198 protein-coding genes, 2 tRNA genes and 3 pseudogenes (1 of these 203 only partly in view) are annotated in these 230,686 nt (G+C 65.1%); 103 read left to right on the top strand and 100 right to left on the bottom strand.

Annotated features, from left to right (window positions below):
* Positions 1-1,820, top strand: partial view of a [protein-PII] uridylyltransferase gene (locus ACVIHF_RS36505; RefSeq protein ID WP_253605983.1) — the 3' portion only. The gene continues 973 nt to the left of window position 1, outside the view; 1,820 of the gene's 2,793 nt are visible here — the last part of the coding sequence; its start codon lies beyond the left edge, outside the window; the stop codon is at positions 1,818-1,820.
* 247 nt (positions 1,821-2,067) lie between these two features.
* Here ACVIHF_RS36505 and ACVIHF_RS36500 read toward each other — a convergent pair whose 3' ends face one another.
* The 3 genes from ACVIHF_RS36500 to ACVIHF_RS36490 form a co-directional block, all read right to left on the bottom strand.
* Positions 2,068-4,014, bottom strand: a complete 1,947-nt coding sequence (locus tag ACVIHF_RS36500; RefSeq protein ID WP_456793413.1) for a glycosyltransferase — start codon at positions 4,012-4,014, stop codon at positions 2,068-2,070.
* Entirely contained in the window at positions 4,011-5,366 is a 1,356-nt protein-coding gene (locus ACVIHF_RS36495; protein WP_253605982.1) for an HlyD family efflux transporter periplasmic adaptor subunit, read from the bottom strand. Before ACVIHF_RS36495 ends, ACVIHF_RS36500 begins: the two co-directional genes overlap by 4 nt.
* 387 nt (positions 5,367-5,753) lie before the next feature.
* Positions 5,754-6,020: a hypothetical protein gene (locus ACVIHF_RS36490; RefSeq protein WP_456793412.1), complete on the bottom strand. Its 267-nt coding sequence runs from the start codon at positions 6,018-6,020 to the stop codon at positions 5,754-5,756.
* Positions 6,021-6,388: 368 nt separating this feature from the next.
* Between ACVIHF_RS36490 and ACVIHF_RS36485 the strand changes: the two genes are divergently transcribed.
* From ACVIHF_RS36485 to ACVIHF_RS36470, 4 genes are all read left to right on the top strand, one after another.
* Positions 6,389-8,140, top strand: coding sequence for a PAS domain-containing sensor histidine kinase (locus tag ACVIHF_RS36485; protein WP_456793411.1), 1,752 nt, complete (start codon positions 6,389-6,391; stop codon positions 8,138-8,140).
* Positions 8,134-8,808 carry a response regulator transcription factor gene (locus tag ACVIHF_RS36480; protein WP_225649282.1) on the top strand — a complete coding sequence of 225 codons (675 nt, stop codon included), beginning with the start codon at positions 8,134-8,136 and terminating at the stop codon, positions 8,806-8,808. The genes ACVIHF_RS36485 and ACVIHF_RS36480 overlap by 7 nt, the downstream gene beginning before the upstream one ends.
* Before the next feature lie 102 nt (positions 8,809-8,910).
* A complete protein-coding gene (locus ACVIHF_RS36475) occupies positions 8,911-9,285 on the top strand; it encodes a response regulator transcription factor (RefSeq protein WP_456794161.1) in 375 nt (124 codons plus the stop codon).
* A gap of 40 nt (positions 9,286-9,325) precedes the next feature.
* On the top strand, positions 9,326-9,631 hold the full coding sequence (locus tag ACVIHF_RS36470; protein WP_456793410.1) for a hypothetical protein: 306 nt from the start codon (positions 9,326-9,328) through the stop codon (positions 9,629-9,631).
* Between the two features lie 423 nt (positions 9,632-10,054).
* Here ACVIHF_RS36470 and ACVIHF_RS36465 read toward each other — a convergent pair whose 3' ends face one another.
* The gene (locus ACVIHF_RS36465) at positions 10,055-10,579 is read right to left on the bottom strand and encodes a methylated-DNA--[protein]-cysteine S-methyltransferase (protein WP_310882210.1); all 525 of its coding nucleotides are present in this window, start codon (positions 10,577-10,579) and stop codon (positions 10,055-10,057) included.
* 189 nt (positions 10,580-10,768) lie between these two features.
* On the opposite strand from ACVIHF_RS36465, the gene ACVIHF_RS36460 reads away from it, so the two are divergent.
* The 3 genes from ACVIHF_RS36460 to ACVIHF_RS36450 all read left to right on the top strand — a co-directional run bounded on the left by ACVIHF_RS36460 (position 10,769) and on the right by ACVIHF_RS36450 (position 14,083).
* Entirely contained in the window at positions 10,769-11,131 is a 363-nt protein-coding gene (locus ACVIHF_RS36460; RefSeq protein WP_028335620.1) for a DUF1304 domain-containing protein, read from the top strand.
* A 127-nt stretch (positions 11,132-11,258) separates the two neighbouring features.
* The gene (locus ACVIHF_RS36455) at positions 11,259-12,479 is read left to right on the top strand and encodes an ABC transporter substrate-binding protein (protein WP_456778107.1); all 1,221 of its coding nucleotides are present in this window, start codon (positions 11,259-11,261) and stop codon (positions 12,477-12,479) included.
* Positions 12,480-12,856: 377 nt separating this feature from the next.
* The gene (locus tag ACVIHF_RS36450; RefSeq protein WP_018269220.1) at positions 12,857-14,083 is read left to right on the top strand and encodes an ABC transporter substrate-binding protein; all 1,227 of its coding nucleotides are present in this window, start codon (positions 12,857-12,859) and stop codon (positions 14,081-14,083) included.
* Between the two features lie 173 nt (positions 14,084-14,256).
* Here the strand turns inward: ACVIHF_RS36450 and ACVIHF_RS36445 are convergent, their stop codons facing one another.
* Positions 14,257-14,682, bottom strand: coding sequence for a DUF1330 domain-containing protein (locus tag ACVIHF_RS36445; protein ID WP_028335618.1), 426 nt, complete (start codon positions 14,680-14,682; stop codon positions 14,257-14,259).
* A gap of 137 nt (positions 14,683-14,819) precedes the next feature.
* On the opposite strand from ACVIHF_RS36445, the gene ACVIHF_RS36440 reads away from it, so the two are divergent.
* Entirely contained in the window at positions 14,820-17,075 is a 2,256-nt protein-coding gene (locus ACVIHF_RS36440; RefSeq protein ID WP_456793409.1) for a PBP1A family penicillin-binding protein, read from the top strand.
* Between the two features lie 254 nt (positions 17,076-17,329).
* Here the strand turns inward: ACVIHF_RS36440 and ACVIHF_RS36435 are convergent, their stop codons facing one another.
* The 5 genes from ACVIHF_RS36435 to ACVIHF_RS36415 form a co-directional block, all read right to left on the bottom strand.
* On the bottom strand, positions 17,330-18,337 hold the full coding sequence (locus ACVIHF_RS36435; protein WP_253604163.1) for an IS5 family transposase: 1,008 nt from the start codon (positions 18,335-18,337) through the stop codon (positions 17,330-17,332).
* 180 nt (positions 18,338-18,517) lie between these two features.
* Entirely contained in the window at positions 18,518-19,357 is an 840-nt protein-coding gene (locus ACVIHF_RS36430) for a M48 family metallopeptidase (protein WP_076824634.1), read from the bottom strand.
* 198 nt (positions 19,358-19,555) lie between these two features.
* Positions 19,556-20,884: a polyhydroxyalkanoate depolymerase gene (locus ACVIHF_RS36425; RefSeq protein WP_028341465.1), complete on the bottom strand. Its 1,329-nt coding sequence runs from the start codon at positions 20,882-20,884 to the stop codon at positions 19,556-19,558.
* Positions 20,885-21,012: 128 nt separating this feature from the next.
* The gene (locus tag ACVIHF_RS36420) at positions 21,013-21,837 is read right to left on the bottom strand and encodes an ABC transporter permease (RefSeq protein WP_253605973.1); all 825 of its coding nucleotides are present in this window, start codon (positions 21,835-21,837) and stop codon (positions 21,013-21,015) included.
* Positions 21,834-22,640 (bottom strand): ABC transporter ATP-binding protein, encoded by an 807-nt coding sequence (locus tag ACVIHF_RS36415; protein WP_456793408.1) that lies wholly within the window; start codon positions 22,638-22,640, stop codon positions 21,834-21,836. Before ACVIHF_RS36415 ends, ACVIHF_RS36420 begins: the two co-directional genes overlap by 4 nt.
* A 122-nt stretch (positions 22,641-22,762) precedes the next feature.
* On the opposite strand from ACVIHF_RS36415, the gene ACVIHF_RS36410 reads away from it, so the two are divergent.
* Together ACVIHF_RS36410 and ACVIHF_RS36405 are read left to right on the top strand one after the other, a co-directional pair.
* Positions 22,763-24,082 (top strand): ActS/PrrB/RegB family redox-sensitive histidine kinase, encoded by a 1,320-nt coding sequence (locus tag ACVIHF_RS36410; RefSeq protein WP_456793407.1) that lies wholly within the window; start codon positions 22,763-22,765, stop codon positions 24,080-24,082.
* Between the two features lie 134 nt (positions 24,083-24,216).
* Positions 24,217-24,771, top strand: coding sequence for an ActR/PrrA/RegA family redox response regulator transcription factor (locus tag ACVIHF_RS36405; RefSeq protein ID WP_016845514.1), 555 nt, complete (start codon positions 24,217-24,219; stop codon positions 24,769-24,771).
* A gap of 328 nt (positions 24,772-25,099) precedes the next feature.
* Here the strand turns inward: ACVIHF_RS36405 and ACVIHF_RS36400 are convergent, their stop codons facing one another.
* The gene (locus ACVIHF_RS36400; RefSeq protein ID WP_456793406.1) at positions 25,100-25,585 is read right to left on the bottom strand and encodes an MmcB family DNA repair protein; all 486 of its coding nucleotides are present in this window, start codon (positions 25,583-25,585) and stop codon (positions 25,100-25,102) included.
* A 217-nt stretch (positions 25,586-25,802) separates the two neighbouring features.
* On the opposite strand from ACVIHF_RS36400, the gene ACVIHF_RS36395 reads away from it, so the two are divergent.
* Entirely contained in the window at positions 25,803-27,503 is a 1,701-nt protein-coding gene (locus tag ACVIHF_RS36395) for an alpha-amylase family protein (RefSeq protein WP_456793405.1), read from the top strand.
* Here the strand turns inward: ACVIHF_RS36395 and ACVIHF_RS36390 are convergent.
* Both ACVIHF_RS36390 and ACVIHF_RS36385 read right to left on the bottom strand, forming a co-directional pair.
* A complete protein-coding gene (locus ACVIHF_RS36390) occupies positions 27,491-29,098 on the bottom strand; it encodes an alpha-amylase family glycosyl hydrolase (protein WP_253605963.1) in 1,608 nt (535 codons plus the stop codon). The genes ACVIHF_RS36395 and ACVIHF_RS36390 overlap by 13 nt on opposite strands.
* Positions 29,099-29,218: 120 nt before the next feature.
* Positions 29,219-30,031, bottom strand: coding sequence for an RMD1 family protein (locus ACVIHF_RS36385; protein WP_057015413.1), 813 nt, complete (start codon positions 30,029-30,031; stop codon positions 29,219-29,221).
* A 175-nt stretch (positions 30,032-30,206) separates the two neighbouring features.
* Here ACVIHF_RS36385 and ACVIHF_RS36380 point away from each other — a divergent pair, with 175 nt between their 5' ends.
* Positions 30,207-30,875, top strand: a complete 669-nt coding sequence (locus tag ACVIHF_RS36380; protein ID WP_456793404.1) for an MBL fold metallo-hydrolase — start codon at positions 30,207-30,209, stop codon at positions 30,873-30,875.
* Here the strand turns inward: ACVIHF_RS36380 and ACVIHF_RS36375 are convergent, their stop codons facing one another.
* Together ACVIHF_RS36375 and ACVIHF_RS36370 are read right to left on the bottom strand one after the other, a co-directional pair.
* Positions 30,876-32,051 carry an extracellular catalytic domain type 1 short-chain-length polyhydroxyalkanoate depolymerase gene (locus tag ACVIHF_RS36375; RefSeq protein WP_456793403.1) on the bottom strand — a complete coding sequence of 392 codons (1,176 nt, stop codon included), beginning with the start codon at positions 32,049-32,051 and terminating at the stop codon, positions 30,876-30,878.
* A gap of 209 nt (positions 32,052-32,260) precedes the next feature.
* On the bottom strand, positions 32,261-33,667 hold the full coding sequence (locus tag ACVIHF_RS36370; protein ID WP_456793402.1) for an MFS transporter: 1,407 nt from the start codon (positions 33,665-33,667) through the stop codon (positions 32,261-32,263).
* A 271-nt stretch (positions 33,668-33,938) separates the two neighbouring features.
* Here ACVIHF_RS36370 and ACVIHF_RS36365 point away from each other — a divergent pair, with 271 nt between their 5' ends.
* A complete protein-coding gene (locus ACVIHF_RS36365; RefSeq protein WP_456793401.1) occupies positions 33,939-35,180 on the top strand; it encodes an LLM class flavin-dependent oxidoreductase in 1,242 nt (413 codons plus the stop codon).
* Positions 35,181-35,662: 482 nt separating this feature from the next.
* Here ACVIHF_RS36365 and ACVIHF_RS36360 read toward each other — a convergent pair whose 3' ends face one another.
* On the bottom strand, positions 35,663-36,496 hold the full coding sequence (locus tag ACVIHF_RS36360; RefSeq protein WP_456794160.1) for an SDR family NAD(P)-dependent oxidoreductase: 834 nt from the start codon (positions 36,494-36,496) through the stop codon (positions 35,663-35,665).
* Between the two features lie 187 nt (positions 36,497-36,683).
* Here ACVIHF_RS36360 and ACVIHF_RS36355 point away from each other — a divergent pair, with 187 nt between their 5' ends.
* Both ACVIHF_RS36355 and ACVIHF_RS36350 read left to right on the top strand, forming a co-directional pair.
* Entirely contained in the window at positions 36,684-37,646 is a 963-nt protein-coding gene (locus ACVIHF_RS36355; RefSeq protein ID WP_057015384.1) for a sensor histidine kinase, read from the top strand.
* Between the two features lie 204 nt (positions 37,647-37,850).
* A complete protein-coding gene (locus tag ACVIHF_RS36350) occupies positions 37,851-39,623 on the top strand; it encodes a putative bifunctional diguanylate cyclase/phosphodiesterase (protein WP_456793400.1) in 1,773 nt (590 codons plus the stop codon).
* 166 nt (positions 39,624-39,789) lie between these two features.
* On the opposite strand, the gene ACVIHF_RS36345 is transcribed toward ACVIHF_RS36350, so the two are convergent.
* Entirely contained in the window at positions 39,790-40,428 is a 639-nt protein-coding gene (locus ACVIHF_RS36345) for a carboxymuconolactone decarboxylase family protein (protein WP_456793399.1), read from the bottom strand.
* 215 nt (positions 40,429-40,643) lie between these two features.
* Between ACVIHF_RS36345 and ACVIHF_RS36340 the strand changes: the two genes are divergently transcribed.
* Positions 40,644-41,048, top strand: a complete 405-nt coding sequence (locus ACVIHF_RS36340; RefSeq protein WP_028335598.1) for a YccF domain-containing protein — start codon at positions 40,644-40,646, stop codon at positions 41,046-41,048.
* A 182-nt stretch (positions 41,049-41,230) separates the two neighbouring features.
* Here the strand turns inward: ACVIHF_RS36340 and ACVIHF_RS36335 are convergent, their stop codons facing one another.
* The 3 genes from ACVIHF_RS36335 to ACVIHF_RS36325 all read right to left on the bottom strand — a co-directional run bounded on the left by ACVIHF_RS36335 (position 41,231) and on the right by ACVIHF_RS36325 (position 43,813).
* On the bottom strand, positions 41,231-41,488 hold the full coding sequence (locus ACVIHF_RS36335) for a GCG_CRPN prefix-to-repeats domain-containing protein (RefSeq protein ID WP_156436045.1): 258 nt from the start codon (positions 41,486-41,488) through the stop codon (positions 41,231-41,233).
* 110 nt (positions 41,489-41,598) lie between these two features.
* Positions 41,599-42,639: an alpha/beta hydrolase gene (locus ACVIHF_RS36330; protein ID WP_456793398.1), complete on the bottom strand. Its 1,041-nt coding sequence runs from the start codon at positions 42,637-42,639 to the stop codon at positions 41,599-41,601.
* 94 nt (positions 42,640-42,733) lie between these two features.
* On the bottom strand, positions 42,734-43,813 hold the full coding sequence (locus tag ACVIHF_RS36325) for an LLM class flavin-dependent oxidoreductase (protein ID WP_253605950.1): 1,080 nt from the start codon (positions 43,811-43,813) through the stop codon (positions 42,734-42,736).
* A gap of 130 nt (positions 43,814-43,943) precedes the next feature.
* On the opposite strand from ACVIHF_RS36325, the gene ACVIHF_RS36320 reads away from it, so the two are divergent.
* A tRNA-Arg gene (locus ACVIHF_RS36320) sits at positions 43,944-44,020 on the top strand.
* A 54-nt stretch (positions 44,021-44,074) separates the two neighbouring features.
* Here the strand turns inward: ACVIHF_RS36320 and ACVIHF_RS36315 are convergent.
* The 3 genes from ACVIHF_RS36315 to ACVIHF_RS36305 all read right to left on the bottom strand — a co-directional run bounded on the left by ACVIHF_RS36315 (position 44,075) and on the right by ACVIHF_RS36305 (position 51,561).
* Entirely contained in the window at positions 44,075-44,395 is a 321-nt protein-coding gene (locus tag ACVIHF_RS36315) for a hypothetical protein (RefSeq protein ID WP_253605948.1), read from the bottom strand.
* 71 nt (positions 44,396-44,466) lie between these two features.
* Positions 44,467-49,290: an NAD-glutamate dehydrogenase gene (locus ACVIHF_RS36310; RefSeq protein ID WP_456793397.1), complete on the bottom strand. Its 4,824-nt coding sequence runs from the start codon at positions 49,288-49,290 to the stop codon at positions 44,467-44,469.
* 327 nt (positions 49,291-49,617) lie between these two features.
* Complete coding sequence (locus ACVIHF_RS36305; protein WP_456793396.1) at positions 49,618-51,561, bottom strand: sigma-54-dependent Fis family transcriptional regulator; 1,944 nt, start codon at positions 51,559-51,561, stop codon at positions 49,618-49,620.
* Between the two features lie 284 nt (positions 51,562-51,845).
* Here ACVIHF_RS36305 and ACVIHF_RS36300 point away from each other — a divergent pair, with 284 nt between their 5' ends.
* Complete coding sequence (locus ACVIHF_RS36300; protein WP_456793395.1) at positions 51,846-53,654, top strand: NAD(P)/FAD-dependent oxidoreductase; 1,809 nt, start codon at positions 51,846-51,848, stop codon at positions 53,652-53,654.
* A gap of 191 nt (positions 53,655-53,845) precedes the next feature.
* Here the strand turns inward: ACVIHF_RS36300 and ACVIHF_RS36295 are convergent, their stop codons facing one another.
* From ACVIHF_RS36295 to ACVIHF_RS36275, 5 genes are all read right to left on the bottom strand, one after another.
* Positions 53,846-54,265 (bottom strand): CBS domain-containing protein, encoded by a 420-nt coding sequence (locus ACVIHF_RS36295; RefSeq protein WP_057015376.1) that lies wholly within the window; start codon positions 54,263-54,265, stop codon positions 53,846-53,848.
* Between the two features lie 251 nt (positions 54,266-54,516).
* Positions 54,517-54,987, bottom strand: a complete 471-nt coding sequence (locus tag ACVIHF_RS36290) for an aminoacyl-tRNA deacylase (protein WP_176937234.1) — start codon at positions 54,985-54,987, stop codon at positions 54,517-54,519.
* Positions 54,988-55,107: 120 nt separating this feature from the next.
* Entirely contained in the window at positions 55,108-55,920 is an 813-nt protein-coding gene (locus tag ACVIHF_RS36285; protein WP_456793394.1) for a pentapeptide repeat-containing protein, read from the bottom strand.
* 137 nt (positions 55,921-56,057) lie between these two features.
* Positions 56,058-57,296, bottom strand: coding sequence for a CaiB/BaiF CoA transferase family protein (locus tag ACVIHF_RS36280; RefSeq protein ID WP_456793393.1), 1,239 nt, complete (start codon positions 57,294-57,296; stop codon positions 56,058-56,060).
* Complete coding sequence (locus tag ACVIHF_RS36275; protein ID WP_310882185.1) at positions 57,283-57,984, bottom strand: haloacid dehalogenase type II; 702 nt, start codon at positions 57,982-57,984, stop codon at positions 57,283-57,285. Before ACVIHF_RS36275 ends, ACVIHF_RS36280 begins: the two co-directional genes overlap by 14 nt.
* Before the next feature lie 94 nt (positions 57,985-58,078).
* Here ACVIHF_RS36275 and ACVIHF_RS36270 point away from each other — a divergent pair, with 94 nt between their 5' ends.
* Positions 58,079-58,981 (top strand): LysR family transcriptional regulator, encoded by a 903-nt coding sequence (locus ACVIHF_RS36270; protein ID WP_456793392.1) that lies wholly within the window; start codon positions 58,079-58,081, stop codon positions 58,979-58,981.
* Here ACVIHF_RS36270 and ACVIHF_RS36265 read toward each other — a convergent pair.
* Complete coding sequence (locus ACVIHF_RS36265) at positions 58,978-60,387, bottom strand: MFS transporter (protein ID WP_456793391.1); 1,410 nt, start codon at positions 60,385-60,387, stop codon at positions 58,978-58,980. The genes ACVIHF_RS36270 and ACVIHF_RS36265 overlap by 4 nt on opposite strands.
* A 298-nt stretch (positions 60,388-60,685) precedes the next feature.
* Here ACVIHF_RS36265 and ACVIHF_RS36260 point away from each other — a divergent pair, with 298 nt between their 5' ends.
* Complete coding sequence (locus ACVIHF_RS36260; protein WP_456793390.1) at positions 60,686-61,765, top strand: hypothetical protein; 1,080 nt, start codon at positions 60,686-60,688, stop codon at positions 61,763-61,765.
* Between the two features lie 115 nt (positions 61,766-61,880).
* Here the strand turns inward: ACVIHF_RS36260 and ACVIHF_RS36255 are convergent, their stop codons facing one another.
* The 4 genes from ACVIHF_RS36255 to bioB all read right to left on the bottom strand — a co-directional run bounded on the left by ACVIHF_RS36255 (position 61,881) and on the right by bioB (position 65,984).
* Complete coding sequence (locus ACVIHF_RS36255) at positions 61,881-63,143, bottom strand: adenosylmethionine--8-amino-7-oxononanoate transaminase (protein ID WP_456793388.1); 1,263 nt, start codon at positions 63,141-63,143, stop codon at positions 61,881-61,883.
* Positions 63,140-63,772 (bottom strand): dethiobiotin synthase, encoded by a 633-nt coding sequence (gene bioD / locus ACVIHF_RS36250; RefSeq protein ID WP_168856604.1) that lies wholly within the window; start codon positions 63,770-63,772, stop codon positions 63,140-63,142. Before bioD ends, ACVIHF_RS36255 begins: the two co-directional genes overlap by 4 nt.
* Positions 63,769-64,923, bottom strand: a complete 1,155-nt coding sequence (locus ACVIHF_RS36245; RefSeq protein WP_253605923.1) for an 8-amino-7-oxononanoate synthase — start codon at positions 64,921-64,923, stop codon at positions 63,769-63,771. The genes bioD and ACVIHF_RS36245 overlap by 4 nt, the downstream gene beginning before the upstream one ends.
* Positions 64,924-64,988: 65 nt before the next feature.
* The gene (gene bioB / locus ACVIHF_RS36240) at positions 64,989-65,984 is read right to left on the bottom strand and encodes a biotin synthase BioB (RefSeq protein WP_253605921.1); all 996 of its coding nucleotides are present in this window, start codon (positions 65,982-65,984) and stop codon (positions 64,989-64,991) included.
* A gap of 124 nt (positions 65,985-66,108) precedes the next feature.
* Between bioB and ACVIHF_RS36235 the strand changes: the two genes are divergently transcribed.
* Entirely contained in the window at positions 66,109-66,747 is a 639-nt protein-coding gene (locus ACVIHF_RS36235; RefSeq protein ID WP_168856607.1) for a GntR family transcriptional regulator, read from the top strand.
* A 228-nt stretch (positions 66,748-66,975) separates the two neighbouring features.
* Here ACVIHF_RS36235 and greA read toward each other — a convergent pair whose 3' ends face one another.
* From greA to ACVIHF_RS36215, 4 genes are all read right to left on the bottom strand, one after another.
* A complete protein-coding gene (gene greA, locus ACVIHF_RS36230) occupies positions 66,976-67,458 on the bottom strand; it encodes a transcription elongation factor GreA (RefSeq protein ID WP_057015361.1) in 483 nt (160 codons plus the stop codon).
* An 80-nt stretch (positions 67,459-67,538) separates the two neighbouring features.
* Positions 67,539-70,685: an efflux RND transporter permease subunit gene (locus ACVIHF_RS36225; RefSeq protein ID WP_225646657.1), complete on the bottom strand. Its 3,147-nt coding sequence runs from the start codon at positions 70,683-70,685 to the stop codon at positions 67,539-67,541.
* Entirely contained in the window at positions 70,682-71,917 is a 1,236-nt protein-coding gene (locus ACVIHF_RS36220; protein ID WP_456793387.1) for an efflux RND transporter periplasmic adaptor subunit, read from the bottom strand. The genes ACVIHF_RS36225 and ACVIHF_RS36220 overlap by 4 nt, the downstream gene beginning before the upstream one ends.
* A 350-nt stretch (positions 71,918-72,267) precedes the next feature.
* The gene (locus tag ACVIHF_RS36215; RefSeq protein ID WP_456793386.1) at positions 72,268-73,404 is read right to left on the bottom strand and encodes a hypothetical protein; all 1,137 of its coding nucleotides are present in this window, start codon (positions 73,402-73,404) and stop codon (positions 72,268-72,270) included.
* Between the two features lie 658 nt (positions 73,405-74,062).
* On the opposite strand from ACVIHF_RS36215, the gene ACVIHF_RS36210 reads away from it, so the two are divergent.
* The 3 genes from ACVIHF_RS36210 to ACVIHF_RS36200 all read left to right on the top strand — a co-directional run bounded on the left by ACVIHF_RS36210 (position 74,063) and on the right by ACVIHF_RS36200 (position 76,159).
* Positions 74,063-75,175, top strand: coding sequence for a helix-turn-helix transcriptional regulator (locus ACVIHF_RS36210; RefSeq protein ID WP_456793385.1), 1,113 nt, complete (start codon positions 74,063-74,065; stop codon positions 75,173-75,175).
* A 153-nt stretch (positions 75,176-75,328) separates the two neighbouring features.
* A complete protein-coding gene (locus ACVIHF_RS36205) occupies positions 75,329-75,634 on the top strand; it encodes a hypothetical protein (protein WP_092080911.1) in 306 nt (101 codons plus the stop codon).
* Between the two features lie 3 nt (positions 75,635-75,637).
* On the top strand, positions 75,638-76,159 hold the full coding sequence (locus ACVIHF_RS36200; protein WP_253605916.1) for a DUF1697 domain-containing protein: 522 nt from the start codon (positions 75,638-75,640) through the stop codon (positions 76,157-76,159).
* A gap of 139 nt (positions 76,160-76,298) precedes the next feature.
* On the opposite strand, the gene ACVIHF_RS36195 is transcribed toward ACVIHF_RS36200, so the two are convergent.
* The 13 genes and pseudogenes from ACVIHF_RS36195 to ACVIHF_RS36135 all read right to left on the bottom strand — a co-directional run bounded on the left by ACVIHF_RS36195 (position 76,299) and on the right by ACVIHF_RS36135 (position 85,742).
* Positions 76,299-77,522: a threonine ammonia-lyase gene (locus ACVIHF_RS36195; RefSeq protein WP_456793384.1), complete on the bottom strand. Its 1,224-nt coding sequence runs from the start codon at positions 77,520-77,522 to the stop codon at positions 76,299-76,301.
* 319 nt (positions 77,523-77,841) lie between these two features.
* The gene (locus tag ACVIHF_RS36190) at positions 77,842-77,997 is read right to left on the bottom strand and encodes a response regulator (RefSeq protein WP_225162097.1); all 156 of its coding nucleotides are present in this window, start codon (positions 77,995-77,997) and stop codon (positions 77,842-77,844) included.
* A 54-nt stretch (positions 77,998-78,051) separates the two neighbouring features.
* A complete protein-coding gene (locus ACVIHF_RS36185; protein ID WP_456793383.1) occupies positions 78,052-78,375 on the bottom strand; it encodes an aminoacyl-tRNA deacylase in 324 nt (107 codons plus the stop codon).
* Between the two features lie 211 nt (positions 78,376-78,586).
* Positions 78,587-80,113, bottom strand: coding sequence for a magnesium-protoporphyrin IX monomethyl ester anaerobic oxidative cyclase (gene bchE / locus ACVIHF_RS36180; RefSeq protein WP_456793382.1), 1,527 nt, complete (start codon positions 80,111-80,113; stop codon positions 78,587-78,589).
* Between the two features lie 113 nt (positions 80,114-80,226).
* Entirely contained in the window at positions 80,227-80,967 is a 741-nt protein-coding gene (locus tag ACVIHF_RS36175; RefSeq protein WP_057015350.1) for a di-trans,poly-cis-decaprenylcistransferase, read from the bottom strand.
* A gap of 30 nt (positions 80,968-80,997) precedes the next feature.
* Complete coding sequence (locus tag ACVIHF_RS36170; protein WP_057015410.1) at positions 80,998-81,420, bottom strand: transcriptional regulator; 423 nt, start codon at positions 81,418-81,420, stop codon at positions 80,998-81,000.
* A complete protein-coding gene (locus ACVIHF_RS36165) occupies positions 81,407-82,024 on the bottom strand; it encodes a hypothetical protein (protein WP_057015349.1) in 618 nt (205 codons plus the stop codon). Before ACVIHF_RS36165 ends, ACVIHF_RS36170 begins: the two co-directional genes overlap by 14 nt.
* A gap of 128 nt (positions 82,025-82,152) precedes the next feature.
* On the bottom strand, positions 82,153-82,509 hold the full coding sequence (locus tag ACVIHF_RS36160; protein WP_028335567.1) for a DUF1428 domain-containing protein: 357 nt from the start codon (positions 82,507-82,509) through the stop codon (positions 82,153-82,155).
* A 113-nt stretch (positions 82,510-82,622) separates the two neighbouring features.
* Positions 82,623-83,360 (bottom strand): DUF899 domain-containing protein, encoded by a 738-nt coding sequence (locus ACVIHF_RS36155; RefSeq protein ID WP_310882976.1) that lies wholly within the window; start codon positions 83,358-83,360, stop codon positions 82,623-82,625.
* An 18-nt stretch (positions 83,361-83,378) separates the two neighbouring features.
* Positions 83,379-83,741: pseudogene (locus ACVIHF_RS36150) on the bottom strand (SRPBCC family protein); the annotation flags it as partial.
* The gene (locus ACVIHF_RS36145) at positions 83,726-84,181 is read right to left on the bottom strand and encodes an ArsR/SmtB family transcription factor (protein WP_310882975.1); all 456 of its coding nucleotides are present in this window, start codon (positions 84,179-84,181) and stop codon (positions 83,726-83,728) included. The gene ACVIHF_RS36145 and the pseudogene ACVIHF_RS36150, both read right to left, overlap by 16 nt.
* Positions 84,182-84,311: 130 nt before the next feature.
* Positions 84,312-84,599, bottom strand: coding sequence for a DUF3551 domain-containing protein (locus tag ACVIHF_RS36140; RefSeq protein WP_375166783.1), 288 nt, complete (start codon positions 84,597-84,599; stop codon positions 84,312-84,314).
* Positions 84,600-84,770: 171 nt separating this feature from the next.
* Positions 84,771-85,742, bottom strand: a complete 972-nt coding sequence (locus ACVIHF_RS36135) for a Bug family tripartite tricarboxylate transporter substrate binding protein (protein ID WP_057015345.1) — start codon at positions 85,740-85,742, stop codon at positions 84,771-84,773.
* A 204-nt stretch (positions 85,743-85,946) separates the two neighbouring features.
* On the opposite strand from ACVIHF_RS36135, the gene ACVIHF_RS36130 reads away from it, so the two are divergent.
* Both ACVIHF_RS36130 and ACVIHF_RS36125 read left to right on the top strand, forming a co-directional pair.
* Positions 85,947-86,366 carry a VOC family protein gene (locus tag ACVIHF_RS36130; protein WP_057015344.1) on the top strand — a complete coding sequence of 140 codons (420 nt, stop codon included), beginning with the start codon at positions 85,947-85,949 and terminating at the stop codon, positions 86,364-86,366.
* A 209-nt stretch (positions 86,367-86,575) separates the two neighbouring features.
* A complete protein-coding gene (locus ACVIHF_RS36125) occupies positions 86,576-88,156 on the top strand; it encodes an AMP-binding protein (protein WP_253605905.1) in 1,581 nt (526 codons plus the stop codon).
* Between the two features lie 102 nt (positions 88,157-88,258).
* On the opposite strand, the gene ACVIHF_RS36120 is transcribed toward ACVIHF_RS36125, so the two are convergent.
* The 4 genes from ACVIHF_RS36120 to ACVIHF_RS36105 form a co-directional block, all read right to left on the bottom strand.
* Positions 88,259-89,548, bottom strand: coding sequence for a cytochrome P450 (locus tag ACVIHF_RS36120; protein WP_456793381.1), 1,290 nt, complete (start codon positions 89,546-89,548; stop codon positions 88,259-88,261).
* 244 nt (positions 89,549-89,792) lie between these two features.
* Complete coding sequence (locus ACVIHF_RS36115) at positions 89,793-90,890, bottom strand: HD-GYP domain-containing protein (RefSeq protein ID WP_092080939.1); 1,098 nt, start codon at positions 90,888-90,890, stop codon at positions 89,793-89,795.
* 291 nt (positions 90,891-91,181) lie between these two features.
* On the bottom strand, positions 91,182-93,467 hold the full coding sequence (locus tag ACVIHF_RS36110; RefSeq protein WP_253605901.1) for a xanthine dehydrogenase family protein molybdopterin-binding subunit: 2,286 nt from the start codon (positions 93,465-93,467) through the stop codon (positions 91,182-91,184).
* A complete protein-coding gene (locus tag ACVIHF_RS36105; protein WP_026192016.1) occupies positions 93,464-93,955 on the bottom strand; it encodes a (2Fe-2S)-binding protein in 492 nt (163 codons plus the stop codon). Before ACVIHF_RS36105 ends, ACVIHF_RS36110 begins: the two co-directional genes overlap by 4 nt.
* A gap of 309 nt (positions 93,956-94,264) precedes the next feature.
* Here ACVIHF_RS36105 and ACVIHF_RS36100 point away from each other — a divergent pair, with 309 nt between their 5' ends.
* The 3 genes from ACVIHF_RS36100 to ACVIHF_RS36090 all read left to right on the top strand — a co-directional run bounded on the left by ACVIHF_RS36100 (position 94,265) and on the right by ACVIHF_RS36090 (position 96,199).
* Positions 94,265-95,053: an alpha/beta fold hydrolase gene (locus tag ACVIHF_RS36100; RefSeq protein WP_253605899.1), complete on the top strand. Its 789-nt coding sequence runs from the start codon at positions 94,265-94,267 to the stop codon at positions 95,051-95,053.
* Positions 95,050-95,385, top strand: a complete 336-nt coding sequence (locus tag ACVIHF_RS36095; RefSeq protein ID WP_253605897.1) for a hypothetical protein — start codon at positions 95,050-95,052, stop codon at positions 95,383-95,385. The genes ACVIHF_RS36100 and ACVIHF_RS36095 overlap by 4 nt, the downstream gene beginning before the upstream one ends.
* A 139-nt stretch (positions 95,386-95,524) precedes the next feature.
* Entirely contained in the window at positions 95,525-96,199 is a 675-nt protein-coding gene (locus tag ACVIHF_RS36090; protein ID WP_253605896.1) for a dienelactone hydrolase family protein, read from the top strand.
* A gap of 131 nt (positions 96,200-96,330) precedes the next feature.
* Here ACVIHF_RS36090 and ACVIHF_RS36085 read toward each other — a convergent pair whose 3' ends face one another.
* The 3 genes from ACVIHF_RS36085 to ACVIHF_RS36075 form a co-directional block, all read right to left on the bottom strand.
* Positions 96,331-97,074: a polysaccharide biosynthesis/export family protein gene (locus tag ACVIHF_RS36085; protein ID WP_225646638.1), complete on the bottom strand. Its 744-nt coding sequence runs from the start codon at positions 97,072-97,074 to the stop codon at positions 96,331-96,333.
* A 173-nt stretch (positions 97,075-97,247) separates the two neighbouring features.
* On the bottom strand, positions 97,248-97,904 hold the full coding sequence (gene msrA / locus ACVIHF_RS36080) for a peptide-methionine (S)-S-oxide reductase MsrA (RefSeq protein ID WP_456793380.1): 657 nt from the start codon (positions 97,902-97,904) through the stop codon (positions 97,248-97,250).
* A 145-nt stretch (positions 97,905-98,049) separates the two neighbouring features.
* Positions 98,050-98,367: a hypothetical protein gene (locus tag ACVIHF_RS36075; protein ID WP_016842666.1), complete on the bottom strand. Its 318-nt coding sequence runs from the start codon at positions 98,365-98,367 to the stop codon at positions 98,050-98,052.
* Positions 98,368-98,740: 373 nt separating this feature from the next.
* Between ACVIHF_RS36075 and rpsT the strand changes: the two genes are divergently transcribed.
* The 9 genes from rpsT (at position 98,741) to ACVIHF_RS36030 (ending at position 110,833) form a co-directional block, all read left to right on the top strand.
* The gene (gene rpsT, locus ACVIHF_RS36070) at positions 98,741-99,007 is read left to right on the top strand and encodes a 30S ribosomal protein S20 (protein ID WP_057015335.1); all 267 of its coding nucleotides are present in this window, start codon (positions 98,741-98,743) and stop codon (positions 99,005-99,007) included.
* Positions 99,008-100,234: 1,227 nt separating this feature from the next.
* Positions 100,235-101,665, top strand: coding sequence for a chromosomal replication initiator protein DnaA (gene dnaA / locus ACVIHF_RS36065; protein WP_057015334.1), 1,431 nt, complete (start codon positions 100,235-100,237; stop codon positions 101,663-101,665).
* Between the two features lie 264 nt (positions 101,666-101,929).
* Positions 101,930-103,048, top strand: coding sequence for a DNA polymerase III subunit beta (gene dnaN, locus ACVIHF_RS36060; RefSeq protein WP_074126563.1), 1,119 nt, complete (start codon positions 101,930-101,932; stop codon positions 103,046-103,048).
* Between the two features lie 78 nt (positions 103,049-103,126).
* Positions 103,127-103,492: an endonuclease domain-containing protein gene (locus tag ACVIHF_RS36055; protein ID WP_076824746.1), complete on the top strand. Its 366-nt coding sequence runs from the start codon at positions 103,127-103,129 to the stop codon at positions 103,490-103,492.
* Positions 103,493-103,565: 73 nt separating this feature from the next.
* Positions 103,566-104,702, top strand: coding sequence for a DNA replication/repair protein RecF (recF, locus tag ACVIHF_RS36050; protein WP_253605892.1), 1,137 nt, complete (start codon positions 103,566-103,568; stop codon positions 104,700-104,702).
* A 228-nt stretch (positions 104,703-104,930) separates the two neighbouring features.
* Positions 104,931-107,366 carry a DNA topoisomerase (ATP-hydrolyzing) subunit B gene (gene gyrB, locus ACVIHF_RS36045; RefSeq protein ID WP_018269243.1) on the top strand — a complete coding sequence of 812 codons (2,436 nt, stop codon included), beginning with the start codon at positions 104,931-104,933 and terminating at the stop codon, positions 107,364-107,366.
* 165 nt (positions 107,367-107,531) lie between these two features.
* A complete protein-coding gene (gene murA / locus ACVIHF_RS36040; RefSeq protein ID WP_028341392.1) occupies positions 107,532-108,824 on the top strand; it encodes a UDP-N-acetylglucosamine 1-carboxyvinyltransferase in 1,293 nt (430 codons plus the stop codon).
* A gap of 141 nt (positions 108,825-108,965) precedes the next feature.
* Positions 108,966-110,363 carry an MATE family efflux transporter gene (locus ACVIHF_RS36035; RefSeq protein ID WP_092080955.1) on the top strand — a complete coding sequence of 466 codons (1,398 nt, stop codon included), beginning with the start codon at positions 108,966-108,968 and terminating at the stop codon, positions 110,361-110,363.
* The gene (locus ACVIHF_RS36030) at positions 110,360-110,833 is read left to right on the top strand and encodes a DUF2867 domain-containing protein (RefSeq protein WP_310882974.1); all 474 of its coding nucleotides are present in this window, start codon (positions 110,360-110,362) and stop codon (positions 110,831-110,833) included. Before ACVIHF_RS36035 ends, ACVIHF_RS36030 begins: the two co-directional genes overlap by 4 nt.
* A gap of 14 nt (positions 110,834-110,847) precedes the next feature.
* Here the strand turns inward: ACVIHF_RS36030 and ACVIHF_RS36025 are convergent, their stop codons facing one another.
* A complete protein-coding gene (locus ACVIHF_RS36025) occupies positions 110,848-111,987 on the bottom strand; it encodes an FUSC family protein (protein ID WP_253605888.1) in 1,140 nt (379 codons plus the stop codon).
* Between the two features lie 162 nt (positions 111,988-112,149).
* Between ACVIHF_RS36025 and ACVIHF_RS36020 the strand changes: the two are divergent.
* Positions 112,150-113,522: pseudogene (locus ACVIHF_RS36020) on the top strand (MmgE/PrpD family protein).
* 319 nt (positions 113,523-113,841) lie between these two features.
* Here the strand turns inward: ACVIHF_RS36020 and ACVIHF_RS36015 are convergent.
* The 5 genes from ACVIHF_RS36015 to ACVIHF_RS35995 all read right to left on the bottom strand — a co-directional run bounded on the left by ACVIHF_RS36015 (position 113,842) and on the right by ACVIHF_RS35995 (position 119,016).
* Positions 113,842-114,879 carry an IS110 family RNA-guided transposase gene (locus ACVIHF_RS36015; protein WP_253605065.1) on the bottom strand — a complete coding sequence of 346 codons (1,038 nt, stop codon included), beginning with the start codon at positions 114,877-114,879 and terminating at the stop codon, positions 113,842-113,844.
* A 280-nt stretch (positions 114,880-115,159) separates the two neighbouring features.
* Positions 115,160-115,450, bottom strand: a complete 291-nt coding sequence (locus ACVIHF_RS36010) for a DUF1330 domain-containing protein (protein ID WP_456793379.1) — start codon at positions 115,448-115,450, stop codon at positions 115,160-115,162.
* 96 nt (positions 115,451-115,546) lie between these two features.
* Positions 115,547-117,007 (bottom strand): serine hydrolase domain-containing protein, encoded by a 1,461-nt coding sequence (locus ACVIHF_RS36005; RefSeq protein ID WP_456793378.1) that lies wholly within the window; start codon positions 117,005-117,007, stop codon positions 115,547-115,549.
* A 328-nt stretch (positions 117,008-117,335) separates the two neighbouring features.
* Positions 117,336-118,409, bottom strand: a complete 1,074-nt coding sequence (locus ACVIHF_RS36000; protein WP_456793377.1) for a helix-turn-helix domain-containing protein — start codon at positions 118,407-118,409, stop codon at positions 117,336-117,338.
* Between the two features lie 31 nt (positions 118,410-118,440).
* Positions 118,441-119,016: a GNAT family N-acetyltransferase gene (locus ACVIHF_RS35995; RefSeq protein ID WP_456793376.1), complete on the bottom strand. Its 576-nt coding sequence runs from the start codon at positions 119,014-119,016 to the stop codon at positions 118,441-118,443.
* A 293-nt stretch (positions 119,017-119,309) separates the two neighbouring features.
* On the opposite strand from ACVIHF_RS35995, the gene ACVIHF_RS35990 reads away from it, so the two are divergent.
* The 4 genes from ACVIHF_RS35990 to ACVIHF_RS35975 all read left to right on the top strand — a co-directional run bounded on the left by ACVIHF_RS35990 (position 119,310) and on the right by ACVIHF_RS35975 (position 124,727).
* Entirely contained in the window at positions 119,310-120,227 is a 918-nt protein-coding gene (locus tag ACVIHF_RS35990) for a pirin family protein (protein WP_028335539.1), read from the top strand.
* 84 nt (positions 120,228-120,311) lie between these two features.
* Positions 120,312-121,226, top strand: coding sequence for a phosphoribosylaminoimidazolesuccinocarboxamide synthase (locus ACVIHF_RS35985; RefSeq protein WP_456793375.1), 915 nt, complete (start codon positions 120,312-120,314; stop codon positions 121,224-121,226).
* A gap of 198 nt (positions 121,227-121,424) precedes the next feature.
* Positions 121,425-122,231: a crotonase/enoyl-CoA hydratase family protein gene (locus ACVIHF_RS35980; protein WP_456793374.1), complete on the top strand. Its 807-nt coding sequence runs from the start codon at positions 121,425-121,427 to the stop codon at positions 122,229-122,231.
* Positions 122,232-122,573: 342 nt separating this feature from the next.
* Positions 122,574-124,727, top strand: a complete 2,154-nt coding sequence (locus ACVIHF_RS35975) for a SulP family inorganic anion transporter (protein ID WP_456794159.1) — start codon at positions 122,574-122,576, stop codon at positions 124,725-124,727.
* A gap of 119 nt (positions 124,728-124,846) precedes the next feature.
* Here ACVIHF_RS35975 and ACVIHF_RS35970 read toward each other — a convergent pair whose 3' ends face one another.
* Together ACVIHF_RS35970 and ACVIHF_RS35965 are read right to left on the bottom strand one after the other, a co-directional pair.
* Positions 124,847-126,217 (bottom strand): NAD(P)/FAD-dependent oxidoreductase, encoded by a 1,371-nt coding sequence (locus ACVIHF_RS35970; RefSeq protein WP_456793373.1) that lies wholly within the window; start codon positions 126,215-126,217, stop codon positions 124,847-124,849.
* Between the two features lie 60 nt (positions 126,218-126,277).
* Positions 126,278-126,979, bottom strand: a complete 702-nt coding sequence (locus ACVIHF_RS35965; RefSeq protein ID WP_456793372.1) for a GntR family transcriptional regulator — start codon at positions 126,977-126,979, stop codon at positions 126,278-126,280.
* A 143-nt stretch (positions 126,980-127,122) separates the two neighbouring features.
* On the opposite strand from ACVIHF_RS35965, the gene ACVIHF_RS35960 reads away from it, so the two are divergent.
* Positions 127,123-128,022 (top strand): amino acid ABC transporter substrate-binding protein, encoded by a 900-nt coding sequence (locus tag ACVIHF_RS35960; RefSeq protein WP_310882965.1) that lies wholly within the window; start codon positions 127,123-127,125, stop codon positions 128,020-128,022.
* Between the two features lie 102 nt (positions 128,023-128,124).
* Here the strand turns inward: ACVIHF_RS35960 and ACVIHF_RS35955 are convergent, their stop codons facing one another.
* The 3 genes from ACVIHF_RS35955 to ACVIHF_RS35945 all read right to left on the bottom strand — a co-directional run bounded on the left by ACVIHF_RS35955 (position 128,125) and on the right by ACVIHF_RS35945 (position 132,875).
* Positions 128,125-130,191 carry a TonB-dependent receptor gene (locus tag ACVIHF_RS35955; RefSeq protein ID WP_456793371.1) on the bottom strand — a complete coding sequence of 689 codons (2,067 nt, stop codon included), beginning with the start codon at positions 130,189-130,191 and terminating at the stop codon, positions 128,125-128,127.
* Positions 130,192-130,813: 622 nt separating this feature from the next.
* Positions 130,814-132,310 carry an NAD-dependent succinate-semialdehyde dehydrogenase gene (locus ACVIHF_RS35950; protein WP_456793370.1) on the bottom strand — a complete coding sequence of 499 codons (1,497 nt, stop codon included), beginning with the start codon at positions 132,308-132,310 and terminating at the stop codon, positions 130,814-130,816.
* A gap of 241 nt (positions 132,311-132,551) precedes the next feature.
* Complete coding sequence (locus tag ACVIHF_RS35945; protein ID WP_092080983.1) at positions 132,552-132,875, bottom strand: hypothetical protein; 324 nt, start codon at positions 132,873-132,875, stop codon at positions 132,552-132,554.
* Positions 132,876-133,220: 345 nt separating this feature from the next.
* On the opposite strand from ACVIHF_RS35945, the pseudogene ACVIHF_RS35940 reads away from it, so the two are divergent.
* Positions 133,221-134,415: pseudogene (locus ACVIHF_RS35940) on the top strand (serine hydrolase domain-containing protein).
* A gap of 316 nt (positions 134,416-134,731) precedes the next feature.
* On the top strand, positions 134,732-136,444 hold the full coding sequence (locus tag ACVIHF_RS35935; RefSeq protein ID WP_456793369.1) for an AMP-binding protein: 1,713 nt from the start codon (positions 134,732-134,734) through the stop codon (positions 136,442-136,444).
* 170 nt (positions 136,445-136,614) lie between these two features.
* Here the strand turns inward: ACVIHF_RS35935 and ACVIHF_RS35930 are convergent, their stop codons facing one another.
* The gene (locus ACVIHF_RS35930) at positions 136,615-137,616 is read right to left on the bottom strand and encodes an adenosine kinase (protein WP_253605868.1); all 1,002 of its coding nucleotides are present in this window, start codon (positions 137,614-137,616) and stop codon (positions 136,615-136,617) included.
* Positions 137,617-137,897: 281 nt separating this feature from the next.
* Here ACVIHF_RS35930 and murJ point away from each other — a divergent pair, with 281 nt between their 5' ends.
* From murJ to ACVIHF_RS35860, 14 genes are all read left to right on the top strand, one after another.
* Complete coding sequence (murJ, locus tag ACVIHF_RS35925) at positions 137,898-139,436, top strand: murein biosynthesis integral membrane protein MurJ (protein ID WP_253605866.1); 1,539 nt, start codon at positions 137,898-137,900, stop codon at positions 139,434-139,436.
* A gap of 65 nt (positions 139,437-139,501) precedes the next feature.
* The gene (gene trpS / locus ACVIHF_RS35920) at positions 139,502-140,554 is read left to right on the top strand and encodes a tryptophan--tRNA ligase (RefSeq protein ID WP_057015311.1); all 1,053 of its coding nucleotides are present in this window, start codon (positions 139,502-139,504) and stop codon (positions 140,552-140,554) included.
* Positions 140,555-140,642: 88 nt separating this feature from the next.
* Positions 140,643-141,137, top strand: a complete 495-nt coding sequence (locus ACVIHF_RS35915; protein WP_028335525.1) for a universal stress protein — start codon at positions 140,643-140,645, stop codon at positions 141,135-141,137.
* A gap of 201 nt (positions 141,138-141,338) precedes the next feature.
* Complete coding sequence (locus ACVIHF_RS35910; RefSeq protein WP_310880876.1) at positions 141,339-141,908, top strand: NifU family protein; 570 nt, start codon at positions 141,339-141,341, stop codon at positions 141,906-141,908.
* 88 nt (positions 141,909-141,996) lie between these two features.
* On the top strand, positions 141,997-142,692 hold the full coding sequence (gene tsaB, locus ACVIHF_RS35905; RefSeq protein WP_310880877.1) for a tRNA (adenosine(37)-N6)-threonylcarbamoyltransferase complex dimerization subunit type 1 TsaB: 696 nt from the start codon (positions 141,997-141,999) through the stop codon (positions 142,690-142,692).
* On the top strand, positions 142,689-143,174 hold the full coding sequence (gene rimI, locus ACVIHF_RS35900) for a ribosomal protein S18-alanine N-acetyltransferase (protein WP_057015309.1): 486 nt from the start codon (positions 142,689-142,691) through the stop codon (positions 143,172-143,174). The genes tsaB and rimI overlap by 4 nt, the downstream gene beginning before the upstream one ends.
* Positions 143,175-143,251: 77 nt before the next feature.
* The gene (locus ACVIHF_RS35895; RefSeq protein WP_016840396.1) at positions 143,252-143,704 is read left to right on the top strand and encodes a Fur family transcriptional regulator; all 453 of its coding nucleotides are present in this window, start codon (positions 143,252-143,254) and stop codon (positions 143,702-143,704) included.
* A gap of 5 nt (positions 143,705-143,709) precedes the next feature.
* Entirely contained in the window at positions 143,710-144,390 is a 681-nt protein-coding gene (locus ACVIHF_RS35890; RefSeq protein WP_456793368.1) for an HAD family hydrolase, read from the top strand.
* 204 nt (positions 144,391-144,594) lie between these two features.
* Positions 144,595-145,983, top strand: a complete 1,389-nt coding sequence (miaB, locus tag ACVIHF_RS35885; protein ID WP_456793367.1) for a tRNA (N6-isopentenyl adenosine(37)-C2)-methylthiotransferase MiaB — start codon at positions 144,595-144,597, stop codon at positions 145,981-145,983.
* 5 nt (positions 145,984-145,988) lie between these two features.
* A complete protein-coding gene (locus ACVIHF_RS35880; RefSeq protein WP_077231173.1) occupies positions 145,989-147,059 on the top strand; it encodes a PhoH family protein in 1,071 nt (356 codons plus the stop codon).
* A 68-nt stretch (positions 147,060-147,127) separates the two neighbouring features.
* A complete protein-coding gene (ybeY, locus tag ACVIHF_RS35875) occupies positions 147,128-147,625 on the top strand; it encodes an rRNA maturation RNase YbeY (protein WP_092081001.1) in 498 nt (165 codons plus the stop codon).
* Position 147,626: 1 nt separating this feature from the next.
* Positions 147,627-148,739, top strand: coding sequence for a hemolysin family protein (locus tag ACVIHF_RS35870; protein ID WP_253605854.1), 1,113 nt, complete (start codon positions 147,627-147,629; stop codon positions 148,737-148,739).
* Positions 148,736-150,349, top strand: a complete 1,614-nt coding sequence (lnt, locus tag ACVIHF_RS35865; protein ID WP_456793366.1) for an apolipoprotein N-acyltransferase — start codon at positions 148,736-148,738, stop codon at positions 150,347-150,349. Before ACVIHF_RS35870 ends, lnt begins: the two co-directional genes overlap by 4 nt.
* 261 nt (positions 150,350-150,610) lie before the next feature.
* A complete protein-coding gene (locus ACVIHF_RS35860) occupies positions 150,611-151,027 on the top strand; it encodes a helix-turn-helix domain-containing protein (RefSeq protein WP_028335515.1) in 417 nt (138 codons plus the stop codon).
* 1 nt (position 151,028) lies between these two features.
* On the opposite strand, the gene ACVIHF_RS35855 is transcribed toward ACVIHF_RS35860, so the two are convergent.
* Positions 151,029-151,208, bottom strand: coding sequence for a hypothetical protein (locus ACVIHF_RS35855; RefSeq protein WP_310880883.1), 180 nt, complete (start codon positions 151,206-151,208; stop codon positions 151,029-151,031).
* Here ACVIHF_RS35855 and ACVIHF_RS35850 point away from each other — a divergent pair.
* On the top strand, positions 151,207-152,331 hold the full coding sequence (locus ACVIHF_RS35850; RefSeq protein WP_310880884.1) for a M20 family metallopeptidase: 1,125 nt from the start codon (positions 151,207-151,209) through the stop codon (positions 152,329-152,331). The genes ACVIHF_RS35855 and ACVIHF_RS35850 overlap by 2 nt on opposite strands.
* Positions 152,328-153,068, top strand: a complete 741-nt coding sequence (locus ACVIHF_RS35845) for a tRNA (guanine(46)-N(7))-methyltransferase TrmB (RefSeq protein WP_456793365.1) — start codon at positions 152,328-152,330, stop codon at positions 153,066-153,068. Before ACVIHF_RS35850 ends, ACVIHF_RS35845 begins: the two co-directional genes overlap by 4 nt.
* A 91-nt stretch (positions 153,069-153,159) precedes the next feature.
* On the opposite strand, the gene ACVIHF_RS35840 is transcribed toward ACVIHF_RS35845, so the two are convergent.
* Entirely contained in the window at positions 153,160-154,005 is an 846-nt protein-coding gene (locus tag ACVIHF_RS35840; RefSeq protein ID WP_456793364.1) for a phytanoyl-CoA dioxygenase family protein, read from the bottom strand.
* 219 nt (positions 154,006-154,224) lie between these two features.
* On the bottom strand, positions 154,225-155,295 hold the full coding sequence (locus tag ACVIHF_RS35835; RefSeq protein ID WP_456793362.1) for a DUF2336 domain-containing protein: 1,071 nt from the start codon (positions 155,293-155,295) through the stop codon (positions 154,225-154,227).
* Between the two features lie 151 nt (positions 155,296-155,446).
* Here ACVIHF_RS35835 and ACVIHF_RS35830 point away from each other — a divergent pair.
* The 12 genes from ACVIHF_RS35830 (at position 155,447) to ACVIHF_RS35775 (ending at position 168,989) form a co-directional block, all read left to right on the top strand.
* Positions 155,447-156,204, top strand: a protein-coding gene (locus ACVIHF_RS35830) for an IS5 family transposase (RefSeq protein ID WP_256558577.1) whose coding sequence is annotated in 2 segments (ribosomal slippage) — positions 155,447-155,783 and positions 155,783-156,204 — 759 coding nt in all. Because the reading frame shifts where the segments join, the coding sequence is not laid out codon by codon here.
* A gap of 293 nt (positions 156,205-156,497) precedes the next feature.
* The gene (rimP, locus tag ACVIHF_RS35825) at positions 156,498-157,286 is read left to right on the top strand and encodes a ribosome maturation factor RimP (RefSeq protein WP_456793361.1); all 789 of its coding nucleotides are present in this window, start codon (positions 156,498-156,500) and stop codon (positions 157,284-157,286) included.
* Between the two features lie 3 nt (positions 157,287-157,289).
* On the top strand, positions 157,290-158,906 hold the full coding sequence (gene nusA / locus ACVIHF_RS35820; RefSeq protein WP_229191001.1) for a transcription termination factor NusA: 1,617 nt from the start codon (positions 157,290-157,292) through the stop codon (positions 158,904-158,906).
* A gap of 15 nt (positions 158,907-158,921) precedes the next feature.
* Positions 158,922-159,608, top strand: coding sequence for an RNA-binding protein (locus ACVIHF_RS35815; protein ID WP_456793360.1), 687 nt, complete (start codon positions 158,922-158,924; stop codon positions 159,606-159,608).
* A 107-nt stretch (positions 159,609-159,715) separates the two neighbouring features.
* A complete protein-coding gene (gene infB / locus ACVIHF_RS35810; RefSeq protein ID WP_225164079.1) occupies positions 159,716-162,412 on the top strand; it encodes a translation initiation factor IF-2 in 2,697 nt (898 codons plus the stop codon).
* A 174-nt stretch (positions 162,413-162,586) separates the two neighbouring features.
* The gene (gene rbfA / locus ACVIHF_RS35805) at positions 162,587-162,997 is read left to right on the top strand and encodes a 30S ribosome-binding factor RbfA (protein ID WP_028343913.1); all 411 of its coding nucleotides are present in this window, start codon (positions 162,587-162,589) and stop codon (positions 162,995-162,997) included.
* On the top strand, positions 162,997-164,106 hold the full coding sequence (gene truB / locus ACVIHF_RS35800) for a tRNA pseudouridine(55) synthase TruB (RefSeq protein ID WP_456793359.1): 1,110 nt from the start codon (positions 162,997-162,999) through the stop codon (positions 164,104-164,106). The genes rbfA and truB overlap by 1 nt, the downstream gene beginning before the upstream one ends.
* A 2-nt stretch (positions 164,107-164,108) precedes the next feature.
* Complete coding sequence (rpsO, locus tag ACVIHF_RS35795) at positions 164,109-164,378, top strand: 30S ribosomal protein S15 (RefSeq protein ID WP_016844725.1); 270 nt, start codon at positions 164,109-164,111, stop codon at positions 164,376-164,378.
* A gap of 314 nt (positions 164,379-164,692) precedes the next feature.
* A complete protein-coding gene (pnp, locus tag ACVIHF_RS35790) occupies positions 164,693-166,855 on the top strand; it encodes a polyribonucleotide nucleotidyltransferase (RefSeq protein WP_050383431.1) in 2,163 nt (720 codons plus the stop codon).
* 206 nt (positions 166,856-167,061) lie between these two features.
* Positions 167,062-167,796 (top strand): superoxide dismutase, encoded by a 735-nt coding sequence (locus ACVIHF_RS35785; RefSeq protein WP_076824497.1) that lies wholly within the window; start codon positions 167,062-167,064, stop codon positions 167,794-167,796.
* Between the two features lie 123 nt (positions 167,797-167,919).
* The gene (locus ACVIHF_RS35780; RefSeq protein WP_456793358.1) at positions 167,920-168,396 is read left to right on the top strand and encodes a GNAT family N-acetyltransferase; all 477 of its coding nucleotides are present in this window, start codon (positions 167,920-167,922) and stop codon (positions 168,394-168,396) included.
* Complete coding sequence (locus ACVIHF_RS35775) at positions 168,393-168,989, top strand: glutathione S-transferase family protein (RefSeq protein ID WP_456793357.1); 597 nt, start codon at positions 168,393-168,395, stop codon at positions 168,987-168,989. The genes ACVIHF_RS35780 and ACVIHF_RS35775 overlap by 4 nt, the downstream gene beginning before the upstream one ends.
* Positions 168,990-169,131: 142 nt before the next feature.
* Here ACVIHF_RS35775 and fabV read toward each other — a convergent pair whose 3' ends face one another.
* From fabV to fabA, 3 genes are all read right to left on the bottom strand, one after another.
* Positions 169,132-170,304, bottom strand: coding sequence for an enoyl-ACP reductase FabV (gene fabV / locus ACVIHF_RS35770; protein WP_456793356.1), 1,173 nt, complete (start codon positions 170,302-170,304; stop codon positions 169,132-169,134).
* A gap of 78 nt (positions 170,305-170,382) precedes the next feature.
* A complete protein-coding gene (gene fabB / locus ACVIHF_RS35765) occupies positions 170,383-171,606 on the bottom strand; it encodes a beta-ketoacyl-ACP synthase I (protein ID WP_092081034.1) in 1,224 nt (407 codons plus the stop codon).
* Positions 171,607-171,649: 43 nt separating this feature from the next.
* Positions 171,650-172,171: a 3-hydroxyacyl-[acyl-carrier-protein] dehydratase FabA gene (gene fabA / locus ACVIHF_RS35760; protein ID WP_057015289.1), complete on the bottom strand. Its 522-nt coding sequence runs from the start codon at positions 172,169-172,171 to the stop codon at positions 171,650-171,652.
* 327 nt (positions 172,172-172,498) lie between these two features.
* Here fabA and irrA point away from each other — a divergent pair, with 327 nt between their 5' ends.
* On the top strand, positions 172,499-172,990 hold the full coding sequence (irrA, locus tag ACVIHF_RS35755) for an iron response transcriptional regulator IrrA (RefSeq protein WP_026192029.1): 492 nt from the start codon (positions 172,499-172,501) through the stop codon (positions 172,988-172,990).
* Positions 172,991-173,062: 72 nt separating this feature from the next.
* On the opposite strand, the gene ACVIHF_RS35750 is transcribed toward irrA, so the two are convergent.
* Positions 173,063-173,590 carry an SH3 domain-containing protein gene (locus tag ACVIHF_RS35750; RefSeq protein ID WP_026192030.1) on the bottom strand — a complete coding sequence of 176 codons (528 nt, stop codon included), beginning with the start codon at positions 173,588-173,590 and terminating at the stop codon, positions 173,063-173,065.
* 347 nt (positions 173,591-173,937) lie between these two features.
* Here ACVIHF_RS35750 and ACVIHF_RS35745 point away from each other — a divergent pair, with 347 nt between their 5' ends.
* Complete coding sequence (locus tag ACVIHF_RS35745; protein WP_028335496.1) at positions 173,938-174,942, top strand: 2-hydroxyacid dehydrogenase; 1,005 nt, start codon at positions 173,938-173,940, stop codon at positions 174,940-174,942.
* Between the two features lie 577 nt (positions 174,943-175,519).
* Here the strand turns inward: ACVIHF_RS35745 and ACVIHF_RS35740 are convergent.
* Entirely contained in the window at positions 175,520-176,431 is a 912-nt protein-coding gene (locus tag ACVIHF_RS35740) for a LysR family transcriptional regulator (protein WP_456794158.1), read from the bottom strand.
* 121 nt (positions 176,432-176,552) lie between these two features.
* Here ACVIHF_RS35740 and ACVIHF_RS35735 point away from each other — a divergent pair, with 121 nt between their 5' ends.
* Entirely contained in the window at positions 176,553-177,560 is a 1,008-nt protein-coding gene (locus ACVIHF_RS35735; protein ID WP_310880890.1) for an aldo/keto reductase, read from the top strand.
* Positions 177,561-177,569: 9 nt separating this feature from the next.
* Here ACVIHF_RS35735 and ACVIHF_RS35730 read toward each other — a convergent pair whose 3' ends face one another.
* A complete protein-coding gene (locus ACVIHF_RS35730; protein ID WP_310880891.1) occupies positions 177,570-178,373 on the bottom strand; it encodes a HesA/MoeB/ThiF family protein in 804 nt (267 codons plus the stop codon).
* A gap of 111 nt (positions 178,374-178,484) precedes the next feature.
* Here ACVIHF_RS35730 and ACVIHF_RS35725 point away from each other — a divergent pair, with 111 nt between their 5' ends.
* The gene (locus ACVIHF_RS35725; RefSeq protein ID WP_456793355.1) at positions 178,485-179,843 is read left to right on the top strand and encodes a serine protease; all 1,359 of its coding nucleotides are present in this window, start codon (positions 178,485-178,487) and stop codon (positions 179,841-179,843) included.
* 165 nt (positions 179,844-180,008) lie between these two features.
* Here the strand turns inward: ACVIHF_RS35725 and ggt are convergent, their stop codons facing one another.
* From ggt to mutM, 3 genes are all read right to left on the bottom strand, one after another.
* Positions 180,009-181,688, bottom strand: a complete 1,680-nt coding sequence (gene ggt / locus ACVIHF_RS35720) for a gamma-glutamyltransferase (RefSeq protein ID WP_456794157.1) — start codon at positions 181,686-181,688, stop codon at positions 180,009-180,011.
* Positions 181,689-181,809: 121 nt separating this feature from the next.
* The gene (locus tag ACVIHF_RS35715; protein WP_456793354.1) at positions 181,810-182,373 is read right to left on the bottom strand and encodes a GNAT family N-acetyltransferase; all 564 of its coding nucleotides are present in this window, start codon (positions 182,371-182,373) and stop codon (positions 181,810-181,812) included.
* Position 182,374: 1 nt separating this feature from the next.
* Entirely contained in the window at positions 182,375-183,280 is a 906-nt protein-coding gene (mutM, locus tag ACVIHF_RS35710; RefSeq protein ID WP_456793353.1) for a bifunctional DNA-formamidopyrimidine glycosylase/DNA-(apurinic or apyrimidinic site) lyase, read from the bottom strand.
* A 162-nt stretch (positions 183,281-183,442) separates the two neighbouring features.
* Here mutM and ubiE point away from each other — a divergent pair, with 162 nt between their 5' ends.
* The 8 genes from ubiE (at position 183,443) to ACVIHF_RS35670 (ending at position 193,667) form a co-directional block, all read left to right on the top strand.
* Positions 183,443-184,204, top strand: coding sequence for a bifunctional demethylmenaquinone methyltransferase/2-methoxy-6-polyprenyl-1,4-benzoquinol methylase UbiE (gene ubiE, locus ACVIHF_RS35705; RefSeq protein WP_456793352.1), 762 nt, complete (start codon positions 183,443-183,445; stop codon positions 184,202-184,204).
* Positions 184,201-185,775 carry a 2-polyprenylphenol 6-hydroxylase gene (ubiB, locus tag ACVIHF_RS35700; RefSeq protein ID WP_225164120.1) on the top strand — a complete coding sequence of 525 codons (1,575 nt, stop codon included), beginning with the start codon at positions 184,201-184,203 and terminating at the stop codon, positions 185,773-185,775. The genes ubiE and ubiB overlap by 4 nt, the downstream gene beginning before the upstream one ends.
* A 110-nt stretch (positions 185,776-185,885) precedes the next feature.
* Entirely contained in the window at positions 185,886-187,352 is a 1,467-nt protein-coding gene (gene coaBC, locus ACVIHF_RS35695; RefSeq protein WP_310880896.1) for a bifunctional phosphopantothenoylcysteine decarboxylase/phosphopantothenate--cysteine ligase CoaBC, read from the top strand.
* A gap of 51 nt (positions 187,353-187,403) precedes the next feature.
* On the top strand, positions 187,404-187,862 hold the full coding sequence (gene dut, locus ACVIHF_RS35690; RefSeq protein ID WP_310880897.1) for a dUTP diphosphatase: 459 nt from the start codon (positions 187,404-187,406) through the stop codon (positions 187,860-187,862).
* Positions 187,863-188,379: 517 nt separating this feature from the next.
* A complete protein-coding gene (locus ACVIHF_RS35685) occupies positions 188,380-190,890 on the top strand; it encodes an ATP-binding protein (RefSeq protein ID WP_456793351.1) in 2,511 nt (836 codons plus the stop codon).
* Positions 190,887-192,410 (top strand): tRNA (adenosine(37)-N6)-threonylcarbamoyltransferase complex ATPase subunit type 1 TsaE, encoded by a 1,524-nt coding sequence (tsaE, locus tag ACVIHF_RS35680; RefSeq protein ID WP_310880899.1) that lies wholly within the window; start codon positions 190,887-190,889, stop codon positions 192,408-192,410. The genes ACVIHF_RS35685 and tsaE overlap by 4 nt, the downstream gene beginning before the upstream one ends.
* 88 nt (positions 192,411-192,498) lie before the next feature.
* Positions 192,499-192,819, top strand: coding sequence for a PilZ domain-containing protein (locus tag ACVIHF_RS35675; protein WP_028337556.1), 321 nt, complete (start codon positions 192,499-192,501; stop codon positions 192,817-192,819).
* A 125-nt stretch (positions 192,820-192,944) separates the two neighbouring features.
* Positions 192,945-193,667: a nucleotidyltransferase family protein gene (locus ACVIHF_RS35670; RefSeq protein WP_092081309.1), complete on the top strand. Its 723-nt coding sequence runs from the start codon at positions 192,945-192,947 to the stop codon at positions 193,665-193,667.
* A 12-nt stretch (positions 193,668-193,679) separates the two neighbouring features.
* Here ACVIHF_RS35670 and ACVIHF_RS35665 read toward each other — a convergent pair whose 3' ends face one another.
* Positions 193,680-194,693: a DUF2891 domain-containing protein gene (locus tag ACVIHF_RS35665; RefSeq protein ID WP_456793350.1), complete on the bottom strand. Its 1,014-nt coding sequence runs from the start codon at positions 194,691-194,693 to the stop codon at positions 193,680-193,682.
* Positions 194,690-195,613 carry a hypothetical protein gene (locus ACVIHF_RS35660; protein ID WP_253605817.1) on the bottom strand — a complete coding sequence of 308 codons (924 nt, stop codon included), beginning with the start codon at positions 195,611-195,613 and terminating at the stop codon, positions 194,690-194,692. The genes ACVIHF_RS35665 and ACVIHF_RS35660 overlap by 4 nt, the downstream gene beginning before the upstream one ends.
* A 93-nt stretch (positions 195,614-195,706) precedes the next feature.
* On the opposite strand from ACVIHF_RS35660, the gene ACVIHF_RS35655 reads away from it, so the two are divergent.
* The 4 genes from ACVIHF_RS35655 (at position 195,707) to trxA (ending at position 203,761) form a co-directional block, all read left to right on the top strand.
* The gene (locus tag ACVIHF_RS35655; RefSeq protein ID WP_256558611.1) at positions 195,707-196,627 is read left to right on the top strand and encodes a LysR family transcriptional regulator; all 921 of its coding nucleotides are present in this window, start codon (positions 195,707-195,709) and stop codon (positions 196,625-196,627) included.
* An 80-nt stretch (positions 196,628-196,707) separates the two neighbouring features.
* The gene (gene addB, locus ACVIHF_RS35650; RefSeq protein ID WP_456793349.1) at positions 196,708-199,854 is read left to right on the top strand and encodes a double-strand break repair protein AddB; all 3,147 of its coding nucleotides are present in this window, start codon (positions 196,708-196,710) and stop codon (positions 199,852-199,854) included.
* Complete coding sequence (gene addA, locus ACVIHF_RS35645) at positions 199,848-203,324, top strand: double-strand break repair helicase AddA (protein WP_456793348.1); 3,477 nt, start codon at positions 199,848-199,850, stop codon at positions 203,322-203,324. Before addB ends, addA begins: the two co-directional genes overlap by 7 nt.
* 116 nt (positions 203,325-203,440) lie before the next feature.
* Positions 203,441-203,761, top strand: coding sequence for a thioredoxin (trxA, locus tag ACVIHF_RS35640; protein WP_016847387.1), 321 nt, complete (start codon positions 203,441-203,443; stop codon positions 203,759-203,761).
* Positions 203,762-203,818: 57 nt separating this feature from the next.
* Here trxA and ACVIHF_RS35635 read toward each other — a convergent pair whose 3' ends face one another.
* From ACVIHF_RS35635 to aroA, 12 genes are all read right to left on the bottom strand, one after another.
* Positions 203,819-204,559 carry a metallophosphoesterase family protein gene (locus ACVIHF_RS35635; RefSeq protein WP_253605805.1) on the bottom strand — a complete coding sequence of 247 codons (741 nt, stop codon included), beginning with the start codon at positions 204,557-204,559 and terminating at the stop codon, positions 203,819-203,821.
* 128 nt (positions 204,560-204,687) lie between these two features.
* The gene (locus ACVIHF_RS35630) at positions 204,688-205,932 is read right to left on the bottom strand and encodes a bifunctional folylpolyglutamate synthase/dihydrofolate synthase (protein ID WP_310880948.1); all 1,245 of its coding nucleotides are present in this window, start codon (positions 205,930-205,932) and stop codon (positions 204,688-204,690) included.
* 95 nt (positions 205,933-206,027) lie between these two features.
* Positions 206,028-206,969: an acetyl-CoA carboxylase, carboxyltransferase subunit beta gene (gene accD / locus ACVIHF_RS35625; RefSeq protein WP_057020415.1), complete on the bottom strand. Its 942-nt coding sequence runs from the start codon at positions 206,967-206,969 to the stop codon at positions 206,028-206,030.
* A gap of 104 nt (positions 206,970-207,073) precedes the next feature.
* Positions 207,074-207,910, bottom strand: a complete 837-nt coding sequence (gene trpA / locus ACVIHF_RS35620) for a tryptophan synthase subunit alpha (RefSeq protein WP_092081071.1) — start codon at positions 207,908-207,910, stop codon at positions 207,074-207,076.
* A complete protein-coding gene (gene trpB / locus ACVIHF_RS35615; RefSeq protein WP_057020413.1) occupies positions 207,907-209,124 on the bottom strand; it encodes a tryptophan synthase subunit beta in 1,218 nt (405 codons plus the stop codon). The genes trpA and trpB overlap by 4 nt, the downstream gene beginning before the upstream one ends.
* Positions 209,121-209,780 (bottom strand): phosphoribosylanthranilate isomerase, encoded by a 660-nt coding sequence (locus ACVIHF_RS35610; protein WP_310880906.1) that lies wholly within the window; start codon positions 209,778-209,780, stop codon positions 209,121-209,123. Before ACVIHF_RS35610 ends, trpB begins: the two co-directional genes overlap by 4 nt.
* Before the next feature lie 75 nt (positions 209,781-209,855).
* Positions 209,856-210,242: a lipopolysaccharide assembly protein LapA domain-containing protein gene (locus ACVIHF_RS35605; protein WP_438076406.1), complete on the bottom strand. Its 387-nt coding sequence runs from the start codon at positions 210,240-210,242 to the stop codon at positions 209,856-209,858.
* 84 nt (positions 210,243-210,326) lie between these two features.
* Positions 210,327-210,656 (bottom strand): integration host factor subunit beta, encoded by a 330-nt coding sequence (locus ACVIHF_RS35600; RefSeq protein ID WP_016847379.1) that lies wholly within the window; start codon positions 210,654-210,656, stop codon positions 210,327-210,329.
* 174 nt (positions 210,657-210,830) lie between these two features.
* Positions 210,831-211,808 carry a signal peptide peptidase SppA gene (sppA, locus tag ACVIHF_RS35595; protein ID WP_168856666.1) on the bottom strand — a complete coding sequence of 326 codons (978 nt, stop codon included), beginning with the start codon at positions 211,806-211,808 and terminating at the stop codon, positions 210,831-210,833.
* Between the two features lie 466 nt (positions 211,809-212,274).
* Positions 212,275-213,984 (bottom strand): 30S ribosomal protein S1, encoded by a 1,710-nt coding sequence (gene rpsA / locus ACVIHF_RS35590; protein ID WP_028337539.1) that lies wholly within the window; start codon positions 213,982-213,984, stop codon positions 212,275-212,277.
* A gap of 393 nt (positions 213,985-214,377) precedes the next feature.
* Positions 214,378-215,007: a (d)CMP kinase gene (cmk, locus tag ACVIHF_RS35585; protein WP_057020410.1), complete on the bottom strand. Its 630-nt coding sequence runs from the start codon at positions 215,005-215,007 to the stop codon at positions 214,378-214,380.
* Entirely contained in the window at positions 215,004-216,341 is a 1,338-nt protein-coding gene (gene aroA, locus ACVIHF_RS35580; protein ID WP_456793347.1) for a 3-phosphoshikimate 1-carboxyvinyltransferase, read from the bottom strand. The genes cmk and aroA overlap by 4 nt, the downstream gene beginning before the upstream one ends.
* A 145-nt stretch (positions 216,342-216,486) precedes the next feature.
* Between aroA and ACVIHF_RS35575 the strand changes: the two genes are divergently transcribed.
* The 3 genes from ACVIHF_RS35575 (at position 216,487) to ACVIHF_RS35565 (ending at position 217,531) form a co-directional block, all read left to right on the top strand.
* Complete coding sequence (locus ACVIHF_RS35575; RefSeq protein ID WP_057020408.1) at positions 216,487-216,894, top strand: TIGR02300 family protein; 408 nt, start codon at positions 216,487-216,489, stop codon at positions 216,892-216,894.
* Positions 216,895-216,989: 95 nt separating this feature from the next.
* Positions 216,990-217,065 (top strand) — tRNA-Ala (locus tag ACVIHF_RS35570).
* A 226-nt stretch (positions 217,066-217,291) separates the two neighbouring features.
* A complete protein-coding gene (locus ACVIHF_RS35565) occupies positions 217,292-217,531 on the top strand; it encodes a GIY-YIG nuclease family protein (RefSeq protein WP_225642551.1) in 240 nt (79 codons plus the stop codon).
* A gap of 15 nt (positions 217,532-217,546) precedes the next feature.
* Here the strand turns inward: ACVIHF_RS35565 and ACVIHF_RS35560 are convergent, their stop codons facing one another.
* Entirely contained in the window at positions 217,547-218,008 is a 462-nt protein-coding gene (locus ACVIHF_RS35560) for a MarR family winged helix-turn-helix transcriptional regulator (protein ID WP_057020441.1), read from the bottom strand.
* Positions 218,009-218,176: 168 nt separating this feature from the next.
* On the opposite strand from ACVIHF_RS35560, the gene ACVIHF_RS35555 reads away from it, so the two are divergent.
* The 8 genes from ACVIHF_RS35555 to ACVIHF_RS35520 all read left to right on the top strand — a co-directional run bounded on the left by ACVIHF_RS35555 (position 218,177) and on the right by ACVIHF_RS35520 (position 225,490).
* Positions 218,177-218,602, top strand: a complete 426-nt coding sequence (locus ACVIHF_RS35555) for an organic hydroperoxide resistance protein (protein WP_026192038.1) — start codon at positions 218,177-218,179, stop codon at positions 218,600-218,602.
* A 190-nt stretch (positions 218,603-218,792) separates the two neighbouring features.
* On the top strand, positions 218,793-219,998 hold the full coding sequence (locus ACVIHF_RS35550; protein ID WP_076833791.1) for a CaiB/BaiF CoA transferase family protein: 1,206 nt from the start codon (positions 218,793-218,795) through the stop codon (positions 219,996-219,998).
* A 290-nt stretch (positions 219,999-220,288) separates the two neighbouring features.
* The gene (gene ugpB, locus ACVIHF_RS35545; RefSeq protein ID WP_253605799.1) at positions 220,289-221,605 is read left to right on the top strand and encodes a sn-glycerol-3-phosphate ABC transporter substrate-binding protein UgpB; all 1,317 of its coding nucleotides are present in this window, start codon (positions 220,289-220,291) and stop codon (positions 221,603-221,605) included.
* Positions 221,606-221,762: 157 nt separating this feature from the next.
* Positions 221,763-222,644 carry a sn-glycerol-3-phosphate ABC transporter permease UgpA gene (ugpA, locus tag ACVIHF_RS35540; RefSeq protein ID WP_310880908.1) on the top strand — a complete coding sequence of 294 codons (882 nt, stop codon included), beginning with the start codon at positions 221,763-221,765 and terminating at the stop codon, positions 222,642-222,644.
* On the top strand, positions 222,644-223,492 hold the full coding sequence (gene ugpE / locus ACVIHF_RS35535) for a sn-glycerol-3-phosphate ABC transporter permease UgpE (protein WP_283066140.1): 849 nt from the start codon (positions 222,644-222,646) through the stop codon (positions 223,490-223,492). Before ugpA ends, ugpE begins: the two co-directional genes overlap by 1 nt.
* A complete protein-coding gene (locus tag ACVIHF_RS35530; protein WP_310880909.1) occupies positions 223,492-224,574 on the top strand; it encodes a sn-glycerol-3-phosphate import ATP-binding protein UgpC in 1,083 nt (360 codons plus the stop codon). Before ugpE ends, ACVIHF_RS35530 begins: the two co-directional genes overlap by 1 nt.
* A 170-nt stretch (positions 224,575-224,744) precedes the next feature.
* Positions 224,745-225,170, top strand: coding sequence for an Hsp20 family protein (locus ACVIHF_RS35525; RefSeq protein ID WP_021082592.1), 426 nt, complete (start codon positions 224,745-224,747; stop codon positions 225,168-225,170).
* A gap of 50 nt (positions 225,171-225,220) precedes the next feature.
* Complete coding sequence (locus tag ACVIHF_RS35520) at positions 225,221-225,490, top strand: BQ00720 family protein (protein ID WP_016843536.1); 270 nt, start codon at positions 225,221-225,223, stop codon at positions 225,488-225,490.
* 79 nt (positions 225,491-225,569) lie between these two features.
* Here the strand turns inward: ACVIHF_RS35520 and ACVIHF_RS35515 are convergent, their stop codons facing one another.
* From ACVIHF_RS35515 to ACVIHF_RS35500, 4 genes are all read right to left on the bottom strand, one after another.
* On the bottom strand, positions 225,570-225,917 hold the full coding sequence (locus ACVIHF_RS35515; protein WP_253605794.1) for a DUF6665 family protein: 348 nt from the start codon (positions 225,915-225,917) through the stop codon (positions 225,570-225,572).
* Positions 225,918-226,023: 106 nt separating this feature from the next.
* On the bottom strand, positions 226,024-227,556 hold the full coding sequence (locus tag ACVIHF_RS35510; protein ID WP_456793346.1) for an AMP-binding protein: 1,533 nt from the start codon (positions 227,554-227,556) through the stop codon (positions 226,024-226,026).
* Between the two features lie 124 nt (positions 227,557-227,680).
* On the bottom strand, positions 227,681-228,811 hold the full coding sequence (locus ACVIHF_RS35505) for a DUF5938 domain-containing protein (protein WP_253605790.1): 1,131 nt from the start codon (positions 228,809-228,811) through the stop codon (positions 227,681-227,683).
* 36 nt (positions 228,812-228,847) lie between these two features.
* Positions 228,848-229,651: an SDR family NAD(P)-dependent oxidoreductase gene (locus tag ACVIHF_RS35500; RefSeq protein WP_092081097.1), complete on the bottom strand. Its 804-nt coding sequence runs from the start codon at positions 229,649-229,651 to the stop codon at positions 228,848-228,850.
* A 369-nt stretch (positions 229,652-230,020) separates the two neighbouring features.
* Between ACVIHF_RS35500 and ACVIHF_RS35495 the strand changes: the two genes are divergently transcribed.
* A complete protein-coding gene (locus tag ACVIHF_RS35495) occupies positions 230,021-230,626 on the top strand; it encodes a TetR/AcrR family transcriptional regulator (RefSeq protein WP_026192040.1) in 606 nt (201 codons plus the stop codon).
* Positions 230,627-230,686 lie beyond the last annotated feature (60 nt).

Here is a 230,686-nt window from a genome sequence, read left to right as displayed (position 1 = left end):
CCGGCATGCAGGACGTCGAGCGCTTCATGAAGCACTACTTCCTGATCGCGAAAGACGTCGGCGACCTCACCGCGATCCTGTGCGCCAAGCTCGAGGAAGAGCACAACAAGCCGGCGCCTGTGCTGAGCCGGATGGTGGCGCGGCTGCGGCCCGGCACCAAGCGGCGGCGGGTTAACGGCAGCGACGACTTCATCGTCGACAACAACCGCATCAACCTCGCCGCGCCCGACGTGTTCAAGCACGATCCGGTCAATCTGATCCGGATCTTCCGCCTCGCGCAGCAGAACAACCTTGCCTTCCATCCCGATGCGATGCGCACGGTGACGCGCTCGCTCAAGCTGATCAACACCCAGCTGCGCGAGAACGACGAAGCCAACCGCCTGTTCATGGAGATCCTGACCTCCGACAATGCGGAGATCGTGCTGCGGCGGATGAACGAGACCGGCGTGCTCGGCCACTTCATCCGCGCCTTCGGCAAGATCGTGTCGATGATGCAGTTCAACATGTACCACCACTACACGGTGGACGAGCATCTGCTCCGCTGCATCGGCTTCCTGCAGGACATCGAGCGCGGCGGCAACGAGGAGTTCGCGGTCGCCAGCGACCTGTTTCGCAAGATCCGCCCCGAGCACCGCCCGGTGATCTATATCGCGACGCTGCTGCACGACATCGCCAAGGGCCGACCTGAGGATCATTCGATCGCCGGCGCCAAGGTGGCGCGGCGGCTGTGCCCGCGGCTCGGCTTCTCGGCGGCCGACACCGAGCTGGTGGCGTGGCTGATCGAGGAGCATTTGACGATGTCGACGGTGGCGCAATCGCGCGACCTGTCGGACCGCAAGACCATCGAGAATTTCGCCGCCGTGGTCCAGTCGGTCGAGCAGATGAAGCTGCTCACGATCCTAACCACGGCCGACATCCGCGGCGTCGGCCCGGGCGTTTGGAACGGCTGGAAGGCGCAGCTGTTGCGCACGCTGTATTACGAGACCGAGCCGGTGCTGACCGGCGGCTTCTCCGAGGTCAACCGCGCCCAGCGCATCGCGGTGGCGCAAGCCGAATTCCGCCGCGCCTTCACCGAATGGCCGGAGGCGGAGCTCAACGCCTATATCGGCCGGCACTATCCGGCCTACTGGCTCAAGGTCGAGCTGGCGCGCAAGATCCGCCAGGCCCGCTTCATCCGCGCCAGCGAGCAGGCCGGCCACAAGCTTGCGATCAATGTCGGCTTCGACGAGGTCCGCGCCGTCACCGAACTGACGATCCTGGCGACCGACCATCCCTGGCTGCTGTCGATCATCGCGGGTGCCTGCGCGTCGGCCGGCGCCAACATCGTCGACGCCCAGATCTACACCACGACCGACGGCCGCGCGCTCGACACCATCTCGATCTCACGCGAATACGACCGCGACGAGGACGAGGGCCGCCGCGCCACCAGAATTGGCGAGATGATCGAGCACGTGCTGGAAGGCAAGCTGCGGCTGCCCGAGGCGGTCGCCAAGCGCACCGTCCGCAGCAAGGCGCGGCCGTTCATCGTCGAGCCCGAGGTGACCATCAACAACCAGTGGTCCGACCGCTACACCGTGATCGAGGTCTCCGGCCTCGACCGGCCCGGCCTGCTCTACCAGCTCACCACCGCGATCTCGAAGCTCAACCTCAACATCGCCTCGGCCCATGTCGCGACCTTCGGCGAACGTGCCCGCGACGTGTTCTATGTCACCGACCTGCTCGGCGCCCAGATCACGGCGCCGACCCGGCAGGCCGCGATCAAGAGCGCGCTGCTGCATCTGCTGGCGAGCGAGGACCAGGCAGCAAAGCCGGCGGCGTAGATCGAATCGTAAGAAGCGTACACGCCTGTCCCGTCATCCTGAGGAGGCCGCGCAGCGGCCGTCTCGAAGGATCGACGGCCACGTTCCTTCCCCAAGAGAGTGGAAGTATGCGGAAGCGGCCGGGCCGTCGATCCTTCGAGACGCGCGTTCCGCGCTCCTCCAGCGACAAAGGCGAAGCCTTTGCGCGGGGATGACGGGATCGAAAGCCGTTTCCACCGAAGGAGCGAAGCCCCAATCCCGTGGCGAATCAACCGAACAGCCGCATCAGCAGGGCCTTGCCGACCGGCGCCGCGCGCACGCCTTGGAAAGCGCGGACATATTCGCCGGCGTAGAACGCGCGCACGACATTGACCCGCGTCGCCACCGCGTCCTCGAAGCGGACGCCGAAGCCGTCGCGGGTGCGGCGGACCACGGTCGCGGCGACGTTCTGTCCGTAGACATTGCATTTGATCAGCGAACCGATGGCGGGCGGGACAGGATCGATGAAGCGCGCACCGGAGATCGAGATGTCGGCCATCCGGATCAGCCGCATCTCGCTGTCCTGATGGATCAGGATCGGCTCGTCGCGCTCGAACCGCTCGGCCTTGCGGCGCCGCGGCTGCTCGATGCAGATGAAGCACACGATCGCGAGCACGACGCAATTGTACAGGCTCCAGGCCAGCGCCAGCCCGCCATAGGCGATGTTTTCGCCGCGCAGATGCAGGATGAAGGCGTAGGCGATCGCAAACAGCGTGATCAGCAGGGCGGCACCGTAGAGCCGCAGCAGCGGCCACTCGATGAAGCGGCGGTTGCGGTCGCCGCCCTTGGCCGTCACCTTGAATTTGTGGCCCTGCGGCCTGGCGAGGCCGGTCACGACCGCCTTCAGCACCGCGGGCGCCGCGATGTATTGCGACACGTCGGTCATGATCGCGAGCGAGCGGCCGCGCGAAATCCACGCCATCGTGAAGGCGTGCCAGACATAGAACGGCAGGAAATATTTTAGCAGCTCGAACAGGTCGGCATGGACCGCCTTGATCCCGAACAGCAGATAAAGCCACGGCACGACCAGGCCGAACACCTTGGTGCCGTAGACCGCCGCCCAGCTCATGAAGGCGTCGACCAGCGACAGCCGGTCCATGAAGGCGAGCTTCGATTGCCGCGAGAACGGCCCGCTGCGGCCGCGGAAGATCTGCATGAAGCCGAGACACCAGCGTCCGCGCTGCGTGATGTATTCCTTCAGTCCCTCCGGCGCGAGTCCGATGGTCAGGCGCTCGTTCAGATAGACCGTGCGCAGTCCCTTCTCCTTCAGCCGCAGTGTGACGAGGTAATCCTCCGTCACCGAATCGGTCGGGAAGCCGCCGATCTGCATCAGGCCGGAGAAGCGGATCAGCGACGAGGTGCCGCAGCAGAATGCCGTGTCCCAGGCATCCTTGGCCGGCATCAGGATATCGAAGAAGAAGCGCTGCTCGTCGGGCCACACATCGGTCGCCGCAAGATTGGTCTGGATCGGATCCGGGTTGATGAAGTGCTGCGGCGTCTGCACGACGCCGACGCTGCCGTCCTGCATCAGGCTCATCGCCCGGGTCAGGAAATCCGGCATCGGGACAAAATCCGCATCGAGGATCGAGATGAACTCCGGCCGCTCAGCCAGCCCGGAAACGTGCTGGAGCGCATGATTGATGTTGCCGGCCTTGGCGTGGCGGTTGTCCGGGCGGGCCAGATAGTTGCAGCCGAGCTCCTGGGCGAGCCGGCGCAGCCAGAGCCGCCGCCCGTCGTCGAGCACCCAGACGCGGTAGTTCGGATAGTTCAGCCCGGTCGCGCCGATGATGGTGCGCTCCAGGATCGCCTTCTCCTCGTTGTAGGTGCAGATGAAGACGTCGACGAGCGGCGCGTTTGCGGGCAACCTCGATCGGCGCAGGATCGCATTGACCTCAGGCGAACGGTCGATCGTGCGGCTGAGAAACAGCAGCGACAGGCACACCGCGATCATCGAGGCCGCCCCGGCCAGCATGAAGGGATAGCCGACCAGCGCGTCGGCGGTGAGGCCCGGAGGCGGCAAGGTGTGGGTCACCCGCCACGCGAAATAGTGGACCAGCAGGACGAACGACATGCCGGTCATCATGACGCGGGCCAGGGTCTGCTCGCGGCGGAGCAGGGGCAGGATGGCAAGGCAGGCGCCGAAGGCGACCAGCCCGGGCGCAAATGCCGCCATCATGACTTTGCCACGTCCGCGTTGAACACCACGCGCCCGGTGCGGCCGACCGCGCAATCCTTGCCCGTGGTATCGAGCGCCGGCATCGAGACCGTGACCCGATAGGGTTCCTTGTTCAGCGCATCCGGATTGATCGCAAGGTTCGCGGGCGCGCCCGACGCGCCGGTGAGATTGACGATCTCGCCCTGCAGCGCGGCGCTGCCGTCATTCGGCTCGAAGCTCGCCTGCTCGCCCAGTTTCAGACCGTTGTAGACGCTCTCGGTGACGTTCGCCGTGACCACTGCGCCGCTGCAATCGAGCAGCTTGAGCAAGGGCTGCCCGGCCCTGACGTCCTCGCCGGGCGACGTCATCATCTCCCAGATGCGCCCCCCGACCGGCGCCTTGATGTCGGCTTCCGCCCGGTTGACGTAGTGCAGCTGCTCGGCGGCGATCTCGTGGGTCAGCCAGTCGATCTCGGCATCGGCATGCGCCAGATCGGCGCGCAGGTCGCTGACGCGCTGGCGCATCTCCTCTTCGCGCTGCACGGAGCTCGGCCGGTCATTGTAGCTGTCGCCGAGATAAGTGCCATTCCTTGCGGCGGTGAGCTCGACCTTGGCGGCGTCGAGACGCCGTCGAGCGCCGATTTCGGTCTGCTGCGAGATCGCCTGCTCGCGCGTCAGGCGGGCCATTTCGACCGTCGACACGCTGCCCGACTTGATCAGCGACGACGCCCGCTCGACGGCGGCCACGGCCTCCTCCCGCCGTGCGGCGGCGGCCTCGATCGCAGTCTGGATTTCGGCGATCCGGGCCTCGAGCTGGAGGATGCGGCCGTCACGGAACTGGCCGGCCTGGCGGGCAAGGTCCTGTTGCGCCGTCTCGGCGGCCGCAAGCTTGGCCGCCAGACTCGGGCGCTCATTTTCCAACCGCGACATCTGCCGCCGGAGATCATCGAGCCGGGCGCGATCGCCGCGTGCGTTGACGACGTGAAGGATCGCATCGCCCTCGTGAACCACGCTGAGCTGCGTGGATTTCTGCGGCTTCGCGCTCACGGTGCCGTCGATCGGCGAGCGCAAGGTCACGATCCTGGCGTTGACCACGGCCTCCACGCTCGAGGTCTGCAACACAGCCCTGAGCGGCAGCCATCCGAAGACGGCCACGATGGCAAGGCCAATGCCGACCTTGAGCAGGCGGCGAACCATCCGGCCTGATCCGGCGGGCGCTTCGGGATGGGGAGCGCTATCGCTGACTGGCTCGTCGTGCTCCGGCTGCAGCCGTTCCTGCAGATCGCGCTGCAATCCCCGTGCGCCGTCGGCCTCATTCCTGGTGACGGAATTATTGTCTTCGGGAAGCGGCTTGTGCTGCTGTGCCTGATTCATAATGACCGGCCCCTGATCTGTCAGTGCGCGAACCAACGCACAGCTCTGCAGAGCGATGCCGTTGCCGGACAGATCCAATAATCAGGTGCTTCAAAAGCGGCTAAAGCGAACCGGGCATCTTTCGAAAAAATTGCTGCAATTTGCCGTCGTCGGGAGCTTGGCGCGGGAGCCGCGCCGTCGACCTGCTCCGCCCATCATTCCGGTGCGCCATTGCGCAGCCGAGGGCGTCTGCAAAACTGAGCCCGGAATCCATCAGGGCCGGGGCTAGGCGGGGAATGGATTCCGGGCTCTCACGGAGGCTGTGATCGGACCCGTCTTGCGCGACCCAGGCGTGAGCAGCCAGCGCTTCGGTCCCGGCAGCCTGCCGGACTTGGAATTCAGGGCCGGCTACCGCCCTGAGTCTGGCGCGTCGAATTGCGGCTGCAGCGCCGCCAGGCTCGCTCCCAGCAAGGCCAGGTAGCTGGCCTGACAGACCACCACGCCGAGATCGAATGCGTCCAGCAGATCGATCCACGGGTTGTCGGCCAGCGTGCTTGCTGTTTGCCTGCCACCAACGATAACGGAAGGCTGGAAGCTGCGATCGCGTCTCTGAGGCCTTGCCTCGTGGTCGACGTCGTCGGAGCAAACGATCAGATGCAGGCGCGCGCTGGGCATTTCAATCTCCGTCACTGATTGGCGATTGCTGAACCCCGGAAATCTCTACCGTCATCGAGTTACCCAATAAGCGTAGTCACCGGGATGGAACGGGCCATTGAACGGAGGTTGATCCGACCGTTACATTCGGTGGGGACGACTCATACTTGAGTTTAGGTCGCAACCTGGACCTGAGCGCGCTCAACGGCTTCGCTTTCTGCGCGATCCCACGGGTGTGGACCGCCAAAAAGGCCGGCGTCATCCCGCCAGGGCGGCAAGAAAGCTGCTAATATACAGTCTATTGGGAGGGCGACGTTGTCGCCGCTGATGGTAGCAGTCACCTAGCGACGCAGCGCGGCCCATGATGATGGCCAAGTGCTGGGCTGCCGATGATCCGCGACCCGACCACGAAGTCCTGGTCGGCCGAGCAATGGCTGCTCGGCGGCATGGTGCTGGCCTTGGCGACAACCTGCATCGGGCTGTTGCTGGGTCCGCAGCCAGCAGCTTCCGCCCATCTGGTTGCCCTGGCGCTGCTCGTCGCGTCGCTGACCGCCGCATTGCTGATGATCCGCCTGGTGGGCCGTTCGCAAAGGCGGATGGAAGCCATGTTGCGCGGCCGAGCCAGCAGCGAGGAGCGCGCGATGGAGGCGCTGCGCAACAGCGAAGCGCAATGGAAGGAGGTATTCGAGCACAACCCGGTCATGTACTTCATGGTCGACGCAACGGGGCTCGTGCTGTCGGTCAACACGTTCGGCGCGGCGCAGCTCGGCTACACCGTCGACGAACTGCTTGGACAATCGGTGCTGCGGGTCTTTGCCGCCGAAGACCGGGATATGGTCCAACGCAACGTCGCGGCATGCCTCGACAACATCGGCCAGACCCACAATTGGGAAATCCGGAAGGTCCGCAAGGACGGTTCAAGGATTTGGGTTCGTGAAAACGCCAAGGCGGTGCGGCGGCTGGGCGATCAGCTGATCGTGCTGATCGCGTGCGAGGATATCACCGAGCGCAAGCACGCCGAAAATGCGCTGCAGCAGAGTGAAATGTACCTGACCGAAGCCCAGCGATTGAGCCACACCGGCAGCTTCGGCTGGCACGTCGCCAGCGGCGAGATCATCTGGTCGGAAGAGACGTTCAGGATCTTCGAATTCGACAGGGCTCCTTCCATCACACATGCCACGGTCCTGCAGCGCGTCCATCCGGATGATCGCGCCCGCGTGCAACGGGCCATCGACCGGGCCTCGCTCGACGGCAAGGACTTCGAGCACGGCTACCGATTGCTGATGCCCAATGGGGCGATCAAATTTGTTCACGCCAGGGCGCATGCGGTGACGAATCTTTCCGGCGACACCGAATTCATCGGAGCGGTCACCGACGTGACCGCCCGCAAGCGAGCCGAGGCGGAGTTGCACGAAGCGCAGACCAACCTCGCGCACGTCACACGCGTGACGGCGCTCGGCGAGCTCGCCGCATCGATCGCCCATGAAGTGAACCAGCCGCTTGCCGCCGTGGTCACCAATGCCGCGGCATGCCTGCGGTGGCTCAACCGGGCGGCCCCCGATCTGAACGAGGCTCGCGGCGCGGTCAGGTCGATCATCAGCGACGGCAACCGGGCGGGCGAGGTCATCCAGCGCGTCCGCGCGATGGTGAACAAGACGACCGGTCAGAAGGCGCCGCTCGACGTGAATGAAGTCATCAACCAGGTGATCGGGCTGGTGCAGCATGAACTGCAGCGTCACCTGGTATCCTTGCAACTCGACCTCGCTCCCGCGCTCCCGTCTGTTGTCGCCGACCGAATCCAGCTGCAGCAGGTCATCCTCAACCTGGTCCTCAATGGTATCGAGGCCATGCAGCCGGTCACGGACCGGCCACGGGAACTCGTGATCCGGACGCGCCATGACGAGGTCGGGCAGATCGTGGTCACGGTCACCGACTGCGGCGTCGGAATCGCGACCGAGAATGCCGAACGGCTGTTCGACGCGTTCTACACCACCAAGGCCAGCGGCATGGGGATGGGGCTGTCGATCTGCCGATCGATCATCGAAGCTCACCGAGGCCGCCTGTCCGTGGCCGGAAACATCGGCCCCGGCGCGACGTTCCAGTTCACCTTGCCACTGCACGAAGAGGATCATGCATGGTGACCGGGCGCGCGGCATCGCCTTCTGGTCTGGCAAACGCCGAGGATCCCGTCGTCTTCGTCGTCGACGACGACGCATCCATGCGGGACGCGCTGAGCAATCTGTTCCGGTCGGTCGGCTTGCGGACCGCAGCATTCGGCTCGGCCCATGAATTTCTGCAGCGCAAGCCTCCGGATGTCCCGAGCTGCCTGATCCTCGACATCAGGTTACCGCGGGTGAGCGGGCTGGACTTTCAGGGGGAGCTGGCGAAGGCGGGCATCGATATTCCGATCATCTTCATGACCGGCCACGGCGATATCCCGATGACGGTCAGGGCCATGAAGGCCGGCGCTGTGGACTTCCTGACCAAGCCATTCCGCGATCAGGACATGCTGGATGCCGTCACGACGGCGATCGAGCGCGACAGGAATCGTCGCGATGAGGCCAAGGTTCTTGCCAACCTGCGCGCCGCCTTCGCGACCCTGACGCCGCGTGAACGCCAGGTGATGACGCTCGTCACGGCGGGGTTGATGAACAAGCAGGTCGCCGCCGAAATCGGTGTGGCCGAAATCACAGTGAAGATACACCGCGGGCACATCATGCGGAAAATGGCGGCAAAGTCGTTACCCGATCTGGTCAGGATGGCACAGATGCTCCAGATCGGACCGGCAGCCGGCGGGGCGCAAACCTAAGTATGATTCTCCGGCCCCGATTGGCGACGCACTGTGGTCCCCACATGATGCACACGCCAGAGGCCCTTCCGGCCCGGGATAACCTCCTTGCCCAACCCGCCAGTGATATCAATCATCGACGATGACATGTCGGTTCGCACCGCGACCGACAATCTCGTCAGGTCGCTAGGCTACGCGGTCGAGACCTACGCGTCGGCCGAGGAATTTTTGCACTCGCCCCGCCTGAATGACACATCCTGTGTGATCGCGGATGTCAGGATGCCGGCCATGAGCGGGCTCGACCTGCAGAGCCACCTCATTGCCAGCGGACACCGCTTTCCGTTCATTTTCGTCACGGCGTTCTCGGTCGAAAGCGATCGCGTCCGGGCGCTGAAGGCTGGAGCGATCTGCTTTCTGAGCAAGCCCTACGACGGGGACGTCCTGATCAAATGCCTCGATACCGCCCTCAGGCAGCACAGCGCGGCGCCGGGTGCGTGAGTTGGATCAGCCGTGACCAGGCCGGCTATACGCAAGGATGATGCCACAAAACATCTGGACAAGTTGCGCATGGACGGCGGCGGCGCGAGATTTCGCATCGTCGTCCTTCGGGAAGATCGACGGCAAGGACAGCACCAGACATTTTGATTGGCAAATGGCAATTCCTCGGAGGGAGGTCGCCATGCGTGCGGAACCGCGCTGCGCCCAGTGTGACAGCGAAGAGCCCAAGATCATCTGTTTGCGAAATCCGGCGGGCGAACGCTACTGCGGACGCCTCTGCCTCTACAAAGGCCAGGAGGACTTCATCCGCTGGCTTTGGCGCGCGAATGCGGAGGCAGCGTCATGACAGCTCGTTGCGGAAATCCGGCCTGCAAGCGGCCTTTCGGGCTGATCCGGCATAATTGGTATTTTGAGCAGTTTTGCTCGACGAAGTGTCGCGAGATCCACAAGCGGCAGCTGGAGCGCAACAAGGCCTATTGGAAGTGGCTGTATCCCTTCCCCAGAACCGGCGCCCCATCGAAAAAGCCGATCTGACGACGTTGGCCAATAGCGCGCAAGGAGTCTCACATGACGACGGTCGATGCGATGCTGGTGGGAGCGATACTCGCGTGGGTACCTTCGCTCGTCGTGTTCCTCTATATCGTGCGCGATCTGCGCAACATGCCCCGCGAAGATCTCGATTGATCGCCACACCGGCGGCCGAAGCGGATTGCTGGATCGTTGTCTTGACGCGCGTCTTCACGCGAACCGGTTCCCGCTCGAAATCACTCTAGACCTCCACGCCCTCGTGGCGCAGCAGCCAGCGCTTGCGCTCCAGCCCGCCGCCATATTTGACCAGTGAGCCGTTGGCGCCGATCAGGCGATGACATGGCACGACGACGCTGATCGGGTTGGAGCCGTTGGCATGGCCGACCGCGCGCATCGCATTCGGCGCGTTCAGTTTCGCCGCCAGCGCGCCGTAGCTCATGGTGGTGCCGTGCGGAATGTTCGGCAGCGCGTGCCAGACCTTCTGCTGGAACGGCGTGCCAGCGACGCGCCATTCGACATCGGTGAGACGATCGAGATCGCCCTTGAAGTAATCGCCGAGCGCCTTGCGCATCGCAGCCGGCGCGCGACCGCCCCGCAGCGTCACGGCGCCATAATGCAGCCGCAGCAGGTCGAGCATGCGCCCTTCATAGTCGTCCCAGTCCAGCGCGCGCAGCACGCCGTCGTCATCGGTCACCAGCAGCGCGGTGCCGATCGGGGTCTTGTGGCGGTCGAGGTTGAAGGTCTGTGCAGTCCTGCGGTCGGCCATTGTCATATCTCGGGCAAGCAGATCGGTCGGCATACAATTCACCGCCCGCATGCTAGCGTCCACCCGAATTCCGGTTAAAGCGTTTTCGAGCGAAGTGGACACCGGTTCGCGTGAAGAAAACGCGTCAAAACAACAATTTTGAGCTTCGATTCTGATTCAATCAGAACCGAAGCTCTGGGGGACCGCAATATGCTGTTGCTTGGCAATGTTCTGGTCGCGGTGGTGGCCATGCTGCACGTCTATTTCCTTGTGCTCGAGATGTTTCTCTGGACCAAGCCGCTCGGGCTGAAGACGTTTCGCAACTCGATCGAGAAGGCAAACGATTCCGCGGTGCTCGCCGCCAATCAGGGGCTGTATAACGGCTTCCTCGCCGCCGGACTGATCTGGGGCCTCATACATGGCAATCCGGCCTTCGCGTTCCAGATCAAGACATTCTTCCTGCTCTGCGTGATCGTCGCCGGTGCCTATGGCGCCGCCACCGTTAGCCGCCGCATTCTTTATGTGCAGGCGGCTCCCGCTGCGTTGGCGCTCATTCAGCTCTGGCTGGCCTGACGCGACATCGCGCGCAGGGTGCATCGTCTTGCAATGGCCCAGCCGTTCCTCCATCATCCCGTGCAACGGTGACATCCGCCGGCCTGAGCTTGCGGACAAGATCACCGGCAACAGGGAGGTCACGGACATGAGAAGCGTGCAATTGCTCGCTGCGACGGCGCTTGCGATCGCGTTGTCGGTTACATCGGCCACCGCGCAGAAGAAATACGACATCGGCGCGACCGACACCGAGATCAAGATCGGCCAGACTGTGCCGTTCTCCGGCCCCGCATCCGCCTATGCCGGCATCGGCAAGACCCAGGCGGCCTACATGAAGATGATCAACGATCAGGGCGGCATCAACGGCCGCAAGCTAAACCTGATCCAGTATGACGACGCTTATTCGCCGCCGAAAGCGGTCGAGCAGGTGCGCAAGCTCGTAGAGGGCGACGAGGTGCTGTTCACGTTCCAGATCATCGGCACGCCGTCGAATGCCGCCGTGCAGAAATATCTGAATGCCAAGAAGGTGCCGCAGCTGCTCGCCTCCACCGGCGCCTCGCGCTTCTCCGATCCGCAGAACGCGCCGTGGACGATCGCGTTCAATCCGAACTACCAGTCCGAGGGACGCATCTACGCCAAATACATCCTGGCCAATCACCCCAACGCCAAGATCGGCATCTTCTACCAGAACGACGATCTCGGCCGCGACTACATCACCGGCCTGAAGAGCGGGCTCGGCGACAAGGCCGCCAGCATGATCGTCACCGAGGTGTCCTACGAGCTGACCGACCCGACGGTCGATTCCCAGATCGTGAAGCTGAAGGCCGCCGGCGTCGATCTGGTCTATGACGCCTCGACCCCGAAATTCGCCGCGCAGGCGATCCGCAAGATCGCCGACCTCAACTGGAACCCGGTGCACATCCTCGACATCAATGCGAGCCCGGTGTCGGCGACGCTGAAGCCGGCCGGTCTCGACATCTCCAAGGGCATCATCTCGACCAATTACGGCAAGGACCCCGCCGACCCGCAATGGAAGGACGATCCCGGCGTGAAGGCCTATTTCGCCTTCATGGACAAGTATTATCCGGAAGGCGACAAGCTCAACACCGTCAACACCTACGGCTACTCGACGGCCGAGCTCCTGATCCAGGTGCTCAAGCAGTGCGGCGACGACCTCACCCGCGAGAACCTGATGAAGCAGGTGACCAGCCTGAAGAAGTTCGTGCCGAGCCTCGCGCTGCCGGGCATGTCGATCACAACGGGACCGAACGACTATCGCATCAACAAGCAGATGCAGATGATGAAGTTCAACGGCGAGCGCTGGGAGCTGTTCGGCCCGATCATCGAGGACACCGGACCGGCGGGCTAGCCGCGGTCGGGACGAGACTCCACTCCCTCTCCCCGTTCTTACGGGGAGAGGGTCGGGGTGAGGGGCTGCTTCCGCGCACCGCTGCATTAGCTGCGCCCGCGGAGACTCCCCCTCACCCACATCGCATCTTCGATGCGACCTCTCTCCCCGCAGCCGGGGCGAGGTAAAGCGGGCCCCAACCTTCGCGCCGCTCCACCCACCTTTTCGCACCGCCCCCTACTTTGGTTGACTGAAATCGCTCACCTTTTCGGCAGCGCTCGTCTTGCGTTGCAATAACGGTTCCTCCAGTATCCCGGCCCAGCGATGGCGACCGCGGGACCTTGAACCCGCGGACAAGATCATCGGCCAACCATCAGTCACGTGAGGGAAACAGCATTATGAGGAACGGGATTTTCCACCTGGTCACGGGAACGGCGCTCGCGATCGCGCTGTCAGCAACGTCGGCCTTTGCGCAGAAGAAGTACGATCCCGGCGCGAGCGACACCGAGATCAAGATCGGCCAGACCGTCCCCTTCTCCGGACCGGCCTCCGCCTATGCCTCGATCGGCAAGACCCAGGCGGCCTACTTCAAGATGATCAACGATCAGGGCGGCATCAACGGCCGCAAGATCAACCTGATCCAGTATGACGACGCGTATTCGCCGCCGAAGGCCGTCGAGCAGGTGCGCAAGCTCGTCGAGAGCGACGAGGTGCTCTTGACCTTCCAGATCGTCGGCACGCCGTCGAACGCCGCCGTGCAGAAGTATCTCAACGCCAAGAAGGTGCCGCAGCTGTTTGCCGCCACCGGCGCTTCGAAGTTCACCGACCCGAAGAACTTCCCCTGGACGCTCGGCTTCAACCCGAACTACTTCGTCGAAGGCCGCATCTACGGCCAGTACATCCTGAAGGAGCACCCCAACGCCAAGATCGGCGTGCTCTATCAGAACGACGACCTCGGCAAGGATTATCTGAACGGCATCAAGGCCGGGCTCGGCGACAAGGCCGCCAAGATGATCGTGGCCGAAGCCTCCTACGAGGTCTCCGACCCGACCATCGATTCCCAGGTGATCAAGATCAAGGACGCCGGCGCCGACTTGTTCTTCTCGGCCTCGACGCCGAAGCAGGCGGCGCAGGCGATCAAGAAGATCGCCGAGCTCGGCTGGCACCCGATCCACATCGTCGACATCAACGCGACCTCGGTCGGCGCCGTGCTGCAGCCGGCGGGCCTGGAAGCCTCCAAGGGCCTGATCAGCACCAATTACGGCAAGGATCCGGCCGATCCGCAGTGGAAGGACGATCCGGGCATGAAGCGCTATTTCGACTTCATGGCCAAGTACTATCCCGACGGCGACAAGAACTCGAACTTCAACACCTATGGCTACTCGACCGCCCAGTTGATGGTGCATGTGCTGAAGCAGTGCGGCGACGACCTGACCCGCGACAACGTGCTGAAGCAGGCCACCAACCTGAAGAATGTCGAGCTCGACATGGCGCTGCCCGGCATCAAAGGCAACACCGCGCCGAACGACTATCGCGTCAACAAGCAGCTGCAGATGATGCGCTTCAACGGCGAGCGCTGGGAGCTGTTCGGCCCGATCCTCGAGGACGCCGGCCCGGCCGGCTAGCCGGTTCGCGCAGGTTTGAAATGCAATCGGCGGCCTCCAGGCCGCCGATTTTGTTTTTTGTGACTCGTCATTGCCGGGCTTGACCCGGCAATCCATCAATTGAGAAGGCCTTTTCTCCGATGGATGCGCGGGTCAAGCCCGCGCATGACGATATCCGCCGACGGCCGACATCGTCACTCCGGAATCTCGCCGAAATTCTTGCCGACCGGCAGCACCGCATGGCGGATCAAGCGCGAATCGTCCACCGCGGCCTGGCGGTGTTTCACGGCCTCGCGATAGACCGGATCGCGGATCATCTCGACGAAGGCAGCGACGCTTGGATATTCCGCGATGAAGCAGTGATCCCAGCGCTCCTCCTGCGGACCGATCAGCATCAGCTCGAAGCGGCCTTGCCAGACGATGCGGCCGCCGAGCCGTTCGAACACCGGCCCGCTCTCGCGGCCATAGGCGGCATAGGCCTCCGCGCCGGTGGCCTTGCGACCGTCGGGATAGGCGGCCCATTCGCGCAAGCGTACCAGGTTGAGCATGTGGATCGGGCCCGGCCGGTTGTTGTCCCGGAATTGCGCGAAGACGTCCTTGGTCGGATCGATATGGCCCATGCGGTGCTCCTTCGTTTCTTGTTCCATCTCTATGTAGCACGCGCTGCCTCACCTCCTAATCCCCCGTTAAGCTTTGCGTAACCGCGCCTTAAACCGGGAACGCTAGCGTGCGCTCTGTCAGGGTGTGAGCGTTGCGGATGGCGTGGGGACGTAAAAAAGGCGGTGCGCGCAAGGAGCCGCTGTTCGGGCTTCCGGCCGCGCTTGCCGACCTCCGACTGTCGCCGTCCGACCGCATTCCCGGCGGCGGCGGCGACAAGCCCGCCAAATCCAAACCCAAAAGCAGCGACAAGGGCAGCGATTCCGGTAGCGAGAAACCGCGCCCGTCGCGCAGCGTCAGCAAGCGGCGCAGCAAGCCGCGGGGCTTTGGCATCGGCCGCCTGTTCTATTGGACCGCGGTGCTCGGCCTGTGGGCCGGCATTGCGGTGATCGGTGTCGTGGTGTGGGTCGGCGCGCATCTGCCGCCGATCCAGTCGCTGGAGATTCCCAAGCGTCCGCCGACGATCCAGATCGTCGGCATCGACGGCAGCGTGCTGGCGCAGCGCGGCGAAATGGCCGGCGCCAACATCGCGTTGAAGGATCTGCCGCCCTATCTGCCGAAGGCCTTCATCGCGATCGAGGACCGCCGCTTCTATTCGCATTACGGCGTCGACCCGGTCGGCATCCTGCGCGCGGCAGTGACCAACCTCCTGCACCGCGGCGTCTCGCAGGGCGGATCGACGCTGACCCAGCAGCTCGCCAAGAACCTGTTCCTGACCCAGGAGCGCACCATGCAGCGCAAGCTGCAGGAGGCCGAGCTCGCGCTCTGGCTGGAGCGCAAGCATTCCAAGAACGAGATCCTCGAGCTCTATCTCAACCGGGTCTATTTCGGTTCCGGCGCCTATGGCGTCGAGGCCGCCGCGCAGCGCTATTTCGGCAAGTCGGCGAAGAACGTGACGCTGCCGGAAGCCGCGATGCTGGCCGGCCTCGTCAAGTCGCCGTCGCGGCTGGCGCCGAACCGCAACCCTGAAGGCGCCGAGCAGCGCGCGCAGGTCGTGCTGGCGGCGATGGCCGATGCCAAGTTCATCACCGAGGCGCAGGCCAAGGCCTCGATCGGTCAGCCCTCGATTGCGGTGAAGCCGGCCGGCGCCGGCACCGTGAACTATGTCGCCGACTGGATCGGCGAAGTGCTCGACGATCTGGTCGGCCAGATCGACCAGGACATCGTGGTGCAGACCACGATCGATCCGAAGCTGCAGAATGTCGCCGAAGCCGCCATCATCGATGAGCTCGCCGCCAAAAGCGTGAAGTTCAATGTCAGCCAGGGCGCGCTGGTGGCGATGACACCGGACGGCGCGGTGCGCGCCATGGTCGGCGGCCGGAACTACTCGGAGAGCCAGTACAATCGCGCGGTCACCGCGAAGCGGCAGCCGGGCTCGGCGTTCAAGCCGTTCGTCTATCTCACCGCGGTCGAAGCAGGACTGACACCGGACACCATCCGCACCGACGCGCCGCTCGACATCAAGGGCTGGAAGCCGGAGAACTACACCCACGAATATTTCGGCTCGGTGACATTGACCCAGGCGCTGGCAATGTCGCTGAACACGGTCGCGGTGCGGCTCGGCGTCGAGGTCGGCGCCAAGAATGTGGTGCGCACCGCGCACCGGCTCGGCATCTCCTCCAAGCTCGAGCCCAACGTCTCGATCGCGCTCGGCACCTCGGAAGTCTCGGTGATCGAGCTGGTCGGCGCCTATGCGCCGTTCGCCAATGGCGGCTACGTGGTGTCGCCGCATGTGGTGACCAAGATCAAGACCAGTTCGGGCAAGCTGCTCTATGACCGTCCGACCGATCCGCCCAACCAGGTGATCGAGCCGCGCTATGATTCGATGATGAACAGCATGATGCGCGAGACGCTGATCTCGGGCACCGCGCGCAAGGCGGAGATCCCGGGCTGGACAGCCGCCGGCAAGACCGGCACCAGCCAGGATTATCGCGACGCCTGGTTCATCGGCTACACCGCCAAGCTCGTCACCGGCGTCTGGCTCGGCAATGACGACAATTCACCGACCAAGAAGGCGACCGGCGGCGGCCTGCCGGTCGAAGTGTGGACCCGCTTCATGAAGGCGGCGCATCAGGGCGTGCCGGTCGCGGCGATCCCGAACTCGCAAGGCAGCTGGGGGCCGGCGAACCTGATGCAGATCTCGTCGCAGGTCACCGCGCCGTCAGCGCCTGCGGGACCGATGCAGATTCAGCCGCCGATGCAGGCATCGCAGCCGCCCGCGCCGGTGCCATCCGGCGGCTATTATCGCCCGCCATCGCCGACGCCGGCCCGCGCCTCGGCGCCACCCAATCCCAACGCGCGGCCGGAGGCAGCGGCCGGACTGGACGGCTGGCTGGCGGATCGGTTGTTTCGATAGAAGTCGGTAGGCGGACGGATCGCGTTGCTCCGTAGCCCGGATGAAGCGAAGCGTAATCCGGGACCAGTCGCGCCATCGGTGAAAACTGCCCCGGATTACGCTTACGCTCCATCCGGGCTACGCACTCAAGCCGTCATCCCCCGCGAAAGCGAGGGCTTTGCGAAAGTCGAGCAATCGACAGGGGCGGGCGCTGGTTGTTTGGGCCTGTTAGTGGCTTGGATGGGTCAGCCATGATGGCTGGATGGCTGGTTTGGTTAGGCGATCTGGGGTGGCGTCCTGGCCCATCGCTGGAGATTGATCGCAGTCGCGGCGAGCTGGAAAGCTGCGGCATTGCGCATCAGGCCCCGATAGCGGGCACGCGCCAGACCGTAGACGCGCTTGAGCAATGCGAACAACGGCTCGATCGGCGCGCGTCGATGCGAGATGACCGCATTACGACGCACCGCCCAAGGTCCCAAGCGAAGCCAGCGGTTGTGTCTGCGCATGATGCCGTCGCGAATATCCATCTCCTTCAACCGCACGCGTCGCGCGATGGTATCGTAGGCTTTGTCAGCGTAGACCGTTGCCTCGTCGCCGCAGATCAGCCCGTCGGCGGGCACGGTGTCGTTGACATTGGCTGGCGTAAAGGCGAGGCGCCGGATGATGCGACTGCCTTGGTCCATCGCCACGTGCATCTTGTAGCCGAAGGCATATTTGCCGTCCTTCTTGGTCCAGGCAGCGTCAGGATCGTGCGCGCTTTTGACCAGTTTGCTGGCCGGCCGCCCGTCCGCATCCGGGGGCAAATCGGGATCCGGTGGTTCGGGTGGATTTACCGCCGAGCGGATCAGCGAAGCGTCGATCAATGTGCCGCGCTTCAAGACGAAGCCGGACTTCTCGATCTGCGCCGTAATCAGGGCGAAAGCGCGCTCCGCCAGCCCGCTCTTGGCCAGTTGTTCGCGGAAACGCCACAGCGTGGAATGATCCGGCACCGGCTCACTCAGCGACAGGCCCAGAAAGCGCCGGAACGACAGGCGGTCCACCAGTGCTTCCTCAAGTCCCGGATCCGACAGACCATACCATTGCTGCAGCAACAGCGCCTTAAACAGCGCCAGCGACGGGTAAGCTGGCGCCCCCATCGACCCGCTGCGCAAGCCGCTCAGCAGCGCTTCAATCGCGTTCCAGTCGACCAGTTCCGACACTCGCTGCAATGGCGCATTGGCCCTGGCCGCGTCATTCATCAGCCCATCTGTAAAGCTCAATTGACCAATCTGGCGCTCCGCCATCCGACCCTCCGGCGAATCCTTCACCAAAAGAGAATCATCCCGGGCGATTTCTGCAAAGCCCTCGCGAAAGCGGGGGATCCAGTACGCCGCGGCCCATCGATTGAAGACAAATGCCTCTGGAATACTGGATCGCCCGCTTTCGCGGGCGATGACAGCAACGGTCGGGGCGAACAGCGCGCCCTACTCCTGAATTCCGTAGCGGTGCAGGTCGTTGCCGTATGTATCGAGCCAGTTCTTGGCGCGGGTCACCGACGCGCAGACCTTGTCGACTACCCGCCAGAACCGTGCCGAGTGGTTCATCTCGACGAGATGGGCGACCTCATGCGCGGCGAGGTAATCGAGCACGAAGGGCGGCGCCAGGATCAGCCGCCATGAGAACGACAGCGAACCCGCCGAAGTACACGAGCCCCAGCGGCTGGACTGATCGCGGATCGAGATCCGGCGTACCCGCACGCCGAGTTCCGCGGCGTGAAGCTGCGCCGCCTTCTGCAGGTCCTTGCGCGCCTCGCGCTTGAGGAAGTCGTGCACGCGGCGATCCATGTACTCGACGCCGCCGGCGACGCAAATGATCCTCTCGCCGCTGTCGCGCGTCTCGGTCCACACCGTGCCGCGCTCGCCCGAGCGGTGCACCAGGCGATGCGGCACGCCGCGCAACGGCACCACGGTGCCGGGCTGGAACGGCGCGGCCTTCGGCAAGCGGCCAAGACGGGCGGCGATCCAGCCGCCATGGAGATTGGCGAACTCCTTGGCTTCCGGAATCGTGCCGCGCGGCGGCATCGTCAGGATCGCTTCACGATCGGTTGGATGTATCCTGAGTGTGTAGCGGCGCGCGCGCCTATGCCGGCGCAACCTGACGGTGAAGAACTGGGAGCCGTGTCTGACCAATACGGTCGCGGGTTCGGCAGGCCGCCGATAGAGGAGCGCGCGAGTAGCCATTTCTGAGAGTCCGGGGAGCAGGAGTTCGCCCGAACTTTGCCATATCCGCCGCCAGGGAAAGCGCTCGGCGCAAAAACAAATCATTTGCCCAATATACAGGGGTCGGACGTTAATTGACCTCTACAGGCAGGGGCTGGAACCGGAATTTTCCCGATGAATCAAGGTTACGAAAAAGGCCCAAAGAATGAAATTATACTCATCCCTTGAACCCTGCCCGATTTGAGATTCTTTTAGTTAAATCAGTGGCTTGCGCGACCGCGAAAATCGCGGCCGGGGCGATACCTATTCGGCGGCGGCGACCAGCGAAAGCCGCGTATTGGCCGCCGAAACCATGAAATCGGAGATCCGCGGCACGATTTCGGAGCGAAAACGCGAGCCGTTGAACACGCCATAGTGCCCAACGCCCTTCTGCACGTAATGCACGCGGCGATGGTTCGGGATCGCGGTGCAGAGCGCGTGCGTCGCCTCGGTTTGGCCAAGACCTGAGATGTCGTCCTTCTCGCCTTCGACCGTCATCAGCGCGACGCGGCGGATCTTCGACGGATCGACCGGCTTGCCGCGATGGGTCATCTCGCCCTTCGGCAACGCGTGCTTGACGAAGACGAGGTCGACGGTCTGCAGGTAATATTCGGCGGTGAGATCCATCACCGCGAGATACTCGTCATAGAATTCGCGGTGCTTGTCGACGAGATCGCCGTCACCCTTGACCAGATTGGCGAACAGCGCCTTGTGCGCGTCCATGTGCCGGTCGAGGTTCATGCTGATGAAGCCATTGAGCTGCAGGAAGCCCGGATAGACGTCACGCATCACGCCCGGATGCGGGAACGGCACCTTGGTGATGACATTGTTGCGGAACCACTCGATGCCGCGCTCTTCCGCGAGGTTGTTGACCGCGGTCGGATTGCGCCTGGTGTCGATCGGCCCGCCCATCAGCGTCATCGACAGCGGCACGAACGGGTCGTTGTTGGCTTCCATCACCGAAACAGCTGCCACGACAGGCACCGAAGGCTGGCACACCGCGATGACGTGCATGTTGCCGCCGAGCGCGTGCAGCATCTCGATCAGGTAGTCGACATAGTCCTCGAGATCGAACCGGCCGGCCGCGAGCGGCACCATGCGCGCATCGGCCCAGTCGGTGATGTAGACCTCATGTGTCGGCAGGAACGCCTCGACCGTGCCGCGCAGCAGCGTCGCATAGTGGCCCGACATCGGCGCCACGATCAGCACGCGCGGCTGCGGCGAACGCAGCGGGCGCGTCAGCTTGCGATCGAAATGCAGCAGGCGGCAGAACGGCTTTTCCCAGATCGAACGGACCTCGACCGGGGTGCGGATGCCGTTGACTTCGGTCGTCGGCAGGTTCCATTCCGGCTTGCCGTAGCGGCGCGTGGTGCGCTCGAACAACTCACAGCCGGCGGCGATCGACTTGCCGAACTCGGTGTGGGTCCACGGATTGAGCGGGTTCTGAAACAGGATCTTGGTGGCGTCGGTCACCGCGCGCACCGGGTTGAGCGACGCATGCGCCATCTCGTACATCCAGTACAACGGCGTCGTGAGTGCCGGGCTGCCTTCCGCCGCTAGTGGCGGGGCACCGCCAAATTCACCGATGGGCATAGTATTTTCAGACCCCTGTTTTGCGCCGCAGCATACTGACCAATGCGTAACAATGCGTCAATGCGCCGCGAGCCGAATCTGGGGGCGATATCGGGCTAAAAGGCCGAGAATCCACGAGAAAGTGACATTTATTCACCACCGCCGAGCAGCGACCCGTTGCGCTTGGCGCTCTGCAAAAGGGCAAGGAAGATCGCAAAAGAGGCAGCGAACAGGACCGCGTTGATGACCAGCGCCCACGCCATCAGGTCGGCGCGGAAGACGTGATCGATCAACAGCGAGCGCATGCCTTCGAACACATAGGTCGGCGGCAGCGTCCAGGCGACAGCTTGCAGCCAGGCCGGCAGCACCTCGACCGGATAGTAGATGCAGGCGAGCGGCATCACCGCGAACATCAGCGTCCAGACGATGCTTTCCGACCCTAACCCGTTGCGCAGCACGAGGCCGGAGGCGAACACGCCGACCGACCAACTCGTGAAGATCAGATTGCAGAAGAACGCGATCAGCGGCAGCCCGATGGCGTAGAAGTTGAAGCCGAAGAAGAACAGCGCCAGCAGCGTCATCGGGATCACGCCGATGGCGAGCCGGATCAGGCTCATGATCATCAGCGAGAGGAGGAATTCGATCGGCTTCAGCGGGCTCATCATCAGGTTGCCGAGGTTGCGCGCCCACATCTCCTCCAGGAACGAGATCGAGAAGCCGAGCTGCCCGCGGAACAGGATGTCCCACAGGATCACGGCGCCGATCAGCGTGCCGCCCGCCTTGGCGAAGAAGCCGGATGCCTGCGAGATGTAATTCTGCAGGAAGCCCCAGGTGATGATCTGCAATGCCGGCCAGTAGACCAGCTCCAGGAGCCGCGGCCACGACGACATCAAGAGGTACCAATAGCGCAGCACCATCGCGTTGATGCGTTGCAGTGAAATGGTGTGCTGGTGCTGGCTGACGAGTTCACTCATGGTGTGCCCTCTGGCGCGCCCTCGCGCAGGCGGCCGCGCGCCACGTCGAGAAACACCTCTTCCAGCGTGTCGCGGTTGTAGCGCGCCATGATCCGCTCGGGGCTGTCGTCGTCCTCGATCTTGCCGCGCTTCATGATGATGACGCGGTCGCAGAGGCGCTCGACCTCCAGCATGTTGTGTGACGCCAGCAGGATGGTCGCGTTATGGGTCTTGCGGTAGGTCTCGAGATGCTGCCGCACCCAGTCGGCGGTATCCGGGTCGAGCGAGGCGGTCGGCTCGTCGAGCAGCAAGAGATCGGGCTCGTTGATCAGCGCCTTCGCCAGCGCGACGCGGGTTTTCTGCCCGGCGGAGAGCTTGCCGTTGGAGCGGTCGAGGAATTCCTTGAGATCGAGATCGTCGGCAAGCTGGTCGATCCGCTCACGCAAATGCTGCACGGCATAGAGGCGGCCGAAAATGGTCAGGTTCTGCCGCACAGTGAGCCGCATCGGCATGTCGACATAGGGGCTTTCGAAGTTCATCCGGCCGAGCACGTCGTAGCGCTGCTCGGGGATTTTTGCACCGAGCACCTCGACGCTGCCCGAGGTCGGCAGCACCAGACCCATGATCATCGCGATCGTTGTGGTCTTTCCTGCACCGTTGCCGCCGAGCAGGCCGGTGATGCTGCCGCGCGCGATGCGGAACGAGATGTCGTCGACCGCGCGGGTGGTCTTGTAGACCTTGACCAGATGCGCAACGTCGATCGCGGCCGATCCGCCCTGATCGACCGCCGGCGTTTGCGCCTGACCTGTCCCGACCTGTTGCATATGGCCGTCATTGAGCCATTGCGACAATAAGCGCAAGGCTTGGCGGTAACCAAGGCTTGCCCTGCATCGTTGCGCTAAGTCGCGAATTTGTGCGCCGCCCACGGCACAGCTAAGGTCCCGGCATGACCGACGTCGCCTCCGATTTCCGCCAACCCCGCCGCTACGTCCGCCTGGATACGATCCTGCGGCTGCGCTGGCTCGCCGCGCTCGGCCAGCTCGTCGCCATCTTCATCGTGGCGCAGGGACTGGAATTCGACGTTCCGATCGTCCCCTGCGTCACCATCGTGACGTTCTCGGCGCTGCTCAATCTTGCACTGCAGATCGCCTTCAACCCGATGCAGCGGCTGGAGCCGGCCTATGCCGCCGCCCTGCTCGCCTTCAACATCGTCGAGCTCGGCGGGCTCCTGTACTTCACCGGCGGATTGCAGAACCCGTTCTCGTTCCTGTTCCTGGCGCCGGTCCTGATCTCGGCCACCGTGCTGCCGATCCGGCTGACGATAGCGCTCGGCTGCCTTGCGGTCGCCTGCGCCTCGGCGCTGTTCTTCTACCATCTGCCGCTGCCCTGGGACGCCGACGATCCCTTGGTGCTGCCGCCGATCTATCTGATCGGCGTCTGGCTTTCGATCCTGCTCGCGATCGGTGTCACCAGCCTTTACGCATTCCAGGTGACGGAGGAAGCGCGCCAGCTCTCCGATGCGCTGGCCGCGACCGAACTGGTACTGACACGCGAACAGCACCTGACCCAGCTCGATGGCCTCGCCGCCGCCGCCGCGCATGAGCTCGGAACGCCGCTGTCGACGATCTTCCTGATCTCGCGCGAGCTCGAGAAGACGGTGCATGACGCGGCGATCGCCGGCGACCTCAAGACCCTGCGTGAGCAGGCGCAGCGCTGCCGCGACATCCTGAGCAAGATCGCGCAATTGTCATCGAGCGGTGCGCCGTTCGACACCATGAAGCTGTCGACCTTGATCGAGGAGGCGGTGGCGCCGCATCGCGATTTCGGCATCAACATCAAGGTGCGGCTTGCTGTCGCAGCAACGCCTGAACCGGTCGCCGCGCGCAATCCGGCGATCCTCTATGGCGTCGGAAACATTCTCGAAAATGCGGTCGATTTCGCGCACCAGACCGTCGAGGTGAACGCGTGGTGGAACGCCGAGACCGTTGAAGTCGTCGTCTCCGACGACGGTCCGGGCATCGCGCCCGACATGCTGAAGCGGATCGGCGAGCCGTATCTGTCGCGTCGCCGAGGTGCGGATGAGGCCCAAAACCCACGTGGGGGCCTGGGTCTGGGCGTTTTCATCGCACGGACGTTGCTGGAACGCGCCGGCGCCAAGGTGTCGTTTACCAATCGCACCTTTCCCGATCACGGCGCCGTGGTGCAGATCGTCTGGCCGCGCGAGCGCTTTGAGGAATCCGCGCCGGGCGACGAAACCGAATCCTAAGAACGATTCTTAATCGCGACCCTGGCATTACGGATGCATTGCTCTTTCCAGACAAGCACGCGACTTTCGGCTGCCTTGGCAGCGCCGCAGTAGGACCCCATATAATAGGGGTCTGCCACAGGGAAAAATGGATCGTGAACGCCATCACTGAACTGAATGACCATGCCGACCGCTCGCTCCTCATCGTCGAGGACGACAAGCCGTTCCTGGAACGCCTGTCGCGCGCGATGGAGACGCGGGGTTTCGCGGTGAAGTCATGCGACACGGTATCTGATGGTCTCGCCGAGATCGGCCGCGCCGCGCCCGCTTTCGCGGTCGTCGATCTCCGCCTCGGCGACGGCAACGGCCTCGACGTCGTTTCGGCGTTGAAGCGCAAGCGCCCCGAGGCGCGCGCGATCGTGCTGACCGGCTACGGCAACATCGCCACCGCCGTCACCGCGGTGAAGATGGGCGCCGTCGATTATCTCTCGAAGCCCGCCGACGCCGATGACGTCGTCGCCGCGCTGCTCGCGACCGGCACCGAGAAGTCCGAGCTGCCGGCCAATCCGATGTCGGCGGACCGTGTGCGCTGGGAGCACATCCAGCGCATCTACGAGATGTGCAACCGCAACGTCTCGGAGACCGCGCGCCGCCTCAACATGCACCGCCGCACCTTGCAGCGCATCCTCGCCAAGCGCGCACCGCGCTAAGCGATCGCTTCATTTGTTTTCGCGATGGCCGGGCTCGTCCCGGCCATTTGCTTTTGTAGGGTGGGCAGCTTCGTAGGATGGGTGGAGCGAAGCGATACCCATCCTCTCTCCCGGTGTCCCGAAGCTGATGGGTTTCGCTTCGCTCTACCCATCCTACGGAATCCAACAAGCTGTCCGTCACCCTGAGGAGCGCGCCCTTGCGCGCGTCTCGAAGGGTCGACGGCCACCAGCCCGGCCGAACCATCCTTCGAGGCTCGCTCCGCTCGCGCCTCCAGCGACAAAGGCGAGGCCTTTGCGCGGGATGACGGGGCAACAGCAATGTTCTTCGCTAAAACTCGGCGTGCCCCTGCGGATCGACCAGCCGGTTGATGCGCTGCGCCGCGGCCATTGCAAAGCGCACCGTCATCGCCTTGCGGGTGGCCGCCGGCAGCCGATGCTCCGGCGCCTCGCAATGCAGATGCCCGCCATAGGCGTCGGCGATGATCAAACCGGTGTCGACGGGAAAGATCTCGCACGGCAGATCCTGCGTGAAGGCGAAGAACAGCCGGTCGCAATGCATCCGGTAGTCCTGCCATTTCTGGTCGGCGCGCAGATCCTCGACCGATGACTTGATCTCGACGATCCAGATCTCGCCGCGCTCGTTCAGCGCCACCAGATCGGCTCGTCGGCCGGACGGCAGCGGCAATTCGCTGATGCACGAAAATCCCAGCGATCTCAGAAGCCTCGCCGTGCCGCGCGCGATCGCAAGCGCGGTCTCCGACTGGCGTCGGTCGGGCGCGGGCACAAGCGCGATCTGGCGGGCGGATGAGTCCATTGCGCGAAGATTAGCCGATTCCACGAGCGCATGATCCGGAAAAGTGGAAGCCGGCTTTCCGCGGGGATCATGCTCCCACCGATACAACGCGGCAGCGTCAGGCCGGCACGGAGCGTCGTCCGTCTCCGTTGTGGGACGGCGCTCCACAGGAACCCGTCGCCGCCTCACCGCTTATCCTCCCGGCCGCCGCCACGGGTGGACTGGTGAGGATTGCCTGGTGATCGACGACCTCTGGTACAAGAACGGAGTGATCTACTGCCTGTCGGTTGGCACCTACATGGATGCCAACGGCGATGGCATCGGTGATTTCAGCGGCCTGCTCCGGCGCCTGGACTATTTGCACGGGCTCGGCATCACGGCGATCTGGCTGATGCCGTTTCAGCCTTCGCCCAACAGGGACGACGGCTACGACATCTCGGATTATTACGACGTCGATCCGCGCTACGGCATGCTGGGCGATTTCGTTGAATTTACCCATGGCTGCCAGCAGCGCGGCATCCGCGTCATCATCGACCTCGTCGTCAATCACACCTCGGATCAGCACGCCTGGTTTCGATCAGCGCGCAGCTCGAAGGACTCGCCGTACCGCGACTGGTATGTCTGGTCGGACAGGAAGCCCGCCAATGCCAATACCGGCATGGTATTTCCCGGCGTCCAGAAATCGACCTGGACGCGCGACAAGCAAGCCGGCGCCTGGTACTTTCATCGCTTCTACGATTTCCAGCCGGACCTCAACACATCGAACCCGCATGTGCAGGCCGAGATCCTCAAGATCATGGGGTTCTGGATTCAGCTCGGCGTCTCGGGCTTCCGCATGGACGCCGTGCCCTTCGTGATCGCGACCAAGGGCGCCTCCAGGCGCAAGCCGGTCGAGCAGTACGACATGCTGCGATCGTTTCGGGAATTCCTGCAATGGCGCCAGGGCAACGCGATCATCCTCGCTGAAGCCAACGTATTGCCCGAGACGGACATGGAATATTTCGGACGTGACGGCGACCGGATGCACATGATGTTCAACTTCCATGTCAACCAGCATCTGTTCTACGCGCTGGCGTCGGCGGATACGAAGCCGTTGGCGAAGGCACTGACGGCGACCAAGCCACGGCCCGCGACCGCACAATGGGGCTTGTTCCTGCGCAATCATGATGAACTCGACCTCGGCCGCCTGTCGAAGCCGCAGCGCGAGACGGTGTTCGAGGCATTCGGTGCCGACAAGAGCATGCAGCTCTACGACCGGGGCATCCGGCGACGGCTTGCGCCCATGCTGGGCGGCGACCGCCGACGCATCGAGCTCGCTTACGGCGTGATGTGCACGCTTCCCGGCACGCCCGTGATCCGCTACGGCGATGAGCTCGGCATGGGCGACAATCTCGACCTGCCCGAACGCGGTTGCGCGCGCACACCGATGCAATGGTCGACCGAGCCACACGCCGGCTTCACCGAGAGCGATCGGCCATGTGTGCCCGTCATCGACAATGGACCGTATGGCTATGAGCACGTCAACGCGGCCAAGCAACGGCGCGACCCCAATTCGATGCTGAACTGGACCGAGCGCATCGTCCGCATGCGCAAGGAAGTCCCCGAGGTCGGCTGGGGAGATTTCAAGGTTATCGCAAGCCGCAATCCCGCCATCCTGATCATCCGCTACGACTGGCGTAACAACTCGGTGCTGTTCGTGCACAATTTCGCGGAAAAGCCGCTCGAGATATCCTTCAACGTCGGGCTGCCCGACGACGCCGGCAATCTTCTGGTCAATCTCCTGACCGAGGACCACAGCCGCGCCGACGAGGCCGGTCGCCACAAGCTTCTGATCGAGGCCTACGGCTATCGCTGGTATCGGGTCGGTGGGCTCGACTATCTGCTCAAGCGCAGCGACATCGATACCATGGAGCCCCGCACCCGGCGTCAATCGTCCTGATGCGGCCCAAGGATCACGCCCTCATTGGCGCGCAGATCGAGCACGCCTTCGACCTTCTCGCCCTGCCGGTCCATCAAGGTCGACAGCAGGACCTCATTGCTGAAGCCGATCGCGCTCGAGGAGACCGACGCGGCGGCCGCGCCGAAGTTCAGCGCGATCACGGCCACGCCCTCAGTGCTGCGCCGCCGGTAGAGCAACACATCACCGTGCGCCGCCACCGGCTCATAGCTGCCATGGACGAGCTGCGGCAGCCTTCGCCGCAGCGCGATCAGCGCCTTGTAGAGATTGAGGATCGACGTCCTCTCGGCTTCGAGACTTGCGACATTGTCGCTGGCAAAATCCTGCGCCAGCGGCAGCCACGGCGGAGCCGTCGAGAAGCCGGCATGGCGCTCGGCGCTCCATTGCATCGGAGTGCGGCAGCCGTCACGGCCGACGCCCATATCCGGCACGTTCTTCTCGAAGGGGTCGCGCACCTGATCCGGCGCAATCGCAACCTGGCGCATGCCGATCTCGTCGCCGTAATAGAGCGTAGGCGTGCCGCGCAGCGTCAGCAGCAGCATCGCCGCGACCGGCGCCTGCGCCGGCCCCACCCGGCTCGCCACCCGCGGCCGATCGTGGTTGCCGAGCACCCAGTTCGGCCACGCCCCCGGCGGCAGCGCCTTTTCGTAGTCGGCGATGATCATCTCGACTGCTCGCGCGCTCCACAAGGTCGACAGCAGCGCAAAATTGAAAGGCATCTGCGCGCCGCGTAGATCGTTACCGTAGTAGGCGACCAGCCGATGCAGCGGCAGATAAATCTCGCCGATCAGCACGCGGTTGTCGAATTCCTCGGTGACGCTGCGCATCTCGGTGATGACGGTGTGCACCTCGAGCTGATCGGTCGAATATTGCGTCAGCAGCTTTTCGTGCGGCGGCCGGCCCTCGCGATAGTGCGGGTTTGTCGGGTTATCGCGGAAGTCGGCATCCTTGATCAGGTGCCAGATCACGTCGACGCGAAAACCGTCGACACCCTTGCGCAGCCAGAAGCGCATCACGTCGTAGATCGCGTCCCTGACCTCGCGATTGCGCCAGTTGAGATCGGGCTGCTGCGCGAGGAAGGCGTGATAATAGTATTGGCCTGAGGCCTCGTCATACGCCCAGGCGCTGCCGCCGAACTCCGACAGCCAGTTGTTGGGCGGGCCGCCGTCCGGCGCCGGATCGCGCCAGATGTACCAGTCGCGCTTAGGGTTATCGTGCGAGCTCTTCGCCTCGATGAACCATTGATGCTGGTCGGATGTGTGGTTCGGCACCAGATCGAGGATCAGCTTGAGGCCGGAATCGTGCGCGGCCGCGACCAGCGCGTCGAAATCCTCCATCGTCCCGAACAGCGGGTCGATGCCGGTGTAATCGGAGATATCGTAACCGAAATCGGCCATCGGCGACGGGAAGATCGGCGACAGCCAGACCGCGTCGACGCCAAGCCGCGTCAGATAGGGCAGCCGCGTGATGATCCCCTTGAGATCGCCGACGCCGTCACCGTCGCTATCCGCGAACGAGCGGGGATAGACCTGATAGAAAATGCCGCGTCGCCACCAGTCCCTGTTGTCCTGATCCATCCCGTCCCCCCAAGCTCGCAGCCCGGCCCAGGCCGCTCCGCGCCCGGAGTGGCCGATCGGTTCAGGGATGACGCACAATTCGGGACGGAAAGATGGCCGGATTCGGCCGCTGTAGCCCGTTCAATGCCGGGCCATCGCCAGCTGATAGATGGTGATCAGCACCTCGAACAGGATCAGGAAGACGATGATCAGCTCCAGCCGCAGCGAGCGGCTGGTGTCGATGATGTCGGTCAGCACCTGCGCGGTTTCGGCGACGACTGCGAGCTTGCGGTTCAGCGATTCCGCACGCTCCTTCAATTCATACTCGTCCTCGAGCCTGGCGTAGAGGCGCTCGAGCTGCGGCTTGTCCCAGAGGATATCGGGCTTCTCCGACACTTCGACCGGTCCGGCCACGCGATGCCGCACCAGCAGCGCGTTGCCGATGTGCTTGAGGATCGCAACGCGGCCGCGATGGACGCGGCCGCCCTTGGCGAGCTCACGTGCAAGCGGCTCGGTCGTGTCGAAGACTGCCCGGACCTCGCGCTCGTGCCGCGCCAGCACCACGCTTTTCGCCAACGCCTCGCCGACCAGGATCAGCCGCTCCGGCGAAAGGCCTTGCAGATAGATCGGGCCGCCCGGCGGAATCTGATCCTCCTTCTCGGCGGCGAGCTCGATGATCGCGATCTCCTCCTCGCGCCGCGTGAACAGGCCGGTCATGCGCGACTGCAGGCTGCGCAGGAATTCATCCTCCTCCAGCGCATTGAGGCCGATCAGAACGACGACGCCGTAGCGGAACAGGATCGCCACGCCGTTTTCATTGACGCGAAACGCCAGCGGCGTCGTGGCCAGCACGTCGCCGCGCTCGAGGCCCGACGTGTTGATGCGATCCGCGACGAAGAAGGCGCGCGCGGTGGTCCGGGGTCCGCCGAGCGGTGATTTGGAAGCCTGGGTCATGAAGTTCCGGACTGCGAGGACTTGAATCATGATCGAGAGCAGTCGCGTACCGGCCTGCTCACGAACTTGTTCTGCTGGAGGTGACCTTATCACGGTCCGTTTTGGGATCACACGCCGGGGCAGCCGCATTTCCAGCGCGTGTTGACGACGTTTCCCGGAAGCCTATGGTGCCCCCATGAACGAGACAACCGACACCAAACCGAAGGCCGGCGCGATCATCGTGCCGGTGACGCTGTTCGAGCAGAACTGCACCATCATCTGGCACGAGCCCACCAAGAAGGCCGTGGTGATCGACCCGGGCGGCGACGTGCCGAAGATCCAGGCCGCGATCAAGCAGACCGGCGTGACGGTCGAGAAGATCTGGCTGACCCACGGTCATATCGACCATGTCGGCGGCGCTGCTGAACTGCGCGACGCGCTGCAGGTCAAGATCGAGGGCCCGCACATCGCCGACAAATATCTGCTCGACAATGTCGTCTCGAGCGGCGCGCGCTTTGGCATGACCGGGGTACGCAATTTCGGGCCAGACCGCTGGCTCGATGAGGGCGATCAGGTCTCGATCGGCGACCTCACCTTCGACATCCTGCACTGCCCCGGCCACTCACCGGGCAGCGTGGTGTTCATCAACAAGGAGCTGCGCTTCGCCCATGTCGGCGACGTGCTGTTCGCCGGCTCGGTCGGACGCACCGATTTGCCCGGGGGCAGCCATCCGACGCTGATCCAGTCGATCAAGGACAAGCTGCTGCCGCTCGGCGACGATGTCGGCTTCATCTGCGGCCATGGCGCCGGATCGAGCATCGGCCAGGAGCGGATGACGAATCCGTTCCTGACCGGCGAGATGTAGCTACTTCATCAGCCCCGCGGCGGTGAGCGCCCGCGTGATGACGCCGCCGACATCGACACCCTTGTTCCGTCGCTTGCGCGGCCGATCGCTCTTGCGGCCGGATGCCACCTCCGGCTCGGCCGCGGGCACCGGTACCGTCATCGAGACCGTGTCGGCGCGCTCGCGCGGAATTCCGGTCGGCGCGATATGCGGCTGACGGACCTTGTCGGTCAGGCCGAAGAAGCTCGCGATGTGATAGGACGAGGAGATTCCGGCCTCGATCAGGAACGCGCCCTCCACGCCATAGCGCTCGTCATTGTCGGCAAGCCCGAGCGGCGTGCCATGCGCCATGTCGGCGATGGTGTAGGACTCGACCAGCGTTTCGCCGTCGGCGTTCCACCACACCTCGCGCGGATGGCCGTCGACATCCGCCTTCGACATCGCGGCAAGCGGCAAGCCGTGCACGTCGAGCCACTGCCGCACGATTGCATCGGCATTGCCGGGATGCACGGTGCGGTCGGCACTGCCGTGCCACACCGAAATCTTCGGCCATGCGCCGCCATGCGTCGACGCGTTGCGCACCAGACCGCCGAGCTCGGGCGCGGAGAGCGCGCTGCCATGCATCATCGCGTGCAGCGCTTCGCGCAGATCGGTGGCGACGCCGAACGGCAGGCCGGCGATGATGGCGCCGGCAGCGAACACATCTGGATAGGTCGCGAGCATGACCGAGGCCATCGCGCCGCCGGCGGACAGACCCGTCACATAGATGCGGCGCGGGTCGATCTCATGCGTGCCGACCAGATGCGCGATCATCTGCTTGATCGACGCGGCCTCGCCCTGCCCGCGCGCGATGTCTTGCGGGTTGAACCAGTTGAAGCAGGTGTTGCCGTTGTTGGAAGACTGCTGCTCCGGCATCAGCAGTGCGAAGCCGTAATGCGCCGCAAGCGCCGACCAGCCGGCGCCGAGATCGTAGGACGCTGCAGTCTGGCCGCAGCCATGCAGCACCACGACGAGCGCGGGCGACCGCGCCAGCTGCGCGGGCACGAACGAGAACATTTTCAGATCGCCGGGGTTGACGCCGAATTCGGTCGTCTCGACGAGCGGCGTCGGCACGGCCGGCGCGAGTGCGCCAAGGCCGCTGAACGCGTTCATCTTTGGCAGATGACGCAGAAATTCGACGTTGTTGATCAGGGACAACAGCAACTCCTGAGGTGATTTGGTCTTCTGTGTCACCCGATCAGATAATTGCTGCACTGCAAAATGAAAAGGCCGTGTGCTGTCTTTCCCTGCGGAATTGTGAGAATCGGCGTTAATGCGTGATCGCGCCGCGGGCCGGCCGAAATAGTTGCCGTAGCACCTTGTTTGAGCACCAACTTTTCAGGAATGCGCGCCGCGTGGCGCCGGATTCACGCCGTGGCGCGGCGCATCCATGACAGAAATGCGGCTGAAATTGCGATCGACAGCACAAACAATGCGCATGCCGCAAACAGCGCCAGACGTGCTGACATCGTGCTCTCGATTGCGAAGAAGACTGCGCCGATCGCGGCAACGCCGGCCGCGTTGCCGATCTGCGTCGTCGTGCCGTACATGCCGGAGCCGGCACCGGCGCTGGCGGGCTGCACGCTCGCGAGCACCGCGCTCGACAATGGCGCCATGACGAGCCCCTGGCCGTAGCCGAAGATCATCAGCACCAGCGCGAGCAGCAGTGCCGACGGTGCCGCGACCGCCTCAATCGTTGCGACCAGCACGGCGAGACCGACGATCTGCAGCGCGCAGCCCTCGATCAGCACCAGCGTGCCGCGATGCCGGGCGCGCACGCCGCTGTGACGCGAGGCAACCACGAAGGTCAGCGCCAGCGGCACGAACACCAGCCCGGCCTGTAGCGGCGGAATCTGCAAGCCCTTCTGCATGAACATGGTCATGATCAGATAGAACGACAGATTGGCGAAGAAGAAGAAAAACACCGCGACCAGCCCGCGCATGAAGGCGCGATCCGACAGCAGCGACAGATCGATCAGAGGCATGCCGCCGCGGCGCGCGACGGACCGCTCGAGCCGTACGAAGGTCGCGATCACGGCGATGCCCACGGCCATCACCAACCACACCCATGCCGTCCAGCCGAGATCGTGGCCGAACAGCAGCGGACCGATCAGGCACAGCAGGCCCGCGAACAGCACGATCGCGCCCGGGATATCGAGCCGCGTGCTGGCGCGGCGCGGCACCGTCGGCATGATCTTCAATGCCGCCGCGATGATGACGACGCCGCACGGCACGTTGACGAAAAACACCGCGCGCCAGCCGAGGCCGGCGAGATCGAGCGTCACCAGCACGCCGCCGAGCATGAAGCCGGCGGCTCCCGCGAGCCCCAGCACGATGCCGTAGATGCCGAACGCCCGCGCGCGGCTGGCGTCTGAGAACAGCAGATGCAGCGTCGCCAGCACCTGCGGCACCATCAGCGCCGCGGTTGCACCCTGCGCGAGCCGCGCGACGATGAGCTCGGGCCCGGACTGCGCGAGACCGCACCACAGCGAGGTCACCGAGAATCCGGCGACGCCGGCGATGAACACGTTCCTGGTGCCATGGATGTCGCCAAGCCGGCCGCCGGTGACCACCAGCGTGGCATAGGCGATCAGGTAGATCGCGATCACGGCCTCGATCTCTGCCGGCGTCGCGTGCAGCTCCGCCGCGATCGTCGGGATCGCGACGTTGACGATGAAGGCATCGACCCCGAACATGAATTGCGCCGACACCACGATCGCCAGCACCCACCAGCGGCGGGACGTGTCCGCTCGCGTCGAAACGATCTGGTGCATGTCCTGTCCTGCTCGAAATGACGTTACAGCGGACATCAGCAGATTCCGGTCATCGCTTCGATTACCTGCGAGGTAAGCCCGGGATCACAGACGCTCGAGCCCCGGCTGCCAATTTGCGTTGACGCGCTAGGAAACATTCCGGACGGCGGCAATCGCCGCCGATTTGCGCAACAACCATGCGGGCGCCGCAGCCTCGGAGCATTGCCTTGCCCCGGGGCACCCCGTAGGTTGGCGGAAAGCCCCGATAACAATAGTCCGGAGAGAACGACCCATGGCGCGCCTCAAGTTCGGAGCCTTCCTCGCCCCGCATCACCCGATCGGCGAGCATCCGATGCTGCAATTCCGCCGCGACCTCGATTTCGTCGAGCAGCTCGACGCGCTCGGTTACGACGAATTCTGGTGCGGCGAGCACCACTCCTCGGGCTGGGAGACCATCGCCTCGCCGGAGATGTTCCTGGCCGCCGCCGGCGAGCGCACCAAGCGCATCAAGCTCGGCACCGGCGTGATCTCGCTGCCCTATCATCACCCCTTCAACGTCGCGCAGCGCATGGTGCAGCTCGACCACATGACCGGCGGCCGTGCCATCTTCGGCTCCGGCCCTGGTGCGCTCGCCTCCGACGCCCATACGCTCGGCATCGACCCGATGACCCAGCGCGATCGCCAGGACGAGGCGATCGCGGTGATCCGCCGCCTGTTCAACGGCGAGCGCGTCACCGCCAAGACTGACTGGTTCGAGATGCACGACGCCGCGTTGCAGATCCTGCCGCTGCAGGAGGACATGCCGTTCGTGGTGGCCTCGCAGATCTCGCCGTCGGGCATGACGCTCGCCGGCAAATACGGCATCGGCATCATCTCGCTGGGCTCGATGTCGACCCAGGGCTTGATGGCGCTGCCGCAGCAATGGCAGTTCGCCGAGGATGCCGCCAAGAAGGCCGGCACCACGGTGAGCCGCGCCAACTGGCGCGTGCTGCTGTCCTGGCACATCGCCGAGACCCGCGAGCAGGCGCGGCGCGAGGCCGGTGCCGGGCTGATGCGCTGGCACAACGAATATAACGTCGGCACCCTGATGCGGCCGGGCCTGACCGCGTTCTCCTCGCCCGATGAGGCCGTCGACAAGACCGCGTTCGTCGAAGGCGCCGCGTCCACCATCGGCACGCCGGATGATCTGATCAAGATGATCAAGAACCTGGTCGATGTGTCGGGTGGCGTCGGCTCGATCATCGGCTTCGCGCACGACTGGGCCAATCCGGAAAATACCCGCCGCAGCTGGGACATGGTCGCGCGCTATGTCGTGCCCGAGATCAATGGCTTTATCGACGGCCTGCGCAAGTCGCGCCAGTTCCTGATCGACAACCGCGCCGTGTTCGAGCGCGCCGGCCAGGCTGTGATGGCCAAGATCATGCAGAACGACAAGGCCGCCGCCGCGCTTCAACAAACCGGCCCCGGCCGCGTCGCGATCCCCGCGGTGAATGCGCCGGATCTTGCGAAGGCCGCGGCCAAGCAGAAGGCGTGATTTGTGATCCTTCCTGGAGGAAGAAAAAGCGCTGGAGGAAGAAAGAACGCCAGCTCGCGCCACACCCACCGCCGTCGTCCCGGCGAAGGCCGGGACCCATACTCCGCGGCGGGTGTTGTGAACGGGACTCGTCGTTCCAGCATCGCTCAACAATGACCAATCGGGGTAATGGGTCCCGGCCTTCGCCGGGACGACGGCGGGGATGGTTTGCGCTTCAAGACGCCAAACAATGCGGCGTCATCACCCGCACATGCCGCGTGCGAGTGAGACCATTCGGGTGTGTCAAGGTCGTAAGCCTGATGACCTCGCGCAACCAACTCTTCGATCGCGGACGATTTCCCCGTTCCAGACATGCCCGTGATCAAGACGCGCTTCATACTTTTTCCTCGCCCTGAAGGAATCGGCAGTGCACGCGATGGATTACTCCCGCCTTCGCCAAGGATTCAGCGGACAAGTCGCTCCGCGCGCAATGACGGATGCTGCTACCCCGCCCCCTGATCGAACGCCTTGCGCAGCGCGACGTAGCCGGCCTGCTGTTGGCTCCAGTTGCGGCCGCCGGTGATGGCGCCGTCGATGACGAGGTCATGGCCGTTGATGAAACTCGATTCGTCGCTCGCCAGGAACACCGCGGCATGCGCGATGTCGTCGGGCAGTCCGGCGCGCGGGATCGGCTGCGCCGCCTTGTAGACCTCGCGCATCACGGCTGCGGTCTTCTCGGCTGCTTCCGTCGACAATCCGAGCGCCTTGCCGAAAATGCCGGTGGCGATCGCGCCGGGCGAGATCGAGTTGACGCGGATGCCGGACTCGCCGAGCTCCATCGCCACGCATTTGGTGAAATGGATGACCGCGGCCTTCGCGGCGCCATAGACCATCGATGAGGAGAAGCCGGCGAGCCGTCCGGCGATGCTGCCATTGTTGATGATGCTGCCGGAGCCCTGTTTGCGCATGTAGGGCGCGGCATGCTTCATGCCGAGCATGACGCTGCGCACCAGCGTCGCCATCGCGGCGTCGAACCGCTCGACGTCGAGGCCTTCGATGCCCCCGGTCTGCGCCGGGCCGCCGGCATTGTTGAACAGGCAGTCGATCCGGCCGAACTTCTCGACCGCAAGCGCGATCAGCGCCTGCATCTGTTCCTCGACCGTGACGTCCGTCTGACGGAACACGCAGGTCTCGCCGAGTTGTTGCGCCAGTGCCTCGCCCTCCGGCGCTCGGCGCCCGGCAATCACGACCTTCGCGCCCTCCGCGACAAAGATCTCCGCCGTGCGCAGCCCGATGCCGCTGGTCGCCCCTGTGATCACCGCGACCTTGCCGTCCAGCCGTCCATGTCGGTCCCCTCAACTTACGTATGATGTTGCGGATATTCCCCAGCTCCTGCTGCCAATACAAGCACTTGCAAGCCGCCACGGTCGCGAGGTCCGCCTGTGGCCAGAAGGCCACAACTGCGGTTTTTCGGTCGCAGCGGCCTTATTTTGGGTCGCCTGTTCACGTGAACTGGGACGACCGATGGCGAAGTGGATCGACGATTTCAGGGCGTGTTGGCGGGGCGATGCCCAGCCGTCGGTGCGGCTTGCGGTCGCCTTCGCGGTGCTTTGTCTCGTTTTGGCCACGGCCGCGCGCTTCGGGCTCGCCCAGATCCGGCCGGATGTGTTCTTCACGCCCTATTTCCCGGCGGTGTTCTTTGCCACCGCCCTTGGCGGTTTCCGGATCGGGATCGCGACCGCGCTGGCGAGCGGCCTGCTCGGCGTCGTGCTCAATTTCAGCGGCGCGCACGCCGATCCTGCGCGCTTTGCGCTGCTGATGATCTTCTGGGTTGTGTGCGGCATCGCGATCTGGGGCGTCGAGCATTACCGTTCCCTGGTCGCACAGCAGCGCGAAGTTTCCAAACGGCTGATCGAGGAAGAGCAGTACCGCAAGGTGGTGGTCGACGAATTGCAGCACCGGCTGAAGAACAAGTCCTCGACCATTCATGCCGTACTGCATCAGGCGCTGCAGGACCGGCCCGATGTCTGGCAGCGCATCGACCATCGCATCCGCGCGCTCTCGGCAACCGACGATCTGATCGCGCGGGTCGACGGCTATGGCTGCGATATCAAGGATTTGCTGCGCTCGGAACTCGGGCCCTACGGCCACGTGCGGTTCAACCTCAATGGCGAGCAGCTGTTCCTGCCCGCCAAGCTCGCCGTCTCGCTGGCGCTGATCTTCCATGAGCTCGCAACCAACGCCGGAAAATACGGCGCCTTCTCCTCGCCGCGCGGATTTTTACAAGTGTCATGGACCGTCGACGATGGACGTCTCAACGTGATCTGGGACGAGACCGAGGGACCAGTGGTCGAGACGATCGGCGAAGCCGGCTTCGGCACCAAGCTGCTCAAGTCGGCGCTGCGGCCGTTCGACGGCAAGACCGAGATCAGTTACCTGAAGACCGGTGTTCACTGCACCATGCAGTGCAAGCTTCCGAGCTGTTGATAAGTCGGCTTTCCGGCACACGCGCATGTGTTGATGCAACCGCGCGCAGCGCAATCGCTTTCACCAGCGGTCGCGGCCGACATTGATACTCTGTTAATGACGATTGCCGCGACGGCTTGCGAAAGCCGCCGCGGTCTCATTCTGTCACGGCATTTCGCAGGTCCGCTTAACCAAAACTACAACGGACTTTGCCAAGGTCGGCGCATGCATAGTCTCACCAGACACGATTTTCAGGCGGGCGCGGCAGTGCCCGGCCAAGACGATATTTCCGGCAATGAATTGCGTATCCTGCGCGACCTTCTCCAACTCCTTCCGGCGGGTGTGACCGTCCAGGACGAGCAGGGCCAGATCATCCTGGTGAATGAAGCAGCCGCGAGCCAGCTGCAGCTGGCCGCCAGTGCGAGCCAGGCGTCCCCGGTCGACGAGCGCCACGCCGCCAACCTGGACCTGCTGCGCAGCGGCCGTCCGGTGGTGCTCGAGGAAACGCTCTCCTGCGGCGCATCCAAATACGTGTTCCTGACCTCGCACCGGCCGGTCCGGATCGCGGGTCGCAATCTCCTGATCTCGACCTCGACCGACATCAGCGAGCAGAAGGCGTTCGAGGACCAGCTGTTCCGCTCGGCCTATTACGACGAGCTGACCGGCCTGCCGACCCGCCGGGTGATCGAGCACCGCGTCAACGGCTTGATCCGCGACGATTCGCAAGGCCATTTCGCGCTCGCCTTCCTCGACGTCGACAACTTCAAGCACATCAACGACTATTACGGCCATGCGATCGGCGATGCGCTGCTCGTTGAGCTGTCGAAGCGACTCGGCCACGCGCTGCGCGACACCGATATCCTGTCGCGCATCTCCGGCGATGAATTCCTGCTGCTGCTCAACCCGATCAGCGGCAATGACGAAGTCGCCGAATTCATCCATGTCATGCAGGAGCGGCTGAAGGCGCCGTTCTTCATCGAGGACTCCGAGATCTTCGCCTCGACCTCGATCGGCGTCAGCCTCTATCCGATGCATGGCCGGAGCTACGAGGCGCTGCGCCAGAACGCCGACATCGCGATGTACCGCGTCAAGAACAACGGCAAGGGCTCGACCGCGTTCTTCGACAACAGCATGGAGCGCGAGGCGCTGGCGCGGATGAAGATCGAGCAGTCGCTGCGGCTGGCGATCCTGGAAAAGCGCTTCTGCTGCGCGTTTCAGGCCAAGGTCGATATCCGCACCCAGGAGGTGAAGGGCATCGAGGCGCTGGTGCGGCTGCGCGACGACGAGGGTGTGATCCAGGCGCCGGGTACCTTCATCGATCTCGCGGTCGAGCTCGGCCTGATCGACGAGCTGACGTTCCTGGTGCTGGCGGAGATCGTCAAGTCGATCGACCTGATCAACGACACGTTCGGTCCGACGGCGACGATCAGCATCAATGTCGCCGCCAAGCAGGCCTCCAACCTCGAATTCATGCGCCGGTTCGCTCGCGCGCTCGAGGAGACCGGATTCCCGAAACGCTTCATGATCGAGGTGACCGAGGACGCGTTCGTGACGCGATCGCATTTCCAGGACCAGATCCTGCCGATCCTGCGCGGCATCGGCGTCGGCATCTCGATCGACGATTTCGGCATCGGCTATTCGTCGCTGTCGGCGCTCGCCGATATCACCGCCGACGAGATCAAGATCGATCGCTCCTTCATCACCGACATCCATCAGCGGCCGCGCAGCCAGGGCATTTTGCGCGCAATCGAATCGCTGAGCGAGGCGCTCGGCATGACCGTGATCGCCGAGGGTATCGAGTCCTACGAGGAGCTCACCTATCTGCAGGCGGCGACCAAGATCCGCTATGCCCAGGGCTATTACTTCGCCAAGCCGATCTTCCTCGAGGATTTGAAGCCGGCGACGCCGGTCGCCAGCGAAACGCGCGCCAGCATGGCCGCGCGCCCTACCCAGGAAGGCCGCCAGGGCTATTCGCGCGCCAGCGGTTTCCGGCGGTAAGGGCGCGATGTGACTGCGCTCGCTCTCCCGCTTGCGAGGGAGGGTTGGGGTGGGGGTCTCACCACGAGTCATACTGGGGAGAGAGCCCTCACCCGCCGCGCGCTGCGCGCACGTCGACCTCCCCCGCAGGCGGGAGAAGTAAGAACGCGAGACCGCCGCAGACGCCCTACTTCTCCAGCACCGCCAACGGCTGCACGCCGTTGTTCGCGGGGCCGGCCTGCATCGTGATCAGCATCATCGAGACCATGTCGTAATAGCCCATGATGGCGATGATATCCGTGATGCCGCGCTCGCCGAATTTCTCCAGCGCCGCGTTGTAGACGGCGTCGCCGACTTTCTTGTCGCGATAGAGCGCGATGCCGAGATCGTACAGCGCGGCCTCGTCGTCCTTCATGCTCTCGGGCCGCGTGCCCTTGGCGATGGCGTCCGCGATTTTCGGATCGAGCCCGCCCTTGATCGCCAGCGGATGGTGCGCGGACCATTCATATTGCGCAGTCCAGTGCCGCGCCGTGATCAGGATCGCCATTTCGCTGAGCCGTGCCGGCAGCGAGGTATTCCAGCGCAGGTACTCCGACAGGTTCGACAGCTTCGGCGCCAGATCGGGATTGCGGATATAGGCACGGTAGGGCGGCGCGGTGAATTTGGCATTGCGCGGCGGCGCGCTGATCATGTCGGCCCAGGCCTTTTGCGCCGGCGACAGCTCCTCCGCCTTCAGCGGCGCGAAGCGTACGGCGTCCTCGGCCCGCACTGCCGACACCGACAATGCCAGCGCCACCAAGATCCCTGCTCCGAATATTGCTCTCATTGTTGTTCTCCCTTTTCGGTGCAGGCGTCTTTGCGCCCTGCCCGGTCGCGCGAGATTAGTTGCCGTCGCGATGGATGCAATGAGGTGTCACCTGTCGGCGCCGGCCGCCGGTGAAGCGCCTCGTCACGGCAAGCGCGCGGTTAGGCCACACCTACCGCAGCGCCGGGCAGCGGCGTATATAAAGTGCAGTCCCAAGCGGCGCGAAGGTGTTAGCCATGCAGCCTGTGTCTATCCTCCTGAACATCCTCTGGATCCTGATCGGCGGCGCGTGGATGGCGTTCGGCTGGCTGATCGCCGCCGTGATCATGGCTGTGACCATTATCGGGCTGCCCTGGGCGCGCGCCGCCTTCAACATCGCCGTCTACACGCTGCTGCCGTTCGGCTCGCGTGCGGTGCGCCGCGATGAGGTGACCGGCACGTCCGACATCGGTACCGGACCGCTCGGCGTGATCGGCAATCTGATCTGGTTCATCCTGGCCGGCTGGTGGCTCGCGATCGGCCATGTGATCACCGCGATCCTGCTGGCGGTGACCATCATCGGCATCCCGTTCGCCTGGGCGCATCTCAAGCTTGCCGGCATCGCGCTGTGGCCGATCGGCAAGGTGATCGTGCCGGCGTGACGCTGGCCAGGCCGTCGACGGCTAGTGTCCCGAATCCGAAGTTCGCATCATTTGCCGCACCTTCGGAGCGAACTTCGGATTCGATAAGGACACTAGCAAACTTATGATTCTAGTGTGCTTTATGAATGCGAAGTTCGTGAAAGTGGCTACCGCGAAATCGCACGAACTTCGCATTCAGCACACTAGAGCCAATCCTTCGTGGTCTGGCTGCAAGCCTGGTAGTCGCGCCGCCAGACGAAGCCAGCGCCACCACACGGCGGGCGCGGGCGCGAGGTGGCGGGACACTCGTTCCTGACCCGCGCGGCGGTGCCCCAGCCGTCGATCACGCAGGCACCTCGTGAGGTCCTGTGGCAACCGTCACCGCATCCCTCTGCGGCGTTGGCCGGGGTCAAGCCGAGGAAGGCACCGGCTGTCAGAAGCGTGATCAAACCTGCTCTCATGATGTTCTCCATCGAGCTGTCGGTCGTGCTGCTCCATTCGCGATACGAGCGTAGGCGATCTCAGTGCCGCTTGCCACCGAATCCGCGCACAAATTCTGGTGTCGGGGGGCTCAGCGCGCCGCCTCGCAGCCGGGGATGTCGAACACGGCGGTCAGGCCGCAGGGCGAATTGAGCATCTTGCCGCCGGCATGGCCGACGCCGGGCACATCCCACACGCTGTGGTTCGGCGCGCCGCCGTCGCGGGCCTGCATCGCGGCGGCATAGGAATGCCCGCACGCGTAACGGTACGGCCCTTCGGCCTCCGCCATGCAGGATTTGTCGAGCGCGGGATGATTGGGGTTGGTGTCGAGCGTTCCGAGCAAATAGATCACGCGGCGCGCGACGTAGGCCTGCTCCAGCGCGGCCGGCGAAGGCTCGGCAAGATAGGGCGGGCGGTTGTCCATGCCGAATTTCCAGCTGTTATAGCCATGGCAGTTCGCCGCGATCGCGGGCTCCGGCCGCTCCTTGGTGAAATAGGCGTAGGAGGACGGATTGGCGACCACATAGCGCACGCCGATGCCCTCGCGCAGCAGCAACTGGTCGCCCTTCACCGCGATCGCATAGCGCTGCACCACCTGGCCGCCGCCGGAATGACCGAACACGACGACCTGCTGCAGGTTCGGAAACAGCTTGCGGTCGCCGAGCTTCGCCAGGATGGTGTCGAGCGCCTCGAACGAGCTCGCCGCGCTCGGCGCGAGCGCAGGCTCGCCGCCCTGCCAGCCATAGAGGCTCCAGCGCAGCGTCTCCGCCGGCAGCTTGAAGGCCTCGACGTCGGACTCGATCAGGAATTGCGGCGCGATCATCAGCGCATGCTCGCCGGCATCGCCGGCCGCGGCCTGCGCGCTCAGCGCCGCGCGAAAATAGTCGTCGGCATTGCGCAGCACGCCATGCAGCACGAGCACCGCGCGCGTAACATCCGGCAGCGGGTTGGACCAGTCGGCCGAGAGGTAGAGCGGAAAGCTCGCTTTGCCGACGGCAATCCGCGCATTGGCGATCTCCTTGACCGGTTTCCGGTCGCGCTCGGTCTGTGCCTGCGTCGCGGACGCCGCGGGTACATGCGCCGCCGCCACGACGAGCAATGCCGCGGCCGCAAGCCAGGCCCGGTGATGCATGGTTCGACTCCGTTGCTGCCGCGAGCTCGGCTGGATCATGGCGCGTCAGGCGCAGATTCACCCGTGAATTTTCGGAAAGCTTCCGGATCGCGCCTCAGGCCACGAGCCGTCCATGATTGTTGGCAGCGAGGATCGGGCGGATCAGGCGGCCGAACCGCTCGGCCTCCTCGTCGTGCAGATAACCGGACAGGCAGAAGGAGTGGCAACCGGCATCGATGAACTGCTGCAAGGTCGCGGCGCATTGCGCGGGATCGCCGACCACCGCGATGCCGGCGCCGGGCCGCACCTTGGTGATGCCGGTCCACAGATGCGGCATCAGGAGATCGCCGTAGTCGCGCGCGAGCTGCTGCACGCGCTGGTTGGCCTCCGAGCGATTGTAGAGCGTCTTCATCTCCTGCTTCTGCCGCTCGGTGGCGTGGCGCACCAGCTGGTCGGCCGCCTCCCAGGCATCTGTCTCGTTCTCGCGGCAGATTACCTGCAGCCGCATGCCGAAGCCGATCGCATCCTCGCGGTCATGCGCCCGCGCCATCCGCCGAATCTCGGCGATATTCTCCGCGATGCGCTCCGGCAGGTCGCCCCAGAACAGATGGACGTCGGAATGCTTCGCCGACACCTCCCAGGCCTGCCGCGAGCCGCCGCCGAGATAGAATTTCGGAAACGGCTGCTGCAACGGACGCGGCCTGATATGCGCGCCGGAGATCGTGTGAAACCTGCCCTGGAAATGGACCGGGCCGCGCGTCGTCCACAGCGCCTTGAGGATCGAGACCTCCTCCTCCATCAGCGCGTAGCGCTCTTCTTTGGGCTGACGCACGCCCTCGGCCTCGACCTCGCTCTCGTTCTGGCCGGCGATCAGATTGATGCAGATCCGCCCGCCCGACATCTGGTCGAAGGTCGAGATCATCTTTGCCATCAGCACCGGGTTGATATAGCCGGGCCGCGCCGCAATCAGCGGCTTGATCCGGCTGGAGCGCGCCGCCATGAAGGCGCCCGTGATCCAGGCCTCCCAGCACACCGAGCCTACCGGGATCAGCAGATACTCGAAGCCGGCGTCCTCAGCGGCCGCGACCACGCGCTCGCAGAGTTCCGGCGAACCGGCGATCTGGGCCTCCATCAGCCCATAGGCCGTGGTGTCGCCATGCGTGGGCAGATACCAGCCGAATTCCAGCGGACGCATGGGCAAACTCCCTCGAAAGACGGCCTTTTTTCGCGGCCTGTCATATTGTCGGGAGGCAGTTTACAGCCCTTAACCAGTTGGACAACGCCGTTGCCGACGCGGAGCCAATCAGCTAAATGAACCCCTGCACGCACCCGTAGCTCAGCTGGATAGAGCGTTGCCCTCCGAAGGCAAAGGTCACACGTTCGAATCGTGTCGGGTGCGCCATTTCCGCTTCGTTCGCCGCCGTTCAATTGTAGCCTTTGCTGCGATTCCCCCAGCTTAGGGGATTCTTTCCACAACGTTGGGCCGGTTTTTCTCGAGCCAGGCGACGGCCTCGGATCCATCGACGACACACTCGAAGGTTTCCCAGGTTGGGTCCTCCAGAGATTCCAGTTGCAGTCGCTTCGCCGCATACTCAACGAGGTCGTGCAGACGTTCATATCCTTGTCTGCGCTCGAGGGAATCTGCAATCGCAGTGCTGGTCCATCCTCGTTGAGCCAAATCGATAATGCTCGGAGCGTCAGCCTCGCTGAACCACGGTGTGGCATCGAACTCGATGCAGCGAACATTGTCGGCGGTATGACAAGTGGCGTGGATCATTGGATTCCTCCGTTTGCCGGCTAACTACCTGCGCCAGCATTGCGCTTCTCACATCGCGGCCTCGCACGCCCTCAGGCCTTGACCAGGTCCCCCAGCAGGTTCGCCGCCACCGTCAGCTTGGCGAGGGTCAGGCCGCTGGCAGCGATCTCCTCGACCGAGCGGCGGATACGCGTCGCCTCGGGGTGAGCCGCGAGCCAGGTCTCGACGGCCTGCTGGCCAGACTGGCCGGTTGCCAGCATATCGGCGGCCAGTCTCCTTTCGGCGCCGGCGATCTGCTCGACGGCGCGATCGATGGCCATGCGTTCGAAATAATCGTTGGCCGGCACACTGCGTGCGGCGGCGATGATGCGATCGAGACGGAAATTCGCCTCGGCAGCGTAGAAGGTTGCGGCGGCATCGCCGATGGGGCGCGTGGTGCGCTCGGCAACCGTCACGATGTCGGGAGCCGAGACCAAAGCATCAAGATCGGCGAGCTCTCCGGCGAGGCCGGCCGGGACACCGGCGTCGGCGAGTTCCTGCCGCCGCTTGACGCGCGCGGCTTGCAAGTCCGGCGGCAAGGCAGTGTCGAGCCCGGCGACGATCTGGCGGATCGCCGGGCCGAAGCGCGCGACGACGGCCTCCAGCCCGTCCTTGAAATCGACATTGCGCACGTACCAGACCATGCGGGAGAGCAGGAGGTCCTGCACCGAAGCGTAGAGGGACAGCTGCAGCTGCCCGTCGATGCAGGCGTCGAGCGCGTCGATCGCGTCATTGAGCCACTTCAGGCCGAAGCATTCATCGACCGCCACATAGGCCATGACGATGGTCGGGATATCGGCGTCGGTCTCGTCGATCAGGCGCACGACGCAGGCCGGGCCGCCGCGATTGATCACCGCATTGGCGAGACTGGTCGCGATGATCTCCCGCCGCAGGCGATGCAATCCGGCCGCGGTCGGGAATTTGTCCTGAACCTCGCGCGGAAAATACTGGGATAGTTCGCGGGCAAGATAGGGGTCATCGGGCACGCTGGTGACGAGCAGGTCATCGTAGAGGGTCAGCTTGGCGTAGGCGAGCAGCACGGCAAGCTCGGGCCGCGCGAGCGACTGGCCGCGCCGTGTGCGCTCGGTGAGCGCGGCGTCGTCGGGCAAGAACTCCACAGCGCGGCTGAGCAAGCCGCGCTGTTCGAGCGACTGCATCAGGCGGGTGAGGAAACCGGTCTCTGCCACACCCTTGCGCTCGGCCAGCGAGAGCGCCAGCGTCTGCAGGTAGTTGTTGCGCAGCACCAGCACGCCGACCTCGTCGGTCATCGCGGCAAGCAGGCTGTTGCGGTCAGTGGGACTGAGGCGTCCCTCGCGTTCGGGACGCGCCAGCGCGATCTTGATGTTGACCTCGACGTCGGACGTGTTCACGCCGGCCGAATTGTCGATGGCGTCGGTGTTGAGCCTGACGCCCTTCTGCGCCGCTTCGATGCGGCCGCGCTGGGTAACGCCGAGGTTGGCCCCTTCGCCGATCACCCGGGCGCGCACGTCGCCACCCGCGATGCGGATCGGATCGTTGGCGCGGTCCCCGACCTGATCGTCGCTTTCCCCGGAGGAGCGGACATAGGTGCCGATGCCGCCAAACCACAGCAGGTCCGCGCGAGCCTTCAGGATCGCCGTCATCACCTCGAAAGGCGTGGCTTGCGGCTTGTCGAGATCGAGCAGCGTGCGCACCTCCGGCGCAAGCGGGATCGCCTTGAGCGAGCGCGAGAACACGCCGCCGCCCTGCGAGATCAGCGACTTGTTGTAGTCCTGCCAGCTCGATCGCGGCAGATCGAACAGGCGCTTGCGCTCGGCGAAGCTGGTCGATGGATCGGGCGAAGGATCGATGAAGATGTCGCGATGATCGAAAGCCGCCACAAGCCTTGTCGCCGGCGAGAGCAGCATGCCATTGCCGAAAACGTCGCCCGACATGTCGCCGACGCCGACCGCGGTGAACGGCATGGTCTGGATGTCGGTGCCGAGCTCGCGGAAGTGGCGCTTGACCGCCGTCCAGGCGCCGCGCGCCGTGATCCCCATCTTCTTGTGATCGTAACCCTGGCTGCCGCCGGATGCGAAGGCATCGCCGAGCCAATGGTTCTTCTCGGCCGAGATCGCGTTGGCGACGTCGGAGAAGGTGGCGGTGCCCTTGTCGGCGGCGACGACGAGGTAGGGGTCGTCGCCGTCGTGGCGCACGGTGGATTCAGGCGGCACGACGATGTCGCCGTCGAGATTGTCGGTGAGTTCGAGCAGCGAGCGAACGAAGATGCGATAGCTTTCGGTGCCCTCCGCGAGCCAGGCGTCGCGCTTGGAAGGCGGCGGCAGGCGCTTGGGCACGAAGCCGCCCTTGGCTCCGACCGGCACGATCACGGCGTTCTTGACCTGCTGCGCTTTCACCAGGCCGAGGATCTCGGTGCGGAAATCCTGCGGCCGGTCGGACCAGCGCAAGCCACCGCGCGCAACCTTGCCGAAGCGCAGGTGGATACCTTCGACACGAGGGGAATAGACGAAGATCTCGTAGAGCGGTCGTGGAGCGGGCAAGTCGTCGATCCGGCGCGCCTCGAACTTGAAGGAGATCACCGGACGCGGGTGTCCATCCTCGCCGATCTGCCACAGATTGGTGCGAACGGTAGCCTGCACCAGATTGGTGAAGCGGCGCAGGATGCGGTCTTCATCGAGCGAGGCGACGGATTTGAGCTGTTCCTCGACCTCGGCAAGCAAAGCCGCCTCGCGCGCCGCGCGCTCGGCGTCCGTCAAGGCGAGGCGCGGATCGAGGCGGGTCTGGAACATCGCGACCAGGCTGGCCGTAATCGCGGCGTTCTTGCGCAAGGTCTCCCACATGTAATCCTGAGTGAACGGAGCGCGGATCTGGTGCAAATAACGCGACAGCGCCCGAATGGTCGAGACTTCCCGCCAACTTAGGGCGGTGCGCAGGATCAGGCCATTATATCCGTCGGATTCGGCGCGATCGGTCACCACGGCCATGATCGAGGCTTCCAGGCGATGGCTGAATTCCGGGTTGATCTCGATGGGCTGGCCGTCACTGGTCTCGATCGTCATGTCGTGCAGCCATACCGGCGCAGGCCTGGTACCGGGCACGACCTGATAGGTGCGTTCGTTGACCACGCGCAGGCCGTGATTTTCGATCACCGGCACGCGGTAGGACAACGACAGCGGTACGGCGTCCGAAAACACCTTAAGGCCGAAGCGCCTCGGATCGTCGCCTTCGATGCGGTAAACCGAAATCGTTACCGGACGGGCCGGCGTCAGCTTTTCGACGGTCGTGATATCGGCGATCGCCTGTTCCGCGCCGAACACCTCGGTATAGCCGCCGCTGAAGGCCTGGGCATATCGGTTGGTGAGCATACGCGCCCGCATGCCATCGGTCGACGCGGTGAGCGCGGCCTTCAGCTTGTCGGCCCAGGTCGCGGCAATGGCGCTGATCCCGGCTTCGAGCAAGGCGCGGTCGACGACGGGCGTTTTGCCTTCATAGCGCCCGATGATGAAGTGGACGCGCGCAAGCGCCCCTTCCGGGAATGACACGTAGGAGGCGGACAGCTTCCCTTTGTAGGCCTGCGCCAAAAAGGCTCCGACGCGCGTGCGGACGTCGGTGTCGTATTTGTCGCGCGGAATGAAGGTGAGGATGGAGACAAAGCGATCGAACTTGTCGACCCGCGGCAGCGCCCGGACGCGCGGACGCTCGTAGAGGATCAGGATCTCGATGACGAAGTTGTAGAGCGTGTCGACATCGATCTGGAACAGCTCGTCGCGCGGATAATCTTCGAGAATATGCATCAGCGCCTTGCCGGAATGACCGTTCGGGTCGAAGCCCGCGCGCTGCAGCACCCGCGAAACCTTGTGGCGGACATAAGGGATCTGCCGTACCGAGCGAGTATAGGCGCCCGAGGTGAAAAGGCCGACGACGCGCAACTCGCCTTCGAGCCGGCCGTCGGGCGAGTAGAGTTTGATGCCCACATAATCCATCCGGGTGCGGCGATGGACGCGGCTGGAGACATTGGCCTTGATGACGATCAGCAGGGTCGGCTCGTGCATGAACTCGCGGATTTCCGGCGTCATCACCACCATTTCGCTGCCGCGGCGCAGGACCTTCACGTCCGGATCGCGCAGGATGCCGAGGCCTTCGCCGGTTGTAATGTCGTCCGACGCGTCGCTGTCGGGCGAGAAGCGATATTTGCGCACGCCGAGGAAGGTGAAATTGTCCGCGCAGAGCCATTGCAGGAACTGATTCGCTTCGGCGAGTTCGTCGATCGGCAGCGGCGGCGGATTGGAAGAGAACGTCTTGATCGCTTCCTCGACACTGTCACGCATGACGCGCCAGTCGGCAACGCAGGCGCGGACATTGTTCAACGTCCTGGTCAGGCCGTCGATCAGCTTCTGGCGATCGGAATCCGCGTCCAGGCGGGTGATGTGGAGATGAATCAGGCTTTCGCGCGCGCCCTTTGCTCCGTCCGGCAATGCTTCCCCGTAGAATCGCAGCAGCTTGCCTCCATCGTCGCGCTCCACCGCGATGATCGGGTGAGCGACCAGGGTGACCTCGAGGCCCTGCTCGGCGAGCTCCGCCATGGTGGAATCGAACAGGAAAGGCATGTTGTCGTTGAGAATTTCGAGCACGGAAATCTCGCGTCCGTTCGGCAACGTCGGATTGACGACGCGGATATCGGCGCTGCCGGCCGTGCGCCGCTGCACGTGCTCCCAGGCCTGCTCCGCCAGCAGGGCAAGCGAGGCGGCATCGTAATTGGCGAGATCCTCGATATTGGTGTAGCCGAACAACGGCTCGGCAAAGGCCCGGGGGCTCTTGCCCGCTGGCACGCTGCCCGCTGCATCGCGGATCAGGGCTGCCCGGGCCTTGTCGTCACGCCACGCCATAATGTCCTCCATTTGCCGTGCCGTCCGATCGCAGCCGCGACCATCCGCTTGATTCTGGAGTGCATCTCTTCGTGCGTCGCGATCGAATGCTACGCGAAATCCTAGCTTCGACGGCTGCCGACGACAATACTACGATCCCGCAGCGAACGGCGCACGCTGTCGTGAGGCGTGCTGAATTTCGCTTGCGAAAGCGGGTGGGCCGAAGTCGGCCGACGGCGGCCGAACGCCTGCGGCAGGAAAAATCACATGCAATTTCAATTATGTATGGGTTCGCGCCGCTGTTCGGCAGGGATGTCGTATCTGACGGTGGCGGTCAGCGACGGCGGGCAACGCCTGCGCTCAGGTCAGGTCTTTCGGCATCGTGATGCCGAAGCGGAGAATCTGGCGATGGATGGTCGAGCGATCGACGCCGCGTTCGCGCGCCACCTGCGAGACGTTCCAGCGATTGTTGCGCAACGCCGCAAGTAGCGCATCGGCTTGCCGCGACGTCGCCGCTCTGCCACGTGCCGGCTTTCCGGAGCTGTCCTGACCCAGGGGATGAGCGATCCGGTCCGGCAGATCGGCAAGATCGATCGTGCCGTCGTTCGCCAGCGCGCAGCCATGATCGAGCGCGTTGATCAGCTCGCGGATATTGCCAGGCCATTGGTACTTGAGCAGCGCGCTGCGCGCGCGTGCCGTCAGTGCATAGTTGGCCTTGTGCTCCGTCGAAAGCCGATGCAGGGATTGATCGATCAGCCACTCGATATCGGTCCGCTGACGCAGCGGAGGCAGCGCAAGCACCGCGCCGTTGAGGCGGAAATAGAGATCCTCGCGGAACTGCCCCGCCTTCACCAGCGCGACGAGGTCGCGATGGGTGGCAGCGATGACGCGGACATTGAGCGGGACCGGCCGGGTGCGGCCGACCGGTGTCACCTCGCGCTCGGCGAGCACGCGCAACAGGCGCGTCTGCGACGAGATCGGCATGTCGCCGATCTCGTCAAGGAACAGGGTGCCGCCGTCGGCTTCGAGCACGAGACCCTTCTTGCCCTTGGCCGCCGCTCCGGTGAAGGCGCCCGCCTCGTGGCCGAACAGCTCGCTCTCGATCAGGCTTTCCGGCAGCGCGGCGCAGTTGACCGCGACGAACGGCCTGCCTGCCCGCGCACTGACCGAATGCAGCGCCTTCGTCAGGTGCTCCTTGCCGGTGCCGGTTTCGCCGGTGATGAGCAAGCCCATCTGGGTGTTGATGAGCTTGGCGGCGCGCGTCATCACGTGATGCATGGCGGGATCGCCGCGGAACAGGTTGCGTAACGGCGCCGGAAGCGCCGACTCGCTGCGGGAGGAGGCCGGTGCCGCCAGCTTGTTCGGGGGCGGCAAGGTCTGCGCGAACAGCGTCGCGCCGCTATTGGCAAGCCGCAGCGTGCGTTGGCCGGTGGGCCGCGAGTGGGCGAAGCGCGGCAGATCGTCGATGGTGCATTCAAAGATGTCGGACACGCCGAAGCCGTCGGCCCGCAGGCGAAGGTCCGGACGCTTGGCCAGTTCGCGGGCGAGCAGCTGCCTTGCCCGATTGTTGAAACCGATGATGTGGCCGCTGCTATCGACGGCCATCACATAGTCCGGATCGACATCGGCGAATTCCGCGGAGCCGGACAGCTTGATGATCCATTCCTGCCGGAAACGGTTCAACAGGTTCGCATTCTCGATCTTGTGGGCGAACGACTTGACCAGTTGCAGCGCCAGGAACTGGCTGGCCTTCGGTTCCGGCGAGCGCAGCGCGGAGATATCCAAGACCGCAGCGAGCTTGCCGCTGGGATCGAAGACCGGCGCGGCCGTGCAGGTCAGCGGAATATGGGTGGCGTCGAAATGGTCGGATTGATGCACCGTCAGGGCTTCTTCGGTCGCGATGCAGGTGCCGACTGCGCAAGTGCCGGCATGCGGCTCGTTCCAGTCGGCGCCGAGATAGAGGCCGGCCCTGCGAAGCGTGTTGTTGAATGTCGGGTCGCCGATGAAATCCACCGTGATGCCCCTGGCATCGGTGAGCAGCAGCACATAGCCGAGTCCGGCGATCTGACGATACAGCATCTCGACGCCGAAGCGCGCCGTGTGCAGGAACTCGTCCATGGCGTCGCGATGCTCGCGCAGCCGCCCGGACGTTACGATATGAGCGTCGCGCAGCACCAACGGATCGAGCTTGTGTTCGGAGACGCATCGCACCCACGACTGATGGATGATTGCGTCACGCGCGCTGCTCTGGCCGTCCGCAACGCGAACCAGCTCGTCGATGTGCGCAGCCCGCTCCGTCGTCACGGCTGATGCTCCTGGATGTTTCCCCGCACGTTGTTGCGTCGAGTGTCACTCGGATTGTGCCGCCGATCAAGTTTGTTGCGTGCAACACCTGTTGCATGACGCAACAAGTGAAGCGGCCTGGCGCCGACAGCTAACGCGAGGAAATGCCGAGCGTTTTTCGAGATGCGCCGCAATGGCATGAGGCTTGCTGACATGGTGGTCGAGGCAAGATTCGACCTCGCTAACAAACGCGCCGGACCCACGACGCAAAGGCGATCGACGCCGGCATATGGGAGAATGAAACCATGCTCACGAAGGCCCCGGACGGAAAGATCACCGCGCTGCTCGACGAGTTCAACGTCGCATTGTCGTCGGGCGACATCGAACGCGCGATCGCGCTGTTCCAGACCAATTGCTACTGGCGCGATCTGGTCACCTTCACCTGGAACATCAAGACCATGGAAGGCAAGGATCAGATCCGCGACATGCTGAAGGCGCGGCTTGCGGACAGCAAACCGTCGGGATGGCGCATTGCCGATGGCGAAGTTGCGAGCGAAGCCGGCGGCATCATCGAGAGCTGGATCGAGTTCGAGACCGATGTCGCGCGCGGCTATGGTCACCTGCGCATGAAGGATGGACGCATCTGGACCTTGCTCACCACCATGGCCGAGCTCAAGGGACATGAGGAGAAGTCCGGCTTCACCCGTCCGCTCGGCGCCAAGCACGGTCATGGCAAGGACCGTAAGAGCTGGCGCGAGGAACGCGACCAGGAAATCACCGAACTGGGTCATGCAAAACAACCCTATGCGCTGATCATCGGCGGTGGGCAGGGCGGCATCGCGCTTGGCGCGCGGCTGCGGCAACTGAACGTGCCGACCATCATCATCGAGAAGAACGAACGCGCCGGCGATTCCTGGCGCAAGCGATACAAGTCGCTCTGCCTGCACGATCCGGTCTGGTACGACCATCTGCCTTATATCGACTTCCCGAAGAACTGGCCGGTGTTTGCGCCGAAGGACAAGATCGGCGACTGGTTGGAGATGTACACGAAGGTGATGGAGCTCAACTACTGGAGCTCGACCACGGCGAAGTCAGCCAAGTATGACGAGAAGGCCGGGGAATGGACCGTCGTGGTCAAGCGCGACGGCAAGGAGATCAAGCTCAAGCCGAAGCAGCTCGTGCTGGCGACCGGCATGTCGGGCAAGGCGAACTGGCCCACCTACAGGGGGCAGGACATCTTCAAGGGTGAGCAGCAGCATTCCTCGACCCACCCGGGGCCGGAGAAATATCGCGGCAAGAAGGTGGTGGTGATCGGCTCCAACAACTCCGCCCACGATATTTGCGCGGCGCTATGGGAAGGTGGCGCCGACGTCACCATGGTGCAGCGCTCGTCCACGCATATCGTGAAATCCGACACGCTGATGGATATCGGGCTCGGCGCGCTCTATTCGGAGCAGGCGGTGGCGAGCGGGATGACCACGCGCAAGGCCGATTTGATCTTCGCCTCGTTGCCCTACAAGATCATGCACGAATTCCAGATCCCGCTCTACGAGCAGATGCGCGAGCGCGACAAGGATTTCTACGCCGCGCTGGAGAAAGTCGGCTTCATGCATGATTGGGGCGACGACGGCTCCGGCCTGTTCATGAAGTACCTGCGCCGCGGTTCGGGCTATTATATCGACGTCGGCGCCTGCGATCTCGTGATCGACGGTTCGATCAAGCTCAAGAGCGGCAAGGGCGCTGCGGTGCGGGAACTGACCGAAACCGGCGTCAGGTTCGTGGACGGGACCGAACTCCCCGCCGATCTCGTCGTCTATGCCACCGGCTATGGCTCGATGAACGGTTGGGCCGCCGACCTGATCTCGAAGGACGTCGCCGACAAGGTCGGAAAGGTCTGGGGTCTTGGATCCGAGACCACCAAGGACCCCGGCCCGTGGGAGGGCGAGCAGCGCAACATGTGGAAGCCGACCCAGCAGCAAGCGCTGTGGTTCCATGGCGGCAACCTGCACCAGTCGCGGCATTACTCCCAGTATCTGGCGCTGCAACTGAAGGCGCGGATGGAAGGCATCCCAACCCCGGTCTACGGCTTGCAGAAGGTTCATCACCTCGGTTGATCGACCGGGCGATAACGAGATGTCGGGCGGATCGTCGTGCGATCCGCCCCTCGACAGATCGGATGGAGATCGAACTGTGCCGATCGCCGTCCAGCTTCGGGCCGATGCCTGCGAGACAGCCGGCACCGGTTGCCTTCCCGGTTGACCACGATACTGGCCGGTCTGCCAGCTTCCCGCAGACCGGCCTCGCCTCAATGATGAGCCGACACGCTCTTCATGCATTGGGACAAGAGATCGGCACCGGCAAAGTGGCCTACATCGCCCAGGCTGATCATGCCAACCATCCGCTTGCTCTTGTTGATCACAGGCAGTCTGCGAATCTTCAGCGTTTCCATGTGATGTATAGCTTTCGTCAGATCGTCGTCTTCCCGGCAGCAGTGGATGCCTTCGGTCATCACATCCCGCGCTGTGGTGCGCGCAGAGTTGAAGTCCTTGCTCGCGAGACCTTTGCAGACGAGGTCGCGATCCGTCACCATCCCGATCAGACGATCGTCTTGCCCGATCGGAATGCAGCCGATGTCGTGCCCTTGCATCAATTTCGCGATTTCGGTGATTGGCGTGTCGGGGCTCACCCAATCGACGCCCTTGTGCATCACGTCCTTGACTTTCATGGAGGACCTCCCGTCCAAGGCAGCACCCCCTCGCTCGCAATTATACAACAGAGCTGGCGCGACTGCATGCGTGCTGCACCTTAAGGCACGATGAAACCGGGTCGAAGCGTTATCGCGCTCGAGCCCCTTGCTTGAGCATGATCTCCGCGCAAGCGCGTTCCTCCCTTGTCTCGGGGAAGAGCCGCTTCGCACCCCTCCGGATCATGCTCCAGTCGGGGCGCACAGATAGATGGTCCCGCTGTCACGCCGCCTCAGTCATGCGCACTGAAGCTGCCATGCAGGGAACCGGCGGTCAGGCGTGCGAATTGCGCACGACCGAGATGAAGCAACGTCTCATGATCGCCGGCTTCGATATAGATCTCGGGCTGCATCCGGATGCTGTCATCAACGATAACGTCGAGCCCGTAGCAGCTACCGGCGGCGGGAACCGCCCCGTGCGCACAGTCCGTGAACAGCCGATCGATCTCGCCTTCAGCGGCCATGGCGATATCGTCACCGAATCTCGCCCTGAGATCCGCCAGCCTGAGGTGATGCGATGCCGGCAGCACGGCGAGCAGGTACCCGTCGTTGCGGCGCAGCACAATGGCCTTGGCCAAGCGATCGCCCGAGACGTGACAAGCCTGGGCGGTAAGGGCTGACGACATCGTCAGTACGTGCGGGATTTCGTCGTACTCGATGTTTTCTGCAGCGAGATAATTGTGCAGTTTGGGAGAAATGGTCATGACGTCACCTCCGGTGCGACATGCAACCATCCACCGTGGTCCTGCCCGCCGCACGATGAGCGGCTGCGTGGTTCTCAAGACAGAACATAGGTCTTGTCGCAGGACACTGCAATTCGATCCCTAACGGGGGCGCCGCGCCAAATTCAAGTTCCGGGCCTTGTCCAGATTGCGGGCCTCGGCCAGCGCCGCCGCGCTCGGCAACAGGGCCGACGCAAGGTCGGCCTCGGTGAAATCTGCGCCGGCGACATTGGCGTCGGATAGGTCGGCTCCCGCAAGGTCAGCTCTATGGAGGCTGCAGTTCGCCAAATTGGCATTCTGCAGTTGCGCAAATTCGAGATCGGCGCGCGAGAGATTGGCGCCGCTTAAATCCGCGTTCCGCAGATCGGCGGATTTGAGCACGCCACGCATCAGGCCCATCGATTGGTTGCGCATATCAGCGCTCAGATCGGCGCCCGCAAGCCTGGCCCCGATCAGGCTGGCACCGGAAAGATCGGCGGTTATCCGAGCGCCGCTCAAGTCGGCGCTGCCAAGCTTGGCGCGTTGCATCTGCGTGCCGAGCAGCGATGCCTTGACGAGGGACGCCCCCGTCAAGTCTGCGTCGATCAGCCAGGCCTGGTTCAAGATAGCCCGATCGAAGCGGGCGCCTTTCAGATTGGTCTGGTTGAGCTTTACGAGATGAAGGTTGCCGCCGGAGAAGTCGAGGCCCGAGAGATCGAGGTGCGACAGTCGCTTTCCATCCAAATCTGCAGTGCGTCCGTCCCCTTGAGGGATCGACTTGAGGAGCGCATCGACCTCGGCGCGCGTCATCTCCGACGCCGTCATTTCCGGACTGTTGAGGTCGACACTCCGCAGCATGTCCTGCGACACGGCGTCAGTCGAATCAACCAGCAGCGCCGCTATCGACACAAAGGCAAATGCGAGACGAAACGACATCGCCGTCTCTCCGCCGCTCAGAAACCCGGTATTGTCTCTTGTATTCTCCGGGTTGGCCGCGCCGTCAGGTTAGCTGGCCGGCTCCGGCCTATGCCAGAGTATGAAACCGGATATCGATCCTGGCAATGCCAGTGACCTCACATCGACGATCGCACGAACGTCCGTCCAAAGTCGCCGAATGCGCCCTCGGCGGCAAAACTCCCGAACTGATCGTCGCTCCAGCCGAGCCATTCCGCAAACACCTCGCTTGTGTGTTCGCCGAGCATCGGCGGCGGCGTGGAAGGTGGCGGCGGTTCGTCGCCGAACCGCGTCGGCCTCGCGATGAACTTCACATCTCCCGCGGCCGGATGGCTGATGGTCTGGACCATTCCGCGCTGCGTGAGTTGAGGCGTTTCGCAGACCTCGCCGACCGACTTGATCGCGCCGCACGGAATGCCCGCCGCGCCGAGCGCCTGCAGCCAGTCGGCACGACTCCTCCGCGCGAAGATCGGCGAAAGGATCGCGACGAGCTCGTTTCGGCTCGCCGCGCGGTTCGGAGCGGTTGCGAAGCGGATGTCTTCGCGCAGCTCCCGACGGCCGACGACGCCGCAAAACGCCGCCCAGAACTTGTCGTTCGCGACCCCGACATTGATCCAGCCGTCACTCGCCTCGAACGGTTCATACGGGCTGATGGTCGGATGGACATTGCCGCGGCGCTTCGGGCTTTGTCCCGAGGCGAAGTACATGCCGGCGTTGAACGTCAGCAGCGATGCCATGGCGTCGAGCATGGAGACGTCGACCCGGCCGCCCTCGCCGGTGCGGCTCTTGCGCATCAGGGCGGCCAGCACCGAATGCGACGCATAGAGGCCCGTGACTAGGTCGGCGATCGACGTGCCGACCTTGGTCGGCGGTCCGTCCGGATCGCCGGTGATGTCCATCACGCCGGATTCGCCTTGAAGGATCAGATCGTAGCCGGGCCGCGCGGCGTCGGCGCCGGTGCGACCGAATCCCGAGATGCTGCACAGGATGATGTCGGCCTTGCGGGCGCGCAGCGCGTCGAAGCCGAGCCCCCATTTGTCCAGGGTACCGGGGCGGAAGTTCTCGATGACGACATCGGCGACGGATGCAAGATCGAGCACCGCGTCGCGCCCGGCCGGCGACTTCAGATCGACGGCGCAACTTCGCTTGTTGCGGTTCACCGACAGAAAATACGCACTCTCGCCGCCGATGAACGGCGGCCCGTAGCGGCGGCTCTCGTCGCCCTGTCGCGGATCCTCGATCTTGACGATGTCGGCGCCGAGATCGCCGAGCTGCATCGTGGCAAACGGGCCAGAGACCACCCGGCAGAGGTCGAGGACCCTGATGCCCGACAGCGGCTCGCGATCAGACGATCGCATCGGCGAGGTCCTTCATCGACGGCACCAGGATATCGGGCTGATGCGGCGTGATGCCGAACGGGCGGCTGCGCCGATCGATGAAAGCCGTCCGCATGCCGGCGGACTTGGCGCCGATGCAGTCGAAGGCATGATTGGCCACGAACAGTACCTGCGCGGGCTTCACGCCCATGCTCTCGGCCGCTTTGGTATAGGTCGCGACATGCGGCTTGAACGAATTGGCTTCGGCCACCGAGATCACGCGATCGAACGGGACCTTGTGGTACTGCTTCGCGGTCTCGAGCATGTCCGGATCGCCGTTCGAGAGCACCACCAGCTTGTACTTGCGTTGCAGCCGCGCGAGTGCGTCCGGCACCTCTGGAAACGGCAACAGCTTCTCGATCTCGCCCACGAGGTAGCGCACATCGTCCATCGTATAGTCGATCTTCGCGCGGTCCATGACGTGAGCAACCGCGCGGTGCCCGATCTCGCGATAGGGCGTGTGCTCGCGATCCAGCAGCGCATCGATCATCGAGTTCTCGAAATGCGTGCGACGCCACCACGTGACGAAGGAATTCGGATCGCCCTTCCAGCCCTTCTTCTCGAGGAACGGCGCCGCGATCCTGGTCAGGCCGCCCTGCATGTCGACGACCGTGCCGTACTGGTCGAACATGCAGATCTTCACGTCGCGCTTGATCGTCTCAAAGCTCATTGATGCCTCCTTGGTCCTGATCGATTGATACGCGCCGCGCCATCATGGATGAAATGGATTTGTTATCTCCCATCATTCACGATATGAATGATGGATGAACCTTCGATCCATCGACCTCAATCTGCTCGTCGCGCTGGACGCACTGCTGACCGAGCGTCACGTCACCAAGGCGGCAGACCGCGTCGGCCTCAGCCAACCCGCGATGAGCAATGCGCTCAACCGGTTGCGCGCGATGTTCAAGGACGAGCTCCTGGTGCGGACCACGACCGGGATGAAGCCCACGCCCCGCGCCACCGAACTGGCGGAGCCGCTGCGCCAGGTTCTGCGCCAAGTCGAGCGCGTGATGGCGAGCGACGCCGGCTTCGATCCAGACAGGACGGAACGCACCTTCACGATCAGGATGTCGGACATTCTCGCGTGCCTGCTGCTGCCGCGGCTCGCCGCAGCACGGCCGCCGGAGGGGCGGATCTCCTACAACACGATCCATCTGCCGCCCGCCCTGACGATCGATGCGCTGGAGCGGGACGAGATCGACGTCGCGGTGAGCATGGGGCTCGAGCATTCCGCATCGATCCGTTCCGAGACGCTGCTGCGCGACCGCATGGTCTGCCTGATGCGACGCGGACACCAGATCAAGCGCGCACGGCTGACCTTTGAGCGCTTCATCGCGCAGGAGCACATGAAGGTCTCGATGAGCCCGACCGATCTTCGCTTCGTCGACGACGTGCTCGCCGAACGCGGCCATCGAAGACGCATTGCCCTGAACGTGCCGCATTGGCTGGTCGTGCCTCACGTCTTGAAGAAGAGCGATCTGCTCGCGGTGATGCCGAGGCACCTCGCGACCGTGCTGATGGACGACGATCTGAGGATGGAGGAACTGCCGTTCGAGTCCGCGCCGTTCGACTGGATGTTGTACTGGCACCGCAGATACGATCAGAGCAACGCCAACGGCTGGCTCCGCGACCGGATCAGGGCGGCGTGCTCCGACCTGAACTAGGCGCCGAGGTCCGCCGGCCTCCGCGCCATGGGCGATTGACGTGCTGCCTCGGCGTCCGTGACGGCCGATGCGTCCTCTAAAGAACGCCCCTTGGTCTCGAAACCGAACACGAGGAAGACCACGGCCTGGAAGACGAGGATGCCGGCCAAGGTCGTCAGCACGCCGGTCAGCCCCTGCCAGGCGAAGATCGCAACCACGACGTATTGAACCAGCGCGGTCGCGATGCGTCCGGACGTGGCGCAGATCGCCGTGCCGCGAAGCCGATACCGCGTCGGGAACAGTTCGGGGACGTGCATCGCGAACCCGGTCGCCAGCATGACGTAGATTGCGGTGATCAGCAGGAAGCCCACGGCCGCGAGCGCAACACCATCAGGCATGTATGGATAGGCGATACCGAGCGCCGCTGCCGCAATCGACGAACAGACGATCGACAGCCTGCGTCCGAGCCGGTCCGCCAGCACGAGCCCGATCAGCGAGCCGACCGGGCCGCCCAGCGCCATCACCGTGGTGTAGCCCAGCGAGGAAACCACGCTGTGGCCGCCCTTGACCATGAAGGTCGGCAGCCAGCCGATGAACCCGTAGAGGCTGAACCCGACGACGATGTGCAACAGGCTGCCGAGCAGCGTGCGCGCGAGATACGGCGGCTGGAACAGACGCCAGACCGCGCCGGGAGACTCCTGCACCGGCGCGCGGGCAGCGACGGCAGGCAGTGTCGCCTTGCGCCCGGCCTCGACTTCGATCGCCGACAGGATCTTCTCGGCTTCATCGGCGCGTCCGTTGGCGGCGAGCCAGCGCGGCGATTCCGGCATCGACTTGCGCAGAATCCAGACGACCATCGCAAGGCAACCGACAAGGCCGAACATGTAGCGCCATCCAAGCGTCGGGATCACCCACAGGCCGACCATCGACGAGACGAACAGCGAGAAATTGGTGATCACGGCCAGCAGCCCGATCCAGCGCCCACGCGAGGAAGCCGGCACGAATTCCGTCAACGTCGCGTAGCCGACCACGATCTCTGCGCCGAGGCCAATGCCGATGATGAAACGCAGGCCGATCAGGACGATCATGTTCGGCGCGAAGGCCGCGGCGATCGAGGCGAGGCCAAAGATCGCGAGGTTCATCTGATAGGAGAAGCGGCGGCCGAACCGATCGCCGAGGATGCCGGAGCACCACGCGCCGATCGTCATCCCGACGAAGGTCGCGGAGACGAATGCGGCGTTGAGCTCGAGCGTCGACCAGCCTTCCTTGAGCACGGCGCCCAGCACGCCGCCGGCCAGATAAATATCGAACGCGTCGAGGAACATGCCGGCGCCGATCAGGGCCAGGATGCGCCAGTGGAATCCGCAGATCGGCAGCCTGTCGAGGCGCGCGCCCGCGTTGATATCGATGTCGGCGGATCGCGCCATGCCAAACCTCCCTGCCCGGCCTTTGGCAGCCGGATGCTCCGGGCACCGATTGATGACGCGCAGGGGGTCGTCGTCCAATTCAAATCGAAAATTCGACTATTTGGCGCAGTGATGAAGCTGACGCGACCGCACCGTCGCGTTCCATCCTGACACCGAGCTGACTTGCATTCGCCGTCGTTAACGATCCCGCCGTCGCGCGATCTCGAAATCACGGTGTCAGCACAAACATTCACAACGGGTTCATGTCGCCGCCACTATTCGACTCCAACGCTGGGGGAAGAAGATTGGAGTATGTGCCATGCGCCGCATCGCCGGACTGCCTTTCGCCTTGGCTCTCAGCCTCTGCTGTCTCTCACCGCTCGCGCCAGCACGCGGGCAGCTTGCCATCGGCATCACCGTCAATGCGGCGCCGCCGCCATTGCCGGTCTATGTCCAGCCGCCGATCCCCGCGCCCGGCTACATCTGGACTCCGGGCTATTGGGCATGGAACGACGACACCGGTTACTACTGGGTGCCCGGCACATGGGTGCTTCCGCCAGCGCCCGAATTGCTGTGGACTCCCGGCTATTGGGGCTGGAGCGACGGCGCCTACGGCTTCCACGCCGGATATTGGGGCGCGACGGTCGGCTTCTACGGCGGCATCTCTTATGGCTTCGGCTACACCGGCGTCGGCTATGAGGGCGGCTACTGGCGCGGCGGCAGCTTCTTCTACAACAGTTCCGTCAACAACATCTCGAACGTCTCGGTCACCAACGTCTACAACAAGACCGTCGTCAACAACACGACCAACGTCAGCTACAACGGCGGCACCGGCGGCACTACGGTGAAGCCGACGCCACAGCAGCTCGCGGCCCAGAGCGCGCACCACGTGGCCGCGACCGGCGAGCAGACGCGACACGCGGAAGCGGCGATGAAGAATCCGGCGCTGACGCTCGCCAACAACCATGGTCATCCGGCGGTCGCCGCGACCGCGCACGCAGCACGGTTCAGCGGCGCCGGCGTGGTGGCCGCGCGCCCAGGCAAGCCGATCGCGGCGCCGCCGCCCCGACATGCGCAACCCACGGCCGCACACGCCTTGCCAACGGGACATGCACTCCCGACGGGGAATGCTCCGCCGCCAGGACACGCCCTGCCGACTGCGCATGCTCTCCCCGGCACCAGCGCACATCCCGCACCCGCGCCGCACGTCGCTCCGCCGGCGTCAAGACCGCAGCTCGTGCAGCATGCACCGCCGCAGCCACGCGCGGTCGCGCATCCACCGGCACCGCGCGTCGCGCAAGCGGTTGTGCATCGGCCCGCGCCGCCGCATGTGTCACGACCGGCGCCACGGCCGCATCCTGCTGCGAGGCCGCGTCCGGCGCCACACCAACACTCATGATCGGGCTCATCGGCGTGCCTGCAAGGGCACGCCGATCTCGTATGAGACCCCATCGCGGGCACCACGGCCCGCGATGCAATCATCAATCCCTGACCTTTGGGCGCGAAGCGCGTCGTCAAGCCAGCGCGTCGGCCGCGCACCTGATCCCGTCGTAGATCTCCTCGAGATCCGCCTCCGTGACGCAGTAGGGCGGCATGACGTAGATCGTGTTGCCGAGCGGCCGCAGCAGCAGGTTGCGGCGTTCGAAGAAGGCCTGAAGCTTTGGGCCGATGCCGGCGAGATAGCCTGCATCGCTTGTTTTCAGATCAAGTGCGGTGATGGTCCCGGTGCGGCGGACGTTCTCGAAGCGCGCGTCGGCACGGAACGCGGCGAGCAGACGCTCCTGCATCGCAGCCACCGCGGAGACGCGCGCGCCTGCACCGTGTTGCCAGAGCTCGAGGTTTGCTTTTGCAGCAGCGCAGGCGACCGGGTTTGCCGTGTAGGAGCTGGAATGGAAGAAGGTGCGCGAACGATCACTGGAATAATGTGCGTCGTAGATCTCGGCCCGGCAGAGCGTCACCGCGAGCGGCAGCGAACCGCCGGTGAGGCCCTTGGAATAGCAGGCGATATCGGGCCTGACGTCCGCCTGCTCGCAGGCGAACAAGGTGCCGGTGCGGCCCCAGCCGGTCATCACCTCGTCGGCGATGAACAACACGCCAGCGGCTGCGCAGATGCGTTTCATTTCCTTCAGCACCCAGGGCGGATACATCAGCATCCCGCCCGCACCCAGGATCAGCGGTTCGACAATGAACACTGCCGCGGATTCCTTCCTGCACGCGGCTTCGAGCGCGTCGAGCATCGTCTGTTCATAGCCAGGCGCCGGAAACGGGATCGACGCGACGTCGAACAGCAGCGGCTCGTAAGCCCTGTTGAAGACGCCGCGCGCGCCGACCGACATCGTCCCGACCGTGTCGCCATGGTAGGAATTTTCCATCACGATGATCTGCGTGCGCGTCGCGCCGATATTGTGCCAGTAGCCGAGCGCCATCTTCAGCGCCACCTCGACGCTGGTCGAGCCAGAGTCGGAGAAGAACACGTAATCGAGCCCGTCGGGCGCCAGCTTCAACAGCTGCGCGGCGACCTGCTCGGCCGGATCGTGGGTATGGCCCGCGAAGATGATCTGGTTGAGCTGCTCCGCCTGGTCCTGGATCGCGCGCACGATGTGCGGATGGCAATGGCCGTGGGTCACGACCCACCAGGATGCGATCGCATCGATGATGCGGCGATCATCCGCGGTGTAGAGATAGGCGCCCTCCCCACGCACGATCCTCGTCATCTCGCCGTGCAGCGCGTGCTGGGTGAACGGGTGCCAGATCGGCGACTTCCGAGCGGATGTCATGGATTGAAATCTTCCCGCCGGAACGACGCCTTGAACGCTGCCTGCAGCGTGTCTGCCGCAAGCGGAGCAAGCCAGGGCAACCGGCCTAGCCGGCGCACCTGCCCGATCTCGCAGATCGCGCGCTCGCTCTCGGGATTGCTCTCGCCGATGAATGCGATCCCGTGAATGTCGATCCCGCGCGTGCGCAGCGCCTCGACCGACAACAGCGAGTGATTGATGGTGCCGAGCGCGGTGCGGGCGCACAGCACGACCGGAAGGCGCCATCGCGCGAAGATATCGATATAGAGCGTGTTGCCGTCGAGCGGCACCATCAGCCCGCCGGCGCCCTCGATCACCAGCGGACGGTCCCCGGCATCGGGCACGCCGAGCGCGGCAGCGTCGATGCGCACGCCGTCGAGTGCGGCAGACTGATGCGGCGAAGCCGGCGTTCGAAGCCGGTAACGCTCCTGCACGATGCGATCCGCCGGGAGCCCGCCAAGCCGTGCGACCAGTTGCGCATCGGTTTCCTCCTCGAGGCCGGCCTGAACCGGCTTCCAGTAGCGCGCGCCGAGGAAGCCGGCGAGGCCCGCGGAGAACACCGTCTTCCCGATCCCGGTATCGGTGCCGGTGATCACGATCCGGCTCGTCATCGCGACCAGCCTTTGGTCTCGTCGACCAGCGCGTCGAGCAGCGCGCGCACGTCGTCCTCGTCGACATTAAGGGTCAGCGCAATCCGCAACCGGGCAGAGCCTGCCGGCACGGTCGGCGGCCTGATGCCTCTGATATCGAAGCCGCGCGCCTGCAGCGCAGACGCCAGCTGCATCGCACGCGCATTGTCGCCGACGATATAGGGCACGATCTGCGAGCGCGACGGGCTGCGCCAACCGCGCAGGTCGAGCTCGCGATGCGTGAACGCGACCAGTTTTGCCAGGCGCTGCTGATGCACGGGCTCCTGCTGCAGGATCAGCACCGCCTCGCGCACGGCGACGGCCACAAGTGGCGACGGTGCAGTGGCGAAGATGAACGGGCGGCAGCGATTGACCATGAAGTCGCGCAGCACGGTCGAAGCCGTGACCAGCGCGCCGGCGGCGCCCAGCGCCTTGCCGCAGGTATGAACGATCACGAGGTTCTCGCGCCCCTCATAGGACGCCGTCAGCCCACGCCCCTGCTCGCCATAGACGCCGGTGCCATGCGCCTCGTCCACCATCAGGAACGCGTCGTGCCGGTCCGCGATGGCGACGAGGTCGTCGAGCGGCGCGACGTCGCCGTCCATGCTGTAGACGCTTTCGACCACGATCCAGACCCGGCCCGTGCCACCCTCGGCGCGCCAGCCGCGAATGGTGGCTTCGACCGACCCGGGATCATTGTGCGCGCTGATCCGGAATTCGGCCCGGCCGGCGCGCGCGCCTTCATGGATGCTGGCGTGCACGAGAGAATCGAGCACCAGGAGGTCGCCGCGCTGCGGTAGCGTCGTCAGCACGGCGAAATTGGCGACATAGCCGCCACCGAAGAACAGCGCCGTCTCGGCTCCAAAGAACGCGGCGGCTTCGGCCTCTAGCCGTTCGTGCTCCTCGCAATTGCCGCGCAGCAGCCGCGACCCACCGGCGCCGATCGGTGTGCCGGCCTCGAGCGCGGCCGAGACCGCATTCTTGATGCGCGGCGCGTTCGCGAGCGCCAGATAGTCGTTCGAGACGAAATCGATGCCCGCGCGCGGCTTAAGACCGCGCAGCCGATCGTCCTTGCTCAGGGCGTGCAAGGCCGCGGCGTAATCAGCGACCTTGGCCGCATGGATTGCGCTCATGCTTCTCTCTCAGATTTGTAGTTGGTCGCGCGGCGAATCCCGCCGCGCGCGTGCCGGAGTTGCGCTCAGGCGAGGGCGGAGTTGATGCCGAGCCGGTCCAGCAAATCGGCGTCGCGATCGCGCTGCGGGTTCCTGGTGGTCAGCAGCACATCGCCGATGAAGATCGAATTCGCGCCGGCGAGGAAGCACATCGCCTGCAGCTCGTCGGTCATGTATTGCCGTCCGGCCGACAGCCGCACCACGCTCTTCGGCATCATGATCCGCGCAGTGGCAACCAGACGCACCAGCGCGATCGGATCGGGCCGTTCCGCGGTGTCGTTGACCGGAACGCCCTTGACCTCGTTCCACAGATTGATCGGCACGCTCTCCGGATGGCTGGGGAGATTGGCAAGCAGCATCAGCATGCCGAGCCGGTCATCGACCTGTTCACCCATGCCGATAATGCCGCCGCAGCAGACCTTGATGCCGGCGTCGCGCACATGCGCGAGCGTATCGATGCGATCCTGCAGGGTGCGGGTGGTGATGATCTTGTCGTAGAACTCGGGCGAGGTGTCGACGTTGTGGTTGTAGAAATCGAGCCCGGCGTCAGAGAGACGCTCGGCCTGCTTTGGCGTCAGCATGCCGAGCGTGACGCAGGTTTCCATGCCGAGGCCCTTCACCGCGCTGACCATGTCGCAGACCTGATCGAGATCGCGGTCCTTCGGGCTGCGCCAGGCCGCGGCCATGCAGAAGCGGGTTGCGCCGGCGTCCTTGGCGCGCTGCGCGACCGCGACCACTTCGTCCCGCGGCATCAGGCGAGTGGCCTTCAGGCCGGTGTCGTAATGCGCGCTTTGCGAGCAGTAGCCGCAGTCTTCCGGGCAGCCGCCGGTCTTGATGCTGAGCAGGCTCGCGGTTTCGACATGGTTCGGATTGAAGTTGGCGCGATGCACGCCTTGCGCCTGAAACATCAAATCCGCGAACGGCAAATTGTAGAGTGCTTCAGCCTCGGTACGGTCCCAGGTCTTGCGGGGCGCTGCACTGGTGCCGCTGTCGGTCCGTTCGATTTCCACGACATCAACCATATGGCTTGCTTTCTCGTTTGCTGTGGATCATAGATAATCTGGTATATTATCTATGATCTATGGACTTAGAACGATGCTAGCCGAGCCAGTACGCGCGCGCACCCGTTTTTACGATAGATAATCTATGACGAGCGAAGGCGAGAACACGACCACCGCGGGGCGCATCGCCGAAGCGATCGGCGAGCGCATCATCAACGGCGAATTGCTGCCGGACGCGCCGCTGCGGCAGGATCATGTCGCGCGCGAATTCCATTCGAGCCACGTGCCGGTGCGCGAGGCCTTCAGGCAATTGGAGGCGCAGCATCTCGTTGTTGCGGTGCCGCGACGCGGGGTGCGGGTCGCGCCGCTCGACACCAGGTCGGTGAAGGAAATCGCCGAGATGCGCGCCGCGCTCGAGGTGGTCGCGTTGCGCAATGCCGCCCCCAGGCTCACATCGGCCCATCTGGCACGGATCGAACTCGCCATGATCGAAGGCGACAATGCCGAGACGGTGCAGGATTTCGAGATGGCCAATCGCGCCTTTCACCATGCGCTGGTGGCGCCGTGCGCGATGCCGCGGCTGCTTGCCAGCCTCGACGGCCTGCAGCTTGCGAATTCGCGACTGGTGTTCGCGATGGCGCGCAACGCCGGCTGGCGGCCGCGGCCGAGCCAGGATCATCGCGTGATCCTGCAGGCGCTGCGCGCACGCAACATCGAACAGGCCTGCAGCCTGCTGGCGCGGCATATTCAGACTATCGAGCGGCTTGCCCTGCCGGCAGCGTGATCACTTTGCTCCGAATCGAGCGGCGGACTCCGGTTCACCTCGCCCCGCGTGCGGGGAGAGGTCGGAACGCATCGGCAGATGCGTTCCGGGTGAGAGGGGGAGTCTCCGCGAGAGTATCTGTCTCCGCGTGTGCGGAGGCAGCCCCTCACCCCCAACCCTCTCCCCGTAAGAACGGGGCGAGGGACGCGTCGCCTTTGCGACCGCCATTCAATCTAATCCCATCACTCTCTAAGCGATCGCGACGATCTCCAGCTCCTGATCGCCCGAGCCTGCGACGTCGCCCAGGGCTTTGCCCATCAGCGACCTCGCTACCGGCGAGACAAAGGAAATCGAGCCTGCCTTTGGGTCGGCTTCGTCCTCGCCGACAATGCGATAGGTCTGCACCCGCCCGTCGGCGCGGCTGAAAGTCACCGTGCTGCCGAAGGCAACAGTTTCGGTGGAAGCAGGGTCAGGCACGACCTGCGCGGTGCGGAGCCGCTCTGTGAGATAGCGCGCGTCGCGCAACGGAACCGCCGACTGCCGCCGCCGTTCGTTGATATCGTCCAGCTGCTGCGCGGCCTCAAGGGCCTCGCGTGCCGCCTGGAGCTCACGCTCCAGCGCCTTGCGTCCTGCTTCGGTCACCAGGTTGGGATGCGGCGAAATGGGGCGGTCCGGCAACAGCGTTTCGGACGCGGTCTCGGCACTTTCTTCCTTGGTGAAGGCAACGCTCAATCCAGAACTCCATCGATGAGGCCAGTAGCATAGACCCGCCCCCACGCGCCTCCCTAATGCGCGAAGGGATTAGGCAGGATCTAATGCGAGGCAGGCTGTTCCGCCTTGGTCCGTCTGCCGAAGCGGTTCTTTACACCCTCGCGCCAGCCCTGGAAGGTGACGAACAGCATCGGCACCAGGAAGATGCCGACCGAGCTTGCGGCGAGCATACCGCCGAACACCGCGGTGCCGACCGCACGGCGGCTGATTTCCGCGGCACCGGTCGCGACCACCAGCGGCACCAGGCCGAGGATGAAGGCAATTGATGTCATCATGACGGCGCGGAAGCGCATTTGCGCGCCCATCGTCGCGGCCTCCGCGATCGGCTTGCCGGCCTCGCGCTGCTCCTTGGCGAACTCGACGATCAGGATGCCGTTCTTGGCGGCGAGCGCGATCAGCACCACGAGGCCGATCTGACCGTAGAGATCGAGGTTGAGGCCCGCGAGCTTGATCGCAAGATAGGAACCGAACACGCCGACCGTGACCGATAGCAGCACGGGAATCGGGATCGTCCAGCTCTCATACAGCGCGACCAGGAACAGATAGGCAAACAGCACCGCGAGGCCGAGAATGATGCCGGTCTGGCCGGAGGCCGCCTGCTCCTGATAGGCCGTGCCGGTCCACTCGTAGGAATAGCCGGAAGGCAGCGTCGACTTGGAGAGCTCGGCCATCGTCGCGATCGCGGTGCCCGAGGACACGCCCGCCGCCGGGCTGCCGTTCACGGTGACCGAACGATAATTGTTGTAGCGCGTGATCACCTGCGGTCCGGTCACGATGCGCAGGCTTGCGATCGAACGGATCGGCACCATCTCGCCGCCGCTGTTGCGCACATAGATCTGCCAGATGTCGGGAATGTCGCGGCGATCGGCTGCATCGCCCTGCACATTGACCTGCCAGGTGCGGCCGAACAGGTTGAAGTTGTTGACGTAGATGCCGCCGAGCGTGGCCTGCAGCGCGGTGAAGACGTCGGCCATGTTGAGGCCGAGCGCCTGCGCCTTGGCGCGATCGATATCGAGATAGACCGACGGGTTGGTCGCGGTGAAGGTCGAGAACACGCGGGCCAGATTCGGATTGCGGTTGGCAGCACCGATCAGCCCGCCCATCACGCTGCTGAGCGAGGCCGGATCCTGCCCTTCGAGCGCCTCGAGCTGATATTCGAATCCGCCGGAGGTCGAAAGCCCGATGATCGGCGGCAGGTTGAACGGCAGCACCGAAGCCTGGCGAATCTGCGATCCCCCGACGAAGGTCTGCCCGATCGCCGCCTGCACCGAGTCGGTGACGGCCTTGCGGTCGGCGAACGCCTTCATACGCGCCACCATGAATGCCGAATTCGGCTCGCTGGCACCGTCGAGCAGCGAGAAGCCGATGATCGACAGCACATGGTCGATCGCCGGATTCTTCTTCAAGAGCGCCTCGACCTGCTTGGTGACCTCGCTGGTGCGTGCCACCGACGCGCCGTCGGGCAATTGCACCGCGATGAAGAAGGCGCCCTGATCCTCCTCGGGCAGGAAGCCGGTCGGCGTGATCTTCGACACGCCGAACACCGCGCCGGCAAACACCAGCACCGCAACCAGCGACAGCACCGCCACACGAACCAGCCGTTGCACCACGCCGGCGTAGCGGTCGCGCACCCAGTCGATGCTGCCGAGCACCCGTCCCATGATGCCGCGGCGCGGCCCGCCATGACGCAGGAACACGGCGCACAGTGCCGGCGACAAGGTCAGCGCATTCAGCGCCGAGATCACCATCGCGGCGCTGATCGTCACCGCGAACTGGCGGAACAGCGTGCCGGAAATGCCGGGGATGAACGCGATCGGCACGAACACCGAGAGCAGCACCAGCGAGATCGCGATGATCGGCGCCGTGATTTGCGCCATCGCCTTCTTGGTGGCGTCGGCCGGCGACAGCTCCGGCTCCTCCTCCATGACGCGCTCGACGTTCTCGACCACGACGATGGCGTCGTCGACCACGATGCCGATCGCCAGCACCATCGCCAGCAGCGAGACCGTATTGGCGGAATAGCCGAGCGCCAGCAGCACCGCGAAGGCGCCGATCAGGCTGACCGGAACCGCGACCGCCGGGATCACCGTGGCGCGCAGATTGCCGAGGAACAGGAACACCACGATCACGACGAGCACGAAGGCCTCGCCGAGCGTCTTCATCACCTCCTTGATCGTATCGGACACGAAGGTGGTGGAGTCGTACTGCACGAGATAGGTCAGCCCCGGCGGAAACCGCTCCGACAGCCGCGCAAGCGTGGCCTGCACCGCCTTGGCCGTGGTCACGGCATTGGCGCCGGGCGCGAGATAGATGCCCATCGGCACGCCGGGATTGCCGTCGATCCGCGACTCCGAATCCATGTTCTGCGCGCCGATCTCGACGCGGGCAACGTCCCTGATCCGCAGCACCGATCCATCCGGATTGGCCCGCAGCACGATGTCGCCGAACTGCTTGGATGTCGTCAGGCGGCCCTGCGTCTGCACGTTGAACTGGAACTGCTGGTCATTGCTGATCGGACGCGCGCCGATGCGGCCGACCGGCGCCTGCACGCTTTGGGCCCGGATCGCGGCGATCACGTCCGACGGCGCCAGATTGAGGCTGGTCAGGCGCTGGGTGTCGAACCAGATCCGCATCGAATAGTTCAGCTTCGCGAACAGCGAGGCCTGTCCGACACCAGGCGTGCGCGAGATCGCGTCCAGCACGTTGATGATGGCGTAGTTGGTGATGAACAGCGGATCCTGATCGCCGCTCTTGCTGTACAGCACGATGAATTGCAGCACCGCCGAGGATTTCTTCTGCACGGTCAGGCCCTGCGCCTGCACCTCGGTCGGCAATTGCGCGAGCGCGCTTTGCACGCGGTTGTTGACGTTGACGGTGTTGATATCGGGATCGGTGCCGAGCGCGAAGGAGACCGTCAGCGTGTAGCTGCCGTCATTGCCACTGGTCGACTTCATGTAGAGCATCTTGTCGACGCCCACGACCTGCGCTTCCAGCGGCTGGGCGACGCTCGATTCCACCACTTCGGCCGATGCGCCGGGGAATACGGCGGAGACCGTGACCTGCGGCGGCACGATGTCCGGAAACTGCGCGACCGGAATCTGCATCAGCGCCAGCGCGCCCGCGATCGTGATCACGAACGCGATGACGATCGCAAGCCGCGGACGATCGACGAAGACGGCAGAAATCATGGGTTATTACCCGTCGATTTCGGCGCGCTGCTCGCGGCGCCATCCGCCGAAACCTTCATGCTCGACTGGATCAGCGCGCTGACGGGCCCCGGCGCCACCACCTCGCCCGGCTTGACCTTCTGCAACCCCTCGACGACGACCTTGTCGCCGAGCGAGATGCCGCTCGTCACCGCCGCGATCGTTGCTGTCGATTGCCCAAGCTGGATCCGCCTTTGCTCGGCCTTGTTGTCCGCGCCGACGACATAGACATATTCGCCTTGCTGGTCCGACAGCACCGCCGAACGCGGGATCGCGAGCACCTCGACCGGCTGCACGCCTTCGAGGAGAACGGTCACGAACTCATTGTCGGTGAGTTCGCGGAGCGAGCCGCCGGCCGCGACGGAAGTATATGTCGGCGGATTGGGGATGGTGCCGCGCAGGGAGATGGTATCGGTGTTCTGCGCGATCGTGTTGTTGACGAAGTTCAGTTCGCCGGTCTTGTCGAAGAGCCGGCCGTCCGGCAACCGCAGGCGGATGACGACGGCCTTGAAGCCGCCGCGCGTCGCATAACGGTCGCGCAGATCGAGCGCCTCGCGCACCGGCACGGGAAAGGTGACGTACATCGGGTCCTGGCTGACGATTGTCGTCAGGGTTCCCGAGCTCGGCGTCACGACGTTGCCCTCGGTGACCGCGGTGCGTCCGATCCTGCCGTCGATCGGCGAGTGGATCATGGTGTAGTCGAGATTGATCTGGGACAGGTCGACCTGCGCCTGCGCGGCCTGCACCTGCGCCTCGAGGCTCTGCTGGTTGGCGACCGCCGCATCAACATTGGATTGCTGGCCGGCCGGGCCGCCCATCAGAGCCTTGGCGCGATCGGTGGTCAGCTTGGCGTTGACCAGCGTCGCCTGCAACTGAGCGACCTGTGCCTTCTTCGATGCGAGATCGGCTTCGAACGGTCCGCGCTCGAGTTGATACAAGAGATCACCGGCCTTGACCTCGGAGCCCTCGACAAAGTTCCGCTTGTCCAGGAACGCGGTCACACGCGCCACCACGTTGACGCGGTTGGGGGCTTCGATGCGTCCGAGAAATTCATTGGTTTCGGTGATCGGCCGCTTCACCGCCTCGAACACGCCCACGGCAGGAGGCCCGGGTGGCCCCGCCTGGGCATGGGCCGCCGATACTCCCGCCGCCATTAGTCCCGCCGATACGAGAACCCCTGCCAAGCCGCCGAGCGTGCGTTCCGTACCACTCATGCAGTCCAACCCTTCGGCTACCAACAGACGCTACGAGACGGATATGACGTCGAGTTCCCTCAGACCCGAAGGTCAGGATGGGCAGGTGCGTTGCAGCAGATCATAACGCGGCCAATCCGACAATGCTGTAAGCTGATCGCGATTGTTCCAGCGACCTCGGCTGAAGACAGTTTTAAGAAACGTCGCGGCGCTGCAATCGCACCGCGATTGCGACCGCCGTCCAGCGCGGGGCATGCCGCGGACACCGAAAACTCCCGGCAATGTGATGCAAGTCAGCGCTACCTCGGTATGGTCGAGGTCAGCTCTGCGCGTGGTCAACGACGGATCGGGCGCGGCCGCGGACCGTGCGCTCACAACGCGATGGCGCCCTTCAGACGAGACGTCTGTTGATAGAGAGGCGACGCGAGGTGCTCGTACAGCCAAGGCATTGCACGCTTGCCACTGACCTCGTGCACGCCGTCGAAAACGTCGATGTCGATCAAATGCGGATGGCCTGACGATGCGTAGACCGACCGCATCTCCGCGAACTTCTCATCCCGCCCGAGCTCCATCGCGTTTGCACCATCACGATTGCCAATCTCGGCGAACAGCGGACATGGACAAAGCAGATATGCCAGCTCCGCGCCGGCGTACTTGGCGCGGCCGTTGCTGAAATGAATGTAAGCCGCAAGTTCGACGCCGAGATTCCTGGTGATCACGGATGACATCAGGAGCTTCTTCTCGTCGCGCATATATCCGGACACGACAGTCGGCCGCATCTGCCCCGTCGCGGCTTCCAGATGCAGCGCGAGAAAGGCGCCCCAGGACACCCCGTAGACGCCGACATTCAAACCCGACACGCCGGTGAGCTTCCTGCAAACGATTTCGCCGGCGTCGAGCGATGCGCATGACACGTTGTGGGCGGAGATGCCGTGAGATGCCAGCATCGCGGCGATGTTGTTCTGGCTCTCCTGATTTCCGATCTGGACGATGTAAGGACACCAGACGACGTAACCGTCCCGACATAGCCGTTTGCCGAGCGCGTTCATGTAGTCCTTGTCGGCATCGTCGAAGCAGCGCTCCGGCGTGCTCGCCATGCCGTGGCCGAGCAGGATCAACCCCTTGAATTCTCCGTCGGGAATTCCAAGACATCCGCGCACCGGCACGCCGCATTCCAGATCGAACTCGACCTTCACGACCGAGAAGCCATCCGCCGGCGCGCGCCAGAGCACCCGGATCTCGTCGTGCGACGGCCGATAAAGCCGCCGCGCCCGGAACAGAGATCGCATCTCTCCGCGAATCTCCGAACCGGTTGCGACCGCATGCAGCCTGCCGCTTGCCGCGATATCGAACAACGACCGGCAGAACTGATCGTAGCCAAGGGTCGGCAAGTCGACATTCGCGCATGATCCCTGGCAATGGCCCAGCGCCAGCCTGTCGTTGCCGGCCCGCGACGAGGGGCCGACCAGCGTCATCAACAATCCGGAAAGCGCTCTGCGGCTGATCATCGGCCCTCCCCGAGCCGACGATGGCTCGCATGAATGTCAGAGGTGGCCGCTCCAAGCGCGATGAGACCCGGTTTGAATCGTCATCGCGCTTAAGGCCGCCCCTTAGGCATGATCCTTTTCGGAAAACCGCTTCGCACTTTTCCGGATCATGCCCTAGCTGGCGCCACGGATTGCCCGGATACAAATTAAAGGATGTTCATGCTCGAACGATCGCGTGCAGCGTTGCAAATGTGTGACGCCGGCGGGGCTGGCGCAGCGCCAGTCACGCCAATCGGGTTTCGAGATGCTTCCGAATATTTCCACCTGTCACGCAGCTTCGATTTTGCCACACGCGGCGATGATCGTCGGGCCCTGATTATCGGGTCTTCATCAAGTCTCTATCAAGTCTTGGGCCTGCCCCGCGACCTGGCATCGGCCTTGGAATGCGTCGTCCGGGCGCCGGCGGCCGCGCGCCGGGTCGCAGCCGAGCGAGCGAGGCTCCAGGCGCCCGCGCGAAAATCGCGAAGAAGAGCGGCGAAAACGTCGTAATTCCCCCCCTGATGCGCGTGAACGCGCACCGGAATAACCCGGACTCGTGGCTCGGGCTGAATTGCTTTACGCAATATTTCCGGGGTCGCCGGGTTTATCTATTGGGCAACAACGGTTTTTGGGATGACCGATGGCGAACGACCTGCACGAGCATCTGATTGAACTGGCCTATGAGGCCGCGGTCGTCCCCGAATTGTGGCCGAATGTCCTGCATCAGGTCGGTGCAATCGCGCGTGCGCGCGGTATCGTGCTGCTGACGGCGGCCCCACACGACGTCCGCTGGGTCGCGTCGCCCGACATGCACGACGACACGGTGGCCTATGTCGAGGGCGGCTGGCACGAGCGCAACGGGCGATTGCCGCGCCTGCTCGCGGCCAACCATGCCGGCTTCCTGCGCGACATCGACGTGTTCGATACGCCCGAGGAGGTGCAGCAGGACTTCCAGATCCGCGAATTCTTCCGCCCGCGCGGGCTCGGATGGGGCGCCGGTACTGCGATCGCGGTGCCGAGCGGCGACGTGCTGATCTACAGCGTCGAGCGCGAATACCAGCACGGACCGATCGAGCGGGAAGCAATCGAGCAGCTCGACGCGCTGCGGCCGCATCTGGCGCGTGCGGCGCTGCTGTCGGCGCGGCTCGGGATGGAGCGCGCCAGGGCGGCAACCGAATCGCTGGCGATGCTCGGCCTGCCCGCGGCAGTGCTGCGGCGCGGCGGCCGCCTGATGGCAGCCAACACGCTGTTCGACCGCCTGGTGCCCGACGTGATGCAGGATCGCGGCGAGCGCCTGACGCTGGCGGCGACCACTGCCGACGCGCTGTTCGCCCAGGCGCTGGCCGCACTTGATCAGGGACTGATCGGCGTGGAGGTGCGCTCGGTGCCGATCGCGGCGCAGGAGGATCGGCCGCCGCTGATCGTGCATCTGGTCCCGATCCACGGCGCAGCGCGTGACCTGTTCGATCGCGCGGCGGCGATCGTGATCGTGACGCCGGTGGTGCCGGCCGAGGTGCCGACCGCGGAGGTGCTGCAGGGCCTGTTCGACTTGACGCCGGCGGAGGCGCGCGTCGCGCGCGGCATTGGCGAAGGACGCACCGTCGAGGCAATCGCCGGCGCATTCGGCATTTCCCGCGAAACGGTTCGCAACCAGCTCAAGGCGGTGTTGGCCAAGACCGGACTGGGCCGGCAGGTCGAGCTGGCCAGACTGCTCGCCGGCGCGAAGGTGCCGCCGGGGTCGTCAGGAGACTAGCGCACGCCGCGCAAGCCTCGGTACAGGGGTCGATGCGATCCTCCGGGAATTCGCAAAACGATCGCATGTTCAAACGGCACCGGTTACGCTAGGGGTAGCTCCCGTCCCTCCGTGCGCCCTCCCGGCGCATGTCCAGTCAATGAGTGCATCTGAATGGCCGAAGCCGACCTCGACGCCGTCATCCGGCAAACCGCAAAAGCGCAGACCAAGGCCGTGATGGCGGCTGCCAAGAAACGCCAGGCCGTCTGGGTCACGCGCGCCGCCAAGGCCAAGGACAAGGAGACCAAGGCGCGCTTCCGCTTCCTGGCCAAGAGCACGATGATGAACGCAACCGCGACCGCCAAGCGGTTGCAGAATTCGGCCGAGAACGCCGCCGACGCCTATGCGCGCGCCATGAAGAAGGCGATGGAAGAGCCGCCGCCGGCCAAGAAGCCTACGAAGAAGAAAGCCGACGGCTAGTCGATGCCGCGTTACGTCGCCCTGCTGCGCGCGGTCAATGTCGGCGGCACCGGCAAGCTGCCGATGACCGAGTTGAAGGCGATGTGCGTCGACGAGGGATTTGCCGACGCGCAGACCTATATCGCCAGCGGCAATGTCGTATTCTCCTCGAAGCTCGGCGCGGCCAAGGTCAAGGCCGCGCTGGAGCGGCGGCTGCAGGCCTATGCCGGCAAGCCGGTCGGCATCGTCATCCGGAGCGCGGACGAGATCGCCGCGGTGCTGAGGGCCAATCCGTTTCCGAAAGCGCCGCCGAACTATACTGTCGCGATCTTCCTCGACGAGCCGCCGCCGAAGGATGCCTTGAAGGACATCAAGGGCCAGCAGGACGAAGAGGTGCGGCTCGGCAAGCGCGAGATCTATGTCGCCTATGGCAGCGGCATGGGCCGCTCGAAGCTGAAGATCCCCGCCGCCGCCAAGGGTACCGCGCGCAACATCAACACCATCGCGAAGCTCGCCGAGCTGGCGGCGGGTGACAACGAGGGTTAGTTCGCCCATTGAAATCCGTCATCCTGAGGAGCGCGCACTTGCGCGCGTCTCGAAGGATCGACGGCCCGGCTGGTGGCCGATTCATCCTTCGAGGCTCGCTCCGCTCGCGCCTCAGGATGACGGTCAAGCAGTCTGACAGCTAACTTTCCCGGACCGCGAATCCTTCGGAGCTGAGCCTTGCCAGCACGTCCTCCAGATGGGCGCGGTCGCGGGTTTCGATCACGAGCTCGAGCAGCGTCGCCTTCGCCGGAAGGTCGGAGAAGGTGCGCTGATGCGAGACCTCGATGATATTGGCGCCGGCATCGGCAAGCAGGATCGACACCGCCGCGAGCTGTCCGGGCCGGTCGACGATGTCGAGCGCCAGTTGCGTCAGTCGTCCCTCGCGCGCGAGCTCGCGGGTCAGGACCGAGGCAATCAGCCTGGTGTCGATATTGCCGCCGGTCAGCACCAGGCCGACTGAGCTGCCCGCAAAGCGCTCGGGAGCTGCGAGCACCGCCGCGAGACCGGCGGCGCCGGCGCCTTCGACCACCGTCTTTTCGATCGAGATCAGGGTCGCGACCGCGCGCTCGATCTGGTCCTCGCTGACCAGGATGATGTCGTCAACGAGCTCGCGCACGATTTTCGTGGTGATCTGCCCGGGCGCCTTGACCGCAATGCCCTCGGCGAGGGTGTCGCCGCGCATCGGCAGCTGCTCGCCTTTGACCGCATTGTACATTGACGGATAGAGCTGGGCCTGCACGCCGACGACCTGGATCGACGGCTTCAGTGCCTTCGCGGCCGTGGCGATGCCCGAGATCAGCCCGCCGCCGCCGATCGGTACCACCAGGATATCGAGCTCCGGCACCGTCGCGAGCATTTCAAGTCCGATCGTGCCTTGCCCTGCAATGATCAACGGATCGTCATAGGGATGGATCAGGATCAGGCCCTTCTGCGCAGCATGCGAGCCAACGAACGCGAAGCATTCTTCCAGCGTCTGCCCGGTGATGATGACCTCGGCGCCGTGCCGCCTGGTGTTCTCGATCTTCACCATCGGCGTCCCGATCGGCATCACGATGGTAGCGGGGATGCCGAGCCGCTTGGCGTGATAGGCCACGCCCTGGGCGTGATTGCCGGCAGACATCGCGATCACGCCGCGCTTGCGCTCCTCTGGCGACAGCGCCTGCAGGCGATTCAGCGCGCCGCGCTCCTTGAACGTCGCGGTGAACTGCAGGTTCTCGAATTTGAGGAACAGGCGGCAGCCGCAGATCTCGCCCAGCGTGCGGCTCTCGTTGCAGGCCGTGACCATGACCGCATCCCGGATCACATCCGCGGCACGGCGTATGTCGGCAAGGGTGATGGCGGCGGTGTCGGAAGGCTGCGGCATCGGGTTTCGCTTTGGTCCGTTTCGTCAGACGGAACCTAGCGGGTTTCGGCGCCGAACACGACCGCGCTTTAGCGTGCGGTCAAACACCTGTTCCTCCGGCCTCGCCGGCCCGGTCAGTTGAACCTCATCACATTTCGGGCATACCAGCGCGGTGCGGAAATGCTTGTCGAGCACAATGGTTCGCGTCCTGCCGCACTGGCAGCGCATCGGCTTATCCATGGAAGACCGGCCCGGGTTAGAGATGCAAGGAAAGCGTGCGCCCGGCTACCTCGGTCCGGTTAACCCAATATGACTTGAGGCCGGATAATTTGTCGCGCGGCTAGAAGAGACCAGCGCTGAGATCGAGGCCGTAGCTTGCCCTGAGCGCCGCGACGAACAGGACCGCGGAGGCAAGCAGCAGGACATGCCGGGCGATGCTGCTCCGAAGCGAATTGGCCGGAAACGCGCGTGCGATCGATTGAGCCAAAGCAGTCATTTGCGACCTCCGGAGCCACGTCCCGAAGGTAGGTCGCGGGCAGCGCAGTGAGGTTCAATGCGGCTCGCGGATCGGCCGGCGGCGCGCCAATGTGCTCTGTTCGGGATCACTCGGTGCCCGCACCTGATTCTTGAAGCGGTGACCGACCACGATCAGCCTGCCCTCGGCGTGGATTACGGTATCGGCCGATGGCGCGGACGGCAGATTGTCTTGCGTGACCGCTTCCAGTGCACGCAGGAACTCGCGACCGGCCGATGTGATCTCCCAGCCTTCGACGTCACGGAGCACATAGCCATGGCTAAAGATGTCGAGTTCGGGGACCCGCGACGCCAGACGTTTGATCCGCGCATGCCAATCGTCGCCGCTCGATGAGAGCACGGCGAGATCGTGCTTAAGTGAATTGATTGTGGCTTTGCCGCGGACGTGACTGGCCAATATTTTTAAGATCGCAACCTGTATGCTCAACTCGACGCCTCGACCGCCACGGTTCTTTTTGTTCTGCGCAGCCGACCTGAAAATTATCGCGCTGATGACTGAGGCGTCCAGTCATCAGCGCCAGATATCCAGAACCCGACAAGACGGTATCGACTTACGCCGCGCGTGATGTGCCGACGCGGCGCTCGGGCCGGTGCGACGACATCGATTCCTCCTCCATATCCTGCGGCGCGCCCCAAAATTCCTGCACGGTGGGCCCGTTCTTCAACCTCTTGTCGCGCAGGAAGCCGAGGATTTCGTGCGGCCAGACCCGGCGGCCCATCTGCGTGTACCAGCGCATCGCGTGACGAAGTCCGGCGTCGCGGTGGAGCAGCACGCGGAGCAGCGCCTTCGGGCGGCACTGCAGCACCATCTCGGTGAACTTGAACCAGAGCAGCACGCGCCATGGCGGCATGTGCCGGGTCGCCAGCACCTGATGCTTGTAGTCCCAGAGCCTGCGATCGGTCTGGATGACGCGCCGCTCCGCCGCGAGACGGAAATACGGCGTCCAGCGATGCGGCGTGACGTAGAGCATCTGGATCTGGTCGGGATCATAGGACAACAGCTGCCTGAGACCACGCCAATGATCGCGATCGGTCTCCTCCTCGAAGCCGACCACCCACGTCGCCATCGACAGGATGCCGTGCTGGCGCATCAAACGGATGGCTTCGCGATCGATCGTGGTGGTCGCGCCCTTGCGGATCAGCTCCAGCGTCTTCTCGTCGGTGTTCTCCATGCCGAGCAGGAAGCGCTGCCAGCCCGCCTTCTTGTAGAGATGCAGGATATCGGCGTCGCGCACGATGTCGTCGGCGCGGGTCGAGCCGACCAGGATCAGATCGACATCCTCCGCGATCAGGGCCTCGAGAAAGGCCCGCCACGCCTTCTTCGAGACGGTCGGATTCTCGTCGGCGAAATTGATCACCTTGACGCCGTGCTCGCGATGGAGCCGCGCCAGCTCCTTCGCAAAGCGCACGGGATCGCGGTGCCGCCACCGCGTCCAGAAGCCGCGCTGGCCGCAGTAATTGCAGAGATGCGGACAGCCGCGCGAGAATTGCACGACGACGGCACGCAGCCCGCCCCAATAGCTGTAGCGCGCGTGATCGATCAATTCCCAGCCGACGCGATAGGCATCGAGGTCACGGATGACAGGCGCAGGCGGCGTCACGCGCGGCCCGTAATCGTCACGGAATGCGATGCCGTTGATGATACGGAGATCCTCGCCGGCCTCCAGCGCTCGCATCAGACGCCGCGCCGTCTCTTCGCCCTCGCCGCGCACGATCGCGGTGACGTAGCGCTCCTCGCGCAGGATGTCGCGCCAGTGATAGGTCGGAAACACGCCGCCATAGACGATCCGCACACCGGGCACGGCCTTGACGATCGCCTGCGCCACCTCGGCGATGACCGGATGGCCCGACGTCGAGCCGGAATGGCCGAACAGCACCGCATCCGGTGCAAATCTCGATGCCTCCGCCACGATGGCTTGGACCGGCATCGGCCCGAACTCGGCATCGATAAGACCGACGTCGTGGCCGTCATCGATCAGGGGGCCGCCGATCGACAACAGGCCAAGTGGCGGCAGATGGTCGTCGGGGATCCGGCTGCCGATCGCCGGGTGCGGCACGTTGATGAGAAGAATGCGCATGGATGATCGCTCCCGCTTTGGTTGGCGTGATCGTTCGTCCCCGCATCTTGTGAGAGAGAGCCCAACCCCCCGGCCGGGCTTTAGGAAGAGAGCAGTTGGCGCGGCTTGACGCGTTAGAGGTTCGGCACCTCCGCCGGCGCGATCGCGGTCAGTCCGCCGAAGCGGCGCTCGCGGCGATGGAAGGAGCCGAGTGCGTCGGCGAGATCGTCGGCATCGAATTCGGGCCACATCCGCTCGGTGAAATGCAGCTCGGCATAGGCACCCTCCCAGAGCAGGAAGTCCGACAGCCGCTTCTCGCCCGAAGTGCGGATGATCAGGTCGACGTCGCGCAGCCCGGCCTCGCCGGTAATGAGATCGGAGAACGTCTCGCGGCTGAGCTCGCCGGCGCCGGCCGCGCGCGCGGCGGCGTTCAGGATGGCGTCGCGCGCCGAATAGTCGATCGCGATGCGCAGATGCAGCGTGGTGCCGCCGGCGGTCTCGGCCTCGGCGCGCGTGATCGCGGCGGCGATGCCGTCGGGCAGCCGGTCGCGGCGGCCGATCACGGTGAGGCGAACGCCGTTGCGCACGAGCGCGGCGATCTCATTGGCGAGATAGAACCGCAGCAGCCCCATCAGCGCCGCGACCTCGGCCTTCGGACGGCGCCAATTGTCGCTCGAGAAGGCGTAGAGCGTTAGCGTGCCGACGCCCTGGTCCGGTGCGGCCTCGACGATGCGGCGGATCGCCTCGACGCCGGCCTCGTGTCCGCGCAGGCGCGACAGGCCGCGCCGCGTTGCCCAGCGGCCATTGCCATCCATGATGATGCCGACATGGAGCCTGAAGGCGGCTTCCGGCTTGAGCGCGACGTTACTTTGCATCACAAAGTCTCCGGACAAAAATGAGATGGTTCAAACCGGCTGGATACCGAGGCGGCCAGCTGCGCGGTCGTCCTTGCCGGCGGCCTTTTCTGCCGTGCCGGCGGCCCTCTCGGCCGTGCCGGCGGCCTTGGCCGCGTCACGCACCAGCTGCTCGAGCACGGCGAGATAGTCGAGGAAGCGGCGACGACCGCTCTTGGTCAGGCGGCAGGTGGTGTGCGGACGATTGCCTTCATAGCCCTTGATGACGTCGACGAGACCGGCCTCCTGCAGCACCTGGAGGTGCCGGCTGAGGTTGCCGTCGGTCAGGCCGCAGAGCTGCTTGAGATCGGCAAAGGCGAGCCCTTTCGGATGCGCCATCAGCGAGGTCAGCAGGCCGAGCCGCGCCTTCTCGTGGATGACGCGGTCGAGGCCGTCATAGGCGAACGGCGCGGTGGTCAGGTCAGTCTTCGGCATCATGGCCTCCGGAAGCGAAATAGAGCAGCGCTGCGAGCAGCAACTGGCCGATCGCGAATGGCAGTCCCATGGTCCAGGGCGACAGCGCGTGGCTCTGGCTTGCGATCAAGAGCACCGTGAAGCCCGACAGGAAATACCAGGCGCCGCCGAGCGCGATCGTGCGCGGCAGCAGGCGGACCGAAGCGAACACGCCGAGGCTGACCAGCACCTGCCACAGGCCGGGCAGCATCCACAACGTCTCGGGCGCGAACTTCCATTGCAGGATCGCGAGCAGCACGCCGGCGATCGCCGCGGGAACGAACTGCTCGATCGCCTGCTGGACCATCGCGTCCGCAAGGCCGGAATGATGCCGCCGCGAGCGCGCCTGCATCTCGATCCAGATCAGCACGGCGGAGACCAACGCGGCCGCCGCCCAGCCTGCGAGGAACGCGATCGGATGAGCGGTGGGATCGGCGAGCCAGAGATATTGCGCAAGCGCCGTGACCAGCGCGATGCCGCTGGTGGCGGCGACGGTTGCCGGACCGTAGCCGCGGAACGCCGTTCCGGCCGCAATCTGGCTGCGGATGGCGAGGATATCGGCCAACGCCTTGTCGAGGTCACGCATGATTCGCCCGAACTTTGTATTGCAAAGTATACGGGATCACCAAGTAAACGCAAGCGGCATCGCGCGGCTTGCCGAGCGTGATGTTTAACAGCTGGTTACTGCGCGGATTGCGGCGAAACCGTGCCGCGTCAGACCTTCACCAGGCTGGCGAAGCCGCCATAGATCATCCGCTTGCCGTCGAACGGCACGTCACCCATGCTCATCGATGCCAGGCGCGGATCGGCCATCACCTTGGCGTTGATCCGGTCGCGCTGGGCGCGCGACTTGTAGGTGATCCAGGCAAACACGACGGTTTCGCCGGCCTTCAGTTTCACGCTCTGCGGAAACGAGGTCAGCTTGCCCGGCTTGACGTCGTCGGCGACCCATTCGCGATAATCCAACGCGCCATACTCGCGCCAGACCTTGCCGGCCTTCTTCGAGAGTTGCGCATAGGCTTTGAGTTTCTTCTTCGGCACGGCGACGATGAATCCATCGACGTAAGGCATGCGGATGACTTCCTGCTGTTTGGCTCCCCGTCATTGCGAGGAGCGAAGCTATGAAGCAATCCATCTCGACACTTGCGGCGCGATGGATTGCTTCGCTGCGCTCGCAATGACGATCAGGAGTGACAGCAGGATGCCTGAACCGGCGCCGGTTGGTACTGGTCACGTAGCCGCACCCAATCCATCGGATAGGGCAATCCTTCCTCGTGGCGGCCGAGCGGCGTCAGGTCGAGATAGTGATAGGCGGCATTCATCATGTCGAGGCCGCGCGCGAAGGTCGAGTAAGTGTGGAACACGCTCCCTGTCTCATCACGGAAGAACACGCTGATGCCGGGCAGTTCGGGACCATAGAGCGGCGTCGTTCCATAATTGTATTTCGCGTCCCCCGCATCGATCTGCCCTTGCGTGAACGACACGCCGTAATCGTAGTTGAAGTCGCTCTCTCCCGAGGAGACCCAATCGAAGGTCCAGCCCATCCGCGCCTTGAATGCGTCGAGCTTGACGAGCGGCGCCCGCGAGATCGCGATCATCGTGGTGTCGCGTGCGGCGAGATGCGGAACCATGCGCTCGAAACCGTCGGCCCAGAACGAGCAGTTCTTGCACGCCGCGTCCCACTCCGGCGCGAACATCACATGCTGCACCACGAGTTGCGGCCTGCCCCTGAAAAGATCGCCGAGGGTCATTTTGCCGCCAGGGCCGTCGAAGACATAGTCCTTGTCAACTTTCACCCAGGGCAGTTCGCGGCGCTGCCGGCTGAGCGCTTCGCGGGCCTGGGTCAGTTCCTTCTCACCGGCCATCAATGCCTTGCGGGCTGCGATCCATTCTTCGCGCGAGACGATCATGTGCTGTTGCATGGGATGCTCCTTTGCAGGTCAGGCGTCGACGAAGCTTTCCAGATTGCCGAGGAATGCGGTCCAGCCGCGCTGGTGGTTGTCGCGGGCGGTCTCATCGACGAACTGCGCGTGATGGAAGGTGAGCAACGTACCGCCGGCATCGGGCTTGATCGATATCGTCACCTCGGATTCGCGTTCGGGCGTCGAATGCCAGGCCCAGCTGAACACCAGCTTCTCGTTCGGCACCACCTCACGATAGACGCCGCCGACCTCGTGATATTCGCCGTTGGTGCCGATGAATCCGATGCGATAGCGTCCGCCGACGCGGACATCGAGCTCCGCACGCGTCGTGGCCGGCTTGACCCCACCCGGTCCGAACCACTGCGCTAGATTTTCCGGCTCGGTCCACGCGGCGTAGACTTTTTCCGGCCGCGCGCGGAGGCGCCGCGTGAGGGTGAGGCTTGGGCGCGCGGCGAGGCCGGCGTCGGCGGCGACTGCGGATTGGTTTGCCATGGTTCTTCCTCCACAAAGGCGGCAAGGCGGTCGAGATTGTCGGACCAGAATTGCGCATAGCGATTGAGCCAGTTCATCGCCTGCTCCATCGGCTGTGCGGTGAGCCGGCACGCCACTGTGCGGCCGGTCTTTTCGCGCGCGACGAGACCCGCATCGGTGAGCACGTCGAGATGCTTCATGATCGCCGGCAGCGACATCGCGAATGGCTGCGCCAGCTCGCTCACCGACAGGCTTTCCTGGTCGCCGAGCCGCGCCAGCAGCGCGCGACGGGTGGGATCGGAAAGCGCCGCAAAGGTGCGGTCCAGCGTCTCGTCCTGATACTTAACCATGTGGTTTAGTATAGGCGCAAACGGCGTGACGTCAAGTGCGCGGCTTCACGATCACGTCAGCATGGACCCGACGCGAGGGACGAACGTCAGGAACAGTGGCGACAGACTGCCTTGCAGTGATGCCGCAACGCTAGTCGGGATATACGGTCCGGTGCCGACGCTGATAGCGGCCCGGTGGTGGCGGCGGCGGTTCGCTGAACAGGAAGCGCGGATTCTCGCCGCAATAGAGATAGCGGCCGGACACGCTCGCGAGGCATTGCTGGTAGGTCCGGTAAGCGCATTCGCCGGGATAACCCAGGCTCGGGCCCTGCGCGCACCATGGGTAGTCATAAGGATCGGCGGAAGCGGGCGTGATACCCGCCGCGCCTGCGAGCGTCATCGTTCCCAGAACAAGCATTGCCAATCCCGATGCGCGCATGATCCGGCTCCTCGGACGCCGCAGTTAGCCAGGTGCGGCATCTTTGATAAGGTTCCTGAAGGTCATTTTATTCCGCGTCAAGGCCGACGAATCCGGCTTCGGCCAGGGACCGGCTGTACCACGCGGGCCACGTTTGTCCCGCGCGATCCAGCATCGCGCCTCTTGCGGGGCCTACTCTACCTTGAGGCCGGCGAACTCGACCACCTTCTTCCACTTGTCGGTCTCGGCCTTGATGTCGTTGCCGAAGGCTTCCGGCGTCTGGATCAGCGGATCGCCGCCGAGCTCGACCAGGCGCTTCTTCATGTCGGGTTCAGCGAGCACGGCGTTGATCTCGGTGTTGAGCCTGGCGATAACTTCCTTCGGCATGTTCTTCGGCGCGCCCATGCCGAACAGCGCGCTCGCCTCGTAGCCCTTCACGGTTTCGGCGACCGACGGAACATCGGGCAGTTGCGAGGATCGCTCTGTTGACGTCACAGCCAGCGCGCGCAGCGCGCCGGAGCGGATGTGCTGGATGATCGAGGGCATGTTGTCGAAGATCACCTGCACCTGGCCGCCGAGCATGTCGGTGATCGCGGGCGCGGCGCCGCGATACGGCACGTGCTGCATCTTGCAGCCGGTCATCGCCATGAACATCTCGCCGGAGAGATGCACCGAGGTGCCGTTGCCGGAAGAGGCCATGTTCACCTTGCCGGGATTGGCCTTCACATATTCGATGAACTCGGCGACGGTCTTGGCCGGCACGTCCTTGTTGACGGTCATCACGTTCGGCACGCGATTGAAGGAAGCAACCGGCGCGACGTCGCGCACGAAGTTGAACTTCAGATTGGCGTAAAGCGAGGCGTTGATGTAATTGGCCGGATTGACCAGCAGCACGGTGTAGCCGTCCGGCTCGGCATTGATCGCCGCCTCGGTGCCGATATTGTTGCCGGCGCCCGGCTTGTTCTCGATCACGAATTGCTGCCCGAGCCTCTCCGACAGCCGCTGCCCGACCAGGCGCGCGATGATGTCGGTGGCGCCGCCCGGCGGATAACCCACGATCCAGCGCACCGGCCGCGCCGGATAGTCGGCAGCGGAAGCGCGGCCGATCGCGAATGTCGAAATCCCCGACCCGATCAGGCCCAGCGCGGTACGGCGTGAAATCATGAAGCTTCTCCCAATCCAGCAGGGTTTGGCGCCCTGCCCGTTTCTGTTGCGTTGCGTGCGGCGCGGTTTTAACAAACAATGCCTGAAGCGACCAGTGCGACACGTGCGCCGCCGACCGCGACGAAAGACTAAGCTTCGGCTCTGATCGCACCAGAACCGGCGACCACATCGCTCGAAAGTACTCTGGACCGAAGAGGATCGATCATGTCCGTCAAGGTAAATGGCCTCGACCATCTCGTGATCAACGTCACCGATGTCGTGCGCTCGGTTGCCTGGTACAGCAGGATCCTCGGCATGGAGGTGAAGGTGTTCGACCCCGGCAAGGGCAAGACACCGCGCACCTCGCTGGTGTTCGGCAACCAGAAGATCAATGTGCGGCCGCGCGATGCCGACAAGGTGGACTGGTTCACCGCCGATCACGAAGCGGCCGGCAGCGACGATCTCTGCTTCCTCACCTCGAGCACGCCCGAGGAAGTGGTCGCACATCTGAAGGCCAATGGCGTCAGGATCGAGGAAGGCCCGGTGGCGAAGCAGGGCGCGCGCGGCACGCTGCGCTCGGTCTATTGCCGCGACCCCGACGGCAGCCTGATCGAGATCTCGTCGTACGAGAAGAACGCGACCTAGCTCTCGTTCGTCCTTGCGAGCCGGCGCGGCGTGCGAATGCGCGCCCGATGACGGATGCCGCGAATAAGTCGAACTCTTCCGCGCGGCGGAACAGATTGCTTCAGCGCAAAACCGCTTTGCAAATCCCGATTTGCTCTCGGCGCACACCGATGGCAGAACTGCTCCCAACCAAGACCAATGGCGGCCGACAAGGCTGCGCGGGAGGACATATGGCCAACTCGAATCCAGCACCAGGCGTCGTGGGACCGTTTGCGGGGCTCGACGTGCCATGGCTGCTGCGGATGCGCGCCGAGGTGCGCCGCGACCATCCATTCCTGATCTGGGCGCCGTTCGACGCGCCGGCACGGCGCTGGAGTTACGGCGAATTCCATGAGCGGGTCGGCGCGCTGGCTGCGGGCCTTGCGAAGCGCGGCATCCGGCAAGGCGACTACGTCCTGATCCATCTCGACAATTGCGTCGAGGCGATCATGTCGTGGTTCGCCTGCGTCGAGCTCGGCGCCATCGCGGTCACCACCAACACCCGTTCCGCCGCCGCCGAGATCGAATATTTTGCCGGCCATTGCGGCGCGGTCGCCGCGATCACCCAGCCGGCCTATGCCGAGCTGATATCGGCCAACTGCAAGGGCCTGCGCTGGATCGCGGTGACCTCGCACGACGCCGGGCAAACGCCGGCACAACCGCCCGCGCGCGGCGACAGTTTTGACGCGCTGTTTGCCGACGGTGCCGACCGGCCACGTCGCCCAACCGATCCACTCGCCCCCTGCAGTGTACAATACACCTCCGGCACCACGTCGCGGCCGAAGGCGGTGCTATGGACCCACGCCAACGCGCTGTGGGGCGCCAAGATCAACGCCGCGCATCAGGATCTGCACGCCTTTGACGTGCACCAGACCTATCTGCCGCTGTTCCACACCAACGCGCTGGCCTATTCGATGCTGGCGAGCCTGTGGGTCGGAGCGACCTGTGTGATCCAGCCGCGCTTCTCGGCGAGCCGCTTCTGGCCGGTGGCGCTGGAGCACGGCTCGACCTGGACCTCGACGATCCCGTTCTGCATGAAGGCGCTGCTCGAGCACGAGGTGCCGAAGAAGCACAAATTCCGGCTCTGGGGCACTGCCGTGAACGAGCCGCCGGCATTCGCGGTGTTCGGCATCAAGATCATCGGCTGGTGGGGCATGACCGAGACCATCACCCACGGCATCATCGGCGAGGTCGATCAGCCCAACACGCCGATGTCGATCGGCCGCGCCGCCCCCGAATACGAAATCCGCATCGTCAATGACGACGGCGCGCCGACCGGCGTCGGTGAGACCGGCAATCTCCTGATCAAGGGCATTCCCGGCCTGTCGCTGTTCGCCGAATATCTACACAACGAGACGGCCACGCGCGAGAGTTTTGACGAGCACGGCTACTTCATCACCGGCGACCGCGTCACGATGCTGGAGCGCGGCTACATCAAGTTCGGCGACCGCTCCAAGGACATGCTGAAGGTCGGCGGCGAGAATGTCGCGGCCTCCGAGATCGAACAGGTGATCGCGGTGGTGCCGGGCGTACGCGAAGCCGCCGTGGTGGCGAAGAAGCATCCGATGCTGGACGAGGTGCCCGTCGTCTTCATCATCCCGCAAGCCGGCGTCGCCGCGTTGCCCGTCGACCTCCACGACAACATCATGGCCGCTTGCCGTGCAGGCCTCGCCGACTTCAAGCTGCCGCGCGAAATCCGCTTCGTCGACGAGATGCCGCGCTCGACGCTGGAGAAGGTCGCGAAGGCGGAGCTCAGGAAGATGCTGGAGTGAGGCGGACTTGATCGCGTCATTCCGGGGCGATGCGTTAGCATCGAACCCGGAATCTCGAGATTCCGGGCCTGGTCCTTCGGACCATCCCGGAATGACAAGTACTCAATTCACCTCGAACCGGATCGGCAGCTTCTTCGGGCCGTTGACAAAATAGGCCTGCGTCATCTTCACCTCGCCGTCGAGCGACAGCGACTTCAGGTGCGGCAGCAGTTCCTCGAACAGGATGCGCATCTCGAGCTTGGCGAGGTACTGGCCGAGGCAGAGATGCGCGCCATAGCCGAACGCGACATGGCGATTGGGCTTGCGATCGCTGCGGAAGCGATCGGGGTCCTCGAACACCTCCTCGTCGCGATTGCCGGAGGCGTAGCACAGCATCAGCCAATCGCCCTTGGCGATCTTGCGGCCGCCGAGCTCGGTATCCGCGGTGGCCGAGCGCATGAAATGCTTGACCGGCGTCATCCAGCGGATCGACTCGTCGACCAGGCCCGGGATCAACTCCGGGTTGGCCTTCACCTTGGCGAATTCCGCGGGGTCCCTGGCCAGCGCCCAGATCGCGCCGGCGGTCGAGGATGAGGTGGTGTCGTGGCCCGCCGTCGCGACGATCATGTAATAGCTGGTCTGATCGTGCTCCGGCATGTACTCGCCGCCGATCTTCGCGTTGGCGATGACGGTGGCGAGATCGTCGCGCGGGTTCCGGCGGCGATCCTCGGTGATCTTGCGGAAGTAGGCGGAGAAGTCGGCGATGATCGCCTGCAGCATCGCGGAGACCTGCTCCGCGCTCAGCGCGTCGCGGACGCGCGCGGTGTCGGGATCCTGCGGCCCGAACAGCTCCTGGGTCAGCTTGAGCATGCGCGGCTCGTCCGCCTCGGGCACGCCGAGGATCTCCATGATGACGTGCAGCGGATAGCCGAGCGCGACGTCCTCGACGAAGTCGCAGGCGCCGCCCCTCGCGAGCATGCGCTGCACCGTGGCGCGCGCGATCTCGCGGACGCGGGCCTCGAACTTGCCGAGATTGGCCGGCATGAACCAGCCCTGCGTCAGCGCGCGATATTTCGGGTGATCGGGCGCGTCCATCTGCACCAGCGAGCGCACCAAATTGGGCCCGCCCGTGATCTTGCGAACGCGCTCCTCGAGCGCCTGCGTCGTCAGGGTGGTCGGCCGATCGGCGTTGTGGAACAGCTCGTTCTGCCGGCTGATCGCCTGGATATGGGCGTGCTTGGTCACCACCCAGAACGGATCGAACTTCTCGGGCCGCGCGATGCCGAGCGGATTGTTGGCGCGCAGCCAGCGATAGCTGTCGTGGATGCGGTCGTCCGCATAGGCGACGGGATCGACGACGGTTGCCGCGATGTCGGCGGGGATGTCGAAATCCCCGGTCGTTGCCGTATCCATGATCGTCCTCACCCGTCAAAGCATCGGTCTTGCCGATGATCACCGGAATCTAGGCGGAGGTAAGGAGCACGACTTGCGTTGATTGGCTAGGATCCCCGCCAAATGGCGTCATTGCGAGGAGCCAACGGGTCGCGCGAACGCGCGCCCTATGACAGGCTCCGCGACGAAGCAATCCATCGGCCCGCTCACGCGGAGCAATGGATTGCTTCGCTTCGCTCGCAATGACGGCGAAAACCGTTGGAGATCAATAATGCCCGAACGCCACCGGGCGGAACGCCTGCAGCAATTGCTGGTCGAGCTTGCCGCCCATCTCCTCCATCATGGAGAATGCCTTGGCGTGGGTGAACTGCAGCCGGTAGGCGCGCTTCTCGACCAAGGCGGCATAGACATCGACGATCGTGGTGACGCGGACGATGTCGCTGATCTGGTTGCCGCTGAGGCCGTTGGGATAGCCGGTGCCGTCGAGGAATTCGTGATGGTGCAGGATCACGTCGAGCATTTCCGGCGGGAAGCCGCCCTGCGCGGACAGCGCCTCGTAGCCGCGGCGCGGATGCTCGCGCATCTCGGCCATTTCCTCCACCGTCAGCGCGCCGGGCTTGTCGAGCAGCGCGACCGGCACGAAGGCCTTGCCGACGTCGTGCAGCAGCGCGGCGCGGGCGAGCCGGCGCTGATCGTCGTCGCGCATGCCGAGATGCTGCGCGAAGGCGACCGCAAAACCGGTCACGAACAGGCAGTGGCGATAGGTCTCCTGGTGATGGCAGCCGACCGTGGTCAGCCACTCGCGCAGCGAGTTGTGCTTGATCGCCTTGAGGATCTTGTTCTCGGCGGCGACGATGTCCTCGAACTTGAGCGGCTCGCCGGCGCGCATCCGCTCGAACATCTTGACCATCACGCCGTGCGCAGCTTCGACGCCGCGGTTGAGCGCCTTGCCGCGATCGGTCTCGTCATAACCGCTGTCGTCGGGGAAGGCGGCGCGGATGCGCTGCAGGATGCCGCGCGCATCGAACGGCCGCGAGATCGTGTCGGTGGCGCCGAGCGCCCAGGCCTGCATCGAGGCGTGATGCAAGGCATCCGCCAGCACGAACAGCCGCGGCATCTCGCGATAGGCGTCGGCCTGCAGCTTGGCGCGGACGAGTTGCACGGCTTCGGGCGAGCGCAGGTTGATGTCGACGACGATGCCGGAGAGATCGCGGGCCGGCTGCTCGGGAATGTCAGAGGTCGGAACGGTATCGACCTCGCCCACCGAACGCAGGATGTTGGCGAGCTCGTTGCTCTGATCGCTTCGATCTGACGCCAGCAGGAGGCGGCGCTTCGAAGTCTGGTTGTTGGCTAAGGCTGTCATGAAATCCCCGTCGCGGTAACGACCGACGCCGGGACGCTACCTGACGATGCGTTCCCTCCGACTTAATGGGGATGCTGAACGGCGCTTAAGCGCAATGGATACAATTTGAGGGATCGCCGAATCCGCCAGCAAAATCAGGCCGGCCGGAAATCGATGCAGTTGCGCAGATCGGCAGCGAATCATGAATTTTTGCGGCGTCGAAGTTGATGCCGTCACTGCCCGGCCGACGCGCGAAGCAAAGAAAAACGCCGGAGAGCTCGTGCTCTCCGGCGTTCTTGTTCGTTCAGGCCGTTACGCCTTCATCGCAGCCTTGACGGCTTCCGCGGTGATCGGCAGGCCGCGAACGCGGGCACCGACCGCGTTGAAGACGGCGTTGCCGATCGCCGGCGCCACCACCGTCACCGCGGGCTCGCCGACGCCCGTCGCCTTCTCGCCATTGGCGATGACGTTGACCGCGACTTCCGGCAGCTGGCTCATCCGAAGCGGTGTGTAGCTGTCGAAGTTGGTCTGCTCGATGCCGCCGTCCTTCAACGTCGCCTTCTCGAACAGCGCCAGCGACATGCCCCACAGCGCCGCGCCCTCGACCTGGGCCCGGATGCCGTCGGGATTCACCTGCGTACCAACGTCGGTCGCAACCGTCAGCTTCTTCACCGTCACCTCGCCCGACGGGGCGACCGCGACATGGGCAACGCAGGCGGTCCAGCTCGCCGTGGCGCGCTCCTGCGACGACACGCAGGCGACCCCCATGCCTTCGCCCTTGGGCAGCTGCTTGGTGCCGTAGCCGGCAAGACCCATCGCAGCGAGCAAGGTGTTGCGGAGACGCTGCGCGCCGCCGTCATTCTTGCCCTTGCCGTCGAGCAACGAGATGCGCAGCTGCGCCGGGTCCTTGCCGGTCGCATGCGCGATCTCGTCGATCATGCTTTCGACCGCCCAGAACGTCCAGCCCGGCGCCACCGAACGGAGCTGACCCGACGGGGTGGCGTTGTGCGCCATCTCGTTCTTGATCGCCCGCACATAGTGGTTGGGCACGGTATAGAAGAAGTCCGCTCCGTTCACGGTGAAGGAGTCGAGCGGACCCTTCTTGTCGACCGACGGTGTCAGGAAATCGGGGATTCCCCAACGCGCGGTCGGCCAGGCCGAGACCACGTCGTGGCTCATCGCGACGATCTTGCCGTCGCCATCCATGCCGGCCTTCACCTTCTGGTAGGTCAGCGGACGCGAGAAATCCATCGTCATGTCGTTTTCGCGCGTGTAGATGACCTTGACCGGCTTGCCGACGGCCTTCGCCGCCTGCACCGCGGGCACCATCATGTCGGCGTCGAGACGCCGGCCGAAGCCGCCACCCAGCCACATCTGGTGCATCACCACGAACTTCGGATCGATCCCGGCGGCGCCGGCCGCGATCGCGCCGGAGCGCGTCGCGAACTGGTTGCCGGAATAGATGTGCAGGATGTCGCCCTTGAACTCCGCGGTGGCGTTCATCGGCTCCATCGGCGCGTGGATGTTGATGTTGGTGGTGTATTCCGCCTCCAACAGCTTGGCCGCCGAGCCGAAGGCCGCGTTCGGATCGCCGTCCTTGACGAAGAACTCTCCGGAATCGCTGAGCCCCTGCAGCCGCTTGGCCTCGGCGAACAGCGATTCGCTCGACAGTTTTGCGTTCGGGCCGCCGTCATAGCTGATCTTCAGCGCCGCCGCGGCCTTCTTCGCCTGCGCATAGGTGTTGGCGACCGCGACGACCCAGCCGGTCGTGGTTGTGGTCTTGTCGTCGAGGGTGACGGCCTTGATGAAGCCGGGCAGCTTCTTGGCCGCGCTATCGTCGACCGACTTCACGGTGGCGCCGTAACGCACCGGCGGGGTGACCAGCGCGCCGTGGACCATGCCCGGCACCATCACGTCGATGCCGTACTTGGCCGTGCCGTTGGTCTTCGACGGGATGTCGAGCTGCGGCACCGAGACGCCGATCATGGTGTACTGGTCGGGCGTCTTCAGCTTGATCGCCTTCAGGTCATCCGCCGTGAAGGTCTTGGTCGCCTTGCCGCTCTTCACCACTTCGGCGAACGACATCGACTTCTTCGACTTCGCGTGGCTGATCTTGGAATCGCGCACCACCAGCTCGCCGGCCGGCACGCCCATGGAGGCCGCCGCCGCCTCGGTCAATGCGATGCGGCCAGCTGCGCCGGCGCGGCTCATCGCATCGAAGTTCATCATCGTCGACCAGCTGCCGCCGGTGATCTGCGCGCCCAGCACGGGATCGTTGAACTTCGGATCGTTGGAGGCGAGCTGAACCCGCATGTCCTTCCAGTTCGCGCCGAGCTCTTCGGCCACGATCTGCGCCATGGTCGAGGCGACGTGCTGGCCCATGTCGGCCTTGCCGCAGGTCACGGTGACGAGGCCGTCGGGCGCGATCGAATACCAGACGCTCGGCTCGAAGTTGGCGGGTGCGGGCGCCGCGAGCGCCTGGTCGATGCCGGACGCGGAGTAGCCGAGCACGAGGCCGGTTGCAGCGGTGCCGACTAGGAAGGAACGGCGGCTGAGATCGGTCGTCTCTGGCGCGAGGTTTTTCACGTGCTTGTTCATGTGGCCCTCCGCTCGGATCCGGTGGCCGATGCGGTGCGCATGTCGGACGCAGCGCGCATGATCGCCTTCTGGATTCGTGAATAGGTCATGCAACGGCAGAGATTGCCGTCCATATGCGCGACCACTTCTTCCTTGGTCGGGTTGGTGTTCTTCGACAGCAGCGCCGCCGCCTGCATGATCTGGCCGGACTGGCAGTAGCCGCATTGCGGCACCTGCTCGGCGACCCAGGCCTTCTGCAAGGGATGATCGCCCTTGGCGGAGAGGCCTTCGATGGTAGTGATCTTCTTGCCGACGGCGTCGGCGACCGAGGTCTGGCAGGACCGCACCGCTTCGCCGTTGACGTGAACCGTGCAGGCGCCACACAGACCGGCGCCGCAACCGAATTTGGTGCCCGTCATCTGCAATTGCTCGCGGATGACCCAAAGCAGCGGCGTGTCATTGGCCGCCTCGACGGACATATTCCGTCCGTTGATATTGAGATTTGGCATCTCTCTCCCCTTCCGGTGTAGGAAGCCGCTTACGGCGGCAACTCACTGTTGGGTCTTGGCCGGCGCCCACCGGGTAAGCGACAGTTGCCGAAACAATGATCCGGTTCCCGGCTGGAGGCAATCCAATTTGGAATTGCTCGAAAAGAATAAATTTCCGAAGATGACTGTTGTGCGATGCGGCAACGGCATGACGCTTTTTGGAATGGCAGCGTTGGTGTCTAATCGCCAGGCGCTTGCTCAAAGCGTCGGCAGCAAGCGCCGGCAACGCCGTCCGACGACAGCGGCGAGAGAAACACAAGGAGCCCGTCAATGGCCAAGCTCAACCGCAACGGCGTCGAGATCTACTACGAGGTTCACGGCAGCGGCCCGCCGCTGATCCTGACCCACGGCTATTCCTCGACCTCGGCGATGTGGCAAGGCCAGATCGAGGCGCTGTCGCGGCGACACAAGCTGATCCTGTGGGACATGCGCGGGCACGGCCAGTCCGACTATCCCGACGATCCCGATGCCTATAGCGAAGCGCTGACGATCGACGACATCGCCGCTCTGCTCGACGCCGCCGGCGCCGACAAGGCGATCGTCGGCGGGCTGTCGCTCGGCGGCTACATGTCGCTTGCCTTTCATCGCGCCCATCCGGAACGGGTGCGGGCGCTGCTGATCATCGACACCGGCCCGGGCTTCAAGAAGGACGACGCCCGTGAGGTTTGGAACAAGCGCGCCCGCGAGACCGGCGACCGCTTCGACCGCGAAGGGCTCGAGGTGCTTAGATCGTTGAGCGCCGAGCGCGCGTCGGTCACCCATCGCAACGCCAGGGGCCTCGCGCTCGCGGCGCGCGGCATGCTGGCCCAGCGTGATGCACGGGTGATCGAATCGCTGCCCGGGATCCAGGCGCCAGCGCTGGTTGTGGTCGGCGCCGACGACACGCCGTTCCTGGCGGCGTCCGATTACATGGCGGCGAAGATCCCCGGTGCACAGAAGGCGGTGATTCCGAACGCCGGCCATGCCGTCAACATCGACCAGCCGCAGGCCTTCATCACCGCGGTGCTGCCGTTCCTGGATGGCCTTGAGGCCGGCGCGCCGGGAAAGACCGCGCCATGAAGTCAGTCGCCGTTGCCTTGTTGCTGACTGCGGCCACGACAGGGGCGAACGCGCAGAAGCTGCCGTTCGTCACAGCCCCGTCCACTTTCACCGCGACGCTGTCCAACACCACGCCGCTGGCGTTCGGCATGGGCGTTGCGGACGCGCAGCGCGCGCTCGGCACGCCGCTCACCTATGTCAGCGGACGGCCCGGCAACGAGATATTCCTGACCTTCCGCGACCTCGGCGGCAGCGGGCTGTTTCCGCACCACGACCGTCTCTTCCTCCAATTCCGCAAACACCGGCTGACCGGCTGGAAGGCCGACTGGGGCGAGAACTGGATGTGGCGCTAGAGCATGGTCCGGAAAAGTGCGAAGCGGTTTTCCGAAAGGCCATGCTCAAACGAGAGCTAAAGCGCGATGACGATGTCATCGCGCTTTGGACCTCATCATCGAAAGCTTCATGCAACCCCCAAACTGACAAGGATGGACCATGGGACAAGACATCAAACTGAAAGCTTCCGACGGATTTGAACTCGGCGCCTACCGCGCCGATCCTGCCGGCGCGCCGAAGGGCGCGGTCGTCGTGATCCAGGAGATTTTTGGCGTCAATCACCACATCCGCTCGGTCTGCGACCGGCTGGCGAAGGAAGGCTATGCCGCGGTTGCACCTTCGATCTTCGACCGCATCACGCCGAACTTCCAGAGCGGCTATTCCCCCGACGAGATCGCCGAGGCGCGGAAGTTCGTCGCCAATCCGGACTGGGCCGCGATGCTGCGCGACACCCAGGCGGCGATCGACGCTGTGAAGTCGGTCGGTCCGGTCGGCATCATCGGCTTCTGCCTCGGCGGCAGCGTCGCCTATGCTGCCGCCACCAAGCTGGCCGGGCTGTCCGCCGCGGTCGGCTATTACGGCGGCGCCGTCGTGCGCTTCGCCGACGACAAGCCGGCGGTGCCGACGCAGCTACATTTCGGTGAGAAGGATGCCGGCATTCCCTTGAGCGATGTCGAGACCATCAAGTCGAAGCGGCCCGAGGTCGAGGTCTTCATCTATCCCGGCGCGCAGCACGGCTTCCATTGCGACGAGCGCGCCAGCTACGACAAGGCAAGCGCCGACATCGCCTGGCCGCGCAGCATGGAGTTTTTCGCAAAGCATCTGAAGAAGTGACGCTGCAAGCGTCATTCCGGGGCAATGCCCAGTATCGAACCACAGATGCGCAATTGCGCATCGGGGAATCTCGAGATTCCGGGTCTGGTGCTAACGCACCATCCCGGAATGAAGAAGGACACTATCCTTCTTCAGAACCAGCGCTCGCCGACGAATACCGTATCGCCCGGGCTCATCGGCGTGCCCAGCGGCACCACAAAGCGCCCGGAGCCGGACGCATCGGTGTGGGTCAGCGTCACGCTGTCGCGGCGGGCACGCGGCGAGAAGCCGCCGGCAATCGCGACCGCGCTCTCGACCGTCATGTTCGGCACGTAGGGATATTGGCCGGGGGCCTGGACTTCGCCGAGGATGAAGAACGGACGATAGGACTCGATCTCGACCGCCACCGAAGGCTCGCGGATATAGCCGTTGCGCAGCCGTGCCGAGATTTCGCCGGCAAGCCCGGCCGGCGTGCGGCCGCGCGCCGGCACCGAGCCGATCAGCGGCATGGTGATCGCGCCCGCGGCGTCGATCGCATAGGAATTGGTCAGGCCTTCCTGGCCGTAGACCACCACGCGAAGCTTGTCGCCGGGGCCAAGGTGATAGCCGTTGTCGTAACCGGCGGGGGGTCCACCCGGGGAGGCGGCGGCATAGACGACCGGTGCGGCATAGCCATAACCAGGGGACGTGCTGGCGAAGGCGGAACGCAATGCGCTGATCGCACCGCCGCCGCCTGCATCGGCAACCGGAGCGGGTGCGTAGGCCGGGCCGTAGGTGACGGCATCGACGCCTTGCGGGCCGACGGCGACGGGACCGGACGTGCTCATGCAACCAGACAGCGCGAGCGCAGCCACAACGGCAGTGATCGGCAATCGTAACGCGCGTGCAACCGGCACCGGACCTATCCCTCAACGGCGAGACAGGCCCAGTCTTGCACCACTTATGGTTAACAAAGGGTTTTCGAGGATCGAGCGGGAGGCCGGAACAGCCGGCCTCCCATTGGCTTGGAGCCGTGCCCGGGAAGAGCGCAAACCGGCTTTCCAGAGCGAGCTCTTTCTCAACAAGACGATCAGGCGGTGACGCCGACGCCGATCGGGCAGGACACGCCGGTGCCGCCGAGCCCGCAATAGCCCGCCGGATTCTTGGCGAGGTATTGCTGGTGGTAGTCCTCGGCGAAGTAGAATTCACCGGCCGGCGCGATCTCGGTGGTGATGGCGCCGAGGCCCTTGGCGGCAAGCGCCTTCTGATACATCGCCTGCGACTCATCGGCGGCTTTGCGCTGCGCGTCGCTGAACGTGTAGATCGCGGAGCGATATTGCGTGCCGATGTCGTTGCCCTGGCGCATGCCCTGCGTCGGGTTGTGGTTCTCCCAGAACGTCTTCAGCAGCTTCTCGTAGGAAATCTTCTTCGGGTCGAACACGACCAGCACCACTTCGGTGTGGCCGGTGCGCCCCGAGCATGCTTCCTCATAGGTCGGGTTCGGCGTGTGGCCGCCGGCATAGCCGACCGCAGTGGTGTAGATCCCCTCGCCGAGTTCCCAGAATTTGCGCTCCGCGCCCCAGAAGCAGCCGAGCCCGAACACCGCCTGCTCGAGGCCTTGCGGATAAGGCGGCTGCAACTTGCTGCCATTGACGAAATGGGTGATCGCGGTCGGGATCGGCGTCGCGCGGCCCGGCAGCGCCTCGGCGGCGCTCGGCAACGCGGTGGTCTTGCGCATGAACAACATGGACACCTCCAGGCGGGACATCGGCCGACGCGGCAACGGCCTGCGGGCCGGCTGTCACTTATATATGTCCTTACGCGGATGATGGCAGCCCCGTTACGGGGCACTGCGGCCAAGGGGAGTGCAGCCAAGGAGGGCTGCCGACAAGTCAGTCGCGCGCGTAGCCGATCAGGGGCTTACGCGGCCGGAACAGGATCATCAGCAGGATGCCGGCAATGCCGAGCACCGCGAATACCGGCTGCTCCAGAAGCAGGCGGATCACGTCATTCCAGAGCCAGGGCGCGAAGCGATCCACCCAGGCATGGAATGCCTGCTGGCTCGACTGGTGGATGTCGTTCCAGAACTGGCCGAACTGGGTGAACCGCAGGCTCTGGTCGGCGACGTAGCGGGCCCCGTCATAGACCATGAAGATGAAGCTGCCGGCCAGCAGCAGAAGGCCGATCAGACGGAAAAAGCCGCGGATCATGCGTCACCCTAACTCCCAGTCGCGCCCCACGCGTCGTCAGGCCTTACCGGGCGCCCCCCGGAAATTCAACCTCTTCAGCGGCTTATCCGGCCCCCGCAGGGACGATTTCGGGCCCTTTTGGGGTCCCGAAAGCGTTGACGCTTAAGCCCGCGCCATCTATAAGACCGACCGATGGCGGCGGGCGCAATCCTGCCGCCGCTGTTCTTTGGACAGTGCCGCATGCGGAGGCAGCATTTTGCGCTCTTCGCATGGCCGCCTCAAGGACACCCAAGAAAACCACCTTGGACAAATACATCAGAGTTGAGATTTGAACCGGCCGGTGCGCGCAAGCCCGACCACCGAGCGATCACCGCCGAAGGACAGTTAGAGAACCATGGCCAACACCACCTCCGCCAAGAAGGCGACCCGCAAGATTGCCCGCCGCACCATCGTCAACAAGTCGCGCCGCACGCAGATGCGTGGCGCGGTGCGCACCGTCGAGGAAGCGATCAAGAGCGGCGACCGCGAGGCGGCACTGAAGGCGATGAGCCGCGCCGAGCCCGAGCTGATGAAGGCAGCGCAGCGCAACATCATTCACAAGAACCTCGCGAGCCGTAAGGTGTCGCGCCTCACGCAGAGCATCGCCAAGCTCGCGAAGTAACGGCTTGCCACCAGAGCTGACTGGAAAACACATTTGTCACGAAGCCCGGCTCGCGCCGGGCTTTTTGTTTTTGTCTCGACTTTTGTCGTGGAAGTTTCATAGCGCGAGAACACTTCGCGTTGCCGCGCAACGAACTGCGTGTCATGTTTCGTCGCGTCCGTAGTTCTACCGGCTCGACATGCTTAACGCGCCGCACTCGCCCACAGATTGTTCTTCGCTAAGCTAGATAGATGGAATAGCGCGCGAGCATTTCGCGGACGAAACTTGCGAAGCGGGGTTACCCTGCAAAAGTAATCGAGAAAAATGACGTCTCGCGAATTACTTATGCACATAGCGCCGAACAGCGATTGGAAAAATGACCGGCGCGAGACCAAATGTAAATTTTCTATGAAAAATTTTTGGTATTGCACCGTCGTTTGTGACACGCGTGAATCTGTGCGCTGATTCAAAAACTTGCTTTCGCAACTCAGCATCGGCAACGCCGCAACAGTCGCGAAGAGTCTCGATCCCCGTCGAATCCACGGATTGTCAGAAAATCAGCTTGGTGTATTTATTTCTTGTTCGCGACGCCCACGGCTCTCCAGATCAGCGCGGTTTGAGACCCAGGGGCGGACGCACAAATCGGCGGCGGTGTGTGCGTTAGCGACGCTTTCCAAGCGAAGCTGAATTGACGGCTCATAGCGATATGAGGACGGTCGACCTGTGTCAAAATTTCTCCGGCGATGTCCCCGGCAATTTGGGGGATCGAACAAGAGAGACCAGGACGTCAGTCGGAATTTGGCAGCGGGAACGCGGAGCGAGTGAACGGGTTGACGACGACACGGCGGCGGCGAAGCGCCGGGCATTTCGGTGTTCGGTAGCAGCAGTTCGAATTTGAAGACACGAGCAAGCTGACAACTTGCCGCGATACGTCGCGGCGGGAGGGGGAGGTCATATGGCTTACGGTATCATCACTGCAGTCGAACCAACGACAGCCGAAGCGCAAATTTCCAGTGGTGCCGTAATCAACCCCTCGGACGTCAGCTCCCACCCGAAGCGTCCGTCGAGTACGCGCTGACCTCGCGGGGCGCATCTTCTCCAAACAGCTGATCTGTCGGGTGGCGCATGGACGCCACACGGGAGAGCTTTGTCCGGAGCAGACCGCGCCCGCTAGAGGTCGCGCCGCGGCAGGAAACCTGCACGGCGCTTTCGCAACGATCATCTCTCAGACTTGGAAGTACGAAGGCAATGACGAACACGGAACAGGATCGCTGGTCGCGGGTGAAGGGACGTTTGCGGACGAGCGTTGGCGAGGACGTCTACACGAGCTGGTTCGCTCGGATGGATCTGGAGAGCGTGCACGACGAGAGCGTGCACCTGTCGGTTCCGACCCGGTTCCTCAAGAGCTGGATCCAGGCGCACTATGCCGAACGCGTGCTCTCCTGCTGGCAGGCCGAGATGCCCGAAGTGCATCGCATCGACCTCACCGTGCGCTCGGCGATCCGCGCGACGGCTCCGGTGAAGGAAACGGTTGCGCCCGTCGAAGTGCGCCGCATCGAGCGCACTGACGGCCGGCTCGTGCCTGAACTGCGCTCGGTTGCGACCGCGCCGGTGTCCGCGAGCCACGACGCGCTCGGCGGCTCGCCGCTCGATCCGCGCCTGACCTTCGCCAGCTTCGTCGTCGGCAGGTCCAACACGCTGGCTCATGCGGCGGCCCGCCAGGTCGCGGAAGGTCGCCGCGGCGATCCCGTGATGTTCAACCCGCTCTACATTCATGCCGGCGTCGGCCTCGGCAAGACGCATCTGCTGCAGGCGGTGACCTGGGCCGGCAATTCCGGCGGCGAGCGCAAGGTGCTGTATCTCACCGCCGAGAAGTTCATGTACGGCTTCGTCGCGGCGCTGAAGACGCAGACGGCGCTGGCCTTCAAGGAGGCGCTGCGCGGCATCGACGTGCTGGTCATCGACGATCTGCAGTTCCTGCAGGGCAAGTCGACGCAGGCCGAGTTCTGCCACACGCTGAACGCGCTGATCGATGCCGGCCGCCAGGTTGTGATCGCAGCCGACCGTCCGCCGTCGGATCTGGAAAGCCTCGACGACCGCGTGCGCTCGCGACTTGCGGGCGGCCTCGTGGTCGAGATGGGCTCGCTCGGCGAGGAGCTGCGGCTCGGCATCCTGAAGTCGCGCGTCGCCGCCGCCCGCGCCCACCATGCGAGCTTCGATGTACCGGAGGAAGTGCTCGACTATCTGGCGCGCACCATCACCCATAACGGCCGCGACCTTGAAGGCGCGATCAATCGCCTGCTGGCGCACTCCAAGCTCAACAACCAGCCGGTGACGCTGGAGATGGCCGAGCGCGAGGTGCGCGACCTGATTCGCCCGCAGGAGCCGAAGCGGATCAAGATCGAGGACATCCAGCGCGTGGTCGCCCGGCAGTACAATGTCAGCCGCTCCGACTTGCTGTCGTCCCGCCGCACCGCCAATGTGGTGCGCCCGCGCCAGGTCGCGATGTATCTGGCGAAGACGCTGACCTTGCGCTCGCTGCCGGAGATCGGCCGGCGCTTCGGCGGCCGCGACCACACCACGGTGTTGCACGCCGTGCGCAAGATTGAGGCACTGGTCGCCAAGGACACGGCGCTGTCGGAGGAAGTCGAATCGCTGAAGCGCCAGCTGCAGGAATAGGGCCGCTTCATCCGGCCGGATCGTTCCATAGCCCTCCCCTCGCCAAAGGGGAGGGCTAAACTTTTTTCCGACCCAAAACGTGGGGAACGGGGCTCGTTTCGCGCCCGTATCCCTTGCACCGGCCGCCCATCCGCGCCACCTTGCGGTCCCCCCGTGGGTTTGATCAAATCCGGTATTGATCCGGCTTTTCGGGTTTCCAATGCCGCGGTGCTGCCCTGAACGGCCGCCCGGCTTTTCCATCTGAGGGATCTGGCGGGTATTGCAATGAAGGTCACCGTCGAGCGCGCGCAACTCCTGAAATCGCTGGGTCACGTTCACCGCGTGGTCGAGCGCCGCAACACCATCCCGATCCTCGGCAACGTGTTGATCCGCGCCGAGGGCGCCAAATTGTCGCTGAAGGCGACCGACCTCGACCTCGAGGTGACGGAGACCTTGGCCGCCGAGACCGGAACCGCCGGCTCGACCACGGTGCCCGCGCACATGTTCTACGACATCGTCCGCAAGCTGCCCGACGGCTCGCAGATCGTGCTGGAAGCCGACGGCGACCGCTCGGTGCTGGCCGTGCGTGCCGGCCGCTCGCGCTTCACGCTGCAGACGCTGCCCGAGAGCGACTTCCCGGGCCTTGCCGCCGGCGACATGACGCATTCGTTCTCACTGCCGGCGTCCGACATCAAGCGCCTGATCGACCGCACGCAGTTCGCGATCTCGACCGAAGAGACCCGCTACTACCTCAACGGCATCTATCTGCACGCGGCCGGCAGCGCCAAGGCGGCGACCCTGCGCGGCGTTGCGACCGACGGTCACCGGCTGGCGCAGATCGACCTCGCGCTGCCCAAGGGCGCAACCGGCATGCCCGGCGTGATCGTCCCGCGCAAGACGGTCGGCGAGGTGCAGCGGCTGATCGAGGGCGACGACGCCGAGATCTCGATCGAGCTGTCGGACGGCAAGATCCGCTTTACGCTCGGCAATGTGGTGCTGACCTCGAAGCTGATCGACGGCACCTTCCCGGACTACGGCCGCGTCATTCCGCAGAACAACGACAAGGAACTCGTCGTCGACAAGAAGGATTTCGAGGCCGCCGTCGACCGCGTCTCGACGATTTCCAGCGAACGCGGCCGCGCGGTGAAGCTCGCACTGTCCGCGGGCAAGCTGGTGCTCTCGGTCACCAACCCGGATTCCGGCAGCGCCACCGAGGAGCTCGAGGTCGAGTACGCCTCCGACGCGCTCGATATCGGCTTCAACTCGCGCTATCTGCTCGACATCGCCGCCCAGATTGAAGGCGAGGTCGCAGTGCTGAAGCTCGCCGATCCCGGCTCGCCGACCCTTGTGCAGGACCGCGACAGCAAGGGCGCGCTCTACGTGCTGATGCCGATGCGGGTGTGATGACCCTCTCTTCACGAGCAACTGCACCCTCTCCCCTTGTGGGAGAGGGTGGCGCCGCAGGCGCCGGGTGAGGGGTTGGTGCCGCGAACGCCGCACCATCGACCGACCGATGAACGCCTCCGCAGCTTCGCAAAGAAGATGCGCCGGGAGCCGACTGACGCGGAAGCGAAGATGTGGCGCCTGCTGCGCGATCGGCGCCTGTCGCACTTGAAATTTCGAAGGCAGGTTCCATTTCGAAATTACATTCTCGACTTCGCGTGTTTCGAGAAGCGCCTCGCCATCGAGATCGACGGCGGTCAGCACGCTTCGTCGCCGCGTGATGCATCCAGGACTGACGCGCTTGCGGCGGAAGGCTTTCAGGTCTTGCGCTACTGGAACAATGACGTATTGCGGACGCCCGGGGCGGTGCTGGAAGACATTGTCGCCAAGCTTGCCGAGCTGTGAGATACCCCTCACCCGTCGCCTCACTTCGTGAGACGCCACCCTCTCCCACAGGGGGAGAGGGGAAGGAAGAGAGATGACCCCGTCCCGCATTCACCGCCTGTCGCTGACGCATTTCCGCAATTACCGGACGGCGACGCTGCAGGTCGCCGGCGACATGGTGGTGCTGGTGGGGCCGAACGGCGCCGGCAAGACCAATTGCATGGAAGCGGTCTCGTTTCTGTCGCCGGGCCGCGGCCTGCGCCGCGCGACGCTGGAGGACATCGCCGACAACCAGGGCGACGGCTCCTGGGCGGTCTCGGCCGAAGTCGAGGGCGCGCTCGGCCTTGCGACGCTCGGCACCGGTATCGATCCGCCGACCGGTGACGCCGGCAACACAAGGCGCTGCCGCATCGACCGCGAACCGGTGGGGTCCGCAACCGCGTTCGGCGATCATCTGCGCATCGTGTGGCTGACGCCGGCGATGGACGGCCTGTTCATGGGCGCCGCCTCGGAACGGCGGCGCTTCTTCGATCGCCTGGTGCTGGCGATCGATTCCGAGCATTCCAGCCGCGTCTCGGCACTGGAGCGCTCGCTGCGCTCGCGCAACCGGCTGCTCGAGGTGCGCAACTATGACGACCATTGGTGTGACGCGATCGAGCGCGAGACCGCCGAGCTTGCGGTCGCGGTCGCCGCATCGCGGGGCCAGACCGCCGCCAAGCTCGCCGTGATGCTGCGCGAGCGCGGCGCTGCCTCGGCCTTCCCCTCCGCCGAGATCATGCTCGACGGCTGGATGGAGAACGCACTGCTGCAGGAGCCCGCAACGGCGGTGGAGGACCGCTACCGCGAGATCCTGCGCGCGAGCCGGCCGCGCGATGCCGCCGCCGGCCGCACGCTCGACGGCCCGCATCTGACCGATCTGCAGGTGATCTACGCGCCGAAAAGCATGCCGGCGCGTGACGCCTCGACCGGCGAGCAGAAGGCGCTTTTGATCGGGCTGGTGCTGGCGCACGCCACGATGGTCGCGGAGATGACCGGCATCGTACCGCTGCTGCTGCTCGACGAGGTCGTCGCCCATCTCGATCCGAACCGCCGCAAGGCGCTGTTTGACGAGCTCGCCAAGCTCGGCGCGCAGGTCTGGATGACCGGCGCCGATCCCGCGGCGTTCGTCGATATCGGCCCGCTGGGGGAGATTTTCGACGTCGAATCCGGCCGCGCGACGCGGCGCGGCTGAGGGTGCGGAATCTGCTCCGAGAGGGGCCCGAATCCGCCTTCGAAACGGGCTTTTCGAGACCGCCGGAATCGGCCTTTGAAAGCCTTGAAACAGGCCTAAAAAATCCTATTTATTCAATAGTTTGTAGATGGAGACTTTGCGCTAGGCGCAACCCCTCTTTCATGGCACAAATAGCGGAATCAGCGCCTCATATTGCGCAGCTGATTCGGATATCCTCGAAGGCCTCACATGACTGAACCTGCCCGGCAGACCCCTGCCGAATCTGAGCATCCCGTTCCGGCCGAATATGGCGCGGAATCGATCCGGGTGCTGAAGGGCCTCGACGCCGTCCGCAAGCGCCCCGGCATGTATATCGGCGACACCGACGACGGTTCCGGCCTGCACCACATGGTCTACGAGGTCGTCGACAACGCGATCGACGAGGCGCTGGCGGGCCATGCCAGCCGCGTCCTGGTCACCCTCAACGCCGACAATTCCGTCACCGTGTACGACGACGGACGCGGCATTCCGGTCGGCATCCACAAGGAGGAGGGCGTCTCGGCAGCCGAGGTCATCATGACCCAGCTGCACGCCGGCGGAAAATTCGACCAGAACTCCTACAAGGTCTCCGGCGGTCTGCACGGCGTCGGCGTCTCCGTCGTCAACGCGCTCTCCAGCAAGCTCGCGCTGCGGATCTGGCGCGACGACAAGGAGCACTACATCGAATTCGCGCACGGCGATGCCGTGGCGCCGCTCAAGGTGGTCGGCGATGCCCCTGGCAAGCGCGGCACCGAGGTCACTTTCCTCGCCTCGGTCGAGACCTTCAAGAACATCGAATATGATTTCGCGACGCTGGAGCACCGGCTGCGCGAGCTCGCCTTCCTCAATTCCGGCGTCAACATCGTGCTCTCCGACATGCGTCATGCGGTCGAGAAGCGCGAGGAGATGCACTATTCCGGTGGTGTCGAGGAATTCGTCAAATATCTCGACCGCAACAAGAAGGCGATCGTGCCGGCGCCGATCATGGTGCGCTCGGAAGCCAACGGCATCGGCGTCGAGGCGGCGCTATGGTGGAACGACAGCTACCACGAGAACGTGCTGTGCTTCACCAACAACATCCCGCAGCGCGACGGCGGCACCCATCTGGCCGGCTTCCGCGGCGCGCTGACGCGCCAGGTCAACGGCTATGCCGAGGCCAATGCGAAGAAGGAAAAGATCGCGCTGACCGGCGACGATTGCCGCGAAGGCCTCACCGCGGTGCTGTCGGTGAAGGTGCCCGATCCGAAATTCTCGTCGCAGACCAAGGACAAGCTGGTGTCCTCGGAGGTTCGACCGGTGGTCGAGAACGTCCTGAACGAGGCGCTCGCCGCCTGGTTCGAGGAGAATCCGAAGGAAGCCAAGGAGATCGTCGGCAAGGTGATCCAGGCCGCTGCGGCCCGCGAGGCCGCGCGCAAGGCGCGCGAGCTGACCCGCAAGAATCCGCTCAGCGTCTCCTCGCTGCCCGGCAAGCTCGCCGACTGCCAGGAGAAGGACCCGGCCAAGTCCGAACTGTTCATCGTCGAGGGCGACTCGGCAGGCGGCAGCGCCAAGCAGGGCCGCAACCGTGAATTCCAGGCGGTGCTGCCGCTGCGCGGCAAGATCCTCAATGTCGAGCGCGTCCGTCCCGACAAGATGCTGTCGTCCGAGCAGATCGGCACGCTGATCACCGCGCTCGGCACCGGCATCAGCGACGATTTCTCGGTCGACAAGCTGCGCTATCACAAGATCATCGTGATGACCGACGCCGACGTCGACGGCGCCCATATCCGCACGCTGCTGCTGACCTTCTTCTATCGTCAGATGCGCTCGATCATCGATGGCGGCTATCTCTATATCGCCCAGCCGCCGCTCTATAAGGTCTCGCGCGGCAAGTCCGAGCAATACCTGAAGGACGAGCGCGCCCTCGAGGACTATCTGATCTCGACCGGACTCGACGAATGCGTCTTCAAGCCGGCCTCCGGCGACGACCGCTCGGGCCGTGACCTGCTGTCGCTGGTCGAAGACGCCCGGGTCATCCGCTCGGTGCTGCGCAACCTGCACAGCCGCTATAATCGCGCCGTCATCGAGCAGGCCGCGATCGCGGGCGTGCTCAATCCCAGGATCACCGGCGATATCGCCACCGCCAATTCGGCGGCCGAATACATCGCCAAGCGGCTGGACGCCGTGGCCGAGGAGGTCGAGCGCGGCTGGATCGGCACCTTCACGGAAGGCCAGGGGTTCCAGTTCGAGCGCACCGTGCGCGGGGTCAGGGAATTCGCCGTGATCGACGACGCCTTCCTCGGCTCGGCCGACGCCCGCAAGCTCGACGAATACGCGACCGAACTGCAGGAGATCTACGTGCGCGCGGGCAAGCTGCGGCGCAAGGATGCCGAGCAGATCATCCACGGCCCGATCGACCTGTTCGAGGCCGTGACCGACGCCGCCCGCAAGGGCATCTCGCTGCAGCGCTACAAAGGTCTCGGCGAGATGAACCCGGAGCAGCTCTGGGAGACCACGCTGGACACCGAGGCGCGCTCGCTGCTGCAGGTGAAGATCAAGGAGGTCGACGAGGCCGACGATATCTTCACCAAGCTGATGGGCGACGTGGTCGAGCCGCGCCGTGAGTTCATCCAGGACAATTCGCTCAGCGCCACCATCGACATCTAGGGTTCTGCGCACGGCCGGGCGGGCGTGCACTTCTCGGCGCCGGCGCGGCGCTACCTTTCGTGTGGAAGCTGCGCCGGAAGTTGTGTTACGGTGCCGGACGGCCGTTGATTCCGTTGTGGAATTTCCAACGGCCCAGTCTGAATGATGCGTTAGGGGACATTCCGCGTGCCGCCGATCCAATACATCGTCGAAGGCGGCCGCCGCCTTTCGGGCACCATCGAGCCGTCGGGCAACAAGAACTCCGCGCTGCCGATCATCGCCGCGGCACTGCTCACCGAGCATCCGGTCACACTGACCAACGTGCCGCGCATCCGCGACACCGAAACGCTGGTCGAATTGTGCCGCTCGGTCGGCGCCACCGCCGAATGGACCGAGCGCAACACGCTGCAGATTCATGCCAAGGAGATTCGCGCCGCCGATCTCGATCCGGCGCTGTGCGCGCGCATCCGCGCCTCGATCCTGCTCGCAGGCCCGCTGCTCGCCCGCTGCGGCGAGGTCGCGCTGCCGCCGCCCGGCGGCGACGTGATCGGCCGCCGCCGGCTCGACACGCACTTCCTGGCCTTCGAGCAGCTCGGCGCCACCGTCACCGCGACGCACCGGCTGGAATTCCGCGCCACGCGGCTGAAGGGCGCCGACGTGTTCCTCGACGAGCCCAGCGTCACCGCGACGGAGAACGCGCTGGTCGCCGCGGTCGCCGCCCGCGGCACCACCTATCTGCGCAACGCGGCCTCCGAGCCGCATGTGCAGGACCTCGCCAATTTCCTGATCGCGCTCGGCGCCAGGATCGAAGGTGTCGGCACCAACACCATCATCGTGCACGGGCCGGCAACGCTCGGCAGCACGACTTTCGCGATCCAGCCCGACCATATCGAGGTCGGATCGCTGATCGGGCTCGCCGCGGTGACCCGCTCGCCGCTGCGCATCGCGCGCGCCGGCGTCGAGCATCTGCGCTCGATCCGGATGGGCTTTGAGCGGCTCGGCATCGTCTGCGGCGTCGAGGGCGACGACCTCGTCGTCCCGTCCGGCCAGACCATGAAGATCCAGGACGATTTCGGCGGCCATGTGCCGAAGCTCGAGGACCAGCCCTGGCCGGCCTTCCCGGCCGACCTGATGTCGATCGCGATCGTCACCGCGACGCAGTGCGACGGCGTCATCCTGATGCACGAGAAGATGTTCGAATCCCGGATGTTCTTCGTCGACAACCTGATCGCGATGGGTGGCCGCATCGTGCTGTGCGACCCGCACCGCGCGATCGTCGCCGGCCCCAGCCGGCTGCGCGGCGCGCCGATGAACTCGCCCGACATCCGGGCCGGTATGGCGATGCTGCTGGCCGCGGTGTGTGCCGAGGGCACCTCCACCATCAACAACGCCGACCAGATCGAGCGCGGCTATGAGCGGATCGATGAGCGGCTCAACGCCCTCGGGGCCAAGATCAAGCGGATTCCCGCGCGATCGTGATCCGGGCCCGATCCGGAAAAGTGTAAAGCGGTCTTCCGGTCTCAATTGACAATCTGGGACGCGACGACCTCTGCGTGAGATCGTCGCGTTTGCGCAACTTGGCCATCCTTCCGGCCGGTTTGCCGTGCTAAGCGTGCCGTCATGACCTGCATCGACAAGATCGACCCGGCCGCGCCGAACGCGGCCGTTGTCGTCCCTCGCAACCTGCTCACGGCCGAGCTCGCGGAAACGCTGAAGCTCGCGGTGCCGCTCGCGCTGACGCAGCTCGGGCAGATCGCGATGATGACGACCGATCTCGCCTTCATCGGCCGGCTCGGCAGCGAAAACGTCGCCGCCGCCGCGCTGGCGCACACCGTGTATTTCGTCAGCTTCACCATCGGCATGGGCATGATGTCGGCGGTCTCGCCCCTTGCCGCGCAGGCGTTCGGCGCGCGCAACCCCCGCGTGATGCGGCGCGCGCTCCGCGTCGGCCTGTGGGCCGGCTTCTTCATGGTGCTGCCGCTGATGGCGCTGCCGTTCCAGGGTGAGCGCATCCTGCTCGCGCTCGGCCAGACCCAGGCCACCGCGCATCTGGCGCAGCAATATCTGTTCGGTCTCGCCTGGGGCATCCTGCCGGCGCTGTGGTTCATCGCGCTCCGCGGCTTCATGAGCGCGGTGAACCGGCCGGAGCCGGTGCTATGGATCACGCTCGCGGCGATCCCGGCCAATGCGCTGATGGTCTACCTGTTGCTCTACGGCAAATGGGGCATGCCCGAACTCGGCATGTTCGGCGCCGGACTTGCGACCACGATCGTCAATCTCGGCACCTTCCTTGCCGGCGTGTGGTTCGCGGCGCGCCGCCGCCCGTTCCGCAAGTACCACGTATTCAGCCGCGTCTGGCGCATCGACTGGCCGCTGATGGGCAAGCTGGTCGCCGTCGGCGCGCCGATCTCGATCGCCTTCCTGCTGGAATACGGCCTGTTCGGCGCGGCCGGACTGCTGATGGGGCTGATCAGCACCACGGCGCTGGCCGCGCACCAGATCGCGCTGCAGATCGCGGCGATCCTGTTCATGGTGCCGTTCGGCGTCAGCATGGCCGCCACCGTGCGGGTCGGCCAGGCCGTTGGCCGCCGCGATACCGACGCTGTGCAGCGTGCCGGCTTTGTCGCGATCGCGCTCAGCGGGATCTTCATGAGCGTCATGACGCTCGCGGTGATCCTGGCGCGCTTCGAGATCGCAGCGCTGTTCCTCGGCGAGGCCTCCGACACCACCGCGCAGCTCACCGCGGCGCTGCTGTTGATCGGGGCGACCTTCTTCATCGCCGACGGCATCCAGACCACCACCGCGGGCGCGCTGCGCGGCATGAACGACACCCAGGTGCCGCTGCTGTTCGCCGTCATCAGCTATTGGCTGATCGGCTTCGCGTCGGCCTCCGCGCTCGCCTTCTGGGTGAAGCTCGACGCCGCCGGTGTCTGGATCGGGCTGTCGCTCGGGACGGCGGTCTATGCGACCCTCCTTGTCTTGCGTTTCCGCCTGCTGGCACGCAGACTGGGCAAATGAGGGTCGACGAGGTCACGCCGAACGTGGATTCCGCCGCGCTGCTCGCCGGCGCGCAGTTCGTCGACGCGTTCCGCATCGCGACCGCGCGCCCCGACCTCGATGCGCGGCACGCCGCCGAGGCGATGGTGGCGCGGCAGCCGCGCTGGATCGAATGGCTGCTTGCCCTGCGTAATTTCATCGTCGCGCCGCTTGGCCTGAAAACCTCGGGCGCAGCCGACGGCGCGACACGCGACATGATCGGGATCTTTCCGGTGGTCAGTGAGACGCCGGAGCGGCTGGTCGCGGGCTTCAACGACAAGCATCTCGACTTCAGGCTCGTCGTCGACGTCGCCTCCGCGGGAGCTGTGCGCAGCATCACCGCGACCTCGCTGGTGCTCACCCACAACTGGTTCGGGCGCGCCTATCTCGCGGTAATCCTGCCGTTCCACCGCCTGATCGTGCCCGCGATGCTGCGCAAGGCCGGAGGCTGAACTACTACTCGATCTCAAGCCGCGCTCTTCTCCGGCGTGTCGGCGACGATCTTCTCGGAGGCCTCGGCGTTGGTACACCAATTGCCGTGGCAGCGCTTGAGGTCGTTGAGATTCTGCCGCATCTGGTCGAGCGAGAAGCCAAGCGCATAGAAGCGCTCGGCGGCATCGACCGGCAGGCCACGGATCAGCCCATCCCTTCGCACCGCGGCGACCTCCTCGCTATACGCATGCAGCGCGGCATCGACCGGCACCATGTCGGCCGGGCCGCTGCCGGCGCGCAACGCGGTCGCGACCGCCACCATGTAAGTCACGATCGCCTTGCTGACGTCGGCCAATGGCCGCGCCAGCCTCGCCTGGATATCGGCCGGCAGCGGCACCACACAGGCACGCCCGATCATCACGACGTCGTGCCGCAGCCGCTGGATGGTTCGCAGCAACGGCCCGGTGTCCGGTCCCGACGACAGATGCATCGAGCGCTCGCGCTCGGCCTCGAGGCCGGTCGCGTGCAGATTGCTCACCGCGGTGCCGATGCCGTCCTGGATCCGGTGCAGCGCGTCGTTGTCGAGGCCGCGGGTCAGGCCGGCGAGCAATTCGGCGAACGCCGCCGACAGCAGCTCCAGCAGGTTCGATGCATTGACCCTGATCTGACTGACCGCGCGCGACGGCAGCACCAGGAACGAGATCAAAAGCCCGGTGAGCGCGCCGACCGTCACCTCGAGGACGCGGTCGATCGCGGAATCCAGCGGGTTGGAGTGATGCATCGTCGGCAGCAGCAGCACGATCACTGCCGTCACGGTCGCAGAGTTCAGGCTCGGATTGAGCGCGGCGATGAAGGCCAGCGGCACGATCGCCAGCACCAGCAGCGCCAGCAGGCTGCCCTCGCCGGAATGCGGGATCAGCACCGCGATCGCGCCGCCATAGACGGCGCCGCCGATGGTACCGAGCATGTAGTCGCGGCTGGCCTTCAGCGAGCGGCCGACGCTCATCTGGGTCACGATCAGCGAGGTCAGCACCGCCCAGAGCGGCAGCATCAGGTTGAACGCCAGCGCGATGGTATAGGCCGCCACGCCGGCGGACGCGATCCGGACCGCCAGCGCCAGCTGCGTCTTGCGAGCCCAGAGCTGGTCGAACATGCGTTTTGCGAAGGTCCTCATGCACCGTGATCCGCAATCAAAGGAAAGGCCCGTGTTACATGACTTGAAGCTAACCGACCTGAAGCTAACCGATTTGGAGCATGGCAGCTGCCCGCGGCGGCAAGGTGGCTTGAAAGGCCTGACCTGCCCGCCTACCCTGCGCCGCAAAATTGAGGAAACACGATGGCCCACGAAACCGCAACGCTCGCCGCCTACGTCGCCGACCTGAAATATTCCGACATTCCGCCGGAGGTGCTGGAGCGCGCCAAGGTTTTGACGCTGGATTTCCTCGGCAGCACCATCCGCGCCCGGCGCGATGCGGAATCGACGCCGTCGCTGATGAAGATGCTGGAGGCGCTGGCGCTCGACGGCAAGGGCGAAGCCACCGTATTCGGCGACACCAAGACCTGGACCCCGGCGGTCGCGGCGCTGCTCAACGGCGCGCTCGGCCATTCGCTCGACTTCGACGACACCCATGCCGATTCCTCGCTGCATCCGAGCGCACCGGTGGTGCCCGCCGCGTTCGCGGTCGGCGAGATGGTCGGCGCCTCCGGCCGCGACGTGCTGACCGCGATCGTCGCCGGCTATGAGGTGTGCTGTCGGCTCGGCAACGCGCTCGACCCGACCTCGCATTACGCCCGCGGCTTCCACCCGACTGCGACCGCCGGCACCTATGGCGCCGCCGCGGCGGCGGCCAAGCTATTCGGGTTGTCGAAGGAGCAGATCGTCTCCGCTTTCGGCGTCTCCGGCAGCCAGGCCGCGGGCTCGCTGCAATTCCTGGTCAACGGCGCCTGGAACAAGCGCTACCAGGTCGGCGCCGCCGCGATGAACGGCGTGATCGCCGCGACCCTGGCGCGCAACGACTTCATCGGCTCGAGCGAGTCGGTCGAAGGCAAGCACGGCCTTCTGGTCGGCTATACCGATGACGCTCATCCGGACAAGGCGGTGGCGGACTTGGGCCACACCTATGAGACGCTGAAGATCGGCGTGAAGCCGTATCCGAGCTGCCGCTACACTCACGCCGCGATCGACGCGCTGATCGCGATGCGACGCGAGCACAATCTGACGCCGGACCAGATCAGGAAGGTCGAGATCGGCCTGCACCGCAACGGCATCACGCTGACCGGCGACGCCGCCACCAAGCGCCACCCGACCTCGGTGGTCGGCGGCCAGTTCTCGATGTTCTTCACCGGCGCGATCGCGCTCGACCAGGGCCATTTCGGCTGGGACGATTACGACCGGCTGGGCGACAAGGCCATCGACGCGCTCGCCGACAAGTTCGACGTGGTGCAGGACGACCGGCTCGAGGTCGGCCGCACCCATCCGTTCGGCGCCCGCGTCTCGATCACGACAGACGACGGTACCCATGAGCGCCTCTACGCCGATCCCTCCGGCGAGCCGACCTCTTCTTCCCCGACGCAAAGGCGATGCAGCAGAAATTCCTGACGCTGGCTCGCCCGGTGCTCGACAAGCGCGCCGACCAGCTCGCCGACGCCATCCTGACGCTGGAACGCTTCGATCGCGTGGAGAAGGCAACGCAGCTGGGAAGGCAGTAGGCGGGGCGTCGAGGCGCAGGCTGCACGCCACGCCCACAGCTGTCGTCCTGGCGAAAGCCAGGACCCATATGTGGACGGCCCCCGTGGCACAAGAGCTGTTTGGTGAGATCGGATCGCTTGCATCCATATGTCCGGCCTGTTGGGTGCGATCGAATGGATCGCTGGCCAAGATGGTTTGCGCGATGCGAGTTCCAAACAACCACGCGGCCTGTTGGCGGCCGATGGGTCCTGCGGACTGTCTCGCATCGTTGCTCGATCGATCGCTCCATCTGCTCTTGCAGCTCCGGTCGGCCGGCGAGCGAGCCCGCCGGCTAATCGATTAGGCGGCGGCTGTCATGGGATTCATCCGTGCCGCCTCGTAACTCTCGCCCGTTGCCATCAGCTTCCAGGCGATACGGGCCACTTTGTTGGCGAGCGCCACGGCCGCAAGCTTCGGCGGCTTGCGCTTGATCAGGGCCAGCAGCCAGCGCGAGTGATGACCGCGTCCCCGCCTGGCCTGCTGGATCACCGCTGTGGCCCCGACCACCAGCAGACGGCGCAAGTTCTCATCGCCAGCCCGCGTGATCTTGCCAAGCCTGGTCTTGCCAGCGGTGGAGTGGTCCTTGGGTGTCAATCCCAGCCAGGCCGCAAAATGACGACCAGAACGGAACGTGCGCGGATCAGGTGTCTTCATCACCAGCGCGGTTGCAACGATCGGACCGACCGAGGGGATCTGAGCCAAGCGCCGGCCCGTGGCATCGGCGCGGTGCCAGGCCATCAGCTTGGCCTCAACCGCCTCCAACTCACCCTCGAGCCTGACGCGCTCCCGGCCCAGCACCACAAACAGCTCGCGCGCCAGAACCGGAAGCGTCTCGTCCTGCGCAATCCGCACCAGCAGGGGTTCGATCGCGTCCAGTCCCTTGGGGGCGATCAGGCCATACTCCGCCGCGTGGCCGCGTATCGTATTGGTCAGCTGGGTGCGCCGGACGATCAATCCGTCGCGGACACCCATCAGCATCAGCGCGGCCTGCTGCTCGGCCGTCTTCACCGGCACGAAGCGCATGCTCGGCCGGCTCATCGCTTCACACAGGCCTTCTGCATCCCGCCCGTCATTCTTGTTCCGCATCACGTAGGGTTTGACCAATTGCGGTGCCATCAGCTTCACCTCGTGACCGAGCTTGGAAAGCTGACGCGCCCAATGTTGCGAAGCCCCGCAGGCCTCCATCCCGATCACAGTCGGCGGCAATTTGGCGAAGAACTCCAGCACTTGTTTGCGCGACAGCTTCTTGCGCAGCACCACCTGCTCCGCCGCATCAACCCCATGCAGCACAAAAATATACTTCGACGTATCAATCCCAATGCGGATAATCTGGTTCACGGACGGCTCCCTTGTATGAGATCTAGACAACCTCATTCTGGCACACTGATGCCGTAGGGGGCCGTCCACACCATCAACCACCGCATTTGATCATGAACGGGATCGTGGCCCCAGCGTCGCGCAACAAGTCTCATTTGGGGTAATGGGTCCCGGCCTTCGCCGGGACGACGACGGCGGGGATGCGTCGTAATTCAAGAAGTCAAACAGCGCGGTGTCATCGCCCGCGTGGCGAAATGGATTCCGGGCTCATGCTTCGCATGCCCTGGAATGACGGCGCGTCCTACTCCGCTCCATCGATAATCACAAAATCCCCCTCCGAGTATTTCTGCCGGATCGCCTTCGCGGCCTGATATTCAGGGCAGGTGTAGCATTCCATCGCGGTGGCGCGGTCCCTGAATTCGATGACGAAGTTGCGCTGGCGCGTTGCGCCTTCCATCACGTCATAGGGGCCGTTGCGCACGATGAAATTGGCGCCGTACTTTTCGAACACCGGCATCGCGGCGGCGAGATATTCGGGATAGCGGGCTTCATCGTGAACCGTGACGTGCACGATCCAATAGGCTTTCGGCATGATGGTCTCCGGTTGACGCGTGCTTCAAGAAACTATGGCGCGCCTCCTCGCGAGATGCGCCACAGCATCAGAAAATTCCGGAGGCCGAGATTCAATTCACGATCGCGCGGGTGTTGTGTGACATGCCGGTGAATTGCCGCCCGCGAGCCGCGCACTTGCAGACGTCGCTGTGACGACGTCACGGACCAGATCGAACACACCGTCCGCCTCGGGCGGCATGTTCGGCGAGCGGCCGAGGCGGACGATGACGATGTGCTGCGACGGCACGATAATCACATATTGCCCGATCGTGCCCTTGGCGAAGAAGGCATCGCGCGGCCAGCCGTGCTCGACACGGAAGCGAGCGCCAAAGCTGTCGCCGAGATTGGTCCAGAAGCCCGCGCCATAGCCGACCCAGGCATTCGGCGTCGGCGATGCCGAGTACTTCACCCAGCCCTCTGGCAGGATGCGCTTGCCGCCAACCACGCCGTCATTGAGATAGAGCTGACCCAAGCGCGCCCAGTCGCGCGCGCTCGCCATCATCGCGCCCGATCCTTCCGGCGTGCCCGCAGCATCGAACTGCATCACGACATTGCGCATGCCGAGCGGTCCGAACAGCTCCTCACGCGCGAAGCGCATCACATCAGTCGCATGCCCGCCGGCGGCGTTGCGGATCAGGTGCGAGAGGATCAGGTAGTTGCCGTCGTGATAGTTCCAGACCCGGCCGGGCGCGCTCTCCAGCGGAGCGCTCTCGGCGAAGGCGGCCATATCCGATTCCATGAACTTCATGCGGTTGACCGGCTCGAGCACGGATGCCAGCGACGCCTGCAGCGAGCTGCCGAGCGCAAGCCCTGCGGTGTGGCGCAACAGCTCGTCGACCGTGATCGCGTGGCGCGGATCGTCGGGATTCCGCCAGGCCGCGATCGGGACCGGCTGGTCGCGCGTCAGCCTGCCCTCGCGGACGAGGATTCCGATCAGGGCCGTGATCGCCGACTTGCTCATGGAGAAGCCGAGCAGCGGCGTGTCGATGCCGATGCCGTTGGCGTAGCGCTCGGCGACGATGCGGCCATCCTTCATCACGACGACAGCGCGGGTGTGGCGGAACGGCGGCTCCGCGGGCTCGGCAAAGGCGCGGTCGAGCGCGGCCGCAAGCTGCGGGGTTTGCGGCGCGACGAGCGCGGGGCCGGCGATCTCGGGCAGCTGCGCGGCCTGCGGCCTCAAAGGCGTCAACGCAGTCTCGCCCAGCGTCTCGCCATGTTCGAGCGTGCAGCCCATGCCCTCGCGATAGACCGCATGGCTGCGGCCGAGCCCGAACAGCGTCACGGTGACATCCTTGCGATCGAGGTCGACCTCGGTGTCCATCGCCCAGGTGATCAGGCCGGCGCCCGGCATCGCGTCCGTGGTCTCGGTCAGATTTCGCCTGGGGTCGAGCCCGCTGACGAAAGTCTCCGAGCAGATCACATTGGCGACAAAGCCGGTCGCGACCTCAGGCACATCGCGGGCGCGGGCGGCGGACAGCGCCAACGCACCGAAGGCGGTGGTGGCGGCGAGAATGAGAAAGAGCTTTCGACGGGTCACGGGATCCTCCGGCATGGCGCAATGGGCGCGTGGCCGGATCAGGCCGCAGGTGGCGGGAGAGCGCTCGCCGGATTTGGAAATCGGGCTGGCCGAGGATTGGAGGCGACTGGTCGATTCTGGAATTCTACAGCGATTACAAGGGCCTGTAATCACGACGCCCCTTACCTTCTCCCCTTGTGGGAGAAGGTGGCGCGGACGAAGTCCGCGACGGATGAGGGGTCTCTATCCGAGGAGACAAACCCCTCACCCGGCTTCGATGCTACCGCATCGAATCCACCCTCTCCCACAAGGGGAGAGGGTGCAGCGGTATCCGCCGCAAGCAGGACATCTACACCGCGCTTGCCTTCAGCTTCCGGTACTCTGTCGGGGTCACGCCGGTTGTCGCCTTGAAGGCGCGGTTGAAGGGGCCGAGCGACTGGAAGCCGGCATCCATGGCGATGGTGATGACCGGGACTTCGGCCTGGGAAGGATCGGCGAGCGCCGCCTTGGCCTCCTCGATCCGGTGGTTGTTCAAGAAGACATTGAAGTTGCGGTAGCCGAGCCGCTGGTTGATCAGCCGTCGGAGACGATATTCGGGGATTTTCAACCGGGTCGCCAGCGCGCCGATGGTGACGTTGTCATGGCGGTAGATCCGCTCGTCCGCCATCAGCCGCATCAGGGCATCGACCAGCTTGCGGTCGGCCGCCTCCTCGGCCGCGGCCGGCTTCGTCGGCACGACGGCCTCCGCCGGCACCGTGAACAGGTCGGCGCCGTCGACGCGCATCATCGCCCAGGTGATTGCGGCCACGATGGCGGTGAGCACGGCCGCGTTCACCAGGTTGGCCCATTCCACGGTCACGCGGCTGCCGGCATAGGCAATCTGAAGCAGCGCATTGAATCCGCCGTACAGCGCAGACGCGGCGACGATGAAGACGCGGACACGGCGGCGGCGCTCGACCAGATCCGCCGACCATGATCCGATGGTTTGCCCCACCGCGAGCGCAACGAACACGAGCGTGAGCGAATTGACCATGGTGATCGCGAGCCGCGCGTGACCGGCGGGTGCAATCCACATGCAACTGACGAAGCTGTAGGCCACGACCGCGGCCCAGATCAGGCCGTGCCACCAGCGCAGCACAAACGCGTCATCGAACAGCGCGCGCGTGAACAGCCAGAACACCACGATATCGCCGGTCGAGAGCGCGATCAGGGGCGCATGCCAGTCCGAGACCGGCGGCCCGGCACCGATCGACGCAGTCACCGCATGCGCGGCCGAACCGAGCGCGAAAGCGGCCGCAAGGCGCCCGGCAAGCGCCTTGCGAAAATCAGTGATCAGCAAGGCGGCGAGCACCAGCAGCAGCGCCACGCTGGCGCTGCGCAGGCAGAGTTCAAGTGCAGGCCAATGTGAAGCAGCCGATGTCATCGCCGGACAATCGTCGGTCGGACGTGGTTTTTCAAGATGGCCGGCGCTGCCAGCGTTGACGCGACGTCACCCAGATATCGACGACATCACCCTCGAGCTGGCTCGGCCCCTCATTCACGGCACCGAGCCGCCGCGCCACGGCCTGGGAAGCTGCGTTGGCCGGATCGATGCAATGGATGATGCGGTCGACCGTGAAGTTGTCGAAAACCCAATCGATCGCGGCCCGCGCCGCCTCCACCGCGTAGCCCTTGCCGCGGTGCTCTTTGGCAATGCCCCAGCCGACCTCGAAGCCCGGCCATTCCGGCGGATAATACGGGCCGACGCGCCCGATGTAGTGGGCGGAAGACTTCTCCTCCACCGCGAACATGCCGAAGCCGTATAGCGCCCAGTGGCCCGAGATGACGGCGGCATTGCGCCAGCCCTTCAGCTCAGACGTGACCGGCTGGTGATCCGGCGTAATGAAGCGCGCCGTCTCGGGATCGGACAGCATCCGCGTGTTCCCAGCAATATCCGATGCGCGCCACGGCCGCAGGATGAGCCGCGCGGTCTCGATCACGGGACCGTCGACCTGCAGCAGACTTGCGCCTGGCTTGATCAGAGAAACCATGACTGTCTCCGGTTTCCAAGTTTGAACTTGCTGCCATCGAGAGCAGGTGCAAGCCACAAGTAATTCGTCGTCCCTGCGAAAGCAGGGACCCATAACCACCGATAACACTTGATGAGCAGGGCTGGGGCCCCAGCCTTCGCAAGACTAGCATCGGTGGTTATGGGCCCCGGCTCGCGCGGAGCCTGTCATCGGGCGGCGCTTCGCGCCGACCCGTTGGCTTGGCCGGGACGACGGATAGAGAGTATGATCACGGCAAGAGAGTATCATCGCTACACTACTGTAAGGAGTCCGACATGAGTTGGCAGCCCTCGACCGATCCCGAACTCGGCGATCCCAAGACCTGCGACGCGCTGGATCTGATCATCGTGCCGCGCACCCGCGATCTCGGCGACGGCTTTGCGGTGCGCCGCGCATTGCCGCACGGCAAGCGGCAGATGGTCGGGCCCTTCATCTTCTTCGACCATTTCGGGCCGGTGCAGTATCTCGCCGGCAAGGGCATGGACGTGCGGCCGCATCCGCATATCGGGCTCGCCACCGTCACCTATCTGTTCGACGGCAGCATCATGCACCGCGACAGCGAGGGCAACATCCAGGAGATCCAGCCCGGCGCGATGAACCTGATGACCGCGGGCCGCGGCATCGCGCATTCCGAGCGCACCCCCGACGTGCAGCGCCGCGACGGCCAGAAGATGCTGGGCCTGCAAAGCTGGATCGCGCTGCCGGCGGGCAAGGAGGAGATCGCGCCGTCGTTCCAGCACTATGGCGCCGGCGATCTGCCGATGATCTCCGAGCGCGACTTCACCGCGCGCATCATCGCAGGCTCCGCGTTCGGCATCACCTCGCCGGTCAGCATGGTCTCGCCCTGGTTCTACACCGAGGTGACCGCAAAGGCCGGCACCTCGGTGCCGCTCGACCCCGATCACGAGGAACGCGCGATCTACCTCGTCGACGGCGAGGTCGAGATCGCGGGCGACCGCCACGAGGGGCCGAGGCTCCTGATCTTCCGGCCCGGCGACCGCATCACCGTCAAGACGCTGCGGCCGACCCGCATGATGTTCCTCGGCGGCGACGCCCTGGAAGGGCCGCGCCACATCTGGTGGAATTTCGTCTCGTCATCCAAGGAGCGGATCGAGCAGGCCAAACAGGACTGGAAAACCGGGCGTTTCGCGCAGGTTCCGCACGAACACGAGTTCATTCCGCTACCGGAGTGAGCTATTTCCTGTGATAACCTCGAACGCCCGCACGCCTCGTGCGGGCGCTCGTCTTTGCAAAGCCACCTAGAAAGACCCTCGCCCATGACCGCGATGCTATCCAGCGATTTGCCCCTGCCCCGGATCGGCCGCGGCAAGGTGCGCGATATCTACGCCGTTGGCGACGATCGCGTGTTGCTGCTGACCACCGATCGCATCTCGGCATTCGACGTGGTGATGGCGGAAACCATTCCGATGAAGGGCGCGGTGCTGACCCAGATCAGCGCCTGGTGGTTCCGGCAGCTCGAGGGCACCGTGCCGCATCACATGATCAGCGCCGATGCCGACGAGATCATCCGCGCGGTGCCTGAACTGAAGGATCATCGCGCCGACATCCTCGGCCGCGCGATGCTGTGCAAGCGCACCACCGTGTTCCCGATCGAATGCGTGATCCGCGGCTACATCTCCGGCTCGGCATGGAAGGAATACGCGGCCGATGGCACGCTTGCCGGCGAGAAGCTGCCGGCCGGCCTGGTCGAAAGCCAGAAGCTCGAGCCCGCGATCTTCAGTCCGGCGACCAAGGCCGAGGCCGGCCATGACGAGAACATCACGGTCGCGCGGGTGCGCGAGATCGTCGGTGCCGACGTCGCTGCGACGCTGGAGAAGATGGCGCGCGACGTCTATAGCTACGGCGAGCAGACCAGCCGCGCCCGCGGCATCATCATCGCCGACACCAAATTCGAGTTCGGCCGCGACAAGGACGGCCGCATCATCCTGATCGACGAGGTGATGACGCCGGATTCGTCGCGGTTCTGGGCGGTCAATGCCTACAAGCCTGGCCAGTCGCAGCCGAGCTTCGACAAGCAGCCACTGCGCGACTATCTCGACGTCGAGCGCCGCGCCGGTCGCTGGAACGGCGACGCGCCGGCCCCGCCGCTGCCGGCCGGCGTGGTGGATGCGACGAGCAAGCGGTATCTGGAAGCGTATCGCCGCGTGACGGGAAGCGAGCTGAAGGTTTAGCTGCAGCGCCGTTGCGAGCCAACGGGTCGCGCGAAGGCGCGCCCGATGACAGGCTCGGCGAAGCAATCCATGGCGCCACAAGCCGAGGCATGGATTGCTTCGTCGCTACGCTCCTCGCAATGACGGCTGAGGTGTTGCAACGAACTCACCTCTGATGCCACTCTCCGGGCACAACAAGAACAGCCCAGGGAGCGCCCCATGTCCGATGCCGATACCGTGCTCGTCGAACGCGACGGTCCCGTCACCATCATCTCGATCAACCGTCCGCACAACCGCAACGCCGTCGATGGCGCCACCGCGCGCAAGCTGTATGACGCGTTTCTCGCCTTCGATGCGGACGCGAGCGCATCCGTCGCGGTCTTCACCGGCACGGGCGGCTATTTCTGCGCCGGCGCCGATCTGAAGGCGGTGGCGGCGGGCGATCCCGAGAAAAAGCGCGAGGTCGGCGGCCACGACACGATCGCGCCGATGGGACCGAGCCGGCTGCGGCTGTCGAAGCCGGTGATCGCCGCGATCGAAGGCTTTGCGGTCGCCGGCGGCATGGAGCTCGCGCTGTGGGCCGACATGCGTGTCGTGGCCGAGGACGCAACCTTCGGCGTGTTCTGCCGCCGCTTCGGCGTGCCATTGATCGATCTCGGCACCATCCGCCTGCCGCGACTGATCGGCCATTCCCAAGCCATCGACCTGATCCTCACCGGACGCCCGGTCGGCGGCGCTGAAGCCCACCGGATGGGGCTCGCGAACCGGCTGGTGCCGAAGGGCGAGGCCCGCGCCCACGCCATTGCGCTTGCCAAGGACATCGCGAAATTCCCGCAGACCTGCCTGCGCGCCGACCGGCTGTCGGCGCTGCGGCAGTGGGATCTCGAGGAGGAAGAGGCGATCAGAAACGAGATGCGCGGCGGGCTCGACGTGATCGCCTCGGGCGAAACGCTGTCGGGCGCGGCGCGCTTTGCCTCCGGCGTCGGCCGTCACGGCGCCTTCGGCAGTGAGGGCGGCCACGGCTGAAGATCGCGTCTCGCTAGCCTTCTCCTTCCCCCTGAAAGGGGGAAGGCCGGGATGGGGGTCAGCCGCAGGCGACGCTCTGTGCGGAGAGAGCAGATCCCCACCCGCTCTGCTCTGACGAGCAAAGCGACCTCCCCTTTTCAAGGGGAGGTCCGAGCCATTTCCGCGGCGCTGGGTTTCGCTTGCTCTGCGCGAGAAGCGAAATGCGCGCGTTGAGAATTGGTTGTCACAAAAATCCTGTTGTCGTCCTGCGCCGGGCTCGTCTACGACTGGCGGCGAAAGTTCAGGACATATTTTAACGTGATTAGTCGATCGCTTTATTTCGGCTCGCAAACGCGGCGGGCCATGCACGACGTGCTCGGCGGCGGCGCTGCCAGTGTGCTCGGCATCACGTTCGGCCTGTCCTACGCGCTCTTGATCTTCGCCGGGCCATTGTCGCCCTATCTGTCATACGGCGTCGCGGCGACATTCATTTCCTCGGCAGTGCTCGCGACCTTCATCGCACTCGGCAGCTCGCTGCCCTTCGCGGTCGCCGGCCCCGACACCTCCACCGCGGCAGTGACGGGAATCCTGATGGCCTCTCTGGTCGAGCGCGTCAGTGCCGCCAATCCGACGGCGCCGCTGCTCGCGCCGGTGCTGATCACGCTCGGGCTCTCGACCATCGTCACCGGCATCGTGCTGTGCTGCCTCGGGCTGACACGGTTCGGCCGCGCCATCCGCTATGTGCCTTACCCTGTCGTCGGCGGATTCCTCGGGGCAACCGGCCTGTTGATCGTGCTGGGCGCGATCAGGGTGATCACCGGCTACCCCGTGCAGCTCGGCACCCTCTTCCACTTCACCAACATCATCACGATCTCCGAGCTCAGTGCCGCCTGCGCGATGGCGCTGGTGCTGTATCTGACCTGGCATCGCTCGCGCACCCCGTTCGGTCTGCCGATCATCCTGATCGGCGGCGTGATCGTGGCGCACCTCGTATTCTGGATCATCGGCATCACGCCCGAGGAAGCGCATCTGACCGGCTGGACCTTCGAGCCGCCGCCGGCATCGACCTTCATGCTGCCGTGGCACATGGCCGAGCTTGCGCAATATCCGTGGTCGGCGGTGCCGGACCTGCTCGGCAACATGATCGCCGTCGTGTTCGTCACCGCGGCGAGTACACTGTTCAACACCACCGGCATCGAGGTCGCGGTACATCGCGAGGCCAATCTCGAGCGCGAGCTCAATATCACCGGCTTCGCCAACATCCTGACCGGCGCGCTGGCCGGCTATGCCGGCTGCATCTCGGTCAGCCGCTCGATCCTGAATTTCTCCAGCGGCGGACGCGGCCGGCTCTCGGGGCTGACGGTCGCTGCGATCTCGCTGCTGATGCTAGCGGTGGCGCCGCAGCTGCTCGGCTACATGCCGAAATTCGTGCTCGGCGGCCTCCTGATCTATCTCGGCGCCGACCAGCTGCATAAATGGATAATCGAATCGCGCAAGCGGCTGTCGCAGACAGAATATGTGTCGCTGCTCGCGATCATCGCCATCATCGTGACCTGGGGCTTCGTGCCCGGCATCCTGATCGGCATCATCATCGGCTGCGCCACCTTTGCGCTCAGCGCGGCGCGGGTCGAGGCGATCAAATACGGTTTCGACGGCTCGGAATATCGCAGCTCGCTGGATCGCTCGCGCGACGACCGCGAGGTGTTGTCGGCCCATGGCGGCAAGATCCAGGGCCTGACCCTGCAAAGCTATCTGTTCTTCGGCTCCGCCAACCGCCTGTACCAGCACGTCAAGGCGCTGCTGCGCGAGCACCCGGAGTGCCGCTATCTGCTGTTCGATTTCAAGCTCGTTACCGGCGTCGATTCGTCGGCGGCCTACAGCTTTGCGCAGATCAAGCGCAGCGCGCACGAGGTCGGCGTCGAGCTGGTGCTGGTGCATCTGTCGGCCAAGGCCGAGCAGGTGCTGCGCTCCAGCGATTTCATCACAGAGGGTGTTACCGTGATCGACGAGCTCGATCGCGCGCTTGAATGGTGCGAGAACCAGATCATCGCGCAGCACCAGGAGCTCGCGCAGGAGGAAGCCGACCTGCGCGGCTGGTTCACGGGGATGCTCGACAGCGAAAACGACGCCGACGCACTGATCCGGCGCTGCCAGCGCATCGAGGTCGACGCCGGCGAGGTCATCGTGCACGCCGGCGACGCCGCCGATTCCATGCACTTCATCCTCGACGGCCGTGTCGGCATCATGGTGCCCGCCGAGGACGGCCGCTCGACCCGAGTGCGCAGCCTCGGCCGCTACACCACGATCGGCGAGATGGGCCTCGTCTCGCAAGCCCCGCGCAGCGCCACCATCCAGGCCGAGATGGCGAGCGTGCTCTATGTGCTGAACACCCACCAGTTCGCCGCGATCCGCGACGAGGACCCCGAGCTCAGCCACAAGCTGCTGACCTATTTCGTGTCGGTGATGGCGGAGCGGCTGACGTTTGCCAATCGCACCATTGCGGTGCTGCGGCGCTGAGAACGTGTAGCCCGGATGGAGCGAAGCGAAATCCGGGGTTATCGCCCCCCAGCAATATGGGTCCCGGATTTCGCTTCGCTCCATCCGGGCTACGACGCTGAAGCGAGGACGCGGATACGCTACAGCAACCCGCGGCTTTCGCTCGCCGCGAGTTCAGCCATCAGCGCCTTATCCTGATAGCGCGCGAGCGAAAGGCTGCGGGCGAAGGCCGGCACGGGCGCGCCGACGATGGCACGGGCGCAGAGGTCGCCGGTGGCGCAGGCGCCCATCGTGCCGTAGCCGGAGAGCGCGGTGGCGAGGAACACGCCCGGTGTCTTCGCAGCGCCGATCAGCGGCCAATTCTCTCGCGTCATCGGATAGTACCCGCCGTAATGCACGCGGTCGCGCGGCAGCGCGCCGAGATATTGCGCGAGCTTTGGCTGCAGCCGGCTCGCCGCGCGCAGCACGACTTCAGGGAAATAGAGATTCAGCTCCGGCTCGCGAACCGGCTCGGTGGTCAGTTCCGCGTTGAACGCCCAGCCGAGCTTGATCCACTCGCCGTGATCGCCGCCGTCGGGCCGGCAATGGATGCTGCCCGGCATCGGCGCCAGCAGACGCGAAAATTCCGGCGCCGCTGACAGCGCCTCACGCTCGTCATCAGCCCAGGCCAGCGTCTGGCCGTCGAGATCGATCGCGAACGGCATTTTTCGATCGACCGCGCGGTTGCGGTCGGCGAACGCGATCTTCTGCTGCAGCACATTGACGATCGGCAGCTCTTCGCCATGCATCGCCGCGACATGCGCCGCGAACGGGCCCGCGGCGTTGACGATGACGTCGGCCTTGATGGTCTGCCTTGAGCCATCGGCCTGCACATCGACGACAAAGCGGTCGGTTTTCGCGATGCCGAGCACCTTGGCCTGCTGGAATTGCGCGCCGAGCGGACGCATCGTCTCCAGCATGTACTGGCCGAGCTGCTGGCCGCTGATGTCGCCCGCGCGGCGGATATGCAGCGCGGTCGCGACCTCCTTGTCGAAGCTCGGATAATGCACCTGGATCAGGTCGCGGCCGAGCAGGACGTCGACCCCGTCGGGCGCACTCTGCCAATCCGCCGAATGCGGCGGCAGATAGCCTCGGCCGTCGCCCTCATGCATGCGGATCAACTTTTCGGCCTGCGCGCCGTAACCGGCATGGAGCTGCCGCAGCAGCTCTTCGGGCTTCTCCTCGCGCGTGACCAGAAGATAGCCGCGCCGGGTCATGTGGATGCGGTTGTCGCTGCGGCGCGCGATCGCCTCCATCAGGTCGGTGGAATGGTTGGTGAAATCGGCCATCGTCGGATGCGGCCACCAGTTGCGGTAGTTCTCGCCCGACTGCGCCGAGGTCAATGCCATCGGCTGACCTTCGTCGACGATCAACAGGCGCGAACGTTTGTGCTGAACGGCGAGGTAATAGGCCGTGGCGATGCCGACGATGCCCGCACCGATCACCAGGATTTCGACGTCATTGGTCTTCACGCGCACTCTCCTGCGGCCGCGCAGCGCGGCCCGCGAACATTCACATTGTCTGAACGACGATCAGGCAGGGCGACCCTCGCCTGCATCGCGCAGCGCCTGGCGCTGCGCCGAGCGCAGCGTCTTCTGCGTCTCCTCGATATGATCGCGCAGCAGCCGGACCGCCTTCTTGACCTCGCCGTCGCGGCAGAATTCGAGCAGCCGGTAATGCTCGCGCTGCGGCCGCTCCTTGCCGGTCGCCTGCGATACCAGCGCCCGGGTGAAGCGGCCGACATGGCCGTAATTCGCCTCGATCATGCTGAGCAGGCGCGGGCGATTGCACGGCGCGTAGAGCGTGGCGTGGAATTTCCAGTTGAAGGCGCCCCATTGCGCCGGATCCGGCTCGGCATCGTAGGCGCGGAGGATTTTCGTCGCCTCCTCGAGATCGATCTCGCCCATGGCCGGGATCGCCAGGCGCAGCGCGTGGCATTCGAGCGCGATCCGGATTTCGAGCAGCTCGATCACCTCGTCGATCGACAGATCCGAGACCACCGCGCCGCGATTGGGCAGGAAGGTCACAAAGCCCTCGGCCTCGAGCTGGCGCAGCGCCTCGCGCACCGGGATGCGGCTGGTCCCGAACCGCGCGGCAAGCTCGTCCTGACGCAGCTGCAATCCCGGCGCGAGCTCGCCCGAGCTGATCGCGGCCCGCAATGCCTCGCGCACGGCGTCCGGTGCGGAGCCGTGGGGTCCGGCCCCTCGATGGCTGGTGACGGTTGCGGGCTCCATCCGGCTTCTCTCTCACTGTGCGGCGGGCATCGAGATATCCGCTATGACCATGATTGTATAAAATCAGTTTGTCGATTATGCAATACCGACGTATAAAATCTGACCTCATCGTATCCAACATTACCAGCGTTCGCGAGCGCCCGATGCATCAAGCCACCAAGCGATTGATCTGCCTAGCTTTTCTTGCGACGACGGCGTCCACCCCGGCACAGGCCCAATCGTCCGGCGGCACCCTGGCCAAGATCCGCGATGCCGGCGAAATCCGGCTCGGCCACCGCGACGTCTCGGTCCCGTTCTCCTATCTCGACGACAACCAGAAGCCGGTCGGCTTTGCGATGGACCTTTGCACCCGGATCGTCGATGCGGTGAAGGCCGAGCTCAAGCTGCCGGCGCTGCAAACCAGGCTGCAGCCGATCCAGCTCTCCACCCAGATCCCGCTGATCGAGAACGGCACCATCGACATCGTCTGCGGTCCCGCCACCAATACGCTGGAGCGGCAGAAGGTCGTCGCCTTCAGCAACACGATCTTCGTGTCGAGCATCCGCGCGGTGGTGCAGAAGGACGCGCCGATCAAGACCTTTGAGGATCTCGGCGGCCGGCCGGTCTCGCTGACCTCGGGCTCGACCTCGATCGGACTGTTGAGTGCACGGGCCCAGGAGAAGAACTTTCAGACCAAGAACATCCTGACGGCGGACCACGCCGCATCGTTCCTCGCGCTGACCACCGGACGCAGCGAAGCCTTCGTGATGGACGACATTCTGCTGGCGAGCCTGATCGCCGGCAGCCGCAACCCTGCGGACTGGCGCATCATCGACGACAGCCTGCGCACCGAGCCCTACGGGCTGATCATCCGCAAGGGCGATCCGGAGTTCAAGACGCTGGTCGACAAGACGCTGGTCGCCATGATGAAGAACGGCGAATTCCAGGAGCTCTACGCAAAATGGTTCACGCGGCCGATCCCGCCGAAGAACGTGAACCTGAATTTTCCGATGACGGCGCCGCTGAGGGATGCCGTCGCCAACCCGAACGACAAGGGCGTGTGACGCAATCGCCGGATCGGCGGCGGATCTTTCGCAACACAGCCGGGACGACTGAGCGGCCACCGCACACCAGCGTGTGGCGCGCGATGGCCCTCGGCTTTTCTGCTAGAAATCCACTGTCATGGAAAGCCACAGCGTCCGCGGCATGCCGCTGATTACATAACCGGTTGGATTGCCGATCCAGTAGTGCTTGTCGAACAGATTGGTCAGTGACGCCCTGAAGGTGGTCGGACGCCCCGCGAGGGTCGTCGCGTAGCGCGCACCGATGTCGAAGGTCGCCCAGGCGGGAACGCTTTGGACGTTGTCGGCATTGACATAGGCCCGGCTGGTGTAGATGGCGCGCGCCGTCGCGGTGAGGCCGGGCACGAAGGGCGTATCCCATTCGACACCGAGATTGCCCTGCAGGTCGGGCGCGCCGATCGCGTGATTGCCGTCGTAGAGGTGGCCCTGCGTTTGGGTAAGCCGGGCATCAAGCCAGGTCACGCCACCGAGAACGCGGACGCCGGGCGTGACCTCGCCGAAGGTATTGAGCTCGATACCGCGGTTTCTCTGCTCGCCATCCAGACTGTAGATCTTGGTGACGGGATCGATCACACCGCTCGGTTGGCTGATCTGGAACGCCGCAAGGCTCGCACCGAAGCCTCCGAGATCGAGCTTCGTGCCGACCTCGACTTGTCGCGTCTTGAACGGCGCAAACACCGCATTGGTATTCACCGCGCCAGAGGGCGGCGTCGGCCCCGGCGTCAGCCCTTCGATGTAATTGGCATAAAGCGAGAGTTGCTTGATCGGCCTCACCACCAAGGCGATCGAAGGCGACGTCGCGCTATCGTCGTAGTGCGTTGTTTCCAGGCCGCTGACTGGATTGAAGCTGTTCGCGATCACCTGCTGCTGGCGCGCGCCCACGATCACCTGCAACAGGCCCCCCATAGTCGTGATGGTGTCGGCAACACCGACGCTACGCAGCCCGAGGAAGCCGGACTTGCCCTCCGCGAATGTCGATACCGGCGTGCCGGCGGTCGTCAGCAAGGTCGGTCTGTAGATGTTGGTCAGGTAGGTCGCGTAGTTGGTCTGGCCGAGCCAGTCCGTCCGGTTTTGCGCGCTGCCGCTGACCACGACCTCGTGGCCGACAGGACCCGTGTCGAAACGCGCGCGTATACCCGCCTCGCCGGAGGCGCCCTCCGACTTGCCGGTCTGGAACCGTGACGTGCCCAGGGCATCGCCTGCGGTGTTGAGCAGCGTGGCACCGGGATCTTCCTGCTTGTCGTAGCGGAACTGGTTGCCGCCGATCGCACCAAACAGGGTGACGCTGTTGCTGAGATCGTATTCGGCCCTGGTCAAGCCGGTCAGGCTCTGCGACCGCGCATAGTCAAACGGCTGCGCGAGATTGATACGCGGATCGGGGGCGCTCGGCATGGCGATGCCGGGCACGGGCGTGTAGCCGCGCTGGGCCGCCTTCATCCAGTCGTCCTGGGAGATGATGTCCGCCGACCAGCGAAAGCGCTCTCCACGATAGTCCACGCCGAGCGAGCCCACGCCGTTGCGCGCCGACTGCCGATCGATCGTGGTGTTGCCGCCATCGATCCCGCCGTTGAAGCGAACGCCCCATTCCTTCTGTTCGCCATAGCGGCGTGCGAGGTCCAGCTCCGTTCCAAAACGTCCATCCGAGATGTAGCCGGCGGTCAGGCGCGTGATGTCCTCCGCCGCCCGCTTCGTCACGACATTGACCGTGCCGCCGATGCTGCCTTGCGGAGCCATTCCGTTGAGAAAGGCACCCGGCCCCTTGAGCAGCTCAATGCGCTCGATGGGAGCCGGATTGACGCGGTAGGCTGGAACGAGGCCGTAGAGTCCGTTCAAGGCGATTTCGCTGTTCTCGACCCGGAAGCCGCGAATGGTCAATGCGTCGTAACGGTTGCTGCTGCCGATCGCAGCACGCACCGACGGATCGGAATTGGTCAGCACTTCCGCAACGCTTGTTGCCTGCTGATCGCGGATCGTCTTCGCGGTGTAGCTCGTCAGGCTGTACGGGGCCTCCATATAGTCCTTGTTGCCGAGCAGGCCGAGTTGCCCGCCGCGCGCGACCTGGCCGCCGATATAGGGCACAGGTAACGCCGCCTGCTGCGCGCCGGCCGTCGGCGTGGCCGCAGCCTGCGTCGCGTGCTCGCGCCTGCTCACCTGACGCAATGCCGACGAGCGCACTGAGTGCGACGACGACGGCCTCCGAACCGGCGTGGCTCGATGCTGCGGGGCGGTGACGACGACTGGAGGCAGCGGCGCAACACTGCTCGCGGGTGGTTGCTCCGGAGACTGGGCGAGCGAAGGGACCGCGGAAAGGAGGAGAGACGCGCACGCGAATTGGAATGCGCGTGGAGCGTTTGAACTGACGAGCATGAGGTCCCCGGATTCTTCCTGGCTTCGCCTCGAACATCATCAGGGTTCGAGCACGACCACCGGGGCATAAGCAGCATGCGTTGTGAGGCCAACTAGAACGCATCTAAGCGACGGGGATAAAGCTTGCCGCGCAAGACGACATTGATGCGGCAGATTCCGCGTTTCGCTTATTCCGTCCTTGAAATGGCGAGGCGCGTACGCGGTTCGATCGCCCGACAGACGCTCTCGAGGTTAGAGAGATTCTTGATGCAATCGTCGCTGCGCTCCGCGCGATACATCCAATCGTCGTGATGAATTGTCGCAGACCGCGAATGCCGGCGGACGGAGCGATCGACAACGACAATCGATGAATTCACGGGCATGCGTCCCCTCGCCCGCCAGGGCGAAGGGACACGCAGCCCGGCGATCAGACGCCGGCCATCATCACGTATTTGATCTCGACATATTCATCCATGCCGTGGCGCGAGCCTTCGCGGCCGAGGCCCGATTCCTTGACGCCGCCGAACGGCGCCACTTCGGTCGTGATCAGGCCGGAGTTGACGCCGACCATGCCCGACTCCAGCGCCTCGGCGACGCGCCAGACGCGGCCGATGTCGCGCGAATAGAAGTAGGAGGCAAGGCCGAACGGTGAGGCATTGCACATCGCGATCACGTCGGCCTCGTCCTTGAAGCGGATCACCGGCGCGAGCGGGCCAAAGGTCTCTTCGTGCGAGACCAGCGCGTCCGGCCGCACATCCGACAGCACCGTGGGCTCGAAGAAGCTGCGGCCGAGCGACGAGCGCTTGCCGCCGGTCACGATCTTGGCGCCGCCCTTCACCGCATCGGCAATGTGCCGTTCGACCTTCTCGATCGCTTCCATGTTGATCAGCGGCCCCTGCGTCACGCCCTGCTCCGTGCCGTCGCCGATCTTCATCTCCGCGACCTTCTTCGACAGCTTCGAGACGAACGCGTCGTAGATCTTGTCCTGGGCATAGAGACGGTTGGCGCAGACGCAGGTCTGGCCCATGTTGCGATACTTCGAGACGATGGCGCCTTCGACGGCGGCATCGATATCGGCGTCGTCGAACACCACGAACGGCGCGTTGCCGCCGAGCTCGAGGCCAAGCTTCTTCACGCCGACCGCCGCCTGCCGGTACAGGATCTTGCCGACCTCGGTCGAGCCGGTGAAGCCGACGAAGCGCACCGCCGGATGCTCGCACAGCACCTTGCCGATCGGCGGCGCATCACCGGTGATGATGTTGAACACGCCCTTCGGCACGCCGGCCTTCTCGGCCAGCGCAACGAGCGCGAGCGCGGACAGCGGCGTCTCGTTGGCGGGCTTCAGCACCACGGTGCAACCGGCCGCCAGCGCCGGCGAGACCTTGCGGGTGATCATCGAGTTCGGGAAATTCCATGGGGTGATGGCGCCGCAGACACCGATCGGCTGCCGGATCGCGAGCAGGCGCGCGTCCGGACGCTGGGTCGGGATCGTCTCGCCATAGACGCGACGCGCCTCTTCCGCGAAGAATTCGACATAGGCGGCGCCGATATCGACCTCGCCGAGCGCTTCCGCCAGCGGCTTGCCCTGCTCGGAGGTCAGGATCAGCGCAAGGTCCTCGCGGTTGGCGATGATCAGATCAAACCACTTGCGCAGGATGTTGGAGCGCTGTTTCGCGGTCAGCTTGGCCCAGGCCGGAAACGCGCGCTCGGCGGCCTCGACGGCCTTGGTCGCGTCATCGGCGCTCAGCTGCGGGATCTTGATCAGCTCGACGCCGGTCGCCGGATTGTTGACGGCGAATTCGGGGCTGCCGACCCAGGCGCCATCGATATAGCAGCGGTCGCGCAGCAGCGAGGGGTCCTTCAGGCGGCTTTGCAGGGAGGATGCTGCGGATTGGGTGGCGCGTGCGGCAACGGGCGGGGTCATGGCGTTACTCCTGTCATTTCTGGAATTTCTTGGGGGTGTTCGCCGCCTATATAAGCGGAAAGCCGCTGCGATGCACCGGCGCCGGGCGCGACCCTGCTTGGACGCAAACGCGGCGCGATTGTTGGAGGGTTGTCATTCCGGGGCGGCTCTAAGAGCCGAACTCGGAATCTCGAGATTCTCGGTGCGCAGTTGCGCACCTGAGGGTTCGATGCTGCGCATCGCCCCGGAATGACGGCTCTGATCAGACCGCGCCGCCGGACATATAGGTTTCACGACGCCCGATCATGCGCTCGGCCGCGGCCTTGGCGTCCGCCTTGGTCGAGGTCGCGCAGGTCCGGTATTCGAGGTCGGCCTGCGCCCGCGCATCGCGGCGGCCGAACCAGGATTTGGCGCCGGTCTGCAGCAGCGCCAGCGCCCGCGCGACATTCTCGACGGCCTCGAAGGAGTGCAGTGCGCCGGTACCTGCGTAGCGGACTTCGTAGAGACCTGGGCTGATCGGCGCTTCGATATTCTCGCCGCGGCCCGGCCGCGGATAGCGCTTCCATTCACTCCATGTCGAAATCATTGCTGCGCCCCCGCAAGGCGGGAAATGACGAATCTTTTCGTCAAATCCGGTCCAATCCGCCGCACCGTTTGTGCAGCGATCTGAATGCGTTAATGCAAATAATCAGGTACGAAAATCATTCCTTGATCACGTTACCGTGGCCACCCGCGAAGGTCACCGGAACTTGCTCGAAGTCCCCTGCAAAATCTGCGCGCGTGGTGAACGCCTCCCGACCAAGGCCGTTCCTAGCGGCCGGCCTTCACGACATCGCGACGTCGTCGCATCGCGCCCGCCTTGCGGGAGCGGAAAAGCGGGAGGATGATCCGCCCACTTCAAAACAATAAACCCCACCGGAGGAAGCCCCCAATGCAGAGCAAGGCTCAGATCGATCAGGTATTGCGCCAGAAGAGTGAGGCAAAGGAAATTCCCGGCGTGGTCGCCATCGCGGCCACCGGCAAGGACGTGATCTACGAAGGCGCGTTCGGTAAGCGCGACCTCTCCAAGAGCGATCCCATGACGGCGGACAGCGTGTTCTGGATCGCCTCGATGACCAAGGCGGTGACCTCGGCGGGCGCGATGCAACTCGTCGAGCAGGGCAAGCTCTCGCTCGATGAGCCGATCGGCAAGCTGTTGCCCGATCTCGCCGCGGTGCAGGTGCTCGACGGCTTCGACGCCAAGGGCGAACCGCAACTGCGGCCGGCGCAAAAGCCGATCACGCTGCGCCAGCTCATGACCCACACCGCCGGCTTCGCCTACGACATGTGGGACGGCAATCTCGGCAAGTATCTCGAAAAGACCGGCACGCCCGGCATCATCACCTGCCTGAATGCCGCGCTCAAGACGCCGATCATGACCGATCCCGGCACGCGCTGGGAATACGGCACCAATATCGACTTCGTCGGCAAGGCGGTGGAGGCCGCATCCGGCAAGAAGCTCGATGCCTATCTGCGCGACAACGTGTTCGCGCCGCTCGGCATGAGCGACACCGCCTTCAAGATCTCCGACGACATGCGCAAGCGGCTGGTCGGCATGCATGCCCGCGGCGAGGACGGCACGCTGGCGGCAATCCCGTTCGAGCTCGAGCAGAATCCTGAATTCCACATGGGTGGCGGCGGCCTGTATTCGACCGCGGCCGACTACATCAAGTTCTGCCAGATGATCCTCAACAAGGGCAAAGGCAACGGCAACCAGGTGCTGAAGGCCGAGACGGTCGCGACCATGGGGCAGAATCACATCGGCGAGCTCACCGTCGGCAAGATGACGACGGCCTTGCCGATGTACACCAACGATGTCGATCTCTATCCCGACATCGTCAAGAAGTGGGGACTGAGCTTCCTCATCAACACCGCCAAGACGCCGGAAGGCCGCAGCGCCGGCAGCCTCGCCTGGGCGGGCCTTGCCAACACCTATTACTGGATCGATCCGTCGCGCGACGTCTGCGGCGTGATCCTGACCCAGCTGTTGCCGTTCGCCGACAAGCACAGCCTGGAAGCCTTCGCAGGCTTCGAGAAGGGCATCTATGGCCGGGCTCGACGCCGGCAGCGGGCAAAGGGCGGCGTAAGGCTCGATGAGATAAGTCGTACCAGCCGTGACGGGACTCCTCTCCCTCTCCCCGTTCTTACGGGGAGAGGGTTGGGGTGAGGGGCCACTTCCGCACAGACGGTCGCAATTGGACTCGCAGAGACTCCCCCTCACCCGGATCGCATCTTCGATGCGATCCGACCTCTCCCCGCACGCGGGGCAAGGTGAAGCGGAACCCGTCGCCGCCACAATCGAAAAACACACCCGCCATAGGTCGGGCCTGTCCCACCGACGCCAAACGACTAAGATCACGCAAAAAGCGTGACGACACGAACACGACCACGAGGAGGACGAGCTTGGCACCCACACCCAAGGGAGACAGCAAGGCAGACAGCTATGTCTGCGGCATTTCCGATACGCCGCTGCTCGGTGAAACCATCGGCCGCAGCCTCGACCGCGCACGGGCGCGCTGGGGCACGCGCGAGGCGCTGGTCTCGCCCAGCCACAATGTGCGCTGGACCTGGAACGAGTTCGCCGAGCGCGTCGATGCCTTGGCGGCGGGCTTCATCGCGCTCGGGCTGCAACGCGGCGAGCGGATCGGGATCTGGTCGCTGAACCGGCCGGAATGGACGCTAACGCAATTCGCCGCCGCGAAAGCCGGACTGATCCTCGTCACCATCAATCCGGCCTATCGCCTCAGCGAGCTGGAATTCGCACTCGGCAAGGTCGGCTGCGCCGCGATCGTGACGGCGACCGCATTCAAGACCTCGGCCTATATGGAGATGCTGAACACGCTGCTGCCCGAGCTTGCGAGCTCCGAGCCCGGCCATCTGCGATCGGCGCGGCTGCCGCAACTGCGCGCCGTGATCCAGATCGGCGGACCGGCGGCGCCGGGCACCATTCCGTTCGATGCGGTATCGCAGATGGGCGGCGATCGCCATCGCGAGCAGCTTGCGGCGCTCGGCGAGAGCCTGCAATTCGACGATCCCGTCAACATCCAGTTCACCAGCGGCACCACCGGCTCGCCCAAGGGCGTGACGCTGACCCATCACAACATCCTCAACAACGGCTACTTCACCGGCCGCGCCATGCGCCTGACCGAAGCGGACCGCATCTGCATTCCGGTGCCGCTCTATCACTGCTTCGGCATGGTGATGGGCAACCTCGCCTCGGTCACGCTCGGCACCACCATGGTCTATCCCGGCGAAGGTTTTGATCCGCTGGCGACGCTGACGACGGTCGCGCAGGAGAGATGCACGACGCTGTACGGCGTGCCGACCATGTTCATCGCCGAGCTCGACCATCCCGACTTCGCGCGCTTCGACTTGTCGTCGCTGCGCACCGGCATCATGGCCGGCGCGCCCTGCCCGATCGAGGTGATGAAGCGCGTCAACACCGAGATGAACATGCGCGAGGTGACGATCGCCTATGGGATGACCGAAACCAGCCCGGTGAGTTTCCAGAGCGCGACCGACGATCCCTTGGAGCGCCGCGTCTCGACCGTCGGTCGCATCCATCCGCATGTCGAGGTCAAGGTGGTCGATCTCGACGGCAAGGTGGTGCCGCGCGGCGAACGCGGCGAGCTCTGCACCCGCGGCTACAGCATCATGCTCGGCTATTGGGACGAGAAGGAGAAGACATCAGACGTGCTCGACGCCAATGGCTGGATGCACACCGGCGATCTCGCCGTGATCGACGACGAGGGCTACTGCAACATCGTCGGCCGCATCAAGGACATGGTGATCCGCGGCGGCGAGAACCTCTATCCGAGGGAGATCGAGGAATTCCTCTACCGCCATCCGAAGATCCAGGACGTGCAGATCTTCGGCGTCGCCGACGAGCGCTATGGCGAGGAGCTGTGCGCCTGGGTCAGGATCAGGCAGGGTGAAACGCTCACCGCCGACGAGGTCCGCGCCTTCTGCCATGGCCAGATCGCCCACAACAAGATCCCGCGCTATGTCGAGTTCGTCGAGGAATTCCCGATGACGGTGACGGGGAAAATCCAGAAGTTCGTGATGCGCGACGCGGTCGAGCAGCGGCTCGGGCTCAAGGCGGCGAAGACGGCGTGATCTCTCTTCTCCCTCGCCCCGCTCTTGCGGGGAGAGGGTCGGGGTGAGGGGCCGCCTCCGCAAACTGGATGAAGATGAGTACGCGGAGACTCCCCCTCACCCGGATCGCATCTTGCGATGCGATCCGGCCTCTCCCCGCAGGCGGGGCGAGGCGAGAAAGAGCGGCGCCCTTAAACCAGCAGCCCCTGCTGCTTCGCCAGATCCTGCAGCGACACCAGCGGCCGGGCGCCGATGTGCTGGATCACCTCGGCGGCGGCGAGCGCGCCGAGCCGGCCGGCATTCTCATGGCCGACATTGCGCACGAGACCGACCAGGAAGCCGGCGGCGAACAGATCGCCGGCGCCGGTGGTATCGACCAGCCTGTCGATCGGCGAGGCCGGCGCCGCGACGACGCTGTCGCCTGATATCACGACGCAGCCCTTCTCGCTGCGAGTGACGACGCCGAGCTTGGTGTCCTTGCCGAACTGCTTCAGCGCGGTGTCGAAATCCGAGGTCTGATATAGCGAGTGCAGCTCGGACTCGTTGGAGAACACCAGGTCCACGATGCCCTTGCGCATCAGATCGAGGAATTCGTCGCGGTAGCGATCGACGCAGAACGAATCCGACAGCGTCAGCGCGACCTGGCGGCCCGCGCCATGCGCGATATCAGCCGCCTTCACGAAAGCGTCCTTGGCGTTCTTCGGATCCCAGAGATAGCCCTCGAGATAGATGATGCTGGCGGCTGCGATCTGGTTCGGATCGATATCGTCCGGCGTCAGATCCTGCGCGGCGCCGAGATAGGTGTTCATGGTGCGCTCCCCGTCCGGCGTCACCAGGATGTAGGAGCAGCCGGTGGCCGGTCCGGTCCTGGCCGGCGCGGTGTCGAAGGCGACGCCGGCGGCGCGGATGTCGTGGACGTAGAGCTTGCCGATCTGGTCGTCCTTGACCTTGCCGACATAGGCGGCGCGGGCACCGAGATTGCCGACGCCGACGATGGTGTTCGCGGCCGAGCCGCCCGACATTTCGGTCGCCACCCCCATGTCGCTGTAGATCGCGGTGGCGCGCGCCTCGTCGATCAGTTGCATCGAGCCCTTGGTCATGCCGTGACGGGCAAGGAACCCCTCGTCGGTCTGCACCAGCACGTCGAAGATCGCGTTGCCGATCCCAAGAACGTCGTATTTTGCGTCAGCCATAGACCTGCCCTGTGTTAACGCCACCCAACAAGAGTGGCGGCCTATCACGTTACGCCTCGGGGCAGCAAGGGAAGCTCTACGTTCCGTCATCCCGAGATCTACGTTCCGTCATCCTGAGGAGCGCGGAACGCGCGTCTCGAAGGATGCGCGGCCCCACGCCGGCCGATTCATCCTTCGAGGCTCGCCCAGCGGCGCAATTGCGCTGCAAGGCTCGCACCTCAGGATGACGGGTCCGTGAGAGTGCCGCTGGCAGCAAAGCGCGCTGCTGCTATACAGACCTCATGTTCCGCTCCTTCCTCACGGTCTCCTCGGGAACGCTGGCCTCGCGACTGCTCGGCTTCGTGCGCGATTCCGTGATCGCGGCGCTGCTGGGCACGGGACCGGTGGCGGATGCCTTCCTGGCGGCATTCCAGCTTGTGAATGTTGTGCGACGGCTGTTGTCCGAGGGCGGACTGAATGCCGCCCTGGTGCCGGCCTGGCTGAAGGCGCGCGATGCCGGCGGCATGGACGCCGCGACCGCCTTTGCCGGCCGCGTGCTCGGCACCGTCAGCGCCGCGGTGATCGCATCCGCGCTCGTCATCGGCGTGCTGATGCCGCTGGTGATCGCGGCGATCGCGCCGGGGTTCGTCGGCCGCGACACGCTGCAATTCGCCGTCGACGACGCGAGGCTGATGCTGCCCTATCTCGCCTTCGCCGGCCCGGTCACCGTGATGATGGCGCTGCTCAGCGCGCAGGGGCGCTTCGCGCTGACCGCGTTCTCGCCGCTGTTGTTCAACATCGCGCTGATATCCGTGATGGCCGTGCTGCTGGTGCGGCAGCAGGAGCCGGCGCAGGCCGCGATTGTCATGGCGGCAACGATCGGCATCGCCGGCTTCCTGCAACTGTCGATGCTGGCGCTGCGCGGCGCAAGGCTCGCCTCGCCGCTCCGCGTGTCCTTCGATCCTGACATGCGCGGCTTTCTCGGCCGCGCGATCCCCGGCATGGTCGCGAGTAGCGCGCCGCAATGGCTGATGGTGGCAGGCGCGGTGATCGCATCGACCTCGCCGTCGGCGGTGTCCTGGCTCTATTTCGCCAACCGCCTGCTCGAGCTGCCGCTCGGCATTGTCGGCGTCGCCATGGGCACCGTGCTGATCCCGGAGATGACGCGCGCCGTGCGCAGCGGCGAATCCAGCGCGATCGCGCATGCGGAATCACGTGCCCTCGAGCTCGCGGTCGGGCTGGCGCTGCCGGCGACGCTCGGCCTGATGGTGCTGAGCGAGCCGATCGTGCGGATGCTGTTCGAGCACGGCGCGTTCACCGCCCAGGATAGCGCGGCAACCGCGCAAGCCTTGATCTGGCTGACGCTGGCCTTGCCGGCGCATGTGCTGGTGAAGGCGCTGTCGCCGGCATTCTTTGCGCGCGAGGACACGCTGACGCCGCTGCTCGCGACGCTGAAGGCGGTCGTGGTGACGATCGCGGCGGCCTTTCTGCTCGGGCAGATCTTCGGTGCGAGCGGAATTGCCGCAGGCATCGCGCTCGGCGCCTGGAGCAACGCACTGGCACTGATCCGCAAGGGGGCCGCGACCTTCGGCTTCTCGATCGACGCCGATGCGCGCCGCCGGCTGCCACGCATCCTGGCCGCGGCGCTCGCGATGGGCGCCCTGCTCTGGCTCGCGGAGGGCGGGCTGCCGTCAGCCGGCAGCCACGGTTTCGTGCAAGCAGCCTCCCTGCTCGTGCTGATCGCGGCAGGTATCGCCGCTTACGGGCTGTTCTTGCAGCTTTTCGGCGTCACCGGCTGGCGCGAGGCGGTTAACGCCGTCAGGCAAAGGCGCCCCGCCTGACTTGCGCGCGCGGAGCTTAAGTGGCAAACGACGCGGCAAAACTAGCCATTTCCGGGAATTAGACCATGGCGTTCGTTGAACGGGTTTTCTCAGGCGTCCAGCCGACGGGCAATCTGCACCTCGGCAACTACCTCGGCGCCATCGTCAACTTCGTGAAGATGCAGCAGACCCACAACTGCATCTATTGCGTCGTCGACATGCATGCGATCACGCAGGGCGTCGAGGTCTGGGGCGGCCCGGCCGAGCTCGCCCGCAACACCCGCGAGGTCACCGCGGCCTTCATCGCCGCCGGCATCGATGCCAAGAAGCACATCGTGTTCAACCAGAGCCAGATCGCCGGCCATGCCGAGCTGACCTGGATCTTCAACTGCGTCGCGCGGATCGGCTGGCTGAACCGCATGACGCAGTTCAAGGAGAAGGCCGGCAAGGACCGCGAGAACGCCTCGGTCGGCCTCTACGACTATCCGGTGCTGATGGCCGCCGACATCCTGCTCTACCGCGCGACCCATGTGCCGGTCGGCGAGGACCAGAAGCAGCATCTGGAGCTGTCCCGCGACATCGCGCAGAAGTTCAACAACGATTTCGCTGATTCAATTCGTGGTCATGGTTTCGCCGACGGCCTGTTCTTCCCGCAGCCCGAGCCGCTGATCACGGGGCCGGCGACGCGGGTGATGAGCCTGCGCGACGGCACCAAGAAGATGTCGAAGTCGGATGCGTCGGACAATTCGCGCATCAACCTCACCGACGACGCCGACACCATCGCGCAGAAGATCCGCAAGGCGAAGACCGATCCGGAGCCGCTGCCGTCCGAGGAGAAGGGTCTGGAAACCCGCCCCGAGGCCGACAACCTGGTCGGCATCTACGCGGCGCTGGCCGGCATCTCCAAGCAGGAGGTGCTGACGCAGTTCGGCGGCGGGCAGTTCTCCAGCTTCAAGAACGCGCTGGTCGAGGTTTGCGTCGCAAAACTGGCGCCGATCGCCTCCGAGATGAAGAGGCTGGTCGCCGATCCCGGCCATGTCGACGCGGTCCTCGCCGACGGCGCCAACCGCGCCCGCGGCATCGCCGACGAGACCATGCGCATCACCAAGGATATCGTCGGCTTCATCCGCCCGCGCTGACACACAAGGCAGGAACTGCGCGCTCCCTCTCCCAAACGGCGAGGGAGTATGGCACCATCGGTTGGTTTGGTTCAGCACCGGGACATGCATGACCACCCAGCGACGAAGCTACGAGTCAGGTCACAAGCCGAAATGCCTCGTCATCGTTGACGACACTGCGGAATGGGACCGCGCAGTCTATTACGCCAGCCGGTGGGCGATCCGGGTCGGCGGCGGCGTCGTGATGCTGCGGGTGATCGAGACCGAGGACCAGAACCAACAATGGCTCGGGGTCGCCGACATCATGCGCGCGGAGGCCGAGGAGGCCGCCAACGAGGCGCTCGACCGCGCCGCCGGCCGCGCCAACGGCATCGCCGCGATCACCCCGGAGCGGGTGATTCGAGAGGGCGACCCGATCGAACAGATCCTCGACGTGATCGACAAGGACGTCGATATCGCAGCGCTGGTGCTGGCCGCCAACCCGGGCGCCGAGGGGCCCGGGCCGATCATCACCACCATGGCCAAGACCATGGGGGCATTCCCGATCCCGGTAACCATCGTGCCGGGCGGCCTGACCGACGCCGAGATCGACGCCCTGTCCTAACGCGTTACCGGCGCCGGACCCGCTTCCGGGCATGGGTATGCGCCCGGAACCGCGGTTTTGCGGCTTGATCGCGGGCTTTTTAGTTGCCATCTGACTCCTTGATTTGACGCGTTTTCTTCGCGAACCGGTGTCACTTCGCTCGAAAACGCTATAATGGAACCCAACGCGCCGGCCTTGAACCGGCGACGCCGGAGACAGCAGATGTTCATTCAGACCGAAGCCACGCCCAATCCCGCCACGCTGAAATTCATCCCGGGCCGCATGGTGCTCGACAGCGGTACCATGGAATTCTCCTCGCCCGAATCCGCCGCGCGCTCGCCGCTCGCCGAACGGCTGTTCGCCGTATCCGGCGTCACCGGCGTGTTCTACGGCGGCGACTTCATCACCGTGACCAAGGCGGAGGGCGACTGGCAGCACCTCAAGCCCGCGATCCTCGGCGCGATCATGGAGCACTACATGTCCGGCGCGCCGCTGCTCGCCGACGGCACCGCGGCCAGCGACGACGCCCGCGATGAGGAAGACGAGTTCTTCGACGAGGCCGACGCCGAGACGGTCGAGCAGATCAAGGACCTGATCGAGACCCGCGTGCGTCCCGCGGTCGCCAATGACGGCGGCGACATCACCTTCCGCGGCTTCAAGGACGGCATCGTCTATCTCAACATGAAGGGCTCCTGCGCCGGCTGTCCGTCGTCGACCGCAACCCTGCAACACGGCATCCAGAACCTGCTCCGGCACTTCGTGCCCGACGTGCAGGAAGTCCGGCCGATGTGATGGAGCGGCGAATGGCGAGTGGCGAATCGCGAATAGCATTCTCCGCAAGACCCCTGTTCGCCATTCCCTATTCGCCATTCGCCCTCCCATGATGATTCTCGCCATCGATACGGCGCTCGACGCCTGCTCCGCGGCGGTGCTCGACACCACCTCCGGCAATACAATCGCCATTGAATCGCAGGCGATGCAGCGCGGCCATGCCGAGGCGCTGATGCCGCTGATCGCTCGGGTGATGAAAGAGAGCGGCATCGGCTTTGCCGGGCTCGACCGCATCGCCGTCACCACCGGCCCCGGCAGTTTCACTGGCCTGCGCGTCGGCCTCTCGGCGGCGCGCGGCTTGGCGCTGGCCGCGGAAAAGCCGGTGGTCGGACTGTCGACGCTCGCCGCCTACGCCGCGCCTGTCGTCGCCGAGAATGGCGCATCCGCGATCCTGTCGGCGATCGATGCGCGGCATGATCACGTCTATTTCCAGCTGGTCGGCGGCGACGGCAGCCCGATCATCAAGCCGAAGGTGGCGCCGATCGCGGAAGCGCTCGAGGCCTCCCAACACGGCGCGCTGCATCTGGTCGGCAACGCCGCCGATATCCTCGCCGAGCGCTGGCCCGCCGACGCAGCACCGCCGGTCAAGGTCGACCGGCAGCCCGCGCCCGATATTACCTGGGTCGCCTGGATCGGCGCGGCCGTGGATCCTGAAACCGCGCCGCCGCGGCCGTTCTATCTACGTGCGCCCGACGCCAAGCCGCCAAAGGACCGGCTCGAAATCAGCACGCCGCGATCGACATGATCGGCTGGCTGTCACGATGGTGGGGCGGCGGTCCGCCCGCGGTCGAGCCTGCATCGCTGCGCGATGCGGCGCGGCTCGCGCAATTGCACGGCGCGTCGTTTCATCGCGGCTGGGGCGAGGGCGAATTCGAGGCGATGCTGACCGAGCGCAACACGCTGGTGCACCGGCTGCGGCAGGGACGCAAGGTGATCGGCTTTGCCGTCTCACGGATGGCAGCGGACGAAGCCGAAATTCTGTCGATTGCGATCGATTCCAATCAGCGCGGCCGCGGCCTGTCGCGCGACCTGCTGCTGACCCATCTCGGCCATCTTGCCGGCCGCGGCATCCGCACCATCTTCCTCGAGGTGGAAGAGAACAATCAGCCGGCGCGACGGCTCTACGAAAAGGCCGGATTCGGCGTGATCGGCCGCCGCGAACGCTACTACAAGCAGCCCGGCGGGGAACATTTGAACGCGCTTCTGATGCGCCGCGACTTGTCGTAACATCGGCGCGATGGCAGAACAGCCCCCTGCTCTGCCATCCAAGGCCCAAGGACTGGCCAAGGACCTGCCAAGGACCCATGACGACGGTGAAAATCACGCCTGCGCAGAAGAATACCGGCATCGAGGCGCGCTGCGCCGCGACCGGCATGCGCATGACCGAACAGCGCCGTGTGATCGCACGCGTGCTGGCGGAGGCCATGGATCACCCTGACGTCGAGGAGCTCTATCGCCGCTGCGTGGCGGTCGACGACAAGATCTCGATCTCGACCGTCTATCGCACCGTCAAGCTGTTCGAGGATGCCGGCATCATCGAGCGCCACGACTTCCGCGAGGGCCGCGCGCGCTACGAGCAGATGCCCGAGAGCCATCACGACCACCTGATCAATCTGCGCGACGGCAAGGTGATCGAGTTCACCTCCGAGGAAATCGAGAAGCTGCAGGCCGAGATCGCGCGCAAGCTCGGCTACAAGCTGGTCGATCACCGTCTCGAGCTGTATTGCGTCCCGCTCGACGAAGACAGCAAGTCGTAAGCCGGGTGAATTTCGACCTCGTCATCTTCGATTGCGACGGCGTGCTGGTCGACAGCGAGGTGATCTCCTGTCGCGCGCATGCGGAGACGCTCACGCGGCACGGCTTTCCGATTACACCTGACGGCGTGCTGAAGCGCTTCCTCGGCGTGTCCGACCGCGAGGCGCGGCGGATCGTCGAGAGCGAGATCGGCCGCGCGCTGCCCGAGACCTTCGAGGCCGAGGTCAAGCACGCGACGCTGAGCTTCTATGCCGACGATCTCAGTGCGATCGCGCATGTCGGCGAGGCGATCGCCGCGCTCGGCTTACCGAAATGCGTGGCGTCGAGCGGCACGCCGGAAAAGATCCATCACGGCTTGACCTGCGCCGGGCTCTACGACCAGCTCGCGCCGCATATTTTCTCCGCCACCCAGGTCAAGCGCGGCAAGCCGGCGCCCGACCTCTTCCTGTTCGCGGCCGAACAGATGGGCGCCAACCCGGCGCGTTGCGTCGTGATCGAGGACAGCGTGGCCGGCGTCACCGGCGCCCGTGCCGCCGGGATGACCGTGCTCGGTTTTTACGGCGGCAGCCACTGCACGGCGGAACATGAGGGGATGCTCCGCCAGGCCGGCGCGGCCGTCACCTTCGCCGATATGCGGAAATTGCCCGATTTGATCGCCCGGGTGGGGGCCACGGCGAGCGCTGACTGACCCTGCGAGGTCATTCCGGGGCGCGACCGAAGGGAGCGAACCCGGAATCTCGAGATTCCCCGGTGCGCAATTGCGCACCTGAGGTTCGATGCTGACGCATCGCCCCGGAATGACGTCCAGACCGCTGGATTTTCCCCGGTTTAAGCTATATTTCAGCCCCGGCGCCCCGATGGCGCCGTTTCCATTTTTCACTCTCAGGGTTCCATGACGACGCCGCGCAAGCTGCACATCAAGTCCTATGGCTGCCAGATGAATGTCTACGATGCGCAACGCATGGCGGACACGCTGGCCGGCGAGGGCTTTGTCGAGACCGCGAGCGCCGAAGACGCCGACCTCGTGATCCTCAACACCTGCCACATCCGCGAGAAGGCGTCGGAGAAAGTCTATTCCGAACTCGGGCGGCTGCGCGTCGCCAAGGACGAGGCCGCGCGGGCGGGCCGCGAGATGAAGATCGCGGTCGCCGGCTGCGTCGCGCAGGCCGAAGGCGCAGAGATCATCCATCGCGCGCCGACCGTCGACATCGTGGTCGGGCCGCAGAGCTATCATCATCTGCCGGAGCTCTTGAAGCGCGCCAAGGCAAACGGCCGCGCGCTGGAAACGGAATTCCCGGTCGAGGACAAGTTCGGCTTCCTGCCGCAGCCGAAGCCGGATGCGATCCGCGCCCGCGGCATTTCCGCCTTCGTCACGGTGCAGGAAGGTTGCGACAAGTTCTGCACCTTCTGCGTGGTGCCCTACACGCGCGGCGCGGAAGTCTCGCGTCCGGTCGCCAGGATCATCGACGATGTGAAGCAGCTCGCTGACAATGGCGTGCGCGAATTCACGCTGATCGGACAGAACGTCAACGCCTATCATGGCGAAGGCGCCGACGGCCGCGTCTGGCCGCTCGGCAAATTGTTGCAGCGCCTCGCCGAGATCCCCGGCGTCGCGCGGCTGCGCTATTCGACCAGCCATCCGCGCGACGTCGACGACGCCCTGATCGCGGCACATCGCGATTTGCCCGAACTGATGCCGTTCGTGCACCTGCCGGTGCAATCGGGGTCGGACCGGATCCTTGCCGCCATGAACCGCAAACATACCGCCGATGACTACCGGCGCGTCATCGACCGGTTCCGCGCCGCGCGGCAAGACATTGCTTTTTCATCAGATTTTATCGTGGGCTTCCCCGGAGAGACCGCGGAAGAATTTTCCGCCACCCTCGCGCTTGTCACGCAAATCGGATACGCTGCGGCGTATTCATTCAAATATTCGCCACGGCCGGGCACGCCGGCGGCGGAGATGCGGGAGACAGTGTCAGCAGCCGAGATGGACGAGCGCTTGGGGCGGCTTCAGGAATTGATCGACAGCCAGCAATCGGCCTTCAACCGGGCTGCGATTGGCACAACGGTCGATGTGCTGTTCGAGCGCGCCGCGCGCAATCCGGGCCAGATCGTCGGCCGCACCGCCTATCTGCAGCCCGCCCATGTGATGGCATCGCCCGACATCATCGGCCAGGTCCTCCCGGTGAGGATCGACAGCCTCGAGCGCTACAGCCTGATCGGCGAGCTCGCGACGCGACCCGCGCCCGGCCTCATTTCGCAGACCATTGGAGCCTGAAATCCTTGCCCAAAAGCGCATCGGATTCGTCTTCGCTCGCTCCCAGCCGCAAACCTGACCGCGACATGCAAATGCCACCTGAGACCCGGCCCCCTGAAACTCAGGTCGTCATCGATTTCGACGACAACCGCGCGGCATCCGCGCTGGTGGGTCCCTACGGACAAAATCTGGCGCTGATCGAGCGGCGGCTCGGCGTCGTGGTCGATTCCCGCGGCAATCATCTCACCATCGCAGGCTCCCGCGACGGCTGCGACGCGGCGCGGCGCGTGCTGGAGACGCTCTACGCGCAGGCGGTCGAAGGACACGACCTCGATCAGGGCGAGGTCGAAGGCGCGATCCGCGCCGTGATCGCGCAGGGCTCGCTGTTCGAATTCGACAACAAGACCGCCAAGCCGACCTTCGAGACCATCAATCTGCGCAAGCGTCCGGTGCGCGCCCGCACTGCTGCCCAGGATTCCTACATCCGCGCGCTGAAGCGGCATGAGCTGGTGTTCGGGATCGGCCCGGCCGGCACCGGCAAGACCTGGCTCGCGGTTGCCCATGCCGCGCAGCTGTTCGAGCGCAAGGAGGTCGATCGCATCATCCTGACGCGGCCCGCGGTGGAAGCCGGCGAGCGGCTCGGCTTCCTGCCCGGCGACCTCAAGGAGAAGGTCGATCCGTATCTGCGCCCGATCTATGACGCGCTGTACGATCTGATGGATGCCCGCGTCGTCGAGCGCGCGCTGCAGGGCAACGAGATCGAGATCGCCCCGCTCGCCTTCATGCGCGGCCGCACCCTGACCAATGCCGCCATCATCCTCGACGAAGCGCAGAACACCACAACGATGCAGATGAAGATGTTCCTGACGCGTCTCGGCGAGAACAGCCGGATGATCGTCACCGGCGACCCCTCGCAGGTCGACCTGCCGCATGGCCAGGCCTCGGGGCTCACGGAAGCCGTGAAGCTGCTCGACGGCGTCGAGGGCATCGCCCAGGTGCACTTCAAGGCCGAGGACGTCATCCGCCATGAGTTGGTGGCGCGCATCGTGGCCGCCTATGAGGGATTGCCGCAAAAGCCGGCAAACGCCAGATCTTGAGACCAATAGCTTCGGCCACGAGCCCGCACGGCGCGGGATCCGGCCATAACGCAGATTTTGAAACCAACGTGTCTGCTTTTCCTGCCACCGAGGTTCTCGTCACCGCCGAATGCTGGCAGGCCGAGCCCAATGCCGACGCGGTGATCCACCGCGCCATCGAGGCTGCCGCCGAAATCGCCGATGCCGATGTCGCCGACGCCGAGCTTGCGGTGATGCTGACCGACGATGCCGGTATCCGCACCCTCAACGCCAACTGGCGCAGCATCGACAAGCCGACCAATGTGCTGTCGTTTCCGGCGCTGCAGCCCGAAGGCGCCGGCGGACCCGACGATGCCCCGCGTATGCTCGGCGACATCGCGATCGCCTATGAGACGACGCGGCGGGAAGCCGATGAAGAGCAGAAACCGTTCGACCATCATTTGAGCCATCTCGCGGTGCATGGCTTCCTGCACCTGATCGGGTACGACCACGAGAACGACAACGATGCCGAGGACATGGAGGCGCTCGAGCGCGAGATCCTCTCTTCCCTCGGCATTCCCGACCCCTATGCGGATCGGATCGCCTGACATGCCGGATTCCGAGCCAACCCACGACAACCCGCGCAACGTGAGCAACCTGCCCGCCGTGGTGCACGAGGGCGAGGTGCAGCGCCCGGCGGCCGAGGGCTGGCTGGTGCGCGCGATCCGCACGCTGTTCGGCTGGAAGGCCGGCTCCGTGCGCGACGATTTGCAGGTGGTGCTCGACGCCTCGACGCCCGACGACGTCGGCTTCTCGGCGATCGAGCGCACCATGCTGCGCAACATCCTGTCGCTGAACGAGCGGCGGATCGCCGACGTCATGGTGCATCGCGCCGACATCGTCGCGGTCAAGCGCGACATCCCGCTCGGCGAATTGATGAGCCTGTTCGAGAGCGCGGCGCATTCGCGGCTCGTCGTCTACAACGAGACCCTCGACGACCCCGAGGGCATGGTGCACATCCGCGACCTGCTCGCCTTCATGACTGTGAAGGCCCGCGTCACCGACGCGACCAAGACGAAGCGCAAGAAGCCGTTCCCGGCCGGGCTCGATCTGCGCAGCGTCGACCTCGCGCTGCCGCTGTCGGAAGCCAATATCATCCGCAAGCTGCTCTATATCCCACCATCGATGCGCGCGATCGACCTGTTGGCGCAGATGCAGGCCTCGCGGATCCATCTCGCGCTGGTGGTCGACGAATATGGCGGCACCGACGGGCTGGTGTCGATCGAGGATATCGTCGAGCAGATCGTCGGCGAGATCGACGACGAGCACGATTCGGACGAGCCGCCGTCCATCGTGCGCCAGCCGGACAACTCCTTCATCGCCGATGCACGCGCCAGCCTCGACGATGTCCGCTCGGTGATCGGCGAGGATTTCGTGATCGGCGACGCCGGCGAGGAGGTCGAGACGCTCGGCGGCTATCTCGTATCGTTCGTCGGGCGCCTGCCGGTGCGCGGCGAGGTGATTTCGGGACCCGGCAATTACGAGGTCGAGGTGCTCGACGCCGATCCGCGGCGGGTCAAGCGCGTGCGCATCAGCGCGCGCAAGGAACGGCCGACGCCGCGCAAGGAGCGCGAGCGGCGCCGCGAGCAGGCGCCGGACTCCGGAAACCCGCAGGCGAATGACAACCTGCCGCCGCCCGGCGAGGGAGCCGGTCCGCAGTGAGGCTGTCCGACAAGCTCCGATCGATCGGCCTTGCAATCATCCTGACCTGGGGATGGAAACGCGCCGTCCTCGCGCTCGCGGCCGGCGCGCTGTCTGCGCTGGCGATGGCGCCGTTCAACGCCTGGCCGGTTCTGTTTCTCACCTTTTCCATCGCGGTCTGGCTGATCGACGGCAGCGCGGCCGGCCGCTGGCGCGGCGTGCCCGCCGCGGCGCTGTCCGGCTTCTGGTTCGGCCTCGGCTATTTCGTGCCGGGGCTGTACTGGATCGGCTACGCCTTCTTCGTCGATGCGGACACCTTCGCCTGGCTGACGCCGTTCGCGGTGCTCGGCCTGCCTGCCTATCTCGCTTTGTTCACCGCGTTCGGCTTCGGGCTGGCGCGGCTGATCTGGCCGCGCGATGCCTCGCGCGTGCTGGCGCTCGCGGTCAGCCTGACGATTTCGGAATGGCTGCGCGGCCATCTCCTCAGCGGCTTTCCGTGGAATGCGTTCGGCTACGCACTGACCGAGCCGCTGGCGATGGCACAAACTGCGTCACTGATCGGGCTGTGGGGCATGACGTTCCTGGCCGTCGCGATCTTCGCAAGCCCGGCCGTGTTGATCGACGGCGGCTCGCGCGGCCGCAAGCCGTGGCGCGCGCCGGTGGCCGCGGTGCTGGTGCTGGTGGCGATGCTGGCGTTCGGCGTGATCCGCCTCGCGCAGCAGCCGACCAGGATGGTCGATGGCGTCAAGCTGCGCATCATGCAGCCCGATTTGCAGCAGGACGCCAAGTTCAACTACTCCGCCAAGGCGGCGGTGATGCAGAAATATCTCACTCTGTCGGATCGCGCCTCCGGGCCGCATGCCACCGGCGTGAAGGATGCCACCATCCTGATCTGGCCGGAATCCGCGTTTCCGTTCTTCCTGACCAAGGAAGCCGACGCGATGGCGCAGATCGCCGACCTGCTGCCGAAGGGAACCGTGCTGATCACCGGTTCGGTGCGCGCGCCCGATCTGCCGCCCGGCGTCCGCGTCACGCGCGCCTATAATTCCATCTACGTCATCGACCACGACGGCAGCGTGCTTGCGGTCTATGACAAGCTGCATCTTGTCCCGTTCGGAGAATATCTGCCGTTCCAGGACTGGATGGAGAAGCTCGGCTTCGTGCAGCTCACCAAGGTGCAGGGCGGCTACATTCCCGGCACGATCCGCCGGACGCTCGATATTCCGAATGCGCCGCGCGCCCTGCCGCTGATCTGCTACGAGGCGATTTTTCCCGGCAATGTCGTGAGCCGCGACGACCGTCCCGGCTGGATCGTCAATGTCACCAATGACGGATGGTTCGGAATCTCGACCGGCCCTTACCAGCACCTGCGACAAGCCCGGCTGCGCACCATCGAGGAAGGCCTGCCGATGGTCCGCGCCGCCAATACGGGCATCTCGGCCGTCATTGACCCCGTCGGCCGGATCGTCGCGCAACTCGGGCTCGGCATCGAGGGCGTGCTGGATGCCGGCCTGCCGGCGGCCATCGCGCCGACGATCTATGCGCGTGTCGGGAACGTCCCCGCCGCTGTGATTGTGATCACAGCCCTGGCGTTCGTGTTGCGGCGGCGGTTTGTGAGGCGAAAAGCCTGACGGCTGCATATCGCCGGTTGTCGCGAACCCGAAAAAACGTCGAAATTTACCTCAGTATGATTCCACCAGTTGACAGATCGACCGTGCACTTCGCATTGTACGGGTCCACGCGAAATCACAAGCCAAGTCAGCCCCTTTGCGCAAATTGTCCGCATTTCGTCCCGATCCTCCTTGCAGGATTTGACGGCACCGGCGCCTGAGGCATACTCCACTTCCAACTTGCCTCATCCACGGGCGCGCAATCCCTTAGGAGAGTTGGAGATGTCCACCAAAGCGCCCAATCCTGTTGACAAATATGTCGGCAGCCGCGTCCGTATGCGACGTATCATGCTCGGCATGAGCCAGGAGAAACTGGGCGAGGCGCTAGGCCTGACGTTCCAGCAGGTGCAAAAATACGAGAAGGGCACCAACCGCGTCGGCGCCAGCCGGCTGCAGCAGATCTCCGAAATTCTGCAAGTGCCGGTCTCCTTCCTGTTCGACGGCGGCCCGAGCGGGGTCAAGACCGCCGACGGCTTCAGCGAGGGCGCCTCGCCGACCTATGTCTCCGATTTTCTGGCAACCGCCGAGGGCCTGGCCCTGACCCGCGCCTTCACGCGGATTGCGGACGCCAAGCTCCGCCGCAGCATCGTCGAACTGGTCGAGCAGATCGCGGCGCGCGAGGCAGCCGAGCAGGCCTGATTCAGCCATATCCGTTTGAGAGATCGTCAAATCTGGAATATGCCATTCCGGCGCGCGCCAACGCGATGAGCTCAGCTTGAGCATCATCGCGCTTGAGCGCCATTTTTGAGCATGATTCCGGATCGTGCTTCGGCGCGTGCGCGCAATGACAAAGCGAATTCACAGGCGACGACAACAGCATGTCCAGCAATCCGTTCGAAACCGCCGTGATTCTCGACGGCATCCGCCGCTGGGTCGAGATCGAATCTCCGACCGAGCGGCCCGATCAGGTCAACAAGCTGGCTGATCTCGTCGCGTCGGGCTATCGCGACCTGCCGGCCACGGTGGAGCGCATTGCGGGGCGCGACGGCTGCGGCGATCACCTGGTGACGCGCTCGTCCTGGGGCCAGGACGCGCCGGGCATCCTGGTGCTGAGCCATCTCGACACAGTCCATCCGATGGGATTCATCGAACGGTTACCATTCAAGGTCGACGGCGACAGCGCGTTCGGCCCCGGCATCTACGACATGAAGGGCGGCGCCTACCTCGCCCATTATGCGTTCAGGCAGGTCTGCGCCGACGGCGCGCGCCCGCCGCTCGGCATCACCCAGCTCTACGTGTCGGACGAGGAGATCGGCAGCCCGACCTCGCGGGCACTGATCGAGACCGAGGGCCGCAAGGCCAAATACGTGCTGGTGACGGAGCCGGCGCGCGACGGCGGCAAGATCGTCACCGGACGCAAGGGCGTTGCGCGTTTCGACGTGTTCATCAAGGGCGCGCCGGCGCATGCCGGCACGCGCCCCGAGGACGGCCGCAGCGCGATCCGGGAGCTCGGCAATGTGATCCAGGCGCTGGAGGCGATGAACGATCTCAAGCGCGGCGTCACCGTCAATGTCGGTGTCGTCCGCGGCGGCACCAAGCCGAACGTGATCGCCGAAGAGGCCTATGCGGAAGTCGACATGCGCGTGCCGACGATGGCCGACGCCGACGAGCTGGTGCCGAAGATCCTCGGGATCACCTCGCGCACCGAGGGCGTCAGCGTGAAGATATCGGGCGAATTGAACCGTCCGCCCTATGAGAAAAGCAACGCCGGCGCCGCACTCTACGAGCACGCCAGGGGGCTGGCCGCCGAGCTCGGCTTCGAGCTGGCGGATGTGTTCACCGGCGGCGGCTCCGACGGCAATTTCACCGCGCCGCACACCGCGACCCTCGACGGCCTCGGCGTCGACGGCAAGGGCGCGCATACCCATTACGAGCAGCTCTACATCTCGTCGATCGAGCCGCGCGCGCGGCTGCTCCACCGTCTCTACCAAACGCTGCGATGACACCGGCTCCAGGCGACCGCGGCGATCGCGATTCCCCCGACGACGGCGCGATGACGCATGCGCGCGGCTCGTTCTTCGGACGGCGCAAGGGCCACAAGCTGCGCCCGCACCAGGCCGACCTGATCGACACTCTGCTGCCGCATCTGGCCGTCGACATCGCGGCGCCCGCGCCCGAGGCGCTGACCGAGTTGTTCGACGACGGCATCGAGAATGTCAGGCTCGAGATCGGCTTCGGCGGCGGCGAGCATCTGATCGCGGAGGCACAGGCCTTTCCGGCCACGGGCTTCATCGGCTGCGAGCCCTATGTCAACGGCATGGCGAAGATCCTGACCCAGATCGAGGCGCTGAATATCGGCAATATCCGCCTGTTCGCCGGCGACGCGGCCGAACTGCTGGCCTGGGCGCCGACGCGTTCGCTTGCGCGCATCGACCTGATCCATCCCGATCCCTGGCCGAAGCGGCGGCACTGGAAGCGGCGCTTCGTGCAGGATGCGACGGTCGCTGCGATGACACGATTGCTGCCGCCGGGCGGCGAATTCCGCTTCGTCAGCGACATCGACGACTATTGCGCCTGGACGCTGGCGCATCTGATGCGCTCGCCCGACTTCGCCTGGCTCGCCGAGCGCGCGATCGACTGGCAACAGCCATGGCTGAACTACACGATGACGCGCTACGGCGCCAAAGCCGAGCGCGAGGGGCGCAAGGCGGCGTATTTGAGGTTTCGACGCACGCCTTAGTGTCGTCGTTCCGGGGCGATGCGCAGCATCGAACCCGGAACCTCGAGATTCCGGGTTCGTCGCTATCGCGCCGCCCCGGAATGACGGGTGGCTATCCCTTCGCTTCCGCCAGCCGCGCCTTCCTGACGTCGGTCGCCTGCCACACCATCCGCTTGCCGCGCTCGCGGCCGAGCAGCTCGATCGGATCGTGATTGTCGATGTGGCCGAACTGGCCCTTGTAGACGCTGTAGCCGCACAATTCCTGCAAACGGCGCGGAAAGCGGGCCGCGGTCTCGCGCGGAATGCCGAGCTGCAGATTCTCCTGCTGCCGCATCCAGCCCCAGCAATAGGCGCAGGAGAAGGCAAAGCGCCTGGCGTCGCTGCTGTTGGCGCCGCCGCCATGCCACAGCGCGCTGTCGAACAGCATCACGCTGCCGGCCGGCATGGTCGCGGTGACCGCGTCGTACTCCTTGCCGTATTCCGGCGACGAATCGAATTTGTGGCTGCGCGGGATGATCCGCGTCGCGCCGTTATCTTCGCGGAAATCGGACAGCGCCCAGATCGCATTGATCGTGATCGGAATGTGCGGCCGCGGCAACGGGATCAATTGGGTGTCTTCGTGAATCGGCTGCGCCTCCTGGCCGGGCCCGAGCACCAGCGAGCAGAACGACGACAGCAGGCATTCCCTGTCCAGCACGCGTTCGACCACCGGCAGCACGTTGTCATGCAGCGGCACCTCCCAGAACAGATCGTCATAGGTCAGGAGGTTGTTGATGCGCAGCGTCTTGAAGCCTTCGAACGACGTCCTGGCAGGTGCGAGATTGTGCTCGCTCTCGATTCTCAGCACCGCCGCCTTCAACCCCTCGACCAAATCGGGCGAGGCGGCGCGCTCGATCACGGTGTATCCGTCGTCGCGGATCCGCGCGGCGTGCGATTGGATGTCGGCGTCCGTCAGCATGGCGATCTCCCCGTTGGCGCTGTGTCGCGCCTTGCGGAAAGCATAGCGGAGCGATTTTGGGTTTGGGAAGTGTGCACTATGATCCGTCATGCTGAGGAGGCCGCAAAGCGGCCGTCTCGAAGCACGACGGCCCGGCTGCAACAGCGTGGCCGTGCATCCTTCGAGACGCGCGCAAATGCGCGCTCCTCAGGATGACGGAATGAAGAGTCCCCTTGCGGACTAGCGCGACTTCCAGAACTCCACGACGCGCTGCGCCGTCGAGGGCATCAGGCGCACGAAATTCACCCGCGCACCTTCGATATCGGCGGGAGACGGCACGCGGTTGGGCCCGAGCCGCATCAGGATCAGGGCACGCACGGTCGGCCATTCGAAGCCGATCGTCTTGCTCGCGATCAGGATCGGATCGTAACGTTCGCCGGAGATCAGGCGATCGAGCGTGACGATTTTCACGCCGGCCATCGCGGCGAGCGCCGCCACGCATTCCTCATATTTGAAGGCCTTTGCGAAGCCGGCCACCGCGGCCTCGTTCAATTCGCCGGCGCGATGCAGCGCCAGGATGGCGCGCTGCGCGGCTGTGAAATCGCGGCCCTCGACCTGAACGATCACGCCCTCGATCTCGGTCATCGCCAGCTTGATCTCGGCCTGGCGTTCCGGCTTGGCGACGGCATGCAGACGGCGGCGGATCACGTCGATCGAGCCGGCGAGCAGGCCCTTCAGATGTTCGGGCGGAAGATCATCGCGGCGGCCGATCCGCAGCGTCAGCACGCCGTCCTGGCCGGCGCGTTGTACCAGCGTCGTGAAGGAGGCGTCCGAGAACGCCGCGCCCGCATTGCCGGCCGCGCATCGGATCACGTCGCGATCGCCGCGTCGGACGAGGACGTCGGTCAGCGCAGTCGAGAGCTTCGATCGCTCGGCCATCGCGAGCAGATGGCCCTGGCCCTTGGCATTGGCGATCTCGACCAGCACCTTTTCGTCAATCACCGGCGATCGGCGCAGCAGCGGCCCCGCGATCGCGACCTCGTCGTCGCGGGCGAGCTGCCCGACCAGATGCCGCGGCGCGTTGGCGAGCAGCGCGAGCCGTTCGGCGAGATCGACCCGCGCGGCAAGCTCGGCATGCGGGACCAGGCTGGTCAGCACCCCGTCGAACAGGTCGATATGGTCGGGACGGAAGCTCGCGGCGCCCTGCAGGAACAGCTCGCCGAGCCGCCGCGCGGCCTCGGCGCGGCGCTTGGGGTCGCCGCGACGAACGATGTCGTCGAGTTCCGGGATCAGCGCAGGGGCTGTCGTCATGGGCCTTGTCCAACCGGCGACTTCTGCCGATTTTCGGCAATCTATGGTCCCGTTCGTAAACGGAGGGTTAGGACCAATCCACATTCAGGATTCCCATAGCTGAATGATGCTGAATCAATGCGTTCCGGACGTTTTGATTCGGAGCGTGCTGATGGGTGTGAAGCGCTATGAGCTAAGTGATGCGCAATGGGCTCGGATTGCGCCTCTGCTGCCAGGCAAGGTGGGCGATCCCGGCCGCAGCGGTGTCGACAATCGCCTGTTCGTGAACGGGGTTTTGTGGGTTCTGCGGTCCGGCGCCTACTGGCAGCACCTGCCGGAGCGCTACGGCAAGTGGAAGAGCGTACACGCGCGTTTCACCCGCTGGGCCAAGGCTGGCGTTTGGGAGAAGGTGTTTGCCGAGCTGATCAAGGATCGCGACAACAAATACCTGATGCTCGACACCACTCTGGTTCGTGTCCACCAGCAGGCTGCGAGCGGAAAAGGGGGGCCAAAACTCAGGAACTGGGGCGTTCCCGAGGTGGTTTGACCACCAAGATCCACATGCTCTGCGACAGCCTCGGTCGGCCGCTGCGCTTCATGCTCACCGCCGGACAACGACACGACAACCTCACCGCAAAAGCCCTGCTCGAAGGCTTCAAGGCCGAGGCCGTGTTGGCCGATAAGGCCTACGACAACAATGATCTACGCACGACCATCGCGGACATGAACGCCGAAGCGGTAATCCCCTCAACCCGCTCTCGTAAGATCCCCATCCCGCATGACGAGACGATCTACAAGCTACGCAACCGCATCGAGCGTTGCTTCAACAAGCTCAAACACTTCCGCCGCTTTGCCACGCGATATGACCGACGAGCAGACTACTTCCTCGCATTCGTCCACCTCGCCGCAATCTGCATTTGGCTCCGCTGAATGTGGATTCGTCCTAGATCAATCCGGCATCCGGGGAGCCGTAAAATCGCCTCCCGCCGGACCCGGGGGCCTTGCCGGACCCGGGCAAAAGAGCTATATCCAGCGCAACTTATGGTATCTCATACGATCGCGTAGGAGAGTGGGCCCCCCGGGACCCGCTCTTTTTTATTACCTGACGGGACCCAACGAGGCCGGGTCCGGTTTGGGTAGCGTTAGCGGCCCCTTAAGGCCACCTGAACAACACAACAGACCTCAGCAGCCTTTAAGACCTTAGACAGCCTTTGACACTGGATATGACCGAACCGACCGCCACGTCCGTGGACACCGAACTGCTCGCCGAGCCGCGTCTCGTCGTCGAGCCCGGGGTTGCGGCGCGCGTCGCCGCGGTCGCGGTCCCGGTGCTGCAGGGCATGGGCTATCGCCTGGTGCGCATCAAGGTCTCGGGCGATGCCGGCTGCACCGTGCAGATCATGGCGGAGCGACCCGACGGCTCGATGCAGCTCGAGGATTGCGAGGCGATCTCGCGCGCGCTGTCGCCGGTGCTCGATGTCGCCGACCCGATCGAGCGTGCCTACCGGCTGGAAATCTCGTCGCCCGGCATCGACCGCCCGCTGGTGCGCCGCTCCGACTTCGAGCGCTACACCGGGCATCTCGTGAAGATCGAGATGGCGGTGGCGCATCAGGGCCGCAAGCGGTTCCGCGGCGTGCTTGCCGGCGTCGAGGGCGATGCGGTGCGCATCAGGCGCGACGATCGGCGTCCCGACGAGGACGCCGAGGTTCTCCTGGTGATGGAGGACATCTCGGACGCGCGGCTGGTGCTGACCGATGAGCTGATCGAGGAATCGATGCGCCGCGGCAAGGCCGCCGAGCGCGAGCTGCGCCGCGAGCTCGGCCTGGCGCCGCCGCAGCCGGCCCATGCCAAGAAGAGCGATCCGGCGAAGAGCCAGAAGCCGAAACCCAAGCCTGGTGATAAGCCTGCTCACAAGCCCGGCAAGAGGCCGGCCCCGACCAATACCAAAAAGCACCGCCTGGCGGCCGAGCGCGCGCGCCGTGGCGAGATCGATCCATCCGAAGGAGACTAAGCCATGGCAGTCAGCGCCAACAAACTCGAACTGCTGCAGATCGCAGACGCAGTTGCGCGCGAAAAGTCGATCGACCGCTCCATCGTGATCGCGGCGATGGAAGACGCCATCGCCAAGGCCGCGCGTGCCCGCTACGGCAGCGAGACCGACGTCCATGCCGAGATCGATGCCAAGAAGGGCGAGCTGCGGCTGACCCGCCACATGCTGGTGGTCGACGTCGTCGAAAACTCCTCCAACCAGATTTCGCTGCACGACGCGCAGCGCGCCAATCCGGGCGCCCAGGTCGGCGACACCATCGCCGACACGCTGCCGCCGCTGGAATATGGCCGCATCGCCGCGCAGTCGGCCAAGCAGGTGATCGTGCAGAAGGTGCGCGAGGCCGAGCGCGACCGGCAGTACCAGGAATTCAAGGACCGCATCGGCGACATCGTCAACGGCATCGTCAAGCGCGTCGAATATGGCAGCGTGATCGTCGACCTCGGCCGTGGCGAAGCGATCGTGCGCCGCGACGAGATGCTGCCGCGCGAAGTGTTCCGCAACGGCGACCGCGTCCGCGCCTATATCTTCGACGTCCGCCGCGAGACCCGCGGTCCGCAGATTTTCCTGTCGCGCACCCATCCGCAGTTCATGGCGAAGCTGTTCGCACAGGAAGTGCCGGAGATCTACGACGGCATCGTCGAGATCAAGGCGGTCGCCCGCGATCCGGGCTCGCGCGCCAAGATCGGCGTGATCTCGCGCGATTCCTCGGTCGACCCGGTCGGCGCCTGCGTCGGCATGCGCGGCTCGCGCGTGCAGGCCGTGGTGAACGAGCTGCAGGGCGAGAAGATCGACATCATCCCGTGGTCGCCCGACATTGCGACCTTCGTCGTCAACGCGCTGGCGCCGGCTGAAGTCGCCAAGGTCGTGATCGACGAGGACCGCGAGCGTATCGAGGTCGTGGTTCCCGACACCAATAACCAGCTGTCGCTTGCGATCGGCCGCCGCGGCCAGAACGTCCGCCTCGCCTCGCAGCTGACCGGCTGGGACATCGACATCCTGACCGAGCAGGAAGAGTCGGAGCGCCGCCAGGCCGACTTCGAGAACTCGACCCGCGTGTTCATGGAAGCGCTCAATGTCGACGAGGTGGTCGGCCAGCTGCTCGCCTCCGAAGGCTTCACCTCGGTCGAGGAACTCGCGCTGGTCGACGTCAAGGAACTCGCGGGCATCGAGGGTTTCGACGAGGAGACCGCCACCGAGCTGCAGACCCGCGCCCGCGAATATCTGGAACAGCTCGAGGCGGAACTGGAAGCCAAGCGCAAGGAACTCGGCGTCGAGGACGCCATGAAGGACGTGCCCGGCATCACCGGCAAGATGCTGGTGAAGCTCGGCGAGAACGACGTGAAGACGGTCGAGGATCTCGCCGGCTGCGCCACCGACGATCTGGTCGGCTGGACCGAGCGCAAGGAAGGCGGCGAGCCGACCAAGCATGCCGGGTACCTCGACGGCATCGAGATCTCGCGCGACGAGGCCGAGGCCGTGATCATGCAGGCCCGTCTGAAGGCCGGCTGGATCACCGAGGCCGACCTCGCCAAGCCTGCCGAGGAGGCCGAGGCCGCCGAAGCAGAAACGACGGCTTCGTAAGGAGATGCCCCACGGATGCTGGCTCAGGCTGACCCCGATCTCGACGATGGGCCGCGGACGCAGAAGTCCGCGACCACGCGGATGTGCGCGGTCAGCCGCGAGGTGCGTCCGATCGACGAGCTGATCCGGTTCGTCGTCGCGCCCACGGGCGAGGTAATCCCGGATATCAAGCGCAAGCTGCCCGGCCGCGGACTCTGGGTTTCCGCGTCGCGGCGCAGCGTTGCGGAAGCGGTCCGCCGTCACCAATTTAGCAAGGGATTCAAGCGCGACGTCCGCGTCGCGCCGACCCTTCCCACCGATACCGACACCCTCCTGGTGCGCAGCGTCACGGAGGCCCTGGCGATGGCCGCCAAGGCCGGTCAGGTCGTTTCGGGCTTCGGCAAGGTCGAGGACGCACTCAACCGGAACGAAACTGCAGCCCTGATCCACGCTTCCGACGGCGCGGCGGACGGAATCCGCAAATTGGACGCGATCGTGAGGCAAAGGGGCGAAAAACGTGGTGAATCGCCGGTAATCCCCGTCGTCAATGTTTTGACGTCGGAAGAATTGGATTTGGCACTTGGGCGGTCAAATGTGATACATGCTGCGCTGCTCGCGGGCCCAGCGAGCAAGACGTTCCTGTCGCGCTGCCAGATGCTGGTCCGATACCGGATGGCCGACGACGACAAGACCGCCGAAGCGGCCAGAAATTCCAGAGCGTGATCCGGGAAGGCGGACGCCGTCTTTCCGACCGGTCATGCTCAGCAAACGACGACACGTTGAAGGATTTGTGCGGCAAACGCACAGCGAAACGAGATTAGGACTGCTGAATGGTTGATACCAAGACCCCTGGCGACAAGACTTTGAGTGTCCCGAGCAAGACGTTGTCGCTGAAGCCGCGCGTCGAGACGGGCACCGTGCGCCAGAGCTTCAGCCACGGCCGGACCAAGCAGGTCGTGGTCGAGAAGCGCGGCAAGCGTCGCGTCGGTGGCGATGGTCCCGGCGAGGCGCACGCGCCGGAACCCGTGGTTGCAAAGCCTGCGGCGCCGGCCGCCAGGCCGCCGCTCGGCCGCCCCTCAGGCCCGCCTCCCGGCCAGCAACAGCGTAACACCCGCTCCGGCGTGGTGCTGCCGACCCTGACCGAGGACGAGCGTTCCGCGCGCGCCAGCGCGCTGGCCGACGCCCGTCAGCGCGACATCGAGGAGCGCCGCCAGGCCGAAGAGGAAGCCAAGCGCCGCGCCGTCCGCGAGGCTGCCGAGAAGGCAGAGCGCGAGGCCGCCGAAACCCGCCGCAAAGCGGAAGAGGAGCGCCACCGCCACGAGGAAGAGGCCAAGCGCAAGGCCGAGGTCGAGGCCAAGCGCCGCTTTGGCGAGGGCGAAGCCAAACCCGGCGCTCCGGCCACAACAGCGGCCAGGCCCGCGACAGCCGCACCTGCGTCTGCTCCGCCTGCCCGCGCGCCCGCAGCACGCCCGACCACCACGACAACCGCGCGCGCACCAGCCTCTGCGCCGCGGCCGGCGGCAGTTGCGGCCGGGCCGGACGAAGACGAAGGTCCGCGCCTGGTGCGCCGCCCCGGCGGCGCCGTGCGCCCCGCCGCGGCTCCGAAGACCACCCACAAGCCCGGTCCGCAGAAGGAGCGCGGCCGCCTCACTCTGACCACTGCGCTCAACGCCGACGACGTGCGCGAGCGTTCGATCGCCTCGTTCCGCCGCCGCACCCAGCGCCTGAAGGGGCATGCGTCGAACGAACCGAAGGAAAAGCTGATCCGCGAAGTCACCATTCCGGAAGCGATCACGATCCAGGAACTCGCGAACCGCATGTCGGAACGCGCGGTCGACGTCATCCGCATGCTGATGAAGCAGGGCGCGATGCACAAGATCACCGACGTGATCGATGCCGACACCGCGCAACTGATCGCCGAAGAACTCGGCCACAGCGTCAAGCGCGTCGCGGCGTCCGACGTGGAAGAGGGCCTGTTCGACGTCGTCGACAATTCCACCGACACCGAGCCGCGCTCGCCGGTAGTCACCGTCATGGGTCACGTCGACCACGGCAAGACCTCGCTGCTCGACGCGCTGCGCCACGCCAACGTCGTATCGGGCGAAGCCGGCGGCATCACCCAGCATATCGGCGCCTACCAGGTGCTGTCGCCCGAGAGCGGCACCAAGATCACCTTCATCGACACGCCCGGCCACGCCGCGTTCACCGCGATGCGCGCCCGCGGCGCCAAGGTCACCGACATCGTCGTGCTGGTGGTCGCGGCCGATGACGGCGTGATGCCGCAGACGATCGAGGCGATCAATCACGCCAAAGCGGCCAAGGTGCCGATGATCGTGGCGATCAACAAGATCGACAAGCCGGATGCGCGGCCGGAGCGCGTGCGCACCGAGTTGCTCCAGTACGAGGTGCAGGTCGAATCGCTCGGCGGCGACGTCGTCGACGTCGAGGTTTCGGCCAAGAACAAGACCAATCTCGACAAGCTGCTCGAGATGATCGCGCTGCAGGCTGAAATCCTCGACCTGAAGACCAACTCGGAGCGTCCGGCGGAAGGCACCGTGATCGAAGCCAAGCTCGATCGCGGACGCGGTCCGGTCGCGACCGTGCTGGTGCAGCGCGGCACGCTGCGCGTCGGCGACATCATCGTGGCCGGCGCCGAGATGGGCCGCGTCCGCGCGCTGATCTCCGACCAGGGCGAGAATCTCGAAGAGGCCGGTCCGTCCGTGCCGGTCGAGGTGCTCGGCTTCAACGGCCCGCCGGAAGCCGGCGATCGTCTCGCCGTGGTCGAGAACGAAGCCCGCGCCCGTCAGGTCACGAGCTATCGCGCGCACCAGAAGCGCGAGAATGCCGCGGCCTCGATCTCGGGCATGCGCGGCTCGCTCGAGCAGATGATGTCGCAGCTCAAGACCGCGGGCCGCAAGGAGTTCCCGCTGATCGTCAAGGCCGACGTGCAGGGCTCGCTGGAAGCGATCCTGGGCTCGCTCGAGAAGCTCGGCACCGACGAAGTCGCCGCCCGCATCCTGCATGCCGGCGTCGGCGGCATCTCGGAATCCGACGTCACGCTGGCGGAAGGCTTCAACGCCGCGATCATCGGCTTCTCGGTCCGAGCCAACAAGGAAGCGGCGGCCGCGGCCAAGCGCAACGGCATCGAAATCCGCTACTACAACATCATCTACGACCTCGTGGATGACATCAAAAAGGCGATGTCCGGCCTGCTCGCGCCCACGCTGCGCGAAACCATGCTGGGCAACGCGCAGATCCTGGAAGTGTTCAACATTTCCAAGGTCGGCAAGGTCGCGGGTTGCCGCGTCACCGACGGCACCGTGGAACGCGGCGCCAATGTTCGCCTGATCCGCGACAACGTCGTGGTGCACGAAGGCAAGCTGTCGACGCTGAAGCGCTTCAAGGATGAAGTGAAGGAAGTGGTCGCCGGCCAGGAGTGTGGCATGGCGTTCGAGAACTACGGCGACATGCGTGTCGGCGACGTGATCGAGTGTTACCGCATCGAGACGATCCAGCGCTCTCTGTAAGTCCAAATCTTACGAAGCGCAGATCTTGCTAGGCGTTGGGTCCATTTAACTGAAAATGCGACGGCGTGGCCGGACTTTAGTCCGGCCACCAGCGCATCGTCCGATTGAAAGCAAAGCAAGGACATTGATGCCCGCGGCCACGGCTGGCGGGCGCGACGGTTTTGGAAAAAGGTCATGCCCCGTCAAAAGAAGAGTTCCAGCCCCGGCGGATCGCAACGTCAGCTGCGCGTCGGCGAAACGGTTCGCCATGCAGTTGCCGAGATTCTGTCACAGGGTGAGGTTCACGATCCCGATCTGGAAGGCCACATCATCACCGTTCCCGAGGTGCGTATGTCGCCGGATCTGAAGCTCGCCACGATCTACGTGATGCCGCTCGGCGGACGCGACACCGACACGGTGATATCCGCGCTCGAGCGCAACAAGAAGTTCCTTCGCGGCGAGATCGCGCACCGCGTCAACCTGAAATTTGCACCCGACATTCGCTTCCGCGTCGATGAGCGGTTCGACGAGGCGGAGCGCATCGAGAAACTACTGCGGACACCTGCGGTGCAGCGAGACCTTGCACCCGATTCGGACGACGAGTGATGACTGTGATGACGACCAACAGCGTTATCGACGCGAAGGATGCCGACGCGCGCGACGCTGAGCGGGATGCTTTTGCCGGCCAGCGCACCGACGATGCGCGCCGCACCAACAACGACCCGCGCCAGAAGCAGGGCAGGCAGAACCAGCAGCCGCGCCGCGACAAGCGCGACGTCCACGGCTGGGTGGTGCTCGACAAGCCGATCGGCATGACCTCGACGCAGGCGGTCGCGGTGCTCAAGCGCCTGTTTCAGGCCAAGCGCGCCGGCCATGCCGGCACGCTCGATCCGCTCGCCTCCGGCGGCCTGCCGATCGCGCTGGGCGAGGCGACCAAGACGGTGCCGTTCGTGATGGACGGTCGCAAGCGCTACCGCTTCACGGTGTGCTGGGGCGAGGAGCGCGACACCGACGACACCGAGGGACGGCCGGTCAGGACCAGCGAGAGCCGGCCGACCGCCGATTCGATTAGGGAACTGTTGCCGCGCTTTACCGGGGTGATCGAGCAGATCCCGCCGCAATATTCGGCGATCAAGGTGCAGGGCGAGCGCGCCTATGATCTGGCGCGCGACGGCGAGACCGTGGAACTGAAGCCGCGCCCGGTCGAAATTCACGAGTTAACCCTTGTGGAACATGGCGATAACGGCCAGTCCGTATTCGAGGCCGAGTGCGGCAAGGGAACCTATGTCCGGGCGCTGGCCCGCGATATGGGCCGGATTCTGGGCTGTTTCGGCCATATCTGCGCCCTGCGGCGGACCCTTGTCGGTCCGTTTACCGAACGGGACATGATTCCGCTGGAACAGTTGGAGGCTTTATGCAATAGAGCCGCGTCTGGCGAGGGCAGCCTCGCCGACGCGCTTTTGCCCGTTGAGACCGCGCTGGACGACATCCCGGCACTGGCCGTCACACGGGCTGATGCGGCAAGGCTCCACAGGGGCCAGGCCGTTTTGTTGCGCGGACGGGATGCGCCCAATACCAGCGGCACAGTCTATGTCACGGTGGCAGGCCGGCTTCTCGCGCTTGCCGAAATTGGCAATGGCGAACTCATCCCCAAGCGCGTGTTCAACCTGAACGGACTGACTGCCGGTCCGGCTCGCAACGATGAAAGTAACTGACGATGTCGATTACCGCCGAACGCAAAGCGGAAGTCATCAAGACGAATGCCAACAAAGCCGGCGACACCGGCTCGCCCGAGGTTCAGGTCGCGATCCTGTCGGAACGCATCAATAACCTCACCGAGCACTTCAAGAGCCATGTGAAGGACAACCATTCACGCCGCGGCCTCCTGAAGCTCGTGTCGACGCGTCGTTCCCTGCTTGACTACATCAAGCGCAAGGACGAGGCGCGCTACAAGGCGCTGCTCGAAAAGCACAACATCCGTCGTTGATTTGAGAAGCACGCGCGCGAGGGTTCGCGCGCGTTTTCGCATGGTCGTCCGTGAACTCGGGCTTTCGAATTGTCGAAAGATGACCATGCGCAGCATGGCAGTCGCGCCATGCACACTAGCGTCCAGCAGCAATCCGGCCGCTGGACCGGGCAAGATGCCCAGATGACCGAAAGGATGGACGCCATCCGAAATCCAGGGACCATGGCAGGATCGCCGGATGCTGATCGCGACAGCGCATCAGTGTCTCGCCGTCTTGGCATGGTCTTTGTGTTTCAGGGCGCCGTGCTTTCGTGAAACCATGAAAGAAAACCGAAATGTTCAATTCGCATTCCGTCGAAATCGACTGGGGTGGACGTCCCCTCAAACTTGAAACCGGCAAGATCGCCCGCCAGGCCGACGGCGCCGTGATGGCCACCTACGGCGAGACCGTGGTGCTTGCCACCGTCGTTGCGGCGAAGGCGCCGCGCGAGGGCGTCGACTTCCTGCCGCTCACGGTCGACTACCAGGAGAAGACCTACGCCGCGGGCCGCATTCCCGGCGGCTATTTCAAGCGCGAAGGCCGTCCGACCGAGAAGGAGACGCTGGTCTCCCGCCTGATCGACCGCCCGATCCGTCCGCTGTTCGTCGACGGCTGGCGCAACGAGACCCAGGTGATCGTCACCGTGCTCTCGCACGACATGGAGAACGATCCGGACATCGTGTCGCTGGTCGCCGCCTCCGCCGCCCTGACGCTGTCGGGCGCGCCGTTCAAGGGCCCGATCGGCGCCGCACGCGTCGGCTTTGCCAATGACGAATACGTGCTCAACCCGACGCTGGACGAGATGACCGAGACCCAGCTCGACCTCGTCGTCGCCGGCACCGCCGACGCCGTGCTGATGGTCGAATCGGAAGCCAAGGAGCTCAACGAGGACGTGATGCTCGGCGCGGTCATGTTCGGCCACCGCCACTTCCAGCCGGTCATCAACGCGATCATCGAGCTCGCCGAGAAGGCCGCCAAGGAGCCGCGCGAAGTCACCACAATCGACAATTCGGAGATCGAGAAGGAGATGCTCGGCATCGCCGAACAGGAGCTCCGCAAGGCCTATGCGATCCCGGTCAAGCAGGAACGCTATGCCGCGGTCGGCGCCGTCAAGGAGAAGGTGCTGGCGCACTTCTTCCCGGAAGGCCAGGAGCCGAAATACGACAAGCTCCGCGTCGCCGGCGTGTTCAAGGAACTGGAAGCCAAGATCGTTCGCTGGAACATCCTTGACACCGGCAAGCGCATCGACGGCCGTGACGCCAAGACCGTGCGCAACATCATCGCCGAAGCCGGCGTGCTGCCGCGCGCCCACGGCTCGGCGCTGTTCACCCGCGGTGAGACCCAGGCGATGGTCGTGACCACGCTCGGCACCGGCGAGGACGAGCAGTACATTGATGCACTGTCGGGGACGTACAAGGAAACGTTCCTGCTGCACTACAACTTCCCGCCCTACTCGGTCGGTGAAACCGGTCGCCTCGGCGGCACCAAGCGCCGCGAAATCGGCCACGGCAAGCTCGCCTGGCGCGCGATCCACCCGGTGCTGCCGCCGCATCACGAGTTCCCGTACACGATCCGCGTGGTCTCCGAGATCACCGAGTCGAACGGCTCGTCCTCGATGGCCTCGGTGTGCGGCGCCTCGTTGTCGCTGATGGACGCCGGCGTGCCGCTGAAGCGGCCGACCGCCGGTATCGCCATGGGCCTGATCCTCGAAGGTCAGCGCTTCGCGGTGCTGTCGGACATCCTCGGTGACGAGGATCATCTCGGCGACATGGACTTCAAGGTCGCCGGTACCGACCACGGCATCACCTCGCTCCAGATGGACATCAAGATCGAGGGCATCACCGAGGAGATCATGAAGGTTGCGCTTGGCCAGGCCAAGGAAGGGCGCATCCACATCCTCGGCGAGATGGCCAAGGCTCTGACCGCGGCGCGCGCCGAGCTCGGCGAATACGCACCGCGCATCGAGACCTTCAAGATCGCCACCGACAAGATCCGCGAAGTGATCGGCACCGGCGGCAAGGTGATCCGCGAGATCGTCGAGAAGACCGGCGCCAAGGTCAACATCGAGGACGACGGCACCGTGAAGGTCGCCTCCAACGATGGCGAGGCGATGAAGGCTGCGATCAAGTGGATCAAGTCGATCGCCTCCGATCCGGAGGTCGGCCAGATCTACGAGGGCACCGTCGTCAAGGTGATGGAGTTCGGCGCGTTCGTGAACTTCTTCGGCGCCAAGGACGGCCTCGTCCACATCAGCCAGCTCGCGTCCAACCGCGTGCAGAAGACCTCCGACGTCGTCAAGGAAGGCGACAAGGTCAAGGTCAAGCTGCTCGGCTTCGACGATCGCGGCAAGACCCGCCTGTCGATGAAGGCGGTCGACCAGGAGACCGGCGAAGATCTCGAGGCCAAGCAGAAGACCGAAGCGCCGGCTGCGGCGCCGCGCGAAGCTGCCGGCGAGTAAGCCAGGGCAAATCGATTGTTACCAAATCGACTGTTACGAAAAGGGCGGCCCTGTGGCCGCCCTTTTTGGTTTGCCGAGATTGAACGCAAATCAATCTCCGCTGATCGGCATGCGCGATTTTGACCCGGCATTGTGACCGGATTCGCTGGAACCCGTTCACAACTCGGGCCTAACATCAGGAAGCTTTCCCAGCACGGAGAACCACGATGTCCTCGATGTCCCGACGCCATTTGATCATCGCAGCAGGCGGCATCGCCGCGGCCGCAGCCGCATCGCGCACGGCATTCGCGCAGGCCACGGCGCAGGTCCCAGCCGGACCGTTCAAGATCGATCCGCTGACCTATCCCACCAATGCGCTGGAGCCGCATATCGACGCCAAGACGATGGAAATCCATCACGACCGGCATCATCAGGCCTATGTCACCAACCTCAACAATTTCGCCAAGGACAATCCGCAGATCGCCGAGAAGCCGGTCGTCGAGGTGCTCGCCAATCTCGGCAGCGTGCCGGAGGCGATCCGCACCGGCGTGCGCAACAACATGGGCGGCCACGCCAACCACACGATGTTCTGGCAGATCATGGGACCGAACGGCGGCAAGGCGGACGGCGAGGTGCTCGCCGCAATCGATCGCGACCTCGGCGGCATGGAAAAATTCCAGACCGATTTCAACGCTGCCGGCGGGCGCGTGTTCGGCTCCGGCTGGGTGTTCGTCACCGTGACCAAAGACGGCAAGCTCGCGATCGAGACGCGGCCGAACCAGGACAATCCGATCATGGACGGCAAGCGCGCGCTGCTCGGCAACGACGTCTGGGAGCACGCCTATTACCTGACCTACCAGAACCGCCGCCCCGATTATCTCAAGGCGTGGTGGAATACGGTGAACTGGAAGGCCGTGGCTGAGCGCTATGCGGCAGCAAAGGCCGGCACGCTCGGCGTGTGAGCCGCCGGGCTCGCCGGTCGCAAACAACTACGCTAGAGTTGAAAGCTCCGCGAGGCGCTCGCGGGCTTTCACCTTTATGCACCCACAGCGTCGCGCCGCCGGCGTCGAACGCGATAGGGAACAATGACGCTGCCGATCATCCGCCCCGCTCGTCCCGACGAACATGACGCGATCGCGCGCGCCTGGATGGCTAGTTGGGTTTCGACCGGGCTCTCGCAAGCCAGCGACAACCTGTTGAACGATCTGCGTGTCCGCCTGCCGCGCGAGATCGCTGGTGGCTGGAGCCTGTTCGTCGTCGACGATCGCGGCGCCATCGCCGCCATGCTTGCGCTGCACATGCCGACCTCGCTGCTCGATCAGCTGATGGTGGTCCCCACCTATCAGGGCCGGAGCCTGGGACGCGAGCTGCTTGCCTTCACGCGCCGGCAGATGCCCGACGAGATCTGGCTGAAATGCGTCCGCGAGAACGAGAAGGCGTGGCGCTGGTACGAGCGCGAAGGCTTTGTGTTCGAGAAGGAAGCGCCCAATCCGATCACCGGCTTCATGATGAAGCACTATCGGTGGAAGAGAACAAACCGCACATCGGAGGCTAAGCCATGATCAAGCTGTACTGGTCGCCGCGCTCGCGCTCGTTCTCAGCCATCTGGCTGCTGGAGGAATCCGGTCTGCCATACGAACGGGTGCTGACCGACATCAGCACCGGCGCGCAGAAATCGCCGGACTTCCTCAAGATCAACCCGATGGGCAAGGTCCCGGCGCTGACCGACGGCGACGCGCATCTCGCCGAGGCCGCCGCGATCTGCGCCTATATCGCCGACCGCTATCCCGAGACCAAACTCGCGCCGGCAGCGACGGCCCCGAAGCGGGCGCGCTATCTGCAGTGGCTGTTTTTCTCGCCGAGTTGCATCGAGCCGGCGCTGATCCAGCTCTTCACCAAGCTCGAGGTGCCGACCAGCACCGCGGCATGGGGCAGCGCCGCGCAGGTGTTCGACGTGCTCGACGCCGAGTTGCAGAAGGGGCCATGGATCCTCGGCGATCAATTCTCCGCTGCCGACATCGCGATCGGCGCGGGACTGAACTTTGCGGTGCGCGTGTTCAAGATGGTGCCGCCGCGGCCGTCGTTCGAGGCCTATATCGGCCGCTGCGTGGCCCGGCCCGCGTTCCAGCGCGCAGAGAAGATCGCGGCGGGGTGAGCGTCGGGTCTTGTAGCCCGGATGGAATCTCGTAGCCCGGATGGAGGGAAGCGCAATCCGGGAAAAGTCTCTGACGTAGAAAGAGCTGTCCCGGATTACGCTTCGCTCCATCCGGGCTACGAAGCAGTGAATTGCGAACGGCCTAACCCGGCACGACGCGCGGATCCACGTCCTGCGTGTAATCCACGCCGTCGATGCCGAAGCCGAACAGGCGCAGGAACTGGCTCTTGTACTCGCCGAGATCGGCCAACTCGCCGAGCGTCTCGGTGGTGAGCAGTGGCCAGCGCCGCGACACTTCCGTCTGCACTTCGGGGGAAAGCTCCCAGTCGTCGACCCGGACGCGCCGCGCGTCATCGAGCTCGACGCCCTTACCGAGCTTCGTCCGGAACAGGCGATCAATCTGCTCGATGCAGCCTTCGTGGAGGCCGAGCTGCTTCATCACCTTGAACAGCACCGTGCCATAGAGCGGCACCACCGGAATCGCCGAGCTCGCCTGGGTGACCACGGCCTTCAGCGCGACGACGCGGGCCGCGTCCGCGCCGAGCCGGCCGCGGATCGCTTCCGCCTTGCTGTCGAGATCGACCTTGGCGCGGCCGAGCGTGCCGTTCCAGTAGATCGGCCAGGTCAGTTCACTGCCGATATAGGTGTAGTTGAGCGTCCGGAAGCCCGGCGCCAGCACGCCGGCATCCGCCAGCTGATCGATCCAGCGCTTCCAGTCGTCGCCGCCCATCACCGCGACGGTGGCCGCGGTTTGCTCCTCGCTGGCCGGTTCGAGCGTGGTCTGGAACACCTCGCCGGTCTCGGTGTCGAGCGTCTTGATCTCGACCGGGGCGCCCAGCGGCTTGATCACCGAACGATAGGTCTTGCCGGTGTCGGGATCGGTCCGGACCGGAGCGGCCATGCTGTAGACCAGCAGGTCGAGCTGTCCGAATTTCTCGCGCACGCGCTCGATGAAGGTCGCCTTCAGCTCGTCGGAGAAGGCGTCGCCTTCGAGCGTGAGCGGCGAGCGTCCGATCTTCTGGGCCTCGATCTCGAAGGCGCGGTTGTTGTACCAGCCGGCGCTGGCGCTCCTCTTTTCCGACGGCTCGCGCTCCAGCGACACGCCGATCGTATCGGCGCCGCCGGCGAAGGTCGCGACGATGCGGCTCGCGAGGCCATACCCCGTCGAGCAGCCCAGCACGGCAACGCGCTTCGGGCAGTCGGCGACCGGGCCCTGCTTCAGAACATAGGCGATCTGTTCGCGGACATTCGTGGCGCAGCCGACGGGATGTGCCGTCGTGCAGATGAAGCCTCGCACGCGCGGTTCAATAATCATTCCCACCCCATTCCGGATCGTTGCAATGTTCCCATTCGCTGCCCGCGGACCTCCCTCAGCAAGCGAGGAGAGGCGAAATCACGCGTCAAGCCGCCTGAACACCAGCGTCGCGTTGGTGCCGCCGAAGCCGAACGAGTTCGACAGCACGGTGTTGAGCTTGGCGTTGTCGATGCGCTTGCGCACGATCGGCATGTCGGCAAACACCGGATCGAGTTCGGTGATATGCGCGCTCTCGCAGATGAAGCCGTTGTTCAGCATCAGCAGCGAATAGATCGCTTCCTGCACGCCGGTGGCGCCGAGCGAGTGGCCGGTCAGCGCCTTGGTCGCCGAGATCGGCGGGCACTTGTCGCCGGTGCCGAACACCTTGCGGATCGCCTCGATCTCCGGCGGATCGCCGGCGGGCGTCGAAGTGGCATGCGGATTGATGTAGTCGACCGGCGTGTTCACCGTCGACATCGCCATGCGCATGCAGCGCTCGGCGCCCTCGCCCGATGGCGCCACCATGTCGTAGCCGTCGGAAGTTGCGCCGTAGCCGACGACCTCGCCATAGATCCTGGCGCCGCGCGCCTTGGCATGCTCGAGCTCTTCCAGCACCACGACACCCGCGCCGCCCGCGATGACGAAGCCGTCGCGGTTGAGATCGTAGGGACGCGAGGCGGTGGCGGGCGTGTCGTTGTATTTCGAGGACATCGCGCCCATGGCGTCGAACAGCACCGACAGCGTCCAGTCGAGTTCCTCGCAGCCGCCGGCGAAGATGACATCCTGCTTGCCGATCTGGATCGTCTCATAGGCGTTGCCGATGCAGTGGTTCGACGTCGCGCAGGCCGACGAGATCGAATAGTTCACGCCCTTGATCTTGAACCAGGTGGCGAGCGTCGCCGACGCGGTCGAGGACATGCCCTTCGGCACCGCGAACGGACCGACGCGCTTCGGGCCCTTGGCGCGCGCGATGTCGGCGGCCTCCACCAGCGTGCGCGTCGACGGACCGCCGGATCCCATGATGATGCCGGTACGGATGTTGGAGACTTCGCTTTCCTCGAGGCCCGAGTCGCGGATCGCCTGTTCCATCGCAACGTGATTCCACGCCGCACCTTCGGCAAGGAACCGCATCGCGCGGCGATCGATCACCTCGGCAGGATTGAGTGTCGGCGCACCGTGCACCTGCGAACGGAAGCCGAGTTCGGCGGCCTTCTCCGCGCGCGAAATGCCCGACTTCGCCTCGTAGAGGCTCGCAAGCACTTCCTGGGTGTTGTTACCGATGGACGAGACAATACCCATCCCCGTGATGACAACCCGCCTCATGTTCGCCTCGCCCTGCCTTTATGTTGCCGCATGATGATCCTGCTCAAGATGGAGCCGTGCCCTGCTTGAACAACCCGACCTTCAAGTCCTTGGCGCGATAGATAATCTCGTCGTCCATGGAAAGCCACCCGTCGGCAATTCCAAGCACGAGCTTTGACCGCATCACGCGCTTGATATCGATGTTGTACACAACCTTGCGCGCTTGCGGCAGCACCTGTCCGGAGAACTTCAGCTCGCCGAGGCCGAGCGCGCGGCCACGACCTTCGCCACCGATCCAGCCGAGGTAAAAGCCGACCATTTGCCACATGGCATCGAGGCCGAGGCAGCCCGGCATCACCGGATCATTCTTGAAATGGCAGCCGAAGAACCAGAGATCCGGTTTCACCTCGAGCTCGGCGCGCACCAGCCCCTTGCCGAACTCGCCGCCATTCTCCGAAATCTCGCTGATGCGATCGAACATGAGCATCGGCGGCAGCGGCAACTGGGCGTTGCCGGGACCGAAAAGCTCGCCCCGCCCGCAAGCCAGCAAATCCTCGTATTCGTAACCGCCGCGCCGATCCAGCATCCTCTTTCCACCTCTGATGTCCCGATGAGCGCTTTGCTTGGTCGGACCTTGATCTACCCACGGGAACCGGAATAACCCGTCCCGCATCTTGGCGCTACCTGGGTACGCTACGGCCTGTTATCTCTGCCGAAAGCGCATATGTGGTCCGCGCGCTCTCTAACATAGCGCCAACTGGGCGGCAAAGCGGCATTCCGAGGATAAATGACCGCTTCTCCTTAGGTTTCTACCGCAGCTTGGATTCGTTCTAGTTGCGAAAAACTTGCATCTGATAGGCATCCTTTTTATATTTATGAGGAATATTGCCTGAGTTGGGTGCATAGAGTGGATATGAACGAGGAAGTACCGGCTGTGAACGATGATGCCGTGCACCCGGCTGCCCGGGGCGCTGGGCACCACCCTGCCCTGACCGGCTGTCCGTGGCATGACGTCAACGAGATGTTGCAGTCTGCCGGTCTGCGGCCGACCCGTCAGCGCATGGCGCTGGGCTGGCTGCTGTTCGGCAAGGGTGCCCGCCACCTGACCGCTGAAATGCTGTACGAGGAAGCCACGCTGGCCAAGGTTCCGGTGTCGCTGGCGACCGTCTACAACACCCTGAACCAGCTGACCGACGCCGGCCTGCTGCGCCAGGTCAGCGTCGACGGCACGAAAACCTATTTCGATACCAACGTGTCGACGCACCACCACTTCTATCTCGAGCACAACCACGAGCTGGTCGACATTCCCGACCCGAACCTCGTGCTGTCGAAGATGCCCGACGTGCCGGAAGGCTACGAGATCTCCCGCGTCGACATGGTGGTGCGGTTGCGCAAGAAGCGCTGAACCGTCTTACCGTCGATTTGAGTTGTGATGGCCGGGCTCGTCCCGGCCATTGTCGTTCGGGACGAGGAAAACTCAGTCCACCTTCTCGTCGGCGTAGACGCCCCAGAGGCGCTGCTGCTCGATCCAGCCGTCGAACCCGCTGCCGGTGACCCGGCACCAGTTATTGGCGCATTTCTTCACCTGCGCGACGACGCCGGCCTGCAGGCGCGCCGCGACGGCGCTGGTGGCATCGGGACGATCGTAGAGCGAGGCCAGATCGTCCTTGTTCTTCATCGTGACGACGGCGGTGCGGCGGCCGGACAGCAGGGAATGATAAACCCAGCCTTCGGCACCCTCGGAATCGCGCACCCGGCGCCAGTTCTCGAACTCGGCGGTGATTTCTACCGGCAGCCCCGACCGCGTGTAGACCCAGGCGACGTCATTGTCCTTGGTCGGGCCGGCCCGGACGTTCACGTGATCCGACTTCAGGCTGACATAGCGCGGGATCGGCAGGCCGCTGGTGGTGGGGCTCAAATCCTTGGCGGAATGTCCGGGCATGACCGACGCACTCAGCATGCTTCCGACCAGCGCCACCAATGAACTGAAACGCCAGAACGCCACCATCAACCCGTCTCCTGCCGAGATGCCCAACCCGCATTCGGCGAACTGCAACCCAAACCACGCCCGAGGGCCCCTGCGCCCGCGCCAGTTCGCTCCCGCACTGCAAGCCCGAGGGGTTCTTGTCTTGGCCCGGCCTTCTGCTAGAGAGGACGGAACGCCTGAGAGCCAGAACACCCGAATTTCCCGTCGTTTCGCCTTGGCGAAAAGCCGGGGCAAGTATCGGGGAACCCTAGGAAACGCGAAGGAAACGCCGGGACAGCGCGGCTATCAGCAGTGTCGAACAACCGGGTTAATGAGGCCTGAACGGTTTGTTTTTTGGCAAGCCGCGCGCCCCATGAAGGCAGGACATGTCGGTGAAGAAAAAGCCTCTCGTCGTCGTCACCCGCAAGCTGCCGGACTCGATCGAGACCCGGATGCGCGAGCTGTTCGACGCCAGATTGAATCTCGACGACACGCCGATGACGCCGGAGCAGATCGCCGAGGCGGCGCGAACCGCCGACGTGCTGGTGCCGACCGTGACCGACATGATCCGCGAGGACGTGATCAATCAGCCCGACTGCAAGCTGAAGATGATCGCCAATTTCGGCAACGGCGTCGACAATATCGATGTCGCCGCGGCGCATGCCCGCGGCATCACGGTGACCAACACCCCGAAGGTGCTGACCGAGGACACCGCCGACATGACCATGGCGTTGATCCTCGCGGTGCCGCGGCGCCTGATCGAGGGCGCTTCGATCCTGACCGAAGGCAGGCAGCACTGGGCGGGCTGGTCGCCGACCTGGATGCTCGGCCACCGCATCGGTGGAAAGAGGCTCGGCATCGTCGGCATGGGCCGCATCGGCCAGGCCGTGGCGCGCCGTGCCCGCGCCTTCGGCCTGCAGATCCACTATCACAACCGCCGCCCGGTGGCGCCTATGATCGCCGAAGAGCTAGGGGCCACCTATTGGGAAAGCCTCGACCAGATGCTGGCGCGGATGGACATCATCTCGGTGAATTGCCCGCACACGCCGGCCACCTATCACCTGCTCTCGGCGCGGCGGCTCAAGCTGATCCGGAAAGAGGCCTATGTCGTCAACACCGCGCGCGGCGAGGTGATCGACGAGGACACGCTGATCAAGCTGATCGAAGCCGGCGATATCGGCGGCGCAGCCCTCGACGTCTATGAGCACGAGCCCGCGGTGAACCCAAAGCTGGTGCGGCTCGCCAAGGCCGGCAAGGTGACGCTGCTGCCGCATATGGGTTCGGCCACCATCGAAGGCCGCGTCGAGATGGGCGAGAAGGTGATCATCAACATCCGAACCTTCCTCGACGCCCACAAGCCGCCGGATCGCGTGCTGCCGAGCATGCTGTAAGCGCTCGTAGCCCGGATGGAGCCAACGGGTCGCGCGAACGCGCGCCCGATGACAGGCTCCGCGCAATCCGGGACCGCTTCTTTCCATAACCTCCCCTTGAAAAGGGGAGGTCGCTTTGCTCGCCAGAGCAAAGCGGGTGGGGATCATCTCTCTCCACGAGAGACGGTGCGTGTGGCTGACCCCCATCCCGACCTTCCCCCTTTCAGGGGGAAGGAGAAGAGAGATCTGTAGCCCGGATGGAGCGCAGCGAAATCCGGGGCCTGTATCCGCGGACAGGCCGCCCCGGATTACGCTTCGCTCCATCCGGGCTACGAGACGTGGGTAGTCACATGCGACAGCCCTGCCGTCGCAGGGGCGAGCTGCCAAAATATCGAAAATAACCCCATGCAAAGGAGCCGGTGCGGCCGGCGAGGCGCATGCTGCGATCACGCATTCGGTGTCGTCCCTGCGAACGCACGGACCCATAACCGCAGGGCCTTGTTGCTGCAAAGGCCGTGGCCCCAGCGCTGCAAGGCAATCTGTATTTGTGGTTATGGGTCCGGCCTTCGCCGGGACGACGATGTGGCGAGGTCCTGCCTTACCTCTTCCGTCGCGCCTGCTTGCGCCAGTCGGCGACGAATGACACGAACGCAGCCAGCGCGGGCGGCGGCTGACGGCGGCTCGGATAATAGAGGAACGGTCCGTCGAACGGCGGGCACCAGTCGTCGAGCACGCTGACCAGCGCGCCGGACTTCACGCCGTAGCGGACATAGCCCTCGAACGTCGCCCAGTAGCCGACGCCGTCATGAACCGCACGCAGCGCGAGGCCGAGATGGGTCGCGGTCAGCCTGGCCGGCGGCGAAATCTTCACCACGCGGCCGTTCTTCTCGAACTCCCAATCGAACATCACGCCGTTGCTGAAGCGGCTGCGGATGCAGGGGTGCGCCAGCAGATCTTTCGGATGCATCGGCCGGCCGTGCTTTGCGACATACTCACTGGACGCCACGATCGCGTAACGTTGCGGCGCGCCGAGCGGAACCGCGACCATGTCCTGTGCCAGGTGCTCGCCGTAACGCACGCCGGCGTCAAAGCCCAGCGCGACGATGTCGACGAACGCGCTCTCCGCGACGACGTCGAGCTCGACCCGCGGATATCTGGCGAGGAACGGCGCGATCATCGGCGCCAGCACGAGATCGACCGCGGGCGGCGGCGCGTTGATGCGCAACCGCCCCGACGGCTCGGCACGCAAGCCGCGCACCTCCGTGATCGCATCGGCAACATTGACCATGGCCGGCGCGACGCGGGCGAGCAGCAGTTCGCCGGCCTCCGTCAGTGCGACGCTGCGCGTGGTGCGGTTCATCAGGCGGACGCCGAGCCGCTCCTCCATGTCGCGCAGGCGCTGGCTGAGGCTGGAGACCGAGACGCGCTGCTCGAGCGCCGCACGCCGGAAATTGCGCGTGCGCGCCACCGCCACGAAGGCGTCGAGGTCGCGAAGGTCGAAATCCTGCATTGTTCGATATAGTGAACAAGCCATTCGCGATTGTCCAGCTTATCGGCGAAAGCTGGCCGGCCCATATCAGCTCGGCATTTGGCGACGGATTTTCCGCCGCAAACGTTCGAGGAACATCCACATGGACACACGCAAACTCGGCTCAACCGGGCCCACCGTCTCGGCCCTCGGCCTCGGCTGCATGGGCATGTCCGAGGTCTATGGCCCGGCCGATCGCGGCGAGAGCATCGCCACGGTGCATGCGGCGCTCGATGCCGGCATCACGCTGCTGGATACCGGCGACTTCTACGCCATGGGCCACAACGAGATGCTGGTGCAGGAAGCCCTGAAGGACGTCGCGCGCGACCGGCTGCAGATCAGCGTCAAGTTCGGCGCGCTGCGCGGCCCCGCGGGTGAATTCGCCGGAATGGACACCCGGCCGGCCGCGACGAAGAATTTTCTCGCCTATTCGCTGCAACGTCTCGGCACCGACTACATCGACATCTATCGCCCGGCACGTCTCGATCCCAACGTTCCGATCGAGGAGACGATCGGCGGCATCGCCGATCTGGTGAAGTCCGGCTACATCAGACATATCGGCCTGTCTGAGGTCGGCTCCGACACCATCCGCCGTGCTCATGCCGTGCATCCGATCGTCGATCTCCAGATCGAATACTCGCTGATCGAGCGTGGCATCGAGCGCGATATCCTGACGACCTGCCGCGAGCTTGGCATCGGCATCACAGCCTACGGCGTGCTGGCGCGCGGACTGATCAGCGGCCACTGGTCGAAGGAGTCCGGCAAGATCGGCAGGGACTACCGGCTGATGACGCCGCGCTTCCAGGGCGCGAACCTCGATGCCAATCTCGCGCTGGTCGAGCAGTTGCGCGCCATTGCCGCCGAGATCAGGGCGACGCCGGCGCAGGTCGCAATCGCCTGGGTCGCGGCACAGGGCAAGGAGATCGTGCCGCTGGTCGGCGCCCGCACCCGCAACCGTCTCACCGAAGCGCTCGGCGCGACCAAGCTGACGCTGACGCAAGCTCATCTCGCGGCGCTGGCGAAAGCCTTCCCGCCGGATATCGCTGCCGGCACGCGCTATGCGGCCGAGCAGATGGCGCATCTCGACAGCGAGAAGCCGGCCAGCAGATAACGGCGGCAATCAGGTGCGATGGGCGCCGAGGTCAGTGACGACAGGCCCATCGCCATTGAGCGGGTTCTGCGGATCGCGCGCGTAGCGCAGGGTTTCGAACCGCATCGCGCGCGCATCCACCATCAGAAGGCGGCCGACCAGGCCCTCGCCGAAGCCGACGATCTCGCGGATCGCCTCCAGCGCCATCATCGACCCCAGGACGCCGGCGAGCGCGCCCATCACGCCCGCCTCGGCGCAGGCCGGCACCGTGCCCGGCGGCGGCGCCTCGGGAAACAGGCAGCGATAGGTCGGGTTGAATTCGCCCTCCGCATTCTTCTCATGCGCGCGGATCGTGGTCAGCGAACCGTCGAACTGGCCCAGTGCGGCCGTGATCAGCGGCCGCTTCGCGAGGAAGCAGGCATCGGCGACGAGATAGCGGGTCTCGAAATTGTCGGAGCCGTCGAGCACGAGGTCGTAGTTCGCGATCAGCGCCATCGCATTGTCGGCGGTGAGCCGCATCGGATGCGCCTCGAACGTCACATGCGGATTGAGTGCATGGATCTGCGCCGCCGCGCTGTCGACCTTGCGCTTGCCGATGTCAGACGTCGCATGGATGATCTGGCGCTGCAAATTGGAGAGCGAGACGATATCGTCATCGATCACGCCGAGCCGGCCGACACCTGCGGCAGCCAGATACATCAGCACCGGCGCGCCGAGGCCGCCGGCGCCGATCACCAGCACCGACGCTTCTTTCAGTGCATTCTGGCCGGGGCCGCCCACCTCGCGCAGCACGATATGGCGGGCATAGCGTTCAAGTTCGTCGGCACTCAGCATTGCGGTGTCCTGCGCGCTGTTCCCTGAACCGGAGCGCGGTTGTTGCCGACCAAGCAGATGTGCTTAATTGCCTGGACGTCAATGGTGTCAGTCATTCCCCCCGGATTTGTCATGAGATCGGTGCTTTCGGCAACATTGATGGCCGCTTCCATGGGCATGGCGCAGGCCCAGATGACGCCGCCCTTGACGGCGGGGGCGAAGCCGAAAACCGTGGCGACGGTGCCGATACGCCCCGGGCTGCAGAAGCCGGAGGATACCGCTGGCGCGATGGCGCAGGCCGAGCGGCTGGCGCTGCAATCCGACCTCGCCTGGGTCGGCGAATATAACGGCGCCATTACCGGCGACGTCAGCGAGCGCATGGTCAATGCGATCAAGGAATTCCAGAAGAAGCGCGGCGGCAAGCCGACCGGGGTGCTGAATCCGCAGGAGCGCGGCGTGCTCGCCGACACGGCGCGGCGGAAGCAGGAAGGTGTCGGCTGGCGGATCGTCACCGAGCCGGCCACCGGGGCGCGGCTCGGCATTCCCACCAAGCTGGTGCCGCAGCTCACCAGCGATGCCGCCGGGGCCAAATGGACCTCGCCGACCGGCACCGTCCAGGTGCTGCTGACCCGGCGCAAGGAAGCCAGCCCGACCACCGCAAAGCTTGCCGAGCAGGAAAAGAAGGAACCGGCCGGCCGCACCATCGACTACACCGTGGTGAAGCCGGATTTCTTCGTGCTGTCGGGCATGCAGGGGCTGAAGAAGTTCTATTTGCGCGGTACCTTGAAGGGTGACGAGGTCCGCATCCTCACCATCCTCTATGACCAGGCGATGCAGACCACGGTCGAGCCGGTGGTGATCGCGATGTCGAGCGCCTTCAACGCATTTCCGTCCGCCGTGCAGGCCGGTCCGCCGCCGCGCAAGACCGTCGAATATGCCAGCGGCGTCGTGGTCAGCGATGACGGTGCCATCGTGACCGATCGCGTGGCGACCGACGACTGCATCGCGCTGACGATCCCGGGCTACGGCAATGCCGATCGAGTCGCCGACGATAAGGATCACGACCTCGCGCTGCTGCGCATCTATGGCGCGCGCGGGCTGAAGCCACTCAATATCGCAGGCCAGGCGACGCAGACCGCGCTCGACATCACCGGGATCGCCGATCCGCAGAACCAGGGCGGCGGCGCGGCCGCGAGCAGCGTGAAGGCTTCGGTCGCACAGATCGGCAGCGGCGATCAGGCGCTGTCACCGGCGCCGGCGCTCGGGTTCTCCGGCGCGGCGGCGCTCGACGGCGGCGGCAGGTTTGCCGGCATCGCGACGCTGAAACCCGTCACCGTTGCAGGCCCCGCAAACGCGGCGCCGCCGGCGCAAGCCGCGCTGGTGCCGGCCGACACGGTGCGCAGCTTTCTGAAAGCGCATGGCGTCACCGCGTCGGGCGACTCGGCGGACGCCAAGGCCGCCGTGGTCCGCGTGATCTGCGTCAGGAAGTAGAGTTACCTCGCCCCGCTTGCGGGGAGAGGTCGGATTGCATCGCCAGATGCAATCCGGGTGAGGGGGTACAGGTCCATCAATGGACACCACCTCATGGAGAGAGCCCCTCATCCCACCCTCTCCCCGCAAGAGCGGGGCGAGGGAGCCTAACCACCTCACCTCACCTCACCTCAACGCAAAGCGCACCCCGGCGCGGGCGAGACCGCCGGCAATGCCGACCGGCGTGCCGTCGGCGCGCCAGCAGGCTGCGCCCGACATCGTGCCGTCAGCGTGAAACTGGATCGCGTTCATGCCGCCGGCCACCGTCGGCACGACCTGCACCTTGTGGCCCTTGGCTGAAAGTGCGGCGCGGACAGCCTCCGGCACCGCCTGCTCGACCTCCAGCGCATTGCCCTCGGTCCAGACCCGCGGCGCCTCGACCGCCTCCTGCAGGCTCATGCCGTGGTCGATCAAATTGATCAGCGCCTGCATCGCGCTCGGGAAGATGCGCTTGCCGCCGGGCAGGCCGAGCGCGTAAGCGAGCTTGCCGTCGCGCAGCGCCATCATCGGCGACATCGAGGTGGTGACGCGCTTGCCGGCGGCCAGCGACAGCGCGTGCCCCGGCCGCGGATCGAACAGGTTCATGTAGTTGTTCGGCACGGTGCCGAGTCCGGGGATCAGGATCTTGGCGCCGAACAGATTGTTGATGGTCTGGGTGGTCGCGACCACATTGCCCATCGCATCCGCCGCGGTCATGTGCGTGGTGTGCGCGCTTTCGAGCTGGGTGACGCCGGCGCTCCAGGCTTGTGCAGCGGCGGGATCGATCGCGCGGCGGCGCTCCTCGGCATAGGCCTTCGAGGTCAGCCGTTCCACCGGCACGTTGATATAGGCGGGATCGCCGCTCGCGGCCGCGCGGTCGGCAAAGGCGATCTTCAGCACCTCGGCAAGATAATGGATCGTCTCGGTCGTGCCGAAGCCGAGCCGCGCGATGTCATAGCCTTCGAGGATGTTGAGCATCTGCGTGATATGCACGCCCGATGCCGCGGGCGGCGGAGGCCCGAGGATTTCCCAGCCGCGGTAGTCGCAGCGGATCGGCTGCCGCTCGACCGTCTTGTAGGTCGCGAGATCCTCCTGCGCGATGAAGCCGCCGCTCTTTTTCATGTAGTCGACCAGGATGTCGCCAAGCGGCCCCTGGTAGAGCGCGTTGTCGCCATGATCGGCGATGTATTTCAGCGTCTCGGCATATTCCGCCTGCACCACGCGCTCGCCGGGCTTCAGCGGCGTGCCATCAGGCAGATAGATCGCCGAGATCGGCTTGTCCTTCAGCATCTCCTCGGCGCCGTCGGTGATGCATTCATGCAAATAGGGCGTCGCCGCATAGCCGCGCGCGGCGTGCTTGATCGCGGGCTGCATCACATCGGCAAGGCTCATGGTGCCGAAGCGGCGCAGCGTTTCGCACCAGGCTTTCAGCGAGCCCGGCACCGCGACCGCTTTCGGCCCGTTCAAATTCTCATTGCCGACGGTGTCGAACACGTCGTGCGCCGATCCTGGCTTCGAAGTGTAGGTATCCGGCCGCACCGCGTTCGGCACCGTGCTCTGGCCGTCGATGAAGCGATGGCTGCCGTCGGCGAGACGAATATGCGCCATGCCGCCGCCGATGATGCCGACCATCATCGGCTCGACCACGGTCAGCGTGAACAAGGTGGCGATCGCCGCATCGATCGCATTGCCGCCGGCAGCCAACATCTCGGCGCCCGCGCTCGATGCCAGCGGATGATTGCTCACCACCATGCCGCGGCTGCTGGTGGCCGGTTGCTTCTCGCATTGAAAACTTGTCGCGGCGCGGTCGCGCCAGGCGCCACTCATCGACATGCCGTTCATCGCCATTGTGTTCTCGTTCTTGATGGAGCGATGGGCCATGTTCGCCAACCCTTTATGCGCGGTCAAGACACGGCGTTTTTCCTCACGGCGGTATTCGCAAATAAGGTCACCGCTTCGCGCGATCGCGCAGCCAGGTCTCGCGCGCGACCTTCCATTTCTCCGCTCTGGATTCGCCATTGTGGTGCGGAAGCTCGACGAAGCCGACGAATTCGGCCCCGGTCTTCTGCTTGACCCGGCGCGAGGCGGCGTTGGACGGCGCGTTGCAGACATGGAAGTGATCGAGGCCGAGCGTCAGGAAGGCGAAATCGTTCACCGCAGCGATCGCCTCCGTCATGAGGCCCTGATTCCAGTACGGCTCAGCGAGCCAGAACCCGCGATTGCCCTTGCGCCCATCGGCACGCGGCCGGAAATTGATGTTGCCGATCGCCTCGCCGTCGCCGGCACGCAACACCAGCACCCATTGATAGCTTTCCTCGCCGGCCGCGATCTTGTCGAACTCGCGCCTGACAAAGCTATCCGCGCCGTCGCCCGGATAAGGCCACGGCACCACCGTGGCGAGAGTCTTGATCACGTTCCAATTGTTGAAGTGACGCTGGATCGCCGCGGCATCCGACAGCGCGAGCGGCCGCAGGATCAGGCGCTGCGTCTCGATGCGCGGGGTCTCGAACATGTTACTTCTGACACTTCGGGCACCAGAACGTCGAACGGCCGTTCTGGGTGAAGCGCCTGACAATACCTTCGCAGCCCGACGTACGGCACGCCTCGCCCTCGCGGTCGTAGACCTGGAACGAATGCTGGAAATAGCCGAGATCGCCATTGGTCAATCGATGGTCGCTGATCGAGGAGCCGCCGGCCTTGATCGCCTGGTTGAGCACCGAATGGATCGCGTCGACCAGCCGCCTGGCGTGGTCGGTCGGCTCGCCCCCGGCAACGCCCTTGCGTTGTCCGGACTTGGTCGCGAGCGTCGCGGCCAATCGCCGCGGCGACAGATGCGAACGAAACAGCGCCTCGCAGACATAGATGTTGCCAAGTCCCGCCACCACGCGCTGATCGAGCAGCGCGGCCTTCAGGCTGGTCTTCTTGTTGTGACAGGAGCGTGCCAGCATCGCCGCGTCGAACTCGTTGCCGAGCGGCTCGGGGCCGAGCCCTTTCAGGAGCGGTTCATCCTCGATCGCGTTGCGCGCGATGATCTTCATATAGCCGAAGCGCCGCGGATCGTTGAAGACGACGGCCGCGCCCGACGACATGTGGAACACGACGTGATCATGCGCGCGATCGTCACTGCGCGGATGGTGGAATTGCCCCGGCGTCGCCGCGCCTTCCTGCTTCAGCACGCGGAACGAGCCCGACATGCCCAGGTGCATCAGCAGCACGTCGCCGGAGTTCAGGTCGGCCATCAGATATTTGGCACGGCGGCCGAGCCCGGTGATGGTCCGGCCCTCGAGCCGGGCGATAAAGTCTTTTTGAAACGGAAACCGCAAATCCTTGCGGCGGGCCTCGGCCTTGAGGATCCTGGACCCCTCCATGGCCGGCTGCAGGCCGCGGCGGACGGTCTCGACTTCGGGTAATTCCGGCATAGCAGGCATTCACCTTTTGGAAGTGACGTGATAGCGCCATTGCGGCCGCCGCGCTATGGTTTGGCTGGAGCGTTTTTCGAGCGAAGCCCGTCCGCACTTGATGGGGGATGGCTACCGGTTCGCGTAAAGAAAACGCAACCAAAAGGGTAAGAGTATGAGTTGATGGATCGGCCGGATCAAACCACCCATTTCGGCTTCAGGGACGTCCCCCTGGGCGAGAAGCAGACGCTGGTGAACGACGTGTTTCACAGCGTGGCGTCCCGCTACGACCTGATGAACGACCTGATGTCGGCAGGCCTGCACCGGGCCTGGAAGGACGTCATGATCACGACGCTCGATCCGCCGAAGGGCGACCGGCCGTTCGCGCTGCTCGACGTCGCCGGCGGCACCGGCGACATCGCGTTCCGGGCCGCCAAGACCGCGGGCGCGGGCTTTCATGCCACGGTCTGCGACATCAATGCCGATATGCTCGCCGTCGGCCGCGAGCGCGCCGCAAGGCAGCACCTCGATGACCGCGTATCGTTCGTCGAGGGCAATGCCGAGACGCTGGGCTTCGCCGACCGCGCGTTCGACGCCTACACCATCGCGTTCGGCATCCGCAACGTGCCGCAGATCGACCTTGCACTGCGCGAGGCCTATCGCGTGCTCAAGCCGGGCAGCCGTTTCCTATGCCTGGAATTCTCCACCGTCGACGTGCCCGGCCTCGACAAGATCTACGATCTGTTTTCCTTCAAGGTGATCCCGCCGCTCGGCCGCGCCGTCACCGGTGACGCCGAGTCCTATCAATATCTCGTCGAGTCGATCCGCAAATTCCCGCGGCCGAACGCGTTCGCCGAGATGATCGGCGCCGCCGGCTTTGCCCGCGTGAAGTGGCAGAGCCTCTCCGGCGGCATCGTGGCGCTGCATTCGGGCTGGCGTTTGTGATCTCTGCACTGACCCACATCACGCGCCTCGCCCGCGCCGGTTTCGTGTTTGCGCGCGAGGGCGTGTTCGGCGTCGTCGATCCCGCGCTGGTGCCGCCGCCCGGGCAGCTCGCGCTGAAGCTGGCGCGGCTGATCGAGCGCCGCTCCGCCAAGTCAGGTCCGCGGTTGTCGCGCGCACTGACGCGGCTCGGACCCGCCTATCTCAAGCTCGGGCAATTCCTCGCCACCCGCCCCGACGTGGTCGGCGTGTCGATGGCGCGCGATCTCGAAGCCCTGCAGGACCGGCTGCCGCCGTTCGCGCAGGAAGCGGCCGAAACCGTCATCACGCAATCGCTGGAACGGCCGCTGCCGCAGGCCTTTGTGCATCTGGGCCCTGCGGTTGCCGCGGCCTCGATCGCGCAGGTGCATCGCGGCGAAATCGAGCGCGACGGGGTCCGGCATCAGGTTGCGGTCAAGGTGCTCCGGCCCAATGTCGCCGCGCGCTTCCGCCGCGACCTCAGCGACTTCTTCTTTGTCGCGCACAAGGCCGAGGCGCATTCCGCCGAGGCGCGGCGCTTGCGCCTGATCGAGGTCATCAACACGATGTCGCGCTCGGTCGCGATGGAGATGGACCTGCGGCTCGAGGCGGCCGCGCTGTCCGAGATGGCCGAGAACACCCGCGACGATCCGGACTTCCGCGTCCCCGCGGTGGATTGGGATCGCACCGCGCACAGCGTGCTGACGATGGAGTGGATCGACGGCATCGCGCTGAACGACCACGTCCGGCTGGCGCAGGCCAAAGTCGATTTGCCCGATCTCGGCCGCAAGGTGATCCAGAGCTTCCTGCGTCACGCGCTGCGCGACGGCTTCTTCCATGCCGACATGCATCCCGGCAATTTGTTCCTCGACGAGGCCGGCCGGCTCGTTGCCGTGGATTTCGGCATCATGGGACGGCTCGGGCTGAAGGAGCGGCGCTTCCTGGCCGAGATCCTGCTCGGCTTCATCACCCGCGATTATCGCCGCGTCGCCGAGGTGCATTTCGAGGCCGGCTACGTGCCGGGCCACCATTCAGTGGAGAATTTCGCGCAGGCGATCCGCGCGATCGGCGAACCGATCCACAACCGCACCGCCGAGGAAATCTCGATGGCGAAGCTGCTGACGCTTCTGCTCGAGGTCACCGGCCTGTTCGACATGCAGACGCGCCCCGAGCTGATCCTGCTGCAGAAGACGATGGTGGTGGTCGAGGGCGTGGCGCGCGGCTTCGACCCGAAGCTCGACATCTGGAAGATCGCCGACCCCGTGGTGCGCGAATGGATCACGCAGAATCTCGGCCCGGCTGGCCGCATCCAGGGCGCGCTATCGGGTGCGGGCGAGCTCGGTCGCATCCTCGCCAACCTGCCGTCGATCGCCAACCGCGCCGTGACGGTGCTCGAGCAGCTGGAGACCATGACGCTGGAGGGCCACATGCTGTCGTCGGACTCGATCGACGAAATGGCCCGCGCCGAGGCCCGCAAGGCGCGGGTGCAGACCGTCGGCCTCTGGGTCATTGCGATCGCCTCCATCGCGATCTTTTTCGCCATCCGGGCGCACTGATTGCAATGCATGCACCATGTGATAGCATCGCTATCATATTTGTTTGAGCATGATCGCTCCCGGAAAACCGCTTCGCACTTTTCCGGATCATGCTTTGAGGGCAGCACGCCATGGCCAGCCTGACCATCCGTAAACTCGACGACACGCTGAAGGCCTATCTGCGGCTGCGCTCCGCCAGGAACGGCCGCTCGGTCGAGGAGGAGGTGCGGGTGATCCTCCGGGACCTCGCAGACGGCGGTACGGAGCCCGCCGAGGCGCCCGGCCCAGGTTCCGCGACAGTGGCAGCCCCTGCTCCACGGGCCGCCAGCGTGGCCGGCGAGCCGCGCGTCACCCTGATCATCGGCGGGGGGATTGCGGCCTACAAGGCGCTGGATCTGATCCGGCGGCTCAAGGAACGGCACATCCAGGTCCGCTGCGTGCTGACCAGGGCGGCCCAGCAGTTCGTGACCCCGCTCGCCGCCAGCGCGCTGTCGCATGAGCGCGTCTACACCGACCTGTTCGACGCCGAGAGCGAATTCGATGCCGGCCATATCCGCCTGGCGCGGGACTGCGATCTGATCGTGGTGGCGCCGGCGACCGCCGACCTGATGGCGAAGATGGCGCAGGGCCATGCCGACGACCTCGCCACCGCCACCTTGCTGGCGGCCAACCGGCCGATCCTGCTGGCGCCGGCGATGAACCCGCTGATGTGGAACAATCCGGCCACCCGCCGCAACGTGCTGCAGCTGCGCCGCGACGGCGTCCACACCGTCGGCCCCAATGCGGGCGAGATGGCGGAAGCCGGCGAGGCCGGCGTCGGCCGGATGGCCGAGCCGACCGAGATCGCCGCCGCCGCCGACCGCATGCTGCGCCCGCCGCAGCCACGTCCGCTAGCCGGCAAGCGGGTGCTGATCACCGCGGGCCCGACCCATGAGGCGATCGATCCGGTCCGCTACATCGCCAACCGCTCGTCCGGCAAGCAGGGCTTTGCCATTGCCGCCGCCGCGCGCGCCGCCGGCGCCGAGGTCGTGCTGGTGACCGGCCCGGTCGAGCTCGCCGACCCTCAGGGCATCTCCGTGATGCGCGTCGAGTCCGCGCGCGACATGCTGCACCGGGCCGAGGCGGCGCTGCCGGTCGACGTCGCGATCTTCGCCGCCGCGGTCGCCGACTGGCGGGTCGCCACCGAGGGCAGCCAGAAGCTGAAGAAGACCGCGGCCGGCATGCCGCCGCTGCAGCTGGTCGAGAACCCCGACATCCTCGCGACAATTTCCAAGCTGAAGGAGCAGCGGCCGCCGCTGGTGATCGGCTTCGCCGCCGAGACCGAGCATCTGATCGAGAACGCCAAGGCGAAGTTCGCGCGCAAGGGCTGCGACTGGATCGTCGCCAACGACGTCTCGCCGGCAACCGGGGTGATGGGCGGCGACCGCAACACCGTTCACCTGCTCTCGCGCGAGGGCAAGGACGTCACCGTCGACTCCTGGCCTGTGATGACCAAGGAGGAAGTCGCGACCGCGCTGGTGTCGCGCATCGCAAGAGCGTTTTCGAGCGAAGTGGTCACCGGTTCGCGTCAAGAAAACGCGACCAAACAAAAGGATTAGAGCATGATCCGATTCAATCGGATCATGCTCTAGAGCCGTAGGAACCGCATCGTGAGCGCCACCATCAAGGTCGAAGTCCATCAACTGCCGCATGGCGTCGATCTCCTGCTGCCGATCTATCAGACCGCCGACGCGGCCGGCCTCGACCTGCTTGCGGCGGTGCCGCAGTCGGCGCCGCTGCTGCTGCTGCCCGGCCGCTACGAAATGGTTCCGACCGGACTGACGATCGCGCTGCCGCCGGGCTACGAGGCGCAGGTGCGGCCGCGCTCCGGCCTTGCCGCCAAATACGGCGTCACGGTGCTGAACTCGCCCGGCACAATCGACGCCGACTATCGCGGCGAGATCAACGTGCTGCTGATCAATCACGGCCATGAGGTGTTCTCGATCCGGCGCGGCGAGCGCATCGCGCAGATGGTGATCGCGCCGGTCACCAGGGCCGAGCTGGTTCCGGTCGACGTGCTGTCGGCGACCGGGCGCGGCAGCGGCGGCTTCGGCTCGACCGGACGCTAGTGCGCGACGACTTCACTCGAGCGGCGGCGCCACTTCACCTCGCCCCGCGTGCGGGGAGAGGTCGGAACGCATCGTCAGATGCGTTCCAGGTGAGGGGGAGTCTCCGCGAACGCAGCTATCACCGGATATGCGGAGACGGCCCCTCACCCAACCCTCTCCCCGTAAGAATGGGGAGAGGGAGCCAAGCGCCTTCGCATCGGAGAAGTGTGCGGACGAGCTCGGGAAGATCACGCTTCGTGCGCGCTCTCCGCACCAATACGGAGTCAATTCGCGTAAAATCCGCCCCACCCGGCGGCATTTTTTCACGGGGGATTCTGCGTTCACGGTCTGGACTCTTACTCGCCGAGTCCCGTTGGGACTATTCTGTTTTGATTCGAGCACGACGGGGGGTCTTCGTCGGGCTGACTGGTCCTGCTTGGGCATGATCGGCGGACAAACGTCGTACGTTTGCCGTGAGGGAACACCGGTCTCCTCTTTTCCGGATCATGCCTGGGGTTTGTGCGTTCTGGGGCAACATATGTCGGGCGTAGTCGCGGCAATGCGTCGAACCCTGCTGTCATGCACCTCACTGGCGCGCGACGGCATGATTGGGCTCGCCATCACCGCATTGCTGCCGGCCCGCACCGCGTTGGCCGCCGAGAGCCCGGTCGCCCAGGCGATGTCGGATCATTTCGGCTTCAATCACCAGGAGGTCGCGGTCCTCGCGACGTCGCTTGCGCTGGTCGGCTTCTCGGCCGTCGCCGCGATCCTCTTGATGCGCACCCGGGTGCGCGCGACGCGGGCCGAGGAGCAGCTGCAGTCCGAGATCACGGACCTGCAGGCGCAATCGGACCGGCTGCGCGCGCTGCTGTTCGTCGAGCCGCAGGTCCTGATCTCCTGGGCCGCCGGCGACAACCGGCCGCAGATCTCGGGCGACATCTCGCTGGTGATGTCGCAGGAAGGCTCGCCGCAACGCGTCCTCGCCTTCGGAACCTGGCTGCCGCCCGAGCCGGCGCTGCAAATGGATCACGCCGTCGACGCGCTGCGCGAGAAGGGCGAGGCGTTCCTGCTCAACCTCTCGACCTCGGCCGGCCGCGCCATCGAGGCGATGGGCCGCGCGATCGGCGGCCAGGCCATCGTGCGGATCCGCGAGCTCGGCGGCCTGCGCCGCGAGCTCGCCGAATCCAACCTGCGCTACAAGACGCTGCAGGAGGAAACCGAGCTGCTGCGCGATTTCGCCGCCGCCGCGCCGTGGCCGATCTGGGCCAAGAGCCTCGAGGGCAATCTGCGCTATGCCAACGCGGCCTATGTCCGCGCCACCGAAGGCAAGAGCGTGTCGGACGCGCTGCAGCGCAATCTCGAACTGCTCGAAAGCGACCAGCGCGGCGAATTGACCCGCGCGCTCAACGACAATGCCAGTTACGCCGCGCGGCTGCCGATCGTGGTCAGCGGCGAGCGGCGGATCTACGACGTGCAGGCGCTCAAGCTCTCCGGCGGCAGCGCCGGCATCGCGATCGACGCCAGCGAAGCCGCGGCGTTGCGCGCGGCGATCGCGCGGATGGTCGAGGCGCACCGGCGCACCCTCGACCAATTGTCCTCGGGCGTCGCGGTGTTCGATACCGACCGGCGGCTCACCTTCTACAACGAGTCCTATCGGCGGCTGTGGGGCCTCGACCAGGCCTTCCTCGACGGCAACCCCGACGATTCCAGCGTGCTGGACCGGCTGCGCGCCAACCGCAAGCTGCCCGAGCAGCCGGATTTCCGCGCCTGGAAGGCCAAGCTGCACGAAGCCTATCGCGCGGTCGAATCCGAGACCTATACCTGGTTCCTGCCCGACGGCCGCGCCATCAGCGTCGTCACCACGCCGAACCTCGAGGGCGGCGTCACCTATCTGTTCGACAACGTCACCGAGAGCCTCGACCTCGCGCGCCGCTACGACCGCCTGACGCGGGTGCAGCGCGAGACGCTCGACAATCTCGGCGAAGCGGTCGCGGTGTTCGGCAGCAACGGCCGCGCCGAGCTGTTCAACCCGCCCTTCGCCAAGATGTGGAAGCTGCCGGCCGACGCGCTGCAGGGCGAGCCGCATATCGAGGCGGTCGAAGCGCTGTGCCGGCCGCTGTTCGACGACGCCCTGACCTGGCGCACGCTGCGCGAGCAGATCACCGCGATCGAGAACCGCGCCCAGGTTGCGCTCAAGCTCGAGCGCAAGGACGGCAGCGTGCTGAATTGCATGACCATCCCGCTGCCCGACGGCAAGACCCTGCTCGCCTTCCAGGACATCACCGACACCGAAAATGTCGAGCGGGCGCTGCGCGAGCGCAACGAGGCGCTGGAAGCCGCCGACCAGATGAAGGTGGATTTCGTCCACCACGTCTCCTACGAACTGCGCGCGCCGCTCACCACCATCATCGGCTTCGCGCATTTCCTCAGCGATCCCTCGACCGGACCGCTGACGCCGAAGCAGGCCGAATATCTCGACTACGTCACCAAATCGACCAACGCGCTGCTGGCGCTGACCAACAACATTCTCGATCTCGCCACCATCGACGCCGGCGCGATGAAGCTCGAGCTCGGTCCGGTCAATATCGGCCAGGCGATCGAGGCCGCCGCCGAAGGTATCCAGGACCGCCTCGCGACCGACCGCATCACCCTCAAGGTCGATATTGAGCCCGACATCGGCGCCTTCGTCGGCGACGAGCGGCGCGTGGTGCAGGTGCTCTATAATCTGCTCGCCAACGCGGTCGGCTTCTCGCCGCACGACGCCACCGTCACGATCAGCGCGCACCGCACCGAGCACAGCGTGGTGTTTGCGGTGACCGACGCCGGTCCCGGCATTCCGGCCGAGATGCGCGACAAGGTGTTCAACTGGTTCGAGAGCCATTCGCACGGCTCGCGGCACCGCGGCGCGGGCCTTGGCCTGTCGCTGGTCCGCTCCTTCGTCGAACTCCATGGCGGACGGGTGCGCGTCGATTCGACCGTAGGCCGCGGCACGACCGTGACCTGCGACTTCCCGATCGACCAGACCGCACATCGCAACGCTGCTGAATGACGGCGACCTCGACATTCTCGGTGGCACTCGCGAACGAGACCGCGACAGCAGAGCTGATGGCCGACCTCGCGCTCCTGATCGGCGCCGGCGACGTCATTACGCTGTCCGGCGATCTCGGCGCCGGCAAGACCACGGCCGCGCGCGCGTTGATCCGCTATCTCGCCGACGACGACGCGCTGGAGGTACCGAGCCCGACCTTCACGCTGGCGCAGAGCTACGAGCTGCCGTCGTTTCCGCTGGTCCATGCCGACCTCTACCGCATCAACGACGCCGGCGAGCTCGAGGAGATTGGGCTGTCGCCGCTGCCCGACGACGTCGTGGCGCTGATCGAGTGGCCGGAGCGCGCGCCCGACGCGATGCCCGCCGACCGCATCGATATCGCGTTCAGCCATCGCCCGGCGCTCGGATCGGCGGCACGCGCGGCCGAGATCACCGGCCATGGCAAGGGCGCGGCGAAGGTCGCGCGGCTCAACGAGCTGCGCCAGTTCCTCGACCGCGCGGGCTTTCTCAATGCCCGGCGCGAACGCATGCCGGGCGATGCCTCGACGCGCTCCTATGCGCGGCTGCGCAACGACGACGGCACCGTCATCCTGATGAACTCGCCGCGCCGTCCCGACGGCCCGGCGATCTACAGCGGCCAGTCCTACAGCGCAGCGGTGCATCTCGCCGAAGACGTCAGGCCGTTCGTCGCGATCGGAAACGGCCTGCGCAAGCATGGTTTCTCGGCGCCCGCGATCCGTCACATCGATCTCGGATCCGGCTTCCTCATCACCGAGGATTTCGGCGCTGAGGGCGTCATCGAGGGCGACCCACCGCAGCCGATCGCCGAGCGTTACGAGGCCGCCGTCGACATGCTGGCGGCGCTGCACCGCGAGGTGCTGCCGGAGCAATTGCCGCTGACGTCGGACGAGAGCTACGACATCCCGGTGTTCGACATCGACGCCTGGCTGATCGAGATCGGACTGATGCTGGAATGGTACCTGCCAGACCGCGGCGCGCAGCCGAGCGAGGAGCTTCGCGCCGAATTTCTCGGGATGTGGCGCGGCCTGCTGGAGAAGCCCGCAGCCGCACCGCAGACCTGGGTGATCCGCGACTTCCATTCGCCGAACATCATCTGGCTTGCCGAACGCACCGGCATCCTGCGCGTCGGCGTCATCGATTTCCAGGACGCGCTGCTCGGCCCCGCGGCCTATGACGTGGTGTCGCTGCTGCAGGATGCGCGGATCGATGTGCCCGAGCAGCTCGAGCTGTCGCTCTTGACCCGCTACATCAAGGCGCGGCGCGCGACCGATGAAAGCTTCGATCCGGCCGGCTTCGCCGAGCTCTATGCGATCATGTCGGCGCAGCGCAACACCCGCCTGCTCGGCACCTTTGCGCGACTCAACCGCCGCGACGGCAAGCCGCAATATCTCAAGCACCAGCCGCGGATCTGGACCTATCTCGAGCGGTCGCTGGCGCATCCGGCGCTGACCAGCTTCCGCATCTGGTACACAGCCAACGTCCCTCCTCCAGTACCGTAGTTTACGGGTTATTAGCCTCGCCTCCCCTAAGGTTGCGGAGCCCCGCACCTGATCCATGGCGCGGCCGGATCTGGAGCGGGACCACACGATGGGGACGGAACGACGCAAGGGCGATCGTGTCACGTTTGAGCGCGGCATAGCAGCGCACATGATGGGCATCGACGGCACCTGGCGGCGCGACTGCACCATGGAAGACGTGTCGGAGACGGGCGCCAAGCTCTCCGTCGACGGCTCGGTCGAGGGCCTGAACCTGAAGGAGTTTTTTCTGCTGCTGTCGTCCACAGGATTGGCCTATCGCCGCTGCGAGCTGGCATGGGTCAATGGCGACCAGATCGGCGTCAACTTTCTCAAACAAGGCGACAAGAAGAAGAAAACCGCCAGGCGCGGCACGCAAGCTGCCGACGTCTAGGCCAGGGTCGTCATTGCCGTCTTACGGCCGTCATGTCTCGTGACTATGGCGTCTGATTGATGTGCTTGCCGAATCGCCGTGATATGATCGGCGCATGAGAGATGATGACCGAGAATATCCGGAAGATGCCCGTCACTCCCCATAAAGCCATGGTGCTCGCTGCGGGCCTCGGCGTGCGCATGCGCCCCCTGACCAACACGATGCCGAAGCCGCTGGTCAGCGTCGCCGGCCAGCCGCTGCTCGACCATGTGCTCGACAAGCTCGCCGGCGCCGGCGTCAGCGAAGCGGTCGTGAACGTGCACTATTTGCCCGACCAGATCATCGAGCACGTCAAGCCCCGCAGCCGTCCGCGCGTGATCATCTCCGACGAGCGCGACCAGGTGCTCGGCACCGGCGGCGCGGTGGTGAAGGCGTTGCCGCTGCTCGGCGATGCGCCGTTCTATCATCTGAACGCGGACACGATGTGGATCGACGGCGTGCGCTCCAATCTGGCGCGGCTCGCGGAAACCTTCGATCCCGCGCGGATGGATATCCTGCTGCTGATGGCGCCGACCGCTACGAGCATCGGCTATGGCGGGCGCGGCGACTATTCGATGTTGCCGGATGGCGCGTTGCGCAAGCGGCGCGAGCACCAAGTGGTGCCGTTCGTCTATGCCGGCGCCGCGATCATGTCGCCTGCGCTGTTCGCCGACGCGCCGGCCGGCGAGTTCTCGCTGACCAAGATATTCGACCGCGCCAACGAGCAGGAGCGGCTGTTCGGCCTGCGCCTCGACGGCGTCTGGATGCATGTCGGGACTCCGGACGCGATCCAGGCTGCGGAAGAAGCTTACCTGGAAAGCGTCGCGTAGGCGGCGCCTTCGTCAGCCATCGGCGTCGATCGCGAGCACCGCGAAGCTCGCAAGCCAGTGTTCACCCATATAGTCGCTGGCGATATGCGGCAGGCCGGCGTCGCGATGCCGGCGCGCGGCATCCTGCAGGATCGGACGGCGCGCATCGGCCGCCGGCAACGCACCGGCCAGCGCCCGCCAGCACCATGCGCGGCTGAGATTGAGCCCGTCGAGATGTGCCAGCTTGCCATCCGAGCGATCGGTGACCGTGGCGGGCCGGAACAGGGTTGCGGGTTCGCGCAGCTCGAGCCGCGGCAGGAAGCGGTCGAACCAGGGCAGGAAGTCACCCGGTGCCAGCAGCCGGCGCATGCACTCCGCTTCGATCAGCGCGGACGACTGGAAGTCATCACCGCTCGGCTCACCCCAGGCGGGGCAGTCCTGATCGGCGCCGTACCAGCGCAGCGCTGTGTCGCGCAACAGCGCGCCGAACGCATCGTCCTGTGTCACCGCGGCGTAGTCGGCTGCCATGCGCAGTCCGAACGCGGTGTTGAAATGGGTGCCGACCCGCACCGGATAGGTGGCGAGCGGCAGGAAATCGCGGTAGCGCTGCGCGAAGATCTCGGCGAGCGGAGCGATCTGATCGCGCCAGTTGGTGTTCTCGACGAGTGAGAGCTCTGCGGCGAGCTTCAACAGCCAGCCCCAGCCGTAAGGCCGCTTGAAGCCGCGCGCGGTCGGGGCGGCGAGATAGCTGCATTCGGCCGCGATCTTCTCCGCAACGAACTGCGCGTCGAACAGCGCGCGGATATCGTCCGCCGCCTCGGATGAGGGATAGCGGCGCAGCAGCCGGGCAAGCATCCAGTAGCTGTGGACGCAGGAATGCCAGTCGTAGCTGCCGAAGAACACCGGATGCAGCTCGCGCGGCGTGCGCGCATCCTGCGGCCCCGCCAGCACGTGATCGGGCTTGTTCGGATATTCGCGCGTGACATGGCCGAGCGCGATGCGCGCGAAACGGACGGCGAGGTCTTCGGTCAGGATCGTCGCGCTCATGGTGAGGCATTCTCCTTGCACTCGCGGCGAACAAGCATTTCGATCAGCCGCGGCGTCATATAGATCGGAAACTGCGTGGCGGCGAAGAACAACGCCGTCATCGGCGACACCGCGGCGCCCATCGCCGACCAGACCAGTCCGACATTGCGGTTGCCGAGAACGAGGCCACTTGTCAGCCGTGCAGCCAGATTGCCCGGCGTGAGCAGCGCGCCACACAATTGCAGGGCAAGATTGCAGGCGAAGGCAAGGCCGACGCAGGTGAACGCGGCGGCCGGTTGCGCTTCGATCTGAGCACGCACCCCGGCCATGGTGGCGATCGCGAACAGCAGCAGCGAGGCCAGCACGAGCGCGTCGATGATGCGCGCATGCTGCACCAATCGTGCAGCGGCCTGACGGCGCAACAGCAACGCCAACGCGCCGGCGCCGCCAACCAGGAGGACCAGCCGCGTCGCAAGCGCCAGCGGATCGAGCGCGAGACCGGCAAATCCCGCGGCGATCAGCGGCACGGTAACCGGCGCCAGCGCCATCGACAGCAGCGTCACGGCAAGCGGAATGGTCGCATCGAAGCCGAGCATGCGCGCGACGGCCGCCGTGCCGCTCGACGGTGGCGCACACACCGACAGCACCAATGCGACGATCAGCTCGGGTCGAAAGCCGGCGCCGCGCGCGGCAAGGCCGACTGCAAGCGGGCTCGCCAGCATGGCCAGCGCCGGCAACAGCAGCCAGACCAGCGGCCGCCGCAACGCGCGCCGGAACGCCGTGCCGTCGACCTGGAGGAAGGTGCCTAGCACCAGAACGAAGATCGCCGCCGCCATCAGCGGGCGGGCGCCGTCCGCCAAGGCGGGGAAAGCCAATCCTGCCAGCACGCCGATGATCAGCAGTGTCGGCCCGCTTGGCACCAGCCTCGCAAATCTCGCCAAATTCCTGGGTCCCGTCGTCATGTCCGACCAACGAGCATAGGCCGGGGCAAATCATTGTTGAAATCGATTATTCTTATAAGCATTATTGCTACGATGAATTTATCCGCCGTCGATCTCAACCTGCTGGTCGCCTTCGAAGCGCTGATGGAGGAGCGCCACGTCACCCGGGCGGCCGAGCGCATCGGGCTCGCCCAGCCGTCCATGAGCAGCGCGTTGCGAAGGCTGCGTGCGCTGCTTGCGGACGAGCTGTTCCTGCGTGCCGGCGCGGGCATGCAACCGACCGAAAAGGCGCTGGCGCTGGCCGGGCCGATCGGCGAAGCGCTGCGGCAGATCCGGAGCGCGTTGGCGCCCGCTCAGGGCTTCGATCCGGCCATCGCGCGACGGCGCATCACCATCGCCGCGACCGACTATGGCGATCTCGTTGTGGTGCCGGAACTGACCCGGCTGCTGCGCATCGAAGCGCCCGGCATTGACCTTGCCGTGCGCCCGCTCACCGATGCGACGGTGGCGCTGGCGAAGCTGGAGCGCGGCGAGCTCGATGCGCTGATCGGCGGGCACCTGCCGGACTCGCCGCGCTGTGTCCGGCACCGGCTGTTCGAGGAGCGCTTCGTCTGCGTCCGTGACACCGCGCGCACGAGCCGATCGGAGCGCCTCGGTCTGGAAGATTACGCGACCTTGCCGCACGCGCTGTTCTCGGCGGCCGGCGGCGACGGCCTGCCGAGCGTGATCGACGCGCTGCTGGCGCGCCATGGACTGAAGCGACGGGTGGCGGTGACGCTTGCGCATGTGGTGGCCGTTCCGTTCGCCGTGGCCGGCACCGATCTGATCGCCACGATGTCCGAGCGCATCGCCCGGCGCTTCACGCATCTGGCCGACATTGCCGTCGTCGCGCCGCCGATCGACATCCCCGCCTTCGCGATCGACCTGATCCATACGAGCCGCGCCGCCCAGGATCCGGCGCTGCGCTGGTTCCTGGATGCCGCCGATCGCTGCGCCGGCCGATTGCGATATTGAGCGGTGACGGTTCTCCGACAGGGGTGGCTAACGACGGTCACCGCTCCCTATATTGGCGCCGGATTCGAATCAGGCAGCCCATGCGCGTCTTCAGTGTTCCCGTTTCTGCGCCGTTCCTGCGGACCGTCATCTCGGCGCTGGTCGATGGCCGGCTGGTCGCGGGATTCGAGGCGCAGAGCGATCCGGCAAGGCTCGCCAACGCCACGCTGTATCTGCCGACCCGCCGTGCCGGGCGGCTGGCGCGGGAAATCTTCCTCGATGTGCTCGAGTCGGACGCCGCCGTGCTGCCGCGCATCGTCGCGCTTGGCGACATCGATGAGGACGAACTCGCCTTCGCCGACCAAGGCGAGGACGTCGGCGGCGCCGCTCCGCTGGAGATTCCGCCAAGGCTGGGCGAGCTCGAGCGTCGGCTGACGCTGGCGCATCTGGTCGCGGCCTGGGCGAAGACGCCGGTGTCGGCGCCGCTGGTGGTCGGCGGGCCGGCCTCGACGCTGCAGCTCGCCGGCGACCTGGCGCGGCTGATGGACGACATGGTGACGCGCGGCGTCGACTGGCGCGCGCTCGACCGCCTGGTGCCGGACCACCTCGACAAATATTGGCAGCACTCGCTCGACTTCCTGCGGATCGCGCGCGACGCCTGGCCCAGCTACCTCAAGGAGATCGGCCGGATCGAACCCGCCGCGCGCCGCGATCTCCTGATCGAGGCGGAAGCGGCGCGGCTGACCGCGCACCACGCGGGCCCGGTGATCGCGGCCGGTTCGACCGGCTCGATGCCGGCGACGGCGAAATTCCTGCACGCGGTGGCGAAGCTGCCGAACGGTGCCGTGGTGCTGCCCGGGCTCGACACCGATCTCGACGAGGACTCCTGGGACACGATCGGCGGCGAGCGCGGCGACGACGGCAGGTTCACCACACCGCCCTCGTCGAACCATCCGCAATTCGCGATGCACGCCTTGCTCGACCGCTTCGGCATCAAGCGCCGCGACGTCGAGAGCCTTGCCGAGCCGGCGCCGCTCGGCCGCGAGGTGCTGGTGTCGGAGACGATGCGTCCCTCGACCGCGACCGCGCAGTGGCACGACCGGCTGGAACGGCCGGAGATCGTGGCGCGGATTTCCGCCGGGATGACCAACCTCACCGTGGTCGAGGCGCCCAATCCGGAAATGGAGGCGCTGGCGATCGCGGTGGCGATGCGCGAGGCGCGGCATCTCGGCAAATCGGCCGCGCTTGTGACGCCGGACCGCGCGCTGGCGCGCCGCGTGATGGCGTCGCTGACGCGCTGGAAGCTCGAGTTCGACGATTCCGGCGGCGATGCGCTGATCGAGACGCCGGCCGGCGTGTTCGCCCGCCTGACCGCGGAGGCGGCGGCCAAGGGGCTGGAGCCGCCGACGCTGCTCGCGCTGCTCAAGCATCCGCTGTTCCGGCTCGGCCGTTCGCATGGCGCGCTGCGGCGCGCGATCGAGGTGCTGGAGATCGCGCTGCTCCGCGGCACGCGGCCGCAAGCCGGGACCGGCGGCCTCGCCCGCGACTTCGCGCGCTTCCGCGCCGAGCTGGTCAAGCTGCACGGCGGCGAGACCTCGTCGCTGCATGCCATGGAGCCGCGCGCCCGGCTGCGCGACAACGAGCTCAACCGGGCGCAGGACCTGATCGCCAGATTGCAGGCGGCGCTGGCGCCGCTCGAAGGCATGGCGTCGTCAAAACCCCATGATTTCGCCGAGCTCGCCGCGCGCCACCGCGAGGCGCTGATCGCGCTATCCGGCGACCAGAACGGCGTTGCCGTCGTGTTCGAGGAGCGCGCCGGTGCGTCGCTGGCGTCGGCGTTCGACGAGCTGCTCGCCAAGCAGCAGCCGAGTGGGCTGATGACGCCGCTCGCCGATTATCCCGAGGTGTTCCAGACCGCGTTCGCCGACCGCACGGTGCGGCGGCCGGAATCGGCGCGCGCGCAGCTCAACATCTTCGGCCAGCTCGAAGCCCGTCTCACCGAATCCGATCGCGTCATCCTCGGCGGCCTGGTCGAGGGCGTCTGGCCGCCGGCGCCGCGGATCGATCCGTGGCTGAGCCGGCCGATGCGGCATGAGCTCGGGCTCGACCTTCCCGAGCGCCGCATCGGCCTTTCCGCGCACGACTTTGCGCAACTGCTCGGCCATGACGAGGTGATCCTCACCCACGCCGCAAAGGTCGGCGGCGCGCCGGCGGTCGCCTCGCGCTTCCTGCACCGGCTCGAAGCGGTCGCCGGCGAAGCGCGCTGGAAGGCCGCGACATCGGCCGGCGACACTTACGTGCAATATGCCGCCGAGCTCGACCGGCCCGACAAGGTCGAGCCGCTCCCGCAGCCGGAGCCGCGGCCGCCGCGCGAGGCACGGCCGTTGAAGATGTCTGTCACCGCGATCGAGGACTGGCTGCGCGATCCCTACACGATCTATGCGCGCTATATCCTCGATCTCGATCCGCTCGACCCCGTCGACATGCCGTTGTCGGCGGCCGATCGCGGCTCGGCGATCCACGAGGCGCTCGGCGAGTTCACGCAGGTCTATGCCGACGCGCTGCCGGCCGACACGCTACGCACGCTTCGCGAGATCGGGGCCAAATATTTTGCGCCGCTGATGGAGCGGCCCGAGGCGCGGGCGCTGTGGTGGCCGCGCTTCCAGCGCATCGCAGGATGGTTTGCCGAATGGGAGCAGGCCCGGCGCGGCAGTATCGCTTCCATCAAGGCCGAGATCCGCGGCGAGATCGGCATCCCGCTCGACGATGCCAGGACCTTCACGCTCTCGGCGCGCGCCGATCGCATCGAGCGTCGCGATGACGGCAGCTTTGCGATCCTCGACTACAAGACCGGCCAGCCGCCGACCGGCAAGCAGGTGCGTATGGGCCTGTCGCCGCAGCTCACCCTGGAAGCCGCGATCCTGCGCGAGGGCGGCTTCGCCGACATCCCGGCCAACTCCTCGGTCGGCGACCTCGTCTATGTCAGGCTGAGCGGCAACAACCCGCCGGGTGAGCAGCGTTCGCTGGAACTGAAGATCAAGACCAGCGACACGCCGCAACCGCCCGATGAGGCCGCCGACAGCGCGCGGCGCAAGCTCGAGGCCCTGATCCGCGCCTTCGACGACGAGCAGCAGGCCTACACCTCGCTGAATCTCTCGATGTGGGCGAACCGCTACGGCGCCTATGACGACCTCGCACGCATCAAGGAATGGTCCGCCGCCGGCGGGCTGGGAATCGAGGAATGGTGAAGGCGCCCCGTCCGATTCCGCCCGCCGTGCGCGACGCGCAGGCGCGCGCGTCCGATCCGAAGGCGTCGACCTTCGTGTCGGCCAATGCCGGCTCGGGCAAGACCCACGTGCTGGTGCAGCGCGTGATTCGTCTGCTGCTGTCGGGCGTGCCGCCGGAAAAGATCCTCTGCATCACCTTCACCAAGGCGGCTGCCGCGAACATGGCCGAGCGCGTCTTCACGACGCTCGGCCATTGGGTGACGCTCGACGACGCCGGGCTCGATACCGCGATCCGCGAAGCCGGCATTGCCCATCCTTCCGCCACGCTGCGGCGCGAGGCGCGCAAGCTGTTTGCCTGTGCGCTGGAGACGCCCGGCGGCTTGAAGGTGCAGACCATCCACGCGCTGTGCACCCGCCTGCTGCAGCAGTTTCCGTTCGAGGCCAACGTGCCGGCGCGCTTTGCCGTGCTCGACGATCGCGACCAGAACGAGATGATGGAGCGCGCCAACCTCGCGGTGTTCCTCGAAGCGTCGCGGATTCCCGACAGTCCGATCGGCCGCGCGCTCCGGACGGCGATGGCAAATGCCGCCGACGTCACTTTCAAGGAGGTGGTCCGCGAAGCCTGCCTCAGCCGCGACCATTTCATGGCCTGGACCGATGCCGCCGGCAACGCCGCGGCCGCCGCAGCGCAGATGTCGGCCGCGCTCGGCGTCTCCGCCGATGATCGCATCGAGGAGGTCGAGCGCGAGATCGTCGATGGCCCAAACCTGCCGCGCTCGAGCTGGAAGGAGATGGCGACGCTCCTCGATACCAGCAGCAAGGCGGATCAGAAGCAGGCCGAACGGCTGCGGGCCGCACTGACCTTCACCGGTGCAGCCCAGGTCGACGAATATCTCGGCGTCTTTCTCACCGATGAACGCGCCCCGCGCGCGGCTGTCGTCACCAACAGTTTCATCAAGAAGAATGCGGTCGCGGGCCATCGGTTCGAGGCGGAGATCGATCGGCTCGGTCCGTTGATCGAGCGCCGCCGCGCCGTGGTCGCGCGCGACCGCACCGAGGCGCTGATCCACATCGCGACCGCGGCCGCCGCGCACTACCGGCGCGAGAAGCTGGAACGCGGCCTGCTCGACTATGACGATTTGATCGACAAGACGCTGGCGATGCTCGACCGCGTCTCGTCGGGCTGGGTGCATTACAAGCTCGACCGCGGCGTCGATCACGTGCTGATCGACGAGGCGCAGGATACCAGCCCGCGGCAATGGGACATCGTCGCGCACATCATCTCGGAATTCACCTCCGGCGCCGGCGCGCGCGACGGCCTGGTGCGCACCGTGTTCGCGGTCGGCGACGAGAAGCAGTCGATCTTCTCGTTCCAGGGCGCGGCGCCGCGCGAATTCGACCTGCGCCGGCGCGAGCTGAAGCGGCGGTTCGAGGAGGCCGGGCTGAAATTCGACCCGGTGTCGTTCACCTATTCGTTCCGCTCGGGGCCGGTGATCCTGCACTCGGTCGACCATGTGTTCCGCGAGCAGGACATCTTCCGCAGCATTCATGCGGTCGAGAACGGCTACCCGATCCACAATGCGATGACTGACGCCGGCCCCAGCCTGATCGAGCTGTGGGATCTCGCCGTTGCCGACGATCGCCAGGACATCGAAGGCTGGCGCGCGCCGTTCGACGGCGTCTCGGTGACCAGCCCCGAGGTGAAGCTGGCGCGGCGCATCCAGGCCGAGATCAAGCGCCTCGTTGCCAGCGGCACCATGACCGGCAGCACTGGCGGGCGGCGGCCACTCAGCTACGGCGACATGCTGATCCTGGTGCGGCGGCGCGGCAACGCCTTCGATGCGGTGATCCAGGCGCTGAAGCACGCCGGCATCCCGGTCGCCGGCGCCGACCGGCTGAAACTGACCGAGCACATCGCGATCATCGACCTGATGAACCTCGCCGACGCGCTGCTGCTGCCGCAGGACGATCTCGCGCTCGCGGTGGCGCTGAAGAGCCCGCTGTTCGGCCTCGACGACGACGATTTGTTCAAGCTGGCGTATCAGCGTCGCGGCTCGCTGCGCGAGGCACTGGCCGCGCAGGCGCCGACCGATGAGCGATTTTCGGCCGCGCTCCGCCGTCTCGAACAATGCGAGCGCCGCTTCACCGAGGAGACGTCGTTCGCGTTCTACGCCTGGCTGCTCGGCGGCGACGGCGGGCGGGCGCGCATCCTGCGCCGGCTCGGCCACGAGGCCAACGACGCGCTCGACGAATTCCTCGAGCTTGCGCTGAGCTATGAGCGCAAGGCGCCGGCCTCGCTGCAGGGCTTCGTCGCCTGGCTGCGCGCCGCCGACACCGAGGTGAAGCGCGACATGGAGATTTCGCGCGACGAGGTCCGCGTCATGACCGTACACGGCGCCAAGGGCCTCGAAGCATCGGTGGTGTTCCTGGTCGACACCACGACCTCGCCGTCGGACACGCAGCGGCTGCGGCTGATCCATCTGCCGCAGGGCAATGCCGCGCCGAACGCGCCCGGCGTCGTGGTGTGGGCCGGCAAGAAGGCCGAGGATCCGCCCGGCGTCGCCGAGGCGCGCAAGGCGATGCTCGGCGACACCGAGGACGAGTATCGCCGCCTGCTCTATGTCGCGATGACCCGCGCCGCCGACCGGCTGATCGTCGGCGGCTGCATGCCCGGCAACATGAACACGGTGCGGAAATCGTCCTGGTACGATCTGATCACCAAGGGGCTCGCCAATTCCGGGCTCAAGCTCGAGGAGCTGGAGACGCCAGGCGGCAAGGTGATGCGCTATTCGCGGCCGGATGACGTCGCCGATCTCACCGGTGCGACTGCGTCGGCGGCCGCGGTGCCGATCGCATTGCCGTCCTGGCTGCGTGCTGCGGCCGCACCGGAAGCATCGGCGGCGAGCATGCTGCGTCCGTCCGATCCGGCTGATGATGACAGCCATCCGATCCGGACCGGCGAATCGGTGCTGCTGCGCGCCCGCGCCCTGCAACGCGGCACGCTGGTGCATCGCCTGCTGCAATCGCTGCCCGACGTCGCCCTCGAGCGGCGGCGCGCCGCCGCGCTCGGCTACCTCGCGCGCAATGCCGACGGCTGGAGCGAACAGGAGCAGGCCGCGCTCGCCGATCAGGTGCTCGGCCTGATCGCCGATCCGCGCTTTGCCGCCGTGTTCGCGCCCGGCAGCCGCGCGGAAGTCTCGATCGTCGGGCGGCTGGAGCGGCCGGGCCAGCCGAAGGCGCTGGTTTCGGGCCAGATTGACCGCCTGGTGGTGACGCCGACCGACGTCCTGATCGTCGATTTCAAGACCAACCACGCTCCGCCCAAGACGGCAGCCGAGGCGCCCAGGGGCTATGTCCGGCAGCTCGCGCTGTACCGCGCGGTGCTCGCCAGGCTTTATCCCCAGCTGCCCGTGCGGGCCGCCCTGCTCTGGACCGAAACGACTGAAATCATGGAGATTTCCGCCCCCGCGCTGGACGCCGCCCTGGCATAAGTTCATGTCGGCGTGAGCAAGCTTGACCCGGCAAGGGGGCGTTCATAGGTTTGACCCATGCTCCCGGGCGCGATTCCCAACCGCGCCCTTTTGTCTCAACCGAACGAGGTACTCACATGGCCGTTGGCAAGGTTTCTGACGCCGATTTCGAAGCCGAAGTGCTCAAGGCGACCGGGCCGGTGGTCGTCGACTTCTGGGCCGAGTGGTGCGGCCCCTGCCGCATGATCGCGCCCGCTCTCGATGAGATTTCCGGCGCGATGGGCGACAAGGTCAAGATCGTGAAGCTCAACGTCGACGAGAGCCCGAAGACGGCGTCGAAGTATGGCGTGATGTCGATCCCGACCCTGATGATCTTCAAGGGCGGCGAGATGGCGTCCCGCCAGGTCGGCGCCGCGCCGAAGGCCAAGCTGCAGCAGTGGATCACCGCTGCGGTCTGATCCGATTCGAATTAGCTGATTTGTGCAAACGGCCGGCGATGAGCCGGCCGTTTTGTTTTACCTGATCCACCCCGTCGCCAGCGCCGAGGCGAGTACGGCCTGGCCGTGCTGGCGCGCCAGCGCCGCCATTGCCGCGTGGTCGTACGGGATGTGGCGGAAGGTTACGTCCCAGCCACCATCGACCTGCTCGAGGATCGCGTAGCGCGCATCGGGCGAACCGGCCTCCACGACATGCGGATGCGGTTTGCCGGCGCGATAGCCGGGCGAGCCGACGCTGCCGGGATTGACGATCAGCCGGCCGTCGCGAAGCCGCACGGCGCGCGCAGTGTGCGTGTGGGCGCAGAGGATCAGCGATTGCGGCACGCCGGCCGCTCTCGCCTCGATCGCTTCCAGCGAGGACATGCAGACTTCGCCGCCCGGCAGCACCGTCTCGAGCCAGTAGGTCTCGTCATCCTGGGGCGTTGCATGACAGAGGAAAACCTCGTCGCGATAGATCGAATTCGCCGGCAGCGTGCGCAGCCAGTCGAGATGCCGCGGCTCGAGCTGGGTATAGGTCAGCCGCTCCCAAGAGCCCATTTTCTCGTGCGGACGGTCGATCAGGTAGCGGTCATGATTGCCGAGCAGATGGACCGCATCGAGCGCCATCAGCATATCGATGGTGGGCCGGGCGTCGAGCGGCCCGCTCACCATGTCGCCGAGGTCGACGATGTCGGAAATTCCCTGCGCGCGGATGTCCGACAGCACGGCTTCGAGCGCGAGATGGTTGCCGTGGATGTCGGCGATCGCAGCAAAACGCATTGTATTGTCCTGTCCTCAAGCGCGGCATCCAGTAGCCCGGATGGAGCGAAGCGAAATCCGGGAGCCTGCTTCCGCAGATCGAGCCGTCCCGGATTTCGCTTCGCTCCATCCGGGCTACAACGCGACCATCATGCAGGAGGCGTGCCGTTGGCCGCAAGCACGGGACCGGCCAGATACAGCGAGCCCGTGATCAGGATGCGCGGCGGCACCTCATAGGCCAGCACCGCAAGCCGTTGCAGCGCGGCGGCGACGCCATCAGCGATCTCGACCCGCATGCCGAGCGCTCGCGCGGCGTCCGCCAGCCTGTCCGGCGCCATGCCGTTGTCGCGGCCGGGCACCGGGACCGCGATGATGTGGCGGGTCAGCCCGGCGAAATTGGCGAGGAATGCGTTGGCATCCTTGTTGGCCATCATCCCGACGATCACCACCAGCGGCCGCGACACGCGCTCCTCAAGATCGCCGAGCGCCGCAGCCGCGACGCGGCCGCCCTCGGCATTGTGCCCGCCGTCGAGCCAGACCTCGGAGCCCTGCGGCCCCTGTCCGACGAGAGTGCCGGAAACCAGCCGCTGCATTCGCGCCGGCCATTCCGCATTGACGATGCCGGCTTCAAAGGCCGCGATGTTGAGCTTGAATGCGTCGATCGCGCGCAGCGTCGCGATCGCAAGGCCCGCATTGTCGAACTGGTGCCGGCCGAACAGTTTTGGCGCGGCGAGATCCAGCAGGCCGCGTTCGTCCTGATAGACCAGCCGGCCGCGCTCGACGCCGACATGCCATTGCTGGCCGGCCGCATGCAGCGGCGCGCGCATGCGGTTCGCCTGCGTCTCGATCACGGCCATCGCATCCGGCGCCTGCTCGGCACACACCACCGGCACCTTGCGCTTGATGATCGCAGCCTTCTCGCCGGCGATCGCCGTCAGATTGTCGCCGAGGAATTCCATGTGGTCCATGCTGACCGGCGCGATCACCGAGGCGAGCGGCGCCTCGACCACATTGGTCGAATCGAGCCGACCGCCGAGCCCGACCTCGAGCAATGCGACATCGGCAGGATGCTTGGCGAACAGGCAGAACGCCACCGCCGTTTCCATCTCGAAGATGGTGATGGGACTATCGGCGTTGATGCGCTCGCAGTGCTCGAACGTCTCGCGCAGCTCATCGTCACCGACGAGCTTGCCGCCGCCGACGGCGCCCAGCCGGTAGCATTCGTTGATCCGCACCAGATAGGGCGAGGTGAAGACGTGCACGCGCAGGCCGGCGGCTTCGAGAATCGCGCGCAGATAGGCGATGGTCGAGCCCTTGCCGTTGGTGCCGGCGACATGGATCACCGGCGGCAGCTTGCGCTCGGGATGATCGAGCCGCTCCATCAGGCCGCGCATGCGATCGAGGCTGAGATCGATGCGCTTGGGATGCAGCGCCGATATCCGCGCGATCAACGCCTCGAACGAGGCTTGCGATGGGACGGCGCTCGCGGTCACGCGTGCGGCGCGGCCGGCACCGTCTCCGGCGCCGTGACGATCTGGGCCGGCTCGGTGACCGCGGCCTTGGGCTTCGATGCGGATTCAAGCGCCGGCGCCTTGGTCAGCAGGCGGCACAGCCGCGCCAGCGTGGCCTTCATCTCGTGGCGGTGCACCACCATGTCGACCATGCCGTGCTCGCGCAGATATTCGGCGCGCTGAAAGCCGTCCGGCAGCTTTTCGCGGATGGTCTGCTCGATCACGCGCGCGCCGGCAAAGCCGATCAGCGCACCGGGCTCGGCGATCTGGATGTCGCCGAGCATCGCATAGGACGCGGTGACACCGCCGGTGGTCGGATTGGTCAGCACCACGATGTAGGGCTGGCGCGCCTCGCGCAGCATCTGCACGCCGACGGTGGTGCGCGGCATCTGCATCAGCGACAAGATGCCTTCCTGCATCCGCGCGCCGCCGGATGCGGCGAACACGATGAAGGGCGACTTCTTCTCGACCGCGAGCTCGAGCCCGCGCACCATGGCTTCACCGGCGGCCATGCCGAGCGAGCCGCCCATGAAATCGAAATCCTGCACCGCGACCACGACGCCGGCGCCCTCGAGCTTGCCGTAGCCGACCTTGATCGCGTCGTTCAGCCCGGTCTTGGTGCGGGCGTCCTTGATCCGGTCGACATATTTGCGCTCGTCGCGGAATTTCAGCGGATCCGCCGTCACCTCGGGCAGCGCAACGTCGAACCAGGTCTCATTGTCGAAGATCGACTTCAGGCGCGCCACCGCGCCCATGCGCATGTGGTAGTTCGAGCCGGGGATCACGAACTGGTTGGCCTCGACGTCCTTGTAGAACACGAGCTGCCCGGAATCCGGGCACTTGATCCAGAGGTTTTCCGGCGTCTCGCGCCGCAGGATGTTGCGGATCTTCGGCCGGACGACGTTGGTGAGCCAATTCATGGTTCGCTCCGAAATGCGGATCGGTTCCGCACCAGCTGGATATATGGCGGGCCGGGCGAGCCCGGCAAGCCGCCATCGGCGGCCTTGTTGCCGCAAAATGTGGCTTATTCAGCGGCCTGTTTGGCGCCCCGAACCCCCTGCGCCAGCGCCGAAACCAGGTCGGCCACCGCGCTCACGGTCTTCGGCGTCGCACGGCCCTCGGCATCGAGATTGGCACGCACCACATCGACGATCGCAGTGCCGACCACCGCGCCGTTGGCGTTCTCGGCGATCGCGCGCGCCGTCTCCGGGGTGCGGATGCCGAAGCCGACGCAGACCGGCAGCTTGGTGTGCCGCTTGATGCGGGCCACGGCTTCCGCGACCACCTTCGAATCGGCCGTCGCGGCGCCGGTGATGCCGGTGATCGAGACGTAATAGACAAAGCCCGAGGTGTTGGCGAGCACCGCCGGCAGCCGCTTGTCGTCGGTGGTCGGCGTCGCCAGCCGGATGAAGTTCAGCCCGGCCTTCATGGCGGGGATGCAGAGCTCGGTATCTTCCTCCGGCGGCAGGTCGACGATGATCAGACCGTCGACGCCGGCGGTCTTGGCATCGGCCAGGAAGCTGTCGACGCCGTAGATGTAGATCGGATTGTAGTAGCCCATCAGCACGATCGGCGTGGCGTTGTCGTCCTTGCGGAAGTCGCGGACCATAGCCAGCGTCTTGCGCAGCGTCATGCCGCCCTTGAGCGCGCGCAGGCCCGCGGCCTGGATCGAGGGGCCATCGGCCATCGGATCGGTGAAGGGCATGCCGATCTCGATGACGTCGGCGCCGGCCTTCGGCAGCGCTTTCAGTATGTCGAGCGAGGTCTTGGCGTCGGGATCGCCGGCCATCACGAAGGTGACGAAAGCGGAGCGGCCCTGCTGCTTCAGCTCGGCGAAACGTGCGTCGATACGGGTGGTCACTTCTTCCTCGCCTTCAAGATGTCGCCGACCTGCGGCACGTCCTTGTCGCCGCGACCCGAGAGGTTGACCACCATCAGGTGATCCTTCGGCCGCTGCGGTGCGAGCTCGGACAGTTTCGCGATGGCGTGCGCCGATTCCAGCGCGGGGATGATACCCTCGAGCCGCGACAGCAGCTGGAATGCGGCCAGCGCCTCCTCATCGGTGGCCGAGAGATACTTCACGCGGCCGGTCTCGTGCAGCCAGGCGTGCTCCGGGCCGATGCCGGGATAATCGAGGCCCGCCGAGATCGAATGCGCTTCCTCGATCTGGCCGTCGGCGTCCATCAAAAGATAGGTGCGGTTGCCATGCAGCACGCCGGGACGGCCGCCGGCGAGCGAAGCGGCATGCAGCTGCGTCAGTCCGTGACCGGCCGCCTCGACGCCGAAGATCTCGATCAAGGGATCGTCGAGGAACGGATGGAACAGGCCCATCGCATTGGAGCCGCCGCCGATGCAGGCGATCAGCGAATCCGGCAGGCGGCCCTCGGCCTCCTGCATCTGCTTGCGCGTCTCGTGGCCGATGATCGACTGGAAATCGCGCACCATCATCGGATAGGGGTGCGGACCCGCGACCGTGCCGATGCAATAGAAGGTGTTGTGCACGTTGGTGACCCAATCGCGCAGCGCGTCGTTCATCGCGTCCTTCAGCGTGCGCGCGCCCGACTGCACCGGGACGACTTTGGCGCCCAGCATCTCCATGCGGATCACGTTCGGCTGCTGCCGCTCGACGTCGACCGCGCCCATATAGACCACGCATTCGAGCCCGAACCGCGCGCACAGCGTCGCCGTCGCCACCCCGTGCTGGCCGGCGCCGGTCTCGGCGATGATGCGCTTCTTGCCCATGCGGCGCGCGACCATGATCTGGCCGAGCACATTGTTGACCTTGTGCGAACCGGTGTGGTTGAGCTCCTCGCGCTTCAGATAGATCTTGGCGCCGCCGAGATGCTCGGTGAGACGCTCGGCGAAATAGAGCGGCGAGGGCCGGCCGACATAGTCCTTCAGATAGACATTCATCTCGGCCTGGAACGCCGGATCGGCCTTGGCGTCGGCATAGGCTTTTTCGAGATCGAGGATCAGCGGCATCAGCGTTTCCGCAACGAAGCGTCCGCCGAAAATGCCGAAATGCCCGCGCTCGTCGGGACCGCTGCGGAAGGAATTGGGCAGATTTGGATTCATCGAACCATCAGTTCTTGGGTTGCGCGCGCGGCGCGGATGAAGGCGCGGATCAATTCGGGATCCTTGACACCGGGCGTGCGCTCGACGCCCGACGAGACATCGACGCCGCCGGCGCGCGTGACGCGGACGGCTTCAGTGACGTTGTCGGCGTTGAGCCCGCCCGAGACCATGTAGGGCAGCGCGAGATCGAGATTTTCCAGCACGTGCCAGTCGAACGGCGCGCCGAGGCCACCCGGCCGCGTGGCATCCTTCGGCGCGCGGGCATCGAACAGGATGCGATCAGCGACGCCGGCATAACCCGGCAGCAAGGCGAGGTCGGCCGATGTCTCGACCGGCAGCGCCTTCATCAGCGGCAGGCCGAACTTCGCCTTGATGTCGCGCAGCCGCGCCGTGGTCTCCTTGCCGTGCAATTGCAGGATATCCGGCCGCAGCGTCTCGACGATGTTTTCCAGGGTCGCATCGTCGGCATCGACGGTGAGGGCGACCTTGACGGCGCGGCCCTTGGCGCGGCTGCCAAGCTCGCGCGCGGTCTCGAGGCTGATGTGACGCGGCGACGGCGGAAAGAATACGAACCCCACCATATCGGCACCGCCTTCAAGCGCGACGTCGAGCGTCTCGCGCGTGGACAGGCCGCAGATTTTGACGAGCAGGGGCATGGTCTCGAAACGGGTCTCAAAACGGGTTGTCGGGCGACCGGAACCGGGGTGAACCCTGGTCCGGTGGGGCGGGTTCTACAACGTCGCGCCCTGCTTGTCTCGCCCGGCGGCCCCGTAAAAGCCGAGTTGCGCCGGGGCCGAACGGCGCTGCGCGTCGTCCCGGGAGGCGGCGGCCTTGAGGTCGGCGAGCTCGGCGCGGACATGGCGGGCGTCAGCCTCGTGCTGCCGGGCCGCGCGGCGCCAGCGCCCTTGCTTGAACCAGGTTCCGATGCCGCCCGCGATCACGCCCAGGATCGCGGAGGCGATGATGACGACGAACAACGGCAGCGTGACCGCAACCGTCGGGGTCACCGAATTGAAGGGATCAAACGACACCGTCACCCAGTGACGGTTAGCGACTGCAAAAATGATGAAGATCAGACCGAGCGGAACGACGACCACTGCCGTGAAGAACTTTCGCATGACCATCTCTCGCAGCGATGGAGCAAATGCGGGCATATCGCCCGCAGCACGGCAACGCCTGACGTCGCGCCTTAGGCGTCGGCCTTAAGCATCAGCCTTGGGCGCATCGACCTTGGCGGCGCCCGCCTCGGTCACGTCGCGGTTGAGGCGCTCGCGCATTTCCTTGCCGGTCTTGAAGAACGGCACGCTCTTCTGGTCGACCGGCACATGCTCGCCGGTGCGTGGATTGCGGCCGGCGCGCGCCGGGCGGTGCTTCACCGAGAATGCGCCAAAACCGCGCAACTCGACACGGTCGCCACGTGCCAGCGCTGCGACGATTTCATCGAGAATCGCATTCACAATGTTCTCGACATCCCGCTGATAGAGGTGCGGGTTGTGCTCGGCGATACGCTGAACAAGTTCGGATTTGATCATCGAAAGTGGGATCCGGGCTCTTGCGGAAACCCATTTCCGTGAAAATGCCGTGCACTGTCAAGACGCTAAATCGATTTAGGGCGTCGTGAAATCACGTGACAAATAGCCCAATTGGGGCATGCGGCGATTCCCGCAAAGCGGGAATAGCCTGACGAGCACGCCTTTGGCAGCCGATCAGTTGGTTCCAGCCGGGCTCCACAGCGCCAGCATGCCGTCAAGCCCGAACCGGTCGACCGCCTCGGCCACGCCGCCCTGCTCGATCCGCCGCGCGATCGCGCCAAGACCGAACGCATCGAGCGTCACGGACGCCGCCGTGCGCAGGAAGGTCAGGTCGCCGAACCGCGGATTAAGCTTGTAATTGCGCACCGGCAGGTCGCTTTTGACCTTCTTCTCGGCAACCAGCCAGGCGATCGCGGTCTTCTCGTCCCCCAGCTGATCGACCAGCTTGAGATCGACCGCCTGTCGGCCGGTGAAGACGCGACCGTCCGCGACCTTCTCCAGCAGGTCATCGTCCATGCCGCGCCGTTGCTTCACCAATCCACGGAACCATGCATAGGAGTCCTTGACGAGACCGTCGATCGCGGCACGGGCCTCCGGGCTGGTCGGCTCGAAGCCGTTCGGCGCGGCTTTCAGCGGGGAAGATTTGATCTCCTCCATCTTCACGCCGACAGTCTTGAGCAATTCCGAAACGTTCGGATATTGGAACAGAACGCCAATCGAGCCGACCAGCGAGGTCTGCTGGGCGACGATGTGATCGGAGGCGATCGCCGTGATGTAGCCGCCCGAGGCCGCCAATCCCTCGACCACGACGACAAGCGGCTTCTTCGCCTTCAGCTGCATCAGCGAGTCGTAAAGCTGCTCGGAGCCCGCAGTGGTACCGCCGGGCGAATTGATGTGCACGACAACAGCCGCATAGCTCGACTTGCCGAGCCGCTCCAGCGCCTCGACGCGATCCTGGTCGCTGCGGATCAGTCCGTCGATATTGACCCGCGCGATCGTGTTCGATGTCGAAAAGGTGCCGCGCCCACCGGCGGCGATCACGCCCACACCGACGATGGCCGCGATCGCAATGACCGCGGCGGCGACGCGCCAGAACGTCAGTTTGCGCCTGATGCGGCGACGATCGACGATCACGTCTGAATCCAGCGACATCCGATCTCTCCAGAAATGGTCAGCGCGCAATCCGCGCGTTTTGCAGTCGCAGTGTCACTATCAGCTTAGCCAAATACATCAATTGCGACGCAATATGAAGAAAACAAGGCCCGGTATTCGGAGGCACTCGTAGCCCGGGTGCACGTGCGCTTGATCCCGGCCGCGCCCTAACCTCCCCTTGAAAAGGGGAGGTCGCTTTGCTCGCCAGAGCAAAGCGGGTGGGGATCAGCTCTCTCCATGAGCAGCATCGCCTGTGGCTGACCCCCATCCCGTCCTTCCCCCTTTCAGGGGGAAGGGGAAGACAAATCCGTAGCCCGGATGAAGCGAAGCGTAATCCGGGAGGCTTCAGCAGCACGGATAGAAAGTCCCGGATTTCGCTTCGCTTCATCCGGGCTACGGATGCCCCAAAGCAAAGGGCCCCGGCTTGCGCCGGGGCCCCGATTGTTCGCTCAAATCGCGCGAACGCTTACTTGTCGGTGCCGCGGTTCTTTAGCGCGGTGCCGAGGATGTCGCCAAGCGTCGCACCCGAATCGGAGGAGCCGTACTGCGCGATGGCTTCCTTCTCTTCGGCGACTTCCAGCGCCTTGATCGAGACCTGCACCTTGCGGGCCTTCTTGTCGAACTGGATGACGCGGGCATCGACCTTCTCGCCGACGGCGAAGCGCTCGGCGCGCTGGTCGTTGCGGTCGCGGGCCAGTTCGGATCGCTTGATGAAGGTGGTGAACTCGGTGCCCGAAATCCGGACCTCGATGCCGCTCTCCTTCACTTCGAGCACTTCGCAGGTCACGACCGCGCCCTTCTTGACGTCGCCCGGCTCGGCGAAGGGATCGCCTTCGAGCTGCTTGACGCCGAGCGAGATGCGCTCCTTCTCGACATCGACATCGAGCACCACGGCCTTGACCATGTCGCCCTTCTTGAAGTTGTCGATGACCTGCTCGCCCGGAAGCTTCCAGTCGAGGTCGGAGAGGTGGACCATGCCGTCGACATCGCCCTCGAGACCCAGGAACAGACCGAACTCGGTCTTGTTCTTGACCTCGCCCTCGACCACCGAACCGACCGGGAACTTCTCGACGAAGACTTCCCAGGGATTGCGCATGGTCTGCTTGAGACCGAGCGAGATGCGGCGCTTGACCGAATCCACTTCCAGCACCTGCACTTCGACTTCCTGCGAGGTCGAAACGATCTTGCCGGGGTGCATGTTCTTCTTGGTCCACGACATCTCGGAGACGTGGATCAGACCTTCGATGCCCGGCTCGAGCTCGACGAACGCGCCGTAGTCGGTGATGTTGGTGACGCGGCCGGTGAAGCGGGCACCCAGCGGGTACTTGCCTTCGATGCCCTGCCACGGATCATCCAAGAGCTGCTTCATGCCGAGCGAGATGCGGTGCGTCTCGTGGTTGATCTTGATGATCTTGACCTTCACCGTCTGGCCGATAGTCAGCACCTCGGTCGGGTGGTTGACGCGACGCCAGGCGATATCGGTCACGTGAAGCAGGCCGTCGATGCCGCCGAGATCAACGAACGCACCGTAATCGGTGATGTTCTTGACCACGCCGTCGATCACCTGACCCTCTTCGAGGTTCTGCACCAGCTCCTGGCGCTGCTCGGCGCGGGTCTCTTCGAGAACCGTGCGGCGCGACACCACGATGTTGCCGCGGCGGCGGTCCATCTTGAGGATCTGGAACGGCTGCGAATTGTTCATCAGCGGCGCAACGTCGCGGATCGGACGAATGTCGACCTGCGAGCGCGGCAGGAAGGCCACCGCACCGTCGAGGTCGACCGTGAAGCCGCCCTTGACCTGGTTGAAGATGACGCCGTTGACCTTTTCGTTGTTCTGGAACGCCTTCTCGAGCTTGCCCCAGCTTTCCTCGCGGCGCGCCTTGTCGCGCGACAGCACGGCTTCGCCGAGCGCATTCTCGATACGGTCGAGGAACACCTCGACCTCGTCACCGACCTTAAGATCGCTTTCACGGCCGGGGCCGGCGAATTCGCGCAGCGCAACGCGGCCTTCGGTCTTCAGGCCGACGTCGATGACGGCCATGTCCTTCTCAATTGCAACCACCTTGCCCTTGATGACCGAGCTTTCCTGCAAATTGCCGCCGGCAAAGGACTCATCAAGCATCGCCGCGAAGTCATCGCGGGTGGGAGTATAGGAAGACGCAGAATTCGAAACCATTTGTTCTCCAGATGCGGGATCTCGCCGGCCGTTCGGGTTGATGGGCGCACCGCGCGTGAAGTGTCGGGGTTCCGCAAACCCTGACGACCGCTCATTGCAGGAGGTGCAACAGCGGGCCGGCAGCAAGACTGCACGTTCGGTACGTATGATTGATCCGGAGCCTGAAACGAAAATATCGACTGCAAGACCTGGGAGCGGGCGTTCCTCCAGATGCGGCGTTGGTTTCGTTTGAGATTGGTTCAAACCCATCGCCGGCCCGCTCAGACACGGCCTCGACATCGTCGATGCTGCTCCGAACGGCGCTGATATAGCCCTGCATGCGACTTTCGGCAAGCAGGAAATGCCCAATTTTGCTGGGTTTTCGGGCCGAAAGCACCGCGGCGGCCCGCGATTCTAGCGCCTGGCGCGCGCCGCCTCGACGATGGCGATGGCGGCGCGGACGCCGGCCTCAATGTCCAGATTTGAATTGTCCAGCGTGTGGGCGTCCGGAGCCGGCCGCAGAGGCGCAATCGCCCGGTTCTTGTCCCGCTCGTCGCGCTTGAGGATGTCGGCGAGCACCGCCTCTTCGTCGGCGTCCTCGCCGCGGGCGCGCGCCTCCAGCGTGCGCCGCCGTGCCCGCACGCGGGGGTCGGCGACCACGAAGATCTTCACGTCGGCATCCGGGCAGATCACGGTGCCGATATCGCGTCCGTCCAGCACCGCACCGGGCGGATCGGCGGCGAACTGGCGCTGAAAATTCACCAGCACCTCGCGAACCTGCGGAATCGCCGACACCACGGAGGCGGCATCGCCGACCTTCTGGGTCTTCAGGATCGGATTGCCGAACTTTTCGGGGTCGAGCTCGAGCGCCGCGGCCACGGCCAGCACCTCGTTGCTGAGCTCGGCACCAGCTTGAATCATCGCATAGGCCACCGCACGGTAGATCACGCCGGTGTCGAGATGACGATAGCCGTAGTGGTGGGCGAGCCGCTTGCCGAGCGTGCCCTTGCCCGAGGCGGCGGGTCCGTCGATGGCGATGATCATGCGAAATCAGCTCCGAGCGCGCGCATCATCGGGATGAAATCCGGAAAACTGGTGGCGATGAAGGCGGTATCGTCGATTTTCACCGGCCGATCGGAGGCGCAGCCCATCACCAGCGCCGACATCGCGATGCGGTGATCCATATGCGTGGCAACGAGGCCGCCGCCTGGAACATGGCCGCGGCCCTCGACGATCAGATCGTCGCCGGAGACCTCGACCTTGACGCCGTTGACCCGCAGCATGTCGGCGGTGGCTTCAAGGCGGTCGGATTCCTTGACGCGCAGCTCCTGCAGGCCGCGCATGATCGTGGTGCCCTCGGCGAAGGCGGCCGCGACCGCCAGCACCAGATACTCGTCGATCATCGACGGCGCGCGCTCGGGCGGCACTTCGACACCCTTCAGCTTCGAGGCGCGCACACGCAGCTGCGCCATCGGCTCGCCGGCATCGCCGCGCACATCGCTCTCCTCGATCGAGGCGCCCATCTCGCGCAGCGTGGTGAACAGGCCGGTGCGCAGCGGATTGGTCATCACGTCGGAGAATACCACATCGGACCCTGCGACGATCAGTGCGGCCACGATCGGGAATGACGCGGAGGACGGATCGGCGGGCACCACGACGTTGGCGCCGTGCAGCTCGGGCTCGCCGTGCAGCGAGATTCGCCTGCCGTGGCTGCCTTCCGGCTCGGAGGATATCTCGGCGCCGAAATGCTTCAGCATCAGCTCGGTGTGGTCGCGGCTTGCCTCCTGCTCGATCACGGTGGTGATGCCGGGCGCGGAGAGCCCCGCCAGCAACACCGCGGACTTGATCTGGGCCGAGGCGACCGGCGTCTTGTAGACGATCGGCACCGGATAGCGGGCGCCGTGCAGGGTGAGCGGCAGCCGGCCGCCCTCCCTGATGTCGCTGGTTCGGGCGCCCATCAGCTCCAGCGGGTCGAGGATGCGGCGCATCGGCCGCGAGCGCAGCGAGGCGTCGCCGTCGAAAATGGCGGCGATCGGGCAACCGGCCACCGCGCCCATCACCAGCCGGCAGCCGGTGCCGGAGTTGCCGAAATCGAGCGGCGCGGCAGGCTGGGCGAAGCCGCCGACCCCGACGCCGGACACCGACCAGGTAAACGGCGCCGTCCGCTCCACTTTGGCGCCGAGCGCGCGCATGGATTTGGCGGTATTGAGGACGTCCTCGCCCTCCAGGAGGCCGGAAATGCGGGTTTCGCCGACCGAAAGCGCCCCCAGGATCAGCGCGCGGTGGGAAATCGATTTGTCGCCGGGAACGCGGACCGTGCCGGCCAGGGGGCCGCACGCGCGCGATTCCAGCGAGGTCGGGGTGTCAGAATGGGCCAAGATTGTGTCCTCTCGCGTCGCGGCAGGTATCACATAGGCAACACCGCGTCACGCGCCCGTCAAATGCGCGCAGACCGCTATTGACAGCGGCTCCTCAACTAGCCAAGTGAAGCTCCGTTTTTCAGGAAAATTCTGGGATTACCACGTGGCCAAGTCCGAGCTCGGAACCAAGCGCATTTGCCCGACCACGGGCAAGAAGTTCTACGACCTCAACAAGAATCCGGTGATCTCGCCCTATACCGGCGAAGTCGTGCCGATCGCGCCGATCGCCCCGCCGCGGGGCCGTGGCGCCACCGTCAGTTCGCCTGCGACCGCAGCCGACATGCCGGAGCCCGCCGAGGCCGAGGAGATGGTCTCGCTCGAGGAGGCCGATGCCGAGGAGAACACCGGGAAGGTCAAGGCCCAGGTTCCCGAATCCGAGGACGATATCGAGGTCGATGAGACCATCGACGACGATGACGACGACGATTCGACCTTCATCGCCGACGAGGAAGAGGGCGATGAGGACGTCACCGACATCATTGGTGACGTCGGAGGCGACGAAGAGACTTGAGATCGGCGCCGATCTATGATCAACGGTGCTGCCGCGCGAGTCGTCCAGGCCGCGCGGACCGGGATCGATCCCCCAGGATCATCCCAACTGGATAAGGGGCCATAGCTCAGCTGGGAGAGCGCTTGCATGGCATGCAAGAGGTCGGCGGTTCGATCCCGCCTGGCTCCACCACGCTTCGCCCTTCGGGCTACGCGTGGCGCAGCCACGAGTTGCCCGAAGGGCGAAGACGGACTGGATCAACTAGCCGACTTATCTTATCAGTAACTGCGATGCGCTACTGGTACGCGTGGCGCAGCCACGAGTTGCCTGAAGGGCGAAGCGTGGTGTCCGGCGTAGCCCGAAGGGCGAAGACGGACCGCCAAGGTCCTGTTGCCCGTCCGGCCATCCGTGGATGCGAATGTGGTACGTCTACATCATCCGCAGCATCAACTTCCCTGATCAAGAATATGTCGGCGCGACCGAAGATCTGAAGCGCCGGATTCCTGAGCACAACGCCGGCAAATCGGCGCACACCTCAAAATTTATGCCGTGGGAATTGGTCTGGTACTGCGCATTTCCCGACAAGTATAAAGCGTTGGCCTTCGAGAAATATCTCAAATCCCACTCCGGCCGCGCCTTCGCCAAGAAGCGCCTCTAACCGCCCCGACCGCCCCTACTCCCCCAGCACCGCATTCAGCCGGTCGCGCAGCGCGACGATCTCGTCCTTCATCGCCATCAGTTCGCCGACGGTGCAGTCCGAGGCCGCGAGGATCGACTGCGGCACAGCCTTGGCCTTTTCGCGCAGCGCGTGGCCCTGCGGCGTCAGCGCGATCAGCACCACCCGCTCGTCCGCGGTGCTGCGGGTCCGTTTGATCAACTCCGCCGCCTCCAGCCGCTTCAAGAGCGGCGTCAACGTGCCGGAATCCAGGAACAGGCGCTCGCCGAGGTCCTTCACCGCGACGTCGTCGCGCTCCCACAGCGCCAGCATCACGAGATACTGCGGATAGGTCAGCCCGAGCCGGTCGAGCAGCGGCTTGTAGACGCGGTTGAAGGCGTGCGCGGTCGAATAGACCGCAAAGCAGATCTGATTGTCGAGCCGCAGCGCCTGATCCGCGGCCGTCGGTTTCCTGGCCATGATTCCCATCGAATCCATCTCGTTTCCGGGTCATTCTGGGCTCACGGGACCGCGGATTCAATTGCGAACAATTAAATGTGAGACCGCATATTTTATATTGTGCGCAATCTATTTGCGTGCAATACATGCGTCATCGAATTCAAGCCCAATCCACCAAGGGAGACCACGATGTCTGTGAACGTGCTCTACAAGACCAGCGCCAAGGCAACCGGCGGCCGCGACGGCCATGCGGCGACGCTCGACGGCGCACTCGACGTCAAGCTCACGACCCCGAAGGAGCTCGGTGGCGGCGGCGGTGCCGGCAACAATCCGGAGCAGCTGTTCGCGGCCGGCTATGCCGCCTGCTTCATCGGCGCGATGAAGTTCGTGGCCTCGCAGGGCGGCCCCAAGGTTCCCGCCGACGCCTCGGTGACCTCGACGGTCGGCATCGGCCCGCGCTCGGAAGGCGGCTTCGGCCTCGCCGTCGAGCTCGCGGTGTCGCTGCCCGGCCTTGCGCGCAACGATGCCGAAGCGCTGGTCGAGAAGGCCCACCAGGTGTGCCCCTATTCCAACGCGACCCGCGGCAATGTCGACGTCAAGCTGAGCGTCGTCTAATTCCACATCACGCAATGGTCCGCCGCAACACGTGGCGGACCATTGCTCTTTCAGCGGCTGGTTCGCTTGGCGAACGCATGCGCCGCCTGCTGCATGGGCCTGCGCCGACGGAAGCATTGCTGGGTCGGCTGAAGACCGTTAGCTCTGGGACCCTCGTTTATCTGATCCCAACTGAGCGAAGGTTGTTTCCATGAATACCCCAGCGGCTACGGGCGCGATGACCGGCCTGCGCGTGATCGATCTGACGCGCGTGCTCGGCGGTCCGTATTGCACCCAGATTCTTGCCGACCACGGCGCCGACGTGATCAAGGTCGAGCCGCCCGCCGGCGACGAGGTGCGAGACTGGGGTCCTCCCTTCCACGAAGAAGACGCGGCCTATTTCGTCGGCATCAACCGCAACAAGCGCTCGATCGGCCTCGACCTCGCTTCCGAGGGCGGACGCGCGGTGCTGATGAAGATGCTCGAGACCGCCGACGTGCTGATCGAGAATTTCAAGCCGGGCACGCTCGACAAATGGGGCATCGGCAACGACGTGCTGCGCGCGAAATTTCCGCGCCTCGTGCATTGCCGGATCTCCGGCTTCGGCGCCGACGGCCCGCGCGGCGGCAATCCCGGCTATGACGCGATCATCCAGGCGATGACCGGCATGATCGCGGCGACCGGCTCGCCGGAGAGCGGCCCGATGCGGATCGGCGTGCCGCTGGTCGACATCACCACCGGGCTCTACGCCACGATCGGCATCCTGATGGCGCTGTCGGAGCGGCAGCGCTCGGGGCTCGGCCAGTTCATCGAGACGACGCTGTACGAGACCGGGCTCGCGATCATGCACCCGCACACCGCGAACTACTTCATGCACGGCAAGCCGCCGTCGCTCACCGGCAACGAGCATCCCAACCTCGTGCCGTACGCGATCTTCCCGACCAAGACCGACAACATCTTCATCGGCGTCGGCAATGACGGAACCTTCCGCAAGCTCGCCAAGGAGATCGGCAAGCCCGAGCTCGGCACCGACCCGCGCTTTGCCCGCAACAAGGACCGCATCGCCAACCGCGATGCGCTCCGCGTCGAGCTGGCCGCGGTGTTCAGCCAGCACGAGGCCGAGCCGCTGTGCAACCGGCTGCTCGCCGCCGGCCTGCCGGCCGGCCCGGTGCAGAAGATCGACCAGGCGCTGACCAACCCGCACACCATTCATCGCGGCGACGTCATCGAGAAGGATTGGTACAAGGGCGTCGCCTCGCCGATCCGCCTCGAACGCACCAAGCCGAACCTGCGCCGCACGCCGCCGAAGTTCAGCCAGCACGCCGCGGAAGTGCTCGGCGAGTTCGGCTACTCGAAGGACGAGATCAACGGCCTGGTTGAAAAGGGCGTGGTCTGCGGTCCCCAGCGCAAGCGCTAAAGGCGTTTTCGAGCCTGTCCCGCACGTGATGCGGGATGGGCACCGGTTCGCGTCAGGACAAAGCTGGAGCGTCGGCCCGTCTCGAATCGGCCGACGCATCAGCACTGCGGTGCAACGTCGCGGCCGGCGTTGCACCGCACGGATGCGGCTGCGGTCTTCGCCTTTTTTACCGCTTCCCTTCGCTTCGGCTTCCCCCCTACCATGACTTTCGTTTATACGGTCATTTGAACGTCATCCGGCGCTGATAACGCGCGCAACGAAAGACGACGTTCCAATTGGGAGGGGTTTTGATGTTCTTTCGACGACTAGGCGCTGCCGCGGCAGCCGCTGCCGCGCTTGCATTCGCGTCGCCCGCGTTCGCGGTGACCGAGATCCAGTGGTGGCACGCGATGACCGGCGCCAACAACGACGTCATCGTCAAGCTGGCCAACGACTTCAACGCCTCGCAATCCGACTACAAGGTGATCCCGACCTACAAGGGCGGCTATGCCGACACCATGAACGCCGGCATCGCCGCGTTCCGCGCCGGCAACGCGCCGCATATCATGCAGGTGTTCGAGGTCGGCACCGCAACGATGATGGCCGCCACCGGCGCCGTCAAACCGGTCTACAAGCTGATGGCCGACGCCGGCGAGAAGTTCGATCCGGGCGTCTATCTGCCCGCGATCACCGGCTACTACTCGACCTCCAAGGGCGAGATGCTGTCGTTCCCCTTCAACTCGTCGTCGACGGTGATGTGGATCAATCTCGATGCGCTGAAGAAGGCCAACATCGCGGAGATTCCGAAGACCTGGCCGCAAGTGTTCGACGACGCCAAGAAGCTGAAGGCAGCCGGCTATAACACCTGCGGCTTCTCCGGCTCGTGGGTCACCTGGGTCAATCTCGAACAGCTCTCGGCCTGGCACAATGTGCCGCTCGCCAGCAAGGCCAACGGCCTCGACGGCTTCGACACCGTGCTCGAATTCAACGGCCCGCTGCAGGTCAAGCATCTCGAGAACCTCGTCGAGCTGCAGAAGGACAAGACCTACGACTATGCCGGCCGCACCAACACCGGCGAAGGCCGCTTCACCTCGGGCGAATGCCCGATCTACCTGACCTCGTCGGCGTTCTTCGGCAACGTCAAGGCGCAGGCCAAGTTCAACTTCACCGCGGCGCCGATGCCGTATTATCCCGACGCCAAGGGCGCGCCGCAGAACTCGATCATCGGCGGCGCCTCGCTCTGGGTGATGGGCGGCAAGTCGGCCGAGGAATACAAGGGCGTGGCCAAGTTCCTGACCTTCCTCTCGGACACCGACCGCCAAATCTGGATCCACAAGGCCTCGGGCTATCTGCCGATCACCAAGGCCGCCTATGCCAAGGCCAAGGAAGAAGGCTTCTACAAGGACCAGCCCTATCTCGAGACCCCGCTGCTCGAGCTCACCAACAAGGAGCCGACCGCGAATTCCCGCGGTCTGCGCCTCGGCAACATGGTGCAGCTGCGCGACATGTGGTCGGAGGAGATCGAGCAGGCGCTGGCCGGCAAGAAGACCGCCAAGCAGGCGCTGGACGCCGCCGTCGAGCGCGGCAACCAGATGCTGCGGCAGTTTGAAAAGACCGCCGTCCGCTGACATGATGTCTTCGGGCATGAACCGGACAAGCGCGAAGCGGTTTTCCACCATGCCCAGACGACAAGCTAAGGCGCGATGACGATCCAACCTCATCTCATCGCGCTTTAGGGCGATCAACCGGCGGGCCGCATCCGCGGCCTGCCCTTCTTCCGAGCCCATGCAAAAGCAAGCGATTTTCCAATCAAAGCTGTTGCCTTACGCGCTGGTTGCCCCGCAACTCGCGATCGTCCTGATCTTTTTCTACTGGCCGGCCGTACAGGCGGTGATCCAGTCCTTCCTGCTGCAGGACGCCTTCGGTCTCTCCACCAGCTTCGTCTGGTTCGAGAACTATCTCGAGCTGTTCAAGGAGCCGGCCTATTTCGAGGCGATCGTCCGAACCTTCGTGTTCTCGTTCGCGATCGCGGTCTCATCGCTGTCCTTCGCGCTGCTGCTCGCGGTGATGGCTGACAGGCCGCTGCGCGGCTCGACGCTGTATCGCACGCTGCTGATCTGGCCCTATGCGGTGGCCCCGCCGGTGGTCGGCGTACTCTGGGTGTTCATGCTGCACCCCTCGCTCGGCGTGCTGTCGCGCTATCTGCGCGCCATGGGCATCGACTGGAATCCGCTGCTCGACGGCGACCAGGCGGCGGCCCTGATCATCCTCGCCGCGGCCTGGAAGCAGATCTCCTACAATTTCCTGTTCTTCCTCGCCGGGCTGCAGAGCATCCCGAAAAGCGTGATCGAGGCCGCCGCGATCGACGGCGCCCGGCCGATGCGGCGGTTCTGGACCGTGATCTTCCCGCTGCTGTCGCCGACCATCTTCTTCCTCTTGGTCATCAACATCGTCTACGCCTTCTTCGACACCTTCGGCATCATCGACACCATGACCCGGGGCGGTCCCGGCAAGGCGACCGAGACGCTGGTCTACAAGGTCTATACGGACGGCCTGCTCGGCGGCAATCTCGGCTCGTCGGCGGCGCAGTCGGTCATCCTGATGGTCATCGTCGTCATGCTGACGGCGATCCAGTTCCGCTTCGTCGAGCGCAAGGTGACCTACTGATGGTCGAGGAGGAAGGCTTCCAGCGCTATCTGGCTCACGCCATCCTGTGGATCGGGATCGCGATCGTCGCCTTCCCGGTCTATCTCGCGCTGGTCGCCTCGACCCAGGACAACGCCGTCATCGCCAACGGCCAGATGTCGCTGCTGCCCGGCGGCCATTTCCTCCAGACCTACTACCAGACGCTGTTTGTCGGCACGAGCGGCTCGACCCGCGAGCCGGTGCTGAACATGATGCTGAACTCGCTGGTCATGGCGCTCTTGATTGCGGTCGGCAAAATCGCGATCTCGATCATCTCGGCCTACGCGATCGTGTATTTCCGGTTTCCGTTCCGGATGGCGATCTTCTGGATCATCTTCATCACGTTGATGCTGCCGGTCGAGGTACGCATCTATCCGACCTACAAGATCGTCGCTGATCTGCATCTGCTCGACAGTTATGCCGGCCTGTCGCTGCCGCTGATTGCGTCAGCCACCGCGACGCTGCTGTTCCGCCAGTTCTTCATGACCGTGCCGGATGAATTGCTGGAGGCTTCCCGCATCGACGGCGCAGGCCCGTTCCGCTTCTTCTGGGATACGCTGCTGCCGCTGTCGCGCACCAACATGGCCGCGCTGTTCGTGATCCTCTTCATCCTCGGCTGGAATCAATATCTCTGGCCGCTGTTGATCACGACGCGCGACGACATGCAGACCATCCAGGTCGGCATCCGCAAGATGATCACGACGACGGACGCGCTGACCGAATGGCCGATCGTGATGGCGACCGCGCTGCTCGCGATGCTGCCGCCGGTGTTCGTCGTCGTCGTGATGCAGAAACTGTTCGTGCGCGGATTGGTGGAGACGGAAAAGTAATGGCTAACGTCACGCTGCGCAGCGTCCGCAAGACCTATCCCGGCGGCTTCGAGGCCATCAAGGGCGTCGATGTCGACGTCGGCGACGGCCAGTTCTGCGTGCTGGTCGGCCCTTCCGGCTGCGGCAAGTCCACGCTGCTCCGCATGGTCGCGGGGCTCGAGACCATCACCGGCGGCGAGATCGACATCGGCGGCCGCGTCGTCAACCAGGTCGAGCCTGCCGATCGCGACATCGCGATGGTATTCCAGAACTACGCGCTCTATCCGCATATGAGCGTCTACAACAACATGGCCTACGGCCTGCGCAACCGGGGCATGGCCGAGGCCGAGATCAAGACCCGCGTCGAGGAAGCCGCGCGCGTCCTCGAGCTCTCGCCGATGCTGGAGCGCAAGCCGCGCCAGCTTTCCGGCGGCCAGCGCCAGCGCGTCGCGATGGGCCGCGCCATCGTGCGCCAACCGAAAGTGTTCCTGTTCGACGAGCCGCTGTCGAACCTCGACGCCAAGCTGCGCATCGCGATGCGGGTCGAGATCCGCAAGCTGCAGCGCCGGCTCAACACCACGTCGATCTACGTCACCCACGACCAGCTCGAGGCGATGACGCTCGCCGACATCCTCGTCGTCATGAACGGCGGGCAGGTCGAGCAGATCGGTAATCCCCTGGACATCTACCAGAAGCCGGCGACCACCTTCGTCGCCTCCTTCATCGGCGCGCCGCCGATGAACCTGATGCCGCTGCGCGCGGACGAGCTGAAGTCCCAGATCACGGGCGCCGACGGCGCCGGCATTGTCGGGATCCGGCCGGAGGATTTCGTGATCTCGAGCGAGACCGGATCCGGCTGCGTCGCGCTTGGCCTCACGGTCGAGGCGATCGAGCATGTCGGCGCCGAGACCTTCGTCTATGGCAGCCGCCAGCGCGAGGAGCAGGGCGTTGCCGCCAATCCGGGCGAGCTGCCGCCGGGCGAGGTGATTGTCCGGGTTCCCGGCGTCTCGGGTCCTGCCATCGGCGAGCGGATCCGGGCCGTCGCTCCCCGCGACAAGCTGCATCTTTTTACCGCCGACGGCCGGAAGCGCGTCGGGGAGTAACCGATCGGGAAGAATTTACCCCCATGTTGCGGGCGTTTAGGCTGGTTTCGGGGCTGCTTGAACGCTATCCAGATCGCCCCCATATCCCTCACTGACCGGAGGCCAGACGGCCCGCCGGTTGCATGGGGTGCCGCAAGGGCCCCTCAAAGTCGCTTCGAGAGGACTTTGTAATGTCTCGTGTTCCATCGTTGTCCAGTCCGTTCCTTCTGGGATTCGACGAGATTGAGCGTGCGCTCGACCGCGTCGTGAAGGGCGCCGACGGCTATCCTCCGTATAACATCGAGCGGTGCGACCGTACCAACGGGCAGCCTGAACGGCTGCGCATCACGTTGGCGGTGGCCGGCTTCACCCGCGACCAACTCGATGTAACTATTGAGGAAAATCAGCTCGTCATCCGCGGCCGCCAGCAGGACGACAAGGCTCGGCAATACATCCATCGCGGCATCGCCGCGCGCCACTTCCAGCGCACCTTCGTGCTGGCGGAGGGGATGCAGGTGCTGGGCGCGGATCTGAAGAACGGGTTGTTGTCGATTGATCTGGCCAGGCCGGAACCTGAACGGGTCATTAAGACAATCGCTATCAATGAGCACGAATAATAGAAACAACGAGCGGACTCGACCGCTTATCTGACTGAGGAGTCGAGACCATGAGTGAACTGAGTACCACCACCATCGAATCCGAGAGCGTCACGCCGGAAGCGCTGGCCCATCTGGGCGAAGGTCATATCGCCTACGTGAAGCAGGTCCGCTCCGAGGACGTACCGGATCTCTTTCCGCAAGCGCCGAAGATCGCGCCGGGCCTCAAGCTGTTCGCACTGCACGCCGCCGACGGCACGCCGATCATGCTGACCGACAGCCGCGAAGCCGCGGTCGCGAATGCGTGGAGCAACGAGCTGCAAGCCGTCAGCGTCCACTGACGCAAATCTACGGCTGAATTCAGCATCCGCGAATTCAATGCGCGGGCCTGCTTCGTCACCGAGGGGGCCTGCGCATTTTTTATGGCGATGAGGTCGACGTGGCGAGCATCGGGCCCATGCTGAGCTGCACCTCGCCGGGCACGTTGTAGTCGCGCATCAGCATGCGGTTGTTGCGCAGCCCGCACGCCTCCCGCTGCACCACGAACATCCAGAGCGCATGGCCGGCCTCCCGCACCAGGAGGCGCCGTGCCTGCTGTGTGGACGCAGGCGCTTCATCGCGCGGATGGGCGGCATCGAACTCGCGCAATTTGGCGAGCGCCTGTTCCAGCGCGCGACCCATGCGGCCGAGCGCACTCGCCCTCTCTTCGGCGAGCTCGTAAGCGAGAACGTCGACGGGAACGCGATCAAGGCGAAAATCGCGGGACATCCGTCATCCCTGGTTCGCACGCGCAATGTTGCGCGCGTCCGTCTTCCGGCGTCATCGGCTGGTTGTCAATACATGTTCAGGACAAGGCACTTTCGCGCGAAGCGGATCAGAACCGCGGCTCGAGCCGCTTGCGGATGTCCGGCTTCAGCACCTTGCCGACCTTGGAACGCGGAAGATCGTCCCAGACCTCGATCTGCTTCGGCGTCTTGATGCTGCCGATCTGCTGCTTGACGAAGGCGGCCAGCGCGGACGCATCGACGGTGTGACCGGCGCGCGGCTGCACCACGGCGACGATCCGCTCGCCCCATTTGTCGTCGGGCAATCCGATGACGGCGCAATCCTGCACCGCCTCGTGGGTGCGCAACGCGTTCTCGACCTCGATCGAATACACGTTGAAGCCGCCGGTGATGATCATGTCCTTGGCGCGATCGACGATATAGAGATAGCCGTCGCCGTCGATGTAGCCGATATCGCCGGTGTGGTGCCAGCCATGCGCCGAAGCCTCGCGCGTGGCCTCGGGGTTCCTGTAGTAGCCTTCCATGACAAGCGAACCGCGCACCACGATCTCGCCGCGCGATCCCGCCGGCAACAGCTTGCCGTCGCCATCCATGATGCCGGCCTGCACCAGCGGGCCGATCCGCCCGGCCGACGAGAGTCGCTCCATCGCGATGGTGCCGTCCGGATTGTAGTGATCGGCGGGCGGCATCATCGAGATCATCATCGGCGCCTCGGTCTGGCCGAACAGCTGCGCCATCGGACCGATCCGCCGCAGGGCTTCGGCGAGCCGCGTCGCCGAGATCGGTGCCGCGCCGTACCAGAAACATTGCAGCGAGCTGCGATCGGCCGCATCGAGCCCGGGATGATCGAGCAGCATGTAGATCACGGTCGGCGGCAGGAAGGTGTGGGTGACGCGGTAGCGCTCGATCAGCGCCAGGAACTCGCCGATGTCAGGGTGGTGCATGATCACGACGCGGCCGCCCAGCGTCATGATCGGGAAACAGAGCACGCCGGCGGCATGCGTCAGCGGCGCCAGCGCGAGATAAATCGGACGGCCCTTGAACGGATAGCCCATCAGGGTCAGCGCGGTCATGGCCTCGATGTTGCGTCCCGACAGCATCACGCCCTTCGGCTTGCCGGTGGTGCCGCCGGTGCCCGGGATCATCGCGAGATCGTCGATCGTGGCGCGCTGATGGACATCGTCGGCGAGCCCGTCGAGCCAGCGGTCGAACGACGGCGCGAACGGCAGCTCGGCGTCGAGACAGACCAGCGCGCGCAGCTTGGGCAGGTCCTGCCGGACAACTTCGACCATCGGCGCAAAGCTCGAATGAAACAGCAGCAGGCCGCAATCGAACTGATCGAGGATGAACTTGTTCTCAGGCGCCTCGTTGCGCGGATTGATCGGACACCACACGGCAGCCGCGCGCGAGATGCCGAACACGCAGGCGAAGGCGAGCGGATCGTTGCCGGACAGGATCGCGACCTTCTCGCCGGGAGCGATGCCCGACCGGTCGAGCCCGCGCGCGATGCGATAGCTCAGCCGCTGCACCTCGCCATAGCTGAGATCGCGGCCGTCCATCGTGAGACACGGCGCGTCGGCGCCGAGCGAGGCACCCTTGTCGAGATAATCGATGAAGCGCATGGCAGGTCTCGCGCAAGAGGCGGGTGACGCGCTACTGCGTCACCCGCGGAAGGTGCGTTTTCGAGCAAAACGAAAACGCTTCAGGGAACGGAGTGTCGAGCCCCGATCCGAGCGGGGCTCAAGCTCAATCATGCACGGTCAGAACCGGCTTGCCGACCAGGCCGAAACTGCGCAACTGCCCGAGCAGCTCGCGATGGCCGAACGCCTGACAGCCGGAGGCGAAGCCTAGGCGCTTGGGCGGCTGCTGCAGCAGGTGCGCGGCAGCATAGGCCTGCAGCATGCCGGTCTGCTTGTAGTTGCTGTTGCCGTAGATGACGCAGTGCGCGCGCCCCAGCGGGCCGGAGGCATACACCGAATCCAGCGACTTGTTGACGCGCGGATTCTCGCGTGGCGGCATGGTGTTCATCACGCCGGCAGCGGTCTGCGCCAGCGCGGCGTAGCGCTCGTCGGGCTTCATGTCCTTGGTCGCCTCCAGCGCCGCGGCGACGATCTGCGGCACGCCCAGCATCAGCGCGCGATTGAACACGCCGCCCAGCACCTTCACATTGGCGACGCGCGGATCTTGCTTGAACCACACCGGGTGCGAGGTGCCGCCCCAGGGCAGCGCCAGCGCCAGCTCGTGCTGGCCGGGGATGGCGAGGTTGTAGAGGCCGGCATCGGGCTGATGCTCGACGTACTTGTTCTGCTCCAGGTAGTACGCCTTGGCCATCGCGGCGTTGACCAGGATGGTCTGCGTCGAGGCGATGGTCGGGCTGCCGCCCCAGAACACGGCGATATCGAGCGTGTCGAGGCCGGGCGTTTCCAGGCACAGCTGCGCAGCGATCTCGCCGGTGGTGTACATCTGCGCGATGCCCGGCGCCAGCAGCAGGCCGGCATTGGCGAATTTCGTGCCAAACTCATGTTCGAGCGTGATCAGCCAGTCCTGCTCGCCGGTCGTATCCGTATAGTGGCACTTGGCAGCCAGGCAGGCCTGTACCACCTCGCCGCCGAACTTGGCGAAGGGGCCCACAGTGTTGAGCACCACCGAGGCGCCCTTGAACAATTCAGTCAGCGCGGCCACGGTGTGCGGCACCGACACGACCTCATAGTCGGCAGTCTCGATGCCGGCCACGTTCGACTTCATCGCGGCGTTGAGCTTCTCGGCGCTGCGGCCGGCGGCGATGAAGGGGATGTTGTACTCGCGCAGATATTCGCAGACCAGCCGGCCGGTATAGCCGGAAGCGCCATAGACGATGACGGGCTTCTTCTCGCTCATTGCGATCCTCCGAAATGCTTGTTGTCGGCTTTGTTGCTACATGCCCATGCCGCCATCGACCGGCAGGCCGATGCCGGTGATGAAGCGCGCATCGTTCGAGCACAGGAACACGGCGGCGTCGGCGATGTCGGAGACCTCCGCGAGCTTGCCGAGCGGCGTCTGCTCCACCACCGAGCCGACAGCGGCGTTGACGTCGGGCGCGAGACCGATCTTCACGATGTCGTTGGCGAGCTGCAGGCCCATGTCGGTCGGGATCAGGCCGGGATAGATGCAGTTGACGCGCACGCCATAGCCGAGCTTGCCGGCTTCCATCGCGCCGACCCGCGTCATGCGGTCGACCGCGGATTTGGTGCCGGAATAGACCGCGATGCTCGGGAAGGCGATCGTCGCCGCGACCGAAGCGATGTTGACGACCGCGCCGCCCTTGCCCGCGGCGCCGCCCGGCCGCATCGCACGGAAGGCGTGCTTCATGCCGAGCACGGTGCCGACGATGTTGACATCGCACATGCGGCGCGCATCCTCGGCCTTGATGTCGGCGACCAGCGAGGTGATCTCGATGCCGGCATTGTTGATCAGGATGTCGAAGCCGCCGAGGGTTTCGACCGTCGCTGCGGCGGCCCGCTCCCATTGCCCATCGTCGGTGACGTCGAGCTTGACGAAGCCGGTCTTGACCCCGGCCTTGGCGATCTCGGCAGCACTGCCCTCGCCGGCGTCGTCGAGAATATCGCCGATCATCACCGCGGCGCCGGACCGCGCCAATGCCTGCGCGATCGCCGCGCCAATCCCCCGGGCGCCGCCGGTGACCAGGGCTTTCCTGCCTTCAAGGCTCTTCCCACTCATGACGTAGTCCTCCCTTTGCTTGGTGATTTGATCGGCGTGCCGTTGGCCGCGGCAGGATGGGCCGGCGGTCTGCGCATTCTGGGTGCACTGGTGGTGGCGGCCGGCGTCAGCGGGGGCGCAGCGTTGGCGCGCCCGGCGGTGCATCTCCTCCTGTTTCTCGATTGGTCAGCCGTCTTGACGGTTGTCCAAATTATTGCGCCAACCCTCGTCCAGGAACTTGACACTTGTCAAGTCTGAATTTGACAACTGTCAAAGAGGATGATTGTGAAGAGATGGAGCGCGCCGCGGTCGCCGCGGTATAGTTGCTCGAGGGAAGAAGCAGAGGGAAGGCACGGAATGGCGCGGCAAGCGACAGGAGCGGCCCAACGGGTGGCTGTAGCGGCCGAGGCGCTGCGCGACGAGAAGTTCAACGCGCGGCGCGTCGAGCTCGCGGAGGCCGCGCTGGAGACGCTTGGCGAGCTCGGCTTCGCGCGCACCAGCCTGCGCGAGATCGCGCAAAACTCCGCATTCACGCACGGCGTGTTTCACTACTACTTCAGCGACAAGCTCGATTTGATCTGCTGCTGCGTCCGCCACTACAAGGCGAAATGCGTGACGCGCTATGACGAGGTGGTGACGACAGCACGCAGCCGCGACGAATTGACCGAAGGCTTCCTCGCCAAGCTCGCGGCAACGCTCGAGAACGAAGCGCGCATGCATCGGCTCTGGTACGATCTGCGCTCGCAGGCGATGTTCGAGCCGGCGTTCCGCAAGGACGTGCTCGAGATCGACAAGAGCCTGGAAGCGATGATCTGGCGCATCGCCACGCGCTACGCCGAGCTCGGCAACAAGCGGCCGGCATCGTCACCGGCGGCGCTGTACGCGCTGTTCGACGGCCTGTTCCAGAGCGCGCTGCTCCGGCATCTCGCCAATGACGAGAAGGCAATCCCCGATCTGCTCGACGAGGTTCGCCGTCTGCTGCCGACGATCTGCTGAGAGGTTTGCGAACGCTCCGTAGCCCGGATGGAGCGCAGCGTAATCCGGGACTGAACTATC

Source organism: Bradyrhizobium sp. USDA 4506 (assembly GCF_054058795.1).
Note: the sequence above shows the minus strand (reverse complement) of the source record. Positions and strands in the feature narration are given on the sequence as shown.

Bases quoted from the DNA above. Each gene is read 5' to 3' on its own strand.
- ACVIHF_RS36500 (WP_456793413.1), bottom strand. From the start codon at position 4,014: ATGATGGCGGCATTTGCGCCCGGGCTGGTCGCCTTCGGCGCCTGCCTT.
- ACVIHF_RS36495 (WP_253605982.1), bottom strand. From the start codon at position 5,366: ATGAATCAGGCACAGCAGCACAAGCCGCTTCCCGAAGACAATAATTCC.
- ACVIHF_RS36490 (WP_456793412.1), bottom strand. From the start codon at position 6,020: ATGCCCAGCGCGCGCCTGCATCTGATCGTTTGCTCCGACGACGTCGAC.
- ACVIHF_RS36485 (WP_456793411.1), top strand. From the start codon at position 6,389: ATGATCCGCGACCCGACCACGAAGTCCTGGTCGGCCGAGCAATGGCTG.
- ACVIHF_RS36480 (WP_225649282.1), top strand. From the start codon at position 8,134: ATGGTGACCGGGCGCGCGGCATCGCCTTCTGGTCTGGCAAACGCCGAG.
- ACVIHF_RS36470 (WP_456793410.1), top strand. From the start codon at position 9,326: ATGCCACAAAACATCTGGACAAGTTGCGCATGGACGGCGGCGGCGCGA.
- ACVIHF_RS36465 (WP_310882210.1), bottom strand. From the start codon at position 10,579: ATGGCCGACCGCAGGACTGCACAGACCTTCAACCTCGACCGCCACAAG.
- ACVIHF_RS36460 (WP_028335620.1), top strand. From the start codon at position 10,769: ATGCTGTTGCTTGGCAATGTTCTGGTCGCGGTGGTGGCCATGCTGCAC.
- ACVIHF_RS36455 (WP_456778107.1), top strand. From the start codon at position 11,259: ATGAGAAGCGTGCAATTGCTCGCTGCGACGGCGCTTGCGATCGCGTTG.
- ACVIHF_RS36450 (WP_018269220.1), top strand. From the start codon at position 12,857: ATGAGGAACGGGATTTTCCACCTGGTCACGGGAACGGCGCTCGCGATC.
- ACVIHF_RS36445 (WP_028335618.1), bottom strand. From the start codon at position 14,682: ATGGGCCATATCGATCCGACCAAGGACGTCTTCGCGCAATTCCGGGAC.
- ACVIHF_RS36440 (WP_456793409.1), top strand. From the start codon at position 14,820: ATGGCGTGGGGACGTAAAAAAGGCGGTGCGCGCAAGGAGCCGCTGTTC.
- ACVIHF_RS36435 (WP_253604163.1), bottom strand. From the start codon at position 18,337: ATGGCGGAGCGCCAGATTGGTCAATTGAGCTTTACAGATGGGCTGATG.
- ACVIHF_RS36430 (WP_076824634.1), bottom strand. From the start codon at position 19,357: ATGATTTGTTTTTGCGCCGAGCGCTTTCCCTGGCGGCGGATATGGCAA.
- ACVIHF_RS36425 (WP_028341465.1), bottom strand. From the start codon at position 20,884: ATGCCCATCGGTGAATTTGGCGGTGCCCCGCCACTAGCGGCGGAAGGC.
- ACVIHF_RS36420 (WP_253605973.1), bottom strand. From the start codon at position 21,837: ATGAGTGAACTCGTCAGCCAGCACCAGCACACCATTTCACTGCAACGC.
- ACVIHF_RS36415 (WP_456793408.1), bottom strand. From the start codon at position 22,640: ATGCAACAGGTCGGGACAGGTCAGGCGCAAACGCCGGCGGTCGATCAG.
- ACVIHF_RS36410 (WP_456793407.1), top strand. From the start codon at position 22,763: ATGACCGACGTCGCCTCCGATTTCCGCCAACCCCGCCGCTACGTCCGC.
- ACVIHF_RS36400 (WP_456793406.1), bottom strand. From the start codon at position 25,585: ATGGACTCATCCGCCCGCCAGATCGCGCTTGTGCCCGCGCCCGACCGA.
- ACVIHF_RS36390 (WP_253605963.1), bottom strand. From the start codon at position 29,098: ATGGATCAGGACAACAGGGACTGGTGGCGACGCGGCATTTTCTATCAG.
- ACVIHF_RS36385 (WP_057015413.1), bottom strand. From the start codon at position 30,031: ATGACCCAGGCTTCCAAATCACCGCTCGGCGGACCCCGGACCACCGCG.
- ACVIHF_RS36380 (WP_456793404.1), top strand. From the start codon at position 30,207: ATGAACGAGACAACCGACACCAAACCGAAGGCCGGCGCGATCATCGTG.
- ACVIHF_RS36370 (WP_456793402.1), bottom strand. From the start codon at position 33,667: ATGCACCAGATCGTTTCGACGCGAGCGGACACGTCCCGCCGCTGGTGG.
- ACVIHF_RS36365 (WP_456793401.1), top strand. From the start codon at position 33,939: ATGGCGCGCCTCAAGTTCGGAGCCTTCCTCGCCCCGCATCACCCGATC.
- ACVIHF_RS36355 (WP_057015384.1), top strand. From the start codon at position 36,684: ATGGCGAAGTGGATCGACGATTTCAGGGCGTGTTGGCGGGGCGATGCC.
- ACVIHF_RS36350 (WP_456793400.1), top strand. From the start codon at position 37,851: ATGCATAGTCTCACCAGACACGATTTTCAGGCGGGCGCGGCAGTGCCC.
- ACVIHF_RS36345 (WP_456793399.1), bottom strand. From the start codon at position 40,428: ATGAGAGCAATATTCGGAGCAGGGATCTTGGTGGCGCTGGCATTGTCG.
- ACVIHF_RS36340 (WP_028335598.1), top strand. From the start codon at position 40,644: ATGCAGCCTGTGTCTATCCTCCTGAACATCCTCTGGATCCTGATCGGC.
- ACVIHF_RS36335 (WP_156436045.1), bottom strand. From the start codon at position 41,488: ATGAGAGCAGGTTTGATCACGCTTCTGACAGCCGGTGCCTTCCTCGGC.
- ACVIHF_RS36330 (WP_456793398.1), bottom strand. From the start codon at position 42,639: ATGCATCACCGGGCCTGGCTTGCGGCCGCGGCATTGCTCGTCGTGGCG.
- ACVIHF_RS36325 (WP_253605950.1), bottom strand. From the start codon at position 43,813: ATGCGTCCGCTGGAATTCGGCTGGTATCTGCCCACGCATGGCGACACC.
- ACVIHF_RS36315 (WP_253605948.1), bottom strand. From the start codon at position 44,395: ATGATCCACGCCACTTGTCATACCGCCGACAATGTTCGCTGCATCGAG.
- ACVIHF_RS36310 (WP_456793397.1), bottom strand. From the start codon at position 49,290: ATGGAGGACATTATGGCGTGGCGTGACGACAAGGCCCGGGCAGCCCTG.
- ACVIHF_RS36300 (WP_456793395.1), top strand. From the start codon at position 51,846: ATGCTCACGAAGGCCCCGGACGGAAAGATCACCGCGCTGCTCGACGAG.
- ACVIHF_RS36295 (WP_057015376.1), bottom strand. From the start codon at position 54,265: ATGAAAGTCAAGGACGTGATGCACAAGGGCGTCGATTGGGTGAGCCCC.
- ACVIHF_RS36290 (WP_176937234.1), bottom strand. From the start codon at position 54,987: ATGACCATTTCTCCCAAACTGCACAATTATCTCGCTGCAGAAAACATC.
- ACVIHF_RS36285 (WP_456793394.1), bottom strand. From the start codon at position 55,920: ATGTCGTTTCGTCTCGCATTTGCCTTTGTGTCGATAGCGGCGCTGCTG.
- ACVIHF_RS36280 (WP_456793393.1), bottom strand. From the start codon at position 57,296: ATGCGATCGTCTGATCGCGAGCCGCTGTCGGGCATCAGGGTCCTCGAC.
- ACVIHF_RS36275 (WP_310882185.1), bottom strand. From the start codon at position 57,984: ATGAGCTTTGAGACGATCAAGCGCGACGTGAAGATCTGCATGTTCGAC.
- ACVIHF_RS36270 (WP_456793392.1), top strand. From the start codon at position 58,079: ATGAACCTTCGATCCATCGACCTCAATCTGCTCGTCGCGCTGGACGCA.
- ACVIHF_RS36265 (WP_456793391.1), bottom strand. From the start codon at position 60,387: ATGGCGCGATCCGCCGACATCGATATCAACGCGGGCGCGCGCCTCGAC.
- ACVIHF_RS36260 (WP_456793390.1), top strand. From the start codon at position 60,686: ATGCGCCGCATCGCCGGACTGCCTTTCGCCTTGGCTCTCAGCCTCTGC.
- ACVIHF_RS36255 (WP_456793388.1), bottom strand. From the start codon at position 63,143: ATGACATCCGCTCGGAAGTCGCCGATCTGGCACCCGTTCACCCAGCAC.
- bioD (WP_168856604.1), bottom strand. From the start codon at position 63,772: ATGACGAGCCGGATCGTGATCACCGGCACCGATACCGGGATCGGGAAG.
- ACVIHF_RS36245 (WP_253605923.1), bottom strand. From the start codon at position 64,923: ATGAGCGCAATCCATGCGGCCAAGGTCGCTGATTACGCCGCGGCCTTG.
- bioB (WP_253605921.1), bottom strand. From the start codon at position 65,984: ATGGTTGATGTCGTGGAAATCGAACGGACCGACAGCGGCACCAGTGCA.
- ACVIHF_RS36235 (WP_168856607.1), top strand. From the start codon at position 66,109: ATGACGAGCGAAGGCGAGAACACGACCACCGCGGGGCGCATCGCCGAA.
- ACVIHF_RS36225 (WP_225646657.1), bottom strand. From the start codon at position 70,685: ATGATTTCTGCCGTCTTCGTCGATCGTCCGCGGCTTGCGATCGTCATC.
- ACVIHF_RS36220 (WP_456793387.1), bottom strand. From the start codon at position 71,917: ATGAGTGGTACGGAACGCACGCTCGGCGGCTTGGCAGGGGTTCTCGTA.
- ACVIHF_RS36215 (WP_456793386.1), bottom strand. From the start codon at position 73,404: ATGATCAGCCGCAGAGCGCTTTCCGGATTGTTGATGACGCTGGTCGGC.
- ACVIHF_RS36210 (WP_456793385.1), top strand. From the start codon at position 74,063: ATGGCGAACGACCTGCACGAGCATCTGATTGAACTGGCCTATGAGGCC.
- ACVIHF_RS36205 (WP_092080911.1), top strand. From the start codon at position 75,329: ATGGCCGAAGCCGACCTCGACGCCGTCATCCGGCAAACCGCAAAAGCG.
- ACVIHF_RS36200 (WP_253605916.1), top strand. From the start codon at position 75,638: ATGCCGCGTTACGTCGCCCTGCTGCGCGCGGTCAATGTCGGCGGCACC.
- ACVIHF_RS36195 (WP_456793384.1), bottom strand. From the start codon at position 77,522: ATGCCGCAGCCTTCCGACACCGCCGCCATCACCCTTGCCGACATACGC.
- ACVIHF_RS36190 (WP_225162097.1), bottom strand. From the start codon at position 77,997: ATGACTGCTTTGGCTCAATCGATCGCACGCGCGTTTCCGGCCAATTCG.
- bchE (WP_456793382.1), bottom strand. From the start codon at position 80,113: ATGCGCATTCTTCTCATCAACGTGCCGCACCCGGCGATCGGCAGCCGG.
- ACVIHF_RS36175 (WP_057015350.1), bottom strand. From the start codon at position 80,967: ATGCAAAGTAACGTCGCGCTCAAGCCGGAAGCCGCCTTCAGGCTCCAT.
- ACVIHF_RS36170 (WP_057015410.1), bottom strand. From the start codon at position 81,420: ATGCCGAAGACTGACCTGACCACCGCGCCGTTCGCCTATGACGGCCTC.
- ACVIHF_RS36165 (WP_057015349.1), bottom strand. From the start codon at position 82,024: ATGCGTGACCTCGACAAGGCGTTGGCCGATATCCTCGCCATCCGCAGC.
- ACVIHF_RS36160 (WP_028335567.1), bottom strand. From the start codon at position 82,509: ATGCCTTACGTCGATGGATTCATCGTCGCCGTGCCGAAGAAGAAACTC.
- ACVIHF_RS36155 (WP_310882976.1), bottom strand. From the start codon at position 83,360: ATGCAACAGCACATGATCGTCTCGCGCGAAGAATGGATCGCAGCCCGC.
- ACVIHF_RS36145 (WP_310882975.1), bottom strand. From the start codon at position 84,181: ATGGTTAAGTATCAGGACGAGACGCTGGACCGCACCTTTGCGGCGCTT.
- ACVIHF_RS36140 (WP_375166783.1), bottom strand. From the start codon at position 84,599: ATGCGCGCATCGGGATTGGCAATGCTTGTTCTGGGAACGATGACGCTC.
- ACVIHF_RS36135 (WP_057015345.1), bottom strand. From the start codon at position 85,742: ATGATTTCACGCCGTACCGCGCTGGGCCTGATCGGGTCGGGGATTTCG.
- ACVIHF_RS36130 (WP_057015344.1), top strand. From the start codon at position 85,947: ATGTCCGTCAAGGTAAATGGCCTCGACCATCTCGTGATCAACGTCACC.
- ACVIHF_RS36125 (WP_253605905.1), top strand. From the start codon at position 86,576: ATGGCCAACTCGAATCCAGCACCAGGCGTCGTGGGACCGTTTGCGGGG.
- ACVIHF_RS36120 (WP_456793381.1), bottom strand. From the start codon at position 89,548: ATGGATACGGCAACGACCGGGGATTTCGACATCCCCGCCGACATCGCG.
- ACVIHF_RS36115 (WP_092080939.1), bottom strand. From the start codon at position 90,890: ATGACAGCCTTAGCCAACAACCAGACTTCGAAGCGCCGCCTCCTGCTG.
- ACVIHF_RS36110 (WP_253605901.1), bottom strand. From the start codon at position 93,467: ATGAACAAGCACGTGAAAAACCTCGCGCCAGAGACGACCGATCTCAGC.
- ACVIHF_RS36105 (WP_026192016.1), bottom strand. From the start codon at position 93,955: ATGCCAAATCTCAATATCAACGGACGGAATATGTCCGTCGAGGCGGCC.
- ACVIHF_RS36100 (WP_253605899.1), top strand. From the start codon at position 94,265: ATGGCCAAGCTCAACCGCAACGGCGTCGAGATCTACTACGAGGTTCAC.
- ACVIHF_RS36095 (WP_253605897.1), top strand. From the start codon at position 95,050: ATGAAGTCAGTCGCCGTTGCCTTGTTGCTGACTGCGGCCACGACAGGG.
- ACVIHF_RS36090 (WP_253605896.1), top strand. From the start codon at position 95,525: ATGGGACAAGACATCAAACTGAAAGCTTCCGACGGATTTGAACTCGGC.
- msrA (WP_456793380.1), bottom strand. From the start codon at position 97,904: ATGTTGTTCATGCGCAAGACCACCGCGTTGCCGAGCGCCGCCGAGGCG.
- ACVIHF_RS36075 (WP_016842666.1), bottom strand. From the start codon at position 98,367: ATGATCCGCGGCTTTTTCCGTCTGATCGGCCTTCTGCTGCTGGCCGGC.
- rpsT (WP_057015335.1), top strand. From the start codon at position 98,741: ATGGCCAACACCACCTCCGCCAAGAAGGCGACCCGCAAGATTGCCCGC.
- dnaA (WP_057015334.1), top strand. From the start codon at position 100,235: ATGACGAACACGGAACAGGATCGCTGGTCGCGGGTGAAGGGACGTTTG.
- dnaN (WP_074126563.1), top strand. From the start codon at position 101,930: ATGAAGGTCACCGTCGAGCGCGCGCAACTCCTGAAATCGCTGGGTCAC.
- recF (WP_253605892.1), top strand. From the start codon at position 103,566: ATGACCCCGTCCCGCATTCACCGCCTGTCGCTGACGCATTTCCGCAAT.
- gyrB (WP_018269243.1), top strand. From the start codon at position 104,931: ATGACTGAACCTGCCCGGCAGACCCCTGCCGAATCTGAGCATCCCGTT.
- ACVIHF_RS36035 (WP_092080955.1), top strand. From the start codon at position 108,966: ATGACCTGCATCGACAAGATCGACCCGGCCGCGCCGAACGCGGCCGTT.
- ACVIHF_RS36030 (WP_310882974.1), top strand. From the start codon at position 110,360: ATGAGGGTCGACGAGGTCACGCCGAACGTGGATTCCGCCGCGCTGCTC.
- ACVIHF_RS36025 (WP_253605888.1), bottom strand. From the start codon at position 111,987: ATGAGGACCTTCGCAAAACGCATGTTCGACCAGCTCTGGGCTCGCAAG.
- ACVIHF_RS36010 (WP_456793379.1), bottom strand. From the start codon at position 115,450: ATGCCGAAAGCCTATTGGATCGTGCACGTCACGGTTCACGATGAAGCC.
- ACVIHF_RS36000 (WP_456793377.1), bottom strand. From the start codon at position 118,409: ATGACATCGGCTGCTTCACATTGGCCTGCACTTGAACTCTGCCTGCGC.
- ACVIHF_RS35995 (WP_456793376.1), bottom strand. From the start codon at position 119,016: ATGGTTTCTCTGATCAAGCCAGGCGCAAGTCTGCTGCAGGTCGACGGT.
- ACVIHF_RS35990 (WP_028335539.1), top strand. From the start codon at position 119,310: ATGAGTTGGCAGCCCTCGACCGATCCCGAACTCGGCGATCCCAAGACC.
- ACVIHF_RS35985 (WP_456793375.1), top strand. From the start codon at position 120,312: ATGACCGCGATGCTATCCAGCGATTTGCCCCTGCCCCGGATCGGCCGC.
- ACVIHF_RS35980 (WP_456793374.1), top strand. From the start codon at position 121,425: ATGTCCGATGCCGATACCGTGCTCGTCGAACGCGACGGTCCCGTCACC.
- ACVIHF_RS35975 (WP_456794159.1), top strand. From the start codon at position 122,574: ATGCACGACGTGCTCGGCGGCGGCGCTGCCAGTGTGCTCGGCATCACG.
- ACVIHF_RS35965 (WP_456793372.1), bottom strand. From the start codon at position 126,979: ATGGAGCCCGCAACCGTCACCAGCCATCGAGGGGCCGGACCCCACGGC.
- ACVIHF_RS35960 (WP_310882965.1), top strand. From the start codon at position 127,123: ATGCATCAAGCCACCAAGCGATTGATCTGCCTAGCTTTTCTTGCGACG.
- ACVIHF_RS35950 (WP_456793370.1), bottom strand. From the start codon at position 132,310: ATGACCCCGCCCGTTGCCGCACGCGCCACCCAATCCGCAGCATCCTCC.
- ACVIHF_RS35945 (WP_092080983.1), bottom strand. From the start codon at position 132,875: ATGATTTCGACATGGAGTGAATGGAAGCGCTATCCGCGGCCGGGCCGC.
- ACVIHF_RS35930 (WP_253605868.1), bottom strand. From the start codon at position 137,616: ATGGCTGACGCAAAATACGACGTTCTTGGGATCGGCAACGCGATCTTC.
- murJ (WP_253605866.1), top strand. From the start codon at position 137,898: ATGTTCCGCTCCTTCCTCACGGTCTCCTCGGGAACGCTGGCCTCGCGA.
- trpS (WP_057015311.1), top strand. From the start codon at position 139,502: ATGGCGTTCGTTGAACGGGTTTTCTCAGGCGTCCAGCCGACGGGCAAT.
- ACVIHF_RS35915 (WP_028335525.1), top strand. From the start codon at position 140,643: ATGACCACCCAGCGACGAAGCTACGAGTCAGGTCACAAGCCGAAATGC.
- ACVIHF_RS35910 (WP_310880876.1), top strand. From the start codon at position 141,339: ATGTTCATTCAGACCGAAGCCACGCCCAATCCCGCCACGCTGAAATTC.
- tsaB (WP_310880877.1), top strand. From the start codon at position 141,997: ATGATGATTCTCGCCATCGATACGGCGCTCGACGCCTGCTCCGCGGCG.
- rimI (WP_057015309.1), top strand. From the start codon at position 142,689: ATGATCGGCTGGCTGTCACGATGGTGGGGCGGCGGTCCGCCCGCGGTC.
- ACVIHF_RS35895 (WP_016840396.1), top strand. From the start codon at position 143,252: ATGACGACGGTGAAAATCACGCCTGCGCAGAAGAATACCGGCATCGAG.
- miaB (WP_456793367.1), top strand. From the start codon at position 144,595: ATGACGACGCCGCGCAAGCTGCACATCAAGTCCTATGGCTGCCAGATG.
- ACVIHF_RS35870 (WP_253605854.1), top strand. From the start codon at position 147,627: ATGCCGGATTCCGAGCCAACCCACGACAACCCGCGCAACGTGAGCAAC.
- ACVIHF_RS35860 (WP_028335515.1), top strand. From the start codon at position 150,611: ATGTCCACCAAAGCGCCCAATCCTGTTGACAAATATGTCGGCAGCCGC.
- ACVIHF_RS35850 (WP_310880884.1), top strand. From the start codon at position 151,207: ATGTCCAGCAATCCGTTCGAAACCGCCGTGATTCTCGACGGCATCCGC.
- ACVIHF_RS35855 (WP_310880883.1), bottom strand. From the start codon at position 151,208: ATGCTGTTGTCGTCGCCTGTGAATTCGCTTTGTCATTGCGCGCACGCG.
- ACVIHF_RS35845 (WP_456793365.1), top strand. From the start codon at position 152,328: ATGACACCGGCTCCAGGCGACCGCGGCGATCGCGATTCCCCCGACGAC.
- ACVIHF_RS35840 (WP_456793364.1), bottom strand. From the start codon at position 154,005: ATGCTGACGGACGCCGACATCCAATCGCACGCCGCGCGGATCCGCGAC.
- ACVIHF_RS35835 (WP_456793362.1), bottom strand. From the start codon at position 155,295: ATGACGACAGCCCCTGCGCTGATCCCGGAACTCGACGACATCGTTCGT.
- rimP (WP_456793361.1), top strand. From the start codon at position 156,498: ATGACCGAACCGACCGCCACGTCCGTGGACACCGAACTGCTCGCCGAG.
- nusA (WP_229191001.1), top strand. From the start codon at position 157,290: ATGGCAGTCAGCGCCAACAAACTCGAACTGCTGCAGATCGCAGACGCA.
- ACVIHF_RS35815 (WP_456793360.1), top strand. From the start codon at position 158,922: ATGCTGGCTCAGGCTGACCCCGATCTCGACGATGGGCCGCGGACGCAG.
- infB (WP_225164079.1), top strand. From the start codon at position 159,716: ATGGTTGATACCAAGACCCCTGGCGACAAGACTTTGAGTGTCCCGAGC.
- rbfA (WP_028343913.1), top strand. From the start codon at position 162,587: ATGCCCCGTCAAAAGAAGAGTTCCAGCCCCGGCGGATCGCAACGTCAG.
- truB (WP_456793359.1), top strand. From the start codon at position 162,997: ATGACTGTGATGACGACCAACAGCGTTATCGACGCGAAGGATGCCGAC.
- rpsO (WP_016844725.1), top strand. From the start codon at position 164,109: ATGTCGATTACCGCCGAACGCAAAGCGGAAGTCATCAAGACGAATGCC.
- pnp (WP_050383431.1), top strand. From the start codon at position 164,693: ATGTTCAATTCGCATTCCGTCGAAATCGACTGGGGTGGACGTCCCCTC.
- ACVIHF_RS35785 (WP_076824497.1), top strand. From the start codon at position 167,062: ATGTCCTCGATGTCCCGACGCCATTTGATCATCGCAGCAGGCGGCATC.
- ACVIHF_RS35780 (WP_456793358.1), top strand. From the start codon at position 167,920: ATGACGCTGCCGATCATCCGCCCCGCTCGTCCCGACGAACATGACGCG.
- ACVIHF_RS35775 (WP_456793357.1), top strand. From the start codon at position 168,393: ATGATCAAGCTGTACTGGTCGCCGCGCTCGCGCTCGTTCTCAGCCATC.
- fabV (WP_456793356.1), bottom strand. From the start codon at position 170,304: ATGATTATTGAACCGCGCGTGCGAGGCTTCATCTGCACGACGGCACAT.
- fabB (WP_092081034.1), bottom strand. From the start codon at position 171,606: ATGAGGCGGGTTGTCATCACGGGGATGGGTATTGTCTCGTCCATCGGT.
- fabA (WP_057015289.1), bottom strand. From the start codon at position 172,171: ATGCTGGATCGGCGCGGCGGTTACGAATACGAGGATTTGCTGGCTTGC.
- irrA (WP_026192029.1), top strand. From the start codon at position 172,499: ATGAACGAGGAAGTACCGGCTGTGAACGATGATGCCGTGCACCCGGCT.
- ACVIHF_RS35745 (WP_028335496.1), top strand. From the start codon at position 173,938: ATGTCGGTGAAGAAAAAGCCTCTCGTCGTCGTCACCCGCAAGCTGCCG.
- ACVIHF_RS35740 (WP_456794158.1), bottom strand. From the start codon at position 176,431: ATGCAGGATTTCGACCTTCGCGACCTCGACGCCTTCGTGGCGGTGGCG.
- ACVIHF_RS35735 (WP_310880890.1), top strand. From the start codon at position 176,553: ATGGACACACGCAAACTCGGCTCAACCGGGCCCACCGTCTCGGCCCTC.
- ACVIHF_RS35730 (WP_310880891.1), bottom strand. From the start codon at position 178,373: ATGCTGAGTGCCGACGAACTTGAACGCTATGCCCGCCATATCGTGCTG.
- ACVIHF_RS35725 (WP_456793355.1), top strand. From the start codon at position 178,485: ATGAGATCGGTGCTTTCGGCAACATTGATGGCCGCTTCCATGGGCATG.
- ggt (WP_456794157.1), bottom strand. From the start codon at position 181,688: ATGAGTGGCGCCTGGCGCGACCGCGCCGCGACAAGTTTTCAATGCGAG.
- ACVIHF_RS35715 (WP_456793354.1), bottom strand. From the start codon at position 182,373: ATGTTCGAGACCCCGCGCATCGAGACGCAGCGCCTGATCCTGCGGCCG.
- mutM (WP_456793353.1), bottom strand. From the start codon at position 183,280: ATGCCGGAATTACCCGAAGTCGAGACCGTCCGCCGCGGCCTGCAGCCG.
- ubiE (WP_456793352.1), top strand. From the start codon at position 183,443: ATGGATCGGCCGGATCAAACCACCCATTTCGGCTTCAGGGACGTCCCC.
- coaBC (WP_310880896.1), top strand. From the start codon at position 185,886: ATGGCCAGCCTGACCATCCGTAAACTCGACGACACGCTGAAGGCCTAT.
- ACVIHF_RS35685 (WP_456793351.1), top strand. From the start codon at position 188,380: ATGTCGGGCGTAGTCGCGGCAATGCGTCGAACCCTGCTGTCATGCACC.
- tsaE (WP_310880899.1), top strand. From the start codon at position 190,887: ATGACGGCGACCTCGACATTCTCGGTGGCACTCGCGAACGAGACCGCG.
- ACVIHF_RS35675 (WP_028337556.1), top strand. From the start codon at position 192,499: ATGGGGACGGAACGACGCAAGGGCGATCGTGTCACGTTTGAGCGCGGC.
- ACVIHF_RS35670 (WP_092081309.1), top strand. From the start codon at position 192,945: ATGCCCGTCACTCCCCATAAAGCCATGGTGCTCGCTGCGGGCCTCGGC.
- ACVIHF_RS35665 (WP_456793350.1), bottom strand. From the start codon at position 194,693: ATGAGCGCGACGATCCTGACCGAAGACCTCGCCGTCCGTTTCGCGCGC.
- ACVIHF_RS35655 (WP_256558611.1), top strand. From the start codon at position 195,707: ATGAATTTATCCGCCGTCGATCTCAACCTGCTGGTCGCCTTCGAAGCG.
- addB (WP_456793349.1), top strand. From the start codon at position 196,708: ATGCGCGTCTTCAGTGTTCCCGTTTCTGCGCCGTTCCTGCGGACCGTC.
- addA (WP_456793348.1), top strand. From the start codon at position 199,848: ATGGTGAAGGCGCCCCGTCCGATTCCGCCCGCCGTGCGCGACGCGCAG.
- trxA (WP_016847387.1), top strand. From the start codon at position 203,441: ATGGCCGTTGGCAAGGTTTCTGACGCCGATTTCGAAGCCGAAGTGCTC.
- ACVIHF_RS35635 (WP_253605805.1), bottom strand. From the start codon at position 204,559: ATGCGTTTTGCTGCGATCGCCGACATCCACGGCAACCATCTCGCGCTC.
- ACVIHF_RS35630 (WP_310880948.1), bottom strand. From the start codon at position 205,932: ATGCGCGGCCTGATGGAGCGGCTCGATCATCCCGAGCGCAAGCTGCCG.
- accD (WP_057020415.1), bottom strand. From the start codon at position 206,969: ATGAATTGGCTCACCAACGTCGTCCGGCCGAAGATCCGCAACATCCTG.
- trpB (WP_057020413.1), bottom strand. From the start codon at position 209,124: ATGAATCCAAATCTGCCCAATTCCTTCCGCAGCGGTCCCGACGAGCGC.
- ACVIHF_RS35610 (WP_310880906.1), bottom strand. From the start codon at position 209,780: ATGCCCCTGCTCGTCAAAATCTGCGGCCTGTCCACGCGCGAGACGCTC.
- ACVIHF_RS35605 (WP_438076406.1), bottom strand. From the start codon at position 210,242: ATGCGAAAGTTCTTCACGGCAGTGGTCGTCGTTCCGCTCGGTCTGATC.
- ACVIHF_RS35600 (WP_016847379.1), bottom strand. From the start codon at position 210,656: ATGATCAAATCCGAACTTGTTCAGCGTATCGCCGAGCACAACCCGCAC.
- sppA (WP_168856666.1), bottom strand. From the start codon at position 211,808: ATGTCGCTGGATTCAGACGTGATCGTCGATCGTCGCCGCATCAGGCGC.
- rpsA (WP_028337539.1), bottom strand. From the start codon at position 213,984: ATGGTTTCGAATTCTGCGTCTTCCTATACTCCCACCCGCGATGACTTC.
- cmk (WP_057020410.1), bottom strand. From the start codon at position 215,007: ATGATCATCGCCATCGACGGACCCGCCGCCTCGGGCAAGGGCACGCTC.
- ACVIHF_RS35565 (WP_225642551.1), top strand. From the start codon at position 217,292: ATGTGGTACGTCTACATCATCCGCAGCATCAACTTCCCTGATCAAGAA.
- ACVIHF_RS35560 (WP_057020441.1), bottom strand. From the start codon at position 218,008: ATGGCCAGGAAACCGACGGCCGCGGATCAGGCGCTGCGGCTCGACAAT.
- ACVIHF_RS35555 (WP_026192038.1), top strand. From the start codon at position 218,177: ATGTCTGTGAACGTGCTCTACAAGACCAGCGCCAAGGCAACCGGCGGC.
- ACVIHF_RS35550 (WP_076833791.1), top strand. From the start codon at position 218,793: ATGAATACCCCAGCGGCTACGGGCGCGATGACCGGCCTGCGCGTGATC.
- ugpB (WP_253605799.1), top strand. From the start codon at position 220,289: ATGTTCTTTCGACGACTAGGCGCTGCCGCGGCAGCCGCTGCCGCGCTT.
- ugpA (WP_310880908.1), top strand. From the start codon at position 221,763: ATGCAAAAGCAAGCGATTTTCCAATCAAAGCTGTTGCCTTACGCGCTG.
- ugpE (WP_283066140.1), top strand. From the start codon at position 222,644: ATGGTCGAGGAGGAAGGCTTCCAGCGCTATCTGGCTCACGCCATCCTG.
- ACVIHF_RS35530 (WP_310880909.1), top strand. From the start codon at position 223,492: ATGGCTAACGTCACGCTGCGCAGCGTCCGCAAGACCTATCCCGGCGGC.
- ACVIHF_RS35525 (WP_021082592.1), top strand. From the start codon at position 224,745: ATGTCTCGTGTTCCATCGTTGTCCAGTCCGTTCCTTCTGGGATTCGAC.
- ACVIHF_RS35520 (WP_016843536.1), top strand. From the start codon at position 225,221: ATGAGTGAACTGAGTACCACCACCATCGAATCCGAGAGCGTCACGCCG.
- ACVIHF_RS35515 (WP_253605794.1), bottom strand. From the start codon at position 225,917: ATGTCCCGCGATTTTCGCCTTGATCGCGTTCCCGTCGACGTTCTCGCT.
- ACVIHF_RS35510 (WP_456793346.1), bottom strand. From the start codon at position 227,556: ATGCGCTTCATCGATTATCTCGACAAGGGTGCCTCGCTCGGCGCCGAC.
- ACVIHF_RS35505 (WP_253605790.1), bottom strand. From the start codon at position 228,811: ATGAGCGAGAAGAAGCCCGTCATCGTCTATGGCGCTTCCGGCTATACC.
- ACVIHF_RS35500 (WP_092081097.1), bottom strand. From the start codon at position 229,651: ATGAGTGGGAAGAGCCTTGAAGGCAGGAAAGCCCTGGTCACCGGCGGC.